192 protein-coding genes, 2 tRNA genes and 13 pseudogenes (1 of these 207 cut by a window edge) are annotated in these 230,686 nt (G+C 70.1%); 91 read left to right on the top strand and 116 right to left on the bottom strand.

Translation table 11 applies throughout. The features are described from left to right. The 6 genes from AB0B58_RS23570 to AB0B58_RS23545 all read right to left on the bottom strand — a co-directional run. A protein-coding gene (locus AB0B58_RS23570) for an ABC transporter ATP-binding protein (protein WP_360227233.1) crosses the window boundary here: on the bottom strand, nt 1-1,891 show its 5' portion. It extends 14 nt beyond the left edge of the window; 1,891 of the gene's 1,905 nt are visible here — the first part of the coding sequence; its start codon is at nt 1,889-1,891; its stop codon lies beyond the left edge, outside the window. A gap of 27 nt (nt 1,892-1,918) precedes the next feature. Further along, entirely contained in the window at nt 1,919-3,487 is a 1,569-nt protein-coding gene (locus AB0B58_RS23565; protein WP_360227230.1) for an ABC transporter substrate-binding protein, read from the bottom strand. A 32-nt stretch (nt 3,488-3,519) separates the two neighbouring features. Continuing rightward, the gene (locus tag AB0B58_RS23560; protein WP_360227227.1) at nt 3,520-4,428 is read right to left on the bottom strand and encodes an ABC transporter permease; all 909 of its coding nucleotides are present in this window, start codon (nt 4,426-4,428) and stop codon (nt 3,520-3,522) included. 84 nt (nt 4,429-4,512) lie between these two features. Further along, nucleotides 4,513-5,454 (bottom strand): ABC transporter permease, encoded by a 942-nt coding sequence (locus tag AB0B58_RS23555; RefSeq protein WP_360227224.1) that lies wholly within the window; start codon nt 5,452-5,454, stop codon nt 4,513-4,515. Beyond that, nucleotides 5,448-6,638 carry a hypothetical protein gene (locus tag AB0B58_RS23550; protein WP_360227221.1) on the bottom strand — a complete coding sequence of 397 codons (1,191 nt, stop codon included), beginning with the start codon at nt 6,636-6,638 and terminating at the stop codon, nt 5,448-5,450. Before AB0B58_RS23550 ends, AB0B58_RS23555 begins: the two co-directional genes overlap by 7 nt. Further along, nucleotides 6,635-7,369, bottom strand: coding sequence for a GntR family transcriptional regulator (locus AB0B58_RS23545; protein WP_360227218.1), 735 nt, complete (start codon nt 7,367-7,369; stop codon nt 6,635-6,637). Before AB0B58_RS23545 ends, AB0B58_RS23550 begins: the two co-directional genes overlap by 4 nt. A gap of 110 nt (nt 7,370-7,479) precedes the next feature. Here AB0B58_RS23545 and AB0B58_RS23540 point away from each other — a divergent pair, with 110 nt between their 5' ends. The 3 genes from AB0B58_RS23540 to AB0B58_RS23530 are packed head-to-tail and all read left to right on the top strand — an operon-like array spanning nt 7,480 to nt 11,434. Then, nucleotides 7,480-8,982 carry an aldehyde dehydrogenase (NADP(+)) gene (locus AB0B58_RS23540; protein ID WP_360227215.1) on the top strand — a complete coding sequence of 501 codons (1,503 nt, stop codon included), beginning with the start codon at nt 7,480-7,482 and terminating at the stop codon, nt 8,980-8,982. Beyond that, nucleotides 8,979-10,379, top strand: coding sequence for an FAD-linked oxidase C-terminal domain-containing protein (locus AB0B58_RS23535; protein ID WP_360227212.1), 1,401 nt, complete (start codon nt 8,979-8,981; stop codon nt 10,377-10,379). The genes AB0B58_RS23540 and AB0B58_RS23535 overlap by 4 nt, the downstream gene beginning before the upstream one ends. Beyond that, the gene (locus AB0B58_RS23530; RefSeq protein ID WP_360227209.1) at nt 10,376-11,434 is read left to right on the top strand and encodes a (Fe-S)-binding protein; all 1,059 of its coding nucleotides are present in this window, start codon (nt 10,376-10,378) and stop codon (nt 11,432-11,434) included. Before AB0B58_RS23535 ends, AB0B58_RS23530 begins: the two co-directional genes overlap by 4 nt. 18 nt (nt 11,435-11,452) lie before the next feature. On the opposite strand, the gene AB0B58_RS23525 is transcribed toward AB0B58_RS23530, so the two are convergent. The 4 genes from AB0B58_RS23525 to AB0B58_RS23510 form a co-directional block, all read right to left on the bottom strand. Then, nucleotides 11,453-11,965: a helix-turn-helix transcriptional regulator gene (locus AB0B58_RS23525; RefSeq protein WP_360227345.1), complete on the bottom strand. Its 513-nt coding sequence runs from the start codon at nt 11,963-11,965 to the stop codon at nt 11,453-11,455. Nucleotides 11,966-12,152: 187 nt separating this feature from the next. Then, nucleotides 12,153-13,193 (bottom strand): IS630 family transposase, encoded by a 1,041-nt coding sequence (locus tag AB0B58_RS23520; RefSeq protein ID WP_360227206.1) that lies wholly within the window; start codon nt 13,191-13,193, stop codon nt 12,153-12,155. Between the two features lie 176 nt (nt 13,194-13,369). Next, the gene (locus AB0B58_RS23515; protein WP_360227203.1) at nt 13,370-13,522 is read right to left on the bottom strand and encodes a hypothetical protein; all 153 of its coding nucleotides are present in this window, start codon (nt 13,520-13,522) and stop codon (nt 13,370-13,372) included. A gap of 171 nt (nt 13,523-13,693) precedes the next feature. Further along, nucleotides 13,694-14,596, bottom strand: a complete 903-nt coding sequence (locus AB0B58_RS23510) for a helix-turn-helix domain-containing protein (RefSeq protein ID WP_360227200.1) — start codon at nt 14,594-14,596, stop codon at nt 13,694-13,696. A gap of 30 nt (nt 14,597-14,626) precedes the next feature. On the opposite strand from AB0B58_RS23510, the gene AB0B58_RS23505 reads away from it, so the two are divergent. Both AB0B58_RS23505 and AB0B58_RS23500 read left to right on the top strand, forming a co-directional pair. Beyond that, a complete protein-coding gene (locus tag AB0B58_RS23505; RefSeq protein ID WP_360227197.1) occupies nt 14,627-15,520 on the top strand; it encodes a phytanoyl-CoA dioxygenase family protein in 894 nt (297 codons plus the stop codon). 638 nt (nt 15,521-16,158) lie between these two features. After that, a complete protein-coding gene (locus AB0B58_RS23500) occupies nt 16,159-16,905 on the top strand; it encodes a phytanoyl-CoA dioxygenase family protein (RefSeq protein ID WP_360227194.1) in 747 nt (248 codons plus the stop codon). A 355-nt stretch (nt 16,906-17,260) separates the two neighbouring features. On the opposite strand, the gene AB0B58_RS23495 is transcribed toward AB0B58_RS23500, so the two are convergent. Continuing rightward, nucleotides 17,261-18,175 (bottom strand): AraC family transcriptional regulator, encoded by a 915-nt coding sequence (locus AB0B58_RS23495; RefSeq protein ID WP_360227191.1) that lies wholly within the window; start codon nt 18,173-18,175, stop codon nt 17,261-17,263. Between the two features lie 1,225 nt (nt 18,176-19,400). Between AB0B58_RS23495 and AB0B58_RS23490 the strand changes: the two genes are divergently transcribed. The 5 genes from AB0B58_RS23490 (at nt 19,401) to AB0B58_RS23470 (ending at nt 26,096) form a co-directional block, all read left to right on the top strand. Continuing rightward, nucleotides 19,401-21,617, top strand: a complete 2,217-nt coding sequence (locus AB0B58_RS23490) for an endo-1,4-beta-xylanase (protein ID WP_360227188.1) — start codon at nt 19,401-19,403, stop codon at nt 21,615-21,617. Between the two features lie 226 nt (nt 21,618-21,843). Further along, entirely contained in the window at nt 21,844-22,245 is a 402-nt protein-coding gene (locus tag AB0B58_RS23485; protein WP_360227185.1) for a hypothetical protein, read from the top strand. Nucleotides 22,246-23,098: 853 nt separating this feature from the next. Continuing rightward, nucleotides 23,099-24,700 carry a GGDEF domain-containing protein gene (locus tag AB0B58_RS23480; protein WP_360227182.1) on the top strand — a complete coding sequence of 534 codons (1,602 nt, stop codon included), beginning with the start codon at nt 23,099-23,101 and terminating at the stop codon, nt 24,698-24,700. Nucleotides 24,701-24,960: 260 nt separating this feature from the next. Beyond that, a complete protein-coding gene (locus tag AB0B58_RS23475; RefSeq protein ID WP_360227179.1) occupies nt 24,961-25,278 on the top strand; it encodes a helix-turn-helix transcriptional regulator in 318 nt (105 codons plus the stop codon). Beyond that, nucleotides 25,272-26,096 (top strand): hypothetical protein, encoded by an 825-nt coding sequence (locus tag AB0B58_RS23470; RefSeq protein WP_360227176.1) that lies wholly within the window; start codon nt 25,272-25,274, stop codon nt 26,094-26,096. The genes AB0B58_RS23475 and AB0B58_RS23470 overlap by 7 nt, the downstream gene beginning before the upstream one ends. Nucleotides 26,097-26,146: 50 nt before the next feature. On the opposite strand, the pseudogene AB0B58_RS23465 reads toward AB0B58_RS23470, so the two are convergent. The 3 pseudogenes from AB0B58_RS23465 to AB0B58_RS23455 form a co-directional block, all read right to left on the bottom strand. Then, a pseudogene (locus AB0B58_RS23465) lies at nt 26,147-26,356 on the bottom strand (IS30 family transposase); the annotation flags it as partial. Nucleotides 26,357-26,410: 54 nt separating this feature from the next. Then, nucleotides 26,411-26,791, bottom strand: a pseudogene (locus AB0B58_RS23460) (IS3 family transposase); the annotation flags it as partial. Between the two features lie 181 nt (nt 26,792-26,972). After that, a pseudogene (locus AB0B58_RS23455) lies at nt 26,973-27,140 on the bottom strand (helix-turn-helix domain-containing protein); the annotation flags it as partial. 786 nt (nt 27,141-27,926) lie between these two features. Here AB0B58_RS23455 and AB0B58_RS23450 point away from each other — a divergent pair. After that, nucleotides 27,927-29,294 carry a hypothetical protein gene (locus AB0B58_RS23450; protein WP_360227173.1) on the top strand — a complete coding sequence of 456 codons (1,368 nt, stop codon included), beginning with the start codon at nt 27,927-27,929 and terminating at the stop codon, nt 29,292-29,294. Nucleotides 29,295-29,506: 212 nt separating this feature from the next. Here AB0B58_RS23450 and AB0B58_RS23445 read toward each other — a convergent pair whose 3' ends face one another. Continuing rightward, nucleotides 29,507-29,923, bottom strand: a complete 417-nt coding sequence (locus tag AB0B58_RS23445; protein ID WP_360227170.1) for a site-specific integrase — start codon at nt 29,921-29,923, stop codon at nt 29,507-29,509. Here AB0B58_RS23445 and AB0B58_RS23440 point away from each other — a divergent pair. Beyond that, a complete protein-coding gene (locus AB0B58_RS23440; protein ID WP_360227168.1) occupies nt 29,922-30,080 on the top strand; it encodes a hypothetical protein in 159 nt (52 codons plus the stop codon). The genes AB0B58_RS23445 and AB0B58_RS23440 overlap by 2 nt on opposite strands. A gap of 275 nt (nt 30,081-30,355) precedes the next feature. Here AB0B58_RS23440 and AB0B58_RS23435 read toward each other — a convergent pair whose 3' ends face one another. Continuing rightward, nucleotides 30,356-31,384, bottom strand: coding sequence for an alpha/beta hydrolase (locus AB0B58_RS23435; RefSeq protein WP_360227165.1), 1,029 nt, complete (start codon nt 31,382-31,384; stop codon nt 30,356-30,358). A gap of 345 nt (nt 31,385-31,729) precedes the next feature. Here AB0B58_RS23435 and AB0B58_RS23430 point away from each other — a divergent pair, with 345 nt between their 5' ends. Both AB0B58_RS23430 and AB0B58_RS23425 read left to right on the top strand, forming a co-directional pair. Further along, complete coding sequence (locus tag AB0B58_RS23430; protein WP_360227161.1) at nt 31,730-32,446, top strand: TNT domain-containing protein; 717 nt, start codon at nt 31,730-31,732, stop codon at nt 32,444-32,446. Nucleotides 32,447-32,450: 4 nt separating this feature from the next. After that, on the top strand, nt 32,451-32,696 hold the full coding sequence (locus AB0B58_RS23425) for a hypothetical protein (RefSeq protein ID WP_360227158.1): 246 nt from the start codon (nt 32,451-32,453) through the stop codon (nt 32,694-32,696). A 394-nt stretch (nt 32,697-33,090) separates the two neighbouring features. Here the strand turns inward: AB0B58_RS23425 and AB0B58_RS23420 are convergent, their stop codons facing one another. Continuing rightward, on the bottom strand, nt 33,091-33,453 hold the full coding sequence (locus AB0B58_RS23420; RefSeq protein WP_360227155.1) for a hypothetical protein: 363 nt from the start codon (nt 33,451-33,453) through the stop codon (nt 33,091-33,093). Next, entirely contained in the window at nt 33,426-33,806 is a 381-nt protein-coding gene (locus AB0B58_RS23415; RefSeq protein WP_360227152.1) for a hypothetical protein, read from the bottom strand. Before AB0B58_RS23415 ends, AB0B58_RS23420 begins: the two co-directional genes overlap by 28 nt. 360 nt (nt 33,807-34,166) lie before the next feature. Between AB0B58_RS23415 and AB0B58_RS23410 the strand changes: the two genes are divergently transcribed. Further along, a complete protein-coding gene (locus AB0B58_RS23410) occupies nt 34,167-34,295 on the top strand; it encodes a hypothetical protein (RefSeq protein ID WP_360227149.1) in 129 nt (42 codons plus the stop codon). Nucleotides 34,296-34,308: 13 nt separating this feature from the next. Then, the gene (locus AB0B58_RS23405; RefSeq protein WP_360227146.1) at nt 34,309-34,974 is read left to right on the top strand and encodes a response regulator transcription factor; all 666 of its coding nucleotides are present in this window, start codon (nt 34,309-34,311) and stop codon (nt 34,972-34,974) included. A gap of 156 nt (nt 34,975-35,130) precedes the next feature. On the opposite strand, the gene AB0B58_RS23400 is transcribed toward AB0B58_RS23405, so the two are convergent. Next, nucleotides 35,131-36,339, bottom strand: coding sequence for a monooxygenase (locus AB0B58_RS23400; protein ID WP_360227143.1), 1,209 nt, complete (start codon nt 36,337-36,339; stop codon nt 35,131-35,133). A 153-nt stretch (nt 36,340-36,492) separates the two neighbouring features. On the opposite strand from AB0B58_RS23400, the gene AB0B58_RS23395 reads away from it, so the two are divergent. Together AB0B58_RS23395 and AB0B58_RS23390 are read left to right on the top strand one after the other, a co-directional pair. Next, nucleotides 36,493-36,780 (top strand): hypothetical protein, encoded by a 288-nt coding sequence (locus AB0B58_RS23395; RefSeq protein ID WP_360227140.1) that lies wholly within the window; start codon nt 36,493-36,495, stop codon nt 36,778-36,780. Nucleotides 36,781-36,937: 157 nt separating this feature from the next. Beyond that, the gene (locus AB0B58_RS23390; protein ID WP_360227342.1) at nt 36,938-39,010 is read left to right on the top strand and encodes an MMPL family transporter; all 2,073 of its coding nucleotides are present in this window, start codon (nt 36,938-36,940) and stop codon (nt 39,008-39,010) included. Between the two features lie 107 nt (nt 39,011-39,117). Here AB0B58_RS23390 and AB0B58_RS23385 read toward each other — a convergent pair whose 3' ends face one another. From AB0B58_RS23385 to AB0B58_RS23375, 3 genes are all read right to left on the bottom strand, one after another. Continuing rightward, nucleotides 39,118-40,569 (bottom strand): HAMP domain-containing sensor histidine kinase, encoded by a 1,452-nt coding sequence (locus tag AB0B58_RS23385; protein WP_360227137.1) that lies wholly within the window; start codon nt 40,567-40,569, stop codon nt 39,118-39,120. Then, nucleotides 40,566-41,258, bottom strand: coding sequence for a response regulator transcription factor (locus AB0B58_RS23380; protein WP_360227134.1), 693 nt, complete (start codon nt 41,256-41,258; stop codon nt 40,566-40,568). The genes AB0B58_RS23385 and AB0B58_RS23380 overlap by 4 nt, the downstream gene beginning before the upstream one ends. A gap of 1,041 nt (nt 41,259-42,299) precedes the next feature. Beyond that, complete coding sequence (locus AB0B58_RS23375; protein WP_360227131.1) at nt 42,300-42,425, bottom strand: hypothetical protein; 126 nt, start codon at nt 42,423-42,425, stop codon at nt 42,300-42,302. Between AB0B58_RS23375 and AB0B58_RS23370 the strand changes: the two genes are divergently transcribed. The 5 genes from AB0B58_RS23370 to AB0B58_RS23350 all read left to right on the top strand — a co-directional run bounded on the left by AB0B58_RS23370 (nt 42,424) and on the right by AB0B58_RS23350 (nt 47,467). After that, entirely contained in the window at nt 42,424-42,672 is a 249-nt protein-coding gene (locus AB0B58_RS23370; protein ID WP_360227128.1) for a transposase, read from the top strand. The genes AB0B58_RS23375 and AB0B58_RS23370 overlap by 2 nt on opposite strands. A 98-nt stretch (nt 42,673-42,770) precedes the next feature. Next, complete coding sequence (locus AB0B58_RS23365) at nt 42,771-43,502, top strand: tyrosine-protein phosphatase (protein ID WP_360227125.1); 732 nt, start codon at nt 42,771-42,773, stop codon at nt 43,500-43,502. Between the two features lie 793 nt (nt 43,503-44,295). Beyond that, on the top strand, nt 44,296-44,643 hold the full coding sequence (locus AB0B58_RS23360; protein WP_360227122.1) for a molybdopterin oxidoreductase: 348 nt from the start codon (nt 44,296-44,298) through the stop codon (nt 44,641-44,643). Between the two features lies 1 nt (nt 44,644). Next, nucleotides 44,645-47,128, top strand: coding sequence for a nitrite reductase large subunit NirB (gene nirB, locus AB0B58_RS23355; RefSeq protein ID WP_360227119.1), 2,484 nt, complete (start codon nt 44,645-44,647; stop codon nt 47,126-47,128). A 266-nt stretch (nt 47,129-47,394) separates the two neighbouring features. Beyond that, nucleotides 47,395-47,467, top strand: a tRNA-Glu gene (locus AB0B58_RS23350). Nucleotides 47,468-47,688: 221 nt separating this feature from the next. Here AB0B58_RS23350 and AB0B58_RS23345 read toward each other — a convergent pair. From AB0B58_RS23345 to AB0B58_RS23330, 4 genes are all read right to left on the bottom strand, one after another. Then, complete coding sequence (locus AB0B58_RS23345) at nt 47,689-48,900, bottom strand: serine/threonine-protein kinase (RefSeq protein ID WP_360227116.1); 1,212 nt, start codon at nt 48,898-48,900, stop codon at nt 47,689-47,691. A gap of 166 nt (nt 48,901-49,066) precedes the next feature. Further along, nucleotides 49,067-49,822 (bottom strand): hypothetical protein, encoded by a 756-nt coding sequence (locus AB0B58_RS23340; protein ID WP_360227113.1) that lies wholly within the window; start codon nt 49,820-49,822, stop codon nt 49,067-49,069. 43 nt (nt 49,823-49,865) lie between these two features. Further along, the gene (locus AB0B58_RS23335) at nt 49,866-50,507 is read right to left on the bottom strand and encodes an SDR family oxidoreductase (protein ID WP_360227110.1); all 642 of its coding nucleotides are present in this window, start codon (nt 50,505-50,507) and stop codon (nt 49,866-49,868) included. Between the two features lie 535 nt (nt 50,508-51,042). Then, nucleotides 51,043-55,692, bottom strand: coding sequence for a glycoside hydrolase family 2 TIM barrel-domain containing protein (locus AB0B58_RS23330; protein WP_360227107.1), 4,650 nt, complete (start codon nt 55,690-55,692; stop codon nt 51,043-51,045). 127 nt (nt 55,693-55,819) lie between these two features. On the opposite strand from AB0B58_RS23330, the gene AB0B58_RS23325 reads away from it, so the two are divergent. The 4 genes from AB0B58_RS23325 (at nt 55,820) to AB0B58_RS23310 (ending at nt 58,858) form a co-directional block, all read left to right on the top strand. After that, nucleotides 55,820-56,836 (top strand): UbiA prenyltransferase family protein, encoded by a 1,017-nt coding sequence (locus AB0B58_RS23325; protein ID WP_360227104.1) that lies wholly within the window; start codon nt 55,820-55,822, stop codon nt 56,834-56,836. Nucleotides 56,837-56,934: 98 nt separating this feature from the next. After that, entirely contained in the window at nt 56,935-57,606 is a 672-nt protein-coding gene (locus AB0B58_RS23320) for a hypothetical protein (protein WP_360227101.1), read from the top strand. A gap of 33 nt (nt 57,607-57,639) precedes the next feature. Next, on the top strand, nt 57,640-58,143 hold the full coding sequence (locus AB0B58_RS23315) for a SigE family RNA polymerase sigma factor (RefSeq protein WP_360227098.1): 504 nt from the start codon (nt 57,640-57,642) through the stop codon (nt 58,141-58,143). After that, complete coding sequence (locus tag AB0B58_RS23310; protein ID WP_360227095.1) at nt 58,136-58,858, top strand: hypothetical protein; 723 nt, start codon at nt 58,136-58,138, stop codon at nt 58,856-58,858. Before AB0B58_RS23315 ends, AB0B58_RS23310 begins: the two co-directional genes overlap by 8 nt. 145 nt (nt 58,859-59,003) lie before the next feature. Here the strand turns inward: AB0B58_RS23310 and AB0B58_RS23305 are convergent, their stop codons facing one another. The 4 genes and pseudogenes from AB0B58_RS23305 to AB0B58_RS23290 form a co-directional block, all read right to left on the bottom strand. Beyond that, nucleotides 59,004-59,297, bottom strand: a complete 294-nt coding sequence (locus tag AB0B58_RS23305) for a hypothetical protein (protein WP_360227092.1) — start codon at nt 59,295-59,297, stop codon at nt 59,004-59,006. 15 nt (nt 59,298-59,312) lie between these two features. Continuing rightward, nucleotides 59,313-63,083 carry an RNase A-like domain-containing protein gene (locus AB0B58_RS23300; RefSeq protein ID WP_360227089.1) on the bottom strand — a complete coding sequence of 1,257 codons (3,771 nt, stop codon included), beginning with the start codon at nt 63,081-63,083 and terminating at the stop codon, nt 59,313-59,315. 237 nt (nt 63,084-63,320) lie between these two features. Next, nucleotides 63,321-63,774 (bottom strand): annotated as a pseudogene (locus AB0B58_RS23295) (GrpB family protein). A gap of 308 nt (nt 63,775-64,082) precedes the next feature. Beyond that, nucleotides 64,083-64,556 carry a hypothetical protein gene (locus AB0B58_RS23290; RefSeq protein WP_360227086.1) on the bottom strand — a complete coding sequence of 158 codons (474 nt, stop codon included), beginning with the start codon at nt 64,554-64,556 and terminating at the stop codon, nt 64,083-64,085. A 276-nt stretch (nt 64,557-64,832) separates the two neighbouring features. Between AB0B58_RS23290 and AB0B58_RS23285 the strand changes: the two genes are divergently transcribed. From AB0B58_RS23285 to AB0B58_RS23275, 3 genes are all read left to right on the top strand, one after another. Beyond that, entirely contained in the window at nt 64,833-65,198 is a 366-nt protein-coding gene (locus AB0B58_RS23285) for an SCO4225 family membrane protein (RefSeq protein ID WP_360227083.1), read from the top strand. Nucleotides 65,199-65,291: 93 nt separating this feature from the next. Beyond that, a complete protein-coding gene (locus AB0B58_RS23280; RefSeq protein WP_360227081.1) occupies nt 65,292-65,675 on the top strand; it encodes an SCO4225 family membrane protein in 384 nt (127 codons plus the stop codon). A gap of 251 nt (nt 65,676-65,926) precedes the next feature. Continuing rightward, the gene (locus tag AB0B58_RS23275) at nt 65,927-67,018 is read left to right on the top strand and encodes a hypothetical protein (RefSeq protein WP_360227078.1); all 1,092 of its coding nucleotides are present in this window, start codon (nt 65,927-65,929) and stop codon (nt 67,016-67,018) included. Nucleotides 67,019-67,462: 444 nt separating this feature from the next. Here the strand turns inward: AB0B58_RS23275 and AB0B58_RS23270 are convergent, their stop codons facing one another. Beyond that, nucleotides 67,463-67,921: an FAD-dependent oxidoreductase gene (locus tag AB0B58_RS23270; protein ID WP_360227075.1), complete on the bottom strand. Its 459-nt coding sequence runs from the start codon at nt 67,919-67,921 to the stop codon at nt 67,463-67,465. 320 nt (nt 67,922-68,241) lie between these two features. On the opposite strand from AB0B58_RS23270, the gene AB0B58_RS23265 reads away from it, so the two are divergent. Both AB0B58_RS23265 and AB0B58_RS23260 read left to right on the top strand, forming a co-directional pair. After that, nucleotides 68,242-69,879 (top strand): MFS transporter, encoded by a 1,638-nt coding sequence (locus AB0B58_RS23265; protein ID WP_360227072.1) that lies wholly within the window; start codon nt 68,242-68,244, stop codon nt 69,877-69,879. A gap of 85 nt (nt 69,880-69,964) precedes the next feature. Continuing rightward, nucleotides 69,965-70,210: a hypothetical protein gene (locus AB0B58_RS23260; RefSeq protein ID WP_360227069.1), complete on the top strand. Its 246-nt coding sequence runs from the start codon at nt 69,965-69,967 to the stop codon at nt 70,208-70,210. A 103-nt stretch (nt 70,211-70,313) separates the two neighbouring features. Here the strand turns inward: AB0B58_RS23260 and AB0B58_RS23255 are convergent, their stop codons facing one another. The 5 genes from AB0B58_RS23255 to AB0B58_RS23235 form a co-directional block, all read right to left on the bottom strand. Next, nucleotides 70,314-70,589, bottom strand: coding sequence for a hypothetical protein (locus tag AB0B58_RS23255; protein WP_360227066.1), 276 nt, complete (start codon nt 70,587-70,589; stop codon nt 70,314-70,316). A gap of 175 nt (nt 70,590-70,764) precedes the next feature. Continuing rightward, on the bottom strand, nt 70,765-71,319 hold the full coding sequence (locus AB0B58_RS23250) for a DM13 domain-containing protein (RefSeq protein WP_360227063.1): 555 nt from the start codon (nt 71,317-71,319) through the stop codon (nt 70,765-70,767). A gap of 206 nt (nt 71,320-71,525) precedes the next feature. Next, nucleotides 71,526-71,858: an SRPBCC family protein gene (locus AB0B58_RS23245; RefSeq protein WP_360227061.1), complete on the bottom strand. Its 333-nt coding sequence runs from the start codon at nt 71,856-71,858 to the stop codon at nt 71,526-71,528. A gap of 538 nt (nt 71,859-72,396) precedes the next feature. Next, a complete protein-coding gene (locus AB0B58_RS23240) occupies nt 72,397-72,717 on the bottom strand; it encodes an STAS domain-containing protein (RefSeq protein WP_360227058.1) in 321 nt (106 codons plus the stop codon). Next, a complete protein-coding gene (locus AB0B58_RS23235; protein ID WP_360227055.1) occupies nt 72,714-73,238 on the bottom strand; it encodes an ATP-binding protein in 525 nt (174 codons plus the stop codon). Before AB0B58_RS23235 ends, AB0B58_RS23240 begins: the two co-directional genes overlap by 4 nt. Nucleotides 73,239-73,826: 588 nt before the next feature. Here AB0B58_RS23235 and nhaA point away from each other — a divergent pair. The 3 genes from nhaA to AB0B58_RS23220 all read left to right on the top strand — a co-directional run bounded on the left by nhaA (nt 73,827) and on the right by AB0B58_RS23220 (nt 77,706). Then, a complete protein-coding gene (gene nhaA / locus AB0B58_RS23230; RefSeq protein ID WP_360227052.1) occupies nt 73,827-75,122 on the top strand; it encodes a Na+/H+ antiporter NhaA in 1,296 nt (431 codons plus the stop codon). A 110-nt stretch (nt 75,123-75,232) separates the two neighbouring features. Further along, on the top strand, nt 75,233-76,123 hold the full coding sequence (locus tag AB0B58_RS23225) for an ABC transporter ATP-binding protein (RefSeq protein WP_360227049.1): 891 nt from the start codon (nt 75,233-75,235) through the stop codon (nt 76,121-76,123). Further along, nucleotides 76,120-77,706: a hypothetical protein gene (locus AB0B58_RS23220; protein ID WP_360227046.1), complete on the top strand. Its 1,587-nt coding sequence runs from the start codon at nt 76,120-76,122 to the stop codon at nt 77,704-77,706. Before AB0B58_RS23225 ends, AB0B58_RS23220 begins: the two co-directional genes overlap by 4 nt. Nucleotides 77,707-77,866: 160 nt before the next feature. On the opposite strand, the pseudogene AB0B58_RS23215 reads toward AB0B58_RS23220, so the two are convergent. The 3 genes and pseudogenes from AB0B58_RS23215 to AB0B58_RS23205 form a co-directional block, all read right to left on the bottom strand. Beyond that, nucleotides 77,867-78,747 (bottom strand): annotated as a pseudogene (locus AB0B58_RS23215) (ATP-binding protein); the annotation flags it as partial. Further along, nucleotides 78,742-78,864: pseudogene (locus AB0B58_RS23210) on the bottom strand (DNA-binding response regulator); the annotation flags it as partial. The pseudogenes AB0B58_RS23215 and AB0B58_RS23210, both read right to left, overlap by 6 nt. 289 nt (nt 78,865-79,153) lie before the next feature. Next, entirely contained in the window at nt 79,154-79,444 is a 291-nt protein-coding gene (locus AB0B58_RS23205; RefSeq protein ID WP_360227043.1) for an Lrp/AsnC ligand binding domain-containing protein, read from the bottom strand. A 354-nt stretch (nt 79,445-79,798) separates the two neighbouring features. Here AB0B58_RS23205 and kdpF point away from each other — a divergent pair, with 354 nt between their 5' ends. From kdpF to AB0B58_RS23175, 6 genes are read left to right on the top strand one after another with little or no spacing between them, the layout of a single operon-like run. Further along, nucleotides 79,799-79,888, top strand: coding sequence for a K(+)-transporting ATPase subunit F (gene kdpF, locus AB0B58_RS23200; protein WP_041840852.1), 90 nt, complete (start codon nt 79,799-79,801; stop codon nt 79,886-79,888). Continuing rightward, complete coding sequence (kdpA, locus tag AB0B58_RS23195; RefSeq protein WP_360227039.1) at nt 79,888-81,534, top strand: potassium-transporting ATPase subunit KdpA; 1,647 nt, start codon at nt 79,888-79,890, stop codon at nt 81,532-81,534. The genes kdpF and kdpA overlap by 1 nt, the downstream gene beginning before the upstream one ends. Further along, a complete protein-coding gene (gene kdpB / locus AB0B58_RS23190; RefSeq protein WP_360227036.1) occupies nt 81,531-83,681 on the top strand; it encodes a potassium-transporting ATPase subunit KdpB in 2,151 nt (716 codons plus the stop codon). The genes kdpA and kdpB overlap by 4 nt, the downstream gene beginning before the upstream one ends. A gap of 5 nt (nt 83,682-83,686) precedes the next feature. Next, nucleotides 83,687-84,550 (top strand): potassium-transporting ATPase subunit C, encoded by an 864-nt coding sequence (locus tag AB0B58_RS23185; protein WP_360227033.1) that lies wholly within the window; start codon nt 83,687-83,689, stop codon nt 84,548-84,550. 20 nt (nt 84,551-84,570) lie between these two features. Continuing rightward, nucleotides 84,571-87,054 (top strand): sensor histidine kinase KdpD, encoded by a 2,484-nt coding sequence (locus AB0B58_RS23180; protein WP_360227030.1) that lies wholly within the window; start codon nt 84,571-84,573, stop codon nt 87,052-87,054. Continuing rightward, nucleotides 87,051-87,728 carry a response regulator gene (locus AB0B58_RS23175; protein ID WP_360227027.1) on the top strand — a complete coding sequence of 226 codons (678 nt, stop codon included), beginning with the start codon at nt 87,051-87,053 and terminating at the stop codon, nt 87,726-87,728. The genes AB0B58_RS23180 and AB0B58_RS23175 overlap by 4 nt, the downstream gene beginning before the upstream one ends. Before the next feature lie 113 nt (nt 87,729-87,841). Here AB0B58_RS23175 and AB0B58_RS23170 read toward each other — a convergent pair whose 3' ends face one another. The 8 genes from AB0B58_RS23170 to AB0B58_RS23135 all read right to left on the bottom strand — a co-directional run bounded on the left by AB0B58_RS23170 (nt 87,842) and on the right by AB0B58_RS23135 (nt 94,633). Beyond that, a complete protein-coding gene (locus AB0B58_RS23170) occupies nt 87,842-88,255 on the bottom strand; it encodes a hypothetical protein (RefSeq protein WP_360227348.1) in 414 nt (137 codons plus the stop codon). Then, nucleotides 88,150-88,497, bottom strand: a complete 348-nt coding sequence (locus AB0B58_RS23165; protein ID WP_360227024.1) for a DUF4118 domain-containing protein — start codon at nt 88,495-88,497, stop codon at nt 88,150-88,152. Before AB0B58_RS23165 ends, AB0B58_RS23170 begins: the two co-directional genes overlap by 106 nt. A 152-nt stretch (nt 88,498-88,649) precedes the next feature. Then, nucleotides 88,650-90,818, bottom strand: a complete 2,169-nt coding sequence (locus AB0B58_RS23160) for an ATP-binding protein (RefSeq protein ID WP_360227021.1) — start codon at nt 90,816-90,818, stop codon at nt 88,650-88,652. Between the two features lie 180 nt (nt 90,819-90,998). Continuing rightward, a complete protein-coding gene (locus tag AB0B58_RS23155; RefSeq protein ID WP_360227018.1) occupies nt 90,999-91,421 on the bottom strand; it encodes a hypothetical protein in 423 nt (140 codons plus the stop codon). Further along, on the bottom strand, nt 91,418-92,692 hold the full coding sequence (locus AB0B58_RS23150) for a molybdopterin-dependent oxidoreductase (protein ID WP_360227015.1): 1,275 nt from the start codon (nt 92,690-92,692) through the stop codon (nt 91,418-91,420). Before AB0B58_RS23150 ends, AB0B58_RS23155 begins: the two co-directional genes overlap by 4 nt. After that, nucleotides 92,665-93,333, bottom strand: a complete 669-nt coding sequence (locus AB0B58_RS23145; RefSeq protein WP_360227012.1) for a class I SAM-dependent methyltransferase — start codon at nt 93,331-93,333, stop codon at nt 92,665-92,667. Before AB0B58_RS23145 ends, AB0B58_RS23150 begins: the two co-directional genes overlap by 28 nt. Then, complete coding sequence (locus AB0B58_RS23140; RefSeq protein WP_360227009.1) at nt 93,330-93,977, bottom strand: DUF2064 domain-containing protein; 648 nt, start codon at nt 93,975-93,977, stop codon at nt 93,330-93,332. The genes AB0B58_RS23145 and AB0B58_RS23140 overlap by 4 nt, the downstream gene beginning before the upstream one ends. After that, the gene (locus AB0B58_RS23135; RefSeq protein WP_360227006.1) at nt 93,974-94,633 is read right to left on the bottom strand and encodes a glycosyltransferase family 2 protein; all 660 of its coding nucleotides are present in this window, start codon (nt 94,631-94,633) and stop codon (nt 93,974-93,976) included. Before AB0B58_RS23135 ends, AB0B58_RS23140 begins: the two co-directional genes overlap by 4 nt. Nucleotides 94,634-94,746: 113 nt before the next feature. Between AB0B58_RS23135 and AB0B58_RS23130 the strand changes: the two genes are divergently transcribed. Genes AB0B58_RS23130 through AB0B58_RS23120 form a run of 3 tightly spaced genes read left to right on the top strand, consistent with a single transcriptional unit; the run spans nt 94,747 to nt 97,403 of the window. Further along, on the top strand, nt 94,747-95,802 hold the full coding sequence (locus AB0B58_RS23130; protein ID WP_360227003.1) for an NAD-dependent epimerase/dehydratase family protein: 1,056 nt from the start codon (nt 94,747-94,749) through the stop codon (nt 95,800-95,802). Continuing rightward, a complete protein-coding gene (locus AB0B58_RS23125) occupies nt 95,799-97,199 on the top strand; it encodes a hypothetical protein (RefSeq protein ID WP_360227000.1) in 1,401 nt (466 codons plus the stop codon). Before AB0B58_RS23130 ends, AB0B58_RS23125 begins: the two co-directional genes overlap by 4 nt. A 42-nt stretch (nt 97,200-97,241) precedes the next feature. Continuing rightward, nucleotides 97,242-97,403 carry a hypothetical protein gene (locus AB0B58_RS23120; protein ID WP_360226991.1) on the top strand — a complete coding sequence of 54 codons (162 nt, stop codon included), beginning with the start codon at nt 97,242-97,244 and terminating at the stop codon, nt 97,401-97,403. A 290-nt stretch (nt 97,404-97,693) separates the two neighbouring features. Here AB0B58_RS23120 and AB0B58_RS23115 read toward each other — a convergent pair whose 3' ends face one another. From AB0B58_RS23115 to AB0B58_RS23095, 5 genes and pseudogenes are all read right to left on the bottom strand, one after another. After that, nucleotides 97,694-97,966 carry a DUF1876 domain-containing protein gene (locus AB0B58_RS23115; protein ID WP_360226988.1) on the bottom strand — a complete coding sequence of 91 codons (273 nt, stop codon included), beginning with the start codon at nt 97,964-97,966 and terminating at the stop codon, nt 97,694-97,696. A gap of 212 nt (nt 97,967-98,178) precedes the next feature. Then, nucleotides 98,179-98,643 (bottom strand): hemerythrin domain-containing protein, encoded by a 465-nt coding sequence (locus AB0B58_RS23110; RefSeq protein ID WP_360227339.1) that lies wholly within the window; start codon nt 98,641-98,643, stop codon nt 98,179-98,181. A 96-nt stretch (nt 98,644-98,739) separates the two neighbouring features. Beyond that, a pseudogene (locus tag AB0B58_RS23105) lies at nt 98,740-100,163 on the bottom strand (heavy metal translocating P-type ATPase); the annotation flags it as partial. A gap of 589 nt (nt 100,164-100,752) precedes the next feature. Continuing rightward, nucleotides 100,753-101,178 (bottom strand): Hsp20/alpha crystallin family protein, encoded by a 426-nt coding sequence (locus AB0B58_RS23100; protein ID WP_360226985.1) that lies wholly within the window; start codon nt 101,176-101,178, stop codon nt 100,753-100,755. Between the two features lie 180 nt (nt 101,179-101,358). Then, nucleotides 101,359-101,730: pseudogene (locus AB0B58_RS23095) on the bottom strand (ABC transporter permease); the annotation flags it as partial. Between the two features lie 245 nt (nt 101,731-101,975). Here AB0B58_RS23095 and AB0B58_RS23090 point away from each other — a divergent pair. Continuing rightward, a complete protein-coding gene (locus tag AB0B58_RS23090) occupies nt 101,976-102,743 on the top strand; it encodes a universal stress protein (RefSeq protein ID WP_360226982.1) in 768 nt (255 codons plus the stop codon). 439 nt (nt 102,744-103,182) lie between these two features. Here AB0B58_RS23090 and AB0B58_RS23085 read toward each other — a convergent pair whose 3' ends face one another. The 3 genes from AB0B58_RS23085 to AB0B58_RS23075 all read right to left on the bottom strand — a co-directional run bounded on the left by AB0B58_RS23085 (nt 103,183) and on the right by AB0B58_RS23075 (nt 106,877). Continuing rightward, nucleotides 103,183-104,064, bottom strand: a complete 882-nt coding sequence (locus tag AB0B58_RS23085; protein WP_360226979.1) for a universal stress protein — start codon at nt 104,062-104,064, stop codon at nt 103,183-103,185. Nucleotides 104,065-104,359: 295 nt separating this feature from the next. Continuing rightward, on the bottom strand, nt 104,360-105,316 hold the full coding sequence (locus tag AB0B58_RS23080; protein WP_360226976.1) for a ferritin family protein: 957 nt from the start codon (nt 105,314-105,316) through the stop codon (nt 104,360-104,362). A gap of 334 nt (nt 105,317-105,650) precedes the next feature. Further along, nucleotides 105,651-106,877, bottom strand: coding sequence for an IS110 family transposase (locus AB0B58_RS23075; RefSeq protein ID WP_360226973.1), 1,227 nt, complete (start codon nt 106,875-106,877; stop codon nt 105,651-105,653). Between the two features lie 594 nt (nt 106,878-107,471). Here AB0B58_RS23075 and AB0B58_RS23070 point away from each other — a divergent pair. Continuing rightward, complete coding sequence (locus AB0B58_RS23070; RefSeq protein ID WP_360226970.1) at nt 107,472-108,158, top strand: site-specific integrase; 687 nt, start codon at nt 107,472-107,474, stop codon at nt 108,156-108,158. Between the two features lie 625 nt (nt 108,159-108,783). Here the strand turns inward: AB0B58_RS23070 and AB0B58_RS23065 are convergent. Genes AB0B58_RS23065 through dnaK form a run of 7 tightly spaced genes read right to left on the bottom strand, consistent with a single transcriptional unit; the run spans nt 108,784 to nt 117,250 of the window. Continuing rightward, nucleotides 108,784-110,466 carry an FAD-dependent oxidoreductase gene (locus AB0B58_RS23065; RefSeq protein WP_360226967.1) on the bottom strand — a complete coding sequence of 561 codons (1,683 nt, stop codon included), beginning with the start codon at nt 110,464-110,466 and terminating at the stop codon, nt 108,784-108,786. Continuing rightward, nucleotides 110,463-110,897: a thioredoxin gene (trxA, locus tag AB0B58_RS23060; protein WP_360226964.1), complete on the bottom strand. Its 435-nt coding sequence runs from the start codon at nt 110,895-110,897 to the stop codon at nt 110,463-110,465. The genes AB0B58_RS23065 and trxA overlap by 4 nt, the downstream gene beginning before the upstream one ends. Before the next feature lies 1 nt (nt 110,898). Beyond that, nucleotides 110,899-113,523: an ATP-dependent chaperone ClpB gene (gene clpB / locus AB0B58_RS23055; RefSeq protein ID WP_360226961.1), complete on the bottom strand. Its 2,625-nt coding sequence runs from the start codon at nt 113,521-113,523 to the stop codon at nt 110,899-110,901. Then, nucleotides 113,514-113,843: a chaperone modulator CbpM gene (locus AB0B58_RS23050; protein ID WP_360226958.1), complete on the bottom strand. Its 330-nt coding sequence runs from the start codon at nt 113,841-113,843 to the stop codon at nt 113,514-113,516. The genes clpB and AB0B58_RS23050 overlap by 10 nt, the downstream gene beginning before the upstream one ends. Next, on the bottom strand, nt 113,840-114,817 hold the full coding sequence (locus AB0B58_RS23045; RefSeq protein WP_360226955.1) for a DnaJ C-terminal domain-containing protein: 978 nt from the start codon (nt 114,815-114,817) through the stop codon (nt 113,840-113,842). Before AB0B58_RS23045 ends, AB0B58_RS23050 begins: the two co-directional genes overlap by 4 nt. Further along, complete coding sequence (locus tag AB0B58_RS23040; RefSeq protein ID WP_360226952.1) at nt 114,818-115,360, bottom strand: nucleotide exchange factor GrpE; 543 nt, start codon at nt 115,358-115,360, stop codon at nt 114,818-114,820. Between the two features lie 6 nt (nt 115,361-115,366). Beyond that, complete coding sequence (gene dnaK, locus AB0B58_RS23035; RefSeq protein WP_360226949.1) at nt 115,367-117,250, bottom strand: molecular chaperone DnaK; 1,884 nt, start codon at nt 117,248-117,250, stop codon at nt 115,367-115,369. Between the two features lie 529 nt (nt 117,251-117,779). On the opposite strand from dnaK, the gene AB0B58_RS23030 reads away from it, so the two are divergent. Further along, a complete protein-coding gene (locus AB0B58_RS23030; protein ID WP_360226946.1) occupies nt 117,780-118,457 on the top strand; it encodes a BON domain-containing protein in 678 nt (225 codons plus the stop codon). Between the two features lie 65 nt (nt 118,458-118,522). Here AB0B58_RS23030 and AB0B58_RS23025 read toward each other — a convergent pair whose 3' ends face one another. The 3 genes from AB0B58_RS23025 to AB0B58_RS23015 form a co-directional block, all read right to left on the bottom strand. After that, complete coding sequence (locus AB0B58_RS23025; RefSeq protein ID WP_360226943.1) at nt 118,523-118,783, bottom strand: UBP-type zinc finger domain-containing protein; 261 nt, start codon at nt 118,781-118,783, stop codon at nt 118,523-118,525. Between the two features lie 84 nt (nt 118,784-118,867). Next, nucleotides 118,868-119,764, bottom strand: coding sequence for a PrsW family glutamic-type intramembrane protease (locus AB0B58_RS23020; RefSeq protein ID WP_360226940.1), 897 nt, complete (start codon nt 119,762-119,764; stop codon nt 118,868-118,870). A gap of 301 nt (nt 119,765-120,065) precedes the next feature. Beyond that, entirely contained in the window at nt 120,066-121,340 is a 1,275-nt protein-coding gene (locus AB0B58_RS23015; RefSeq protein WP_360226937.1) for a hypothetical protein, read from the bottom strand. Nucleotides 121,341-121,609: 269 nt separating this feature from the next. On the opposite strand from AB0B58_RS23015, the pseudogene AB0B58_RS23010 reads away from it, so the two are divergent. Continuing rightward, nucleotides 121,610-121,999: pseudogene (locus AB0B58_RS23010) on the top strand (Hsp20/alpha crystallin family protein); the annotation flags it as partial. 72 nt (nt 122,000-122,071) lie between these two features. On the opposite strand, the gene AB0B58_RS23005 reads toward AB0B58_RS23010, so the two are convergent. From AB0B58_RS23005 to AB0B58_RS22990, 4 genes are all read right to left on the bottom strand, one after another. Continuing rightward, entirely contained in the window at nt 122,072-123,097 is a 1,026-nt protein-coding gene (locus AB0B58_RS23005) for a LuxR C-terminal-related transcriptional regulator (RefSeq protein WP_360226934.1), read from the bottom strand. Between the two features lie 782 nt (nt 123,098-123,879). Continuing rightward, nucleotides 123,880-124,149 (bottom strand): hypothetical protein, encoded by a 270-nt coding sequence (locus AB0B58_RS23000; RefSeq protein WP_360226931.1) that lies wholly within the window; start codon nt 124,147-124,149, stop codon nt 123,880-123,882. A 104-nt stretch (nt 124,150-124,253) separates the two neighbouring features. Further along, nucleotides 124,254-127,136, bottom strand: a complete 2,883-nt coding sequence (locus AB0B58_RS22995) for a PAS domain S-box protein (RefSeq protein WP_360226928.1) — start codon at nt 127,134-127,136, stop codon at nt 124,254-124,256. A gap of 33 nt (nt 127,137-127,169) precedes the next feature. Further along, the gene (locus tag AB0B58_RS22990) at nt 127,170-129,299 is read right to left on the bottom strand and encodes an ATP-binding protein (RefSeq protein ID WP_360226925.1); all 2,130 of its coding nucleotides are present in this window, start codon (nt 129,297-129,299) and stop codon (nt 127,170-127,172) included. Between the two features lie 232 nt (nt 129,300-129,531). On the opposite strand from AB0B58_RS22990, the gene AB0B58_RS22985 reads away from it, so the two are divergent. After that, a complete protein-coding gene (locus AB0B58_RS22985) occupies nt 129,532-129,696 on the top strand; it encodes a hypothetical protein (RefSeq protein WP_360226922.1) in 165 nt (54 codons plus the stop codon). Nucleotides 129,697-129,744: 48 nt separating this feature from the next. On the opposite strand, the gene AB0B58_RS22980 is transcribed toward AB0B58_RS22985, so the two are convergent. After that, on the bottom strand, nt 129,745-130,854 hold the full coding sequence (locus AB0B58_RS22980; protein ID WP_360226919.1) for a hypothetical protein: 1,110 nt from the start codon (nt 130,852-130,854) through the stop codon (nt 129,745-129,747). A gap of 354 nt (nt 130,855-131,208) precedes the next feature. On the opposite strand from AB0B58_RS22980, the gene uvrA reads away from it, so the two are divergent. Continuing rightward, nucleotides 131,209-133,677, top strand: a complete 2,469-nt coding sequence (gene uvrA / locus AB0B58_RS22975; RefSeq protein ID WP_360226916.1) for an excinuclease ABC subunit UvrA — start codon at nt 131,209-131,211, stop codon at nt 133,675-133,677. Nucleotides 133,678-133,697: 20 nt separating this feature from the next. Here the strand turns inward: uvrA and AB0B58_RS22970 are convergent, their stop codons facing one another. From AB0B58_RS22970 to AB0B58_RS22945, 6 genes are all read right to left on the bottom strand, one after another. Then, entirely contained in the window at nt 133,698-133,829 is a 132-nt protein-coding gene (locus AB0B58_RS22970) for a hypothetical protein (RefSeq protein ID WP_360226913.1), read from the bottom strand. A 118-nt stretch (nt 133,830-133,947) separates the two neighbouring features. Beyond that, nucleotides 133,948-134,088 (bottom strand): hypothetical protein, encoded by a 141-nt coding sequence (locus AB0B58_RS22965; RefSeq protein WP_360226910.1) that lies wholly within the window; start codon nt 134,086-134,088, stop codon nt 133,948-133,950. Beyond that, entirely contained in the window at nt 134,085-134,291 is a 207-nt protein-coding gene (locus tag AB0B58_RS22960; RefSeq protein WP_360226907.1) for a hypothetical protein, read from the bottom strand. Before AB0B58_RS22960 ends, AB0B58_RS22965 begins: the two co-directional genes overlap by 4 nt. 394 nt (nt 134,292-134,685) lie before the next feature. Beyond that, nucleotides 134,686-135,648, bottom strand: a complete 963-nt coding sequence (locus AB0B58_RS22955) for a helix-turn-helix transcriptional regulator (RefSeq protein ID WP_360226904.1) — start codon at nt 135,646-135,648, stop codon at nt 134,686-134,688. Between the two features lie 447 nt (nt 135,649-136,095). Continuing rightward, nucleotides 136,096-136,554, bottom strand: coding sequence for a MarR family transcriptional regulator (locus AB0B58_RS22950; protein WP_360226901.1), 459 nt, complete (start codon nt 136,552-136,554; stop codon nt 136,096-136,098). A gap of 264 nt (nt 136,555-136,818) precedes the next feature. After that, the gene (locus AB0B58_RS22945) at nt 136,819-137,541 is read right to left on the bottom strand and encodes a histidine kinase dimerization/phospho-acceptor domain-containing protein (RefSeq protein WP_360226898.1); all 723 of its coding nucleotides are present in this window, start codon (nt 137,539-137,541) and stop codon (nt 136,819-136,821) included. A 125-nt stretch (nt 137,542-137,666) separates the two neighbouring features. Between AB0B58_RS22945 and AB0B58_RS22940 the strand changes: the two genes are divergently transcribed. Beyond that, the gene (locus tag AB0B58_RS22940; RefSeq protein WP_360226895.1) at nt 137,667-138,215 is read left to right on the top strand and encodes a hypothetical protein; all 549 of its coding nucleotides are present in this window, start codon (nt 137,667-137,669) and stop codon (nt 138,213-138,215) included. A 377-nt stretch (nt 138,216-138,592) separates the two neighbouring features. Here AB0B58_RS22940 and AB0B58_RS22935 read toward each other — a convergent pair whose 3' ends face one another. Then, the gene (locus tag AB0B58_RS22935) at nt 138,593-140,206 is read right to left on the bottom strand and encodes an ATP-binding protein (protein WP_360226892.1); all 1,614 of its coding nucleotides are present in this window, start codon (nt 140,204-140,206) and stop codon (nt 138,593-138,595) included. Nucleotides 140,207-140,575: 369 nt separating this feature from the next. On the opposite strand from AB0B58_RS22935, the gene AB0B58_RS22930 reads away from it, so the two are divergent. From AB0B58_RS22930 to AB0B58_RS22915, 4 genes are all read left to right on the top strand, one after another. After that, nucleotides 140,576-141,532, top strand: coding sequence for a helix-turn-helix domain-containing protein (locus AB0B58_RS22930; RefSeq protein WP_360226889.1), 957 nt, complete (start codon nt 140,576-140,578; stop codon nt 141,530-141,532). Between the two features lie 767 nt (nt 141,533-142,299). Further along, complete coding sequence (locus tag AB0B58_RS22925; protein ID WP_360226886.1) at nt 142,300-142,626, top strand: AbrB/MazE/SpoVT family DNA-binding domain-containing protein; 327 nt, start codon at nt 142,300-142,302, stop codon at nt 142,624-142,626. After that, a complete protein-coding gene (locus AB0B58_RS22920; RefSeq protein WP_360226883.1) occupies nt 142,623-142,919 on the top strand; it encodes a hypothetical protein in 297 nt (98 codons plus the stop codon). Before AB0B58_RS22925 ends, AB0B58_RS22920 begins: the two co-directional genes overlap by 4 nt. A gap of 213 nt (nt 142,920-143,132) precedes the next feature. Next, nucleotides 143,133-143,504: a hypothetical protein gene (locus AB0B58_RS22915; protein ID WP_360226880.1), complete on the top strand. Its 372-nt coding sequence runs from the start codon at nt 143,133-143,135 to the stop codon at nt 143,502-143,504. Nucleotides 143,505-144,197: 693 nt separating this feature from the next. Here AB0B58_RS22915 and AB0B58_RS22910 read toward each other — a convergent pair. The 9 genes from AB0B58_RS22910 to AB0B58_RS22870 all read right to left on the bottom strand — a co-directional run bounded on the left by AB0B58_RS22910 (nt 144,198) and on the right by AB0B58_RS22870 (nt 154,807). After that, nucleotides 144,198-144,518, bottom strand: a complete 321-nt coding sequence (locus AB0B58_RS22910; RefSeq protein ID WP_360226877.1) for a MerR family transcriptional regulator — start codon at nt 144,516-144,518, stop codon at nt 144,198-144,200. A 1,075-nt stretch (nt 144,519-145,593) separates the two neighbouring features. Continuing rightward, nucleotides 145,594-147,108 carry a wax ester/triacylglycerol synthase domain-containing protein gene (locus AB0B58_RS22905; RefSeq protein WP_360226874.1) on the bottom strand — a complete coding sequence of 505 codons (1,515 nt, stop codon included), beginning with the start codon at nt 147,106-147,108 and terminating at the stop codon, nt 145,594-145,596. 32 nt (nt 147,109-147,140) lie between these two features. Next, nucleotides 147,141-147,653 carry a flavodoxin domain-containing protein gene (locus tag AB0B58_RS22900; RefSeq protein ID WP_360226871.1) on the bottom strand — a complete coding sequence of 171 codons (513 nt, stop codon included), beginning with the start codon at nt 147,651-147,653 and terminating at the stop codon, nt 147,141-147,143. A 52-nt stretch (nt 147,654-147,705) separates the two neighbouring features. After that, complete coding sequence (locus AB0B58_RS22895; RefSeq protein WP_360226868.1) at nt 147,706-148,341, bottom strand: SRPBCC family protein; 636 nt, start codon at nt 148,339-148,341, stop codon at nt 147,706-147,708. Then, entirely contained in the window at nt 148,338-148,817 is a 480-nt protein-coding gene (locus tag AB0B58_RS22890; protein WP_360226865.1) for a universal stress protein, read from the bottom strand. The genes AB0B58_RS22895 and AB0B58_RS22890 overlap by 4 nt, the downstream gene beginning before the upstream one ends. 412 nt (nt 148,818-149,229) lie before the next feature. Continuing rightward, nucleotides 149,230-149,679: an STAS domain-containing protein gene (locus tag AB0B58_RS22885; RefSeq protein WP_360226862.1), complete on the bottom strand. Its 450-nt coding sequence runs from the start codon at nt 149,677-149,679 to the stop codon at nt 149,230-149,232. A 256-nt stretch (nt 149,680-149,935) separates the two neighbouring features. Next, the gene (locus AB0B58_RS22880) at nt 149,936-151,219 is read right to left on the bottom strand and encodes an AI-2E family transporter (protein ID WP_360226859.1); all 1,284 of its coding nucleotides are present in this window, start codon (nt 151,217-151,219) and stop codon (nt 149,936-149,938) included. Nucleotides 151,220-151,299: 80 nt separating this feature from the next. Then, nucleotides 151,300-154,062 carry a cation-transporting P-type ATPase gene (locus AB0B58_RS22875; protein ID WP_360226856.1) on the bottom strand — a complete coding sequence of 921 codons (2,763 nt, stop codon included), beginning with the start codon at nt 154,060-154,062 and terminating at the stop codon, nt 151,300-151,302. 91 nt (nt 154,063-154,153) lie between these two features. After that, the gene (locus AB0B58_RS22870) at nt 154,154-154,807 is read right to left on the bottom strand and encodes a hypothetical protein (RefSeq protein ID WP_360226853.1); all 654 of its coding nucleotides are present in this window, start codon (nt 154,805-154,807) and stop codon (nt 154,154-154,156) included. A 457-nt stretch (nt 154,808-155,264) separates the two neighbouring features. On the opposite strand from AB0B58_RS22870, the pseudogene AB0B58_RS22865 reads away from it, so the two are divergent. The 4 genes and pseudogenes from AB0B58_RS22865 (at nt 155,265) to AB0B58_RS22850 (ending at nt 162,317) form a co-directional block, all read left to right on the top strand. After that, nucleotides 155,265-157,669, top strand: a pseudogene (locus AB0B58_RS22865) (phosphoketolase family protein). Nucleotides 157,670-158,106: 437 nt separating this feature from the next. Further along, nucleotides 158,107-158,379, top strand: a pseudogene (locus tag AB0B58_RS22860) (phosphoketolase); the annotation flags it as partial. Nucleotides 158,380-158,509: 130 nt separating this feature from the next. Then, a complete protein-coding gene (locus AB0B58_RS22855; RefSeq protein ID WP_360226850.1) occupies nt 158,510-159,511 on the top strand; it encodes an Acg family FMN-binding oxidoreductase in 1,002 nt (333 codons plus the stop codon). Nucleotides 159,512-159,581: 70 nt separating this feature from the next. After that, nucleotides 159,582-162,317, top strand: a complete 2,736-nt coding sequence (locus AB0B58_RS22850; RefSeq protein WP_360226847.1) for a cation-translocating P-type ATPase — start codon at nt 159,582-159,584, stop codon at nt 162,315-162,317. A gap of 8 nt (nt 162,318-162,325) precedes the next feature. Here AB0B58_RS22850 and AB0B58_RS22845 read toward each other — a convergent pair whose 3' ends face one another. The 11 genes from AB0B58_RS22845 to AB0B58_RS22795 all read right to left on the bottom strand — a co-directional run bounded on the left by AB0B58_RS22845 (nt 162,326) and on the right by AB0B58_RS22795 (nt 170,082). After that, entirely contained in the window at nt 162,326-162,928 is a 603-nt protein-coding gene (locus tag AB0B58_RS22845; protein ID WP_360227336.1) for a zinc-binding dehydrogenase, read from the bottom strand. 547 nt (nt 162,929-163,475) lie between these two features. After that, a complete protein-coding gene (locus tag AB0B58_RS22840) occupies nt 163,476-164,027 on the bottom strand; it encodes a hypothetical protein (RefSeq protein WP_360226844.1) in 552 nt (183 codons plus the stop codon). Nucleotides 164,028-164,056: 29 nt separating this feature from the next. Beyond that, on the bottom strand, nt 164,057-164,593 hold the full coding sequence (locus tag AB0B58_RS22835) for a DUF6286 domain-containing protein (protein ID WP_360226841.1): 537 nt from the start codon (nt 164,591-164,593) through the stop codon (nt 164,057-164,059). A 6-nt stretch (nt 164,594-164,599) separates the two neighbouring features. Next, nucleotides 164,600-164,980, bottom strand: coding sequence for an Asp23/Gls24 family envelope stress response protein (locus tag AB0B58_RS22830; RefSeq protein ID WP_360226838.1), 381 nt, complete (start codon nt 164,978-164,980; stop codon nt 164,600-164,602). After that, the gene (locus tag AB0B58_RS22825; RefSeq protein WP_360226835.1) at nt 164,977-165,159 is read right to left on the bottom strand and encodes a hypothetical protein; all 183 of its coding nucleotides are present in this window, start codon (nt 165,157-165,159) and stop codon (nt 164,977-164,979) included. The genes AB0B58_RS22830 and AB0B58_RS22825 overlap by 4 nt, the downstream gene beginning before the upstream one ends. 46 nt (nt 165,160-165,205) lie before the next feature. Next, nucleotides 165,206-165,451, bottom strand: a complete 246-nt coding sequence (locus AB0B58_RS22820) for a hypothetical protein (protein WP_360226832.1) — start codon at nt 165,449-165,451, stop codon at nt 165,206-165,208. Nucleotides 165,452-165,473: 22 nt separating this feature from the next. Continuing rightward, nucleotides 165,474-165,878, bottom strand: coding sequence for a hypothetical protein (locus tag AB0B58_RS22815; protein ID WP_360226829.1), 405 nt, complete (start codon nt 165,876-165,878; stop codon nt 165,474-165,476). After that, nucleotides 165,875-166,360 carry an Asp23/Gls24 family envelope stress response protein gene (locus AB0B58_RS22810; protein WP_360226826.1) on the bottom strand — a complete coding sequence of 162 codons (486 nt, stop codon included), beginning with the start codon at nt 166,358-166,360 and terminating at the stop codon, nt 165,875-165,877. Before AB0B58_RS22810 ends, AB0B58_RS22815 begins: the two co-directional genes overlap by 4 nt. 696 nt (nt 166,361-167,056) lie before the next feature. Then, the gene (locus AB0B58_RS22805; RefSeq protein WP_360226823.1) at nt 167,057-167,245 is read right to left on the bottom strand and encodes a hypothetical protein; all 189 of its coding nucleotides are present in this window, start codon (nt 167,243-167,245) and stop codon (nt 167,057-167,059) included. A gap of 1,349 nt (nt 167,246-168,594) precedes the next feature. Beyond that, a complete protein-coding gene (locus tag AB0B58_RS22800) occupies nt 168,595-168,879 on the bottom strand; it encodes a hypothetical protein (protein ID WP_360226820.1) in 285 nt (94 codons plus the stop codon). Between the two features lie 252 nt (nt 168,880-169,131). Further along, nucleotides 169,132-170,082, bottom strand: coding sequence for a metallophosphoesterase (locus AB0B58_RS22795; RefSeq protein WP_360226817.1), 951 nt, complete (start codon nt 170,080-170,082; stop codon nt 169,132-169,134). Between the two features lie 423 nt (nt 170,083-170,505). Here AB0B58_RS22795 and AB0B58_RS22790 point away from each other — a divergent pair, with 423 nt between their 5' ends. From AB0B58_RS22790 to AB0B58_RS22735, 12 genes and pseudogenes are all read left to right on the top strand, one after another. Then, on the top strand, nt 170,506-171,570 hold the full coding sequence (locus AB0B58_RS22790) for an NlpC/P60 family protein (RefSeq protein ID WP_360226814.1): 1,065 nt from the start codon (nt 170,506-170,508) through the stop codon (nt 171,568-171,570). Between the two features lie 415 nt (nt 171,571-171,985). Then, complete coding sequence (locus AB0B58_RS22785) at nt 171,986-172,810, top strand: lysophospholipase (RefSeq protein WP_360226811.1); 825 nt, start codon at nt 171,986-171,988, stop codon at nt 172,808-172,810. Between the two features lie 633 nt (nt 172,811-173,443). Next, entirely contained in the window at nt 173,444-174,211 is a 768-nt protein-coding gene (locus AB0B58_RS22780; RefSeq protein ID WP_360226808.1) for a hypothetical protein, read from the top strand. Between the two features lie 605 nt (nt 174,212-174,816). Continuing rightward, nucleotides 174,817-175,881 (top strand): annotated as a pseudogene (locus AB0B58_RS22775) (recombinase family protein); the annotation flags it as partial. Nucleotides 175,882-175,947: 66 nt separating this feature from the next. Continuing rightward, nucleotides 175,948-176,094 (top strand): annotated as a pseudogene (locus tag AB0B58_RS22770) (IS5/IS1182 family transposase); the annotation flags it as partial. A 138-nt stretch (nt 176,095-176,232) separates the two neighbouring features. Next, a complete protein-coding gene (locus tag AB0B58_RS22765; RefSeq protein ID WP_360227333.1) occupies nt 176,233-176,997 on the top strand; it encodes a DinB family protein in 765 nt (254 codons plus the stop codon). A 56-nt stretch (nt 176,998-177,053) separates the two neighbouring features. Further along, on the top strand, nt 177,054-177,302 hold the full coding sequence (locus AB0B58_RS22760; RefSeq protein ID WP_214324877.1) for a trypsin-like serine protease: 249 nt from the start codon (nt 177,054-177,056) through the stop codon (nt 177,300-177,302). A gap of 182 nt (nt 177,303-177,484) precedes the next feature. Continuing rightward, the gene (locus AB0B58_RS22755) at nt 177,485-178,582 is read left to right on the top strand and encodes an integrase core domain-containing protein (RefSeq protein WP_360226805.1); all 1,098 of its coding nucleotides are present in this window, start codon (nt 177,485-177,487) and stop codon (nt 178,580-178,582) included. Nucleotides 178,583-178,880: 298 nt separating this feature from the next. Continuing rightward, entirely contained in the window at nt 178,881-179,237 is a 357-nt protein-coding gene (locus AB0B58_RS22750) for a hypothetical protein (RefSeq protein ID WP_360226802.1), read from the top strand. Nucleotides 179,238-179,742: 505 nt separating this feature from the next. After that, nucleotides 179,743-181,122: a hypothetical protein gene (locus tag AB0B58_RS22745; protein ID WP_360226799.1), complete on the top strand. Its 1,380-nt coding sequence runs from the start codon at nt 179,743-179,745 to the stop codon at nt 181,120-181,122. 101 nt (nt 181,123-181,223) lie between these two features. After that, the gene (locus AB0B58_RS22740; RefSeq protein WP_360226796.1) at nt 181,224-182,690 is read left to right on the top strand and encodes an FAD-dependent oxidoreductase; all 1,467 of its coding nucleotides are present in this window, start codon (nt 181,224-181,226) and stop codon (nt 182,688-182,690) included. Further along, entirely contained in the window at nt 182,687-184,225 is a 1,539-nt protein-coding gene (locus AB0B58_RS22735) for a hypothetical protein (protein WP_360226793.1), read from the top strand. Before AB0B58_RS22740 ends, AB0B58_RS22735 begins: the two co-directional genes overlap by 4 nt. 48 nt (nt 184,226-184,273) lie before the next feature. Here AB0B58_RS22735 and AB0B58_RS22730 read toward each other — a convergent pair whose 3' ends face one another. The 7 genes from AB0B58_RS22730 to AB0B58_RS22700 all read right to left on the bottom strand — a co-directional run bounded on the left by AB0B58_RS22730 (nt 184,274) and on the right by AB0B58_RS22700 (nt 192,362). Then, nucleotides 184,274-185,497, bottom strand: coding sequence for a helix-turn-helix domain-containing protein (locus AB0B58_RS22730; RefSeq protein WP_360226790.1), 1,224 nt, complete (start codon nt 185,495-185,497; stop codon nt 184,274-184,276). A 140-nt stretch (nt 185,498-185,637) separates the two neighbouring features. Then, nucleotides 185,638-187,128, bottom strand: a complete 1,491-nt coding sequence (locus AB0B58_RS22725) for a DUF1254 domain-containing protein (protein WP_360226787.1) — start codon at nt 187,126-187,128, stop codon at nt 185,638-185,640. 23 nt (nt 187,129-187,151) lie between these two features. Further along, nucleotides 187,152-188,330, bottom strand: a complete 1,179-nt coding sequence (locus AB0B58_RS22720) for a thiolase family protein (RefSeq protein WP_360226784.1) — start codon at nt 188,328-188,330, stop codon at nt 187,152-187,154. Next, on the bottom strand, nt 188,323-188,850 hold the full coding sequence (locus AB0B58_RS22715; RefSeq protein ID WP_360226781.1) for an ester cyclase: 528 nt from the start codon (nt 188,848-188,850) through the stop codon (nt 188,323-188,325). Before AB0B58_RS22715 ends, AB0B58_RS22720 begins: the two co-directional genes overlap by 8 nt. A gap of 12 nt (nt 188,851-188,862) precedes the next feature. Then, nucleotides 188,863-189,687 (bottom strand): SDR family oxidoreductase, encoded by an 825-nt coding sequence (locus tag AB0B58_RS22710; protein ID WP_360226778.1) that lies wholly within the window; start codon nt 189,685-189,687, stop codon nt 188,863-188,865. Continuing rightward, nucleotides 189,671-191,227, bottom strand: a complete 1,557-nt coding sequence (locus AB0B58_RS22705; RefSeq protein WP_360226775.1) for an AMP-binding protein — start codon at nt 191,225-191,227, stop codon at nt 189,671-189,673. The genes AB0B58_RS22710 and AB0B58_RS22705 overlap by 17 nt, the downstream gene beginning before the upstream one ends. Before the next feature lie 10 nt (nt 191,228-191,237). Beyond that, nucleotides 191,238-192,362 (bottom strand): DUF5938 domain-containing protein, encoded by a 1,125-nt coding sequence (locus tag AB0B58_RS22700; protein WP_360226772.1) that lies wholly within the window; start codon nt 192,360-192,362, stop codon nt 191,238-191,240. Nucleotides 192,363-192,494: 132 nt separating this feature from the next. Here AB0B58_RS22700 and AB0B58_RS22695 point away from each other — a divergent pair, with 132 nt between their 5' ends. After that, a complete protein-coding gene (locus tag AB0B58_RS22695; protein ID WP_360226769.1) occupies nt 192,495-193,718 on the top strand; it encodes a helix-turn-helix domain-containing protein in 1,224 nt (407 codons plus the stop codon). A gap of 2 nt (nt 193,719-193,720) precedes the next feature. Here AB0B58_RS22695 and AB0B58_RS22690 read toward each other — a convergent pair whose 3' ends face one another. Both AB0B58_RS22690 and AB0B58_RS22685 read right to left on the bottom strand, forming a co-directional pair. Further along, a complete protein-coding gene (locus AB0B58_RS22690) occupies nt 193,721-195,019 on the bottom strand; it encodes an acyl-CoA dehydrogenase family protein (protein WP_360226766.1) in 1,299 nt (432 codons plus the stop codon). Nucleotides 195,020-195,021: 2 nt separating this feature from the next. Then, nucleotides 195,022-196,566, bottom strand: a complete 1,545-nt coding sequence (locus AB0B58_RS22685) for a hypothetical protein (protein ID WP_360226763.1) — start codon at nt 196,564-196,566, stop codon at nt 195,022-195,024. A 162-nt stretch (nt 196,567-196,728) separates the two neighbouring features. Here AB0B58_RS22685 and AB0B58_RS22680 point away from each other — a divergent pair, with 162 nt between their 5' ends. Then, a complete protein-coding gene (locus AB0B58_RS22680) occupies nt 196,729-199,083 on the top strand; it encodes an AAA family ATPase (RefSeq protein WP_360226760.1) in 2,355 nt (784 codons plus the stop codon). A 160-nt stretch (nt 199,084-199,243) separates the two neighbouring features. Here the strand turns inward: AB0B58_RS22680 and AB0B58_RS22675 are convergent, their stop codons facing one another. From AB0B58_RS22675 to AB0B58_RS22655, 5 genes are all read right to left on the bottom strand, one after another. Then, complete coding sequence (locus tag AB0B58_RS22675; protein ID WP_360226757.1) at nt 199,244-200,266, bottom strand: site-specific integrase; 1,023 nt, start codon at nt 200,264-200,266, stop codon at nt 199,244-199,246. Next, a complete protein-coding gene (locus tag AB0B58_RS22670) occupies nt 200,256-200,747 on the bottom strand; it encodes a hypothetical protein (RefSeq protein ID WP_360226753.1) in 492 nt (163 codons plus the stop codon). Before AB0B58_RS22670 ends, AB0B58_RS22675 begins: the two co-directional genes overlap by 11 nt. 133 nt (nt 200,748-200,880) lie before the next feature. Then, nucleotides 200,881-200,968: transfer RNA gene (locus AB0B58_RS22665), tRNA-Leu, on the bottom strand. A gap of 436 nt (nt 200,969-201,404) precedes the next feature. Continuing rightward, the gene (locus AB0B58_RS22660; RefSeq protein WP_360227330.1) at nt 201,405-201,482 is read right to left on the bottom strand and encodes a hypothetical protein; all 78 of its coding nucleotides are present in this window, start codon (nt 201,480-201,482) and stop codon (nt 201,405-201,407) included. Nucleotides 201,483-201,876: 394 nt separating this feature from the next. Further along, nucleotides 201,877-202,314 carry a nitroreductase family deazaflavin-dependent oxidoreductase gene (locus AB0B58_RS22655; RefSeq protein WP_360226750.1) on the bottom strand — a complete coding sequence of 146 codons (438 nt, stop codon included), beginning with the start codon at nt 202,312-202,314 and terminating at the stop codon, nt 201,877-201,879. A 648-nt stretch (nt 202,315-202,962) separates the two neighbouring features. On the opposite strand from AB0B58_RS22655, the gene AB0B58_RS22650 reads away from it, so the two are divergent. The 3 genes from AB0B58_RS22650 (at nt 202,963) to AB0B58_RS22640 (ending at nt 206,519) form a co-directional block, all read left to right on the top strand. Continuing rightward, nucleotides 202,963-203,472 (top strand): SigE family RNA polymerase sigma factor, encoded by a 510-nt coding sequence (locus AB0B58_RS22650; protein ID WP_360226747.1) that lies wholly within the window; start codon nt 202,963-202,965, stop codon nt 203,470-203,472. Beyond that, nucleotides 203,465-204,130, top strand: a complete 666-nt coding sequence (locus AB0B58_RS22645; protein ID WP_360226744.1) for a hypothetical protein — start codon at nt 203,465-203,467, stop codon at nt 204,128-204,130. Before AB0B58_RS22650 ends, AB0B58_RS22645 begins: the two co-directional genes overlap by 8 nt. Nucleotides 204,131-204,380: 250 nt before the next feature. Then, on the top strand, nt 204,381-206,519 hold the full coding sequence (locus AB0B58_RS22640; protein WP_360226741.1) for a WD40 repeat domain-containing protein: 2,139 nt from the start codon (nt 204,381-204,383) through the stop codon (nt 206,517-206,519). A 15-nt stretch (nt 206,520-206,534) separates the two neighbouring features. Here AB0B58_RS22640 and AB0B58_RS22635 read toward each other — a convergent pair whose 3' ends face one another. Both AB0B58_RS22635 and AB0B58_RS22630 read right to left on the bottom strand, forming a co-directional pair. Continuing rightward, entirely contained in the window at nt 206,535-208,874 is a 2,340-nt protein-coding gene (locus AB0B58_RS22635; RefSeq protein ID WP_360226738.1) for a transketolase-like TK C-terminal-containing protein, read from the bottom strand. A gap of 23 nt (nt 208,875-208,897) precedes the next feature. Continuing rightward, entirely contained in the window at nt 208,898-210,106 is a 1,209-nt protein-coding gene (locus AB0B58_RS22630) for a PLP-dependent transferase (protein WP_360226735.1), read from the bottom strand. A 123-nt stretch (nt 210,107-210,229) separates the two neighbouring features. Here AB0B58_RS22630 and AB0B58_RS22625 point away from each other — a divergent pair, with 123 nt between their 5' ends. The 4 genes from AB0B58_RS22625 to AB0B58_RS22610 all read left to right on the top strand — a co-directional run bounded on the left by AB0B58_RS22625 (nt 210,230) and on the right by AB0B58_RS22610 (nt 214,309). Continuing rightward, a complete protein-coding gene (locus tag AB0B58_RS22625; RefSeq protein ID WP_360226732.1) occupies nt 210,230-210,712 on the top strand; it encodes an Lrp/AsnC family transcriptional regulator in 483 nt (160 codons plus the stop codon). A gap of 76 nt (nt 210,713-210,788) precedes the next feature. Then, nucleotides 210,789-211,856 carry a hypothetical protein gene (locus AB0B58_RS22620; RefSeq protein WP_360226729.1) on the top strand — a complete coding sequence of 356 codons (1,068 nt, stop codon included), beginning with the start codon at nt 210,789-210,791 and terminating at the stop codon, nt 211,854-211,856. A gap of 82 nt (nt 211,857-211,938) precedes the next feature. Then, nucleotides 211,939-213,285: a hypothetical protein gene (locus AB0B58_RS22615; RefSeq protein WP_360226726.1), complete on the top strand. Its 1,347-nt coding sequence runs from the start codon at nt 211,939-211,941 to the stop codon at nt 213,283-213,285. A gap of 58 nt (nt 213,286-213,343) precedes the next feature. After that, entirely contained in the window at nt 213,344-214,309 is a 966-nt protein-coding gene (locus AB0B58_RS22610) for a hypothetical protein (protein ID WP_360226723.1), read from the top strand. Nucleotide 214,310: 1 nt separating this feature from the next. Here the strand turns inward: AB0B58_RS22610 and AB0B58_RS22605 are convergent, their stop codons facing one another. Continuing rightward, a complete protein-coding gene (locus tag AB0B58_RS22605) occupies nt 214,311-215,480 on the bottom strand; it encodes a serine hydrolase domain-containing protein (RefSeq protein ID WP_360226720.1) in 1,170 nt (389 codons plus the stop codon). Between the two features lie 262 nt (nt 215,481-215,742). Between AB0B58_RS22605 and AB0B58_RS22600 the strand changes: the two genes are divergently transcribed. From AB0B58_RS22600 to AB0B58_RS22560, 9 genes are all read left to right on the top strand, one after another. Beyond that, a complete protein-coding gene (locus AB0B58_RS22600; RefSeq protein ID WP_360226717.1) occupies nt 215,743-217,293 on the top strand; it encodes a methyl-accepting chemotaxis protein in 1,551 nt (516 codons plus the stop codon). A 125-nt stretch (nt 217,294-217,418) separates the two neighbouring features. Further along, nucleotides 217,419-218,693: a tetratricopeptide repeat protein gene (locus AB0B58_RS22595; protein ID WP_360226714.1), complete on the top strand. Its 1,275-nt coding sequence runs from the start codon at nt 217,419-217,421 to the stop codon at nt 218,691-218,693. 182 nt (nt 218,694-218,875) lie between these two features. Next, a complete protein-coding gene (locus tag AB0B58_RS22590; RefSeq protein ID WP_360227327.1) occupies nt 218,876-221,452 on the top strand; it encodes a fibronectin type III domain-containing protein in 2,577 nt (858 codons plus the stop codon). Nucleotides 221,453-221,462: 10 nt separating this feature from the next. Further along, the gene (locus tag AB0B58_RS22585; protein WP_360226711.1) at nt 221,463-222,449 is read left to right on the top strand and encodes a MoxR family ATPase; all 987 of its coding nucleotides are present in this window, start codon (nt 221,463-221,465) and stop codon (nt 222,447-222,449) included. 137 nt (nt 222,450-222,586) lie between these two features. Continuing rightward, the gene (locus tag AB0B58_RS22580; protein ID WP_360226708.1) at nt 222,587-223,732 is read left to right on the top strand and encodes a DUF58 domain-containing protein; all 1,146 of its coding nucleotides are present in this window, start codon (nt 222,587-222,589) and stop codon (nt 223,730-223,732) included. Next, nucleotides 223,726-226,473 (top strand): transglutaminaseTgpA domain-containing protein, encoded by a 2,748-nt coding sequence (locus AB0B58_RS22575; protein WP_360226705.1) that lies wholly within the window; start codon nt 223,726-223,728, stop codon nt 226,471-226,473. The genes AB0B58_RS22580 and AB0B58_RS22575 overlap by 7 nt, the downstream gene beginning before the upstream one ends. A 52-nt stretch (nt 226,474-226,525) precedes the next feature. Then, nucleotides 226,526-226,846, top strand: a complete 321-nt coding sequence (locus AB0B58_RS22570) for a metalloregulator ArsR/SmtB family transcription factor (protein WP_360227324.1) — start codon at nt 226,526-226,528, stop codon at nt 226,844-226,846. Continuing rightward, nucleotides 226,846-227,508: a cation transporter gene (locus tag AB0B58_RS22565; RefSeq protein WP_360226702.1), complete on the top strand. Its 663-nt coding sequence runs from the start codon at nt 226,846-226,848 to the stop codon at nt 227,506-227,508. The genes AB0B58_RS22570 and AB0B58_RS22565 overlap by 1 nt, the downstream gene beginning before the upstream one ends. Continuing rightward, nucleotides 227,508-227,906 carry a DUF1232 domain-containing protein gene (locus tag AB0B58_RS22560; RefSeq protein ID WP_360227321.1) on the top strand — a complete coding sequence of 133 codons (399 nt, stop codon included), beginning with the start codon at nt 227,508-227,510 and terminating at the stop codon, nt 227,904-227,906. Before AB0B58_RS22565 ends, AB0B58_RS22560 begins: the two co-directional genes overlap by 1 nt. 28 nt (nt 227,907-227,934) lie before the next feature. Here the strand turns inward: AB0B58_RS22560 and AB0B58_RS22555 are convergent, their stop codons facing one another. Further along, a complete protein-coding gene (locus AB0B58_RS22555; RefSeq protein WP_360226699.1) occupies nt 227,935-228,144 on the bottom strand; it encodes a hypothetical protein in 210 nt (69 codons plus the stop codon). Nucleotides 228,145-228,302: 158 nt separating this feature from the next. Between AB0B58_RS22555 and AB0B58_RS22550 the strand changes: the two genes are divergently transcribed. Then, nucleotides 228,303-229,562 carry an MFS transporter gene (locus AB0B58_RS22550; RefSeq protein WP_360226696.1) on the top strand — a complete coding sequence of 420 codons (1,260 nt, stop codon included), beginning with the start codon at nt 228,303-228,305 and terminating at the stop codon, nt 229,560-229,562. A 227-nt stretch (nt 229,563-229,789) separates the two neighbouring features. On the opposite strand, the gene AB0B58_RS22545 is transcribed toward AB0B58_RS22550, so the two are convergent. Next, nucleotides 229,790-230,068, bottom strand: coding sequence for a hypothetical protein (locus AB0B58_RS22545; protein WP_360226693.1), 279 nt, complete (start codon nt 230,066-230,068; stop codon nt 229,790-229,792). 151 nt (nt 230,069-230,219) lie between these two features. Here AB0B58_RS22545 and AB0B58_RS22540 point away from each other — a divergent pair, with 151 nt between their 5' ends. Next, nucleotides 230,220-230,582, top strand: coding sequence for a DUF2203 domain-containing protein (locus AB0B58_RS22540; RefSeq protein ID WP_360226690.1), 363 nt, complete (start codon nt 230,220-230,222; stop codon nt 230,580-230,582). Nucleotides 230,583-230,686 lie beyond the last annotated feature (104 nt).

The raw sequence follows: 230,686 nt of genomic DNA, 5'->3' as shown, positions 1-230,686 counted from the left end.
AGGAGGAAATCCTGTTCTGTGCCGGGGACGATGGGATGGCGCGGTCCAGGTTGCCGGGATGGCCGGGGGCCAGCGCCAGCAACGACTGGGTGTATTCGTGGGCCGGGGCGGCGTAGATCTTTTCCGCCGGGCCCTGCTCGACCACCCGGCCGGAGCGCATGACCGCGATCCGGTCCGCCACCGAGCGGACCACCGCGAGGTCGTGGGTGATGAACAGGTACGTCATGCCCAGGCGGTCCTGCAGGTCGGCGAGCAGGTCGAGCACCTGAGCCTGGATGGAGACGTCGAGGGCGCTGACAGCCTCGTCGCACACCAGGAGCTGCGGGCGCAGCGCCAGCGCCCGGGCGATGGCCAGGCGCTGGCGCTGGCCACCCGAGAACGCCCGCGGGTAGAGGCTCAGCGCGCTGCGGTCCATGCCCACCGCATCCAGCAGGTCCCCGAGCTCCGCCGCACCGGCCGGTTCCCCGTGGGTGCGCAGCGGCTCGGCGAGGATGTCGGCGATGCGCATCCGCGGATCCAGGCTCGCGTACGGGTTCTGGAACACCACCTGCACTTCGCGTTGCAGACGGCGCAGCCCGGCCCGGTCCGGCCGGGTGACGTCGATGCCGTCGTAGTGCACCCGGCCACCGGTGGGCCGTTCCAGGCGCAGCAGGGTCCGGGTGAGGCTGGTCTTGCCCGAGCCCGACTCGCCGACCAGCGCCAGGGTCTCGCCGCGCCGGACCTGCAGGGTCACGCCGTCGACGGCCCGCGTGCCCGGAGCCCGCCGGAGGATCCCGCCCCGCCCGGGATAGTGCAGGGACACGTCGTCGAAGGTCACCAGCGGCTCGGGTTCCGCCGGGGCTGACGGCATCGGGCGGGCCCGGACAGTCGGCAGCTTGGTCAAAGTCGGCGCCCGCACCGCGAGTTCCCGTGGTGCGGCCAACACGAGCGAGGTGCGCAGACATGCGGCCTCGTGACCGGGTTCCCGCAGGGTCCGTGCGGGGACGGTGGTCCGGCACTCGTCGACGACGTGCACGCAGCGCGGCGCGAAGGAGCACCCCGGCTGGGCCCGGCGCAGGTCGGGCGGGGCACCCGGGATCGCCGCCAGCCGTTGCCGGGCCGGCCCGTCGACCCGGGGCGTGGCGTCCAGCAGCGCCCGGGTGTACGGCATCCGCGGTCGGTGCAGCACCGCGCTGCTCGGCCCCGATTCCACCACCCGGCCGGCGTACATGACCGCCACCCGGTCGGCGTGGCCGGCCACGACGCCGAGGTCGTGGGTGATGAGTAGCAGGCCCATGCCGAGGTCACGGCGCAGCGCGTCCAGCATCGCGAGGATCTCGGCCTGCACCGCGACGTCCAGCGCGGTCGTAGGCTCGTCGGCGATCAGCAGTTTCGGCCGGGCGGCGATCGCCAGGGCGATCGCCGCCCGCTGCCGCATGCCGCCGGAGAGCTGATGCGGGTAGCGGCCCAGCATGTCCTCCGGCTGCGGCAGTCTCGAGAGCTCCAGGGCTTCCACGGCCCGTTGGCGCGCCGCCGTCCGGGACATCGGCTCGTGGGCCCGTACGGCGTCGCTGACCTGGGTGCCGATGGTCAGCAACGGGTTCAACGCGGCCCCGGGGTCTTGGAACACCATGGCGATCTCGGCGCCGCGGATCCGGCGCCACTCGGCGCGGGACAGCGTCGTGAGGTCGCGGTCGCCGTACCGGATCCGGCCGGTGGTGGTGCTGGCCGGCGCCGGCGGATTGAGCCCGAGCAGGCTCAGCGATGTCACCGTCTTGCCGGAACCGGACTCGCCGACCAGCGCGAGGGTCTCGCCGGCGTCGACGGTCAGGTGCACGCCGGCGACGGCTGGGACCCGCTGGTCACCGTGGCCGAACGTCACCTTCAGGTCCTCGACCTCGAGCAGGTGCATGGTGTCCTTCCCGATCGCTGCGGCGGTCTAGCGGCCGACAGTGGCTTCGTGCAGCCGCCACTGGCCGTCGAGGTCGAAGGCGAGGCCCTTGAGGTCGCTGTGGTGGATCACCGGGGACCGCGCCTGGTGTAGGAACACGAGATGGCTCTGCTCGAGGGTGCGGCGCTGGGCATCGACGTACGCCTTCTTGCGGGTCTCCCGGTCTCCGGTCGCCCGCGCCGCGTCCAGCAGCTTGTCGAGCTCGGGGTCCTTGATCTGGGAGAAGTTGTTGGCCGCGCCGGTGTGCAGGTACGGGTCGAAGGTGAGCGACGGGTCGTACCGCGGCACGTCGATGACCCCGAGGCCCAGGTCGAAGTCGCCCTTCTTCAGCTTGTCGAGGTAGGACTCGAGCTGGAGCGCCTCGATGGTGACGGTGAGCCCGGCCGCCTCGAGGTTGGCCTGGATCAGCTGGGCGATGGTGGGGTCCGGCGGACGGTTGCGCACCACCAGCTTGACGGCGGTGCCGGGGGCGATGCCGGCCGCCGCGAATGCCGCCTTGGCCTTCGCCGCGTCGTAGGCGGGGGCGGCCAGTGCGGAGTCGTAGAACCAGTCGGTTTTGGTGGCGAAGGTGGGGCTGAGGTCGTACTCGCCGGAGGCCGCGGTCTTGCCGACGCCGTCGCGGTCGATCGCACCGGCCAGGGCCTTTCGCACCTGCGGGTTGTCGAACGGCGCCTTGGCGGAGTTGACGGCCAGGTAGTAGGACCGGCGCACACCGAGGTCATCCAGCTTGACCTGCCCGTTGTTCTCGAGCTGATTGAACTCCTCCGGGGGCAGCGCCCGCACGAGCTGCACGCCGCCGGTGCTCAGCTCCGCGCGCAGGGTCTTCGGCTCACTGATGAACCGGGCGACCACCTTGTCGAGCCGGGGCAGGGCCTTACCGTCGGCGTCCTTGCGCCAGTACGAGGGGTTGCGCTTGGCGCTCAGCTGCGACTTGGCGACCCACCGCTCGAACACGAAGGGGCCGGTGCCCACCGGGTTGCGCCCGAAGTCCTTGCCGGCGGCCACCGCCGCCTTCTGCGAGACCATCATGCCCGGCTCGTAGGACAGCTGGGTCAGCAGCAACGGGTCCGGAGCCTCGGTCTGGACCTTGAGGGTGACGGGGTCGACGACGGTGACCGACGAGATCTTGCTCAGGGTGGAGGCCTTGGTGCTGTTGGTGGCCGGATCGAGGACGCGCTTGAGATTCCATGCGGCGGCGTCGGCGTCGAAGGCGCTGCCGTCGTGGAAGGTGACGCCGGTGCGCAGCTTGAAGGTCACCGTGGACCCGTCGACCTGCCAGCTCTCGGCCAGGGCGGGCACGATGGTGCCGTCCTTCTCCTGGCGGACGAGCCCCTCGTAGAACAGGTTGAGCAGGTTGCGGTCCGACGAGATCGCCGCGGACAGAGCCGGGTCCAGGCTGACCGGTTCATTGTCGAAGCCGACGGTCAGGGTGCCGCCGCCGTTCGGCGAGGAGGAGCCGGACTCGTCCGCTCCGCAGGCGGCGAGGGTGGACACGGCCAGAGCCGAGGCGCTGAGGCCGAGCAGGGTTCGGCGGGACATGCCGGTACGTATGGACATACTGATCCTTACGGGTGAGAGGGGAGGGAGGGTCAGGCCGCCGCGCGCAATTGAGGACGGTGCGCGTCGAGGGCGTCCCGGAGTGAGTCGGCGAGCAGGTTGAAGGCGACGACGGTGAGCAGGATGGCCAGGCCGGGAAAAACGCTCAGCGCCCAGGTGGTGTCGAGGTGTTCCGTGCCGGAGGCCACCATCCCGCCCCAGCTGGGCTGGGGTGGCTGTACCCCGAGGCCGAGGAAGCTCAGCGCGGCCTCGGCCATGATGGCCGTGGATGCCTGCAGCGCCGTGAAGACCAGCAGCGATCCCGCCAGGTGCGGCAGGAGATGCCGGACCAGGATGATGCACCGGGGAACGCCCACGATCCGGGCGGCGGACACCCATTCGCGGGTGCGCAACGACAGCACCTCGCCGCGGACCACCCGGCTGATGCGCGGTGTCACGATCACCGCGATGGCGATCAGGGCGTTGCGCAGCCCCGGTCCCAGCGCGGCCACCACGGCCAGTGCGAGGACCAGCAGCGGGAACGCCAGCAGCCCGTCGATGACCCGCATCAGCACGGAGTCGACCCAGCCGCCGGCATAGCCGGCGAGCAGCCCGATCACCGTACCGAGGACCAGTGCGATCCCCACTGCGACCGTGGCGGTCTGCACGGTGACCCAGGCGCCCTGCACCATCCGGGCCAGGACGTCACGGCCGAGTTCGTCGGTGCCGAGCAGGTGGCCGGCACCGGGGCCGCGCAGCCGCCCGTCCGGGTCCACGGCCGTGGCTGCCGTCCGGACGAACGGGCTGATCGCGGCCACCACGATCACAGCGGCCAGCACGAGCATGGAGAACACGGCTCGCCGGTCGCGCAGCAGTGCCCGCAGCACGGGCCGCCGCGACACACCGGTGGCGGCGGCTGCGGTAGCTGGGCCGGGGTCCGCGGGGGTCAGTTCGAGCGTCATGGCGCCTCTTCAGGTCAGGCGGGACTGCGTCCGCCACCTGACGTGACGTCCGCGACGAGGGGACGGGAGGAACCGGGGGCCGGCTCAGTAGGCGATCCGCGGATCGAGCCAGGCGTAGACGAGGTCGGTGAGCAGGTTGACGGCGAGGACGAAGGCGACCACGACGAGCACGGCGCCCTGCACGATCGGCATGTCCCGGCTGAAGATCGCGTTGACGATGAGCGTGCCCATGCCGGGCAGGGCGAAGATGGTCTCGGTGATGACTGTGGCACTCATCAGCGCGCCGACCTGCAACGCGACGACGGTGGCCACCGGGGCCAGAGCGTTGCGCAGTGCGTGCACCAGCACGATGCGGCGGCGGGTGAGGCCGGTGGCCTCAGCGGTCCGGATGTAGTCCTCGCCCAGGGTGGCCAGCAGCGAGCCGCGGGTCTGGCGCATGGCAACGGCCACGATGGTCGAGCCGACGGTGATGGCTGGGAGCACGAGATATTCGAGGTTGCCCATCGGGTCCTCGGTGAAGGCCACGAAACCCGAGGCGGGCAACCAGCGCAGGGTGACCGCGAACACGAGCACCAGCAGGGTCGCCAGGTAGAAGTGCGGCACGGAGAGCAGCACCATCGCCGTGCCGGAGATCGTCGAGTCGGTGGCGCGGCGGGACCGGACCGCGGCCAGGATGCCGGCCGGGATGCCGATGAGTGTGGCCAGCAGCAGGGAGATGAGGCCGAGCTCGGCCGTGACGGGCAGGCGATCGGCGATGGCGGTGCCGACGGGCTCCCGGGTCAGCCACGACTGTCCCAGGTCGCCGCGGAAGATTCCGGCGATCCAGTCGGTGTACTGCTGCCACAGCGGCTGATCGAGGCCGAGCTCGCCGCGCAACACCGCACGCTGGGCCTCCGTGGCCTCCTGCCCGAGGATCGCGGTGGTCGGATCGCCGGGCAGCATGCGGAGCAGGACGAATAGCGCGATCGAGACGACGAGCAGCACCGGGATCAGCTGCAGCATGCGGCGCAGGACGTAGGTCAGCACTGGGCCACCGGCTTCCGTAGCGCGGCAGCGCCCGCCGGCGCCAGGGCCGCGGCGGGCCAGCCGAGCCGGGCGGCGGGGGCCAGGTCGTAGGCGTAGAAGGCCGTGGCGGCGTACCCGGACGCCGTTTCGGTCAGCGGGTCGAGATCCGCCCGGCCGAGGGTGTGCCGGTCGAGCAGGCTCCACCCGACGGTGAGGCGGTCCGGTGACACGCCCGCTGCCTCGGCGGCGTGCAGCTCCGAGCGCAGGGCGGCGAAGTCACCGGTGAGGTCGGTGAGGGTGAGGCCGGCCCCGGTGGCGGTCAGGGCGGCCGGATCGCCGCCGGTCTTGCCCGCGCCCGCGTACGGATCGCAGGTGGCGCGCAGCCAGACGGGTGTGGAGCCGGCCGCGGCCACTGTCTCGGCGATCAGGGAAGTGGTCACCGCTGCTCGGGCCCGCAGCACCGCGTCGTGCAACGGCCCGCCCAGCGCCGCGACCGCGTCGTCCGCTGTCTCCGGTGCCGCGGGGCCCGGCTCGGCCAGCTGGCGGCGCACCGCCTCCCCGGCCCGCTCGCGCAACTCCCGCGGATCGGCGCCCGCTTCGCGGTACGCCCGGGCACACGCGGAACACGTGCACAGCGACAGCAGCCAGCGGTCGGCTGGCCGCAGGGTGACGCCCGTCTTGTCGTGCGCGCTTGCGTGCTGCCAGCCGAGATAGCCGTACGCCTCGAGGTCGAGCTCGTCGACGCCACGCGCCGCCACGTCGGCCACCAGTGCCGCCGCGTAGCGACGTACCGCCGGTTGCGCCGGGCACAGTGCGTGGCGGTACACGTGGCCGAAGACGTTGCGCAGGGCCAGTTCCGGGTGGGTCGTGGCCAGTGGCGACGAGTGCAGCCCGACGATCCAGCCAACCACCGCTAGCCCGGCCGACCGCAGCGCTCCGGTGGCCGCCGCGACGGCGTCGTGCGGGGTCGCCCGGGGAGCGCGCAGCTGGGGACCCCACGACAGCAGCGGGTCCGGGGCGTACCAGGCGCCGGAGGGGAGCTGGGCCACCTCGCCGGGACGGCTGGTGGTCAGCAGCCACCGGCCGGAGTGGTAGATGTGGGCCAGCCGGACGGCGGTGAAGCCGGCCTCGGCGATACGGCGGCTCTGCGCCGCGGCCTCGGTGGCCAGCGAGTGCGGGTGGGCCCACAGGTCGCAGCGGGTCATCGCGGTTGCTCGCCGAGGACCGAGACCAGGGTGTGCGCGGCCTTGCGGATGTGCGCGCCGGCCAGCCGCTCGGCCAGATCGGCGTCGCCCGCCTCCATCGCGGCCAGGATCGCGCGGTGCTCCTCGGCCTCCTGCTCGAAGGTCGCCTTGAGCCTCCAGCCGGCGGTGGCGACGAACGTGGTGAGGTCCTGGAGCTGGTTGAGGAATTCGCAGAGGAACCGGTTACCGCCGGCGGAGTAGATCTCCCGGTGGAACCGCCGGTTGGCCAGCCCCAGGGCGGCGGTCTCGCCCGCGGTCGCCAGCCGCTGGGCCTCGTCGAGGGCCTGCCGCGCGGCGTCGTAGCGGGTCGGGCCGTACGCGACGACGGCAAGCCTGATGGCGGTGGGCTCGACCCCCGCCCGCGCTGTGTAGAGCTCCTCGATCAACGAGCCGTCGATGCGCCGCACGCTGACACCCGAGTAGGAGTTCATCTCCACCAACCCGCTGAGGGCCAGCTTCTTGAGCGCCTCGCGGACCGGCGTCTTGGACACCCCCAGGCTTTCGGCGAGTTCACGCTCGACCAAGGCGCGTCCGGGTGGCAGGGTGCCGTCAAGGATCGCCCGGCGCAGAGAGTCGTACACCCGGTCTGAGCGCGAGGCGGGCTGCTCGACCGGGATCACCAGAGCACCGGCGGCGGGTACACCGTAGGGCTGCTCCGCCGAAGTGGTCCGGGTCACTCGAAAACTTGACATGCCGGTATCGTGGTATACCAAGATGCCAGTGCGCAAGATGTTTCCGGAAAGTTTCCCGGCGACCCCCTGGTTTCCCCTCTCCCTCGCACTTCCCCCATCGGAAGGCAGCCATGTCTCACATTCCTGTGCCCCCGCCGAACACCGCCGCCGAGGTCGACGAGCGGTGCCGCACCGCCGGCCGGGCCGCCCCCGCCCTGGCGGCGCTTCCCCCGGCCGACCGGGCCGCTCTGCTCGACCGGCTCGCCGACACCCTGCGGTCCCACGAGCAGGAGATCGTCACGCTGGCCGACACCGAGACCTCGCTGGGCCGCGCCCGGCTCACCGGCGAGCTGCACCGCACCGCCGGGCAGCTGGAGCTCTTCGCAGGCGCCCTGCGCGACGGCGGGGTCCTCGATGTCATCATCGACGCCCCTGATCCGGCAGCCCAGCCTGCGCCCCGGCCCGGCCTGCGGCGCTGGCTGGTGCCGATCGGCCCGGTGGCGGTGTTCTCCGCGTCGAACTTCCCGCTGGCCTTCTCCGTGCTCGGCGGTGATACCGCCAGCGCCCTGGCCGCCGGTTGCCCCGTCGTGGTCAAGGCCCACTCCGGGCACCCGCGTCTGTCCGACCTGGTCGCCGGCCTCGCCACCGAGGTCCTGCCGTCGGGTGTGCTCGCCGTCGTCCACGGCCGGGAAGCGGGAATCCGGCTGGTCGGCCACCCGGACATCGCCGCGGTGGGCTTCACCGGTTCCGTGGCCGGCGGCCGGGCCCTGTTCGACCTCGCCGCGGCCCGGCCCGACCCGATCCCCTTCTACGGCGAGCTCGGCTCGGTCAACCCGGTGGTTGTGACGCCGGCCGCGTCCGCCGCCCGGGCCGGCGAGCTGATCTCCGGCTTCGTCAACTCGTTCACCCTGGGCAACGGCCAGTTCTGCACCAAGCCGGGACTGTTGTTCCTGCCGCGCGGGCACGGCTGGGAGGACCGCCTCGCCACGGCGGTCGCCGCGGTGCCGGCCGCGCCCATGCTCGGGCCCTGGATCTGTGCTGGTTTCGCCGAGGCGCGAGACCGGCTGGCCGCGACCGCGGGCGTACGGCTGCTGGCCGGCGACACCAAACCACGATCCGGTGACGACCCGACCCTGACCGGCCCCGCCCTGTTCGCCACGAGCGCCGCCGACTTCGCCGGGAACCCGGCCATGGCCGACGAGGCGTTCGGGCCCGCCGCCCTCGTCGTCGAGTACGCCTCCGAGCAGGAACTCAAGCGAGTGCTGGCCACGCTGCCGGGCAGCCTGACCGCGACCCTGCACGCCGACGCGGCGGCCGAGAAGGCTCTGGCCTGTCGGCTGCTCACCCTGCTCAGCGGCAAGGCGGGCCGGGTCGTCTGGGGCGGCTGGCCGACCGGGGTCGCGGTCGCCTGGGCCACCCAGCACGGCGGGCCGTGGCCGGCGGCGACCCCGTCCACCCACACCGGCGTCGGCGTGACCGCGATGCGCCGCTTCCAGCGGCCGGTCTCGTTCCAAGGGCTGCCCGACGAGCTGCTACCCGAGGCGCTGCGTGACGCGAACCCGTGGCACCTGGCGCGACGGGTCGACGGCGTGCCGGCCCGGCCCGAGCCGGCGACCGCGGCCGGACCCCGATGACCGCGCGAACCGCCGGGGTTGTCGACGCGCAGATGGTCGACCGGCTGCGGGACGCCGTCGGTGCGCGGTGGGTGCGCACGGATGCGGCCACCCGCCGGGCCTACGCCCGCGACGCCACTCCCCTGTTCGACGCGGAACCGGACGTGGTGGTGCAGCCGGCGACGACCGCCCAGGTGGCGGCCGTGGTGAAGATCGCGGCGGCGCACGGGGTCCCGGTGGTCCCCCGCGGCGCCGGCACCAACCTGTGCGCCGCGACCGTGGCCACCCAGGGCGGCATCATCCTGTCGGCGACCCGGATGGACCGCCTGCTGGAGGTAAACGCGGCCGAACAGCTCGCCGTGGCCCAGCCCGGCGTGACCACCACGGCGCTGGCCGCGGCCGCGGCCACGGTCGGGCTGCTCTATCCGCCCGATCCCGGCAGCCGCGCCGTCTCCACGATCGGCGGCAACGTCGCCACCTGCGCGGGTGGGCTGCGCGGCCTCAAGTACGGGGTGACGCGCAACTACGTGCTGGGCACCGAAGCGGTCCTCGGCACCGGCGAGGTCATCCGCACCGGCGGGCGACTGGTCAAGGACGTGGCCGGCTACGACCTCACCCGCCTGCTGGTCGGCAGCGAGGGCACTCTGGCGGTGCTCACCGAGATCACCGTGGCGCTGGTCCCGGCACCACCGGTCTCCGGCTACGGCGTGGCCTACTTCGACTCCCTGGCCGATGCCGGCCGGGCCGTCGCGGCGATCGTCGAAGCCGGCCTGGTTCCCGCGACCCTCGAGTTCCTCGACGCCACCTGCATCGACGCGGTGGAGTCGCACGCGGGGCTCGGGCTGGACCGCGGCGCCGGGGCCCTGCTGCTCTTCGGCGACGACGGCGCGCAGGAGCAGGTCGGTGCCGCGCTGGCCACCATGGTCACCGCGTGCCGGGACACCGGCGCCCGGACCGTCACCACCGCACCCGATGTGGCCACCGCCGAGGATCTGCTGGCCGCCCGGCGCTGCACCCTTCCCGCGCTCGCCCGACTCGGGAGCCTGACCGTGCTCGAGGACGTCAGCGTGCCCCGCCCCCGGATGGCCGAAGCGGTCGCCCGCATCGGTGACATCGCCCGCGCCACCGGCGTCCGCGTCGGGGTGTTCGGGCACGCCGGCGACGGCAATCTGCACCCGACCGCGGTCGCCGACGCGCAGGACCCGGCCCAGGTCGCCGCCGTGCACCACACGTTCGAGCAGATCTTCCAGCTGGCCCTGGACCTGGGCGGCACGATCACCGGCGAGCACGGCGTCGGCGTGGCCAAGCTCAAGTGGCTGCCACGCCGGCTGGACCCCGCACAGCTGGCCCTGATGCGCCGACTCAAGACCGCCTTCGACCCGGCCGGCATCCTCAACCCCGGAAAGCTGGGCTCATGAACGTCTTCGATCCCGAGGCGCTCTCCCGCTGCATGTCCTGCGGCTTCTGCCTGCCCGCCTGCCCCACGTACGCCCTGACCGGCGACGAGGCATCCTCTCCGCGCGGCCGCATCACCCTCATGCGGGGCATCGAGGATGGCACGGTTCCACTGGCCGATCCCTCCGTACGGGAGCAGGCGTCGATGTGCCTGGGCTGCCGGGCCTGCGAGCCGGTCTGCCCGGCCGACGTCCCCTACGGCCTGCTGCTGGAACAGTGGCGCGACGCCGCCTGGCGGGGCCGCCGCACCCCGTGGCTGGTCCGTCCACTGCTGGCCCTGACCCGCCACGACCTGCTGCTGCGGGTTCTTGGCCGGTTGCGCCGGCACGCCCGGCCCGGTCCGCGCAGGCACCCGGGACCGCACCTGATGCTGGGCTGTGTGGAGCGCGTGCTCTTCCCCGGGGTGAGCCGGGCGGCGCAGGCGATCGACCCGGAGCTGCAGCCCGGCCGCGGCCCCGGCTGCTGCGGCGCCCTGCACGCGCACAACGGGCGCCTCGGGGAGGGCGAGGCGATGGGCCGGGCTCTCGGTGGCCGCCTCCCGGGCACCATAGTCACCACCAGCGGCGGGTGCGCCGCCCACCTGGCCGCCGTCCTGGGCCGCGACCGCGTGGCCGAGCTCAGCGAATGGATCGTCCGGCGCGGCTTGCTGCCCCGGGCGCGGGCAGGCGCCCGGCCACGGGTCGCCATCCAGGACTCCTGTCACCTGCGTAACGGTCTCGGGGTGGCCGCCACCATCCGCACCGCCGTCGGCACGGTGGCCGAGATCGTGGAACTGCCGTCCGCCCAGGACTGCTGCGGCGCGGCCGGCACCTACTCGTTGTTGCGACGCCGGGATTCCGCCCGGGTCGTCGCGCCGAAGATCCAGGAGATCGCGCGGGCGAAGGTCGACCTGGTGGTGACCGTCAATCCCGGATGCCAACGGCAGCTGCGCACCGCCGTACGGAAGGCCGGTCTGCGGGTGCGCGTCGTTCATCTGGCCGAGTTGATCGGGGGAGCACTGGGAACCCCGTCTCGCTGAACGACCGGGTGTGCTCGCTCAGGCCGGATCGTCGGCGAGCACCGACTCCAAGCAGGCACCGACCGGCACCATGGCGGCGATCGTGTCCGCGGCCGCGACGAGAGGCACTTCCTCCCGGCCGGCGAGCACACCGTTGCGGGACACCTCCACCACGACGACGAGCCTCAGTCCCGGCCTCAGCGCCGGCCTTGTCGGATCATGTGCATGGTGCCCGCACAGAGCCAGGTCGGTCAATTGCCGATACGCGGCATCGTCGAGTCGCAGGGCCTCGGCGATGCGTTGCAGGAAACTGGCGCTCGGAGCACTGACGGCTCCGGACTCGAGGTTGCGAACCGAGCGCACGCTCAGGCCGGAAGCCTCCGCGACCGTGTTCCTGAGTGAGGAGCCGCGCGCCGATGAGTGCGCAGCAGCGAGGACAGGGAGACGTCGTCCATGGCTCGCTACCCCCGCAGACGGGGGTCGGTCGTGCCCTTGGGGTTGGGATCCGGAACGGACACGGTCGCCGGTTGGGGACCTCGGCGTAGAGGCCAGCGCGCATCGCGGCCACGACCACCGAGACGAGCGCGACCGGGATCGCCGCGGTGACGGTGGTGACCAGAGTGCGACGGAGAGGCAATCTCATGATGACGGTTCCTCGTTCGATGTCGCTGGTGCGGCCGGCGCGGGGACCGCGTGGGCGGCCCCAGCGCCAGGCCGAGCTCGAATCGGCTGTCCACGTCTAAGCACCTGCCCAATGATCTTGTCCGTAACCCTCGGGGAGCCAGGGTGAGGTCCAGGGCGCGGCGGTGGTCAGGTTCTGTGCCGGGGTGCGGTGGTGGAAGAACGCATGGGCTTGCCGGATCCGGTCTGCCATGGTGGCGGGGGCGGTGTTCGCGAGGTGGTGTTTCAGCGTGGCCCACATGCGTTCGACGGGGTTGTCCTGGGGGCTGTATCTCGCGCCGGGGACCAGTTTGAGGCGTGGGTTGTCGGCCAGCCACCTGCGGGTGATGCCACTGTGGTGGGTGGTGCCGTTGTCGCAGATCACGGCGACGACCGGGGCGTCGGGATAGACGGCGAGGAGCTGTTCGAGGAAGTAGCAGAACACCACGGACACGTTGTAGACCGAGACGTGGTGGTGCCAGGCGCCGGTGAGCAGGTTGACCGCGCCGTGCAGGGTGCGACGCTGGTTGGTGCCTGGCGTGAGCACCTTGTGGCGCAGGTCGCGAGGCATCCAGCAGGCTCGGATCCGGGCGATCAGGTCGAGGTGGGTTTCGTCCTCGGCGAGCACGACCGAGCCGGTGGGCAGGGCGGCGACCTGGTCACGGATCTGTTGGCAGATGGTGTCGTGGTCGGGGTCGCCTTTGGCGATCAGTCGGGGCCGGCGCCAGACGGCCTGTTCCCGGATGCGCCGGTGCAGGGTTCGCAGACTCATGGCGGGCCGGCCCAGCCCCTGGTAGATCCGGGCGGTGGTCCAGGCCTTCGGCGTGGCCAGGAGCCGGCGGATCCGCTCACCGATGCCCGGGCTGCCGATCCGCGGGCGTCCGGAGCGGGGCCGGTCCGGGAGCCCGTCCAGGCCTTCGAGGCCGTGGCGGGCGATCCATCGTCGCACCGTTGCTGGGTCGTAGTGCAGCAGAACCGCGATCTCGGCAGCGGGCATACCGCTGGCGGAGAGCAGGATCATGACCGCACGGGTCGCGACCCGCCATTGCTGGTGCAGTGCGGTGACGAGCTGGTGGTACTGCTCGTCGGACACGTTGGCGTACACGTGTGCAGGACGCATACTGGTCGTCGGCCTCGTCGTCGGTTCGGGCGTTGTGTGAGAACTCCGATCCAGACCCCGACGAGGCCTTCTACGTGCGCACTTTGATCAATACGGGCGAGTTACGGACATAACTATCGACTACCTGCTTAGTCAGTCGATAAGGGACCGCAGCATGTTCGACACCGAACGCCGGCTCACCCGCAGTTCGAAGGCAGCGGTCGCGGCGGTATGACCAGGGTGATGGGCGCGCACTCGCGGGCGTCGAGCACGATCTTCGGCGTCGCACGCTTCTTCGGGATGTCGGCCCGGTCCCAGTGCCACTCAAACAGGGCGACCAAAGCAGCCACCACGGGCACCTGGGTCGCCACCTGATAGCCCCGCGATCATCGGGGCGACGGGAAAGAGGGCGACCTTGCGGCGATGATCAGCAATTTGACCGGCAGGCCAGGGGCGAGGCGCCCGGTGCTCGGCGTCCTCCGGCCCGATCCCGAGCACGCGCATCCGCGCAGGTTCCTTGTTCAGTGAGGCCGAGGGCGACGGTGTGCGCGTCGGAAGGCTCCCGGCGACTGCCCGCACCCGGCGGTGAAGCTGGCGTAGAGCCGACTGGTCGAACCGAAGCCTGACGCGTATGCCACCTCCGTCACGGTGTCATCGGTGGTGATGAGAAGTCGTTGCGCCTCGGCCACCCGGCATTGTTCGAGGTAGCGACCGATGGTGAGACCCGTGACTTTCCGGAATACCCGCATCGCATAACGCGGATGGAGATGAACGGCTACGGCGACGTCAGCTACGCCGATACGTTCGGCGTAGTGGCTGACGACAAAACGAGCCATCGTCGTTGCTTGATCGATCGCACTGTCGTCGCTCGGGCGCACCACCGGGGGCGGATCGAGTTCACGTCCGTGCATCAGCCGGCGGACGTAGGCCTCGATCTCCAGCATGGCGGCGTTGCGCAGTTCGTCATCAACGCCCGCCACCTCGGTGGACCACTGGGCGAACTGCGAGTTTGCGGCCGCCGGTCTGACCACCACGGGCCAGCCGCGTAGCGAGCGACCCAGCAACGCCTGGTCGAGTCCCCACGTTGACACCGTCGCCATCGGCAGAGTGAGCCATCGGACGTACGCGCCGGCTGCCGCCGTGACGAGCTGATGCGGGATGGCTCCCCAGAACAGCGTGGTCGTGCCCGGCCCCAGCTCGAGGTATCGCCCGCCGAAGAGGTACGTCATGGAGCCCTCGACAACGACGTTGATCTCGATGTCCTGATGGCGGTGCGCCCGGCTCATCGGTGCTGGTGCACCTTCCCAACAGGCCAGACCGAACTCTTGTTCCTGCGGTGCAAGCATCATGTGCACATCCGGGAGAATGAGGTAACTGGCGGCGACGACTCGCGGGAACTCCCGACCATACGCTCTGATCTCCACGATCCGTTCGAGTAGGCCGAGGGAGAGAGCATGTCATTTGGACTATCTAACGACGAAGTCCGCGCGTTCGACGAAAACGGATTCCTGGTACTGCGGGGACGCGTTCCCGGCTCTCTGGTCGGCCGGCTGCAGCAGGCTGCCGACCAGTGGATCAGTGCAGGGCGGACCGCGGCACAAAGCAGTCCGGGACACCCGGACTACAAGTTCGCTGATCGGCCGGCCGGACCATCGCTGTTCAGGGTCGACTACCTGCACAACAAGGGGAACAGCGCGTCGATCGAGCTCCTCGGCTCGCCGGCACTGCTGGGCATCGCTGAGAGCCTGGCCGGGCAGGCCTTCGTACCTACGTACGAGTCGCTGGTCTTCAAGGAGGAGGGCGCCGGCGCCGCGATAGCCTGGCATCAGGACGCCGTGCATCCCCGCAACCACCGGATCTTCAACATCGACATCTACCTCGATCGTTCCCTGCGGGACGAGGGCGCATTGCGAGTGGTGCCCGGGAGTCAACGCCATCACGCGGACATCTGCGCGCTCACTGCGGCGTACGGCTGGGACCTGCCCGGCGCCGTGGCAGTTGAGCTGGAGCCCGGCGACGTGCTCGTGCACGACGTCATGCTGGTCCACGGCTCCGCTCCCGTCACCGGCAACCGGCTCAGGCGCACTTTGTACTTCGAATTCCGGCCGGCCGAACAGATCCTCGACGAGGGTCCGTGGGATGCCGAGTGGGTGCAACGCCGGCTGCGTCTCATCCCGCTGGCCCTGTCCGAGTACGCCAGCCGCAATCCCGGAGAGCCAGGTTTTCGCTGGCAAGCACCCGAGAGCCTGCGCCCTGCATCCTTCGGAGATCCAGCCGTCGAGCTGCGTGTCGCTCACCAGACCCACACGCCGGGCTCGTACTGCAGCGCCGGTGACGTACCTACTTGAGCGATGACTCGGCGAGTCTCAATACCGGCGCATCGGCAACATCATTCATCGACCTGACCGGCTTCAAGCCGTCAACGACGAGCACGGGCACGTAGCCTGCGACGAAAGTGTCACGATGCCGGGGTACCGGGACAGGTCCGTCACCGGTCAACCGAGGCAAACCCGGCTCCAAGCACCACCTGATCTGCGACGGCTACAGCACCCCGACTTACGTGCTCACCTCCGGCGCGAACGTGCCCGACATCAGCCGCGCCCTCGACCTGCTCGACGGCTACCCACCGATCGCCGGGCCGCACGGCCGGCCCCAGCGTCGGTCCGCCACACCGCTGGTAGACAAGACAAGGGATAAAGCAGCGGAGCGTTTCGTCATGCCTGCCGCGAACGAGGCACCGAGCCGATCACCCCAAGACCCGGCCACCGCACGCCGTCCGAGTGCGGCCACTACAGCCGTCAGAATCAGCCCCGTCCCGCATCACTTCGAAACCAACCGGTAAGCAAGAAAGGCTCGGAAGTATAGGCACGCACCACGGCACACGGTACCGAAAATGTGAGCAACGCACTCCACGCTTGGCGGCCCTACGGTAATGGCAGGCTGCCAACTGCGGCAGCACGACCCAAAGCCTCGAAGGAGGACGACGATGGGAACTCTTGAATCCCAGCAAGTCGCCGAGTATCGCCGCGACGGATACCTGCTGCTCAACCGTCAGATATTTGCGTCCGATCGGCTTGCTTTCCTGCGGCAAATCTTCGCCGAGCACTTGGCAAAGCGTGGTCCTCAGCTGTCCGACGAGCTCGACACCCCCCATTGGCGCGACCCCCGGCTGTTCGAGTTCTTGCTGGCCCCTGAGGTGCTCGACATCGTTGAGCCGATTCTGGGTCCGGACATCCTGTTGTGGTCTAGCCACTTCATCTCAAAGGAGCCGTTCGTCGGCAGGGCGACCCCCTGGCACGAGGACTCTGCCTACTGGAACGGACGGTTGAGCCGGTACGATTCGATCGTCACGGTATGGCTGTCGCTCGACGGATCGGACCGGGAGAACGGCTGTATGCGGGTGATTCCGGGAACGCATGATCATGGCTTCTCCCGATACGAGCCGGTCGGCAACTCCGCCGCATTCACCTTTCCCACGGCCATTGCTGAAGTGGACGACGCTCGCGCCGTCGCCTTCGTCCTGCGTCCCGGTGAGGCGTCACTGCATGACGGGAGAATTGTTCACGGTGCTGGCCCGAACCAGTCGGCGCGTCGACGCACTGGCTACACCATGCGATACATCGCGGCTACTACCCATGTACTGCCGGAGGCTAATGAGGGATTCTTGCTCTGGCTTGCCCGCGGCCAGGACCGAGCCGGGAACAGCTACGCTGATAGACCCTCGTCAACATAGTCACGGTTACTGAGATGAACTCAACAAGGCCTGGATAGTGATTCGGGACGACACGGACCAATACGTTCTGTACCGGATGGTGCTGGATGCACGCGTGGAGCCATCGATAGACAGGTTCTTGCGACAGAATCAGTCTTCGAGAGGGCTCCACGTGATCGCCTATCCTGCCATGCTCGACGTCCCTAGGGAACTCGTGCAATACCTCGGCCGACTGCTCGCCGCCGAACGTCAGGCCCACGGCACCCAACCCGCGCGTTGATGGACCTGCTACTTCGCACCTTTCCCGGTCCGCCACAGGATCCCGCACGTCAGCGATCGATCATCTCGACCCGTAATGATAAGCATAGATCGTTCTTCAAAACTGGGAAGGGAGCAGCGATGCCGGCGCGCTACCGTCGGCACGGCGACGGCTGCGGTAGTCGGAAGGCGAACACCCGAATTCACGTCGGAAGATGCGGCAGAAATGCGCGGTATTAAGGTGGCCGCTGCGGGCGCGTACCACGCCAACCGGCAGATCGGTCTGCGCCAACAGAGCTGCAGCAAATCGCAGACGAAGGTGCCGGCGATATCCGGCGAAACGCTGACCGACCTCGCGATGAAAGCGGTCGCTGAGATATGCCGGCGATAGGTGGACCCTTTCGGCCAATTCAATGAGGCTCAAAGGGCCGGCGAACTCACGTTCCAGGATCGTCAGGGCCGCCCGGATGGGTGGACTCAACGGTACGACGGCAGGGACGAGTCCGATTTCCGTGACAGAGGTCTGCACCAAGGGCAGCTCCCTTGACGCGACTGCACCAACCCTGGCGGCGTCCACCATGATTCGCTGGAGGGTCGCGTGGGCCGCTACTTGCCAACCTGGGCACCATCCGGATACCTCGGAACCGAGCCGGTCCAGATCATTGCGGACAGTATCCATCACGTTCGCGTCGAGAACGACCGTTCGGCCCGAGGCCGGCCGTTCCGACAGCGTCTCAACTCCTATAACCACGTTGACGATGTCGAGTGTGGTGTCGGCGGCCGGCTGAAAGCCGTGCACGTCGAGCGGCGTTACGACGCCCAGCGAGCCGCGACTCACCAGTTCCTCTCGCCCGTTGCGGAAATGGACACCGCAGCCTCCGGTCACCAGAAACAACTCGTGGAAGTCGTGCCAGTGAGCCGCGTACGGCCGGTTCAGCCGCTGTACGCTGACCCCGATGGCCGTCGGAGCCACAACAAGTGAAGCAGTGGACAGCCGGGGAACCTGGGGTGCGCGTCGGTTGAGAAACGACATGGAGCCTCCACGTGTGGAAAGGACGGCCGGAGCCGATGCCGGTGGTCTGGGGCCACGACGCCGCGGTGAGACACTGGTCGGCCTCCAGTGCCGGTGGTGCGCCAGCCACACCAGGGGCGGTAACAGACGTGCGACGCCGGGCCGGTGGCCGTTCGGCGTTGCCCTTTGTGTGAAGGGCCGTCATGTCGCCGACGCACCGCAGAACCGGCCGCCGTGTGAGGGCGAACGAGTCCAGTGTCTCGAGGCTCCGAATTTCCAGTTCTACGTTTTCCCCCGGTAGCAGGGAACCAATGCGTCGTCCACGACCGCGTCGGTGTGTAGCCGGTCAACCAGCAGACACAGGTCGCTAACAGCGTCTCGGCGATGATCTTTACTCGACCGCTGGACCTGGTGAGGCAAAGCAGGATCCTCGTGTGCTGAACGAGACGCAAGGCGCCGGCCTGATCCGCGAAGGTGACCACGCGAACAGCCGTGGACGGAGCGTACGTTGATCCGGGCCGCCCATTCTCAGGTTGGCATCGGAGCGTTTATCAACACGACAATCAGTGGAAAGCAGGCGCTGCCGACACTGCGGTAAGGCCCAAGCGGAAGATATCTGTGCGTGACGCGTTGCTCGGCGGTCACCATGTCTTTCAACAGAACGCTCGCTGGGCGAAACCCCGGCGACGCTCAGCACTGCTAACAGACTGAGTTGCGCCAGGGAGTCAGCCGCGTCCATGTCGGCTCCCGTGAGCATGCGTTCATGTCGGTAGCAATCATATTTCCCTCCGTCAGGTTCCATCGCACAGAGTCCTCCGCCGTCCGGTGACTCATCAGCGGTAGATCGACAGCCTACGATTTAATGGCAGGTGCGTCTTCGCCCCGCGTCATCACTCTTTCTCGGATGCTCAGATGACGGTCCTTACGGACTTGCTCAATCCGGCTACGCCGTCACGGGTCGACAAACTCCGCTGCCGCTCTTGCCTTTAACGCATCCATGTGATTGCGTCGATGTCACGAGTTAATCTCCCGCCATCGTAAGGGCGACACCCGAAGGGGTCGACCCCGGTGCCTGCGAAGCTCACAAACAGCCAGGCCCGTTGTAAACCGGCCATCCCGGATTGCTGTGCCGCGCCGTGCTGGTCGACAGCTATTTGAAAGGACTGGTGACGGCGTGACGCCGATCCCCTCGACCTCTCCGGCCCTGCGACACCGCCCACGACTTCCCGGCCGACTTCGTTCGACTATGGTCGCCGCTGGCGCCGCCGTTCTCGTCACTCTGGCAGCGTTACCCGCGCTGGCCGCACCCCTTCACCTCATACCGCCGGAGGCGCCCAGTCTTCGCCAGATCGCCGACGCCCGCGGATTGAGGATCGGCGCTGCTGTCGATGCCGGGCCCGTGCTAGCCGGCGATCTTCCCTACCTCAACACGCTGACCAGCCAGTACAACCACATCACGACGTCCAACGCACTCAAGTGGGACCAACTGCGCCCGACCCGAAGCTCGTGGAATTTCAGCGACGCCGACCGGATCGTCGAGCTGGCTGAAGTCCACGGCATGACCGTCCAGGGCCACACCCTGGCCTGGCACATTCAGCAGGTGGGCTGGCTCAACGCCATCACCACCGAGGCTGAAGGGCGTGCGGTCCTCGAGGAGCACATCAAAACAGTTGTCGGACGGTACAGGGGCAGAATCAAGAGTTGGGACGTCGTCAATGAGGCGGTAGGCGACAATGGCAACCGCCGTTCGGCCGGCGAGTCGATCTGGGAGCGACTGATCGGCCCGGAGTACGTTGAGCTTGCCTTCCGCTGGGCTCACGAAGCTGATCCGGACGCTATTTTGCAGTACAACGATTACGGCGCGGAAGGAATGAGCGTCAAGGCCAACAGCGTCTACGCCCTTGTCCGTGACCTCAGAGCCAAGGGTGTGCCGGTGCACGCGGTGGGATGGCAGGTGCATGCGCCGTACGGCTGGCACGTTACCGATGCGAACTGGCGTAACGCTAACCGCCTGGCGGAGTTGGGCGTACGCCTGTCAATCACCGAGTTTGACTACGGTCTTCCCCTGCCGGTAACCACCGACAAGCTGGCCGATCAGGCCCGCGCCTACCGCGAGGTGGCCGAATTCTGTCGGGCACAGCCCGTATGCACCACGTTGACCACATGGGGATTCACCGACCGGCACTCATGGATTCCCAGCGATCGCCCTGATCACGACGCGGGCCTCCCCTTCGACCGCGACTACGGCGCGAAGCCTGCCTTCTATGCCTTGCGGGACACGTTGGCCGGCCCCGCTACTGCCGCCCCCGACGCCCCGCACATCCTCGACACCGTAGCCGCCGACGGCAAGGTCACGCTGAGTTGGCGAGGTCTGATGGGTGCCGATCGTTACACGATCCATTACGGCGTCTTGCCGGCGCAACTCAAACAGCGCATCACCGTCGGACGCGACACCACATACACGATCGCAGGCCTGACCGACCGCACGACTTACCACTTCAGTGTGTCAGCCGAGAATGCCCGCGGCCGCAGCCCGGCCTCAAACACCGCCAGATCGACGCCCATTGCGACTCGTGCAGGGCGGCCGATGTTGCGCAGCATCCGCGCCGACACTCAGGCACTGATGCTGCGCTGGGACCGCGCCCTGGGCGCCACCGGCTATGCCGTGGAATACGGCAGGTTGTCCGACGATAGCTTTCCCATACGCGTCGAGGTCGGGCAACTGACCAAGTACCGGCTTACCGGCCTGACCGACGGCACCACATATCGGGTGCGGGTGATCGCTTCCAACGGTAACGGCGACGGGAGGCCGTCCGATTCGCGCGCCGCTACGCCGACCCTGCCGCCCACTCCGGCGCTGCGTTCCTCCCCGGCCACGGCCTCGATCACCGTCGACGGAGTGCTCGACGAACGCGACTGGCGACTCCAAACCCCGATCGCCGAGGCTGTGTACGGTTCAACCGACGACACCGCCAAGGCTGGCTTCACGTGGGATGGCAGATACCTGTATGTGGGGGTACGGGTCACCGACGGCACGCTACGCAACGATTCCCACGACATTTACCAGGATGACAGTGTCGAAGTTTATATCGATGGCGACAACGACCGAGCACCGCGGTACAACTCCTTGAGAGACCGGCACTTCTTCAAGGGCTGGAATGACCCTATCTTGGCGGAGTCAACTCAGGCGACAGATGGCGTGCTTCACGCCTGGAGACCCTGCCCTGGCGGATACGCGGTGGAGTTGGCCGTGCCGTGGATGTCGATCGGGGTATCCCCGGGTCAGGGCACCTCCATCGGTATCGATGTTGCAGTCAATGACGATGATGACGGAGTAGCCCGCGAAGCTCAGATGGTCGCCTTCGGCACAGAGACGAATTGGCTCGATCTCTCCGCGGTCGGCCAACTGACACTCGTCGCAAGGTCTTCGGCGCGCGGACCCATGGTCGGTAGCCGTGGTTGAGCGGTCAGCGCCCACACGTCCGGCCTCGCGGTGACGTCCGGCGCGAGTAAGCATCCCGATTCCTCAGCGCCATGGATTGAATTCGTGGTACTGCCGGCCCGAACCCATCTGGTATGGGCGAACATCGAGCGGCTCTGCGGTAACAGCGCCAAGGCCCTGGGACACGCGCTGAGCGCGGTGGAGTTGCTCGATGCGACGGCCACCACGCACATGCGGATCTGGCATCGTGTCATCCTGGCCGAGAACGGCGACGTGCAAGCGGCGCGCGCGGTACCGCCAGGCCGAGGAACTGGCCCGAGAGCTGCATGAATGGGAGCGGCTCACCGCGATGCTGAACAACCGGGCCTACTCCGAATACATATCAGGAGAATATTCGACAGCCGGGCAGGTCGCGCGGCGGATGCAGGACCACGCCGCGGCACGTGGATTCGACCTCGACGCGAGCGCGCTGGACACGATCGGGGCGATCCTGATCGCCAACGGCGAGTACGTCAAGGCGGGGCAGGCGATGCACCTGTGCATCGCCCGCTGCAAGAGCACAGGGGCCAACGACGCCGACGAGATGGCCGAGTACCTGTTGACCCTCGCCCGAGCCAGCGTGGACTCGGCGCGACCGTCCGGGCCTTGATGAAGTCTGCATGCCGCCCACACGCATTGCACCGAGCGCAACCTGCGGGAGATTCTCGTCCGGGTATATCGGGAGAAGGCCGAGCTGCACGCCGCCCGTGGTAGGCATGCCGAGGCAATCGCCGCGGAAAAGACCTCATCGCCGCCCGGGAAACCCTGCCTTCCGCGCCTCGACATCGCATCCGCTCACTGCTGCACAGGGATGTTTCGGGCCCACCGAAGTCCACGCGGAAGCCGGGCCGCTGCCTGAGCCACCCCGTCACCGATGCCGGCCGGCCCCGAGTGATACCGGAACATGACCATCGCCGACGCGTCGATTCGCGCCACGGCTGAAAGCTGACGTCGGTACCGCCGTGCCGTCGGGTGATCCTCCCGCGCTGGTCACCGTCGGCCCGCCAGTCGCAGCACCCCAACGAGGCCTTAACCTAGGCTTTTGATCGAGGGATGGCGTTGTACGGGTCACCATCGCAGCGGCCGTCGCGCCTGTCGGCGCGAACCCCGGGGCGGGGTGGGCGGTCTCATGCTTGCTCCCCGCAAGGCGCAATGTCCTGGCCTTCGCTTGCAGTAGTGCCGCGTCGCGGATGTTGCGCGCCGCGTTGACGTCCGCGTTGCTGATGTGACCGCAGTGCCGGCAGGGAACACCGCTTTCGCGGTTGCTCTTCGCCGTGCCGGCCGAACGCAATGCCGGCGTCACGCTCGTCCCCGCCGCCTTCTGCAGGCCCGGCCGGCAGATCGTCAACCTCCAACGACTCACCCCACGATCCGTAATTAACAGGCGCTGCCAGCCGATCGGAGACGGTAGGAGTTGGTGGCCGACGACGTCGAGGCCAGCGACCTGGCGAGGGGGTATAGCAATGCTCGGTGGTGCGATGGGTGCCGAGGAGTTGTCGGCCGCGCTGCTGGAGCTGGAGGAGCGGGTCGTCGAGGACGCCGAGGCCGGCTACACCGCCGCGTCCCGCCTCGAACAGCAGGCCCTGGCGATGGGCGACGACGGACTGCTCATGCGCGCCCGGCTGTGCCGGATCACCTTCGGCGTGCGCATCGGCGATCTCACCGGTGCCGCCCGCAAGCTCGAGGAGATCCGCGCCTGGGGGCAACGACACGACGACAACCTGCTGCTTGCCCGCGCCCACCTGACCAGCTCGGTTATCGAGCGGATGGTCGGTGAAGCGGCCACGTCCCTGGAGCACGCGCTGAGCGCGGTGGAGCTGCTCGACGACAACGCCACGGCGTATACACAGATCAACCACCGGACCAAGCTGGCCGACGCGCTGGCGCTCACCGGCTCGATGGACGCGGCCCGGATGCGGTACCACCAGGCCGAGGAACTGGCCCGGCAGGAGCAGCAGTGGGAGCGGCTGATGATCCTGCTCAACAACTGGGCGTACGCCGAGCACGCGGCCGGCGATTTCCCGCGCGCGCAGCACATCGCGGCCCGGATGGTGGAGACGGCCGAGGCGCACGGCATTGAGCTGGACCCGTCGGCCTCGCACACGCTTGCCGACATCCACGTCGCGCTCGGCGAGTACCGCGACGCCGAACAGACGATGCTGGTGAGCATCGCCCGGCACGCGGGCGGACAGGTCGACGACGGCGACGACCTGGCCCACTTCCAGCTCACGCTGGCCCGCGCCCAGCGCGGCCTCGGCGCTATGGGCCGTGCCCAGGACACCCTCAACGCCTGCCGCGCGCTGTGCGAAGAGAGCGGATTGTACGGGTTGCTGGTCCAGGTACACGAGGAACAGGCCGAGCTGCATGCGGCGCAGGGCGACTTCGCTGCGGCGTTCACCGCGCACAAGGAGTTCACGGCCGCGCAGGAGCAGATGCGCTCGCAGGAACGAGACGTCAGGGTGCAGACCCGGCACGCGATCTTCGAGACCGCCGAAGCCCGGCAGGACGCGGAGCGCTTCCGCGAGCAGGCCCGCCGCGATCCCCTGACGGGCCTGCGTAACCGTCGCTATGTCGACGAGGAACTGTCCGCCCTGATCGCCGCGGACCCGGCGCTGAGCGTGGCACTGGCCGACATCGACCACTTCAAGCGGATCAACGACACGCTGTCACATGACACCGGAGACCAGGTCCTGGCACAGATGGCGACGCTGCTGGAGGACAGTGTGGCCGCCGCCGTCCCAGGCGGTTTCGTCGCCCGCCTCGGCGGGGAGGAGTTCCTGATGGTGCTGCCGGCCACCCCGGTCGCCACCGCGGTCGCCAAGCTCGACGCCATCCGGCAATCGGTCAGCGAGTATGCATGGCTGGGGATGCCCGGCGGCTGGCCCGTCACGGTCAGCATCGGTGTCGCGGCCGCCCGGGAAGGGTCACCGCCCAGTCAGTCCGCGGCGCTGGCCGCCGCCGACCGCAACCTCTACGCCGCCAAGGAGCAGGGCCGCAATCGCGTGATCGCCGGAACTCCCCCGGAGCGCCGCCCCCGTGCCTACCGCGATCGCGAATCCCGCTGAGCCGCATCGACCTGTTCGCCTGGATCCGAACTCCACCGCTGGGCGACGTCGTCATCCTTGCGGCCAGGGCGTCCAGACCCTCGCCGCCGGCTATCTCGCCAGCACGCTCGTTTTGCGGAAAGTGGCGGGTGGTGGCCGGGTCGCCGGGGCCGGCCGGCATGTCGGGGCTCAGTCGGCTGTGCTGAGGCGAGCGGGGTGCCCGTGCTCGGGCCACCCGGACCCTATGCAGAACTAGGAATAGCCCGGTACTGTTGCCCGCCATGAGCACCCTTCGCATGACGACGCCGCGCCTGCTGGCGCTGCGCGCCCTGCTCGAGGACCCAAAGCAGGAACGCTACGGGTTGGAGCTTGCCACCCAAGCCAGCCTCGAACCGGCCACCGTCTATCCGATCCTGGTCGCGTTCGAGACGGTCGGCTGGGTCAGCAGCCGCACAGAGGACATCGACGTACACGAGGTCGGACGCCCCCGACGCCGCTACTACCGGTTGACCGCAGCAGGTGTCACAGCGGCCCGCGACGCCATCGCGGCCCGCGAGCGACGCAGCGCCCCCGGACACTCCCGGCGGCTGGCATGGTGAGCCGCGAAGTGTCCACGGTGCCCGCCCTGCAAGGCGTCGAACGCGTCGTGGTAGCCGCCCTGTCCCGGCTGTTGCCGACCGGTTTCCGCGCGCGGCAGCGCGACGAATGGACCGCCGACCTGCTGGATCTGGCCGACGCACCCCCGGCGGCGCGGTGGCGCTACCTGTTCGCCGCCGCGTGGACGCTGCCCACGCTGCGCTCGTTCGCCCGGCGAGGAGCCGCCGCCGGCAGCGGAGGGCTACGCGACGCGGCGGTCACACCGGCCGGGCTACGGCTGACCGCCCAGATCGTGGTCGCCGCCGTCGGCGTGCCGATTTTCTGCCTCGCCGTGACGGGCCTACTGAACTGGGCCGGCTTCATGGGCTCCTGGCCCGACAGCCTGAAGTGGCCACTATGGTTCATCCTGGCGGTTCCCCCACTCGCCCTCTGGGGCGGCGGCGCCTGGCTCGTCGCCTGGCTGGGCCTACTGACGACGATCATGACCTCGCTACAGCGCAACGTGCCCATCCGGCAGCGACGGATCGCGCGGCGCGCCGGCTTGGCCACCTTCGTGGCCCTGAGCGGCACCATCATCCTCCAGCTCAACAACGGCGGCGGGTGGCTCGACCCGGTGATCGGCAGCCTGTCCGGCACGTTGGGGACAGCCGCGACGACGGGGCCGCTCGGCGTGGCCACCCTGATACTGGGAGTCCGGTCCCGGACACTCAGCCGACGCCTGCGCATCGCGCTCGTCGTGGCCGGCCTCCTCGCCCTGACTTCCCTCGTCCTGCACCACTTCCCGGTAGACGAAGTGATCTGGCAGCAGATAACCCTGTGAACCGGAGAAGATTCGTCGCGGGCACGGCACCACGAGGGCAAATCTTGAGTTCAACCAGTCGTTGCAACACCGGCCCGTTGGGTCGAGCGTAGTTGTTCCTCGAACACCTCGGCAGGTGTGCGCCATCCGAGGGTCTTGCGGGGGCGGTTGTTGAGTGCCAGGGCCACCGCTTCGAGGTCGTCGGCGGTCCACCTCGACAGGTCTGTGCCCTTCGGGAAGTACTGACGCAGCAGCCCGTTCGTGTTCTCGTTGGTAGGTCGACTCGCTGACTGGGAATCGATGGCCCAGCCGACGACCCGGCGGGAATAGGCGTCTATGACCACGCAGCAGTAGACCTTGCCCTCCCGGGTGGGGTGTTCGGTGATGTCGGTGACCCACAGCTGGTTCGGGCCGTCACGGCGAAAGTCGCGACGCACCAGATCAGTCACGGTCGGCAGGCGCTTGATGCGCAGCCCGCGGCGGGGCCTGGGCAGGCCGGTCAGTCCGGCTCGGCGCATGAGCAGACCAACCGTGTTGTGCCCCACGACGATGCCGTGACCGTGGACCAGCTCGGCGTGGACGCGCGGTGCGCCGTAGACAGCCCGTGACGCCTGGTGGATGGTGTCGCCGATTTGATCGGTCAGCCAGGCGTGACGGGTCTGCCGTGCCGACGGCGGTCGGGTCTTCCAGTCGTGGTAGCCCCGACCGGGAGACACCCAGAGCGTGGCAGGCCCGGCCGACTCGGACGCCGTCAGCGTGCAGTTCGGCGACGAGCCGGTAGCAGCCTTTTGGGGGCACCACCTCCTCCACGGCAGCGGCGGCCTTACGCAGGATCTTCAGTTCTTCTTCCAGGTCGCGGATCCGGCGCCTGGCCGCCGCGAGCTCTTCGCTCTCCGCCGCGGTGATGCCGGGCTTGAGGCCTCGATCGACCAGGTCCTGCTGCTTCCACCGGTACAAGCACGACTCGGCGATCTGCAAGACGGCCGCGACGTCGCGGACCGTGCGACCGGACGCAAGCAGATCCAACGCCTTCCGGCGGAACTGAGGCGGACACGGCTTGGGCATGAGTGATCCTCTCGTTCAATGAGGATCACTCATGCCCAACACGCCGGTCCGGGAGTCCGGGGCATGATCACCACGCTGCCGGGCACGTCCGGTCCACACCCAAAGCCCACCCAAAGATGGATCCCTATGCTGCCGGGCTGTGGACACTCCACAAGCAGCGAGAATGAGGATGTGATCATGCGGCAAACAGTGACCGCATTGACCCGGTTCGCCCTCGCCTCGGCCGCGTCCGGGGCGGGCGCTCTGCTCGCGGCCGCGCCTGCGCAGGCGGGCCCGGAGGCGCCGCGGGGCGGCGAGACGGGCACGCTGCTGATGCCGATCATCGGCTCGGGCATCCAGCCGACCGGAGGAGGCCCCGATCACCACGCAGGGCAGCATCCCGCCGTGTCCGTGCGCGATCGGGGCACTCGAGAGCAAAGCCAAGGTTTCCTGACTGCTCCACCACCGGCGTGGCCGCTGCGAGGCAGGGGCCCACGCCAGTGGTGGACCTTTTGATCGTTCCCAGCCGAGGGCTGCTCGGTCGCCCGGCTCGGTATGACTAACCGCCCCTGCCGAATGCATGATCCGGGGGTGTTGTCGCCGGGCCGGGTGGCGCCGGGAGACCGCCGATAAGGGACCGGGCCACCCCTCGGGGTAGGTCTCTTCGTAACGTGGCCGCCGACTGTCCGACGCTCTGACAAGCGGCCGAGCCACGGACGCAGCGGGAAGGGCAAGGCGTGCACGACGAGTTGTCGTCGGCTGCTACGGGCGCCCGCAAGATCATTATCTACGGAAGATGGACGAAGGATGGATTTGATGAAAATAAATGTATTGTCGCGGTCGGCGAGGACACTCGCCGCGAGCGCGATGGCCGCCAGCCTGCTGGTGGCCGGTGCCCCCGCCGCTGCGCAGGCAGCCAGCCTGGCGGATCTACCGACATACATTCTGGCGAGCGTGCAAACTGGCGGCGGCAAGGCGTCGTCCTGTGCGGGCATTCTGTGCGGCGTGCATTTCTTCGACCCGTCAGTGAGTGACGACGGACGCTTCACGGTCTTCTCCTCCAACGCCGACGATCTGGTGCCCGGAGACACGAACCACAGCATGGACGTGTTCCTCCGCGACAGTGTCGAGGACGTGACGACCAGGATCAGCGTTTCCAGCACAGGGCAGGAAGGCTCGGGAGATTCGAGCTGGAGCAATCGCCCGTCGATGAGTGCGGACGGCAGATACATAGCCTTCATGTCAGGCGCCGTGGGGCTGGTGCCGGAAGATACCAACAACGCGGCGGATGTCTTCCTGCGGGACGCGGTCTCAGGAGTGACCACTCGGGTGAGCCTCACCGGCGACGGTGAGCAGATCCCTCAAGGTGTTCGGCAAGGAAAACTCAGCTCCGACGGCCGTTTCGTCGTGTTCGAAACCGTCGGGAGACTGGCGGCGAGCGACACCGACGATGAGGCGGACGTCTACCTCCGCGAACTCGCAACCGGACGTACGGTGCGAGTCAGCGAGTCGTACGATGGGCAGCCACTTCGCCTCCCGGTGTCCAGACCTCGGGAGTTCAAGAGCCTGGCGGTCACATCCGGTGGGCGCCATGTCGTGTTCAGTTCCGAAGTCGAAAACCTGGTTCCCGGAGATACCAACGACGGCGAAGACGTGTTCGTGTGCGATGTGGCGGCCGGTACCACCGTGCGCGCTTCGGTGACCGATTCCGGAGAGGAGATTGCCGGCTATTCGGACATGCCGTCAATGAGCGCAAACGGCCGCTACGTGGCGTTCCTCGGGAGAAGAGACAACATCGTGCCGGGCGTCAAGGGGCGGGAGATCTACGTTCGTGACTTGGTGGAGAAGACGACGACGCTAGCAAGCGTTAGGGGCATTGAGCCCATGCGCGGCGCTTATGTCGGCGTCAATATCAGTCCGGATGGCCGCTATCTCGCACTCACGGCCGCCGTGAAAAACAGCAACCAATTCGATATCTACATCCGTGACCTGCGTGACCGGATCACTCGCGTAGCGAGCGTGTCGCACAACGGCGGCGCCCTCACCGGAGACAGTTCATCCGCCAAGTTCAGTGCGAACAGCCGTCACCTCGCCTTCAGGTCGAAGGCACCTTATCTGCTCGAAGGCGACGGCAGCGGCGGCGAGCAGGTCTACGTCCGTTTGAACGTCAGCTGAGCTGACGTTTCACCTGACGGCCCGCTCGCGCCGTCATCATCGGACGAAAAGCCGTATCCGGTCCGCGGATGACCCCGACCCGCGGACCCACGGTCGGGTAGCCCGAGGGAGTGTGGTGCGGCCGGCCCATGTGGGTCGGCCGCACGCCGATGTCTCGCCTCGGGCCGGCTCCCGACGCGAGGCGCCGCCGAGCCGCAGAGGGCCTTGATCCTTCAGACGTTCTCGCCGATGCCGAGCTGGGTCTGCAGTTCCTGCGCCCGCTCCGCGGCGGCGCTGGCACCGTAGTGCCGTGGCATCTCGTCCGACGACCAGCCGAGCAGCAGCATCAGGTCGCCGGTGTTGCCGCCGGCCTTGTGCCATTCGTGGGCGAAGTTGTGCCGCCATCGGTGCGCGTGGACATGTCCCACTCCGGCCCGGTGGCCGCGGCGTTTGAGCATCAGCTTGATCCCGTTCGGCGTCAGCGCGACTTTCCCTCGTTCGGCCATCCACAGTTGCGGGATCTCGTCGGCGTACCGTTTCTTGGCGCGAGCCCGCATGTAGCGGCTCATCGCCCGGGCGGTCTTCGCACCGAACCGCACCCTGCGGTCCTTGGCGCCTTTGCCGTGCAGGTGCACCGATTGGGTGTTCATGTCGACGTCGGTCAGCAACAGGTTGCCGATTGCGGCGCGCGGCGTGGATGACCTGGATGACACGCTGACGACGCCGAGCCCAGTCTTCCCGGCGCCCGTCGATCATCCGGTTGCCGGTCATGCGCTGCGCTCGGGCCAGACGTCGGGCAAGGGCTGACGAGATCGCGGCAGACCGAGACCGACGATGCGTTTCCGTCGTACGCGGCGTGCACCGCCACTACGACGGAGGCACCCCGCCTTCGTCGCCCGCCACCAGCCGTAGAAACACTCATCCGCTCGACCACACCCAGCGAAGACGCCACGGCTGAGCCCCTCTGCCGCGGCGTCTTCGCGTATCAGGGAAACGGAGAGCCCAACCATGCATGGTGTTGACCCGTCCGCACCCCCGGCGGTGCCGCTGTCAGCCGCTGATCAACGACGCAGCGAGCATAGTCATTCGTCTACGTCTTTCGCGGGGTGCGTCGCGGGATCGCTACACGCCTTGTGGGGACTATCCGCCGTGGGCGTACTTGTTGAATACTTCGCGTCCTCGAGCGTGGAGCTGGACCGTTTCGAGGTATCCGCGGACTGGGTCTGTAGCAGGTGGCGCCAGCGGCGGGCATCCCAGCGCTTCGGTTGGGTTCCCTCGACGAAGTCGGTCACCGCACGGACGAATTCCTCGGGCGCCTCCCGGTGCGGGAAGTGCCCGATGCCGGGCAGAACCACCGACTGCGCCCCGGGCATCAGCTCGGCGGCGGCCTTGGCGTGCTCGACTGGGAGGACGTGGTCCTGGTCGCCCCAGACGACCAGCGCCGGCAGACCCTGCGCCAGGTAGGCGCGGTCCCGCATGGTGATCAGCTGTCCCTGCCAATCCGCGACGTGCCGCAACACATGCAGGAACGCAGACCGAGCGGCTGGGTCACGCAGCCCCGTGTGCACGGTGTACGCCTCGTTCAGGTCGGCCGCGAGCGCGGCCGGCGCGACCAGCCCGGCGGCCGCGCGCAGCGCACCGAGGGCCAGGCGAGACGGCGGCAGGTGGCTGAGCCCCAGCGCGACCGAAGCGCCCGGTAGGGTCAGCGCGCGAAAAGCCACGCTCACCTGCGAGCCGAGGCCACCACCCGCGACCACAACCAGCCGGTCGGTCCGCTCCGGGAACTGGTAGGCGAACTGCATCGCCACGCCGCCGCCGAAGCTGTGACCGACCACGGTCACCCGGTCGATGTCGAGCGCGCCGAGCAGATCCCGCAGACCGTTGGCATACCCGCCGATGCTGTAGTCTGCCCGCGGCTTCGCCGACCGGCCATGTCCGAGCAGGTCGGGCGCGATCACCGTGTACCGCTCGGCGAACGCAGGCGCGACGGTGTCCCAGGTGACGCAGTCGGATCCAATGCCGTGCACGAGCAGCAGGACGGTCGGGCCGTTACCCAGCAACCGGAAGGCGCGAGCGTGCCCGTGCAGCTTGACCATCCGCTGCTCATCCATCCGCGCAGCATAGATAACCGACGTTTCGCCGCAGTAACCATCTCCTCGTCAGCCGGCCGCGTTCGGGCCGCCGCGAACGGCATCCGTCGACGATGAATCGGCTATAGATGCTCTTGGCATTGTTCGCCATGACACACACGGCAACCCGGCGCGCCGCCGACGGTCTCGGTCCTTGGATCTTGTGAAGCGGCCAGCGAGCCCACGGCCGGATTCGTGCTGGCTCCGTGAGGACCTGGGTTCTACTCAGCCGCCGGCGGCCCAAATGTTCCCCGGAGTCTCGTTCTCGCGGATGAACCAGGCGCGATGTCATCAAAGTGCTGGGCCGGGGACTGTAGACCTTCGATCATGAATAAGTTGATAGCTGCTCGCCTGCGCAGACTCTCCTCTGCTGCCCTGGTCGGATTGGTGCTGTGGGTCGGCGCTCCCGCGTCCGCCTTGGCCGCATCACACGCCACGACCACCGTCACCAAGTCGCCGTGCCGACCCGGCACGCCGGCCACCGCTCCGGCCACCACCTCCTACTACGACGCGGCACGCACATGGCTCGGCCCCGATCCGCTGCCGTCCACTCAGCCGGTGGGCCCGTTGCTGGCCGGTTACCGGCGATTCGGCGCGATGGCCGAGACGCAATTTGTGAGCAAGTACCGGTCGGCGGACGATTGGATCTTCCCGCCGAACGACGGCTTCCTCACTGTGGGCGGCAAACCGGTGCGGTCCGCCCGGTCGCTGCCCCCGGGCGGACGGATCGACCGCTTCAGCTACCCCGGCGGCGGGTATCTCGCCCCCGCGTACACGCCGTTCGCCAAGCGTGCCTTGCCTCCGCAATATCTCAACACGCCGGCCGGGACGCCGCAGAGCAATTACCACGTGTACTGCGTGCTGAAGGCATTCACCGTGGACAGCGGGCCGATCGCGCCGTGGTTCGAGCAGCCCGGCCGGGGCCTGCAGTACAAGCTCGAGTCGCGCTATCTTCCCGAGGCGGGCACCGCGCTCAGCGTGACCTGGCTGCTGAAGAACGAATTTCTGGTCGAGGAACTCCCCTCGGCGAACCGGTTAGGCTAGCGGCGTGGACCGACACAGCCTGCGGACGGCTCTGCTCGCCGCCGGCCTGCCGCCGGAGTCCTTTCAGCTCGCCGGTGTGCACGAGGCGACGGACCGGCCGACCGACTTCTGGTTTATGCGGCCCGCCCCCGCCGGCGGATGGGAGCTCGGCAGTTACGAACGCGGCCGGTTCGAGGTCCGGGAAACTCATGCGACCGAATCGGCGGCGGCCCGCCGGCTCTACGAGATCCTGGTACCGCCGGTCGGCTGACGACTGGCTCGGCCGGTCTCCGGTGGGAGGCCGGCCGAGTCCGCTCAACCCGTCAGCGGCCGTCGCTGTCGCGTTGGACGGGCGCGTCCGCCGCTACCGGCGTAGCGGACCCGCGGTTCGGCTGGAGCGCTCGGCGGCGGCATCGCCTATGCGAGTGACGCCTCCGGGGGAGATCTTGGTGCCGGATGGGCTACGCAGCTGAGACCTGCGCATCGCCAATCTGCAAGCCCGACCGGGCATTCCTGGGGGAAGGGGCGGTTGGCGCAGTTCGCGGACGCCCCACCCGCCCGCGCGGTTCATCAGCCTCGCGGGCCGCGGTCGCTTCTCGCCGAGTCGGGTCACCCCCACGGTGCAGGCATTCCCGCCTGCCCGGCGGGCGGCTTGCGAGCGAATGTCAGGACGTCTCTGGCGTGGCGCCGGCATGCGGCGAGGCGCCGGGATCGTCACGGAAGGACAGCCCGGCCGCGTCCATCGCCGTTCGCAGGTGGCGAAGGGCGTAAGGCCCGACTCCATGTAGCGCCAGCACGTCGCTCTCACTGAGTCTGGCCACCTGTTCGAGCCGGACGACGCCGTGCGCGGTGAGCGCACGTGTCGCGGCAGCGCCGAGGTGTGGCAGCGGGATGCCCGGCTCCGGTACCGACCGACCCCGGGCCGACCGGGGATGACCCTCGTGGTCCAGGACGGCGGCGCCACGCGCCGACAGCCGGTACCCGATGTCGAGCGATTCGGTCAGGCCGCGCTCCTTGAGCTTGCGCACGTTCTGTTTGAACGACGGGGTGTCTCGCCCCATCCGTTGTGCAGGTCGGGTGCCCGGGTGGCCGGCAGTTCGTCGATCAGCAGGAGCGTCGCCCGGGTCCACGGCCCGGTCGGCGAGGCACGGTCGAGCCGGTCGAGCCACGCGACGATCGCGTCGATCTCCGCAGCGTCGGGTACCGCCTCCCGCAGCGCGTGCCGCGGGTCGACGCCCGCGTACCGTAGCCCGATCCGATACACCGGCCGGTCGCAATGAAGGCGGTCCAGCCCGTGGCGGAGCGCCGAACCACTGCGGCCAAATGCCGCCGACGAAGCCGCCCCACCTACAAGCGAACGCTCGTCGGCCGCGACGAACACGAATGAGGAACCTGGTTGCTGCCCTACGTAAGTGGGGGGTTTTCGGGGGGAGGCTCCAATACCATAGATAAACGTCAACGCCCTGACCATCATTACCGCTGGTCAGGCGCTGATTCTGTCGGACTGACAGGATTTGAACCTGCGACCCCTTGACCCTGGCGGGCCACGTAAGCGTGACGACCTGCCGCCCGGCTCGACCGGAGCCGGGATGTAGCGATCGCCGATCGGGGTGCCGCCCGCACAGTCCTCCTGCCAGATCCACATCGTCGAGCGCGACAGCGGCCCGCTCGCCGGCGGACAGGCGCCGACGGCCAACCGGCCTGAGCGCCGTTTCTAACGGTCGCTTCAGGTTCGCTCGGTATGAATATGGGCATCGCCGGCGACGCGGGTCTCGGCCTCGCCGGCATGGCCGAACGCGCCGCGCTCTACGGCGGCACGGTCAGCGCCCGGCCCCCATCGACGGCGACTGGACCGTCCATCCGAGCCTGAAGGGCAGCCATTTATGATCTCTGTGCTCGTGGTGGACGCCCAGCCGCTGCAGCGCTTCGGGTTTCGCATGCTGCTGGAGAGCACCCCCGACACCGAGATCGTCGGCGAGGCCGAGAACGGCGCCGAGGCCGTTCGGCGGATCACCGAGCTGCGTCCCGACGTGGTGCTGATGGACATCCGCATGCCGGGCGTCGACGGGATCGAGGCCACCCGGCGCATCGTCGCAGCCGGCGGGCGTTCGCGGATCCTGGTGCTGACGACGTTCGACCTCGAACGGTACGCGTTCGCCGCGCTGCGGGCCGGGGCGGACGGTTTCCTGCTCAAGGACATTCGCCCGGAGGAGTTGCTCGCCGGCATCCGGGCCGTCGCCGCCGGGGACGCGGTGATCGCACCGGCGCTGACGCGGCGGCTGCTCGACGCGTTCGCCGACCGGCTCGACGATGACCTCTGCGGGCCCGTGCGGGAGGATCCCCGGCTGAGCTTCCTGACCGACCGTGAGCGCGAGGTCCTCGTCGCCATCGGCCATGGCCTCACCAACGGCGAGATCGCGCAACGGTTCACGCTGTCGGAGTCGACGGTGAAGACCCACGTCGGGCGGGTCCTCGCCAAGATCGGCGCACGGGACCGGATCCAGGCCGTCATCCTCGCCTATGACCTGAGACTCGCCCGGCCGGTTTAGCACCTCATCCTGCGCGTCCGTCGAGGGCGCGACCGTAGTTCCCAGCCGCCCCGGGCCTATCCGCTGCCGGGTCCGCCTGCACGTGTCGACGTGTGTGAGCTCGAAGCCGTTTGCGGCTCGTTGACCTCAGTGAGCTCACACACGTTCGACGCTTCCTCAGGACTTGCGGAGGGAGACCGTCATGATGCCCGTACACATCTCGTCGCTGGTGCCGTCGCCCCACACCACGTAGCGGGGCGGCAGCTTCTTCAGCTGCGGCAGCTGATTGCGCAGCCCTGCGTCGTGCGTACACGTCACCCGCAGCGTGTCCCCCGGACCGACCTCCACCGGCGACGGCAGCTTCACCAGCCGCTGGTTGTCGAAGTCGAACTGCGGCACGTCCAGGACGACCTTGGCCTTCGGCGTGCCCGGGTGGAGTTCGACCTTCAAGGCCCGCCCGAGCATGTGCATGTGGCCGAAACCGGCGAACAGCGTCATCGGCGCCTCCACCTCGTGGTCGCAGGTCTGGGTGTTACCGGGCTTCGGCACGCCCCGGCCGCATTCCTCCACCTGACGGTCCGCCATTTCGCCGACGTCCGGCCCGAACCGCTTCGTCACGTCCGCGATCGAGGCCGCCCGGTCACAGAGCGGACCCGACTCGTCGGCGGCGCAGGGCAGGTCGGTCGGCGCGTCGACCGACCACGTTTCGAGTTCCCGGGTCTGCGGCGTGCCGTCCGTCAGCCGCAGCCGCACCGCCGAGCGGTCCGACCCGGTCGGCTTGCCGTCGGTCGCGAGCAGGTTGTAGTGGATCTGGAGGACGAGCAGGCTGCCCGGCTCCAGCTTGTAGCCGGCGTCCTGGTCGAGCAGCGTCTCCGTGGCGCCCGGCGCCCAGGTGTCCACCCACGCCGCGTCCCCCTCTTCGACCTCGGCGCCGGCCACGCCGGTCCCGCCGAAACACTGCCAGCCGAGACCAGGGGTCTTCGCATCCTGCTTGCGCACCGCGGCAGCGCCGCCCGGCGGCACCGCGTACACGATGGCATGGTGCGCGATGGGGACGTTCTCCGGTGCGAATTGGGTCCCGGTCAGGAACGCCGTCTTGGTCAGGCCCGGATCGATCACCTGGCACCGGTACTCGTCCGAGCCGCCGCCCTCCGGCGGCGCGGGCGTGTAGGCCTCGGCCATCCTCAGGTCGACGAACCGCTCGCCGGCGCGCAGCGGCTTTGGTGGAGCTGACGACCCGCCCGCGTGCGCGCGGTGCGGGCCGGACGCGGCGGGCGCCGCACCGTTGTCGGCGTCCGACCCGCAGGCGGCGACGACAGCGAACGCCGTCACCAGCGCCGTGGTGCCCGCCCCGAATTTCCACAGTGGGCTATCAGGTTTCGTCATGGCTCGAAAGCTAGGCCCGATTCCATCCCGTTTCGTCGTACTGCGGTCGTCATTCTCGTGAGAGGGGCGGTACCGCGGTCCTACTCTCCGGAGCGCCGTTCGACACCCGCACGAGAATCATGGACGGGAGCCAACCCAGGCCCAGATCGCCCGATGCGACCCGACCCGGACGTTGTTACCGCGGTGACCCGATCGGCGGACCTACTGCGGAAGGGTCGTGGTCTCCTACTCGACATCGTCGACCGCGCGGAGGTCCGCGACGCTGCGGCCGCGTGGACCGGACGGGTCGACACCGTCACCGCCCGCACGGACCGGGTGGACGTCGACGCGTTGCTCATCCGGCCCGACGGCTGTGTCGCCCAGGACTTGCCCACCGGGCAGGACCTCGACGCCACCACGCTGGTGCGTGCGCTGGGCACCTGGTTCGGTCACCCGGGCTGAGCGCCGTTTTAACGGTCGTCTCAGATTCGCTCGGTACGAAGTCGGCCTCAGATGAGCGACGTAACGCGAATGCAGGAGGCTATTGATGGCAGTCAACGCAGCGCCGTCCAGGGAAGCGCCGCCCGGTCGGCTGGCAGGCCGGTGGGTGCCGTGGTTGGTGATCGGCTTGTGGGTGGCGCTGGCGGCGGTCATGGTGCCGTTGAGCGGAAAGTTGAGTTCGGTCACCACCGACAGAGCCGTGGACACCCTGCCGGCCAGTGCCGAGTCGACCAAGGTGGCGGTGCTGGAGGACAGTCTCCCGGGCGGTGAGGACAACACGTTCGTCTTCGTGTACCACCGCGCCGGCGGCATGACCGACGCCGACCGCGCGACGGTCGAGCGCCACTACGACACCCTTACCAAGCGGTACCCGCCGAAGGCGGCGGCCGGCGAGGACGACGAGGGCCCATCGACGAGACTCTCCACCGACGGCAAGGCGATGATGTTCACCCTCGACGTGAGCACGACCTATGGCGGACCGGAGGCCATCGTCGGCCCGTTGCGTGTCGCCGCGAAGGACCGGCCCGCCGGCCTGCAACTCGACGTGACCGGTCCGGCCGCGGTCGACGGCGACATGGACGCCGTCTTCGACGGCATCGACCTGCAGGTCTTCCTCACCACCGTCGTCGTCGTCACGGTCCTGCTCATCCTCACCTACCGCAGCCCGGTGTTGTGGTTCATCCCGCTCGTGGTCGTCGGCGCGGCGGCACTGACCGCGATGGCAACCGTCTACCTGCTCGTCAAGGGCTTCGGCATCGTGGTCAACGACCAGAACTCGGCGCTGCTGACGATCCTGGTGTTCGGCGTCGGCACGGACTACGCGCTGTTGCTCATCGCTCGATATCGGGAAACACTGCACCACCACGAGAACGTCCGGGTCGCGATGGTGCACGCGCTACGCGGCGCGGCGCCGGCCATCGTCGCGTCCGCGGCCACCGTGGTCGCCGGCCTGCTCTGCCTGCTGGCCGCGGACCTGAACAGCACCAGCGGATTGGGCCCGATCGGTGCAGCCGGCATCCTGTGCGCGCTGGTGGCCATGCTGACGCTGTTCCCGGCGGTGCTCGTGGTGCTCGGCAGGCGGATCTTCTGGCCGGCCATCCCGCGGTTCAGTACGGCCGTGGAGAAGAAGCCGGGGCTGTGGGGACGGCTTGGCACCACTATCAGCCGCCGCCGGTGGGTGGCGACGCTCGGCTCGTTCGGAATCCTCGGCGTGCTCGCCGTCGGGCTGGCGGGCAACACCGGCGCCCTGCGGGTGCAGGACCAGTTCCTGTCCGCGCCGGAATCGGTCACCGGCTTCACCGTTCTCCGCCAGCACTTCCCGGAGCTCGGCGGCCAGCCGATGACGGTCTTCACGCGGCCGGCGTACCAGGAGCGGGTACTCGACATCGTCAAGGGCACTCACGGCGTGGCCGTGGCCATCCCGGGTCAGACCAGCGGTGGCTGGGCCGATATCTCCGTGTTCCCGACGGACGCGCCGGACACCGTCGCGGAGTACGACACGATCAAGCGGGTACGCACCGCCGTGCACGCGGTGAGCGGGGCGGAGGCGATCGTCGGCGGGCCGAGCGCGGAGAACCTCGACACCGAGGTGACCACCAGCCGCGACGAGAAGTTGGTGATCCCGCTGGTGCTCGCCGTCGTCCTGATCGTCCTCGGGTTGCTGCTGCGCGCGATCGTGGCCCCGCTGGTCCTGATGGCCACCGTGATCGTCTCATTCGCCGCAGCCTTCGGCGGCAGCGTGTTCATCTTCGACACGATCCTCGGGTTCAAGGGCATCGACTATTCGGTGCCACTGCTGGCATTCCTGTTCCTGGTGGCGCTCGGCGTCGACTACAACATCTTCCTGGCCAGTCGGGCCCGTGAGGAGACCGTGCGTCTCGGCACCAGCGAGGGCATGCTCAAAGCCCTCTCGGCCACCGGTGGCGTCATCACCTCGGCAGGCCTGGTCCTGGCGGCCACGTTCGCGGTCCTCACCACACTTCCGCTGGTGATGCTGATCGAGGTCGGGTTCCTGGTCGCCTTCGGCGTGCTGCTCGACGCCCTGCTGGTGCGGTCGGTCCTGGTGCCCGCCCTCACCCTGCTGATCGGTCGGCGGATCTGGTGGCCGGGTCGGCTGTCCCGGCCGACGGCGGAGCCGCCGAACGGGCCACAGCCGCTCGCCGACGAAGAGGAGCTCGCGCTGCAACGGTGAGCGCGGCGGCACGGATGCGATCCGGGACGGGGACCTGGGCCCGTCCCGGATCTTTCATGGGCCAGGCGGTCGCCGCCCTTGTACCTGCGCCGTGCGGCCGAGGTGGGTCAGCGCACCGCGGTGTCTCCCTCGGCGGTGAGCCGCGCGATCGGGGCGGTCGGGGCCGCCGCCGGAAGGACGACCCGAAGCAGTGCGCCACAGCGTGCGGAGCGGGCGACGGTGGCCCGGCCACCGTGGGCGTAGACGACCCGCTGCACGATCGACAGCCCAAGACCGGATCCCGGCAACGCCCGGGCGCTGTCCGCACGGTAGAACCGGTCGAACACCCGCGGTACGTCGGCGGCGTCGATGCCCGGCCCGGCGTCGTCGACCTCGAGCACCGCCGACTCGCCCTCCGCACGGAGCCGGACCTGGACCGGCTGGTCCGCGGGGGACCACTTGCCGGCGTTGTCGATGAGGTTGAGGACCGCTCGCTGGAGCGCAGCGGGACGCCCGCTCACCCACACGGAGGTCACGTCGAGCGCGACCTCGAGGTCGGGCACCCGGGAACGCGCCTGGGTCGCGGCGGCCACCACCACGTCGGCGAGGTCGAGCAGCTCGGTGCTCTCGTCGCTTGCGTCACCGCGCGCCAGGTCGGTCAGCTCGGCGGCAAGGGTGCTCAACTCGGCCACCTGGGCGCCGAGATCGTTGAGCAGCCGGGTCCGGCTCTCCGCCGAGAGGGCAGTGTCGAGGGTGCCGCGCCGGTCGAGCCGGACCAACAGCTCGATGTTTAGGCGCAGGCTGGTGAGGGGGGTCTTGAGTTCGTGGGCGGCGTCCTCGGCGAGCAGCCGCTGGGCCCGCCGGGAGTCCCGGAGCGCGGCGAGCATGTCGTTGATCGCCTGGATCAGCCGCCGGATCTCCCCACCGCCCTCATCCGGGATGTCGGCGTCGAGATCCTGGGTGTTCGCGACACGTACCGCGGCGGCGGTCAGCCGGTCGATCGGTGCCAGCCCGGTCCGCGCCACGGTCCGCCCGACAAGGGCGCCGCCGACCACGCAGAGCAGCCCGATCAGCAGCATGCCCAACCCGAACCGGTTGATCGGGCTGTCGTCGGCGACGCGGGCCACCTGTACCGCGCCGTCGCCCGCCCGCAGCGTGTAGATGCGGTAGCCGTCTTCGTCGCTGTCCTTCGACTCCATCAGGTCGGCTGACGCGCCCCGCGCCACGCGCCCGGCGTGCTCGCTGACCGGGGGCAGCTCGGGTTGGCCGGCCGGCGTCCGGGTCGAGCCGTCGGGCAGGATGACCCGCACCAGCCGACCGGATCCCGGATACGGCGGTAGCTGAACCTGCGCCAGACCGGCGCGCTCCGCGCTCGTCGCCAGGACGCGGGAGTCGGCGCGTAGCTGATTCTCGGCGGTGTCCTGCAGCTCCCAGTCCAGTAGCTCGCTGGCCACCTGGAAGGCCACGAACACGCTGACCGCGATGGCCGTCGCCGCGATCACCGTCATCCTGGTCCGCAGGGACCGCCGGCGCCACCATCGGGTCAGCCGGCGCGGTTCCCGGCGGGCGTGCCTGCTCACGGAGGAGTCTCCCGCAACGTGTATCCCAGGCCGCGCAGCGTGTAGATCAATCGCGGCTCACCCTCGGCCTCCATCTTGCGGCGCAGGTAGCTCACGTATACCTGGAGGTTGTTGGCGGTGGTGCTCATGTCGAAGCCCCATATCGCCTCGAACAGCGCGTCGCGGGTCAAGACCCGAGTCGCGTTGCGCACGAGAACCTGCAGGAGGGAGAACTCGGTCCGGGTCAGGCGCAGCGGCCGCCCGCCACGCCACGCCTCGAACCTGTCGGGATCGAGCCGGACATCGGCGAACGACAGGATCTGCGACTCCTCGTCGACCGGCGTGCGCCGGCGCAGCAGGGCTCGCACCCGGGCCAGCAACTCCTCGGTGGCGAACGGCTTCGGCAGGTAGTCGTCGGCGCCCGCGTCCAGCCCCGCGACCCGGTCGGAGACCTGATCACGGGCGGTCAGCATCAGCACCGGCAGATCCCGACCCGCGGCCCGCAACCGTCGGCAGGTCTCCAACCCGCCGAGGCGGGGCATCATCACGTCGAGGATCAGCAGATCCAGCGTGTCACCGCCCGCCCCACCGACCCCCTCGAGCACGGCGAGACCGTTGGCGACGGTACTGGTGTCGTAACCCTCGACCTGGAGCACCCGCTCCAGCGAATCACGGATGGCCGCGTCATCATCCGCGATCAGGATCCGCACGCCGGTCCGCCCCCTTCCAGTCAATGCTTTTGCCGCTCATTCTCCCCGGTCAACCTGAAGCCAGGATTAGAGCCGTCGCCTCTGTGGTGCCGGTGGGCCGTGCTCTTATGGGTGTGACAAGGCGCGCCAGTTGAGCAAGGTTCGGCCGTACTCGTTGACCGGATGACCATGGGCACGAGCATGTCCCACGCCTTCGCGCTGCCAAGTCACACAGCGTGATAGCGGGGTGCGAGTAGCTCATGACCTTGCCGCTGGGGCGCGGAAACGAACCGCCGCAATGGTCACAGATGGCCCCTGAACTGGGAAAACGCGGTTCATATTCTGCCACGAAGGCCCACCGGGTTCGAGCCCGCCCGCTATCTGCGATACGGGCTGGCTCGAATCGGATTGTGGCAGCGGGAACCGTGTGAACGGCTTCGTGATCGGCGTCGGTGCTCGACCGGACAGCCGTAACAGCGCCTCTACGCTGAGCAGGCTGAGCAGGCTGAGCCGCTCTGCCAACTCCCCCATGAACCTCCCCGGCAGTCGCCGATGCCCAACGGCAACCGGGCCGGCGGGGTGGCCCCGGCGTCCCGCGCGGTTACACCGACAGCCCCTGACACGCCAGTTTCCGGACGAGACGCCCAGCTGAACATCTCAGTCGCTGACGCGAGCACAGTGTCCACTTCATCGGGGCGATGCGGGCACTGAAAGACGGCGACGTCAGCGGAGGCTCGCAAAGCAGACCGCCTGCCTCAGGAAACCAACGCGAGCAACACGCTGCGCGCAGGTTGGGAAAGAACCGCGGGCGGCTCGCCTTCACCGGCGCGGAGGGCATGCACTCCTGCAGTAGAAGTCATCGAACCAATATGCACTCCTTGGCGCGACAAATTGTCGAGACGCAGGATCAACGTATGGCGGGTAATCGTTCCACCAGAACCACCAGAATTCGCACCGGCGGCGGCTCGCGCGTGCAACCGTGGGTACCCGAGGTCGGCGGACCGATCGACCCGGACAACGAAGCCCACGACCTGGTCATGTCCGTGTTCGGCGGGATGAGCATTAGGCGAGCGGCGCAGCTTCGGCGAACGTGACTACATCAGCCTGATCGACGCCGCGCACCAGCAACTCGACGGCCCCGATCATCCTTGTTTGGGACAATCTGAACACCCACATCAGCGCCGCCATGCGTCAGAAGATCGACGCCCGGGACTGGCTGCACGTCATCCGGCTACCGGCCTACGCCCCGGACCTCAACCCGACCGAAGGCGTGTGGTCCCACCTGAAACGCAGCATCGGCAACCTCGCCGTGACCGGCGTCGACCACCTGCAAGCCATCATCAAGAACCGGCTCAAGGCCATCCAGTACCGCACCGACCTCATCGACGGCTTCCTCACCCACACCGGACTCACCCTCGAAACCGACACAACCTGACTATTCAAGGTCTGTAGTTGCGCACTTGCCGCATAAGCGCCCGTGGCTTGAACCTCAGTCGTTAGGCGCAGCTTGATCGTGTTCGCCAGGATGGCGGCATGGTGGATCACAGGGACCTGGAGTGGGACGGCTGTCTGAATGTTCGCGATCTCGGGGATTTGCGGACGGCAGACGGCGGACGGACCCGACTCGGAGCGGTGGTACGTAGCGATCATCCGCGATACCTGACGCCTTCGGGATGGGCGACGCTGTGGGACTACGGCATCCGCACCGTCGTGACACTGGAGACCGACAACATCCCCGCGGAGAAGGCTGCGGAAGCCAACACCAGCATCGACGTGCGAGATCACCACCCTGGACTGGCCCAGGTCCGCATTGGTATCGAGGACGGCGCCGACGCTGAATTCATGGCGGGGTGGGCTGACAACGGCCTGTGGGGCACGCCGTTGTATTACGCCGACGCGCTGGCACGCTGGCCGGACCGGCACGCCAAGGTGGTGGCGGCAGTCGCGCACGCCGCCCCCGGTGGGGTGCTGGTGCACTGCGGGCGCGGCTGCGACCGAACCGGTATCGCTTCTCTGGTTCTGTTGGCCCTCGCCGGGGTGGCCCCCGCCGATATCGCCGCCGACTACGCGCGCAGCGCCCCACGGCTTGCCTCGCGCGAGCCGGAATACCAGCAGTGGCTCTCTGCCACCCTGGCCGAGCACGGCACCTCGGTCACGCAGGCCATCGCCACGGTCGTCTCCTCTTTCGACGTAGCTGCCTACCTCCGCCGCGGTGGTCTGACGAACGACGACATCAGGCTGGCACGAAGCCGCCTCGTCGGCTGAGCTCCGCCCGAATTGGCCAACAGGATCGCTGAAGCTTCCGAAGCCTGCGGGTGACCTGGATGCCTTCATGTCGACGACGTTCGTCGACGCACTGCGTGACTGCCTCAAGTCGGGTGGCTGGGCGGCGAAGGAGAACAAGCGCGAGGAGGGTGGCACCTTTCTGGTCGGTGTGAAGGGTCAGCTGTTCGCGGTCTACGACGACTATCAGGTCGCCAAGGCTGCCGACGGATTCGCCGCCGTGGGGTGCGGCGACCAGATCGCTCTCGGCGCGCTGTTCGCCGCTGACGGGGGCCCGTGTCTCGCCGCGGCGCCGTGTGCTCGGCGCTCTCGCGGCCGCCGAACGTTTCAGCGCCGGCGTCAGAGGCCCCTTCGTCTGCCTCGAGATCTCCGGAAATTGAAGGCGGGAGACGGCGGCCGTCGAGGTGAGTCGAGCGGGTGGGCGGCGCGGAGGACGAGGACGCGGGTGTCCCGGTCCCGCGTTGCCGAATGTGGCGCCTTGACCAGGTGTGTGACGCCGAGGCTAGCCGGCGGAAACGAACCGAGTGCCGGGCGTAAACCCCGGCGAAACAGGTGCGGGCGAGCATTACCGGTGTGAGCCGCCCCGACTCCACCGCGACGCGGCCGGGCTCGGAGAAGAGGCCGACGTTGGCCATTCCTCCAACCCGACCGAGGCGGCTGTGCGCCGCGGCCCGGGGCTGGCCGGCGCCGTTCCAGGAGGCGGTGACGGACTCCTGTAGACGGGCGTCGACGATGCGTCGCACCCCTCACTCGCCCCCGACGAAGGAGATCTCTGATGCGGTCGGCACCCCGGTTTCTGCAGGGCATCTACAAATTCGAGGGTAAGGGGTTGGAGCAGCCGTTTCTGCTGGACGTCCTGCTCACATACACGGTCCCGGACGCGACGGTGACTCAGCCGGTGTACTTCCGGGCCGGGAACGCCTCGCACGAGCTGATCTGCGTGATCCTCATGCGGGACGGCTCGCCGATGCGATACTTCCCGATCGCCGCGAAGGGTGATGTCCACGTACCGCTGCGGGTGGTCGAGGACCTGGAGCCGGGGACGGCGATCGAGTTGCACGTGGCCGCCCCGGTCGGGGTCGCCGGCGCCGTGGTCGTCGACCTCGGCCTCGTCGAGGTCTGAGATGGCGAAGAAGCTGGTGGTGATCGGCAACGGGATGGCCGGCGCCCGGACCGTCGAGGAGATCCTGGACCGCGGCGGCGGCGACCTGTTCGACATCACGATGTTCGGTGCCGAGCCGTACGGGAACTACAACCGAATCCTGCTGTCCAACGTGCTCAGCGGCGCCGAGGACGAGTCCGGGATCTTCCTGAACGACATGGACTGGTACGCCGCGAACCGCATCGACCTGCACGCCGGCGTACCGGTGACCCGCATCGACCGGTTCGCCCGGACGGTGGTCGACGAGCTCGGCCGGACCACTCCCTACGACAAGCTGATCATCGCCACCGGCAGCGACGCGTTCGTGCCGAGAATCGCCGGCCTGCACCGGCCCGGCCGGGGGTACCACCAGGGCGTCTTCACCTTCCGAACGATCGACGACACCCGGGGCATGATCCGGTACGCCCGGGAGCACCAGCGCGCGGTCGTGATCGGCGGCGGCCTGCTCGGCCTGGAGGCGGCCCGGGGCCTGCAGTCGCACCTGCCCCACGTCACGCTGGTCCACTCGGCCGGCCACCTGATGAACGCGCAGCTCGACCCGCAGGCCGGAGCGGTCCTGCGCCGATCCGTCGAGGCGCTCGGCATCGAGGTCGTCACCGGCGCCCGCACCACCGAGATCCTCGGCAAGGACGCGGTCGACGGCGTCAAGCTCGCCGACGGCCGGACCATCCCGTGTGACGTCGTGGTGGTGGCGGCCGGCATCCGGCCGAACGCGGCGCTGGCCGAACGCAGCGGCCTGGAGGTGGAGCGCGGCATCGTCGTCGACGACCAGCTGCGCTGCACGGACGAGCCGGACATCTACGCGGTCGGCGAGTGCGCTCAACACCGCGGCGAGACGTACGGGCTGGTCGCCCCGCTTTGGGAGCAGGCGCGGGTGCTGGCCGACCACCTCACCGGCGCGAACTCGGAAGCCGCCTATCACGGCTCGCGCACCGCCACGAAGCTCAAGGTCGCCGGCGTGGACGTGGCCGCGATGGGCCTCAAGGAACCGGACCGGGACGACGACGAGACCGTTGTGTTCGCCGAACGCCGTCGCGGCGTGTACCAGAGCGTGATCATCCGAGATGGGCGGCTGGTCGGCGCGACGCTGCTCGGCGACGTCAGCAAGGCCGGCTATCTCGTCCAGGCGTTCGATCGCGGCTCCCCGCTGCCGGAGGAACGGATCAGGCTGCTCTTCGACCTCGGCGCGCCGGACGCCGAGACCACGACGGCGGAGCTGGCCGACTTGGCGCAGGTCTGCAACTGCAACGGCGTCACCAAGCGGGACATCGTCGACGTCGTACAGGCCGGCGTGCGGACCGTCGGTGGTGTCGCGGATGCCACCCGGGCCGGCAAGGGCTGCGGCTCGTGTCGGACGCTGGTCGCGCAGATCGTCGAGTGGGCGGCCGGCGGCGAGGTCGAGGAGGACGAGTCCGCCTCGTGGTACGTGCCTGGCATCCCGCTGGCGAAGCCCGAGCTGATGACCACGATCCGGAACATGGAGCTGAAGTCGGTCTCCGCCGTCTTCGCCGCGCTCGCTCCCGCCGGCGCCGAGGACGCCCGATCGAAGATGGGCCTCGCTTCGCTGCTACGGATGATGTGGGCCGACGAGTACGTCGACGAGCGTGACGCCCGGTTCATCAACGACCGGGTGCACGCGAACATCCAGCGGGACGGCACGTTCTCGGTGGTCCCGCAGATGAAGGGCGGCGTGACCAGCCCGCACCAGCTGCGCCGGATCGCGGACGTCGCCGAGAAGTACCGCATCCCCATGGTCAAGCTCACCGGAGGCCAGCGGATCGACCTGCTCGGCGTACGGAAGGAGGACCTGCCCGCGGTCTGGGCCGACCTCGACATGCCCAGCGGGCACGCCTACGGCAAGTCGTTCCGGACCGTGAAGACCTGCGTCGGCTCAGACTTCTGCCGCTTCGGGGTCGGCGACTCCACCGCGCTGGGCATCGCGATCGAGCGCCGGTTCCAGGGCCTGGAGAGCCCGGCGAAGCTCAAGCTCGCGGTGACCGGGTGCCCGCGGAACTGCGCCGAGGCGTACGTGAAGGATCTCGGCGTCGTCGCCATCGACGGCGGCCGCTGGGAGATCTACGTCGGCGGGGCGGCCGGTGCACACGTACGCAAGGGCGACCTGCTCGCCACGGTGGACACCTCCGACGAGGTGATCCGGCTGACCGGGCGGTTCCTGCAGTACTACCGCGAACACGCGAACTGGCTGGAACGTACGTACGGGTTCGTGCCGCGGATCGGCATCGAGCGGCTGAGGGAGGTGATCGTCGATGACGTGGACGGGCTCGGCGACGGGCTCGATGAACGGATGCGGGCGTCGATCGCCGCCTATCGAGACCCGTGGCAAGAGGGTGCCTCGCTGGCCACACCCGGGCAGTTCCGCACGTCGCTGCCGCTGATCCCGCTGCCCAGCGTGCCGGCGACCACGCCAGGCATCCCCGCGCCCTGACCCCTTTGCCGAGTTCCAGCGGGCGCGGACGTCTTTAGTTGTCGGTGCGAAGGCGTCCGCCGGTAAATCGGTTGGCCCGCGGACAACCCGCCCCTACTGTTCTTCTCACCGGCGGGACATCCAACCTACCGGCACGACGACCCCGCGGGAGGCTGGAGATGCGACGAGAGACCAGGCCCGTCCGGCCGGAACGGCAGCGATAGCACGGCAGCGAGCCGCAGCGAACGCGCCGCCTTCCCGCTTCCGGGAGGCGGCATTTTTCATGAGGGCTGTTGGAGTAGCGGTTAACTCGCCTGACTCTCGATCAGGAGATCACGGGTTCGAATCCCGTACGGCCTACGACCCATTCTGTGGAATGGTTCATGCCCCCGTAGCTCAGTAGGACAGAGCGGCCGAACTCAAGCGGTGTCACGGCGGGAGAGTTGCGGATGCACCGGGACCGGGCCGGTGGTGTAGCAGACCACGGGACAGGGAACCTCAGCCCCGGCAGGGAAACGCGTTGCCTCACCGTCGACTAGTGCCTAGACGAGCCCTCTCCTACGGCCGACGGGGCCGCTCGGTCACTTCTTATGGGCCTTCTTCGGCCGCTGGGCCTTGGCCGCCTTTGCCGGGCCGGCCGGGGCCGGCTTCGCCTTCCGCGGCGGCTCGGCCGCTGCCTTCTGCGGCTTGCCCGCCGCCGGAGCGGGCCCTCGCACGGACACCGGCCGTACGGCGCGCGAGGACGAGGACGGGCTCGGCGCCGGCGCGCTGGTGGTCACGCGAGCGGAGGGCTCCGCGACCGTCTCAGCCGTGACCGGCTTCGCTGGAGGGTCACCGGCCCACCAGGCGCCACCGGCGATCAGCGCCGCGGCGGCCACGCCAGCGGCGATCAGCAGCGTCCGGTGGCGCGGCCGGCGGGTCACCGAGGGCAGCGCCACCGTCGGGGCGGTCACGCTGCGTAGCAGGGCGAAGGACGGCAGGCCGGCGACCTCCCCGAGCACCTCCGATACCTCGATCGCACTGGGCCGGTCGGCGGGTCGTTTCGCCAGACAGCGCGACACGAGCCGGGCGACCACGGGCGGGAGACCGGGGATCGCCGGCAACGCCGCCGGTTTCGCGTACACGTGCGCTTTGACCATCTGGGTGACGGTCGACGCTTCCCACGGCATCTGCCCGGCCAGCGCCAGATACATCAGCAGGCCGAGGGCGTACACGTCGGTCGCCGGCTGGACCGGGCCACCCTCGATACGCTCCGGCGCGAGATAGGCCGGGGTGCCCAGGAGCTGGCCGTCGGCGCCGTCCAGCGCGCCGATCGCAGCCGAGATACCGAAGTCGACCAGCTTCACCCCCGCGCTGGTCACCATGACGTTCGCGGGTTTGACGTCGCGGTGCACGATGCCGTCGGCGTGAGCCGCGGCCAGGGCAGCAGCGACCTGGGCGCCGACCAGCGTCGCGACTTTCCACGGGAGCCTGCCGCCGGTCAGCATGTCGGCAAGGGTCCGGCCGTCCGCAAGCTCCATCACGACGTACGACAGCGCGCAGCCCGCGTCGGTGAACTCGCCGTAGTCGTATACGGCGACGACATTCGCGTGCCGCAGCCGCGCCGCAGCCCGCGCCTCGTCACGGATCAATCGCCGCTGCTGGGGGTCGCCAGCCAGGCGGGCGGACAGCACCTTGACCGCCACCTCGCGGCCCAGCACGTCATCGTCGGCCCGCCAGACGACCGACATCCCGCCCCGGCCGAGTTGCTCCCGGAGCCGGTAGCGCCCGGCGATCACTTGTCCGCTTTCCACGGACGCATTCGGTGCCCCCGGTCGCCGGGGACGAAACCTATCGCCCCGGCGAGCGCGTTGCCGGGGCAGCCGGGCCAGGGCTCAGGAACCAGCGTCAGCTGACGAGGCGATTCAGCAAGTCAGCGCCACCCGGGACTGGCCCTGCCGCTGCCGCATCGAACCCGGGCTAGTTGACTACTCTTCGTCCGGCTCGGCGACGGCGGTGACGCCATCCACGCCGGCGAACTCGACCTGACACTCGCGCCGCTGATCTCGGCCTGGGGACGCCGTCCAGCCGAGCACCCACCGGCCCGCCCCTGACCTGCCCCGCGCCTACCTGCGGGCACGTCGCGGCGCCGGAGTTCAGCCACCCGGTCGCCCGATCCGGGAGATCGCTGTCGGGCAGCATCGCCAGGCGGCCGCGGTAGGCGCGCAGCGCGGTGCCGGAACTTGCCGTCTTGCCGATGAGCTGCCCGGCGTCGAGCAGCGCGATCAGCTCGCGGAGCACCTCGAGTTCGAAAGTGAGTCGGCGTTCGGTGGCGATCGCGGCTCGTGCGGCTACCGCTTCCCGATTCGCCTGCCGGCCGATCGCGATCGCACGGCCAACGAGGACGAGTGAGGCCACACCGACGAGCAGGCCAGAGGCTACCGCGGGCGCAAGGCCCTCGCCGCCCGCGACCTCGCCGTCGAGGCCGAACAGCAGACCCGGGACCAGGCCGGTCATGACGTCGACGACGCGAACCGGCGCGCCGCCGACGCCGAACACCGCCGCGGGCAGGCCGAAGGCGTCGCCGCCGAACAAGGCCGCGCCCTGCAGGCCGGGACCGACCGGCGCCAAGACGCCGAGCACTACCTGGTCGCCGCGCTCGCGGGCGGCGGATCCACCGCCCGCGACGACCGAGCCGACGATGAGTATCGCGACCGCGCCCGCGGCGGGCACCACCCGCGACGACGCTGACCGCCGCTAGCGCCTGAAACCGGCGCGGCTAGAGACCGGAGAGCGCCTCGGGGATCGGGGTATCGCCGGTGAAGATCTCGAACGTCTTGCCGATCGTGGCCGGCGTCGCCAGCACCGCGGCGAGGACCGCGGCCACGTCGTCGCGGGGTACCGATCCACGGTTGCCCAGCTCGGTTGCGACCCGTACCAGCCCGGTGCCCGGGTCGTCGGTGAGCGAGCCCGGCCGCACGATCGTGAAGTCCAGGCCGCTGGCCCGTACGTAGTCGTCGGCCTCCGCCTTGGCCCGCAGGTACGGGCGCATCGACTCGTCCGCCGCCTCCGGGCGGTCCGCGCCGATCGACGAGACCATCACGTACCGGCGTACCCCCGTCGAGCGGGCCGCGTCGGCCAGCTTGACCGCGCCGCCCAGGTCGACCGTGCGCTTGCGGGCGGGCCCGCTGCCCGGTCCGGCGCCGGCCGCGAACACCACGGCGTCCGCACCCTTCACGTACGCGTCCAGCGTCTCGTCGTTATCGAGATCGCCGATCACCGGGACCGCACCGACCGCGGTGAGGTCGGCGGCCTGGCTGGGCGAGCGGATCAGTCCGCGTGCGGTGTGGCCCTGTTCCGCGAGGAGCCTGAGCAGGCGGAGCGCGATCCGGCCGTGTCCGCCGGCGACAAGAACGTCCATGCTCTAGTTCTACTCGCCGTTCTACCCCGCCGGGGCCGGCACCGGCTCGAAGGCGACGTCGGTGACGTCGGCCGCCACATCGGTGAAGTCGGTGCCGTAGGCCATGGGCTCAACGATCCGGAGCACCAGGCAGAACGGCCCGGTCGGCGCGGAACTGGCGCTCCAGCTGCCGGTGCCGACACCAGGGCCTCGATGGCGGTGGCGTGCGCGGGCTGGTCGGGGTCGCCGTCGCCGGGATCCACGCCGCACTGTCCGCCGGAGCCTTGACCGCTGAAGCCGTCGCGATCGAGGCCCGAAAGGCCTCCCAGACCGAGCCAGTCCCGGACACACCACGACCGGCACCCACACCAGTCACGTCGCTGACCCTGCGACGCCTGGCGAACCTGCCGCCAGACACCCGCCCGATCTGTCGTGGGTGCTCCGTGGGCGCTCGGCTGGCCCGCGATCTGGCGGCGGGCCGGGTCGTCGAGCGACCCACCGTGGTCGCCGAGCGCTTCCTCGGCCGCGATCCCGCTGGAGCCACGACGGCGGTACGTCAGAAGCAGGTGAGCCGGGCCGCGGCCCAGTCACCGTGGTCGCTGCCGACACCGTTGCCGCCGTCGGTGACCCGCAGCTCCATCCGCCGGCCGCCGGTGAGGTCGACGTCCATTCGTTCAGCCCCGCCGGCCCCGGTGAGGATCGTGCTCTGCGCCTTGCGTACCCCGTCGACCCAGACCTCGAAGCCGACCGAGCCGGACGCTTCGTCGTCGACGCCCACATCGGACCGGAAGCGGGTGCAGTCTCCGCCCAGCTCCACCAGCACGTTGGACACGGCGTGCACGCCGAGGCCCTTGCCGTAGGTGACGCCGGCGATGGTCAGCGTGCGACCGTCGGTGGCTCCCTGCTCGCCGTTGCTGCGGTCCTTCTCGACCGGGCCCCAGCCGTTCGCCTGCTGCACATACGGCCGGTCGCTGAGCCATTCCCAGCCGGCCGGCAGCGGCGCCTGGGTGGTCGTGGTGGCGGCGACCGTGGTGGTGAAGCCGGATGCCGTGCTGGAGGTGACGGAGGCGGTCAGGTCGTAGCTGCCGAAGTCCGTGCCGGCCGGGGCGATGACGGTGAACGCCGTCGTCTCCGGGCTGCCCGTGGCGACGTCGCCGAGGTCGGCCTGAGCCGGGGTCACCGTCCAGCCCTCCGGCGCGGCGAGCCGGACGGTGGCCGCGCGCAGCCCTCCGGCGCACCGGGCCGACACCTTGATCTCCACGGTCTCTCCCGTGCCGGCCACGATCTGACCGTCGGTGGTCGCGGTGACGTCCGGCGGGCAGGGCGCCGCCACGTCGGAGTCCGGCACGCCGCCGACGGCGACCTCGGCCCGGGTCAATGGGCGCAGCACCAGCTCGTGGGAGTACGGCCTGGTCGGCGAGAGGCTGAACGGGTCGAGTACCGAGTTCGGCGTCTCACCCATGCCGGTCTCTCCGGCCTCCGCGTGCAGGGTCACCCAGCCGTTGTTGTGGACCAGTGGCAGCTGGTGGTCGTACTCGGCCCGGTCCAGGTCATCGTAGGGTGTGACGCTGACGTCCCTCATGCCGCCGACGAGCAGCCCGGAACGTCCGTCGTTGAGCGACGCCCACCGGGTGTCGGTGTGGTTGCCGTACGCCTGCGGACGGGAGTAGCGGACGTACTCCCCGTCGACGGTGCTGCGGTAGACGCCCATCGGTGCACCGCTACGCCGGTCGTTGTACGACTCGTGCGGGCCGCGGCCGTAGAACGCGAACCGTTGCATCTCGTCCGGCAGCCGCAGTTGGACGCCGATCCGGGGCAGGTAGGGCAGGGAGCCGACGCGGCTGCCCCTCGGGACCACGTCCTGCTTCAGCGTGACGGTGCCCCGCCGGTCGATGCGGTACCGCATCGACTGATCGAAGGAGAGCAGGGCGGCGGTGCCGGCCCCGGCGACGGTGCTGCGTACCTCCACCACGACGGCGTCCGATTCGGTGCTGATCCGCACGTCGGTGATCGTGGTCTGCAGGCGGTCGAGGCCGATGTCGTGCCAGATGCGGCGGTCGTCGGTGCCCCAGTCGTAGGTCTCGTTGCTTGTCGGCGGCCGGTACGCGTCCAGGCGCGGTCCACCCACGAGCAGTTCCCGCCCGTGCGCCTTCATCGAGGCAAGGTCGCCGCTGTCGAAGCGGTACGCCCAGCCGGGGCCGGAGACGGTCAGCACGTCGCCGCGGGTCGTCACGGCGGGCGCGCCGTTGACCGGTGCCGGCAGGATGCCGGGCACCGAGCGACCGCCGACGGAGAACTGGTCGTACCCGGCGATCCACCCGCGCTTCGCCCAGACGGTGTCGGTGGTGGTCTCGGCGCTGATGCTGAGGAACCGCTCCCGGTCGTCCGGGTTGGCCGGCACCCCGCCGAGGTCGAGGTCGACGGCCTGGCCGGGAGCCAGCGTGAGGGGCCGGCTGCCGGAACGGATCGTGCGGGCCTGCTCGATGACCTGGTAGCGCAGCCGGAGCCGGAAGGCGCCGGCCTGCTGCTCGTTGTGTACCCGGATCCTGCCGTTCACGGCGTCCACGACGGTGAACCGGATCGGCGCCTGTGCCCACGCCATCTCCCGGACCTCCGGCTGCAGGTACCGATCGGAGCCGACGAGGCCGTCGGTGCCCGACAGGCTGATACCGAGGCTGAGGAAGTCGCCCTTGCGCTGGAACGTGTCGAAGTTCAGCGCGAGGACGGCCTGCCCGGTGGGGTCGCCGGCGAGCTGGGCCGGGGTCAGCGCGGCGGCGTAGACGCGGGCGTCGTCGATCAGCCCCCGTGCCAGCCGGACGCTCCACAGGTCGTTGTCCCGCTGGGTCTCCGCGTTGTGGCCGAGGTTGACCTCGAACAGGCCGGGATCGACCGCCCCGGTGCGCGGCGTGGTCGCCGCCTCCCGGCCGTCTATGTACAGCCGCAGCGCCGCACCGTCGTAGACGCCGGAGACCCGGTGCCAGTTGCCGTACCAGTCGGGCGGCACGTCGGCGGACGCGGTGGCCCACCCGCCGGCGTCGACGCCGAACTCCAGCGTGTCGCGGTCGCGCATCTGCAGCCCGTACCCCTGGCCCTTGGTGAGGATCGGGAAGCTGCCGGCCCATTCTCCCGGCTTGACCCAGCTGTCGAGGGTCAGCGGACCGGTGAGGTCGAGCCGGCGGTCGCGGAAGACGTCGACGAAGTCGTCCAGGCTGGAGAGGTCGACCGCCTGGCCGCGCCGGCCGGGGGCCGCGGTGGCCTTGCCGACCAGGAACGTCTGGATCCTGTTCTTCGACGAGTCCGGCGTGAACACCAGCGGCTGGCGCAGGTTCTGCTCGGCCCAGTCCCAGATGAAGCCGCCCTGCATCTGCGGGTTGCGCCGGGCGAGTGCCCAGAACTGGTCGAAGTTGCCGAGCCCGTTGCCCATCGCGTGTGCGTACTCGCCCATCACGATCGGCTTGGCGGAGTTGTTCGTGCGGGCGGCCAGGCGCGCCGGCGTGTTGTAGCGGGGGCCATCCACATCGGCGAAAGGTGCATCACCGTCCGGGCTGTTCGACTGGTGGTACAGCAGCCTGGTCGGCTCGTTGGCGTCGGCCCACGCGGCCATCGCGTAGTGCGCGGTGCCGAGGCCGGCCTCGTTGCCGGTGTCCCACATGAGCACGCTGGGGTGGTTCTTGTCCCGGGCGACCATCGCCTGGAAGCGGTCGGCGAACGCGGCCTGCCACTCCGGCTTGGCGGCGAGGCAGGCCGAGGGGCAGCTCTCGTGGGCGTGGGTCTCGATGTCCACCTCGTCGTCGATCCACAGCCCGTGCTTGTCGGCGAGCTTGTAGAGGTACGGATCCGACGGGTAGTGCGAGGTCCGTACCGCGTTGAGGTGCAGCCTTTTCATTCCGAAGACGTCGTCGCGCTGGCGCTGACGGGTGTTGTACCGCCCGGTGTCCGGATCGGTCTCGGCCCGGTTGGTGCCCTTGACCATGATGCGTCCGCCGTTGACGAGGATCTGCTTGTCGCGTACCTCGATCTCGCGGAAGCCGATCGCCTGCGCGGTGATGTGCAGGGACCGGCCGTCCGGCCCGACCAGCTCCAGCACCAGCGAGTACAGGTTCGGCTCCTCGGCGCTCCACTTCGCCGGGTCGGCGACCCGGCCGGTGAGGGTGACCTGTGTGCTGGTGCCGTCGGCGGTCAGGTCGACGGGGGCCGTCAGGGTCGTCACGATCCTCTTCCCGGCGTCGCGCAGCGTCCCCCGAACGACGTAGCGGCCGGGAACACCGCGGGCACTGCGTGCCACGTCGACCCGGGCCCGCAGGATGGCGTCGCGGTGGTCCGCATCAAGATCGGTCGTGATGTACGCGTCCTGCAGGCGGGTCTGCCCGGTGCGGTAGAGCGAGACGCTGCGGAAGATGCCGCTGAACCGCCACTGGTCGTAGTCCTCCAGGTAGGCGCCGGATCCCCAGCGATGCACCTGCACGGCGATCTGGTTGCGGCCGGGATGCAGCCGCTCCGTGACGTCGAACTCGGCCGGCGTGTAGCCGCCCTGGTCGTATCCGACGTAGCCGCCGTTGACCCAGACCAGGTAGCCACTGGTGACACCCTCGAAGCGCAGGAACACCCGGTCGCCGTCCCACTGCGGGGACAGATCGAAGGTGCGCAGGTACGCCCCGGTCGGGTTGACGTCGCGCGGCACGTTCGGCGGGCTGTCCGGCGAGATCTCCTCGGGGATGTTGCGGAACATCGGATGGTCGATGAAGTCCGACTGCCAGGTGTGCGGGACCTTGGCCGTCGGCCAGGACGAGGCGTCGAAGCCGGCCGCGTGAAAGGCCGGAGGCACGTCGTCAGGTCGATTGAATATCTTCAGCTTCCAGTCGCCGTCGAGAGGCGCCACGTTGGGATTGCGGGCACTGTGTTCGGACACGTCGGCGATCGCGGCCGCCGCGCCGGCGTAAGGCCGCAGGTCGGAGTGCGGCGGCTGCTGACCCTCGCCGGTCAGCTGCGGATTCTCCAGGTACCGGTAGACGTCCTCGCTGGTCTTCGGTCCACCGGTCGGATCAACCGCCCTACTGAGCGCCGCCCGGGCCGTCGCGGCGGCTGCGGTCGCGGCGCGCATCTCCGCCCGGGACGGCTCGGCGGCGACGCCACCGGCCGGTGCGGCGACCGCAGGCGGGCCGAACATGGCGCCGGCAAGGACAAGGGCCAAGAACGTACGGCGCATCGGGCCGCTCCTGTTGGTCAGGCACATCGGTAGCACGGCGCATATCGCAAGCACAGGCCGGACCGGTCGAGAGGACACATTCAATCCAGGTGTGTCTATGTTTGCTTGCTTGGCATTTCGTGTCAACGTGTGTGTTCGGTGGTTCTACGACCCGGCCGCACCGGGCGATCTTCGGGAGTACCGCACGGTGCTGGGGGTGATCCAGGCGTCACCCGAGGCACCCTTCAGCGCGCGCACAGCCGCCGGCGCGAATGATGCGGGCATGACCACGGTGCTGCAACGCCCGACCGTACTGCTGCTCGCGGTCTCGCGGCCGTGGTTCTGGCCGGTCTCATGGGTGCCCGCATACCTCGGCACCGTCCTGGCCGGACACGCCTGGCTGCCGAGTCGGGCCGACGCGCCGCGGGCCGCGGCGGCGCTGCTCGTCCTCGGCCCGCTGATCTGGGGTGCCGTCCTCGCCCAGAACGACCTCCACGACCTGCCCAGCGACCGGATGAACCCGCGCAAGGCCACCGCACCCCTGGTCACCGGCGCGGTCTCGGCCCACCGTCTGCGCATCTGGTACGCGCTGCTCGCACTCGCCAGCGTCGCCGTCGCCCTGTTCGTGGGGCCGCTGTTCGTGCTCGGCGTCGCCGGGGTGCTGGTGCTCGGCTGGGCGTACAGCGTGCCGCCGCTGCGGCTGAAGACCCGGCCGGGCTGGGACGTCGCGGTGAACGCGCTGGTGGTCGGCGTGGTGTCGCCGGCGGCGGGCTGGGCGATCACCCGGCCGCCGTGGGGGTTCCCGTGGCAGTTCGCGCTGATCGGCGTCCTGTTCGCCGCCGCGCTCTACGTGCCGACGACGGTGACCGACCTCGCCGCCGACCGCGATGCCGGTTACACCACGTTCGCGGTCCGCTACGGCCACCGGCTCGCGCACCGCATCGGGGTCGCGCTGTGGGGCTGCGCGCTGGCCGTCTCGATCGTGTGCGCCGCGCTCGACGTGCTGGTGCCCCGGTCGACGCTCACGGCGCAGCTGGTCATGGCGCCGGTGCTACTGGCCGCGTACGCGATGCTCACCCGCCGCCCGACGATCGCCAGGCTGGCCGTGGTCTCGGTGCTCTTCGGGGTGCCGACCGTCGGCTTCGCGCTCGCCTACATCGGGTGAGGCCCGTTATCTGTTCGTTATGTAGTAGGTGAAATCGGCGGGGCGTGCGGCGCGTGTCCGGGGCATACCAGCACCACCCCTCGAAGGAGACACCACACATGCGATCGTTCGTCCTCGGAGCCGCCGGCCTCGCCACCGCCGCCACGCTGTCCGCCTGCACCACCACCGCTGCCCCGCAGGCCGCACCCTCCGCGACCGCTGCCCGCCCGCCGGCGGCCGGGGCGGCGAAGCTGGGCGGCACCGCCGCCGGCAGCGGCGAGTCGCCGGCGCCGACCGCGGCGGAGAAGTCGGGCGGGACCACCGCCGCGGGCAGGGCGAGGCCCGCGGTCTCGGATCTGAGCGAGCTCGAGCGACTCGGCATCGACCTGAACGAGGGCGTGCTCATCGACGTCGCGGACGACGGCGTGGACCGCTACCTGCAGGTCGGCCGCGGCGGCGTCGACTTCACCGGCACCACCCGGACCGACTCGACCATGATGTCGCTCAAGGCCGCGCCGGTACGCGAGAAGAACCGGGTGCTGATCCAGCCGCCGTTCTGGAACGAGGAGGTCGGCGCGGGCCACTGCGTCGCGGACACCTCCGGCGCCGCGCTGCGGCTCGAGGCCTGTCGCAGCGGCCGGGCCGCGCAGGTGTGGACGATCGTCCCGGCCGGCGACTCCGGCCAGTTCGAATTGCATGGAAAGTACGGCGTCATCCGCGTCGAGGACGGGAAGATCACCACGGGGGGATCGGGCCGCACCGGCCTGCAGACCATCCCGTTCGCGAGCTGAGCCTCGCCCGCCGAAGACGGAGCCCGTCCATCCATGCGCGACGCCGAGGACTTCGACACCTTCTACGCGACGTCCTCACGTCGCGTACTCGCGCACGTCGCGATGATGGTGGGCAGCCGCGCCGAGGCCGAGGACTCCGTGGCCGAGGCGTACCTGCGCGCCTGGAACCGCTGGCACCGGATCAGCCGGTACGACAACCCCGAGGCCTGGGTGCGCCAGGTCGCCTACCGGCACGCGGTGAGCGCATGGCGTAAGGCCGTCAACCGGCTGTACGCGCACCGGCGCGACGCCGGCGACGGGCACGTCGAGGCGCTGAGCCCGGACCACGTCGCGATCGTCGCGGCGCTGCGCCGGATCCCCGCGGACCAGCGCCGGGTGATCGTCCTGCATCATCTCGTGGGGCTGAGCGTCGCCGAGATCAATGTCGAGACCGGCGTACCGGCCGGCACCGTCACCACCTGGCTGGCCCGCGGGCGCCGGGCCATGGCCGCCCATCTGTCCGACTACGAGACGGACCGGGAGGACCGCGATGTCTGACGATCGCATCCAGCAGGGCCTCGACGCATACGCCGACCACCTGCAGCGCACCGCCGGCCTGGCGCCGGCCGGAGAGGTCCGCCGCCGCGCCGCCCGGCGCCGGCGCAATCGGGCGGCCGGCGCCGCGTTCGCCGCCGTGCTGATCTCGGCGGTCGGCATCGGCACGGCCCTGGCCCGCGACCCCGGCGGGCCGCCGACCCCGGCCGCCTCGGGCACCCCCGGCCCGTCCGCCTCCGCGCCGCCGTCCACCTCCGCATCCGCGCCGCCGAAGCGCGGCACCAAGTCGTCGAACGTGAGCCAGCTGCGCGAGCTCGGCGTCGACCTGGAGACCGGGGTCCTGATCGACGTCGCCGACGACGGCGTGGACCTGTGGATGCAGGTCGGCCCGGGCGACGTGGTCGACTTCACCGGCGCGGCCAAGGACGCGTCCACCGAGATGTCGCTCGTGCCCGCGCCGGTGACAGCTCGCAACCGGGTGGTGATCGCCCCGCCGGCGCGGCCCGGTTCCTGCGTCACCGACACGCCGCAGGCGCCGCTGGTCCTGCAGCCGTGCCGCGACGGCGACCCCGCGCAGACCTGGGGGGTGGTGCCGGCCGGTGACTCCGGCCAGTTCCAGCTACAGGGGCAATTCGGCATCCTGACCGTCGACCAGGGACTGGTCGACGCCGACCAGAGCGGCCGCACCGGCCTGCAGACCATCCCCTTCAACCGCTGACGCCGCGACGATTTCGTTCTTCGCCAGGCTGTAGTCGACCTGTGCTTTCGGACGAGCACGGCTCAGCGATCGCGCACCTGGTCGAGCCGGCCGGCCCTCCGCATCGTGTGACGGCTGGGGTGCCGGATCCCGGACGTCGCGACGATCAGGTCGCGGCGCCGGTCGCCGCGGCGTACTGCCGCAGGTATTCCGCGCGGACGCTCTGCAGGTAGGCCCGCGCCTGCGCCGGGTCGTCCGCCGACGCGGCGAAGCTCTCCCGGATCGCCCGGGCCACGGCGGGGTCGTCGGCGCCGGCGATCGCCCGGTCGAGGACCCCCAGATAGGTGCCGTGGTAGTCGGGGTGGTCAGCGGTCACGAAGACCACCTCCGCGACTCCCTCCTCGGTCGACTGGTCGCCGAAGTAGGAGCTGAGGAAGTCCCGCAACTCGTCTGCACTCACGTGGTCGCTCCGAGGTTAGAAGGGAAACGCGGTCTGGATGACGTAGCCGCCGTTGCCGTCGGACTTGAGCACCACCCGGACGTTCTCCAGCAAGCCCTGAATGGCGTCGGCGCCGCCGGAGGCGTTCTTGGTGAAGCCGGTGCCCAGGTTACCGAGGCCCGGTGCGTGGTCGAACGACTTGTTCGCGCCGGCCGGCGGGTTCGTCGCCAGCCAGGCCTGGATCTCCGCTGCCTTGGCGTCGATCGTGTCCGCGATCGACTGCTCCATCCGCGCCCGGTCGGTGAACTTGGTCGCCTTGCTCTTGCCCTTGACGACGACCTGGTTGCGGATGTCGGTGAGCGAGACGTCGGGGCCGTGCTCGCTGAGCGGATGCGCCGGCGGCCCGAGCTGCCCGTTCGCCTTGGTCACCCGGGTGCCCTCGGTGGCGCTCAGGCCGCCCGGCTGTGCGAGCCGCGACTGTGGCGGGTTCATGGTGAACCCGCCGACCGGGAACTCGGCGATCTGGCTCGGCGACGGCCCGCCGGCCGGATCCCGCGGGAAGATGTACTTCGGCAGCTGGGTCTGCGGCCCGCCGCCGGCGTGCGCCTGCGGCTGGCCCGGCGTGACCGGCTGCGGCGCGACCACCGACCGGATCGTCGGCGTGCCCGCCGGGACCTCCAGGACGCGGACCACGTCGACCGGGTTGCCGGGTGATCCGACGGCGCCGCCGCTGGGCCAGTCGGTCGGCAGGGCGGAGGTCTCGCGAATGTACGCCGAGCCACGGGCCGCGAGCTGCTGCGCGTACGCCATGGCCTCGGCCTGCGTGGCGAAGAGGTGATCGACCCAGGAGCCCGGGGGGCCGACCCGCACCGCGTACGTGGGCTGGGTGGTGACCTCGAAGACGCCCTCCGGCGCGTACTCGCCGCCCTTGACCTGTCCCAGCTCGCCGCGGTACGGCCCGCCGTTCGGATGCGCCGGGTCGAAGGCGCCCTGCTGCGGATCGACCTCGAGCTGCCCCGGCTTGTCCAGCTTCGCGCCGGTCGGCCGCAGCTGCCCGGTGGCCGGGTCGATCTCGATGCCGAGCGCCCGCTGCACGTTCGGGTCGTTCCAGTCCACGTCGGTCCGCCGCGGCGCGGGTGCCGCCCCGGCGCCGACGTTGACGGTCGCGCCGCCGACGCCGCGGACCGCGCCGCCGAAGGACTCGCCCAGGCCCATCGACCGGCCCTGGACGCCCTGTACCGACTTCAGCCCGCCCGCGCCGCGCATGCCCAGCCCCACCGCCACCGAGGAGACCACCGCCATGCCCAGCGCCTCCCAACTGAACTGGCCCGTGGCGACCACGTTGATGACCGTCTCGGTGACCACGTTGAGCGCCGTGTCCGCGACGAACTGCCGGAACGCCGTGTTCACGACGGTGGTGCCGGCCTGCGCGGCGGCGGTGAAGTAGGCGCCGAAGCCGCCACCCACCGCGCCGCCGATCCCGCCGACCAGCGCCGCGCGGGCGACGCCCTCGGAGAGCGGCCGGCTCTGCTCCCAGTTGTTGATGACCTGGATGGTCGCGCCGGTCGCCGCGCCGACGATCGCGCCGGCGATGACGCCCGTGGCGATCGCGCCGGTGCCCAGCGCCGCGCCGACCGCGCCGATCACGAACGGGCCGGCGACCAGGGCGACCGCGACAACTACGGCGACGATCAGGGCCCACTTGACGATCTTCTTCCACCGCGGCGGCACCCTCGCCGCGTTCTCCTCCGCCCGGGTACGGATCTCGCCGGGCATCCTCGCCAGTGCACCGTGCAGGCCGTGATCCAGCCCCGCGGCGCTCTGCGCGAACCCCAGGTCCAGCGAGCGCGCGATGTCCCCGAACGCCTTGTCCACGCCGGCGACCACGTCGCCGTACCCGCTGTCCGCCGCCGCCGTGATCGTCGCGAGGCCGCTGGCGTGCTGCTGCTCGACCGACCCGAGGGCGTCCTCGCCGGCGCCGGCCACGTCGCGTACCGTGCCGTCGAGGTCGGCGCCGCCGGACGTGGCCGCGTCGAGCCCCTGCTGCGTCGACGCGCCGATGCCGGTGACCACCGTCTGCCCCGCCTGCGCCAGCTGCTCGACACCCGCCGCCCGGGCCTGGACGACCTGCGCCTCGAAGACGGCCAGCCCGGCGTCCATCTGGGTGGTGGCCTCCGCCAGGCCCGCGCTCAGCGCGCCCCGGTCCGGCGCCGGCGCACCCTGCAGGACGGCGGACACCTGCGCGCCGATCGCGAGCAGACCCTGCACGGCCTCGCCGAACCGCTGCGCGGTCGCCGAGACCAGCAGGGCCGCCTGATGCTCGACCTCGGCGGCCTGCGCCTGCGCAGCGGAGAGGATGTTCGCGGCCAGGGCGGTCTCGAGCCCGCCGAGCATCGACTGCCCGCCGGTGCGGCCCTCGGCAATCGCGGCGGTCAGCGCCGCGTACGCGTCGTCGGCCCGCCGCAACGCCTCCGTGTCCGCCTGCTCCACCGTGGCCAGGCCGCTCGCGTGCTGCCGGGTCAGCGCGGTGCGGGCCTGCCCGGCGGTGGCCTGCGCGGCGGCGATGTCGCGAGCGCGTCCCGCCTGTGCCTGGTCGGCCTGCTTGCCGGCCTCGCCGGCCAGACCCGTGGCGTACGCGGCGGACATCTCCCGGGCGGTGTCCCGGCGTGCCTTGGCCCGGTTGTACGTGAGCGGCCCGTCCCAGAAGCCGTCGCTCTCGTCCTTGACCCCGACCATGTACGCCTCGGCCATCTGCGTACCGGTCGCCCGCGCCTCGTCGCCGATCGTCCTGCCGCAGGTCCGGAACAGGGCGTCGCCGGCGGCGTACTTCGCGTCGATCTCCGCCAGGTGCGTGGCCAGCCGCGCGTCGACCACCGCGAGCGAGTTCCGGTACCCGGCCTCCAGCCGCTCGCGGGCGCCGGCGGTCGCGGCGGCCACCGCAGCCCGCGCGGCGTCGCGCCGTGCCGCGACGGCGACGGACGCCCCCACCGCATTGGACTGCGCCGCGGTGACGAGCTGGGCCACGTGCCCGGTGACGGCGAGGGTCCGCTCCTGCGCGGCGGCCCGGATCCGGCCGGTGGCCGCCTCGGCGGTGGCCCGGTACTCCGCGGCGAGGGCGGTGCCGGTCGCGGACAGCGCGGCGGCCCGTGCGCCGATCGAGGCCAGGAACTCCGACACGAGCGCGCCGGCCTCGGCGGCCGCGTCGCCGGCGGCGAAGGTCACCGCGCCTGGTGTGGTCGCGGCGAGCGCCGCCAGGTCGTCGGTGGCCTGCTCGGCCGAGGCCAGCGCGGCGTCGCGCAGCGCCAGGGCGGGGTCCGCCGACACCGCGACGGCGACCGGCGCCGGCACCGCGGGCGCCGGCCCCCGCTCCACACCAGACGGCACCGCGGCGGTTGCGGACACCGGCCGCGCGGCGGCCGCGTCGAGCGACCGCATCGCCGCGGCCCCCTGCTGGTCGACGGCGGCCTCCGGCGGCGTGCCCGACACCCGGTCCGAGGTGGGTGCCTGCACCGGCGTCTCGGTGCGCTGCGCCTCGGCCTCGCCCGGCGGCACGGACATCAGGGCGGCCACCTCGCGGTTTCCGGCACCGCCCTGCAGGGCGAGTAGCACCTCGGGCGGCAGTGGGCCCGCGCCGGGATCACCCGGGCCGAGCAGGCGGGCCAGCGCGGCGTTGCCGACCGGCGGGAGATCCGCGCTCCGCGTGTCACCGATCGCCTGTTCCGATGTGGACGTGGGCGTACGCCTCCGCTCTTGCGACGGCGCCTGCTCGGTCGAGGCCTCGGAGGTGGAGCTCACCCGCTCATTCACATTCAGCAGTGTGGTGCCTACCCGTGCCCGAAGCCACCCGCGCGCGGGTCGTTCGCCTGGCCCGGTACCGAAGCGCCTTCCGCAGGACGCCCGTGCGATGGGTGCTATCCGGCATGTCCATGTTCGGCTCCGCGGGGGTGGGGACTGGCAAGAAGACGGCTCTTACAGCCCCCTGGAGGCAAGGCAGGTCCGGTTCAGTACGGGCGGGGAGTCTGGCGCCTTGCCGGAGGTGCTGCGCTATTCGCGGTGCGGCCGATCGGCTGAGGGGTTCAGTTGATGTAGCAGTCGTTCGATGAATGGTGCCTTGCCCGCTCGGTAGCGCAAGCGATCATGGTCGTCGGCTGCGGCGAGAATCGACTTGATCCGGCCGTATTCGGCGGCGTCGTCGGGGTGGCTTCGCAGGTGATCGCGGAACGCCAGTACGAACTGCCAGTTCTCGGGAGATGCCTCGAATATGTGAAGATGGTGGGTACGCCAGGCGATGTCGGGGAAGCAGAACGACCACTTTCTCGACTGCTCGTCGCTCGGTTCTGGGGCGTGGGTCCAGCCGATGCCGGCAATGGCTCCGACGAAATCACCGATGCGGTAGTCGGCAACCCTGGCAAGCATGTCGATGATCGGCTTCGCAGCCAGGCCCGGTACCGATGTGCTCGACTGGGCCGACAAGCCAAGGCCGCAATGCGGATGCCACTCGCTGCCGCTGCTGTTCGAAGGCGCTGGGCCAGTCTGGATCGTAGGGAAGGATGTGGATAGGGTTCCGGCGTTGTAGATCGGTGCGAGACTGACTGGTCACTCGGTCAGCCTATGGAACCTTCCGCTTCATCCGGGACGGTGTCCGTCGAAACGGGACAAGCCCAATTGACCTCCCTACAGGTGACCGCCGGCCTGAACCGCACGGGCGCTTCGGCGGTGCACGTGGCCGGACTGCGCTGCGTCGGCATCTGGCCGAGCCCTACTGCTCCGCCGGACCCGCCCCGCCACCGATACACCCATCGATCCCTACCGGCTCCCACGCCCTCCCGCCGAGCCCGGACGCCACCAACCCCGACCACTCCGCCAGCCGTACGACCGTCGGTACATCGGCTCGGCGAACGGAGGTGTGAACTGCTGGCCGGCCACGTGCACGGTCACTGGCTGAGCGGCGGCACGCCACTCGCAGGCCCATACCCGGCCGAGCACGTGCACCGGCGGGCGTGTCCCGTCCTCCAGCACGACGGTGGGGGTCGTGTCATCGGGAACCTCGCCGCAGAGCAGCCACCACGTGGAAACGCCACCCCATTCACCACCGCGCCCTTGCGGCTGGATGAATCCGCTCCAGGCCACCCAGTCATCGGCGTTGGCCACATGCACACCGTCGAGTTCGTCGCGGCGCTGAGCGTCGTTGAGTTCGCGCCACGATCCGTCGCTGCGCCACTGCAGCCAATGCCCGATGCCTGGTAGTGCGAGCTCGAGCAGCCCAGAGTCGTCTGCCATGACGTCTCCTTCCGCGGTCCGGCGACGGCGAGACTCCCCGCGATGATTCTCCGCCTCAGCCCTTGGGCGTAACCGCGGGTTGCCACGATCGATCATCGTGGCCCGTCAAAGCGTCAGGATCTCCGGCATCGTCGCGCGGGGCTGACTCACACCAGGACCGGCTGCCCGTTTTGTTGGCGATTGGCGTTGACTCGCCGGGTGTGGCTGGGTGGCTGTGGGTGCGCTTAAGTAGGGATGCTCATTGCGTTGACCTGCGAAAACGGTCAGGATGCCCGGGTGAAAGTCGTGCATTGGTTCGTCGGTAGCTGGCTCTCGCGGATCTACCTGGCCCTGGTCGCAGCCGCGACCGTGTTCGCCTCGGTGCCGTCCCTTGCGCGCTACGCGGAGGACGGATCGGGCTACAGCCACCCCGATATCCTTCCGACCGCGTTGTCCCTGCCGGGGTCGATCTTGCTGTTGACGCTGGTCGGGCGTGCTACGGGTGGTCAGTGGCTCAGCGTTGAGGGCGTCCAGTGGATGTGGGTGGGCTGCGTTGCTGGAGGCGCGCTCATCAACGCTGCGGCAATCACCGGTGTGGTGGCCGTGGCGAGACGGTTGAAAGCGAAACTCGGGTCGCCCTCCTCCGCAGCCGCCGAGCGTTGACCCTTGGACAGGCTGGCTGGTGCGCGGTGATGCCGGCCGGGATGAGTAGCGGTACTCACGCCACTGACCTGCGGGAACGGTCATGATCCGCGGGTGAAAATCGTGCGTTGGTTCGTCGGTTGCTGGCTCTCGCGGATCTACCTGGCGTTGGTCGCAGTCGTGACCGTGGAGGCCGTGGCGTCGATCCTGTCGCGGGACGAGTGGGACTACAGCAAGCACGAACTCGTACCTGCCCTGTTGACCATTCCGGGATACCTGCCGGCCAGCGCGCTGTATGACACGCTGCTGCGGCCACTGTTCGGCGGCGTCGAGTGGTGGCTCGAGTTCGCGAGTTGCGTCACCGTAGGCGCATTGATCAACGCCGCGGCCCTCAACGGTCTCGCGGCCTTGGTGAGACGGCTGAATGCGAGGGCCGAGACGTCCGGCGTGGCCGCTGCCGAGCACAAACCCAAGGTCAGCCAGTCTGAGGCTCGGTAACCGGCTTTCACGGCGGAGGCGCCTCGTCTGACCGCTGGCGCCGGTGTAACTCTGCAGCGGTCGAGCAGGCGAACACCTACAGGCCGTCGAACGTCGGCCGTGCGGTATCAGTGTGGAGATCGCCCGGTGGATGCGGTTCGGCCGAACGGCGGCCACCAGGCCCGAGGTGGCTGATGCTCATGCCCGTTCAGGACCGTTGGCGGACTCATCTACCGGCCCGTGAACGACCGGCCCGCTCTAGGCTCACCTAAATGATCAAGCTGCGGTTCCAGGGCGCCGGGATTGCCGCCGCGACGGCCCGAGGTGGTGCGGCGCTCGCGGTCGGTGCGATGCTCACCCTGGTCGCCGCCGGCTGCGCGGGCCAGGCGGGCGGCACGGGGCCGGCGGGCGCGCAGGCGTCAGAATCGGCCGAGCCCGCGCCGGATCCGCGGCCCTCCAATACACCGCAGATCCACCCCCGCTGGCGCTCCTGCGCCGGCGAACCGTCCATGCAGAATCAGAACGGCGAGAGCTACGACGTGACGCCCCTGCGCCTCGTCGACACCTTCCGCCCGGTCGCCGCCGTCCAGTGCGGGGAAACAACGCAGCACCGGCCCGACGGCGGCACGGACGCGATCGCCATCGAGGACCGCACCGACGACGTGGCAGCCCTCTCTGCCGCGCTGCGCCTGCCCGACGCGCCGCCGCCGTCGCCGGAGCCGTCCGCCGACGAACTGTCACCGGGCACGGCCTGCCCCGCCATCGGTTACGGCCAGCCGCGGCTGGTGCTGCTCGACGCCCAGGGCCGGTGGGTACGCCCCGGCATCCCCCGCGGCAACTGCGGCGAGCCCCTCGCCGAGGTCACGGCCGCCATGGACAAGCTGCGCTGGACGCGAGTCACCACCCGGGTGCTCGGCGAGGTCGAGTCGGCGGAGGCCGCCGCGAGCGGATGCGATCAGGTCGACACCGACATGGTCTGGTTCACCGGCGTCTACCCGTCCCCGCAGGCCGATCTCGCCCCGCTGGCCGACGACACCGCATCGGTACGACTGTGCATCTACCAGGTGAAGGCGAGCGGGCGCGACAGCGAAAAGCCGCAGGGCACCTTCGTCTCCGGCGGCCTGCTGCCGCCCGGCCGGTGGGCCGCCGTCAAGCGAACGCTGCGGACCTCCGGGAAGGCGAAGACCTGCACCACCCCAGCGAACCGGTTCGCCCGGCTGGAAACTCCCCGCGGCGACATCTACGTGGAACTCGACGGCTGCCGGCGCCTCGTCGCCCAGGGCGTCCTCCCCGATGGCGAAACCAACTTCGACGCGCTCCTGCAGGCATCCACGGCCCTGCCCGCTCTGCTCACGAAGCCATAGGCCATGCAGCCCGGTGAGGGCACAGCATCTCCGGCGGCGCCGTCGAGGTCCGCGCGAGCGCTCATCCGGCGTGTTCCTCATCGACTGCGGCCGGCACTTCGGGTGATGGGAGTCGGGGCAGCGTTCGCCCTGGGGTGGTTCGTCCACGGTGACCACACGGCATCACCCGAGTTGCTCACCGGCACGGTGATCTGGTCGAACGATGAAACCCGCAGGATCGTGGTTGAATTCGGCGGCCGCGACGAGGGCACCCGCGAGTACCCTGTCGCGGCGCACCAGTGGACGGATGCTGAGGGGCGGAGCCATCGGCGAGCGCCTGCGGCATGTTCCACCCGGCCAGGGCGTAGCAGCGGAAGAGTTCGGTGGCGGCGGACTGGTCGAGGGTGCCGAGGTTGATGGCAAGGCACATGGCCTCCACCCAGTCGTGCACCACCGAGCCGACCTTCAGGGTTTCGAGGTGTTCGCGCGCCGACCGGTCGCCGTAGCCCTCGGGGTCCGGCCCCAGTCGTCCGAGTACGGCTCCGGGAAGAGTGTCACGCCGGGTGTACAGAACTGGCCGAGCGCGTCTACCGCCTGGGCTACGTCATTGTCGGACAGGTCCACGACGCGGCCACCGGAGACCACCGCTTGGCGCAGGCCTTCCAGGACCGGGAAGGTTTCGGTCTCGACCGCATAGCGGTTGATCTCGGCCCACACATTCGGCTGCGCGGGATGGACCCAGGTGCCACCGAGCTCCATCGGATGCCCGTCATGCTCCGACGTGTAGGTCCTGCCGCCCAGCCGGTCACGCGCCTCGAGCAACACCACGCGTCGTCCGCGCATCGTCAGTTCCCGCGCGGCCGTCACGCAGGCGAACCCGCCGCCGACGATCACGACATCTGTACTTGATTCCGATATGCTCACCTTAGTAATCCTTCGGCCCGGTCGCACCCTTTGCAGCGGTTCATCGTGGCCCGGGCGAACCCCGCCTGCCTCACCCATGGCGAATGAGGTGCGGGCGTACCTGAACGGGCCTCCGGTCGTCCGCACTACCTCACGGGTGCTGCTCGCGACGATGCAGTCCGAGGCGTACCGCGACATGCCAACGTCGACCCCGACCACGATGCTGCTCACCCGGCTGGACGTCGATTGCCGACCAGGGGTCATCCGCTACGGGGGACGCACGCCGGGAACGTCCGGTGGAATGGTTGATCACCGCGGCGGATCTACGTTCGGAGGCCCCGATGAGCAGGAGCGCGAGCCCTGGTGCTGCGCAGGCCGCCTCGGCGGTGCTGATCACGCTCGCGGCTGGGCAGTTCCTCATGACGCTGGACAGCTCGGTGATGAACGTGGCGATCGCGACCGTCGCCGAGGACGTCGGCACCACAATCACCGGCATCCAGACCGCGATCACCCTCTACACCCTGGTGATGGCCATGCTCATGGTGACCGGCGGGAAGATCGGCACGATGATCGGCCGCCGCAGGGCCTTCGCCATCGGCTGCGTGATCTACGGCCTGGGGTCGCTGATCACCGCGATCGCGCCGAACCTGCCGATCCTCATCCTTGGCTGGTCCGGGCTGGAAGGCATCGGCGCCGCCCTCATCCTGCCCGCCATCGTCGCGCTCGTCGCCGGGAACTTCGTCGCCAAGGACCGGCCGAGAGCCTACGGCCTGGTGATGGGCGCCGGCGCCATCGCCGTCGCGGTCGGTCCGCTGATCGGTGGCATCGCCACCACCTACTTCTCCTGGCGTTGGGTGTTCGTCGGCGAGGTCCTGGTCGTGGCCGTCATCCTCGTCCTCGCCCGGCGCATCGCCGACTCACCGCCAGAGGCCAGAACCCGGTTCGACGTGCTCGGCGCCATCCTGATCGCCGTCGGCCTCGGGCTGGCGGTCTTCGGCGTCCTGCGCTCGTCGGAGTGGGGGTGGGTGACCCCGAAGCCGGACGCGCCGTCGTGGTTCGGCGTCTCACCGACCATGTGGCTGATCCTCGCCGGCATGCTCGTCACCTGGATCTTCCTCGGGTGGGAGAGACGCCTGGAGGCACGAGGCCGGGAACCGCTTGTCAACCCAGAGCTGTTCAGCTACCACCAGATGACCGGTGGGCTGCTGATGTTCTTCGTGCTCTACCTCGTGCAGGCCGGTCTGTTCTTCACCATCCCGCTGTTCCTGTCGGTCTCGCTGGGCCTGTCCGCGCTGGAGACCGGACTGCGGATCCTGCCGCTGTCGATCACCCTGCTCGCCGCGGCCGTCGGCATCCCGAAGTACCTACCCCACGCGTCACCACGCCGGGTGGTCCGCTTCGGGCTGCTCGCCATGCTGCTCGGCATCCTGATCCTGCTCGCCGCGGTCGACGCGGACGCGGACGCCCGGATCGTCACCGTGCCGCTGCTGCTTGCCGGGTTGGGCATCGGCGCGCTCGCCTCCCAGCTCGGCGCGGTGACCGTGTCCGCGGTGCCGGACGAGCAGAGCCCGGCCGTCGGCGGCCTGCAGAACACCGCCACCAACCTGGGCGCCGCGCTCGGTACCGCCCTCGCGGGTTCGGTTCTCATCGCGGCCCTCACCACCTCGTTCCTCACCGGCGTGCTGGGCAACCCGGCCATCCCGGACCAGGCGCAGACCCAGGCCAGCGTCCAGCTCGCCAGCGGAGTGCCGTACATGTCCGATGCCCAACTCCAGGCCGCGCTCACCGAAGCCGGCGTGCCCCCGGATGTCACCGCCGCCGCCGTGACCGTCAACCAGGACGCCCGCGTCGCGGGCCTCCGGACCGCGCTCGCCGTGCTCGCACTGATCGCCATGCTCGGCCTCTTCACCGCACGCCGCATACCCAGAGATCCAGTAACCGGCCCGGCCCAACCGGACGACGCAGCGCACACTACCTAGCAGCCGAGCCCTCGCGGTCAGCACAGGCGTCCGACGAAACCGGGGACAGCTCCAGATTGCCTACGGTGCCCGATAGGCTCGGCCGGTGGGCGACGAGGCCGGATCTGGGCGGATCACGTGCCAGGCCGGGTGGCTGGTAGCCGTGATGTGGTCTGCCGGGGCGATCCAGGATGTGATCGGCCCCTGCGCGGAGCGCGCCGGGTATCGGATCGTCATGCGCCTCTCCGAACTCGGCTACGCCGCCGTCTTCGACGTGGGCGCGTGCCGCGACCACCACGAGGACCTGCGCCGATCGCCGTATTACGACACCTCGCAAGCTCTCGACCCCTGACCACGGCCGTCCCTGGAACAGAACCTGTTGTCCGGCGGCGCCGCATTGGCGGGGGCAGAAGCGGACACTAACGCCCGGCCCAGGACCCTGCGGGCGACGGCGGTCATCGGTACTCGGGGTTGGCGAAGTCGAAGCGGCAGCCGGCGTCCCACCCGCTGCGCTGATTGCCGTGCGCGGGGATGCCACCGGCGTCCTTCAACATTCGCGCGAGGTGCAGCAGGTTCCAGGTCATGAACGTGGTGTTGCGGTTCGTGAAGTCGTTGTCCGGGCCACCCGAGCCGGGGTCGAGGTAGGACGGGCCTGGGCCGGCCTCGCCGATCCAACCGGCGTCGGCCTGCGGCGGGATCGTGTACCCGATGTGCTGCAGGCTGTAGAGCACGTTCTGGGCGCAGTGCTTGACGCCGTCCTCGTTGCCGGTGATGAGGCAACCGCCGACCCGGCCGTAGTACGCGTACTGCCCGGCGTCGTTCAGCTCGCTCGAACACCCGTAGAGCCGTTCGATGATCTGCTTGGTGACCGAGGAGTTCGGGTCTCGGGCATGGGTGGCGGTCTCCTCAGTTGGTGAGCGGTGCGGCGCCGAAGGACACGCGGAACCGCGCGCACCAGATCGAGACGCTGCGGTACGCGGCGAGGTCCACGCCGGCCGGTATCGGGTAGTTCTGGCTGCCCTTGTTGCCCTTGAGCGCGCCCAGGTCGACATGCCGGCCGTCGTCGAAGACGTGCCAGCCGTCCCTGCCGGTCAGCACCGGCGCGTCGGTCAGCCAGACCTTCAGCGCCGGGCCGTTGCTGGTGTCGAGGTCCTCGATGCGCAGGTACCGCGCGCCGTCGGAGTCCCGCACGACGCGCACAGCGCCGGTGGTGTCGTGCTCGTGGCTCTCGAAAGTGCCCCGCGCGATCGTCGCCGGCCCGGCCGCGGCCCGCGGACCGGCGCTCGCCGTACCGGAGGCGGCCGCCGCGGCGGCGGGTGGCGGCTCGTCGACGGTCTCGTCGACCCAGAGCTTCCATGGCTGGAACAGCGGCAGTACCACCGCGACGACGACCGCTCCGGCGGCGAGCACCAGCCAGGTGACGCGACGTCTCGCCAGGCTTGCGAACAGGTTGTTCGTCATGTCAGGACAGTCTCCGCTCGGCGTGCCAGCGTTACGCGCAACCGCGCGGGTGTTTCGCACCAGCTGACCGGTGGTCGGCTATCGCACCGCGCTCGGCGGATCACCGGCGGATTCGCCCCATCACAGGGCAGCTCGTCAGGGCCTGCAGCCCCGCTGAAGCATCCCGTCCTGTGCGCGCGAACTCAGCAGCGAGCCCCGACTCCGCGTCACCGCTGCGCCTCCAGCAGCCGCTTCAGCGCGGCGAGGTCCTTGGCGTTCGCGCGGCGCATCGCCGCGGCCATCATCGGCGCGCCGAGGCTCGCGAACCCGCTCGGCTCGCCCCGGTTGCGCAGTGTCATCCGCGTGGCGCCGTCGCCCTCCGGGCGCCAGGTGTACGTCGTCTCCATCGGAAACGGGCCCTGCGCGGTCCGCATGACCAGCCGCTCGCCGGGCGTCAACTCGACCACCTCGTAGGTGTACGCGAGCCGCCTGCCGAGGAACCGCGCGACGAAGCTCATCCGTGACCCGACCGCGACGGGAGGCGGCGTCTGCCACTGCACCGAGGCGATGTTGACGTACCAGGCGGGGCGTTCGACGGGTCCGCCGCGTACGCGGCGACCCGCCGCGGAGCCGCGTTGATCACTATTTCGGACACCACGTCGACGGCCATGCGCAGATTCTGCGCCCGGATCTGAGGATCCGTCACGCGAACCGGCGGCACACGCGGGGGTGGCTCATTCGAGTAGCCAGTGGGGTGACTGCGCCGGGTCCGGCTGTAGGTACAGCTCAGACCGGCACGCACGGTGGTCCACAGGTGCTGGGCAAGGGTGTCGTCGACGGTGGCGATGCGGTCGAACGCGGCGGCGATGGCTTTGCGGGTGGCGGTCCGCGCGGTCCTCGCTGGAGCCGGTGGGGCGGGCGCGGGCCGCACGGGGGAAGGTGACGCCGTGGGAATGATCGCGCCCGCGTTGAACACCGCTCCGTCCGGCCGTGCGGTCCCGAACGAAAAGCGCGTTCTGGTGCCGGCGCAGTGCTCGCCTGAGCCAGCCGGCCGCGACGGTCATCGGGTCATCGCTTGGCGACGACGACCGCTGAACGTCAGGCGGTGTCTTCTGCCAGGGTGCTCAGGACGCCGGTGATGTGCAGGACGCGGCGTACCTGCGCGCTGGGGTTGACGACGACGAAACGGCAGCCGCGGGTCGCGGCGGTGTTGTTGGCCCTGACGAAGGCGCTGATGACTGTCGAGTCGATGAACCCCACGGCCGCGACGTCCACGGTGACTGCACTTGCCGCGTTGACGGCCTGGTCAAGCAGGTCCTGCAGGCGTGTCGAGCCACTCATGTCGATCTCGCCGGTCAGTTCGATGGTGGTGTGACCATCGGCGGTGCGCACATCGTGGCGCCAGGTCGGTTCGGTCACCGCTGCCCATCTCCGGACGGGGATGCTCCGAGGCTGCCGCCTGCCGGGTCTGCGATCGGCTTCTGCGATGGCGCCGTCGCGTCGGTGAGGCAGACGCTGACCGAGGCGGTGACGCCGTCCGGGCGGCGGGTCAGCGTCAGTGCCTGGCTGAGGTGGTGCGCGAGCCAGAGCCCACGGCCGCCGGCTACGTCGGCCTGCGACAACTGCATAGGCAGGCCGTCGGAGGTCCCGCCGTGATCGATGACGTCGCACACCAGGCTCTCGGCGACCACGCGCAGCTCCAGGTCGCCGCTGCCTCCGCCGTGGCGGACGGCGTTGGTGACCAGTTCGTGCACCGCGAGCACGAAGTCGTCGGCGGTGTCGCCGGAAAGCCCCGCTACGGCCACCTGGGCGGCCACCGTGTGCCGTAGCGCCGTCACCGTCACGGCGCTGAACTGCTGCCGCACGAGCGTGGTCGGTGCGGTGAGGTCCGACCCGGGCCCCGCCGGGTCACCCTCGCCCGACCGCCCGCCGTCTGTCATGACCGGCACGCTACCTCGCCCGTCTACTGCCGCAACCCTTGCTCGGCAGCAAGTAACCGCAGATCAACACCGCTGCGCAAGGCCCGGTCCCGACCGATTCGTCAGTCGCCGCAAGGACCCGGGTATCCGCCGTTGGCGCATTCGGGCCATGATGCGGGCCAGGGCGGGTTCGCCCTAGTACCCCATTCGAGGCTTGCCGGGCGTAGTGGCTGTTCATGGCTCGGGCTTGGTGGCGTCGGCGAACCGACCAGAGGGGTGGGTCCCCGGGGCGTCGGCCGGTTCGATGATCACGACGTTGCCCAGGCGGCGTAGCTCGTTGACGGTCAGCAGAATCAGCCCGGGTTGCGGCGGTGCGGTGACCGGCGGGGGCGGGCAGTGCGGCGAGGAAGCAGTCGTAGCAGCGGTGTCCCACCGCCGCGGGAAGACTCGCGGCGAGGCGGTAGACGCCGATGCAAGTGGTCACCTGATGCGAGTAGGCGACGGCCGCTCGGCACGCGTCTCCGCGGGCCGCGTTGGGTAGGGTTGCCGGTGGTGCGCCGGGAAGTCTGGTCGGCAACGGCTGAACCGACCCCGAAAACTGGAGCGCCCATGGCTGACGCACCCCGCCGCCCGACCTTCCTGTTCGGCCGGGGCTCGTGGCCCGAGGCCCGGCGGATCGCCGAGGTGCTGCGCACGGAGACGATCGGCGGGGTCCTGCTGCTGGCCGGGGCGGTCATCGCCCTCGTCTGGGCCAACTCGCCCTGGGCCGGCGGGTATCAGGCGATGGTCGGCTACCCGGTGGGGCCGGCGGCGCTGCACTTGAATCTGGCGCTGGGGACGTGGGCGGCAGACGGGCTGCTGGCGATCTTCTTCTTCGTCGCCGGGCTGGAGCTGAAACGCGAGTTCGTCGCCGGGGATCTGCGCGATCCGCGCCGCGGCGCCGTGCCGGTGATGGCGGCGGTCGGCGGGGTCATCGTGCCCGCGGCGCTGTATGTGATGATCAACCTGGGCGGCGCGCTGCGGGGCTGGGCGATACCGACCGCGACGGACATCGCGTTCGCGCTGGCCGTCCTGGCGGTGATCGGCCGGCACCTGCCCACCGCGCTGCGTACCTTCCTGCTGACCCTGGCCGTCGTGGACGACCTGCTCGCGATCGTCATCATCGCCGTGTTCTACACCGCGCACCTGTCCGTGCTCCCGCTGCTGCTCACCGCGGTGCCGCTGGGGTTGTTCACGGTGCTGGTCCAACGACGGGTGCGGTCCTGGTGGTTGCTGCTGCCGCTGGCGTTCACCGCGTGGGCGTTGATGCACGCTTCCGGTGTGCACGCCACCGTCGCCGGGGTGCTGCTGGGCTTCGCGGTGCCGGTGCTGCGCAGCCGTCAGGCCGGCGGGCCGGACGCGGGCCCGGGCCTGGCCGAACACTTCGAGCGCCGGTTCCGGCCGCTGTCGACCGGATTCGCGGTGCCGGTCTTCGCGCTGATGTCAGCCGGGGTGACGGTCGGCGGCCTAGCCGGGCTCGGCTCGGCGCTGGCCGATCCCGTCGCCGTCGGCATCGTCGCCGGTCTGGTGGTCGGCAAGCCGATCGGCATCATGGCCGCGACGTGGCTGATGGCGCGGTTCACCCGGGCGAAGATCGATGACGGACTGGCGTGGATCGACGTGTTCGGGATGGCGGTCCTCGCCGGCATCGGATTCACGGTGTCCCTGCTGGTCGGCGAGCTGGCCTTCGGGCCAGGCTCGGAACGCGACGGGCACGCGAAGGTCGCCGTGCTCGCCGCCTCGCTCACCGCGGCCCTGCTGGCGACCGTGATCCTGCGGCTGCGCAACCGTGTGTACCGGCGCATCCACGAGGCGGAGACCGTCGACGCCGACCGGGACGACATTCCCGACGTCTACCAGACCTGAGCCGGGCCGGGTCGGTCCTTTCCCGGCGTGACAGGCGAGGGTACGGTCACAGCAGGTGCGCCGGGAAGTCTGGTCGGCAGTCATGTCGTGCTGTCCACCAGGAGGCTGCGATGACCGTCGCCGCTGTGCGTACCGAAAAACTGTCCAAGCGCTACGGGCCGCTGTGCGCCCTCGACGATCTGGACCTGAGCGTGGCCGCCGGAGAGGTGTTCGGCTTCCTCGGGCCCAACGGCGCCGGCAAGTCCACCACCATCCGGCTGCTGCTCGGCCTGGCCGGCCCCACGTCCGGCCGGGCGTGGATCTTCGACACCGACGCGGCCGACGTCGCCGCCGCGCACCGCCTCCTCGCGTACGTGCCCGCCGACGTGGCGCTCTGGCCGCGGATGACCGGCGCCGAGATCCTCGAGCTGCTCGGCCGGGTAGGGCCGGGCATCGACACCGCCTACCGCGGTGAACTCGTCGAGCGGTTCGCCCTCGACCTGGCCAAACCCGCCGGCACGTACTCGACCGGGAACCGGCAGAAGGTCGCCCTGGTCGCCGCGTTCGCCACCCGGGCGCCGCTGCTCGTACTGGACGAGCCGACCAGCGGCCTGGACCCGCTGATGGAACGCGAGTTCCGGCGCGCCGTCGCCGAGGCCCGCGACAACGGCCAGACGGTGTTCCTCAGCTCGCACCAACTGGCGGAGGTGGAGGCCGTCTGCGATCGGGTGGCGATCCTGCGCGCCGGGCGCCTCGTCGACGTCGCCTCCGTCGCGCAGTTGCGCCGGCTGCACCGTACCGAGGTGTCCGCGACCTTCACCGGCACGCCGCCGGACCTCACCGCGACACCCGGAGTCGACGGTCTCGAAGCCGACGGCCCCGCCGCGCTGCGATTCACGCTGGACGGCTCACCTGCCGCGGCCTTGCGGGCCCTCGCCGACGCGGACGTCGCCTCCGTCGCGGTCCGTGAACCCAGCCTGGAGGAGATCTTCCTCGCCTACTACGGGGAGCCGCCCCGATGACCGCCGTGATCCTGCCGGGAACCGGCCGGGTCCTGACCGGGCTCGCCGCCCGGCAGGTCCGCTGGGGTGCCCTCGTCGTGACCGCGGTCGCCGCCGGCATGTCGGCGCTCGTCGTGACGACCTACCGCACCGACGCCATCGACCCGGCCGCGCTCGCCGCCAACCCCGCCATCCGCACCCTGTTCGGAGAGCCCGTCGCCCTGGACGACCCGGGCGGATTCACCGTGTGGCGCACCGGCACCGTCCTGGCCGTCCTGATCGGGGTCTGGGCGATGCTGGCCGCCACCCGGATCACCCGCGGCGAGGAGGACGCCGGCAGGTGGGGCGCGCTGCTCGCCGGCCGGATGACCCTCGCCCGGACCGTCGGGCAGCACCTCACCGTGCTCGCCGCCGCCCCGGTTCTGACCGGCGCTGCCGTCGCGGGCGCGATGATCGCCGCCGGTGCCGGCGCCATGGGCGCGTTCCTGCACGGCGCCGGGCTCGCCGTCGCCGGGTGCTTCTTCGTCGCTGTCGGCGGCCTCGCCGCGCAGCTGTTCCCGAGCCGGGCGGCCGCCAACGGCGCCGCGACCGCCGTCCTGCTGATCGGGCTGCTGGCGCGGATGGTGGGCGACGGTGTCGCCGCACTGTCCTGGCTGCGGTGGCTGTCACCGTTCGGGCTGCTCGCCCTGACCCGACCGTACGACACGAACCGCGGTCTGCCCGTCGCCGTCCTGACCGTTGCCGGTGCTCTCATGTTCGCCGCCGCCGTGCGGCTGGCCGCACGGCGTGACGTAGGCGGCGCGATCCTCGCCCCGTCCACAAGCCGGCCCCCACGCCTGGCGCTGCTGGGTTCGGTGCCGGCGTTCGCGGTCCGCCGTACCCTGCGTCCGCTGGCCGGCTGGTCGCTGGGCGTCGGCGCCTACTTCCTGCTGATCGGCCTCGTGGCCAGCTCCATGATCGGCTTCCTGTCCGACAACCCGCAGTTCGCGCGGCTCGCCGCCCAGGCCGGCTTCCCGGAACTCGGCACCGTCGAGGGGTACACCGCGACCCTGTTCGCACTGCTCGCCGTCCCGGCCGGGGCGTTCGTCGCGGTACGTCTCGCCTCGGTCGCGGCCGACGAGGCCGACCGGCGGCTGACCCTGCTGCTCGCCGCACCCCTCACCCGGACCCGGCTACTTGCCGCCGAGGCCGGTGCCGCAGCCGGCGGGGCGGTCGTCCTGATCACCATCGCGGGCCTGGCGACCTGGGCAGGGACGGCCGGCGTCGGGGCCCGGCTCGCGGCCGGAGCGGCGCTGGCCGGAGCGTACAACGTCCTGCCGATCGTGCTGCTCTGCCTCGGCACCGCGATCCTCGCCCTCGGCTGGGCGCCCCGCGCCGTCGCCGCCGTCGGCGTCCTACCGGCCGCCGGCGGATTCCTCTGGCAGGTCACCGCGGTCAGCGTCGGCGCACCCGCATGGGTCGTCGGGCTGTCCCCGTTCGCACACCTCGCCGCCGTACCGACCGTTGCCCCCGACTGGCCGGCCTCGGCCGTGATGACGGCGGTCGCGGCCGGCTGCGCCGCCCTCGGCGCGATCGGATACCACCGCCGCGACCTGCGCACCTGACCCCCGCAGTCGGCGACGAACGCTCCTACCAGCGACAGGGGTTCCGGGTGCGGTCCGTCGAACGGGACGCGTTCACCGCCACGACCAGTTACCCGGACCGCTGCGACATCGACGGCATCGAACCGCGACCGTGTGAGTCCGGACCGCGAGTTGCGGGCGCTCAGGCCGGGGCGGCCGGCAGGCGGACCACGAAGCGGCATCCACCCTGGGTGTTGTGTGCCTGTACCTGTCCACCGTGCGCCTCGACGAGACCGCGGACGATGGCGAGGCCGAGGCCGCCACCGGTCGTGCTCCCGGGGTGCTGTGGGGTGCGGGCGCGTTCGCCGCGGAACGCCACGTCGAAGATCCGGGGCAGGTCCGCCTCGGGGATGCCGCCGCACGAGTCCGCGACGGCGAGCCAGGCGTCGCCGTGGTCCAGCCCGGCGGCGATGTGCACGGTGCCATCGGCCGGGGTGTACCGCACCGAGTTGACCCGCACGTTCGCGACGACCCGGGAGAGTTCCGGCTCGCTGCCGGTGACGACGGGCCAGCCCGATTCGGCGGCGACGACCCGGACGCGACGGCTGGCGGCGAGCGGGGCGGTGGTGGCGATGGCGTCGGAGACGATGTCGGCGAGCGGCACGCTCGACAGGGCGAGCCGCAGCGCGCCCGCGTTGATCCGCGACAGTTCGAACAGGTCGTCGACGAGCCGGCTCATCCGGTCGGTCTCGACGCGGATCCGCGTGTGGTACTCGGCGACGGTCTGCGGGTCGTCGACGAAGTTGTCCTCCAGCGCCTCCGCCATGGCCCGCAGGCCGGCGAGGGGGTGCGCAGGTCGTGCGACACCCAGGCGACGAGGTCGCGGCGGCCGGTTTCGAGGCGGCGTTCGGTGGCGCGGGCCTCGGCTGCCCACACGGCGGCGGCGGCCAGCCGGCGGCCGAAGACCGCGCCGACGCCGAGGCTCACCAGCGCGGCGGCGGTGACGGTCAGCAGCACGACCTGCAGGTCGTGCGAGGACAGGAACATCGCCCAGGCGACAGTGGCGACACCGGCGACCGCGGCGAGGGCGGCCGGGCCGTCGAACGCCAGCCGGACCCGGCAGCCGTCCTGTTCCAGGTAGCGGCGGACGACGTCGCTGACGGTCGGGTCGTCATCGACGACGAGTACGTGGTGTGCCACCCGGATCACGCTACCGATCCGGAACCGGCGGAGACCTTTCCGGATGCTTACGGATCCGACGCACCGGCCCGGCGGATCGCCGCGACCTGGGGTTGGCCAGGCACCGGCGCCTATCACCAGGCCGATGACGCGGTGCTCGGTGGTTCGCCGGGTGCTGGGCGTCGCCGGCGGCGGGACTCGCACCCTGCGGCGCCGGGCCACCATCGACGACATGCTCCGCAGCGTCGCCTGACCAGGTTGCCGCGGGGAGAGGTGGGGCCGCCCGGTTCGGGTGGCCCCACCGCCCGTCTCACTGAGGCTGCAGGGCCATCTGGCGTAACACCATGTGCGTGGAGGTGTCCATCGCGCCGCCCAGTAGCCTCAGGTCGTCGACCGCCCGGTGCAGCTCACGCATGCTCGGCGCAGCCAGCAGCACCACCGCGTCGATGTCGGCGGCGATCCACCAAGCCGCCACCACGAAACGCTGGGCGCGCAGGTGCTCGAGCAGGTGGCTGCCCGCCACGGTCGTCTTGAGCCGTATGCCGACGATGGCCTCGTGTCGGTCCTCGTCGCCGGACGGTACCTCGATGTGCAGGGTCATGACCGCAGATATACGCCCCGCCGCAGGGCCGCACCCGGACATTAACACCTTTGATGCGCGAAGCGGCCGAACGTTGACGCGATGACGACGCGACCGCCGCCCGCGGCCTTCGCCGGCGGCGGTGGTGATGACCCGCTCGGCGACAGGCGGCGTTAACAACGCGTCAAGAATCGCTCCGGGCGCGTAGTCATCGCATTAACACCGGTGACAAGAGGACCCGACCCGCGCTGTGCTGGCCTCGGCAAGAACGCAACCCCTCGTCTAGGAGTACCTCGTGGTTGATCTCGTGTTCGTCGGTATCACGGTGGTGCTGTTCGCAGCGCTGACCGTGCTGATCCGGGCGGTCGAACGCTGGTGAGCGCCGTCAACCTCATCGGCCTGATCGTGGCCGTCCTGCTCGGCGCCTTCATGGTCGCCGCCCTGCTGTTCCCGGAGAAGTTCTGATGGCCGGCTGGCTCTTCGTCATCACGCTGGTGATCGCCCTGGTGGCGGTCTACCGGCCGTTCGGTGACTACATGTTCCGGGTCGTCACCGGAACCCGCAGCAATATCGTCGAGCGCGGTGTCTACCGGCTCGTCGGCGTGAACCCGTCCGCCGAGCAGACCTGGGGTGTCTACGCCCGCAGTGTCCTGGCGTTCTCGGCGGTCTCGATCCTCTTCCTGTACCTGTTCCTGCGCGTGCAGGACAAACTGTGGCTGTCGCTGGGCTTCGACCCGGTCACCACCCACATCGCCTGGAACACCGCCGTCAGCTTCGTGACGAACACGAACTGGCAGGCGTACTCCGGCGAGTCGACCATGGGTCACCTGGTGCAGATGGCCGGCCTCGCCGTGCAGAACTTCGTCTCCGCGTCCGTCGGAATCGCCGTGGCCGTGGCGCTGATCCGCGGGTTCGCCGCCCGCAAGAACGGCACGCTCGGCAACTTCTGGGTGGACCTGACCCGGATCACGCTGAGGATCCTGCTGCCGATCTGCGTGCTGGCGACGATCGTGTTCATGGTCGCCGGCATGGTGCAGAACCTGTCCGGCGGCACGGACGTCACCACGCTGACCGGCGCGACCCAGCACCTCACCGGTGGGCCGGTGGCCTCCCAGGAGGCGATCAAGGAGCTCGGGACCAACGGCGGCGGCTTCTACAACGTCAACGCCGCGCACCCGTTCGAAAACCCGACCACCTGGACGAACTGGCTGCAACTGTTCCTGATCCTGCTGATCCCGTTCAGCCTGCCCCGGGTGTTCGGCCGCATCGTCGGTCAGAACCGGCAGGGCTATGCGATCGTCGCGGTCATGGGGATCCTCGCGATCGCCAGCGTCGCGTTGACGGTGGGCTTCGAGACGCACGGCGGCGGCACGGTGCCGCAGGCGGTCGGCGCGGCGATGGAGGGCAAGGAGGTCCGGTTCGGCATCCCGAACTCGGCCACCTATGCGGCGGCGACGACGCTGACCTCGACCGGGTCGGTGAACTCGTTCCACGACTCGTACACGTCGTTCGGCGGGATGATGCCGATCGTCAACATGATGCTCGGCGAGGTCGCCCCCGGCGGCACCGGCTCCGGCCTCTACGGCCTGCTGATCCTGGCCGTCATCACGGTGTTCGTGGCCGGGCTGATGGTCGGCCGGACCCCGGAGTACCTGGGCAAGAAGATCGGCGCCCGCGAGATCAAGCTGGCGTCGCTGTACTTCCTGGTCACCCCGACCATCGTGTTGGCCGGTACGGCGGCGGCGTTCGCCACCGGCAACAACTCGACGGCCCTGAACGTGGGCCCGCACGGCCTGTCCGAGGTGCTGTACGCCTTCACCTCAGCGGGCAACAACAACGGCTCGGCGTTCGCCGGCATCACGGTCAACACACCCTGGTGGGACACCGCGCTCGGGCTGGCGATGCTGCTCGGCCGCTTCCTGCCCATCGTGCTGGTCCTGGCCCTGGCCGGGTCATTGGCGCGGCAGAAGGCCACCCCGGAGTCCGAGGGCACCCTGCCCACCCACCAACCCCTGTTCGTCGGGATGGTCGTCGGCGTCACCGTCGTCCTGGTCGCGCTGACCTTCCTGCCCGCTCTCGCTCTCGGACCCCTCGCGGAGGGCCTGTCATGACAACCCCCATCCTGGAGAAACCCTCCACCGAAGAACAGGCCGCCGCGGCCGGCAACCGCCGCGTCGGTGGCGGGCTGCTCGAACCGGCTCAGCTGTGGCGATCCTTGCCGGATGCGGTTCGCAAGCTCGATCCGCGGACCCTGTGGCACAACCCGGTGATGCTGATCGTCGAGGTCGGGGCGGTGTTCACGACCGTCCTGGCGGTCGCCGACCCGAGTGTGCTCGCCTGGGCCATCACGGTCTGGCTGTGGCTCACCGTCGTCTTCGCGAATCTGGCCGAGGCCGTCGCGGAGGGCCGAGGCAAGGCGCAGGCGGCAGCGCTACGCCAGTCGAAACAGGACATGACAGCCCGGCGTCTCGTCGACGGCATCGAGCGTCGCATCCCGGCACCCGAGCTCAAGCAGGGTGACATCGTCGTGGTCGAGGCCGGCGAGACCATCCCCGGCGACGGCGACGTCATCGAGGGCATCGCCAGCGTCGACGAGTCGGCGATCACCGGCGAGTCCGCACCCGTCATCCGCGAGTCCGGCGGCGACCGGTCCGCGGTGACCGGCGGCACGAAGGTCCTCTCCGACCGGATCGTCGTGCGGATCACCCAGCGACCGGGGGAGAGCTTCGTCGACCGGATGATCGCCCTGGTCGAGGGCGCCAACCGGCAGAAGACGCCGAACGAGATCGCCCTGAACATCCTGCTCGCCGCGCTCACGCTCATCTTCCTGCTGTCCGTCGTCACCCTGCAACCCCTCGCCATCTTCTCCAAGGCGTTCCAGGCGGCCGCGCCGGACACCGCGGCGATCGACGGCAACGGCGTCACCGGCATCGTCATGGTGTCGCTGATCGTCTGCCTCATCCCTACCACCATCGGTGCGCTGCTGTCCGCGATCGGGATCGCCGGCATGGACCGGCTCGTGCAGCGCAATGTGCTCGCCATGAGCGGCCGGGCGGTGGAGGCCGCCGGCGACGTGAACACGCTGCTGCTCGACAAGACCGGCACCATCACGCTCGGCAACCGCCAGGCCGCCGAGTTCATCGCGGTGGACGGCGTCACCGCCGCGACCCTCGCCGACGCCGCCCAACTGTCGAGCCTCGCCGACGAAACCCCGGAGGGCCGGTCCGTGGTCGTGCTCGCCAAAACCGAATTCGGGCTGCGCGAACGCGAGCCCGGACTGATGCCGCAGGCGACGTTCGTGCCGTTCACGGCGCAGACCCGAATGAGCGGCGTCGACCTCGCAGGCGACGGCGACAAGCCCGCCCGCCAGGTCCGCAAGGGCGCGGCCGTCGCCGTCATGAAGTGGGTCCGCCAGCACGGCGGACACCCGACGGAGCAGGTCGGCGAGATCGTCGACATGGTCAGCGGCACGGGTGGCACCCCGCTGGTGGTCGCCGAACACGTCGCCGGGCAACCGGCCCGCGCGCTCGGCGTCATCCACCTCAAGGACGTCGTCAAGGCCGGCATGCGCGAGCGCTTCGACGAGATGCGCCGGATGGGCATCCGCACCGTGATGATCACCGGCGACAACCCGCGCACCGCCAAGGCGATCGCGGACGAGGCCGGCGTCGACGACTTCCTGGCCGAGGCCACCCCAGAGGACAAGCTCGCGTACATCCGCAGAGAGCAGGAGGGCGGACGGCTGGTCGCGATGACCGGCGACGGCACCAACGACGCGCCCGCGCTCGCCCAGGCGGACGTCGGCGTGGCGATGAACACCGGCACGTCGGCCGCGAAGGAGGCCGGCAACATGGTCGACCTCGACTCCGACCCGACCAAGCTGATCGAGATCGTGGAGATCGGCAAGCAGCTGCTCATCACCCGCGGCGCGCTGACCACCTTCTCGATCACCAACGACATCGCGAAGTACTTCGCGATCATCCCGGCCATGTTCGCCGGCGTGTACCCGGGCCTGGACACGCTCAACGTCATGCGGCTGCACTCACCCGGCTCGGCGATCCTGTCCGCGGTCATCTTCAACGCCCTGGTCATCGTCGCCCTGATCCCGCTCGCCCTGCGGGGTGTCCGCTACACCCCATCCAGCGCGAGTTCGCTGCTGCGGCGCAACCTGCTGGTCTACGGCCTCGGCGGCGTGATCGCCCCGTTCGTCGGCATCAAGCTCATCGACCTCCTCGTCCAGTTCATCCCCGGGATCTGATCACCATGCGACTTCCGTCCTGGCTCGCCCAGCACCTCGCAGCGCTGCGCGCCCTGCTCGTCTTCACCGTCCTGCTCGGCATCGCCTACCCCCTCGCCATGGTCGGGGTCGGCCGGATCCCCGGTCTGTCCGATCGCACCGACGGCTCACTCGTCACGGTCGGCGAGACCACGGTGGGCAGCCGGCTGATCGGCCAGGCCTTCACCGACGCGGACGGCAACCCCGACCCGCGCTACTTCCAGAGCCGCCCGTCCGCGGCCGGCGACGGCTACGACCCCACCGCCACCTCCGCCAGCAACCTCGGCCCGGAAAGCATCGTCGACACCCTCGCCGACAACCCCGACGACGCGTCACAGAGCCTGCTCACCCAGGTCTGCGCCCGCAGCGCCGCGATCGGCACCCTCGAAGGCGTCGACGGGCGGCGGCCCTACTGCACCGCCGACGGCGTCGGCGCGGTCCTCGCCGTATTCCACCGCGACGGGCTCACCGGCCCGGTCACCCGGGTCGTGTCGGTCAACCAGACCGGCACCCCATTCCTCGCCACGTACGAGGGCGTACCGGTGCAGCCGGCCAAGACCGGCGAGGACTACCGGGCCATGGGCGGGGTCATCACCCCGATCCGCGGCGACGCCCCGGCGAAGCCCGCCGTGCCCGCCGACGCCGTCACCGCCTCGGCCAGCGGCCTCGACCCGCACATCAGCCCGGCCTACGCCGAACTGCAGGTGCCCCGGATCGCGCGGGAACGCGGCCTCAGCCCCGACAAGGTGCGAGCCCTGATCAAGGACAACACCGACGACCGGGCCCTGGGCTTCCTGGGTGAACCCGGCGTCAACGTCCTGGAACTCAACCTCGCCCTCGACGGCAAGTAGCGACAAGGGGCGGCGCCGAGATGGCACGCGGAGAACTACGCATCTACCTCGGCGCCGCCCCCGGCGTCGGCAAGACCTACACCATGCTCGAAGAGGCACACCGGCGCGCCGAGCGCGGCACCGACGTGGTCGTCGCGTTCGTCGAAACCCACGGCCGCAAACACACCCAGGCCATGCTCGCCGACCTGGAGATCCTGGCCCGCCGGACGGTCGAGTACCGGGGCGCCGAGTTCACCGAGATGGACCTCGACGCCGTCCTGGCCCGCAGGCCCGAAGTCGCCATCGTCGACGAGCTCGCGCACACCAACGTGCCCGGCACCCCGCATCCCAAGCGGTGGCAGGACGTCCAGGACCTCCTCGACGCCGGCATCGACGTCCTGACCACCGTCAACGTCCAACACCTCGAATCGCTCAACGACGTCGTCGCCCAGATCACCGGAGTCGAACAACGCGAAACCGTGCCCGACAGCATCGTCCGCGCCGCCGAACAGGTCGAACTCATCGACATGACCCCCGAGGCGCTGCGCCGGCGAATGGCGCACGGCAACATCTACAAGCCCGAGAAGATCGACGCCGCGCTCGGCAACTACTTCCGCACCGGCAACCTCACGGCGCTGCGCGAACTGGCCCTGCTCTGGCTCGCCGACAAAGTCGAGGAACAGCTCGACAAGTACCGCGCCGACCACCGCATCGACGCCACCTGGGAGACCCGGGAACGCGTGGTCGTCGCGCTGACCGGAGGCCCCGAGGGCAACACGCTGATCCGCCGCGCCGCCCGGATCGCGGCACGCAGCAAAGGCGCCGACCTGATGGCCGTACACGTCACCCGCAACGACGGCCTCGCCGGCGCTGACCCTGCGACGTTGGCCCGCCAGCGGGTCCTGGTGGAGAGCCTGGGAGGCACCTACCACCAGGTGGTCGGCGCCGACGTGCCCAGGGCCCTGCTGGACTTCGCCCGCGCGGTCAACGCCACCCAGATCGTCCTGGGCGCATCCAGCCGCGGCCGGTTCGCCCAGCTCTTCTCCGCCGGGGTCGGCGTCACCACCACCGCGCTCTCCGGATCCATCGACGTGCACCTGGTGACCCACGAACGCGCCGGGCAGGGGCGACGCGCCCGGCGCGCGCCCGCGGCACTGTCACGCAGCAGGCGCATCGCCGGCTTCCTGACCGTGCTGCTCGGCCTACCCGCCCTCACCTGGCTCCTGCACCTCGGTACCGGGCTCTCGCTGACCAACGACATCCTGATCTTCCTCGCCGCCGTCGTCGGCGTCGCCCTCATCGGCGGGCTGTGGCCGGCCCTGCTCGCCGCCGTGCTCGGATCGCTGCTGCTGAACTACTACTTCACCCCACCGGTCGGCCGCTTCACCATCGCCGAGGGCGACAACCTGCTCGCCCTCGCCATCTTCGTCATCATCGCGATCGCCGTCAGCTGGGTCGTCGACACCGCAGCGCGCAAGACCCGCCAGGCCGCTCAGGCCCGTGCCGACGCGCAGACCCTGGCGGCCGTCGCGGGCAGTGTCCTGCGCGGCGAGCGGCCCCTCATGGCGCTGCTGGAGCGACTGCACGAGACCTTCACCCTCGACTCGGTGACCCTGCTGGACAAGGGCGCCGTCGTCGCGGAGATCGGCCACCCGATCTGCACCCGGCCGGCCGACGCGGACGCGGAGATCATCGGCGACGACAACCTCGTCATGCTGCTCAAGGGCCGGCCCTTGCAGGCCAGCGACCGGCGCATCGTCGAGGCGTTCGCCGCCCAGGCCGCCCTGGCGCTGCGGCAGGAGAGGCTTGCCGCGGAGGCCGCCACCGCGAAACCGCTCGCCGAGGCCGACCGCATGCGGACCGCACTGCTGGCCGCCGTCAGCCACGACCTGCGCACCCCGCTCGCCTCCGCGAAGGCCGCGGTCGCCAGCCTGCGCAGCACCGACGTCCACTTCGACGACCACGACCGCGCCGAACTGCTCGCCACCGCCGACGAGTCGATCGACCGGCTGGTCCGCCTGGTCACCAACCTGCTCGACATGAGCCGCCTACAGGCGGGCGCCCTGGGCATCGCGCCCATCGACGTGGGCGCCGAGGAGATCGTGCCTAGAGCGCTCGACGACCTCGGCCCGGCCGGCCGGACCGTCCGGCTGCTCATTCCCGAGGACCTGCCATACCTGCGCGCCGACCCCGGCCTGCTGGAACGCATCGTCGTCAATCTGTCCGCCAACGCCCTGCGCCATAGCCCGCCAGACCGGCCGCCGGTCATCACCGCGAGTTCGCTGGGCCCCGCCGTCGAGATCCGCGTCATCGACCACGGCCCCGGCATCCCCGCGGACCGCTGGGACGACGTCTTCCTGCCCTTCCAACGCCTCGGGGATCGCGACAACCACACCGGTGTCGGCCTCGGCCTCGCCCTGTCCCGCGGTCTCACCGAGGCGATGGGCGGCACCCTGACCCCCGAAGAAACCCCCGGAGGTGGACTCACCATGATTATCTCCTTGCCGACGGCGGCCGGCCGATGACCCGCATCCTCGTCGTCGACGACGAACCCCAGATCGTTCGCGCGCTGAGCATCAACCTGCGCGCCCGCCAATACGACGTCGACACCGCCCCCGACGGCACCTCCGCACTCCGCGCCGCCACCCGCAACCACCCCGACCTCGTCGTACTCGACCTCGGCCTGCCCGACATGGACGGCACCGACGTCATCCGGGGCCTGCGCGGCTGGACCACGATCCCTATCATCGTGCTCTCCGGACGCGCCGGCAGCCACGACAAGGTCGACGCCCTGGACGCCGGCGCCGACGACTACATCACCAAACCCTTCGGCATCGACGAACTCCTCGCCCGCATCCGCGCGGTCACCCGCCGCACCCAACCGCTCGGCGATAGGCCGCCCACCGTCACCATCGGAGAGCACACCATCGACCTCGGCGCCCGCAGCATCACCGGCGGCGACGCCGACGTGCGACTGACCCCCACCGAATGGCAACTCCTGGAACACCTGCTGCGCCACCCCGGAAAGCTGATCAGTCAGCGCGCGCTGCTGCGCGACGTGTGGGGGCCGCGACACCTCACCGAAAGTAACTACCTGCGCCAGTACATGGCCCGGCTGCGCCGCAAACTCGAGGCCGACCCCGCCCACCCCCGCCACCTGCTCACTGAGCCCGGCATGGGCTACCGCTTCCGACCCTGACCGCCATGATCGACACCCGAGTCGGGGTGCGCATGAGTACCCGGCCGGCTGACGCGCCGGGCCGCCGCTCGGCCCGAAGCGGGACTGCCGCTCGCCCACGCGACTGTCAGGGCTCACCCCAGGGCTGCGCCTACCTGGTCGGCCAGCGTGACCGCGACACGACGGTCGCTCAGCGGCGCGGACGTTCTGGGCCCGGCGCTCAACAGGTATCGACCGTGCAGCCGGCCCGCGTTCTCCACGAGCAACTCGATGTCGGTGTCGGACGGCAGACCGTTGTGGTCGACGTCCCAGACGCTGCCGTTCCACAGGATCTGACCGTCGCGGCGGAGCCGGGCCGGGCTTCCGAGGCCGGCGACACCGGGCTGGTACCGGGCACTGTGCAGGTGCAGGGTGTCCCCCAACTGGCCGGAAACCTGCTTGATCAGGTCCTGGGACGATCCACCCGTCGCGCCGGCGTCGGCGGCGGCTTGAATGCCTGCCAGGTACCCGGCCTCGCGGTGGGCGACGGCCTCCTGCCGACGACCCACACCGCCAGTTCGGTCACCGCTATCCCCACCGCCAGCAGCAGCACGAACGTCTCGACGTCGGACCGGTCCCCAATGGTGAGGCGCTGATAGGGCTCGGTGAAGTAAAAGTCGAACCAGACGCCGGCGGACAGCGCGGCCAGGTATCCGGCCAGCCGGTTGCCGGAGGCCGCAACGGCGACTGTGGGACGCGGCCGATCGGGACCGCCGTGTGCCGGCCGCCGCGGTCGGCGATCTCCGCGCAACCGGGAACGTGGCCATCGAGCTTGACGACCAGTCGCCCGTCCGCGAGTTCGCGCCCACCGCCGTCACCCGGTGCAGGGTGGTGCCTGGCGGCTGGACGACCGGTCGGTAAGGGCGCCGACGCAAATTGCTGCATGACCGCGACTTGCCGGGTTCAGGCAGCGAGGGATCGCGCTTCCGCCCGGGTGGGTAGCGATATTGCGGCAGCCCGGGCGGATTTGGGGATTCGGCGGATGCCGCCGGACGGTGCCGGCGTGGTGGGCAGCACCAGCGCCGGTGCGTCGGGCTCGGCGGCGGGCAGGGTGAAGGCGAAGCGGGAGCCGCCGCCGGGGTTGTCCTCGGCGTGGATGGTGCCGCCGTGGCGGGCGACGATGCGGTGGCAGATGGCCAGGCCGAGCCCGGTGCCCGCGTACCCGGTGGTGGGGTGGGCGCGGTGGAAGTTGTCGAAGATGGCCTCGTGCTGCCCGGCCGGGATGCCGATGCCGTTGTCGGCGACGGCGATCCGCACGGTGCCGTCCCGGTGGGTGCTGGTGACGGTGATGCGCGGGGTGACGCCCGGGGCGGTGTACTTGACGGCGTTGCCGATCAGGTTGTCCAGCAGCTGCCGCACCGCGCCGGCGTCGGCGTGCACCGGGTCGAGCGCGTCGACGACGACCTGGGGCACCGGCTGGCCGGCGGTGACCGCGGCGTCGGTGCGTGCGGCGGTGATGTCGCGGACCAGCTCGGTCAGGTCGACCCGGGCGGGTGCGAGGTCGGCGTCGCGGGTGGAGGTGTAGGCGAGCAGGTCGTTGATGAGTCCGCGCATGCGGGTGGCGGCGTGGGTGACCCGGGTGAGGCCGTCGCGGGACCGGTCGATCGCGGGGTGCGCCGGCGCGGCGTCGAGTGCCTCGGTCGCGACCTCGGTCCAGCCCTCGACCACGGTCAACGGGCTCTGCAGGTCGTGGGCGACGACGCCGGCGAAGTCGGCGAGCTGGTCGCGCTGGCGGCGTTCGGCGGTGACGTCGTGGTAGAGCACGACGGCGCCGTGTGCGCCGTTGTCGTCCCGCAGCGGGGTGGCGGTGACCCGGAACACGCGCGTGTCGCGGCCGTCCGGGTCGCGCACCAGCACGTCGAGCGGGTCCATCGACTCGCCGCGCGCGGCACGGGTGGAGGGCAGGTCGGCGGCGGCGATCGGGCTGCCGTCGAGGTGGCTCAGCCGGGGCCGCACGTCACCGACGACCGCGGCGGGCCCGAGCATCCGTGCGCCGGCGGGGTTGAGCAGGGTGATCCTGCCCTCGGCGTCGATGACCGACAGCCCGTCGGCCATCGAGTCGATGACGGCGTCCATCAGCGCGCCGTGCCGCGCCGCCTGTTCCTTCTGCGCGGCCAGCTCGGCCAGCAGCGCGGCGCGTTCGTCGCGGCCCAGTGCCAGCAGCAGGCCGACCGTGGTGATCAGGACGACGAACATCTGGGCGACAAGCGTGCGCATCAGGGGATCGGCGATCGTGGCCATCGGACCCTCGCCGTGCAGGATGAACCAGACGACCGCGCTGCCGAGGGTCAGATTCTGCACCACGACGAAGGTGGTGCTGAGCCGCAGCGCCGCCCACACCGTGACCACGATGAGCGGGAATCCGAGGGGCAGCCCGCCGTCGTAGACGAACCCGATCAGGTAGGCGCCGACGGAGCACAGCACCACGGCCAGGTACTCGGCGACCCGCAGGGCCGGCACCGCGCGCAGTGCCCGGTCGATCGCGTGCCACCAGCCGCGCAGCGAGCGGGGCCGAGCCGGGACCGAGGCGGCCGTGCCGCCGAGCCACAGCCCGGCGGTACCGATCACGAACATCCCGGTGACGTTGCGGGCCATCCAGTCCGCGTACACGACCGTCGGCACGGGCCCGGTGGCCAGCCACAGGCCGGTCAGGCTGAGCACCGCGCCCGCGCCGGCGGCGACGGCCGCGATGATCAGCAGGCTGCCCAGCTCCCACGGGGTGGACAGCCGGCGGGTGCCGCCGGCGCCCCACAGTGTCGGGCGGAACCGGCTCAACAGTCCCACGAACACCACGGCCATCATCAGGTTCGCCGCGGCCAGCATCCCGCCCAAGAGCAGCCCGCTGCCGGTGACGATGTTGCCGGTCCACGCGATCGTGGTCAGCGCGGCCACGTCGACCCACCGGGTCCGAGCGCGGCGCTGGGCGCAGAACCACACCACAGCCACACCCGCCGCGGGCCAGACCAGTGCCAACCGGCTATCGGCCATCACGGTCATCCGGCCCACGATGAACGCGGCCGCGTACAGACCGGCGAAGGCCGTCGTACGGGCTAGCGATGCACGTGTGCTCAACCGGCTCCCTCTGGTCCCCCAAGACGGTGGTGCCCGGCCGAGACGGTCGGGTCCATCCCTCTGTTCGGACCGAGCGCGGAAACCCTGGTAGCAAAACGGTTGCCACCCGGTTAGCAGCCGGTCACCGACCTTTGCTCACACCGCCCGTGCGCAGGACCCCCGGGTACGCCTGTACGCGTGTCAGTCGTTGTCGGTGTGTCGCACCCGGTGGCGCCGGTGTTGAGCGACGGTGATCCCGGCGGTCGTCACCCAGATGATCGTGTAGACCGCGAGCAGTCCGCGTCCGTAGTGCAGCGGCAGCACCGACGGGTTGTCCGGGACCCGGCCGCGGCCCAGGACCAGCGGCAGCGCCACGACGGTCACGGCGAGGCTGATCACCGCGGCGACGCGGACGGGTGTGCGAATCCGGCACGGGACGATCCTGCCGATCAGGACGCCGGCACCGATGGTCAGCGGGAGTAGGAGCCCGTCATGGAATACGAGGACGGCGACGAGGAAGATCAGCGCGCCGCCCTTGACGTCGGGGTCGGCGAGGGCGCCGCTGACCGCGTACGCCATGAGGAGCGCGCCGGATCCGATGAGCGTGCGCCGGACGGCTTTCACGATTTGCTCCGGGCGGTGATCCGGGTGACCCACTTGGTCTGCAGGACGCCGGGGCGGTTCGGGGCGATGAGGCGCGCCGGGTAGCCGTGGTCGGGGTGCAGGACTTCCCCGCCGAGTCGCAGCGCGATGAGCGTGTACGGGTCCCGCAGGTGCGGGGGTGGCACGGTCGTGGCCCGGTATCGGCCGCTGGCCTCGAGGGATTCGACGTAGGCCTCGGCGTTCTCCGCGTCGACGCCGACGAGGGCGACCAGATCACGTAGCCGGACGCCGGTCCACGTGCCGGTCGAGCTCCAGCCCTCGACGCAGCTGATCGGCAGAACGACCGTGTGCTGCGGCAGCGCGGCCAGCTCGGTCAGGTCGAGGCTCACCCTGGTTGCGGGGCCGGTGATGGTCAGCCGGTAGCCCGGATCGAACGCGGCGTCGCGCACCCCGGCGCCGGCGGCCGTCTTGTTGACCGGCAGGCGCTGCGGGCCGGTGCCGGGCCGTCGCGGCGCGAGAACGGCGACGGGTGCGAGCGGGGCGACGGTCTGCCCGGCGGTAGCGAGGGTGATGACGCCGGCGGCCGCGCCGACGGTGCCGAGCAGCCCGCGCCGGGTGAGGGTGCCGGGCCGCGTCCGGTCGGGCGTTGCCCGGGTGAGGGCCCGGCTGATGATCGGGAGTTTGACGCCGAGGTGGGCGATCAGCGCGCCGGCGGCGAGCCACGCTGACCAGTAGTGGCCGGCGGTGAAGAAGAACGGCATCGGGGTGTACCAGCGGGCGATGTTGAGGATGCCGCTGAACAGCTGGAACAGCGCGGCGGCGACGAGGACGGCGACGCCGGCCCGTTCGATGGCGTGTGCGAGGTTGCGGGCGGGCGGCCAGCCGAACAGGCGCGGGTAGACCGACCAGAGTTTTGCGCCGAGCAGTGGCACCGAGGCCAGGCCGGTGGCCACATGCAGGCCCTGGGTGACCCGGTAGAGGCCGACCGGTCGCGACGGCCACCAGAACCAGGCGGGTGGGTGCTGGATGAAGTGGCTGATCAGGCCGGTGAGGAAACAGATGGTGAACGCGACGGCGAGGGCCAGCCCGAGCAGGCTGGTCAGGCGTGGCGAGCGCAGCCCGGAGTCGAAGGCTCCCCGTCGCAGCGGGCCGCGGCGCAGCGCCGCCGGTGGCCGCGGTAGTGGCGCCTGGACCCATCGGTTGGCTGTTCTGCCGAGCTCGGCCAGCCGGGCCGGCAGGGACCGCGGACGTGCTGGTGTGCGGCTCAGGCCGGTGCCAGCGTCGCGAACCATCGGTTCGCCTCCGTCCATTCGGCCTGGACGTGCAACGCGCTCGCGGCCGCGAGCGCGGCCAGGTCGTCCGCTGCCAGTTGGGCCCAGCGGAACGGCGCGCCGGGGCGTCCGGCCTCGTCGTGGAGCCGGGCGCCCCCGGCCCAGCTGCGGGTGCCGGGCCGGCCCAGCTCAACATGTAGCCGGCCGTCGTCGGCGAGCAGGTCGCGGCAGCGGCGCAGCAGTGCCACGGGGTCGCCGCCGATGCCGATGTTGCCGTCGGCGAGCAGCAGGTGCCGCCACCGGCCGTGTCCCGGTAGCGGACCGAAGACGTCGCGGCGCAGCGCGGTGGCGCCCCGGGCGCGGGCGATGCGGACGGCCGCGGCGCTGACGTCGATACCCAGTGCCGGGTGGCCGAGCCGGTTGAGCGCGCGGGTCAGTCGTCCGGGGCCGCACCCGACGTCGAGGGTCGGCCCGGCACAGCGGGCCAGGAGCTTCCGGTCGCCCGGCAGGTGGCCCCGGCACCAGGCGGCGGTATCGACCCGGTGACGGGTGCCGCGGTCATCGGTGAACGTGAGCACGGCGGGAAGCCCCGCGCCGGCCCGGTCGATGGCCGCGTCGAAGACCGCCAGGGCGGCAGGCGGGGCGGCCGTGGTGGTGGTCATGGCGCTCCTACCGGGGACAGCACGGTGGCGACGGCAAGCGCGAAGCGGCTGTCGGCGGTACAGAGCGCGGCGACGGCCTGAGCATCCGCCCAGGTGTCCACGTCGCGCAGCGCCGGCAGCTGCGCGACCCGGAGTCCCCGGGCCCGCAGGACGGCGAGGGTGCGCGCGCCGGTGTCCGGGGTGGACATCGGCACGTCCCGGATGGCCTGCCCATGTGCGGGATCGCGTAGTCCGAGAGCCCACCAGCCGCCGTCCTCGGCGAGTCCGAGCACCGCGTCGGCGGCATCGTCATCGAGCCGTTCGACCGCGGCGGCGAGCAGCCCGGCGCTGACCTGCGGGGTGTCCATGCCGATCAGCAGGCTTGCCACGCCGGCGATCCGGGTGTCGGCGTAGCCGTGTGCGAGGCGTTGGCCGAGCGTCGTTCCCCGCTGGGCCGTCCTGCCCCAGCCGGGCGGTGCCGGGTGGTCGCCCTCGACGACGAGGCGGCGCCGCACGCCCGGCGTGGCGGTGACGGTGGTCAGGGTGTCCGCGAGTGCGGCGGCGGCGATCTCCGCGGCCTGCTCCGGGGTGCACGGCGGGCAGAGGCGAGTCTTGACCCGGCCCGGCACCGGCGTCTTGGCCAGGACCAGCAGCTGGGCGCTCATCGGGCCAGCACCGCGCTCATGTCGCGGATCGCCCGGGCGGTGCCGCGCACCGTGCCGGTGACCTTCGACTTCGTTCCGGCCGCTCTCGGGTGGTAGGCGACGTCGACCTCGGTGACTGTCCAGCCCGCGCGGGTGGCGGCGATCAGCAGTTCGAGGGGGTAGCCGAAGCGGCGGTCCACCAGGTCGAGGGCGAGCAGGTCCGCGCGCCGGGCGGCACGCATCGGCCCGATGTCGTGCACCCGCAGGCCGGTGGTGCGGCGCAGCCGGTGTGCGAGCACGGCGTTGGCGATGCGGGCGTGCGGTGGCCAGGCGCCGCGACCGACCGGCCGGCGCCGGCCGACCGCCAGGTCCGCGGCGCCCGCGCGGACCGGGTCGGCGACCAGCGGCAACTCGGCGGGGTCGAACGAGCCGTCGGCGTCCATGACGCAGACCACCCCGTCCGCCGGGTCGGCGGCGACGATGCCGGCGTGCACCGCGGCGCCGTAGCCGGACTGTGGCACGGTCACGACCCGGGCGCCGAGGCCGCGGGCCACCTCGGCCGAACCGTCGGTGGAGGCGTTGTCGGCGACGATCGGCCGGTATCCGGCAGGCATCCGCCGCAGCAGCCAGGTCAGGGCGGGAGCCTCGTTGAGGCAGGGCAGCACAACATCGGTCACTGACGGAACGTAACCGTGGCCGACGTCGGCAGCGGCAAAAGCAGGCCTTACGGAGTGCTTACGGGCTTCACCGATCGGCGACAGGCGCGCCTGCCGCTCCTAGGGTCGGCCTGGTGACCCACATACTCGTGACCGGCGGCGCCGGCTTCATCGGCACCCACGTGACCTCCGCCCTGCTGGACGCCGGACATCAGGTCAGCGTCCTCGATGTCGGCCATCCGGCCGCACACACCACTGCGCCGCCGGAGACCGTCCACAGTGCACCGGTCTACCGCGCGGACGTCCGGGACCGGGCGGCCGTCGCCGCCGCGTTGCGCGGCGTCGACGCGGTCGTGCACCAGGCGGCGATGGTAGGTATGGGCGTCGACCTCGACGATCTGCCGGAGTACGTCGGGTGCAACGATCTCGGCACCGCCGTGCTGCTCGCCGAGATGGCCCGGGCACGCGTGCACCGTCTCGTGCTGGCCAGCTCGATGGTCGTGTACGGCGAAGGTGCCTACACCTGCCCCATCGACGGACCGACCCGCCCGGCCGCGCGCGCGGTCGCCGATCTCGCCGCGGGCCGGTTCGAGCCGACGTGTCCCTCCTGCGGACTCCCGTTGACCTCGGTGCCGGTGGGCGAGGACGCCCCGCTCGACCCGCGCAGCGTGTACGCGGCGACCAAGCTCGCCCAGGAGCACCTGAGCGCGGCCTGGGCCCGGCAGTGCGGTGGATCGGTCGTCGCCCTGCGGTACCACAACGTCTACGGGCCGGGGATGCCGCGCGACACCCCCTACAGCGGCGTCGCCGCGATCTTCCGGTCGGCGCTGGAGGCCGGCCGCACGCCCCGGGTCTTCGAGGATGGCGCGCAGCGGCGCGACTTCGTCCATGTCAGCGATGTGGCGCGGGCCAACGTCGCCGCGCTTTACGCCACCGCCCGGGACGAGCGGGCGGGGCTGCGGGCCTACAACGTGGCCTCGGGTCGGCCCGCGACGGTGGGTGAGATGGCGGCTGCGCTGGCCCGGGCGGTCGGGGGTCCGGAGCCCGTGGTGACCGGCGAGTTCCGGCTCGTCGACGTGCGCCATGTGGTCGCCTCCCCCGCCCGTGCCGCGGAAGAGCTGGGCTTCCGCGCCGAGGTCGATCTGGTGACCGGCGTGACCGAATTCGCGCACGCGCCTCTGCGCGGATGACCGTCCGCACGACACCGCCGACGGACCGGGCGGGGAACGCCGAGGTCCGTCGGTCGCCGCGCGCCGACCTCGTCACGGGCGGGTGCGCCCTCGGCCTGGTCGCGCTGGCGTCGGTCGTGGGTGGGGCCCTGTATCTGGCCGGGCGGCCGGTGCGCGCCGCGTCGGCACCCTTCACCGCCGCCTGGTTGCCGCATGTCGGCCCGGGCACGCCGCTCGCGCTCTGCGTCGCGGGGCTGGTGGCCTGGCACGGTCCGCGCCTCGCGAGGGTGCTGGGCTGGCGGCGGCTGATGGTCGCCGGGTACGCGGCGGCAGCCGCGTGGATCCTCTCACTCGCGCTGGTGGACGGCTGGCAGCGCGGGCTCGCGGGGCGACTCGTCACCAGGCACGAATATCTCAGCGAGGTCGCCAGGGTCACCGACGTGCCCGCCCTGCTACGCGGGTTCACCGGACGGATCCTCGACTTCCAGCCGGATTCGTGGACCACGCATGTCGCCGGCCACCCGCCCGGCGCCCTCCTCGTCTTCGTCGCCCTCGACCGCGTCGGCCTCGGCGGCGGGGCCTGGGCCGCCCTGGCATGCGTCGCGGCCGGTGCGCTGATCACGGTGGCGGTGCCGGTGACGATCCGCGCCCTAGGTGACGAGGACGCCGCGCGCACGGCGGTGCCGTTCCTGGTCTTGTTCCCCGGCGCGATCTGGATCGGGGCCTCCGCCGACGGCCTGTTCGCCGGAGTCACCGCGACCGGCGTGGCACTGCTCGCGGTGGCGCTGACCCGGCGGCAGCTCTGCACGGGCATGGCGGCCGGGGCGCTACTGGCCGCCGGCCTCTACCTGTCCTACGGCCTCACGCTCATCATCGTTCCCGCGCTCGCGGTGGTGCTCCTCGCACGGCGGACCGGTCGCCTGCCATGGCGCACCATCGGCGCGACTGTCAGTGCCGGGGTGACGGTCGTGGTGGCTTTCACGCTCGCCGGCTTCTGGTGGCTGGACGGCTACCGCCTCGTCGTCGCGCGGTACTACCAGGGCGTCGCGAGCGACCGGCCCTACGCGTACTGGGTGTGGGCGAACCTCGCGCTGGTCGTCGCCTGCGCCGGTCCGGTCGCCGCGGTGATCCTGCGGCGAGCCGCGGTCCGGGCCGACCCGGCGGCGCTGCTGCGCCGCCCATCAAGGTTGCTCCGCCTCGAGCCCTTCGTCCTGCTGCCCCTCGCGGGCCTGTTCGCGATCCTTGCGGCGGACCTGTCCGGGCTCAGCAAGGCGGAGGTGGAGCGGATCTGGCTGCCGTTCGCGATCTGGCTGCCGGCGGGCGCCGCGCTGCTCCCGCCGCCGACACGGCGCGGCTGGCTCCTCACCCAGGCGGCGACCGCACTGCTGATCAACCACCTCCTGCTCACCACCTGGTGACAGACCTCATTTCCTCGGATCCACCAGCTGATGATGGCCGACGTGCGCGCCCAGGTCGTGCTCAACTTCGCCACCGAGTTCGAGAACTACCGCGACTTCAAGCCCGGCGACTATCAGGCTCCGGCGCTGGCCACGATGCTTGATCAGGTCATCGCCTGGAGCGCCGCCCTCGCACCGCTGCGCGCCGAGCAGGTCCCGGCATGACGCTCGCCGTAGCCGGACTGGCCGGGCGCGACGTACTCGTGGTGGGTGGAACGGCGACCCCGGCGATCAGGACCTCCGGCCCGGAGCTGGACCACCAACGTCAGTCGACACGCGTGAGAGTTCCAACCTCGGCCCCGCCAGATCTCGCCGCTCACGGGACACCACCGCCGCCTCCACCGGCAGGGTCAGCGACCGGCCCACAACGCGGCGGCGCACCGGCGCTCGCCGCGAACAGAGGCCGACGGGCAGCCGGTTCGGCCGGCGGCGGCTTCCGCACCCCGCCGGCCCGATCACGCAGACAGGTGGACCGGCTTGTTGGTGAACTGCTCGATGTCGCCCGCACTGACGTCGAGCAGCCGGTAGGCGAGATCGCTGAGCGCACGGGCGGCGGCAAGCTCATCACCGATTTCGGGCACCTCCCGGTCCCGTGGGCTGCGCCGAGCCTCCCCCTCGCCCCGTAACCCGGTTCGGGTGCCCGAGTGCAGGCGCGCCTCGGCCCGGGTCCGTCGGTCCTCCTCGTGTTCGCTGATCAAGATGTCCACGGTCCATTGGCGTGTGTGCATCACATGACTCCTTTCAGCTCCGCCTCCATCTATCGCAGTCCGGCCGCGGCGCCACGACCAGTGCCGTTGGTCCCCTCCTAACCCGTCGACGCCTCGCGACGGGCCGGGCGGCCCTGCCGTACCCGGTCACAAACGCGCCATGCTCGGCACTGGCATGGCGCAGGTGGCACCAGGCCCTGACATCAAGGCCGCTCGGTTCACCATCGCGAAGATCACCCTCCGCCGGTGGGAACCGGTCCGGCCGGTACGTCCGGGATCAGGCTGAACGGCCCTTCCTCCTCCTGAGCGTTGTGCAGGCGCAGGACGGCGTAGAGGCCGTAGAGCAGCCGCCGGACGTCGACGACGTCCTCCGGTTCGGGCCGGTCGGATAGATCCGCCAGGCTGCGACGCAGCCGGCTGACCTGGTGCTCGATCTCCGCATGGGTGCGGCTGAGCCCGCCCGCCGCTTCCGCGCCGCCGAGAGCGCGGACCATGATCGGCAGCAATTCCGCCTCCTCGGCACGCTCATGCGGTAGCAGCTGCGCCTCCAACTGAGCCAACAGCACGCGAACGGGCCGCAGGTCGTACGGAGGCCCGCTCAGACCGTCCGCGACGGTCCGCACCTGCTCCACCAGCGGACGGACGTCGCGGTGCTGGGCGTACAGGCGGCGGGCGACCCGCACATCGGCGGCCGCCATGGCGACGGTGTGGGTGCGGGCGGGCAGCAGCGCGGTCAACGCGATCCCGATCGCCGCGAGGTCGATGCCTTCCTGTAGCAGCGCGCCTGCCGCCGGCGGGAGATGGCCGGTGGCCGCGACCAGCATCGCGATCCCGGACAGCCCCATTCCCACCACGACCGCCCGCATCGCGATCGCCTTGCTGCGCCGGGCGATGAGGATAGCGTCGGCGAGCGCGTCGATCCGGTCGACGGTGAGGACCACGTCGGCGGCTTCAGCCGACGCGGTGGCGCCACGGGCGGCCAGTGCCACGCCGACACCGGCCGCCGCCAGCGCGGGTGCGTCGTTGATGCCGTCGCCAACCATGATGGCCGGCTGGTGGGCCTGTTCAGCGCGGACCAGGGCCAGTTTGTCGGCCGGATCGCAGTCGGCGTGCACGGCGTCGATACCGACGACCCGTCCGACCGTTTCGGCAGCGTCCGCGCGATCTCCGGTGATCAGGACGGTCCGCCGGATCCCGACCGTCCGCAACGCCCGGATCATCCGCGGCGCCTCGGGTCGAATCGGATCCTCCAGCAGCAGCGCCCCGGCCGGTACGCCGTCGACCGCGGCGAACACGATCAGCGATCCGTCCAGGGAGGCGCGGCGGCGGGCGCGGCGCAGCCAGGCCGGCGGCGTCTCCGCCACGATCCATCCGGCCTTGCCCAACCGGATCCGGCGGCCCTCGACGATGCCCTCGATGCCGTGGCCGTGGCGCTCGGCCACCTGTTGCGGACCTGCCAGCGCCAGGTGCCGGTCACGGGCGGCGGTGACGATCGCGCCGGCCAGCACATGCGCGGATGCCTGGTCGAGGCTGGCGGCCAGCCGCAGCAGCTCGTCCGCGTCCGGTCCGCTGGGCGCGGTCACCACGTCGGTGAGAACGGGGTGCCCCCCGGTGAGCGTGCCGGTCTTGTCGAACAGCAGGCTGCGGCCGGCCGCGAGCCGTTCCAGCGCGCCACCGCCCTTGATGATCACCCCGTGACGGGCGGCGCGGGACAGCCCCGACATGAGGGCGATGGGGGCGGCCAACAGCAGGGGGCAGGGCGTGGCGACCACGAGGACCGCGACCGCGCGTACCGGATCTCCGGTCACCGCCCAGGCCACACCGGCCAGCAGAAGCGTAAGTGGCACGAACCCCACGGCGAACCGGTCCGCCAGCCGCACGAACGGCGCGGTAGCCGCCTGCGCCTGCTCGACCAGGCGGACCAAGCCCGCATACGTCGACTCCCGCGCCGACGCCGTGGCAATCAGCTCGAAGGGCCTGCCGGCGTTGACGACACCGCTGCGTTGATCCTCCCCGGCGCGGCGCTCGACCGGGACAGGCTCACCGGTCAACGCCGACTCGTCCAGCACCGCCGGGCCAGCAGCCGCCCATCCACCGGCACTACCTCACCGGCACCCACCAGCAGCCGCTCACCGACCACGACGTCGCCGACCGGCACCTCCACCGGCCCTGACGCCGTGACTCGCCGGGCGGTCCGCGGAGCACGCGCGGCCAGCATGCTCAGTTCCCGACGCGCCCGCGCCGACGCGCGGGCCTCCAGCAGCACCCCGGTCGCCAGCATCACCGCGATCACCGCACCGGCAAGCGCCTCCTCCACCCACAGCGCCCCCGCCAGCGCCAACCACGCGATCACGTCGACGCTGGGCTGTCGGCGACGCGCAGCCGCCACCAGAGACACGGTGGAGTACCCAAGCCCCAGCAGCGTCGCCGCGACCCAGGACGCCGCAGCGGCATCGGGGCGCGAATTGGCCAAGCCGACACCAGCCGCGAGCAAACCCAGCACGGCGACGAACAACATCTCCGCGCGACGCCGCCACACCCGACGCACCACAACGTCCTCCTGGCCTTGACCCGGCATACGCCCAGATCCACGGTTCCCGGCGAACCGAACAGCGGGAAGGGCCGGAAGACCCGCCACTACCCGTCACTTGTCGACCACGAGACCGACAAATCGCCGAAGCAGACCATCTGGATGGAACGCCCGCGACTGCCTGAGTGACGCGAGCCGGAGCCGCAGCGGACGGTCCAGCGGCTGGTAGAGAGGAGCCGGCCGGCGCTGTGCGCCGGCCGGCGATTGAGTGGCGAGGTCACTTCTTGGTGATCGCGATCTGCCGACCGGCCACTTCCGGCGCGGTCAACGGAACCATGATCTCCAGGATCCCCTTGTCGTAGGTCGCGGTGATCGCGGCCTCGTCGGCGTTGGCGGGCAGCCGCACCGAGCGATGCAGCATGCCGTACCGGAACTCCGAGCGGCCCGACCCCGCGTCCTGCTCGTGCCGTTCCGCCTCCACGGTCAGCACGCCGTTGAGTGCGGTGATCTGCACGTCCTTCTCCGGGTCCATCCCCGGCAACTCGGCGCGCAGCACGTACTCCTCATCGGTCATCCGGTCCTCAACACGGAACGCCTGCACCGGACGCGGGAAGTCGACCTCCAACCAGTCGGTCATGTCCCCAAACAGGCGGGGCAACAGGGCTGTCATATCCCGACCTCCCTTCGGTTCTTCCAGTTCCATCACACCTCGCGAAGCGCGCGGCTTCCAGGGCCGAACGTCCTCAAGTGCCACGGACGATGACAACCGGGCCGTAAGACGAGCCGGGCGCCGTCGCGTTGCGGCTTGCCCAAGACACCGGCAGGCTCGCAGGTTCACGGACGCCGCTCGAAGAACCGCCCGACCCGGCGATCGGCTCGGGTGTCAGGGCGAGCGCCGCCGCAGGATCGCCGCGCCCAGCATCAGCGCGACCACCGCCGCCGCAACGACGATCGCCAGATCCAGCCACATCCGCGGCGTGGCCGAGGCGTGCGTGCCCACCTCGGTCAGTGCCTCGACCGCGTACGACATCGGCATGACGTCGCTGATCGCTTGCAGCCAGCCCACCATTTGTTCGCGCGGCACGAACAGCCCGCACAACAGCACCTGCGGCAACACCACCGCCGGCATGAACTGCACCGCCTGGAACTCACTGCGCGCGAAGGCGCTGACGAACAGACCCAGCGCCATCCCCAGCAGCGCGTTGCCGACCACGATCAGCGCGACCAGCCAAGGACTGCCCACCGTGTTCACCTCGGTGTGTTCCGAAACCTCGATGAGTACCCGGGCCGGATGCCCGGCCACGACGCTCTTCAGAACTCCGACGCCGGGCACGTCGGGGCGATTGCCTCCCGCACCGTTTGGCCAGGATCCTGTCGGCGGTCGCGGCGAATTCTCTGGTATGGAGCCTTCGCGGCCGAACGGCGCCTCTCGGAGCGAGTGTCGAACTGCAGCAACAGTGGCCAGAACGCCGCGCGTCGATGTACGGCTTACCTCTGCAGGTGGTGCATACCTTCAACTGGACGCCACCCAGCCCGGCACACGGCGATGCCGACCCCGGCATCGCCGGCAAAGACCTGCTCCAGCATGCGGTGACCGCGGCCCAGGACGTCTCACCCCGCCTCGCGATCAGCGCCCGACTCCTGGAGGGTGCACCCAGCCCGACGCTACTGCGGCAGGCACACACCGCCGCCTTGCTCGCTATCGGCGACGGCGGGCTGTCCTCCCACGTCAGCCTTCCGACGCACACCAGCGCGGTGCACATCGCCGCCCGCGCCTCCTGTTCGGTGCTGGTCGCCCGGGCGCAGCACCGGTCCGAGGGCTCCATCGTGGTCGGCGTCAACGGATCCCCAGCCTCCGAACGTGCCCTGGACTTCGCCTTCGACACCGCCGCCCGCAGCGGCGCCGATCTTGTCGTCGTCAGGGCCGGTACATCGGCCACCGAGGCAGAGGACAAGAACGACGATCAACTCCGGCAACTCGCGGACCTCGTCGACGCGCGGGAGGACAAATACCGCATCGCGGCTCGGACCCGGGTGCCACCCGGCGACCCGGCGGCGGTGCTGGTCGCCGAGTCGGAGCGGGCCGGTCTCGTGATCATCGGCGCCCGCGGCCAACAGCCCTACGGCGGCCTGCTCGGCTCGACCGCCCAGACGATGCTGCATCACAGCTGCGCGCCCCTCATCCTGGTCCGCGGCCTGATGGCGCCACGGCCCGGCGGGTCCGGCGCACGCCCCGACCTCGGCGCAGGTCAACTCATGCACCGCTGACGACGCTGCACTGCCTGCACAGGGCGAAGAACGGCGAATTGACCTGGGCGGCCCGCGATGGAGAACAGCGTGCCCGCCGGGACGCGCGGACCGGCCTTGCCGGATCGGCAGGACGCGGCCATCGGCCGCCCGCTGTGGGGCTGACCGTCGAACTGGCCGAGGCCCTCCGTAACCTCGGCCGCGACCGGTCGGATCGGGAGCCGTTCGGAAGGAACCGACACGACCTCCTCCTCTGGTCATGGAGCGACCCGTTGTAACACGGTCAGGCCGGCGGGGCCGTCCGGTCGCCGGTCCCGGACACGGGTCGAGGTTGGGCCGGGCCTCGGAGACCTGGCGCTTCCGCCGAACGCGCACCACTTGGCGGATCAGCAGCACCAGGGGCAGCCCGGCGAGTGCCCATTCCTACAAGACGAGAACGGTCACGACCGACGCCTGGGACTCAGTACGCGGGTGGGCGCGCCCGGACCACGACCGTGGGGCATGCGGCGTGGAAGATGAGGTGCTGGCTGACCGAGCCGAGCGCGAGCCCGGTGAGTCCGCCGTGGCAGCGATCGCCGACGACGACCAACTGCGCGGTATGTGACCACTCGCCGAGCAATGGCCCCGCGCCGCCGCGCAGGACCTGGCGGCGGATCGGAACATCGGGATACCGGCCGCCGGCGCCCGACAGTGCCTCCGCCAGCACACGCCTCTCCCGCGCGTCACCGGACCGGCACTCGCGCTTCGCCGCCAGGTCGAGGTCCAGCTCCGTCGAGTCGTGTCCAGTCCACGCGTGCAGGGCCACCAGCGGGCTACCGCGCAGCGATGCCTCCTGCAGGGCGAAGTCGAGAACCCCGGTGGACTGCGCGGATCCGTCGACACCTACCACCACCGGGCCAGTGGTACGCGGCTCACCGTGCACGATGAGCACCGGGCAGGCAGCGTGCGAGGCCAACTCGGTCGCCACGGAACCGAAGAGCAGGCCACCCATCCCCCGTTCGCCCACCACCAGCAGATCCGCGCGCCGGCTCTCGTCCGCCAGGACCGCCGCCGGCCGGCCGGTCACCAATTTCGTGCTCACGGGAACATCGGTCGCTACCTTGTCGGCGAACCCAGCGGCCTCGGTCAGATAGCCATAGGCCTGATCGCGCGACGCCTCCGGCGAGGTCTCGGTGACTCCGGGTGGCCGCGGCACGGGCAGTTTCGGCCAGACCAGCACGTGGACGATCCGCAGCGGGCGATGCCGGAGTGCAGCCTCGGCGGCGGCCATCTCGACCGCGACCATACTGTGCGACGACCCGTCCACGCCGACAACCACGGCGGCTCCGGCGACACTCGTCATGACGTCACCTCCGTGCTTCCCGTGCGTCGCTCCGATCCGGACCGGCGGCCGCTAGGGACAGCATCCGCCGACCACACGCCTGCCGGCAGGGCCGATGGTCCCGTACGCCTGCCGGCAGGGCCGCGGCCGGTGAGCGCCCCGCCTCGCGAAAGCGCTGTTTACCCGCCTCAGATAGGGGTGGGCGCCTGCCGTAGTCGGGCCCGCCGGACGTCGCGTGGCGCCGCCGCGGTGAATCGCGGCGTTCGCAGGACGAATTCACGATTCGCGGTAGCGCCAACACCGGACGGTGAAGCCCTTACCTGGCATGACGGCCGCGAGAAGACCCGTACTGATCATCGAACCGGCTGGCGTGCCTCGCCTCGTCGTGGGCGAGTTCGTCGAACAGACGTGCGGCGCCCGTATCACCGTGCCGCGCCGCCCGGTCGCGGTATGCGGGGTAGGTGATCGTCGCTTCTTCCCGCTCGCCCGCTACAGCCGTGCGCAGGTTCGCCTCCGTGGACCGCACCAATCCGGCGAGGGCCGCCTCCTCCGCGAAATGCTCGTTGCGCTCCTGGCTACCCGCGGCCGTGAAGAGCCGGGCCAAACGCGGCTGGCCGGCCAACCGGGCATGCCCGGCGTACAGCGCGTACTTCAGGCTGGCGAACGCCTCGCCGTGCACCGCACGATCGAGGTTGGCCAGCGTCTGGCCGGTGCAGCGCGGCAGCCCGGCGGGGATCGGACCGGCCGGCACCCGGTCCCCGACCGGGAACCGCTGGTCGGCGTCCGGGTTCATGAGCGCGTCGCGGGCGGCCGCGAACCACTGCGCATGGCGTTTCTCGTCGCCGCTGATTTCGGTGAACAACTCCGCCGCCGCGGTACAACCGTCCCGCCGTGCCTGCCGGGCGAATGCGGGGTACATCACGGTCGCCTCGTAACGCTCCCCGGCGATAGCGTCGGTCAGGTTGTCCACGTCGCTGCCCACCAGGTCGGTGAGCCGCGCCAGCTCGGCGAAATGCTCGTACCGCTCCTGACGCGCGGTATCCCGGAAGAGCTTGGCCACCGCCTCCAGGCCGGCGTCCGCCGCCTCCGCCGCGTAGGCGCGGTATACCGCGTAGGCATAAGCCTCGCCGTGCATGGCCGCCACCGCGTCCGCCCGTGTGGTCGAACTGATGCCGCCCAGATCGTGGCTGTCGCCGGCCGCATACCCCGCTGCAGGTGCCCAAACCACCACGGCGACGGCCAACCCGACCCCGAGCGCAGAACGCGCGCGCATGGGTACCTCCAGTTATTGAGAACACCGGCAACTGCCACATTTTTACCATTCCGACCGACCTCTCGTGCGGCTTCCGCCATGAGCTGGTCGTTCAGCAGACCGCTGTCCTCGCGGGCGCTGAACAGTAAGTCGTTCCTCTCATGAAAAAAGGTAGATCGGCGGAACTTATGGCCTTCAGTCCCTACGGCCCCTCCAGCGGGAGCGCCCGCCATGGCAGCCGTACCCGCACCGACCGATGCAGGCCCCACTTCGACGTTCTTCGTGCTGCTCAAGAGCCAGGCGGAGCTGAGCGCCGCACCTACGCGTACGCGACACGCCAATCGCGCCCGTTAAATCAGGCCGCGAGCTGCTGTTCGGTGTGGTGTTGGTTGCCGCCCTGCAGGGCCGTGTTGTAGGTGGTGTTGTTCTGCCAGCAGCGCCAGATGATGCGGACCCATGCTCGGGCGAGGATGCGGGTGGCGTGGGGGTGGTCCTTGCCGCTGGCGCGTGCCCGGTTGTAGATGTCGGCGGCCCAGGGGCTGGCGTGGCGGCTGTTGTCGGCGAAGGTGGTAATCGCCTGACGGAGCCGTTTGTTGCAGGCCCAGCGGAACGACACGCCTCGTTGTTTGCCGGATGCCTTGGTGACCGGGGTTATCCCGGCCAGCGCGGCGATGGCGTCAGGGTGGTCGAACGCGGCGCGGGCGTCGCCCCATTCGGCCAGTATCTGGGCGGCGTTGACGGTGCCGGCGCGGGGGAAGGACCGGAAGATCTTCCCGTCGGGGTGGGTGTCCATCTTCTCAGCGATGGTGCGGTCGAGGTTCTTGATCCCAGCGTTGAGGGCGCTGATCACACCAACCTGGGCCAGTACTGCCGCGCGTACGCCCTCGCACAGATCAGGATCGGTCGTGCCCGCCGGCGCCGAGCGCAGGCGGGCCAACAGGACCGCGGCGGGTTTCTTGCCGGAGTAGCCCTGCTTGGCGCAGAACGCGGCGAGCCGTGTCTCGGTCAGCGAGGCCGCCGACGCGGCGGTCGGGTACTTCGTGAGGAAGGCCAGCGCGATCGCCGAGGACAGGCTGGCGAAGATCGTCTTGGCGCCGGGCCAGTGCGTGTCCAGCAGTGCGGCGAGCTGGTTGACCGCGGCTACCCGGGCGTCCACCAGGTCGCCTCGGGTCCGTGTCACCGCCCGCAGTGCCTTGGTGGGGCCGGAGTACGGGACCGCGGGACGGAGCCGGTGGATGCGTACTCGCAGGTAGTCGGCGATCACGTGTGCGTCGCCGGGGTCGGACTTGGCGCCGGAGAGCACCTCGGCCTCACGCCAGGTCTTGATCGCGTTCGGCTTGACCGGCATCACCGGGTGCCCGGCTTCCAGCAGGGCGTCCACCAGGCGCCCGTCCGGACGCTCGATCGCGACCGGCGTCGACTCGGTGTCACCGAGCTTGTCCAGCCGGGCGAACCCAGCAGCGGTGTGCTCGACGGTGAACGCCGCGACCTTACGCCCGGCCCGGTCCAGCACGCACACGGCGTGCTCCGTGCTGGCCCAGTCGATCCCGACGAAGAACAGCGATCCATCTTCCAGCGACAACCCTGTCGCCTTCCTACTCGCAGCACGAGGCAGGGGCCAGGCGGAGGCGAAGGAACCGACAGTCGAGTGGTCACTAACCGGCGCTCTACGGCGCGTCCCTCTGTCATCGATCAGCGGTTCCGGGGAAGCCGGGGGCGGCAGTGTCATCGAGGCCCACGAGGGGCGACCACATTAGGCCGTCACCCCGGCTTCCGCCTAGTTCCTACCACAAGCCCTGTCCAAGGACCCGCACGGAAGAGGGTGCACTAGTGACCGCGTCCCCGACTCGTCCTGAAGTTCTTGACGCCGCACGGGTGATGCTCGCCCAGATGGGCATCAGCGCGGTCGACCCTCCTACAGGCGGCCGGTGGCACACGTAGGCCGGTACCAACGTTCGCCGAGTACGTGCCGGTCGTGGCCGCCGCGGTACCGCCGGGTTCACGGCGGATGTACGGCACCTACTGGAGCAAGGCCGTCGCCAGGTAGGGCGATCGGCGGCTGGACGAGATCACCCCGACCGAGATCGAGGCTCCGGCCCGCGAGACCCAGGCGAATGCCTTGCAGCGCCGCAACAGTAGGGGCGGGCGCAGCGCGAGCGAGCATCAGATTGCGGCGTTGCGATGCCTGTACAAGCGGGCCGTCGCGGACGGCATCATCACCGAGGCGGCGAACCCCGCGGCGAAGGTCGCCAAACCGGCCCGGCTGTCCAGTACCCGCAGCGCGCTGACCGACGCCCGGATCGCCGAACTGGTCGAGGCTGCCTCGACCACCGGCAACGACCCGGAGCTGGACGCTCTCATCGTGCGGCTGCATATCGAGACGGGCGGTGCGCTCGCGTTACGGCCGATGGACCTGGACGTCGAGCAGTGCCTGATCATGCTGAGGGAGAAGGGCGGCACGTTCCGTTGGCAGCCCGTCTCCCCCACCCTGATGCAATACCTGGTGAGGCACGCCACCGAACGCCGTGCGCCCGGCGACGGGCAGTTACTGCGCTACGCGAACACCAAACCGGTAACCCGCCGCCGATACGACTACCTATGGCAACGGCTGGGGAGGACTCTGCCCTGGGTGGCCACCCAGCAGGTCTCCGCGCACTGGCTACGCCACACCACGCTCACCTGGGTCGAACGCGTCTACGGCTACGGCGTCGCCCTCGCCTACGCCGGACACGCCGAAACACCCAACGACGCCGGCACCACCGCCCGCTACGTCAAAGCCACCCTCGAAGAGGTGGCAACCGCCCTGACGGCACTGACCGGCGAACCGCATCCGCTTGCCCTGCCGGGGGACGCCGAGTCGTAGGAGTTGGCGAGGCACGGGGCCCTTGCGGTCAGTGCTGCCACCGTAGAGCCAGGTGGCGTAGCTGGCGGGATCGGATCAATGTTCGGAAGTTCTAGTTCGGGGGTGCTTGCAAATGTCAGTGGACGGTGACGGCCGACGCGCACACGGCTCGAGTGCGCGTCCGGCCTCGCAGCCCGCGGGTCGAAGTCTCGCAGCCGGTGATAGCCGCGGGCCGGCCGTCGTGTGCTTGCACTGTGGACCTGCCGGATTCCTGACGCGAGTGGCCGCGATTTACCGGAGCGAGCGGGACGTGGTGAAGATGCGAGGGCTGGCCGTCGGAGCGTCAGGTGGTGTCGTGCCTGTCAGCGGGCGGGGGTCTCGGATCAGTGCTGGCCCTGGCTTTGGCGCCGCCGCGGCGGCCGCGCTCCGTGGCGGTGCCGGCAGTGCTGTTGGGCTTGGTCGGTTGGCTCGCCTTGGTCGTCGCGGCGACGGCTCTGAACGTCGACGGCGACTCCGGGGCGGGACCTGCAGCGGGGATACTAGCGGTCGTTGGTGCGGCGTGTGGCGCCCTTGTCTGGTCACGGCACCACGGCGACGGCGTCACTCAGCGGGATGTCGACCGGGCACGATGGCTTCCTACCGGCCGTCATGTGCGAGACCGCTGCCGATCGGCAGCATCTCCGAACCTGGCTAGGTGGTCATGGATCAGACGAACGGCCATGGACCCCTCGCCGACCGCGGAGGCGACCCGTTTGATCGAGCCGCTGCGGACGTCACCCACTGCGAGGACGCCGGGGCGGCTGGTCTCGAGCATCACCGGCTGCGGTGCGTCGGTGCGCGCCTGCGCTCCGGTCAGGACGTAACCGCGGTCGTCCAGGGCGACACTGGACGCCAGCCAGCCGGTGCACGGCTGCGCCCCGATGAAGGGAAACAACACCGTCGTCGGGACCTCCTGCCGCTCACCGGTCCCGGTGTCGCGCACGCCGAGCGCCTGCAGCCGGCCGTCGTCGCCGATCAGCTCGGCGACCTCCGTGTGGTGCAGCACTTCGACGTTGGGCAGTCGCTCGATCTGGTCGACCAGGTACCGAGACATATCGCGGTTCAGGTCGTCGTGCCGGATGATCAGCCGTACCTGCGCGGCGTGCTGGGCGAGGAAAACCGTGGCCTGTCCGGCCGAGTTGCCGCCGCCGACAACGGACACCGGCTGCCGGTCGCAGAAGACCGCCTCCATGAACGTGGCGGCGTAGTACACGCTGGTGCCCTCGAACTCCGCGAGGCGCGGCACGTCGAGTCTCCGGTACCGCGCGCCGGTGGCGATCACCACCGTCCGGCTCCGCAACTGCGCCCCGTCGTCGAGGTGCACGATCTGGTCGCTGTCGGCCCATTCGAGGCGTACCGCCTCGGCCGGAACGTTGAGGTCGGCGCCGAACTTCTTCGCCTGCACCACGGCGCGGTCGGCCAGGTCGGCGCCCGAGATGCCGGCCGGGAAACCCAGGTAGTTCTCGATCCGAGAGGAGGTACCGGCCTGCCCGCCGGTGGCCACCGCGTCGAGGACGACCGTCGAGAGTCCTTCGGAAGCCCCGTACACGGCGGCGGCGAGGCCGGCCGGCCCCGCGCCGACCACGACGACGTCGCACCTGGCCTCGTCCTGGCAGGAGCGCCGCATGCCGGCGACCCGGGCCAGTTCCGCGTTCGAGGGGTTGCGCAGCACCCTGTCCCGCCAGATCACCACCGGCGTGTCCTTTGCACCGATGGCCAGCCGACGCAACAGCTCCTCGGCGCCCGGATCCTCCTCCAGGTCGATCCAGGTATGCGGAACCCGGTTGCGGGCGGCGAGTTCGCACAGGCGGCGGGTGTCCGGGCTGAACCGCGAACCGACGATCTTGATGCCGGTGATGCCGCCGATCAGCAGTTCCCGGCGGGCTAGAAAACTGCGCAGGATCAGGTCTCCGAGCTCGGGCTCCTCGCGGACCACTTCGTACAGCTCGTGCAGGGGCACCGCGAGAACCTCGCCCGGTTCCTGCGCGACCATCGAGACGAAGGACGGCTGGCCGGTGAGCAGGCCGAGTTCGTCGAGAAACCGGCGCGGGCCATGTACCCGGATCATCCGGTCCTTCGGGGTGCCGTACCCCTCGACAACGGCGACCTTGCCGGACAGCACGACGAGGAAGTCGCGGTCCCGCTGCCCCTCGGCGACAAGCACGTCATCCCGCTGGACCGGCCGCTTCCCGCCGCGCCGGCTCAGCATTTCGATCTGCTCGTCGGACAGGCGGGGGTAGGCCCCGGCCACATCCGGTGTCTCGGCGAGCCGCTCCTCGTTCGGGTTCACGCTGCGCTCCGCAGGACCTCGTCGGTCCAGCTGCGCAGGACCGACGCGGGTGCGGCGCCGGCCCGGCGCGCCACCACCTTGCCGTCGCGCATCAGGATCAAAGTGGGTACGGCCTGGATCGTGAACCGCTCGGACAGCTTAGGCGCCTTGTCCACGTCGACCTTGACCAGCTTGACCTTGCCGGCCAGGTCGCGGGCCACCTGTTCCAGCGCGGGGCTGACCTGCCGGCACGGGCCGCACCAGGTCGCCCACATGTCCACCAGGACCAGGATGTTGGCCCGCTCGGCCACGTCGCCGAAGTCGTCGTCGCCGGCCTCGGCCATCCAGGGCAGCGGCTTGTGGCAGTTGCCGCAGTGCGGGATGCCCTCGGCGGCCGCGGGGACCCGGTTCTTGCGCCCGCAGTTCGGGCACTCGATCACCTTGCTGTCCACGTCATTCCGCCGGCGGGTTTTCGTAGGTGACGGTCAGCTCGCCGTCGATCAGGTCCACCCTGATAATCGCGCCGTCCCGGGCATCCCCGGCTAGCAGCGCCCGGCCGATGCGGGTCTCCACCTCGCGGGCGATGAAGCGGCGCAGCGGCCGGGCGCCGTACACCGGATCGAAGCCCTGGCGGGCGATGAACCTCTGTGCCTCGTCGGTGACCTCCAGCGTCATCCGCCGCTCGGCCAGCCGCTCGCGCAGCTCGTTGAACATCAGGTCGACGATGCGCTCGATCTCCGGCTGGGTGAGGGGCTTGAACAGCACGATGTCGTCGACGCGGTTGAGGAACTCGGGGCGGAAGTGCCGCCGCAGCTCGCCCATGACCAGCTCGCGGCCCTCGGGCTTGATCTCGCCGGCGTCGGAGATGCCCTCGAGCAGGTACTGGGAGCCGATGTTCGAGGTCATGATGATCACGGTGTTGCGGAAGTCGACGGTGCGGCCCTGCGCATCGGTGAGACGCCCGTCGTCGAGCACTTGCAGCAGCGTGTTGAACACGTCTGCGTGTGCCTTCTCGATCTCGTCGAAGAGCACCACGGAGTACGGCTTGCGCCGGACCGCCTCGGTGAGTTGCCCGCCCTCTTCGTAGCCGACGTATCCGGGCGGCGCCCCGACCAGCCGGCTCACGGTGTGCCGTTCCTGGTACTCGCTCATGTCGATCCGGACCATGTTGTCCTCGGAGTCGAACAATGCCGCGGCCAGCGTGCGCGCCAGCTCGGTCTTGCCGACTCCGGTGGGGCCGAGGAAGATGAATGACCCGATCGGCCGGCGCGGGTTCTTGATGCCGGACCGGGCGCGGATGATCGCGTCGGTGACCAGCTGAACGGCTTCGTCCTGTCCGACCACCCGCTCGTGCAGGATCTGGTCCAGGCGCAGCAGCTTCTGGCGTTCGCCCTCGGTCAGCCGGCTGACCGGGATTCCGGTCCACCGGGAGACGATGCCGGCGATCTCGGCCTCGGTGACGACCTCGCGGAGCAGCCGCTTGCCGCTCTGCTTCGCGGCGAGCCGCTGCTCCTCGGCCTGTAGCCGGCGTTCCAGCTCCGGTAGTTTGCCGTGCCGCAACTCGGCGGCCCGGTTGAGGTCGTAGTTGCGTTCCGCCTGTTCCGCCTCGTGCCGGATCTGTTCGATCTCCCGACGCAGCTCCTGGACCCTTCTCAGGGCCTGCCGTTCGGCGTCCCACTGGGCGCGCAGCGCGTCAACTTCGGCGCGCAGGTCGGCGAGTTCCTTGCGGAGCTGGTCGAGCCTGGCCAGGCTCGCGGAGTCTTCCTCCTTGGACAGTGCTGCTTCCTCGATCTCCAGGCGGGTCAGGCGCCGGGTGAGCTCGTCGAGTTCGGCCGGCATCGAGTCGATCTCCGTCCGCAGCATCGCGCACGCCTCGTCGACCAGGTCGATGGCCTTGTCCGGAAGGAACCGGTCGGTGATGTACCGGCGGCTGAGGACCACCGCGGCGACCAGAGCCGCGTCCTGGATCTTCACGCCGTGGAAGACTTCCAGCCGTTCCCGCAGTCCGCGCAGGATCGAGATGGCGTCCTCCTCGGTCGGCTCCTCGACGAGCACCGGCTGGAAGCGGCGCTCCAGCGCCGCGTCTTTCTCGATGTGCTTGCGGTACTCGTCAAGCGTCGTCGCGCCGATCATGTGCAGTTCGCCGCGGGCGAGCATCGGCTTGAGCATGTTGCCGGCGTCCATTGCGCCCTCGGCGCCGCCGCCGGCGCCGACGATCGTGTGCAGCTCGTCGATGAACAACAGGATCCGTCCCTCGGCGGCCTTCACCTCGGACAGCACGGCCTTGAGCCGTTCCTCGAACTCGCCGCGGTACTTCGCGCCGGCCACCAGGGAACTCATGTCGAGGGCGAACACCACCTTGTCCCGCAGTCCCTCGGGCACGTCGCCGTTGGTGATCCGCTGGGCCAGGCCCTCCACGATGGCGGTCTTGCCGACGCCCGGTTCACCGATGAGCACCGGGTTGTTCTTCGACTTGCGGGACAGGATCTGGATCACCCGGCGGATCTCGCCGTCGCGTCCGATGACCGGGTCCATGGTGCCGGCGGCGGCGTCGGCGACCAGGTCGCGGCCGTACTTGGCCAGCGCCTCGTAGGCGACCTCCGGCATCGCCGAGGTCACCCGCTGGTTGCCCCGGATCTTCGTCAGCTCCTGGAGGAAGCCGTCACGGGTGAGTCCCGCGTCGCTGAGCAGCCGGCCGGCGGTGGAGCCCCGTCCCTCCTGAAGCATGGCGATCACCAGGTGCTCGACGGAGACGTACTCGTCCTTGAGCCGTTTCGCCTCGCGCTCGGCGGCGTCGAACAGCCGGGACAGGCGCTGGGTGACGAAGACCTGGCCGGGTGCGGCGCCAGGTCCACTGACCCGGGGACGCCGCTCCAGTTCCGCCTCCACCTGTTCCCGTAGTTTGTCCGGGTCGACGCCGGTCGCCGAGAGCAGCCTGGGCACCAGCCCCTCGGGCTGCTCTATCAGGGCGATCAGCAGGTGCTCGACGTCGATCTCGGTGTGGCCGAACCGCAGCGCCTTGGTCTGGGCGTCGTGCAGGGCCTCCTGCGATTTCTGGGTCAGGCGGTTCAGGTCCACGATCTGCCTCCGGTGCGTCGAGAGGTCGTGACACGAAGTTCACGCTCGAGGTCGGCCACGCGGTCGAGGAGCTCGATCACGAGGCCGAGGGCGGCGTAGTTGATGCCCAGGCTGGCGCGCAGGCGCCGGACGCGGGCCAGAGCGAGCAGTTGGTCGCGGCCGAACCACAGGTTTCCGGCGGCGTCGCGTTCGGGGTCGAGGATGCCCAGCGCGACGAGCCGTTGGACCATCTCCGGGTGCACACCGCCGGTACGACAGAACGTGGTCAGGCTCAGCCGGCCGATCGTGGGCCCCGGTGTCCGGGTGAGGGGGTAGGTCATGGCTGCCTCCGCGGGTCGAAGGTGGAGACCGCGGCGAGTTGCTCGAACAACCGCCGTTCCTCGTCGGACAGCTTGGGCGGGACCATGATCCGGGCCTCGGCGTAAAGGTCACCCGGCCGGCCGCGGGGGTGGGGCAATCCCCGTCCCTTGAGCCGCAGCCGCCGGCCGCTGGGCGTACCCGGGGGAATCCGGACCTTCGCCTCGCCGCCGGGGGTGTCCACCGCGACGGACGCGCCGAGTGCGGCCTCCCACGGTGCCAGCGGCAGGGTGACGGTGATGTCCCGTCCGTTGACCCGGTACCGCGGGTGTTGTGCCAGCCGCACCACGAGGTAGAGATCGCCGTCCGTGGCGCCGTCGCCGCCGCGGCCGCCCTGGCCGCGTAGCCGGATCCGCTGGCCGTCGGCCACCCCGGGCGGAATCGTCACGTCCAGCGTGCGGCTTCCGCCCGGGCCGGACAGCGTGACGGTCCGGCGGCCGCCGGTGTACGCCTCCTCGACCGTCAGCTCGATCTCGGCCTCTTGGTCCGCGCCCTGAATCGGGCCGAAGCCACCGCCGCCGCGGCCGCCGAACATGCCTCCGAACATGCTCTCCAAGTCGATGTCCTGGAAGCCACCGGAACGGATGTACTCGTCCTCGGCCGGACCGCCGCCGCGACGCGCGCGTCCACCGCCGCCTCGGGCGCGACCGCCACCGGCTCCCGCGCCCGCCCGCGCGCGTGCCCAGGTCTGCGGATCCACGTCCGGCGGCACCTGGCGGAAGTCCGGGCCGAAGGCGTCGTACCGGCGCCGCTGATCCGGGTCGGAGAGCACGTCGTACGCCTCGGAGATGTCCTTGAACCGCTCCTCCGCACCCGGATCCTTGTTGACGTCGGGGTGATAGGTCCGGGCCAGCTTGCGATACGCCCGCTGCAGGTCGTCCGCGCTGACGTCTCTGGAGACGCCTAGCGTGTCGTAGAAGTCACGCGACGGCGCCATTCAGGCACCCTTCGCCACGACCACCGCGGCGGGCCGCAGCGGGTGCTCGTCGGTGCCATAACCGGGCCGGACGACCTGCAGGATCGTGCCCGGCGCGGCGTCGTTGGCCGGCAGCACGGCCACCGCCTCGTGCCGGCTCGGGTCGAACGGCTCGTTCAGGTCGTCGCGCAGCGGATAGCCGAGGTCGGCGAGAACGGCCAGCGCCTGCTGGCGGACAGCCTCCAACCCCGACACGATCGACGACGGATCGGCGGCGGCGTGCTGCAGGGCGAGCTCCAGATTGTCGAGGACGGGCAGCCATCGCGCCGCCACCCGGGCGCGCTCGTCCTCGCGCTCCCGGTGGGCGTCCCGCGCCATCCGCTTACGCAGGTTGTCGAAGTCGGCCAACGCCCGCCGGTAGCGTTCGTCCGACTGGGCCACCTGGGCACGCAGTTCGGCGGTCTCGTCGCGGAGCTGTGGGGCCGCACCGTCGGCGGCCGGTTCCGGGGGGCCGGACGGTGCGGCCGCACCGGTCGGCGCCGGCTCCCGTTCCTGATCGGTCATCGTCGGTCACCCGGTCGTGAATTCGGCGTCGATGACGTCGTCGGCATCCTGGCCGCCCGACGAGCCGCCGGCCGCGCCACCGGCCGCCGGGCCACTGCCGGCACCGGCACCGAGGCTGTGGTAGACCTGCTGCAGTTCCGCGGTCAGAGAGCGTAGCCGGTCGAGCGGCGCGTCATCCTTGATCGCCTGGCGCGCGTCGTTGACGAGCATCTCGGCGCGGCCTTTCTCGTGCACGGGCACTGTGTCGCCCAGTTCGTTCAGCCGTCGTTCCGTCTGGTACGCCGCCGAGTCGAGCTCGTTGCGAGCGTCGATCATCTCGCGCAGCCGGGAGTCCTCACCACGATGGCGTTCGGCATCCTGAACCATCCGGTCGATCTCGCCCTTGTCCAGGTTCGAGCTCTCACTGATGGTGATGCGCTGTTCGGCGTCGGTGTCCTTGTCCTTGGCGGACACGTTGAGGATGCCGTTGGCGTCGATGTCGTAGGTGACCTCGATCTGTGGCTCGCCACGTGGCGCGGGCCGGATGTTCTCCAGCCGAAACCGGCCGAGCACCCGGTTGTCGTCCGCCTTCTCTCGCTCGCCCTGTAGTACCACCACGTCCACGGCGGGCTGGTCGTCGGCCGCGGTGCTGAAGGTCTCGGTACGCCGGGCAGGAATGGTGGTATTGCGGTCGATGACCTTCGTCATCACGCCGCCCATGGTCTCGATGCCTAGCGACAGCGGGGTGACGTCGAGCAGCAGGACATCCTTGACCTCGCCCTTGATGATCGCGGCCTGCAACGCGGCGCCGAGCGCGACGACCTCGTCGGGGTTGACCGTCATGTTCGGGTCCTTGCCGCCGGTGAGCCGGCGGACCAGCTTCTGCACGGCCGGGATCCGGGTCGAGCCGCCGACGAGGATGATCTCGTCGATGTCGTTCGCGGTCACCTTCGCGTCGGACATGGCGCGCTGTACCGGATCCAGGCACCGCTCGATGAGATCGTTGGTGAGGTCCTCGAACTTCGCGCGGGTGATCGTCGTGTTGAGATGCTTGGGACCGTTGGCGTCCGCCGTGATGAAGGGCAGGTTGATCGTCGTCTGGGTGACCGACGACAGCTCCACCTTGGCGTGTTCGGCAGCCTCGAAGAGCCGCTGCAGGGCTTGCGGATCGCGGCGCAGGTCGATGCCGTCGGTCCCCTGGAATTCGTCAGCCATGTGGTCGACGAGCCGGCGATCGAAGTCGTCGCCGCCCAGATGGGTGTCGCCGGCGGTGGAGCGGACCTCTACCACGCCGTCACCGACGTCCAGAATGCTCACATCGAAGGTGCCGCCACCGAGGTCGAAGACCAGGACTGTCTCGTGGTCCTTCTTGTCGAGGCCGTACGCCAGCGCCGCCGCCGTCGGCTCGTTGATGATCCGCAGCACCTCGAGGCCGGCGATGCGCCCAGCGTCTTTCGTCGCCTGGCGTTGCGCGTCGTTGAAGTAGGCCGGCACGGTGATGACGGCCTCGGTGACACGCTCACCCAGGAACTTCGACGCGTCCTCGACCAGCTTGCGCAGCACCAGGGCGGAGATCTCCTCAGGCGCGTAGAGCTTGTCGCGGATCTTGAACCGGACCGCACCCTCGGGGCCGGAAACCACGTCGAACGTCACCGTGTTCAGCTCGCTGGACACCTCGTCGAAGCGGCGTCCGATGAAACGCTTCGCCGAGTAGATGGTGCCCTTGGGGTTGAGGATCGCCTGACGGCGGGCCAGCTGACCGACCAGTCGCTCGCCCTGCTCGGTGAAGCCCACCACCGACGGTGTGGTCCGTGAACCCTCCGCATTGGCGATGACCGTCGGCTGCCCGCCTTCCACGGTCGCGATCACCGAGTTCGTGGTGCCGAGATCGATGCCGACTGCCTTGGGCATGACACTGTCCTCCAACATCGCGGGTGGGACTGAGGTATCCGCGGGTTGCGTCACTCGGGATACACGCGGGATCGCGGGCTCGGTTCCCTGCCTCTAGAGCACCAGCCGCCGCCAAGGGTGTCGATTGGCAATTCTGCCAGTTGATACCCCGCTCGTCCGGCGATTGCGCCCAGACGACCGTCTCGCCGGCCGTCTGCTCGACGAGGGGAGCCGGATCAGTGATGCGCTGTCCGACGGCGTGCGCGCCGCCGCCAACGGCCACCTCTACGACAGGATCGGCGCGAGTAACATGACGAGTTCCCGCAGCTCCGCAGGAGCGTGCCGGTGCAGGATGCAGGGAGACGGGCCGGGTGGTCCGCGCGGCGAGGTGCCGGCCGCCGCCGAGGCAGGTCCGCGACGCGCTCGCCGGCTTCTACTGACGCGCGGGCGCGCTTCTACCCCGCCGCGGGCGAGCCGGAGCCATCCGGTCCGGGCCGAGGGTCGAAACGGGCCGGCACGGCTGGCGAACGAGAGGTCTTGGAGGACCGGCATGGCGGGCACAGTAACCACCCAGACCGATGAGGACATCCAGCGTGAGGTGCTGCGCGAGCTGATGTGGGACGCCGAGGTCGCGCCGAACGAGATCGGCGTGGCCGTGCGGAGCGGGGTGACGACGCTGACCGGCTGGGTGGACACATTCAGCAAGAAGTGGGCCGCCGAACGCGCGACGCTTCGTGTCCGCGGGGTCAAGGCCGTCGTCAACAACATCGAGGTGCGCCTGGCGCCCGGCCAGGAGCAGACCGACGTCGACCTCGCCCAATCCGTCGCGCGGGCGCTCGAGTTGGACTCGCTCGTACCCGACGACATGGTGAAGGTCTCGGTGTCCGGCGGCTGGGTGACCCTGCGTGGCGAGGTGGCTTGGGACTACGAGCGGCAGGAGGCGCAACGGGTGGTCCGGAATCTCACCGGCGTCAAGGGGGTCAGCAATCTCATCACCGTGCGGCCGCGTACCGGCCTGTCGCCCGATGAGCTCAAGAAGAAGATCGAGGACGCCCTGGTACGCACGGCCGAGACAGACGCGGAGCGGATCCAGGTCACCACTGAGGGCAGCACGGTGATCCTGACCGGGACGGTACGGTCGTGGGCGGAGCGCCGCGAGGCCGAGCGTGTCGTCTGGTCGGCACCCGGTGTCACCGAGGTGGAGAACCTGATCACGATCAACCCGTGAACCGTACGTCCGCCGCGGTGCTCGTCCATGACGAACACCGCGGCGAACGTTTGTGCCGTTTCGGGTCAGACCATCGTCTCGTCCACGTAGCACCAGCGCCAGTTCTCCCCGGGCTCGAACGACTGGACTATCGGATGACCCACGGTATGCGCGTGCGCCCGCGCGTGCCGCATCGGTGACGAGTCGCAGCAGCCGACATGCCCGCAGGTCAGGCACAGCCGCAGGTGCACCCACGGCGAGCCCAGACGCAGGCATTCGGTGCAGCCTTCCGGGGTTCGCGGGACGACCGGTCGGATCATGACGACGTGCGGGTCGGAGACGGTCATGGCTCAGGCCTCGGCTTCCTTCAGCATCTCCTTGCCCATCAGTTCGAACCTGGCGACTCCGAAGACGGGCATGAGGTCTACCTCTCACCATCCGGTGCCGTACTGCGACGGCGGGACGGGGACCGGCGGGGCGACGCGGTCCAGTCGGGCCGACTGGCGCCACAGGAGGATCAGCCAGGAGATTCCGATAGCCGAGATGATCGCCAAGCCGGCCCATTCCATGATGGAGAACAGATTGACCTGCTCCGCGGTGGGTTCGACGAGCCAGCCCTGCGGCGACGGGCGCAGCCGCTCACCCACGGTCAGCAGCAGGGTCAGATACAACGCGATGCCGTGCATCGAATCCCACAGACAGTGCAGGATGGACACGCCCAGGTACGCCAGGATCAGCCTGCCGGTAATGGTCAGACGGCCGTGCCGCGAGGTGGCGAACAGTATCCCGCCCAGGATGGCGGTCCAGAGGCCGTGTCCCACCGGCGCCAGCAGGCCCCGGACCAGCTCAGTCTGCACGAGCTGGATGATCGACAGGCCGTCGACGGTGAAGAGGGCGGTGAAGGCGTAGCCGGCGGATTCGAAGGCGGCGAAGCCGAATCCGACGGCCGCGCCGAGGATCATCCCGTCACGCAGCGACCGGGTCTGCAGGTGACGAGTCAACACCATCAGCGCGACGAGTTTCACCGCTTCCTCGATCAGCCCGACGCCAAGGAACAACCACGGCGACGGGTGCAGCAGGTACGCCTCGAGCACCGATGCGCCCAGGACACCCAGCATGCCGCCGGTGAGGAAAGTCGAGAACACCAGACCGGCGGTCAGCTCGCCGGTCCCCCGGCGTTCGAACGCCCACGCGACGAAGGTCACCGGCACAAGGAAGCTGCCGAGCAGGACCAGGGTGGGGATCAGGTTGAGGTTGCCGGTGAGGAAAACGACCACCACCGTGGCCATCCAGAGCGCCAATCCGACGAGGAAGATGCGCAGCCACATCCGGCGTGTCCGCCGCGGGACGCTCTCCTGGTCGCGTATGACCTCAGCCACGACGGACCCTCCTGTCGGCTGCGAATATGTTCGTGGAGGACGCGCAAAACGCGGTCCGTTGCAGACGTGTGACCGCCAGGGACCGTGGTGTATCCGGTCCCTCAGGATTACCGCGTCCAGCGGTCGGCGTCGATTGGCATCATTACCAATGCCGCCGCCCGGAACCGGTGCGCCGTGGTCGGCACTCGTCGTGGCCGAGCCCGTCGACGAGCAGGCTGAGACCGGTGCCGAACAAGCTCCGGCAGCTCGATCAGCGGTCGAACGGCCGCTCCCTCCCCTCCGGCTGGCCGGTCCCGTCCGGCCGCCCGCGTCCCTGCGGCAGTCCCCGATCCTCCGGCAACCCTGGCCCGTCCGTCTGCACCCTCTGGTCCGAGCCCTCCCTGTCCGACCCGCCTGTCTCGTCGAGCCAGCCGCCGGGATCGGGGTGGTAGCCGTACGCCGCAGCCCGTACGGTCTCCTCGTCCTCCAACCCCGAACCGATCGCGCCGCCGACCGTGGCCAGTGAGCTGACGATCCAGGCCAGCGTCAAATAGTCGGCGAGCCCGATCGGGGGCCGCACCGACTGCTCGAGCACCGACGGGCGGATCAGCAGCCATGCGGCGGCCACCGTCCCGGCGAACAGCACCACGTAGGACACCGCGGTGGCCAGGCACAGCGTGAGCACCGTACCGATGTTGAAGAGCCGGGCCAGCTCTGGCGGCGTACCGTGGCCGGGTCTTTCCCAGAGGTCGTGCGCGACGATGAGCCAGGCGACAAGCGACCCGATGCCGAACACCATGATCACCGTCAAGCGCAGTGCGCTCAGCGCGTCGCCCATTTGCCAGATGGTGTTGCTGGTGAGCGCGAAGGCCGCGGTGCCGAACGCGACCACCAGAAGCTTCGACAACCCGAGCAGTGCCCGGCCGGGCCGGTTGGCCCGCACCATGCCGATCACCAGCCGCAGTCCGCCCCGCACGCGGGAGGCGACCAGGCCGATCTCGCCGTTGTCGCTGTCGTCGAGGATGCGATGGATGGCCGCCATGACGTCCACCAGCTGCTTCAGCGGCTCCGGGTCGCCCGGCGCGTGGTCCGTGCCGGGCCGGTGGAGCAGCTGCTTCACCATGCCGGGGACGACGGCGCGCACCGCTCGCAGCTGGCCGAGGCCGAGCGCGGGCAGCGAGACCACGGCGACGCGGCGGGCGGCCGACGACTGCACCACGATCGGTACGCGCTGCGCCTGCAGCGGCAGGTCGGTCAGGCAGATCGCCACGTCCCAGCCTTCCTGCTCGCGGCGACGCGCCACATCGGCGAGTAGTGCCTCGACACCCCCGTCACGGTGCGGCGCGACTGAGCCCCATCCGGTCTGGACCTCCCACCGCACGTGGTCGTTCACCCGCTCCTCCAGCAGGCCGGCGAGCTCGGCGGCGAGCCGCTGCGCGACCCGCGCGGGGTAGTCGGGCGGGGTCGCGAGCAGTCCCACCACGATCACCGTCCGGTCGCGGTCGCGCTCGTCCGCCGCGTCCTCGATATCCGGGTTGCCGGTCATCACCGCTCCTGACGAGTGCACCCGGGGCATCGTCCGATGCCGACGGACTTCCCAGGTGAATCGGTCGATGGCCGGAAGGGCGATGTCTACCGCCGTGGGGGTGAGCCCAACGCTTCCGTCTCCAGCCGACAGCCGGCCCATCCGTACGTAGCCGAGGGAGGAACCGACGTTGCCATCGCACTAGCCCATCAGACCGACGAGGACATCCAACGTGAAGTGCTGCGAGCTGACGTGGGACGCAAGGATCGGGGTAGTCGCGCTTACCGGACGTGGACACCTTCACCAAGAAATGGGCCACCAAGCGTGCGGCACGACGGGTACCCCAGCAGCCAAACCCCAGCGACGTGCTAAAGAACGTCTTGACCAGGTCCCTGCCAAGCATACTCGGCCGCGTAAAGGTGTCCAGCTCAACGGCGCTGCCGGGCGTCCGCCGGGACGAAGTCTCCATCAAGCTCCGCGACAACGAGGTGCGGATCAGCGGCGAGGTTGAGCAACGGGAGCACACCGGGAAGCTGCGCCGTCAGACACGGCGCGTCAGACGGTTCGAGTACACGGTCATGCTGCCCGGTGACATTGCCTCCGAGAAGGTGGACGCCGCGCTGCACGACGGCGTACTGGAGGTCGCCTACCCAAAGCCGCAGCGAGTCATCCCCCCGCCAGATCGAGACATAGGCGGAACGACGCCGGACCCGGCCGGCGTCGTTCCGATTGGCGGAAATGCCCTTCGTGGGTCACTCGGCTACGTCGGTCGGCTGGGGCGGAAGATACAGTGCCAGATGCAGAGATCGGACCGCGGCTACCGTACGGGTGGGCGCGTCGAGCTTCGCCCGAATGTGTTCCATATGTGCGGCAACCGTGCGTTCGGTGATGAAGAGAGCGTGGGCGATGGACTGATTCGTCCGGCCGTCGATGATGAACCCCAGTACCTCCAATTCCCGGTGGGTCAATCCGAGTAGATCCCCTTGGGGAGAGACCAGAATGAGCGCGATGAAGTAGTTGGGTGCCTGCGGCGGACAGGCGATCGCGGTGATCCGAACGTAATCGTCGCGCCCGTACGGGTCCGGCCATAGAAAAGCCGTGTGAATCTTTCGCTGAGTCAATTTTGCGAGAGCGGTGCGGACGACCCGGGAATTCTGGAAGAGTAGCGGATGCACGGGCATTCCCGGCAGTCGGCACACCGTGCCATCACGACCGACCACGCCACCGGCCCGGGCATCCCCGACGAGCGCGGCCAAGCCCGCGATCGTGGTCATCGGGTCGATTGCCGCCGAGATCATGGGGGCGATGACGCCGATCACGTCGCGCGCCGCGTCGCTGGGACGCGCCGGAGAATCCGTGAACATCGTCATGACACCCAGACGCCGACCGTCCCGGGCGACCAGCGGCACGCCGATGCCCTCGCGGTATCCGGCCGGCCACCAGCGCTCAGCCCAGGACGGTATCTCCGCCGGCGGAACCGGGACGTCGCGCAGGCACAGCGGACGGGTCCGCCGGAACAGCTCGAATGCCTCGACCTGCTCATTGAAGTCGCTCGACTCGAGGTAGGCGCGGTTCACCGCGTCATGCCCGACCGCGGTCAAGGTCTGGTACCTGTTCTGCCCCGTGTCGAAGACACCCATCCAAGCGGCCTCGAACGGTACGACGACGCTGATCGGCGCCCACAGCTCGTCCAGCGAACAGCTCGAAACGCCCGTGCCCGCCGTGACACGGTTGATCTCCACCGCGAGATCCAATGCGCTCGGCGTCGTTGCCGTCATCGCCCGCTCCTCGCCGATCGGGTTCGTGGATCGTCACGTCATCGGTGCACCACAGCCTCGGGCGATCGATGGCGAACGGGGCCGCCTACCCCGGCAGAACACATGCAAACCCCCTCCGGGCGGCGGCGCCTGTCGGACATCACGGTCTTCCGGGGTCGGTGACGATATTGACGGCCACCGCGGGGACCCGGTGCCGAACGCATACGACAACGGCACGTGGCCCAGTGCCACGCCGGATCCGGCTGCCGGCGGCGGCGACGTCCGGAACATCCGAAGCCGAGACGCGGATCGTCGTCGTCGCGACAACTCTATGAACATCCTCTGTGCAATTGACCGAACAGCACCCTCACTCCGGCCGGGTCGTCGGCCGAAGCTCGGTCCCGCGGGGCGCGAACTCAACCTACCGGCGCCCGGCGAGTACCCGGAACCGCCGGAATTAATCATCGGACTTTATCCGTTGCTTGCCAGACTGACGGGCCGCCGACCAAAGATCTAGGTTCGCCCGAGGTCCACAGCGTTCCAGGCGTTGACAACGCCAAGGATAGAATTGACGTCATGCTTGCAGGCATGTGCCGGCGGTCGGTGAACGCCATATCGGCTGCCTCGCGAGACACATCGCCTTCGAATTCCGCGCAATAAATAGTGAAATCGCGCTCAGCCACACCCCCCAGGGGCCCGGGTGTCAATTCTTGCTCAACCGATTTCCCGCCGAGATCTCGACGAGTTGGCGACCGCCTACGCCGACGCCTGGAGCCGCTACCGCCGAGCAACTGTCGGCTGCCCTACTCGACGTCGAGGCCGGCCTCACCGCTGCGGTCGACCTCGAACGGCAGGCCGAGGAACTGGGCGACGCGCCACTCAACGCGCGAGCCCGTCTCTGCCGGGCCAACCGGCTCATCCGGACCGACGACATCCCGGCGGCCGCACGGTAGATCTATCGGATCCACGCGTGGGCGCTCGAGCACGGCGACCGCCGGCTGCGGTCGCGTACCCACCTGGCATGCGCGAACGTCGAGCGGCTCTTCGGCGACCTGACCAAGAACCTCGAACACACGATGAGCGCGGTTTCGCGGGCGCGGCCGCTATCCGCTGGGCGGCGTGACGTGGTTCGGGCCGCGCGTCCGAGGCGAGCCTGGGCGGCGGGGCCCGGCGGCCTTCACCCGTCGGCGGGCAGGCGCACGAGGAAGACCGAGCCGGCATCGGCGCCGGGCGCGTACTCGATGTCGCCGCGGTTGGCCCGGGCGAGTTCGCGCACAATGTAGAGGCCGAGGCCGGTGCCCTTGACGCTGCCCGCGGTGGAGTCGGCGCGGGAGAAGCGGTCGAACAGGTGGGGCCGGAACCGATCCGGGACGCCGGGGCCCCGGTCCTCGACCCGGATCTCGACCTGGTCGTCGAGGCGCCGGGCGGTGATCCGGGTGGCGCCACCGGCGTACTTGTCGGCGTTGGAGAGCAGATTCGCCAGGATCTGGTCGAGGTGGCCGGGCTGGACCATCGCGGTGAGCGCGTCCGGGCAGTCGACGTCGGGCTGTTGGGCGCCGGGTACGTGCAGGATCGCCGCCCGCAGGTGCTCGCGTACGTCGACCCGCTGGGGGTGGGCGGTGAGACGCCCGGCCTCGACGGTCACAAGGGCAAGCACCTCCCGGACGATGATGTCCAGCCGCCGGGCGTTGCGGTGGACGCTCTCGACGAGTCGGTGTTTGCGATCGTCGGCGAGGTCGCTCCAACCCTCGGCGGCGACCTCGGCGTAGCCGAGAATCGAGGTCAACGGCGTACCGATCTCGTGGCCGAGCATGCCGATGAGGTCGAGTTTCAGCTGGTTGGCCGCCTCGAGTTCGGTGTTGCGGAAGGCGAGTTCGGTGGCGGCGGAGTCGCGGGCGTGTTCCGCGGCCTTGCGGGCCGAGATGTCGACGAACACCCCGATCAGGTGCAGCGGACGGCCGTCGGTGTCGCGGACCAGGGACACTGTGGCCTCGACGTCGACCCAGCCGCCGTCGGCGTGGCGGACCTGGCCCTCGTGACTGTAGGCGTCATGGTCCCCGCCGAACAGGTCCGCGGTCCTGTGGCGCATGTCGGCGGCGGTGTCGGGGTGCAGCAGCAGGTCGGTCCGGCTGCCGATCAACTCGCTCGCGGTATGGCCGAGCATCGCGGCGAAGGCGGGGTTGACGTCCAGCAGGGTGCCGTCGAGGGCGCGGACGACCTGCCCGACCGCGGAGTGGGTGAACTGGGCACGGAACCGCTGTTCGCTCTGGTGCATGGCGCGTTGCGCGTCGCGGACCGCGGTGATGTCGGTGTTGATCTCCAGCACGGTGCTGACGCCGTCGACGGCGTCCTGCACGACCTGACGGCTGAGGACCGTGATCGTACGGCCGTCCGCGGTGAGGTGCTCGAGCTCGCCGTCCCACCCCCGATCCCGGCGCAGGGCGTCGGTCTGTTCCGCCACCCCGCCGCCGTCGGGGAACGCGGTGGCCAACAGCCGATGGGTGATCTTGCCGGTAGCGGCGCTGGCCGGCCAGCCGTACGTGGCCTCGGCGCCGGCGTTCCACCACCGGATAGTGCCGTCCAGGTCGCGGACGATGACCGCGGCGGGGATCAGCTCGAGCAGGCGGGCCTGCCGGCGCAGCTGGGCCTGGGCGGTGCGGGCGGCGGTGATGTCCTCGATCTGGCTCACCAGGTAGCGCGGGCGGATCCGTTCGTCGTGGGCCACGGCGGTGCGGATGCGCACCCACAGATCGTGGCCGTCGGCGTGGCGGTAGCGGGCCTCCAGGGTCGCCGTCTCGGATTCCCCGGCGGCCAGGCGCGCCAGCAAAGGCATGGTGACCTCAAGATCGTCGGGGTGTTGCAGGTCGGACACCCGCATCCCGGCAAGCTGCTCGACCGGATAGCCGGTGATTGCCGCCATGGCGGGATTGGCCTGCAGAAACGTACCCATGTCGTCGGGTTGCAGGCTGGTCAGCACCATGCCGAGCGGCGAGTTGTCGAAGGCGACCCGGAACCGCCTCTCGCTGGCCTCCAGCGCGCTGAGTGCGACGGTGCGCTCACTGAGCAGGGTGGCGTTGCGCGCGTAGTCGTCGGCGTGGCGCAGCGCGGCGCTGAGGCTGCCGGCCAGGAGCTCCAGCTGGTAGACGTCGCCGTCGTCGAAGGCGTCCACCTCGGCGCTGGAGATCTTCAGTACGCCGATCGGCCGGTCACCGCTGAACAGCGGCGCGACACACATCGAGCGCAGCCCCACTGCGCGGCAGGCCTCCCGGTTGACCCGCGGGTCGGTCTCGCTGTCGCGGCACAGCACCGTGGAGCGCTGCGACATGGCCACCCCGGACAGCGAGCCTTCGATGGGCAGCCGCAGGCCCAGGTGCACGACCAGCGTCCCGGCCGCGGCCACGTAGTCGAGACTGTCGCGGTCGACGAGCTCCACCACCGCGCCGTCGGCGACCGGGAACGCCTCTACCGCCTGTGCGGCGACGACCTCGAGCACCTCCGCCCGGTCATGGGCGGCCGCGGTGACGGCGCGCTGCACGTTGATCGTGGCCAGCAGGATCTCGCTGTGCCGGGTGGCGCGGGCCGCGTCCTGGTGACGGCCGGTGAGATCCTCCACCTGCGCCAGCTTGTGTCGCCGCCCCTGCGGCCCCTCGATCGGGACCAGCGTGATCTTGCACGACACGCTCGCGCCGTCCGGACGCACGAACCGCTGCTCGTAGCTGATCGCGACGGCGGGGTCGTCGGCGGCCGCGTGCGCGTCCGGCCGTACGCCAAGATCGTCGGGATGGGTGAACGTCCGGCACCCGTGGCCGAGCAGGTCCGCCGGGTCCCGTCCCAGGAGCCGGCAGAAGGCCGCGTTGACCTCGGTGAGCCGGTCGTCCTCGTCGAGGATCGCCATGGCGACCGGGCTGGCCCGGAAGGCGGCCCGCTCCGCGTCGTACCCGCCGTCTACCGGCGTGTGGCCCGCCCCGGACGGGCTCTCGGTCGCGCCCGTCCGCCGGGCGTGATCACTGACCGCGCCCACCTGCGCCTGCTGCCGCACGACTGCCACCCGTTCGTCCAAGATCCTTCCACCTCGGTCTGAGCGCACCGCTCTTCACTCGTAGTCGACCGGTGCCTTGAGGATCTGAGCACGTTCGGCAGCCGGCGGCCCCACCTTGGTCGGTGGCGGCGGTCTCGCCGCCGCGGGATTTAGCGGCAGGCGCACACACATGGTGGTGCCTGTGGCGGACGGCAACAGCGTGATCTCACCGTGGTGGCGCTGCGCGATGAGCTGGGCCACGGACAGGCCCAGGCCCGCCCCGGCGATCGCACGCTCGGTGGTGATCTGGCCGCGGTGGAAGCGCTGGAAGATGTGCGGCCGTTCCTCCTCGGGGATGCCGGCACCGGTGTCGGCGATGGTCAGGTCGGCCCGGTCCTCGCCGCGGGTGAGCCGTACGTCGATCCGCCCACCCGCCGGGGTGAAGGTGATCGCATTGTTCAGCAGCTCGACCACCATCTGGCCGAGCCGGTCGCGGTCGCCGGTGATCTGCAGGCCGGCGGGCAGGCGGGCGGTAATGGTCACCTGTGCGGTCTCGGCGGCCTGCCGCGCCTGGTCGACGGCGGCGCCGACCGCGTCCGCGAAGTCGAGCGGGTCGCGCCGAACCTTGGCCTGACCGGAGTCCAGTGCGGACAGATCGAGCAGCGTTTCGACGAGGCGGCGCAGCCGGTCGCTGCCGCGCCGGATCGCGGCGGTCATCGGTGCGACCTCGGCCAGGGTGCTCGTCGGGTCGGCCTCCTCGATCAACTCGATGTAGGAGGCGATCACTGTCAACGGCGTACGCAGCTCGTGGCCGACCAGGTGCAGGTATTCGTCCTTGCTGGCGGTCAGGGCGTGCTGGAGCTCTTCGGCGCGGCGGCGCTCGATGAATTGGCCGATGTGCGCGGCGACTCCGGACAAGGTGACGACCAGGGCGTCCTGCGGGTCCTCGACCTCGTCGGCGAACAGCGTCATCACCGCCAGCGTCCGGCCACCGGAGGAGATCGGCAACGCCAGCGCGGTGCGCAGCCCGGCGTGGTCGGCGGCCTCGACGGTGACCGGCCCGCCGGCGTCCCCGACGTCGGTCTGCCAGACCGGCTGGGCGCGCTGCCACGCCGTTCCGGCCAGGCCTTGACCGGGCATCAGGCGCGCCGGTGGGGCCAGATCACCGGACAGCCGGGGCGAGCGGTACCGGTCGACGTGGCGCAGCACCTCACCGCCGGGGGTGGGTTCGACCAGCCACAGTTCGGCGTACGGCCAGCCGAGCGTCTCGGCGATCGCCGCCAGCACCCGCGGCGCGGCCTCCTCGACGGTCTGGGCCTCGTTCAACGCGAGCGTGACCGCGAGTTCGCACCCGCGGAACCGTTCCGCGCGGCGCCGCAGGGTGATGTCGTGGAAGACCGACACCGCGCCGAGCCGTTCGCCGTCCGAGCGGGTGAGGGGGTGGGCGTTGACCGAGTACAGCCGCCGCCCGCCCTCCGGCGTGGCGACGACGTGCTCGACCCCGTGGACGTGCTGTCCGCCCAGGGCCCGCAGCACGGGCACCTCGTCGGCGGTGAACGCCCGCCCGTCGGGGTGGGTCAGCGGCAGCGCGGGCAGCCACTGCTCGGGCGGCTGGTTGTCCGCTCCGATCCCCAGCCGCGTGCGCAACGACCGGTTCACCATCACCAGGCGCCCGTCGGGGTCGCAGGCCAGTACGCCGGTGTCCATGCTGTTGAGCAGGGTGTCCAGGAAGCTGCGCTGGCTCTCGACCTCCTGGCGTGCGTAGCGCTGCCCGACCAGGGCGGTGCAGGCCTGGGCGGCCTCGTCGACCGCGGCGAGTTCCCCGGCCTGCCAGTGCCGTGGATACATGTCCATCACGGCGCACACCCCGACGATCTCCCCGCCCGGGTCGCGGACCGGGAACCCGGCATAGGAACGGATCCCCATGGCGCGGACCGGCGCCTCGGCGGGCACCCTGGCGTCGGTGCGCACATCCTCGATCACTAGCGGGAAGCCGTACTGGATCACCAACCCGAACAGGGTGTGCGAGGCCGGTATCGCCTCCGTCCGGGGGTAGCCCGGGGGCACCCCCCAGCCCCCCATCAGCCGTATCGAGCGGCCCTCGGCCACGTGGATCATCGCCGTCGGAGCGGTGGCCGCCCGTGCCACGAGGGCCGCCAGCCGGTTGGCGGTGGTCTGCACGGGCCCGCTGGGTTGCAACTTCAAACCAGACAGCGGCTCACCCCGCACCGCGGGTGTCATCGATGCGTCGACAGAGGATGGCTTTCGCCGCGGCTGTGCCACAGCGCCAAGAGTACCCTTCCGGCATTCGTTGCAAACCAGATGAAAAGCATATATATAACCGCAGATAGCAGCAGCGGACGACCGTGATCCCGACGGCCGCCTCGACCACGACCAGCGATGGACTCTGGCTCGCCGCCTGCTGCACGACGATGCCGTGCCGACCGAAGACCGCCTGGCCGGCCTGCTCGTTGTGCCCTACGCGCAGACCGCGGCACGTATCCGCCTGCCGCGTTTCGACCACCTCGACAGCAGCTCCGGCGGTGTCCGGATCACCTTCGGCAGCGCCGTGGACCGGCCAACGCGCGGCCGCTGGAGATAGGCACACCTACCCCGGCGGGGCCGCCGGCATCGCGTCGCCCAGACGGGGTCAGCGGTCTGCCCGGTCCTGCCGGCCGTCGGGTTCGGGGTGGTATCCGTAGGCGGCGGCCCGTACCGCTTCTTCGTCTTCGAGTCCGGAGCCGATCGCGCCGCCGACGGTGGCCAGGGAGCTGATGATCCAGGCGAGGGTCAGGTAGTCGGTGGCATGGGTTGGTCGTTGCAGGGCCTGTTCCAGGATGGAGGGATCGATCAGCAGTGCCGCGGCGAGTGCCGTCCCGACGAAGAGCACGACGTAGGACACCGCAGTGGCCAGGACGAGGGTGAGGATGGTTCCCCTGTTGAACATCCGGGTCAGCTCGGCCGACGTGTGTGGGTCCGGCTTCTCCCACAGGTCGTGCGCGACGATCAGCCAGGCCACCAGGGCGGTCAACCCGAGCAGCATGATCACGGTGAGGCGAAGTGGGCCGAGGGCGTCGCCGATCTTCCAGATGGTGCTGGTGGTGAGCGCGAACGCGGCCGTGCCGAACACGCCGACCAGCAGTTTGGACAGGCCCAGCAGGGCGCGTCCGGGGCGGTTCGCGCGGACCATCCCGGCCAGCAGCCGCACCGGGCCGGTCAGCCGCGAGGCGACATAGCGCAACTCTCCGGGACGGGCCGAACGGACCAACCGGTGAACGGCGGTGACCCGGCTGGCCAGCTCGGCCGGTTCCCGATCTGCCGGCGGCACCCGCTGATCGGAAGCGTCGGTGAGCAGCCGGCCCACGAGGTCCGGGACGATCGTACGGACGGCCCGGAGCTGGCACAGTCCGAGCGCGGGCAGGGATACCAACGCGGCTCGGCGCTGGGCTGAGGTCTGCGCGACCAGCGGCACCCGGTCGGTGTGCAGCGGCAGGTCGGTCAGGCAGATCGCGACGTCCCAGCGCTCGTCGGTGCTCCGCTGGGCGAGGTCGTCGAGCAGCGCGTCAGCGCCGCCGTCGCGGCGCGGCGCCACGTCACCCCAACCTTCCCGGACTGTCCATCGCACGTCGGCGCCCACCCGCTCGGCGAGGCGGTCGGCCAGCTCGGCGCGGAGCTGCCCGGTGACCCGCGCAGGGTGGTCCGGCGGCGTTGCCAGCAGTCCGACGACGATCTCCGGGCGCTCTGGTCCACTGCGATTCATCATCGGTTCCTTACCGTCGACAGGTCCTCGGCATGGCATGGCAGCGGCGGTGCCCGGCCCGGACGCACAAGCCACGGTCCACTCGGGGATCCCGCCTATTTGGGTTGTATCAGGTTGAAATACTCACTTCGTTCTTCGGTGGAAGAAGCCGATTTAGGTTAATTCCTGGCGCAGACACCACAGGCGAAAGAGGCCGAGAAGGCAGAGCCCGACGCGGCGTGGCCGCGAGTCGGCAAGGTGGTCGCGCCTCAACGGCCCGCAAGACCGGATCTTCATACCCGCAGACCCGGCGCCGAGGTGATGGGAGCGCTCGTGGCGGTGATTCGACGCCGCCGAACAGGGTAAGCAAATCTGGTGAAAAACGACGTTAATGACCGGTACGTGCGCGTCCGGGGCGCCGCCGAGCACAACCTTCGGAACGTCGACGTCGACATTCCCCGCGATGCCATGGTCGCCTTCACCGGCGTCTCCGGTTCGGGCAAGTCCTCGCTGGCCTTCGGCACGCTCTACGCCGAGGCGCAGCGCCGGTACTTCGAGTCCGTCGCGCCGTACGCCCGCCGGCTGTTGCAGCAGGTCGGTGCGCCGCACGTGCAGGAGATCACCGGCCTGCCCCCGGCCGTGGCCCTGCAACAGCGGCGCGGGGCACCCAGTTCGCGGTCGACGGTCGGCACCATCACGACGCTGTCCAACCTGCTGCGGATGCTCTACTCGCGCGCCGGGACCTACCCGCCGGACGCCCCGCGGCTGGAGGCCGAGGCTTTCTCCCCCAACACCGCGGCCGGCGCCTGCCCCCGGTGTCACGGACTGGGCTTCGTACACGACGTCGCCGAGGACCTACTCGTCCCTGACCCGTCGCTGAGCATCCGCGACGGCGCCATCGCGGCCTGGCCGGGCGCCTGGCAGGGCGCCAACCTGCGCAGCGTCGTGAACGGCCTGGGGATCGACATCGACAGACCGTGGCGCAAGCTCAGGAAGAAGGACCGGGACTGGCTGCTCTACACCGACGAGCAGCCGTCCGTCCTCGTCGCGCCCGAGCGTGACCGCATCGACAGCGGCTACTACGGGAAGTTCTGGAGCGCCCGTCGGCACGTCATGCACGTGCTCGCCGACTCCAAGAGCGACCGGATGCGCGAGCGGGCGATGCGGTTCGTCCGGAGCGTGCCCTGCCCGGTGTGCCACGGCAGCGGCCTGCGCCCGGAGGCGCTCGCGGTGACCTTCGCCGGCCGCACCATCGCCGAGGTCAACGCGATGCCCCTCGCCGCCGTCGTGGCGCTCCTGCGGCCCGCCGCGGGGTTGTCCGGGGCCGGGGCTGCCACGCCGACCGCCCGGTCCGGGGAGACGACCGAGGTCGCGGTCCGGCTCTGCGCCGACCTGGTCGCGCGCGTCGAGGTGCTGCTCGACCTCGGCCTGGGGTACCTCAGCCTCGGGCGCCGCTCGACGACGCTGTCGCCCGGCGAGGCGCAGCGCCTGCGTATCGCCACCCACTTGCGTTCGGGGCTGTTCGGGGTCGTCTACGTGCTCGACGAGCCCTCCGCGGGCCTGCACCCGGCCGACGCGGAGCCGCTGCTGGACGTACTGGACCGGCTGAAGGCGGCGGGCAACTCGCTGTTCGTCGTGGAGCACGACATGGACGTGGTCCGGCGGGCGGACTGGGTGGTCGACATCGGCCCCGGCGCGGGCGAGAGCGGCGGACGCGTGCTGTACAGCGGTCCGGTCCCCGGCCTCGAACAGGTCGAGGAGTCGGTCACCAGCCGGTACCTGTTCGGCCGTGCCGAGCCGCTCGACCATCGCCCGCGTACGCCCCAGGGCTGGCTGCACCTGCGCGGCGTCTCCCGCCACAACCTGCACGGCGTGTCCGTCGACGTGCCGCTCCGGGTGCTGACCGCGGTGACCGGGGTGTCCGGTTCCGGGAAGTCGACGCTGGTCACGCAGGTGCTCACCGAGGTCGTGCGCGGCCACCTCGGGCTGGCGAGCGACGAGCCCGACGAGGCGGAGCTCGACGTCGACGTGCGGGACGCGGCGGGGCTCGAGTCGTTCGACCGGCTGGTCCGGGTCGACCAGCGGCCCATCGGCCGTACGCCCCGGTCCAATCTGGCCACCTACACCGGGATGTTCGACACGGTGCGCAAGCTGTACGCGGCGACGGACGAGGCGCAGGCGCGCGGGTACGCGGCCGGGCGGTTCTCCTTCAACGTCGCGGAGGGGCGGTGCGAGACCTGCCAGGGCGAGGGGTTCGTCGCGGTCGAACTGCTGTTCCTGCCCGGGACCTACGCGCCGTGCCCGGCCTGCCACGGCGCGCGGTACCACGCGGAGACGCTGGAGGTGACCTACCGCGGCAAGAACATCGCGGACGTGCTGGCGATGTCCGTCGACGACGCCGCCAAGTTCCTCGCCGACGTCCCGGCCGCCTCCCGGAGCCTCGAGACGCTCCGGGAGGTGGGGCTGGGCTACCTTCGGCTGGGCCAGCCGGCGACCGAGCTCAGCGGTGGCGAGGCCCAGCGCATCAAGCTCGCCACCGAGTTGCAGCGGGCCCGCCGCGGCCACGCGCTCTACCTGCTCGACGAGCCGACCGCGGGGCTGCACCCCGCGGACATCGCGCTGCTGCTGCGGCAACTGCACCGGCTCGTCGACGCCGGCAACACCGTCGTCCTGGTCGAGCACGACCTGGACACGATCGCCGGCGCCGACTGGGTCATCGACCTCGGCCCGGGCGGTGGGGACGCGGGCGGCCAGGTCGTCGCGACCGGCCCTCCCACCACGATCTCCGCGGCCGGGGACAGCGCGACCGGGCGCCACCTGGCGCGCCGCCTCGAACGCTCCTGAGCAGGTAACCTCCCCGGCCGTCAGCGCTTCATGCCGTGCTCGATCGCCTCGATGATCCGTGGGCGCAGCTCGGCGGCGCTGATGATCGAGTCCACCGAGCCGACGTCGACCGCGCGCTGGATGCTGTGCACCCGGTCGAACTCCGCGGCCACCTGGCCGACCTACTCCGCCCGCACCGCGGACTGCACCTCGGCGAGCCGGAGCTCAGCGCCGCCCGCTCGACGCCGCTGGCCGCCGCGACTCAGACCTTGACGGTTGTCGCGGTGGTGTTCATGTGTCCGGCCCTGTGGCGAGTTCGTCGATGGTGGCGGTGACGGCGCTGTGAGTGTTCTGCACCGTGTCGGCGACCGCGGCGACGTGTTCGGCGATGTGCGTGGAGCCGGCGGCAGTCTCGGCCACGTTGCGGCTCATCTCGGCTGTCGTCGCGCTTGTTCTTCGACGGCGCCGGCGATGGCGGTCACGTAGTCGTTGATGCGCTCGATGACTGTCTGGAAGGTGCCGATGACCTGCACGGCGCCTTCGCTGTCGTCCTGGATGGGCGCGGACCGTTCGCCGATGTCCTCGGTGGCACGCGCGGTCTCCTGGGCGAGGTCTTTGACCTCGCTGGCGACCACGGCGAAGTGGGGTTATCTCTACAACACGGTCACGCGCCTGGCGCGTGAACACCATGCTGGATGGGTCTGCTCAACGCCGTCGATGCCCATCTCGAGCGGCTTCCGTTGGCCATCTCGAGATCGGACTGCCCGGAAGCGACGACGACTGCTGCGATTCCAGCCTACGCCGCGTCTCTTCCTCGTCGTCGCTCATGCGACGCACGCTACGCGCGGTGATCTTGAACTTGCAGGCGTTCGTCAAGCCGTCACCGTGACGGCAATCCGAACGCCACAGCTCCACGCGGGAGCACACCGAAAGGAGGCGACCTGCGGAAACAGGTTGTGAGACAGCCGCTCACGTCGGTGACGGCCGTTGTCGGAGAGGGCTGGAATTTGACCACCCCTGGCGATGGGGTCAGCTGTGCAGGGTGTGGTGGGGTGAGTGGCCGTAGGTGGCGCGGTAGAAGCCGGCGAACCGGCCGAGGTGTCCGAAGCCCCAGCGGCGGGCGATGGTGGCCACGTCGTCGCCGTGGGTGGGGTCGGCGTTCTGCAGGTCGTGGTGGGCGTGGGCCAGCCGGACCTGGCGTAGGTAGAGCATCGGGGTGGTGCCCAGGTGGCGCCGGAAGCCGGTTTGCAGGGCGCGGACGTCTGTCCTGGCCGCGGCGGCGATCTCGGCCAGCGTCATGGGTTGGGCGGGGTTGGCGTCGATGTACGCCGCGGCGCGGCGGATCGCGGCCGGGCAGGCCCGGCGCAGACGATCGCCGGCCGGGTCGTTGTTGTGCGGGAATGCGACCAGCGCGGTGCCGGCGACCGCGTCGATCACGCCTGCCCGAACGAGGGGGTGCGCCAGGGCGGTGTCCGGTCCCTGCAACGCCTGGCAGACGTACTCCATGGTGGCGCGGAAATAGAATCCCAGCGCGGGCGAGGTCGGCGTCATCGCGGTGAACCGGAACCGGTCCGGGTTCGCCCCGGCGCGGGCCGCGACCAGCCCGACGGGCAGCCGCAGGAGCAGGGTGTCAAGGTCGCGGGCGGTCGCGGTGAACGTCTGGCCCACCGGATAGAGCAGGGTGTCGCCGTCGGCCAGCTCGACGTGCCGGGCGCCGGAGCGGACGTCGACCTGACCTTGGTCGGTGGCGACGAAACACAGGTAGTCGACGGATGGGCACTCGAACTGTATGTCCATCGGCGTGGTCACCGCGTCTAGCGCCAGCGGCCCGGCGGTGATGGTGCGCTGCCGGTAGTAGAACGTGTCCTGGTCCCCGGAGATTTTCATCCGGGTGCCGGAGTAGGTGGCGCGCACCAACTCGACGGCCCGCTCCAGATCGTCGGTAGCCACCTCGAAACCATGCACCAGTCCGGCGTTGCGTGCGGCGTCCATGGGTCTCCTTTTCGAACACGGTAGGTGTCTCCCCGGTTGCCCACCGGTGCGGCACCCACCGCCGAGGTTCCACTCTGTCGTGTGCTGCGGGCGGTGCTGCTCAGTGGTGCAGGGTGTCCGCGGGTGGGCACCCGTAAACGGCGCGGTAATAGTCGGCGAACCGGCCGAGGTTCCCGAAGGGCCGCTGGCTCGGACTTGGCCGCCGCGCCGCACGGTCCGGAATTGACGGTTCCCCGTCGATCGGCCTGCCATCCACGAGCGATTCACCGGAGCGCTCAACATCTACGCCATCGAGCCTGCCACTTTCGACTGCGACGCCGCCACCCTGGGCTAGACGTTCGCTGGCTACGCCGTCGCTCTCGCGCACCCCCGGTACCAGGCCCAGGCGAACCTGGCCCAGCAGATGCGGACTGCGATGCAGAGCCACACCGTCCCCGAACATCACATCTAGGTGGCCGCGACCGGCCGAGCGGCCTCGATGACCTGTGTAAGGGCGGCGTGCAGGTGCCGGAGATCCTCGAGCGAAATACCGAGGCGCTCCACGACGGCCGGGGGGATCTGCTCGGCGCGGCTGCGTAGGGCCTGCCCCGTGGCAGTAAGGGTCACAGCGAGGCTGCGTTCGTCGGCACGATCCCGCTCGCGGCGCAGGTACCCGATCGCCTCGAGGCGTTTGAGCAGCGGCGACAGGGTGCCCGGGTCGAGCTGCAACAGTCGGCTGAGTTCTCGCACAGACAACGGGGCACGCTGCCACAACGCGAGCATCACCAGATATTGCGGATGGGTGAGCCCCAGCGGCTCGAGCAGCGGTCGGTAGACGGCCACGACGCCGCGGGCGGCGACGGACAGCGCGAAGCAAACCTGCTGCTCCAGGGCTAGGGGGTCAACGGTGTCAGTCGGCTCACTCACGGGCTATCTCCTCGGATTCACTGTTAGGCTACCAATGATTGGTGCACCAAGTATTGGTGTGGCAATCATCTCTACCTCCGGAAGGGGCCACGGCATGGCGAAGGACAGCAAGGACCAGGGCCGGTTCATGCGCTGGTTCCACCAGACGTTCGATAACTGGTTCTTCCGGTCCTTGATCGGGCCCGCGCAGACGACCAACGCTGTGCATGGTGCGGAGGTGTTCGCCCGTGAGCAGTGGAAGCGCGACCTGGAGGAGCGTAAGCGCTACACCCGCGAACAGCGCGATCGTAGGCGCGCTGCCCGCGAGGCAGGGCTAGGTCGCTGACTGTATCGCTCGACCGCGACCCGGCCAGGCTCATGCGCCGGACGACGCAACCCGCATCCCCGGCTGGACGCGGTCCGCGAGATCATCCGCCAGCAGCTGCCGACGGACCGGAACCCGATCACACCGATGCGCCCCGACCTGGATCCGGGCGTCCTGACGCCCACCGGTGAATTCCACGCGTTGGCGATCAGGTTGTTCAGGGCGAGCTGGACGAGGTGCGTGTCGCCCGTGCGGACCAGGCCGTCGTCGATCGTGGCGTTCACTTCGCGGCGCGGGTCGGCGTCACGCAGGTCCGCCAAGGCCGCGCGCGCCAGCCGACTGAGATCGACGCGCTCGCGGCGCAGTTCCGCGCGCGTGACGCGGGAGAGGCGCAACAGGTCGTCGATGAGTTGGGAACTGCGCGCCGCTTTGTCGTGGATGCGGCGCAGGTACTGCTGCGCCTCCTCGTCCAGCCGGTCGGCGTGGTCCTCGAGCATGATCTCGGCAAGGCCGGCCACTGACCCCAGCGGGGCCCGCAGGTCGTGGGACACCGAGTACGCGAATGTATCAAGCTCCTTGGTGGATACTTCGAGTTCTCGCACCCGCTGCTCCAGCTCGGCGTTGAGCCGGCACACTTCCTCCTCGGCCCGTTTGCGCTCGGTGATATCGGTGGAGATGCCCACGACGGCAGGCGCGCCCCGCGCTGTCCATCAAGGGGACCTTGACCGTGATGTAGGTGTCCGGCCCGTCCTCTCCGGGGGCGATCTCCTCCACCTGCACCGGGCCTCCGGCTCGGACGGTGCGGGCCGTGCTGGACGAGACGATGGGGCTGGGCGCGGACAGCGGCAGTGAGTGCGTCGGCTATCAGGCGCACGAGCCCGACGGCGAGGAACGAGCCAGCCTGACCATGAACCGGCTGGTCGCCTCGGTGCGCTTCACCGGGAGGATCGGCACCGTCGGCGTCTTCGTGCCTCAGGATCCCGGGGCCGGCGATGAGCTGGCGAAGCAGGGCAAGCTCGCCTTCGACTTCGGCATGTTCTGGTTCAAGGGCCAGCACATCGGCAGCGGCCAGGCGCCGGTCAAGAAGTACAACCGGCAGCTGCGCGACCTGATCGCCGCGGGCAAGGCCGAGCCGTCGTTTATCGTGAGCCACGAGCTGCCCTCGACCGTGCGCCGGAGGCCTACGAGCACTTCGACAAGCGGGATGACGGCTGGACGAAGGTCGTCCTGCACCCAGCGATTGCGGGAGCGGGTGCCTGACATGGCCGGAGTGCTGAACAGACGACGGACGATCGCCATCCTCGACCGCAACCTCTACATCGCCAAACGCGGCGGCCGTGACCGCGTTCTAGCCTGAACGGCGCGAGAAGCCCTGCGTAGGGGAAACGGGGAGCCGCGCCCTTCGACAGGGTTCCGCCACAACAGATCCACGATCCGCGCGATCGACGGTCATCAAGGGACCTGGCGGACCGCCGTCACCTGGTCCGTGTCGCGGGTGGACTTCATCGCGTGGCTCCGATCCGGCCCGCGGTGGGTCGACCTGAAGACCACCCCCGGCGGTTCTCGTCCGCGACCGTGCATGCCATCTTCGCTCTGCATCAGGTCGAGGACGTGACCTACGGAGAATGAAAGGGCTCAATGAGCACGCCCGGGAACGCCGTGCCGACCTCCGGACCTCCGCGTTTCAGTCCTGCCCACCATCGCGGAGCCGCTCGCCACTCTTTACAGTCCCTCCTATTTCGGTTTGATCGGGATTTCGATGGTGAAGGTGGTGCCGGGGCCGTCGTGGTCGCTGAGGGTGATGGTGCCTTGGTGGCGTTCGATGATGGTGCGGGCGATGACCAGGCCGAGGCCGGTGCCGGGGATGCGTCGGTCGAGCGCGCTGGAGGCGCGGTAGAAACGGCGGAAGAGGCGGGGTCGTTCAGCGGCGGGGATCCCGATACCGGTGTCGGCGACGGACCAGGTGATGTTTTGGCCGGTGTCGTCGAGGGTGGCGGTGACGGTGATCGTGCCGCCGGCCGGCGTGTACTTGACGGCGTTTGACAGCAGGTTGTCGGCGACTTGGCGTAGCCGGTCCGGGTCGGCGTGCAACTCGAGGTGTTCAGGCAGCTGTGTGGTGATGGTGATTCCTTTGTCGGCGGCCGGTGAGGCGGCTTCCACCGCTTCTCGGATGATGGCGCACAGATCGGTGCTGGTGGGTTTGATGGCGAGGTGCCCGGACTCCAGCTGGGCCAGGTCGAGCAGATCGTCGGCCATGACTGACAGCCGTTCGGCGTTACAGGTGACGATGCGCAGGTAGTGCCGTTGTTCGTCGTGGGTCAGGTCGTCGGGTGCCTCTTGCAGGAGAGTGGCGGTGCCGGTGATCGCTGCGAGCGGGTTGCGTAGTTCGTGGGTGACCATGGCGAGGAACTCGTCCTTGGTGCGGGCCAGTTCGATGGCGAGTTCTTCGGCGCGGCGCCGTTCCACGTACTGCCCGATCTGGGCGGCGAGGCCGCTGAGCAGGCCCAACAGGGTGTCTTCCGGGTCTTCGACGCGGTCCCCGTAGACGCACAGCGCGCCGATGGCACGGCCGGCCGCGCACAGCGGGACGCCGATGGCGACACGTAGTCCGATCCGGGCGGCGACCCGGCTGCGCGGGGATCCGGTGTCAGCGCCCAGGTTGGGGATCCAGTGTGCCGTGCCGTCGGCGCATACCCGGCCGGGCAGCGTGATGCGGGGCTCCAAGGTGTCGACGGCGAAGTCGTGCAGCCGTCGGCCGGGATGGGCGTGGCGGGCGGCGCAGGTCAGCAGTTGCCGGTCGTCGTCGACGATCCACAGCTCGGTGACCGGCCAGCCCATTTTGACGCCGAGGGCCTCGACAACCCGGGCTGCGGCGGTGGCGCTGGAGTCGGCTTCGGCCAGGCCGCGGGCGACGGCGGCTTCGGTGGCGGCGAAGCGGCTGGCTCGCCGGGTGGTGGTGATGTCGTGGGCGAAGATGTGGAACACCCGGCCGGTGGGCTCGTCGGTGGCTGTCATTGTCGTCTCGATCGGGACCTCGTGACCGTCGGCGTGCCAGGCGGTCCATTGCAGCCGCCGGTCCCGCGTCTGCCCGGGCAGTCCCCCGGCCAGTGCCGCGAGTTCGGTCCGGCCGGCGGCCCGCGCTTCTGGCCGCACGAGCAGCTCTACCACGGACCGGCCGCATGCCTGCGCTGAGGTGTAGCCGAACGTGGTCTCCGCGGCGGGGTTCCAGGCGAGCACCCGCCCGGTGGCGTCAAAGGCGAGATAGGCGTCCAACGCCGCGGCAAGCACGGCCGGAAGGTGGGGCAGCGCGGCGCCGGAGTTACCGAAACTCTCAGATTCCGCTGGCATCGGCTCCCCCTTTCCGTGAATACGGTGCGATCGACCTGGCCGCATCGCCCTTGCCCGCAACGCTTATCGCGTACTGGACCGGGCCGGGCCCGGTAAGTGGTCATGCCTGGGCGGCATCGGCTGTTGGCTTCCTGTCCGCGTTCGGCCTCTCGGCGCAGCAGCGGTGAGACATCCTTGCGGTGATCAGATCTCCGAGCCCTTCGGTCCGGAAGGCGACCTTGCTGGCCATCGATGCGAGGGTGATGAGTAGGAATAGACCAGAACGACGAATGCCATGACGACAAGTCTTCGTCCGATCGACCATGGCCGACAGCGGCAGATATGCCATACACGCCCAAAATCCTGCCAACCCGCCGTAAGCTATGTCATATGCTCCGAAATGTGGCCGTGATCGCCCTCCCCGAGGTCGCGGCCTTCGAGCTGGGCGTGCTCTGCGAGCTGTTCGGATATGACCGCAGCGACGAGGGCCTGCCCGGCTACGACTTCGCCGTCTGCTCGCTCGACGGGCGCCCGGTGCCCACCCACACCGGCTTCGACATCAGCGTCAAGAACGACCTGTCCCGGGTCGAGGCGGCCGACCTGGTCGCCGTCGCGCGCTATTACCACGACGGCTACGCGGTGGACCCCGAGGTGACCGGGGCGCTGCGCCGAGCGCACGAGCGGGGTGCCTGGGTGATGAGCGTGTGCACCGGCGCGTTCGCGCTGGGCGAGGCCGGCCTGCTCGACGGCCGCCGCTGCACCACGCACTGGCTGCACACCGACGAACTGTCCCAGCGCTACCCGGCCGCCAAGGTCGACCCGGATGTGCTCTACGTCCAGGACGGCAAGATCCTGACCAGCGCGGGCACGGCCGCGAGCCTGGATGCCGGGCTCCATCTCGTACGCCAGGAGTACGGCACCGCGATCGCCACCGCCCTCGCCCGGCGGATGGTCGTGCCGCCGCACCGCGACGGCGGCCAGGCGCAGTTCATCGAGACCCCACTGCATCCGTTGCACTGCGAGACGCTGCAGCCGGTACTCACCCAGGTGCTCGGCACGCTGGACCAGCCGCACAGCGTCGACACGATGGCCGAGTGCGCCCACATGGCGCCGCGCACCTTCGCCCGCAAGTTCCGCAACGAGACCGGCGCTACCCCGCACGACTGGCTCACCAACCAGCGGCTGCTACTCGCCCGCCGACTGCTCGAGGACTCCGACCTCTGCATGCACACGATCGCCGAGCGGACCGGCTTCGGCAGCGCGGCCACCCTGCGGCATCACTTCGCCCAGCGGCTGAGCACCACCCCGCACGCGTACCGCGGAACATTCCGGTCACACTCGGTGTGAGCCGCCCCGGCCGGGGGATGACGGCGACGCCTACCTCACCCTGCCCGACACCGCCGACGCGACCGCCGACGCGACCGCCGACTCGGCCGCCGACTCGGCCGTCAGCCTCTGGCACCGGACCGCCCTACGCCGAGAACCCTCGCGCTACCCGTCCTCGCCGATGACGCGACGGACGGACATGCCTCGGATTGCGGGCAGCGGCCTCGATCCCAGCCGGCCGGCCGCCTGCTCCGGAGCGGTCGCATCGTCAGACGGACACTTTGACACCTGTGGTGGTTCGAAACGAGTCATACCGATCTCGTCGGTCACCGCGACGCCACCACGTAGGTTGCTGACCGGTTGCCGTGTGTCTCAGCAACCCCACTTGAACGCAGAAATGCGTCATGGATGCACCAGAAACGTGTCTCAGAGTGAGGTTCTGACACAAAAAACGGGCCTAAGCTTTTCACTTAAACCCGACATTTAATGTAAATCGTGTCCGGAGGGGGACATTTACCCTCATCTATAGCATCCAACACGGAAAAGTCCATCACGTGTCAGAACGTGTTAGACCACGCTTCTGGCTCACCGGTGCGGCGTGACACCCGCCGAGGAGTAGTTAGGTGGTGGGTCCGTTGAGGACCGTGCCGCTGCCTGCACTGTTGCCCCGGTTGACGCTGCAAGACCGCGAAGGCGGACACCGCAAACCGGGCCGCGGGTCCCGTCACCGGCCGCCGCTGTCGTTGCCGCAACTGCCGGAACCCGCCCGCCGGGACGTGAGCTTCGGGATGGGCCGTCTGGACGCCGGTGGCCGGCTCACCGCCCGGGCGAGCATGACGAGCCTGCAATGGTCGCCCGGCGACCGGATCCGGTTCACCATCCGCGACGGCCTGGTCGTCGCCGCAATTGACCCCTGCGGGCAGCGAGACCTCGGTGAGAACGGTCTCCTCCGGTTACCGGTCGCGATACGGCGGGCCTGCCACCTACGGGCGGGAGACCAGATCCTGCTCGCTGCCCTACCCGCCCGGCAGCGGCTGATCATCCACCCGCCCGCGACCCTGGCAACACTGACCGCGGCCCTCCACGACACCGCGACCGGCGGTGACCGCCGATGACCGCGCCCCCGACTCGTCCCGAAGTCCTCGACGCCGCACGGCTGACGCTCACCCAGATGGGCATCAGCGCGACCGACCTCCTACAGGCCGCCGGCGGAACACGAAGGCCGGTACCAACCTTCGCCGAGTACGTACCGGTCGTGGCCGCCGCGGTACCACCGGGTTCACGGCGGATGTACGGCACCTACTGGAGCAAGGCCGTCACCAAGTGGGGCGACCGGCAGCTGGACGAGATCACCCCGACCGAAATCGAAGCCCTCGCCCGCGACACCCAGGCGAACGCAGCGCGCTGACCGACGCCCGGATCACCGAACTGGTCGACGCGGCCTCGACCACCGGCAACGACCCGGAGCTGGACGCCCTGATCGTGCGGCTACACCTCGAAACGGCATGCCGGCGCGGCGGTGCGCTCGCGTTACGGCCGATGGACCTGGACGTCGAACAGTGCCTGATCATGCTGCGGGAGAAGGGCGGCTTTCCGCTGGCAGCCCGTCTCCCCCACCCTGATGCAGTACCTGCAACGGCATGCCCTGGAACGCCGGGCGCCCGGCGACGGGCAGCTGCTGCGCTACGCGAACACCCGACCGGTCAGCCGGCGCCGGTACGACTATCTGTGGCAACGGCTCGGGAGGATTCTGCCCTGGGTGGCCACCCAGCAGGTCTCCGCGCACTGGCTACGCCACACCACCCTGACCTGGGTCGAACGCGTCTACGGCTACGGCGTCGCCCTCGCCTACGCCGGACACGCCGAAACACCCAACGACGCCGGCACCACCGCCCGCTACGTCAAAGCCACCCTCGAAGAGGTCGCGACCGCCCTGACCGCATTGACCGGCGAACCGCACCCGCTCGCCCTGCCAGGGGACGCCGAGTCCTAGCAGTGGCTCGTTCCTCTGCTGTGAGGTGATCGGCGATGCCTACTCACGACCATCCCCTCCACTCCCCTATCGAATTCGTTCGACGCCTGACTGTCCGCAGCGCCAGCACCGCGGGCCCGCGGCCGGGAACCACGACTGGGTGCGGGCGGTGTCAGGTTCGCGTTATACGGCCGGATCTCCACGAACGAGTATCAGGATCCGGTGTCGTCACGAGCGTGGCAGGTCCAGTCGGCGCAGCGGGTGACCGCCGGCCGGGGCCGGACCATGATGGGTTCTTCGACACCGGCGCGTCACGGAGCATGCCGTGGCATAAACGCCGGCAGGCCGCCGCCCTGCTCGCCGCAGCTAGGGAACCGGGACGTGGCTTGATGCGGTGGTGGTGGGCGAGTTCGAGCGCGGCCCACGTCGACGAGGTGCTCGCCGTCAGCGTTACCGCCGACGGCCGCACCATCTCCTCGGCCAGCAAGGACGGCACCGTGGTGCTGTGGGACGCAACCTCACGGCAGGCGCGGGCAGTCCTCCGACGTGGCGAGCCTCCCCTGTCTCGACCATCGGCAGGCCGACGTGGTCGCCGTCGTGCTCGGCGGGCTGATCGTGGCCTGCGCACCCCGCGTGGGGCTCGAAACTCGGCCGGCAAGCGAGTACGACAAACGGTCCCTCTCGTGGCGGAGAAGGACCGTGCGGGCGGTGAGCTCAGGCAGCGTCCGTTTGCCGTTGATGCTGGTGGTTCTGGTTTTGCTGTAGGGCTTCCTCGAGTTGGTCTTCCAGAATGATGATCCGGCAGGCGGCTTCCAGCGCGGTGCCCTGGTCGACCATCTCCCGGGCCCGCGCGGCGAGGCGCAACTGGTAGCGGGAGTATCGGCGGTGCCCGCCGGCCGAACGGAACGGGGTGATCAGCTTCGCCTCGTCGAGCCGGCGCAGGAAGTCCTGCGAGGCGCCGGTGATCTCCGCGGCGCGGCCCATCGTGTAGGCGGGGTAGTCGTCGTCACCGAACATGTCGTCGGGTTGAGCCATACATGCACCTCTCCATGACGAGGGCCCCGGCGCAGAAGCGCCGGGGCCCAGGGTTACGGGTCAAAAACACCATCTACCGACAGGTTCGTCGGGTTGTCGTATCCGCACCTGCCGCCATCGGCGGCGTGGGGTGCGAGGATCGCATAAGCGTGACCGGAGACCACCTCTCGTTCGATGGAAACTGCGGTGTCCGCTCCAGAGTCGAACTGCATCGTGGAGACGGGCGATCCAACGGTGTCCGGGCCCTCCCTTTCCTCTGCTTCTGATTTCTGTCGTGCTTGTCGTGCTGCCCGCCGGCGCCGGAGCCCCACGCGACTTCATGGCCCCGTCCGCGTGCGGCGGACTGTCCTGCCAGGCCGGGCCCTGAACCAGCATCGGCCCCTGCCTGCTCGCCCCGACCTGGAACTACGTCAGGGTCTTACTTGCCACTTCCACGTGCCTTACTTGCCGTGTTGCGTGCGGTGAGCACTTCCACCGCTGTGCCGAGCGAGCCACGAAATGTGTCCGGGCCCTGCGTAACGCTCGGCCTGCTTCGTCAGCGTCTTCGACGATCTCTGCTCTCAACGATAAAAAGGTTAACCAGACGCAGCGGGAATGTCTAGTGGTTCAGGCCTAGATTTTCTCGACGGCTGCCCCTGCTTTCAGCGCCGGATGACATCGCGCGGAGGTAAGCGGCTTCGTCGCATTGCCGTTGCAGCGCGTGACCTGAGCACAGGAAATGCGAGACAGTCTCGCCCAGTTGCCGATCCGAACATGACACGTCAACCCGCGGCCGGCGGCGCCGTAGACGTCGCGGTGGCGCCGCCGGGACGGGAGACCCAGCGGGAAACTCGTCGGTGCCCCACACACAATCAGCGGGAACGCGGCGATGACGGCCGGGTGCGACCAGCCGAGGGCCACGGTCTGGGCGGTCCTCGCGGTGTTCGTCCTGGTGGCCGCGCGAACGGTGCGGCGCTACAACATCCGGGGCCGGTCGCCCGCCCGGCCGGCCGGGAACGGTCACCACCGCCGGACCGGACGACGGGTTCCTCGACCGCTACCCCGTCGTGGCCGGGGGCGGCCTTCCTCCTCGTGTTCACCGGACTGTGGGCACGGCGGCGGCGTCACTTAGCGGGATGTCGACCGGGCGCGATGGCTGTGGGCGAGGTGCTGGTACTGCCGCCGGTGCGGATCCGTATCGATGCTGGCTTCCACCGCTTCCACCTTGGTCCTGTGACGGCGCCTCGCGGCTCAGGTGCGATGTGTCGCCAGCGGCGCGGGGCCCAGCGTCCAGTTCCGTGGTGAGCAGGTCGAGTTCACTCTGCAGCCGCGCCAGCAGGACGGCTAGATCGGGGCAGCGTTGCGGATCCGCCGTGACGGTGACGGTGAGCGCGCCCGCGTACGACAGCGCCGCGAACCCGACCGTGACGTTCCCGGTGATCGGCGACACCGGAATGACCTCGGTGATCGGCGCGGCGAGGAAGGACAGACGGACGTCCGGGCCGTGAAGGTCGGTGACCAGCGTGGTCACCGATTGCTGCCGGTCGACGAACCGCCGGAAGACGCCGAACCACGCCAGGATGCGAAACACCGGTCCGAGCAATGCGGCGGATGCGCCCGGGCTGGCCGGCCTGCGGCTACGAGTGGTATGGGCGATAGCCGCGAGCCGCTGATACAGGTCGCCGGCTACGGTCACCGGGACTGTCATGACCCCGACCTCGTTGCCGAGGTGCCCGGCCGTCGCCTCGCGCCGGCCGGCGATCGGCACGGAGATGACGAACCGGTCGACGTTCTCCCCACGGTGTTGCAGCACCGCGTGCAGGGCGCCGGTCACCGCCGTGAGGACGACGTCGTTGACCGTCGCGCCGTGTGCGTGCGCCAGCTGCCGCACGCCGGCGAGGTCGGCGCGAGCCACGGCCAGGCCGCGGTGTGCCCCGATCGGCCGGTTCAGCGAAGACCGTGGCGGGCCGGTGACACCGCCCGTGGCGAGTTCGGCGATGGCCGAGCGGAGTTGCCGGGCTTTCACCGGGAGGTGGCCCAGCGCCCGGAGCCGGGTGCCCGACGCATCGAGGAACAGGCTGCGCCGGCGGGGCGCCGGCCGCGGGAAGACGGTGTCCGGCGTGGTGGGTGCACCGTCGACGAGGCGGGCGAGGATGGCCAGGCCGCCGAGGCCGTCGGCGAGGACGTGGTGCAGCGTCACGACCAGCGCGGCCCGGCCGTCGGACATTGAGGTGACCAGGGTCGCCGACCACAGCGGCCGGTTCCTGGGAAGTCTGCGAGCGGTGGTCACGGCGACGACGCCGAGCAACGCGGCCTCGTCGCCCGGCGCCGGGCAGCGTACGGCGTCGACGTGGTCGCGGATATCGAAGCCGGGGTCGTCGACCCAGACCGGACGCCCGGCCCCGAGCGGAGCCCGGACCAGGCGCTGCCGCAGCCGCGGTACCCCATGGATGCGTTGACCGAACGCGTCGCGCACCGCCGCGAGGTCCAACGCCGTTGCGGTGCCGAGGACGAGGACCGCGGCGACCTGCATCGGTGAGCCGGGAAGATCGCAGGCGAGCTGCATCAGGTCGGTCGGACTCGTCCGCTCGATCGACGCCCTCGACCGCACGCGAGCGCCACCGGCCACGGCCCGCGGAGGCATCACGCCGTCCCGGTTCTCGCCCGGCTGAGGTCGGCGGCGATCTGCGTACCCCAGGCGTCGAGGGCGTCGAAGTCGCGGAAGTCTCCGTCCGCCACCCGCAGAGCCATGACGACGGCCTTCTCCCCCAAGCCGAGCCGGTGCCGGTCCAGGCGCCCGGCAAAGAGGCGATGGCCGCGAGCATGGGTCGCCCGGACGATGTCGCCGACCTCGGCCGGCTCCTCGGCCGGCTTGGGCGGATCACCGATCGGGCCGACGGAGAACAGCCAAACCGGTCGCGGTGGCTGCACCGCGATCCGTTCCGCGAGCCTTCGGGCATCCTCGAGCCACCGCCCCAGGTAGACGGCGCTACCCAGGACTACGGCGTCGTACGGCGTCGGGTCGCCGACTTCAGCGGCGGGAAGCTCATCCACGACGACGTCGGCGGGCAGCCCGGCGCGCAGCGACCCGGCGATGCGAGTCGCAGCCTCGGCGGTGGATCCGTGTCTGCTTGCGGCACTGACCAGAATCCTCATTGCTGTCGCTCCAATCTGTGGGTTCTGCGGTGTATCAGGCCACTGCCCTCGTTCATCCCTGGCCGGGCTGCTCCGCGCGATCACGGATGCCGCGCAGCATCCGGTGGCTCATCACGAAGCTGACGACCGTCACCGGCTCCACCACGAAACGCGCCCACCACCGCGTGTACGCATACCGTTCCCGGACGACCAGCCTGGTCGTGGTCGCCGAGACCGGGGACAGATCGAAGGTCCAGGAGAAGTCGTACGGCACGGCGGCGGCTCCGGGCCAGACCCCGCCCTGCAGGACCAGCGTGTGCGGTGGCTTGACGACGGCGACGTTCACGGCGAGCTCCGGCGTGAGCCTGACGGCGTCACCGACGTCGAGGCGCTGCCAGTCCGGGTTGATCTGCAGCGCGCTGTGAATGTCGCAGCCGGCAAGGTTCTCGAGGCGGTCATAGCTGTAGAAGCCGCCTCGACCCTGACCGAGCTGGACGATCCAGGGCCACACGTCGCCGACACCGGCGTTGATCGTGATTGCCCGGGTCGCCGTCAGGTCCGGATCAGGAACCAGCTCATCGCCGGGCAGGGGTTCGGTGATCTCGGCATCGGTCGCGCCCCACCGCAACTGCCGCCTCCGCAGGACGGCAACCGCCGCGACGACGGCCATCCACGTGATGAGCGATGAAGCGCCCGGCGCCCTGGTCACGGCGCGGTCTTGGACTGGTCGGCGTCCGGTATGACGATCACCGGGCAGGGAGCGTGTTGGATGCAGTGCTGACTGACCGACCCCAGCAACATGCCGGCGAAGGCCCCGTGGCCACGACTGCCGACGACCAGGAGTTCCGCACCGGCCGCGGCCTCCAACAGGATCTGAGCGGCAGGCCCGTGAGCAACCTTGATACGTACGTCGACGGGCTGATCCCCCGTCCCGACGACATCCGCCACGGTTTCGGTGAGGACCTTCTCGGTGACGGCGGCGATGCTGTCGCCGGGAGACGGGTACGGGACCGCACCGTAGGAATATTCGTAGGTCGCCGGCTGCTGCCAGGCGGCTACCGCTTCGATGGTCGCGCCGGTCAGCCGGGCCTGGCCCAGCGCCCAGCGCAACGCGGCCCTGGAGCCGTGCGAACTGTCGACGCCCACGACGATGTATCTGCCCTCGAGGTATGTCTGGTCGGTCATCTCTACCTCCACGTGATGTCAGCGTGCGCATCTCCAGCACCTGCTACCTCGAGTAGAACGCCGCGCCACCGGAAGCCGTCAGTGCCGAACGGCCCATCCTGGACAAGGTCCCTCGCGCCCAGATCCTGGTACTGCGCCTGGACTTGAGGTCTGAGCCGACGGCGGCGGGACGGGCGGTGAGCGGTTCACGCTCACCGTCCGGTTTCTAGACGAGCCAGCGATTGCGTCGCACGAACGGCATAGAAGCCCAGGTGCGACCCAGCCCCAGGTCGTCCCCGCGTTGAGCAGAGCCAGTACGAGGAGGACAGCGGCGTAGGTCAGGTGGCCGTCCACCGCATCGGGATCCACCCGAGCCTGACCGGCATGCCTGCGTCGCTCTGGCGTCGCCGTCGAGGGCGGTCAGGGATGTCGGTCAGGCGGCGACCAGCAGGCGGTTCGGTCGCGTCGGGTTCCCGGGGGTGGATCCGGTCAAGGACGCCGGTGCGGTTCTGGTCTCCGCGAGCGGCATCTCGTCGAACCTTGCGGTGACGGCGTCGAGCAGCCCGGTCAGGTCCAGGATCCGGCGGACGTTGGGCTGCGGGTTCGTGATCCGCAGTTGGCATCCGATGCGGGCGGCGGCCTCGGCTACGACGATGAGGGCGGTGATTCCGCTGCAGTCCAGAAAGGTGATTCCGGCGAGGTCGACCTCGATGCGGTGGGGAACGTGCCTGGTCAACGTGCGCAGTAGCCCGGCCCGTAGGACGTCGGCGGTCGACAGGTCGATCTCGCCGGCCACGGCGACGCGGATGGTGCCCGGCGACGGGCAACTCGTGTCGATGTGCGGCTGCGTCGACGGTGCTTTCAGCGAAAATGTGGTGGACATCGGTCCCTCCAGCCAAACGGCTTCGTCCAGAGAATGCTTGGTGGGCGGGCATGGTCTGGACCCGTCGCCGGGGAGGCAACAAACGCGAACATCGCGGGCGTCGCAGGCTCGACAAGGTGCGCATGTCGGTGCGGTAGCTACTCGTACGTTACTCGTCGGAGGTCACGAGCGGGGACTTCGAGGACGTCGGTGAGCCGATCTGTTCCGAGATAGAGGCGGAGGACCGACGAGCGCCAAGATGAAGCACCGCGAGTTCCTATCCGGTTGCCGCACCTCCGATCAGGCCGTCCTGGTCGGGGTCGACGGAGGTTGCTACCGGTGGCCGTTGGTGTTCGATCCGGTCTCGGTCGGGTGGGGGCTGTGGGGTCTGTTCCGCTTCGTGCTGGTCGTCGTCTGTTGGCCGGGTGCCGGGTGGCTCCCGGTCGGGGGTCGGCTCGCCTCTCGGGTGCTCGGTCAGGTAGCGGACGGCGGTGTTGGCGACGGCCAGCAGCGGTACGGCCACGAGAGCACCGATGATGCCGGCGACGGTGACGCCGGTCGCGATCGCGAGGATGACGGCGAGCGGGTGCAGGGCGACGGCGTGGCCCATGATGAGTGGCTGCAGGACGTGGCCTTCCAGCTGTTGCACGGCGATCACCACGGCGAGGGCGATGAGCGCGACGATCGGCCCTCGGGTTACCAGTGCCACCAACACGGCGACAGCGCCGGAGAGGGTGGCGCCGATGACCGGGATGAACGAGCCGAGGAACACGAGCGCGGCCAGTGGCAGCGCGAGCGGGACGCGCAGCACGGCCAGCCCGATGCCGATACCGACCGCGTCAATGAACGCGACGAGCACCGTGGCACGGACGTATGAGGACAGGGTGTGCCACGAGTAGTGGCCCGCGCGGGCCGCCGGGATGCGGGCCGGGCGTGGCAACAGGCGGCAGAGGAATTGCCAGATCTGTGCGCCGTCACGCAGGAAGAAGTACAGGGTGAACAGCACGAGCAGGAATCCGGCGAGGAGTTCCCCGAGCGTTGTCGCCGTGCTCAGCGCGCCGGAGGTGATCGCACCCTGGTTCTCCGAGATCTTCTGTAGCAGTTGGTCGACTGTGCCGCTGAGCTGCGCCTGGGTGAGGTGCATCGGGCCGCGCGCCAGCCACGTCTGAATCTGTTGCACGCCTTCGCGGACCTGGGTGGAAAGGTCGTCGAACTGGGAGATGACGGTCTGGACGATCAGTCCGAGACCGGCGGTTACGGCAACCAGCCCGCCCACGAGCACCATGCCGGCCGCGAGTGACCGGTTGACTCCCCGTTTGCGCAGCGCTCGGACGGCCGGCTCGAACAGCGCGGCGAGCAGTAGTGCCACCGCCACCGGGACGACGACCAGATGCAGGAACGCGATCAGCCTGATCATCAGGTAGGCGGTGGCGGCGAACAGGATGAACCGCCACGCCCACGCCGCGGCGATCCGCACGCCGCGGGGAATACCGTCGTCGACGGTGGGCGCCTGCTGCGGGACGGCCACCCGTCGCGTGGTGTCGGTGAAGGTGCTGTCCACCTCGAACGACGGCAGCGGACCAGGTTGCCGGGCGGTGGCCAGCCGGACGCGCGCTCTTTCGCGTGCCGACGAGACCCACCTCATGGCGAACCCGCCGCTGGGCGGTGCCGGATTACCCAGCGGGCCAGTTCGTCGGCGCCCCAGACGATGATGGGGAAAGGGGTGATGATCGCGAGTTGGGTCCAGCTGAGCGAGGCGGTGCCGAAGATGTGCTGCAGCGGCGGGGCGTAGATGACGGCGGCGGTGAATACCAGTTCGAACAGGATGCCCCAGAGCAGCAGCGGATTGGTGAACAGTCCGATGGTGAACAGCGACGCCCGATCGGTGCGGGCGGCGAACGCGGTGCCGATCTGGCAGGCGACGATCCCGGCGAACGTGATCGTGGTGGCTTGCAGGTAGGCGTGGTGCAGGTCGCTGCCGGGTCCGGTGGGGTCACCGGGATGCCATCCGGCGCGCACGAGGGTGTAGAGGTAGCCGCCCATGACCAGGACTGCGGAGACGCCGCCGAGCAGCAGCCAGGCACGCAGCAGCAGCGTCCGGTCGATCACGCCGGTGGTGCGTGGCCGGGGTGGGCGGTTCATCAGGCCGGGCTCGGCCGGTTCGCGACCCAACGCCAGCGCGGGCAGGGTTTCGGTGCCGAGGTCGATCGCGAGGATCTGCAGCACTGTCAGCGGCAGCGGGATCGCCCCTCCGGACAGCGCGAAGATCAGGAACGGGACCACCTCGGGTACGGCGTGGGCGAAGATGTAGAGCACGAATTTGCGGACGTTGTCGAACACCCGCCGCCCCGCGTCGACGGCGACAACGATGGTCGCGAAGTTGTCGTCCGTGAGCACCATCGTTGCGGCCTCGCGGGCGACGTCGGTGCCGGAGCGGCCCATCGCCACGCCGATGTCGGCGTGGCGCAGCGCCGGGGCGTCGTTGACGCCGTCGCCGGTCATCGCCACGATCTGCCCGCCGGCACGCAACGCCTCGCAGATCCGCAGCTTCGCCTCCGGTGAGGCCCGGGCGAACACGATCTCGTCGTGGCCGGCCAGAAGCTCGTCGAGGCCGGCGTCGCTGAGTCGGTCCAGTTCCTCGCCGGCGACGATGCGGCCGCCGTCGCGGCCGACGCCGACCTGGTGGGCGATCGCGGCGGCGGTGGGTCCGTAGTCGCCGGTGATGACGTGGATGCGGATGCCGGCCTGGTGGGCGCTGGCGACGGCCTCGGCGACGCCGGGCCGGGCGGGGTCGACCATTGCGGCCAGGCCCAGCAGGGTCAGCCGTGCGTCGGCGTCGTCGCGCCGCGCCGGTGCGGGCTCTCCCGCGTCGAGGGTCCGCTGGGCGACGGCGAGGACGCGCAGGCCGCCGGCCGCGTACCGGTCCAGTCTGTGTTGTAGTTCGAGGCGTGTCGCGTCGTCGAGCGGCCGGCGGTTGCCGTCCGGGTCGAGCAGGTGCGTGCAGCACGGAAGCACCGTCTCGGGCGCCCCCTTGGTGCGCACGGCGAGGATCCCGGCTGTTTCGTCCACGACGGACATCCGCTTGAGGTGTCCGTCGAAGTGGAACACCGCACGGCGCCCCGCATCTCGCGCGGCGGGGGTGACGGCCATGTCGAGGTTCGCGGCCAGGCGTAGCAGGGCCAGTTCGGTGGGATCCCCGCTGCCGGGCTGGGTGCCGGTCGGTGATTGGGCGGTCGTGCAGGATGCCGCGGCGGCCGCCAGGACGCCGGCGCGGGGGTCGTCGATCGGTGCGCCCGCGTCGAGTTCGCTGCCGGGCAGCCAGATGCGGGTGACGGTCATCCGGTTCTCGGTGAGGGTGCCGGTCTTGTCGGTGCAGATGACGGTGGTCGACCCGAGGGTCTCCACCGCCGAGAGGCGTTTGACGACGGCACCCTTGCGGGCGAGTTCCCGGACACCGGCGGCCAGGGCGAGCGTGATGATGGGCAGCAGGCCTTCGGGGACGTTCGCGACGATCAGGCCGATGGAGAACCCGATCGCGGCGCTCCAGCCGAGGCCCGCCCAGACGCCGATGGGCAGGAACGCCACCCCGACGACGACCGCGACCACCGCGATGATCCAGGTCGCCCGCCGGACCTGGGTCTCCAGCGGGCTGCGCTGGGTCGGCCCGCGTTGCGACAGGGCGGCGATGCGGCCGAGTTCGGTGAGCATGCCGGTGCGAGTCACGACGGTGTGAGCTTCGCCGCCGGTGCAGGTGGTGCCGCTGAAGACGAGGTCGTGCGCGTCCAGCACCGAACCGGTGACCTCGGCGGGCTCGGCGGAGCGGATGACGGGCATCGATTCGCCGGTCAGCGCGGACAGGTCGACGGTGACGTCGCCGTCGATGATGCGGGCGTCGGCGCAGACCCGGTCGCCCTCGGCGACGATCAGGACGTCGCCGGGCACCAGGTCCCGAGCGGGGATCTCGGCGTGGGCGCCGTCGCGGACCACGGTGGCGGTCGCGGGCAGGAACGCGGCGAGCGCGTCGACGGCGCGTTCGGCCTGCATTTCCTGCACGAAGGCGAACCCGGCGTTGAGCAGGATGACGGCGACGACGGCGATCGCCAGCGCCGGGGCCCCGCCGGCCCAGGCCAGGACGGCGGCGACGGCGAGCAGGATCGCCAGCGGCTGGGTGAACTGGGCGAGCAACTCGGCGGGCCAGCGCCGGACGGTTCGTCGGGTCAGCCCGTTCGGTCCGTAGACGACGAGGCGCCGGGCGGCCTCGCGTCCGGCCAACCCGTGCGGCGAGGTCCGCAGGTCGCGGAACAGCTCCGCGAGCGGCTCCCGTGCGTTCACCTCGGCGCCGGCAGGACCACCCGGCGGACCGCCGCCACCGGCCGAGACCGCGCGGCCCTTGGGCGCTGCCATGGCTGTCATCGTCGAGCCTCTTCACGTACCGGGTGGTTGGGGCGGCTGGGGCGCGGCCCGGGCCAGTCCGCCCCGGGCCACGCGTGCCGGCCTAGGTGAGCCAGGTGTGGCGTCGTACCAGCGGGGTGGCCGTCCACCAGCGGCCGAGGCCGAGGGTGTTGCCGGCGCCCAGCAGAGCCAGGACCACGAGGACGGCGGCGTAGATGAGGTGGTCGTCCATGAACGGGTTGCTGGACGGGGGCAGGACAGCGGTCCACATCAGCACGGTCAGCAGCGCGCCGGCACCGGCGGCGATCCGCATGCCGATGCCGAGCATCAGTGCGACACCGATGCCCAGCAGGGCCGCCATGAACAACGCGTCGGCGACGACGCTGCCGGCGATCGAGTGGTAGAAGCCGGTGAACGGGCCGCTGGCGGACTTGCCGAGGAACCCGGCGGTGGGGCTGCCGCCGTTCAGCCACGACTTCGCGGCGACGGTACTGTGGCCCAAGCCGAACAGCTTGTCGAGGAACGCCCACAGGAAGATCCAGCCGAGGGCGAGCCGGATGCCGGCCAGCAGGTAACGCGCCGCAGTGGCCGCCGACCCGGTCCCGGACAGTACGGTGTCCGGCCCGGCGGTGGCGTGCCGGGCGGTGTCGAGCCGGTGGGCCGCGGTGTCCCGCTCCGTCTGGTCGATGGACGTGGTGGGGGCAGGGGTTTCGTGACCGTTGGCGATGTTGACCATCGCGCTCACGTTCCTTCGCATTTGCTCGGAGGCATGTTCCACGGACGAGGCAGTAGGCGACGCCGCTCATGCCGATGCGGGCGTACCGAGTGATGGGCTGGTCGGCTCGGCAGCGTCACCCCGGCTCAGGGGGCGGATCGACGGCGGCGGGCGGGCAGGCAGCCACCGGGGTCTCGAGCGACAAGTCTCACCGTACGCTCATATCGCGTGGCGGGCTGACCGGGGGCGACGGTGCCGACGGCTGCGGCGGACTGGCGTAGTGTCGAGGTGTCCGCTCTGGACCCCGGTGGTTGGCGGCCGGCCGTGGTGGGCACGTTGACGTTCTTCGCCGCTGCGGCGATCAGTCGCGTTTCTCGCGCAGATTTCTCTCGGGCACGACAATCCGGCCGTGGTCGAGATCAGGAACCGGGCGTGTCGCCGGCATTCCTGTTGTTATCGCGCGGCATACGAGCACCGATCGGAAAGGCGGCGGTCCATCATGACCGCGACCCGAACCGCACCTCCCGTCGACTCCTCGATCTTCGAGGTCGCCGAGGACGAACCGTTGGGCGTCGATGAACTGAAGCGCCTCGACGCGTACTGGCGTGCCGCGAACTATCTGTCGGTCGGGCAGATCTACCTGATGGGCAACCCGCTGCTGCGCGAGCCGCTGGAGCCCGCCCAGGTCAAGCCGCGGCTGCTCGGGCACTGGGGTACCACCCCGGGCCTGAACCTGCTCTACGCACACCTGTCGCGGATCATCGCCGCCCGCGGGCGGGAGGTCATCTACGTGACAGGTCCCGGCCACGGCGGGCCCGGCCTGGTCGCGAACACCTGGCTGGAGGGCACCTACTCCGAGGTGTACCCGCGCATCTCGCGGGACGCGACCGGCATGGAGCGGCTCTTCACCCAGTTCTCGTTCCCCGGCGGCATCCCCTCGCACGTCGCACCGGAGACCCCCGGGTCGATCCACGAGGGGGGCGAGCTCGGATACTCCCTCGCCCACGCCTACGGTGCCGCCTTGGACAACCCCGACCTGGTCGTGGCCTGCGTCATCGGCGACGGCGAGGCGGAGACCGGCCCGCTCGCCGCGTCATGGCACTCGAACAAGTTCCTCGACCCGGTCGGCGACGGCGCGGTCCTGCCGATCCTGCACCTCAACGGCTACAAGATCGCCAACCCGACGGTACTCGCCCGCATCGGCGACGACGAGCTGGCAGCGCTCCTCACCGGGTACGGCCACAAGCCCTACCTCGTCGCCGGCGACGACCCCGCCAGGGTCCACCAGCTCCTCGCCGCGACCCTCGACACCGTGTTCGACGAGATCGCCGAGATCCAGCGGGCCGCCCGCTGCGGCGACACCGTCGAGCGCCCACGCTGGCCGATGATCGTGCTGCGTACCCCCAAGGGTTGGACCGGTCCCGCAACGGTCGACGGCCTGCAGGTGGAGGGCACCTGGCGCGCCCACCAGGTGCCCCTTACCGCGGCCCGCGACGACGCCGTGCACCTCGACGCCTTGCAGGCGTGGATGTTGTCCTACCGGCCGGAAGAGCTCTTCGACGACCAGGGCGCACCGCGACCGGAGATCGTCGACTGGCTGCCGCGCGGTGAGCTGCGCATGTCGGCGAACCCGCACACCAACGGCGGCCGGTTCCCGCGCGACCTGGAGCTGCCCGACTTCCGCGGCTACGGCGTCAAGGCTGGCGAGACGGCCGAGGCGACCCGGGTGCTTGGTGGCTGGCTGCGCGACGTGATGGCCGCGAACGCCGAGTACCGAAACTTCCGGGTGGTCGGACCGGACGAGACCGAGTCGAACCGGCTCGGCGCGGTCCTCGACACCACCGCAAAGGCCTGGCAGGCCCGCGTTGACGACGTGGACCGGCATCTCGATCGGCACGGCCCCGGGTCATGGAGATCCTGTCCGAGACCACCTGCCAGGGCTGGCTGGAGGGCTATCTGCTGACCGGCCGGCACGGCCTGTTCTCCTGCTACGAGGCGTTCATCCACATCGTCGACTCGATGTTCAACCAGCACGCCAAATGGCTCAAGACCACCTGGCACCTCGGCTGGCGCAAACCCGTCCCATCACTGAACTACCTGCTCACCTCACACGTCTGGCGCCAGGACCACAACGGCACCTCCCACCAGGATCCCGGCTTCATCGACCACGTCGTCAACAAGAAGGCCGAGGTCGTCCGGGTCTACCTTCCGCCGGACGCCAACACCCTGCTCTCGGTCGCCGACCACTGCCTGCGCAGCCGTGACTACGTCAACGTCATCGTCGCCGGAAAACAACCCGCACCCACCTGGCTGGACATGGACGACGCCGCCCTGCACTGCGCCCGCGGCCTCGGCATCTGGGACTGGGCGAGCAACGACAACGGGGACCCCGAGGTAGTCCTCGCCGCGGCCGGCGACGTACCGACGTACGAGATCCTCGCCGCGACCGACCTGCTCCGCCGGCACCTGCCCGACCTCAAGGTACGGGTCGTGAACGTCGTCGACCTGATGCGGCTGCAACCCGACTCCGAACACCCGCACGGGCTGTCGGACCCCGAGTTCGACGCGATCTTCACCACCGACCGGCCGATCATCATGGCCTACCACGGCTACCCCTGGCTGATCCACCGGCTCACCTACCGGCGCACCAACCACCACAACCTGCACGTCCGCGGGTACAAGGAGGAGGGCACCACGACCACGCCGTTCGACATGGTCGTCGTCAACGACATGGACCGCTTCCACCTCGTCATCGACGTCATCGACCGGGTCCCCGGTCTCAGCCGCCGTGCCGCGGTCCTACGGCAGCAGATGGTCGACAAGCGCGCCGAGCACCGCGCCTACGTCCGTCGTACCGGCGAGGACCTGCCCGAGATCCGCGACTGGACCTGGCCGGCAGCATGACCGAGACAACAGAGGACGCCAATCATGGACAGCGATGCCCTGACCCACCCCACCGATCTTCGGCTCGCCACCCATGCCCTGGCCGATGCGGCATCCGCCGCCGGGTACGCCCCGTCGATCCAACACTCGGCCGTGGCGGTGGCGGCTCGCCGGTGTCAGGCTGGATCTGCATCTCGAACCTAGCTGGATCCTGCAGATCAGCGATCCTGACGGGCGGCTGGCGCCGTCGCGGGTCCGTCTCCACGCGGCCTCTGGATAGGGACGGCCGCGGATAAGCACGCGGGCAGCGCCGGGTGCCGTGGTGTGAGCGCGAACAGGCGTAGGGTCGAGGTGTCGCCCCGGGACCCGGGTGGCCGGTAGTTGGCCGTTGCGGCACGTGGGCGTTCTCTCCGCCTCCGCGACGATCAGGTGCGTTCCTAGCGCAGATTGTTCCCGAGCACGGATATCCCGAGTTCGACGCCCTCTTCACCGCCGACCGGCCGGTGATCGTGGCCTATCACGGCTACCCGCGGCTGGTCCACCGGCTGACCCTACCGGCGCACCAACCACCACAAACCTGCACGTCCGCGGCTACAAGGAGGAAGAAACCGCAACCACGCGGTTCGACATGCTCGTCGTCAACGACGTGGACCGCTTGTACCTCGTCATCGAGGTGATCGGCCGCGTCCCCGGGACTCGGCCGCCGCGGCGCCGTGCGCCGGCAAGTGGTCGGCACGCGGGCCGAACACCGGGCCCACGTCCGCTGTACCGACCAGGACCTGCCAGAGATCACCGACTGGGTGCGGCCCCGACGCCTTGACCGGCCGACGTCCACTCCCCGTTGCAGGAGAGGAAGCCATCATGACCACCGATACGCCCACGCAAGCCGTCGATATTCGCGCCGAGGCACAGGCGCTGTCCAACGCGGCAGTCACGGCCGGACACGCACCCTCCATCCACAACACCCAGCCGTGGCGCTGGCGCCTCATGGACAACCAACTCGACCTGTACCTCGATCACAGCCGTGGTCTCGAGGTCACCGACCCCGACTCCCGCCTCGCCATCCTGAGCTGCGGCGCCGCGCTACACCACGCCCAGGTCAGCCTCGCCGCCGACGGCTGGCACGCCCTACTGGCCCGGCTGCCCGATACCGAAAACCCCGACCACCTCGCACAGCTACGCCTCGACCATCGGATCCCGGTCGAACCCGCGGCGATACGCCATCTGCAGACCATCGGCCTGCGCCACACCGACCGCCGGCCCACCCGCGGCGCCCCGGTGGACGCCGACACGCTGCGATCCATCACCGCCGCCGTCGAGTCCGCCGGCACCGGACTGCACCTGCTGCGCCCCGACGAGGTGTACGACCTGGCCACCGCCGCCGACCACGCCCAACGCACCGAAGCCGACGAGACCGCCTGGCAGGCAGAACTCGGGTACTGGACCGGCGGCAACCGGCTGCTCGGCAGCGGCATCCCGGACGCCGCTATCCCCCACGACACCCCCCGGACCACCGTGCCCGGCCGCGACTTCGGCCACCACGGAGACCTGCTCGTCTCCGACGCACACGACCGCACGGCCGACTTCGCGATCCTCTATGGAGCCGAGGACACCACCCTCGACTGGCTACGCGCCGGCGAAGCGCTGTCCGCCGCCTGGCTGACCGCCACCGAACTCGGTGTCGCCGTTGTGCCCCTCAGCGCCACCATCGAGGTGAGCGCCACCCGGGCACTCATCCGCCACCTGCTCGCCGACCTCGATCACCCGTATCTGGTATTGCGCTTCGGCACACACGACCCGGCCGACGGTCCAGCCCCACACACACCGCGACTACCCACCAACCAGATCATCGAACAGGTCTGAAGACCGCCGCCCATCCCCGGTCCCGCAAAGTCGTGGGGCCATCAACACGATCGGACAAGGCGCGACCGGCATGACCGCACCCAAGCTCCAGCCCGCACCGGACGACGCCGTCACCACCGGACCGCACGGGGACCCCGATGCCGCCCGCCTCAACCCACCCGGAAGCGGTGGCCTGTCGTCGCGCGACGCCGCGGCGCGGCTGGTCCGCGACGGCGGCAACGTGCTGCCGTCGCCGCAGCCCACACCGCTATGGCGCAGGATCGCCACACAGCTACGGGACCCGCTGGTGCTGGTCCTGCTCGCCGCCGCCGGGTTCACCCTCGCCACCGCCGACTTCACCGACGCGGCCGTGATCCTGCTGGTCATCGTCGTGAACACCACCGTCGGCGTGATACAGGAGATCAAAGCCGAACGGGCCATCACCGCCCTGTCCGCACTGACCGCCCCAGCCGCCCGGGTGATCCGCGACGGCACGCAACGCGAAGTCCCCGCCGCCGACCTCGTCGCCGACGACCTACTGGTCCTGGCCGAAGGTGACGTCGTGCCTGCGGACGCCCGCGTCGTGGAGTCGGCTGCCCTACTCGTCGACGAGGCAGCACTGACCGGTGAATCAGCGCCCGTCGACAAGTCCGCCGGCGCCGGCACGACAACAGCGTCAACAGTGGTGTCAGCCGGCACCGTAATCGTCCGCGGCCGCGGCCACGCGGTGGTTACCGCCACAGGCGCGGCCAGCGCCATGGGCCGCATCGCCGCCATGCTGGTCACCAGCCCCGGACTGACTCCACTACAGCGGCGCCTGGCCGGCGTCGGCCGGCAACTCGCTATCGGAGCGCTGCTGCTGTGCGGGTTGGTCCTGGCCCTCGGGCTGGTCCGCGGACAACCCCTGCAGCTGATGATCGTCACCGCGATCAGCCTGGTCGTGGCCGCCGTACCCGAGTCCCTGCCGGCCGTGGTCACCCTCAGCCTGGCCCTGGGCGCACGTCGGATGACCGCCCGCCACGCGGTCATCCGCCGGCTGCCCGCCGTGGAGACCCTCGGCTCGGTGACGATCCTCGCCACCGACAAGACCGGCACCCTCACCGAAGGCACCATGGTCGTCCGACAGCTGTGGACCACCGCTCACGGCGACGCATCCGTCGGCGGCGTCGGCTACGCCCCCGATGGAAAGATCAACCGCGGCGGCCATGCCATCGCGCCCGACCAGGCCATCGACCTGCAGCAGCTGGTGCGGGCGGCCGTGCTCTGCAGCGACGCGTCGCTGCGCCCACCCGGCCCCGACAACGAAGACTGGTTGCCCGTCGGCGATCCCACCGAAGCGGCGCTGCTCACCGTCGGCGGCAAGCTCGGCATCGACGCCGACGCGTTGCACACGTCCCGGCCACGCCAGGGTGAGGAGCCGTTCGACAGCGACCGCAAACGCATGAGCACCGCACATCGGCTACCCGACGGCCGCACACAGATCATCTGCAAGGGCGCCCCGGAATCGCTGCTACAGCCGGCGATCCTGACCGACCCCGCTGACGTGCTACGCCAAGCCGCGGACCGGGCCGACGCGCTCGCCCGCGACGGCTTCCGGGTCCTCGCGGTGGCCCAGACCAGCCGCGAAACCATGCCGGACGACATCCGCGACTACGAGCACGAGCTGCAGCTGCTCGGCCTCGTCGCGATCCTCGATCCGCCGCGCGCCTCCGCGGCCGCCACCATCGCCGCCTGCCGGCACGCCGGCATCACCCCGGTCCTCATCACCGGCGATCACCCGGCCACCGCGGCGGCGATCGCCGCCGACCTCGGCATCATCGCCGCCGGCGACCAGACGGTCGACTGCCGTACCACCGACCCCGGCCCGGCAGCCACCCGCGGCGTGCGGGTCTTCGCCCGCGCCACCCCGCAGCAGAAGGTCGCCATCATTGACGCGCTGCGCACCACCGGGGAAGTCGTGGCGATGACCGGCGACGGCGTCAACGACGGCCCCGCCCTGCACCGTGCCGACATCGGCGTAGCCATGGGCAAACGCGGCACTGAGGTCGCCCGCCAGGCCGCCGACCTGGTCCTCGCCGACGATGAGCTGGCCACCGTCGTCGCCGCCGTCCAGGAGGGCCGCCGCGTCTACGCCAACATCCGCCGGTTCCTGCTCTACGCCCTGTCCGGCGGCGCCGCCGAGATCACCGTGATGCTCGCCGGGCCATTCGTGGGCCTGCCGCTGCCTCTGCTCCCGGCCCAGATCCTCTGGATCAACCTGATCACCCACGGTCTGCCGGGCCTGGCCATGGGCAGCGAACCCGCCGACCCCGACGCCATGCACAAGCCACCGCGCCCGCCGGCCGAAACCATCCTCGGCGCCGGCCTCTGGCAACGTGTCCTGCGCGTCGGCACGGTCATCGCCGCAGTGACCATCGGCGTCGGCGTGTGGGCGCACGCCACCGGCCGGCCCTGGCAGACCCTGACCTTCCTCGCGCTGGGCGTCACCCAACTGGCGGTAGCCCTCGGGTCCCGTGCCCGCCCCGGCACCAGGGCCAACCCCATGCTGTTCGCGGCCGTCGGCGCCGCGCTGCTGCTCCAACTCGCCGCCATCTACGCCCCACCCCTGCGGGAACTTCTCGGCACCCAACCAATAGCGATCACCGACCTGCTGATCGTCACGGCCGCCTCCACCCTCGGCTACGCCGCGATCCGCCTCGACCGTCGCATGCACCCGACCCATCGACCGGACCAGGCAGGCGATGAACACCACCGTAGGCAGCGGTTACAGACCTCCGCCGACACAGCCGACCGCTGTGCGCCGTCATCCGTGGGCGATGCGTTCTGACCGGACCGCTACTTGTGCAGCAGAACCTTGATTGCGCCGGTGTCGCCGGCGCGGCTGAACACCTCGTAGGCGTCAACGACCCGGTCGAGCGAGAACCGGTGGGTGACGAACCTCTGCGGGGCGAGTTGTCCCGTGCGAAGCAACTTCAGCAGCGTCGGGGTGGACCAGGTGTCGACGAGGCCGGTGGTGATGGTGATGTTGCGCGTCCACAGGTCTTCCAGGTGCAGCGTCGCCGATTTGCCGTGGACGCCGACGTTGGCGACGTGGCCGCCGGGGCGTACCAGGCGGGTACACAGTTCGAAGGTGACGCTCAGCCCGACGGCCTCGATCGCGACGTCTGCGCCGAGCCCGTCGGTGAGCCCGGCGATGATCTGTGCCGGATCCTGCCGGGCCGGGTTGAGCGTGACGTCGGCGCCGAACTGTTTCGCGGCCTCCAGGCGGGTGTCGGCGAGGTCGATGGCGATGATGTGGCTGGGGCTGTAGAGCCGGGCGCTCATGATCGCGGACAGTCCGATCGGTCCGGCGCCGACGATCGCCACGGTGTCACCGGCCCTGATGCCGCCGCTGACGACACCGACCTCGTGGCCGGTCGGCAGGATGTCGGAGAGCATCAGCACGGCTTCGTCATCCAGGCCGGCCGGGATCAGGTAGGTCGAGGTGTCGGCGAACGGAACCCGTACGAAATCGGTCTGGGTGCCGTCGACGCGGCGGAGAACGCCCCGCCTCTGGACACGGTCGACGCGGTCACCCGGGAACTCGCCGCAGCGCTGGGCGCCGTACCGTCTCGTTCCTGATTGCCGATCTCAGCGGCCAGACGCTGGTCCGGCCGGCTCACATGCCGTCCAGCGGTGCGGGCGCCGGCATCACGGTGACGAGGCCGCCACTGTGGTGCCCTTCGACGGCGGCCCGGCCGAGCAGGCGCTGCACACCCAGACGGTGCAGACCCTCGCGGAGACCGACGGGTGGACGGTGCTGGCGCCCGTGACCGATCGCGGCGAGGTAATCGGCCTGCTGGAGATGACCCTGCCGGACGAGCCCCTGAAAGCAGGAGCACATTGTCGCGGCCTACCGGTTCGAACTCGGCAGGCACCAGACCTCCGCATCGCTGCCTGACGGGGTCTGGGGCCGGCTGGTTAGGCGCCGGAAGCCGACGGTCGCTCAGGCCCGGTCGACCCGCCCTGCCGGGCGGCGGCTGACGGTGATGTCCAACGCGGCCGGAAGGTCGGGGCGGTCGAGGGCTTGTCGCGCGTGGGCGAGGGCACCGGCCTCGATGCGTTGGCACAACGCCCCGATGTCGGCCGCCTGATCGACGGTGACGCTGACGGCAAGCGCGGGTTCCTCGGGCGTGCCGCGCAGTCTGCTGCTCGCCGCCCGGACGCCCCGGTAGGCCTCGATTTCCGCTTCGATGGCCTGGCCGACGGCCCCGCCGGCCAGGGTGGTCGCACCGGCATTGGGGTCCGTGGGAATTCTGACCCCGTGGATGCGGTCCGTGGAGAGCAGGACGGCGAGCAGCCACCAGCCGCCCGACAGCACCATGACCACGCCGGTGGCCGCCACGGCCGGCCACCACCATGCACTGTTCTCGGCCACGAAATGGACCACCGCGGGGTCGAGCACGGGGCTGTCGGGCGGGGCTATGCCGAGGCGACCACCGCCGGCTAGCAGGGCGGCGACTCCGGCGGCCAGGAGCGTGAGACCGATGAGTCCCAACAGGACACGATTGGCGCGGTCGGCGTGCATCAGTGCGCCCTCGCCGACAGGCGAACCACCAGGGTGGGCGTTCTGCGCAGCAGCAATGCGTCCAGGCGCTGCTGTGCCGTGCGGGTCATCGCCTCGCGCCGCACCGCCACGTCCGCCGTGCGCCCGCCGCGGGTACGGGCGGAGATCTTGATCTTTCTTCGTTTGACGACCACGTGTGCGTCGTGCACGCCCTCGACGCGGCTCACCGCGGCGGCCAACGAGCGGGCCACTCCCCGGCGGGTGACGGCGGCGTCCGTGGCGGGGTGGCCGACCACGAGCGCGAGCCGGCCAGGTCGGCGAGGTTTGAGCTGCGCCCACAGCAGCGCAAGGCCGGCGAGGGCAAGCATGACGCTGATGAGGCGTACGTGGGTCGCGCTCCAGGTGGTGTGATGCGCCCAGGCGTAGACGGCCGGCCAGTCGAGCACTACCGGGTCGGCGCCGGTCCACTGCGCCACGACCTCGACGACCAGGATCACCCCGCCGACGATGAGCGCGAGAGCGAACAGCGCTGCCAGGAGGCGGTTGGTGATTCGCATGGCGGTTTACCTGACTCTCGGCCCGGGCTGGTCGGCGACCAGGCCGGTGACCGCGATGTCGACCTCCGCGACGGTGAGGCCGGTCCACGCGCCCAACCTGCTCCGTAGCCGTTCCCGCAGGTCGGTGGTGACCGTCGGCACGGACGCCGGCCACCGCACGCTGATCGCCAGGTCGACGAAGACACGGTCGCCGTCGACCTCTGCGGACACCTTCGGCAGCGAGGTCAGACTGGTCTGCCGGGCGCCGAGGTGACTCCCGCCGGGCACGGTGCGACCCAGGAGGCCGGCCGTCCCGCCCACGTCGGGGTTCTCAGACGCGATCTGGGCCGCCAGCTTGGCCACGGCCGCCGCGCTGATCTCCACCGTCCCGGGAACGGTCACGGTCACCGGGTACTCCGCCGTCCGGATATGTACGGCATCAGGTCCAGCTCACCGCCGAGGGCCTTGGCCACGACGCCGCCGAGAAGCATGAACAAAGCCACCACGAGCATCTCCCCCAAACCGCCGAAGGCCAGGACCATGCCCAGCGCGAGGCCCACGGCGGTACCGAAGATCGTACGAGTCATGTCAGCTCACCGTCCCGTCCATACACAATGGTCAGTGCCGGATCGGTCAATGCACCCGAGGCCGGTGCGGGTGACGACAGTCGTGCCACGCGTGCATCAGCCGGGACCACAGCGACCGGCGCGGCACCACCACCACGCGTACCCTCCGGTCGTCGTGTGACCGTGCCCGCTCCGGCGGTCCCATGCGTTCGTATCTGGCCAGACCCGCGATGAACTCGGTCCCGTCACCGCCCCGGTCAGGGTGGTGGTTGCGGATGAACTCGCGGCGCTCCCGCGCCCAACCGTCGTCCATCAGAGCCCTCCCGACCGTGGTCTTACGGGGCTGCGGCGCGCGCACGGCGGGCGCCCTTGTGCGGCTTCTTCTCCGGGCCCGGGTTCGGGTTCGCCGCCGCGCTCGGCAGGGCCTGCGGGTCGCCCACGTCGGCGATCGTCACGTCGATCCGTCGGCCGGGGGCCAGGCCCGCGACGGCCGCGCGGATTTCGTGCGCGACTGTTGCCGCCGGGGTGTTCCAGCGGGCGCGTATCTGTACCAGCACCGCCTCCCGGTCGATCCGCACGCCCGGCAGTCGGCGGCCCGGCAGGTAGGTGGCGATATCGCCGAGCGGGTCCCCACAGAGATCTTCCACGTCCGGACAGCCCCGCGTCGCCGACGCCACCGCGTCGGCGTCGACACCGTCGATCAGCGCGGTCTCCAGGCGGGCCGCGGCGGCCACGTTCATGTGACCCGCGTCTGCTCGGGCTCGTCGCCGGTGTCGGGCAGGTTGACGTCATCCACGTTGACGTTGACCTCGACGACCTCGAGACCCGTCATGCGTTCGATCGAAGTCTTGACGTTGCGTTGGATGCTGCGACCCAGCTCCGCGACGCTGACGCCGTACTCCACCACGATGTCCAAGTCGATGGCCGTCTGCGTCTCGCCGACCTCGACGCCGACGCCCTGCGCGACGTTCGGGCCCGAGCTTCCCGGTATCCGTTCGCGGATGGCGCCGAACGCCCGGGATCCGCCCGTACCCATGGAATGCACCCCGGACATCTCGCGGCAGGCCATGCCCGCGATCTTCTGGACCACGCCCTGCGCGATGCTGATCTTGCCTTCGTCGTTGTTGAGCTTGTTCCGGGTGGCCACACCCGTCTCCGCGCCCGCCTTGTAGTCCTTGCCCGTCTGTTGGCTAACGGGATCAGCTCTGGTTTGAGTCGTCATGTCGCTGCGCTCCTCACGGTGCCCCAGCGCGGCACTGAGCCGTGCTCTCCTCCCAGTCTGGCAAGATGCCGCCCGGAATGACCCGGATTCCCCTCAAACCGCGTCCGCGAGGTCGCGGCATGACGGCCAGGTCATGGCGTTGTCGGGCTGCCGCCGTTGACTGAGCACAGCCCGTCCAATGACCGGCCGAATGTCAACGATCGCCGAAACCCCGTGCGCGGCCAGCCCCAAATGGCTACACCTGCCTCGGCACTAGCAGCACCTACGCCCACAGAGGCACCAAACCGCACCAACTCCACCCACCACCCTTCCCTGCGCAAGATCGCCGCTCAGCGACGTGGAGGTCGATGGTGAAGCGCAGGAGAGAGTCTCCAGCCGGGCACGTCACAGAACTGCAACGACGCAGCGTGGTTGATCGACTTCTGATCGTGGAAGCGTCCTTCGCGCTTGCATGACGCGACTTCGAAGGCCCCAGATGGCTTCTTGCCGCTGTAGGGCCCTCCTCGTTTCCGGCTACCTCTTCCGAGGCCGACTGGGACGCGGCGGCACACCGACCGGGGGCGCGTACCTCCAGGGGCGGATTGCCGCACGGCCACAGCCAATGCTGGTACGGGTCACCAAGACCGTCGAGGCGCTGTCGGGGGATTCTCTGGTCAACGCGACCGAGGTCGAGTGCTGCCATGAAAGTTCACCAGGTCACGGCGAAATCACGAGGGCCGAGGCGAATACGGCTACGACTGCCACCAGGCATAACAGCAAGCCGGCCGCGGTCATCTTCCGGTTCAGCTCGGGATGCCGGGTGACTGGCTGGTCCAGCGCCAGCCACGTTGTGCCGCCCAGCAGAGTCATCGCCAGTACCACAAGAGTGATCATCGCGTAGCCCATGTATCCGACCTGTCCAGCTCAGTGTTCGCCGGTGAAAGCTGCGGAGCTGGAGCCGGAGACTGAACAGCAAGTTAACGATGCATGGTCGACAGGCGCCTGAGTGTTGATCTTTGCGGTCAACCGCTCCATCAGGCGGACACTCAGACTCGCCAACTGACGCCTTAGTCAGGCCCAGGGCATGACCGACAGCACTCACAGGAACCCATCATTTGGTACACATGTGCTATTCGCGGGCTGTGGACGGTAGCCGCGAGAGGGCTACCGCAGTCGTGCTGCCCTAACGCGCCGAGGCCCGCCCCATCGAGGAGACGGATGGCGCCTACGAACGTGCAGGTGCTGCATCCGTACTGGGGCGGGCCGGCCTTACCTCTGCGCGGTAATCCATCGACCACCCATCCCTTCCCCGACCCCTTGATGGAGTCCTCGTTCATCTGTCAACATCGGCCACAGGCGCCAGGTTCTGAGGAAAACACCTCCGTCTCTTTCCTCTACCGCGCCATCGCACCTGGCGCCTGATGCGGCCGCCGCACGAACGGGGTCGGCACCAGTGAGTTCCGACTGGAGATCAACGCCCAAGGGCATGGCACGGTGCCCTCCGACCGCCGCCTTGCTCGCCTTGGTCCCGCTCCCGCCCGGCAGCCGGCGCACCCATACCCGGGTGTAGGCCGCCGACCACTGTGTCCACAGCCCGGGCGGGCAATGCCCGCAGGTTGTGGACAGCAGTCAACGGATGCGTCGGGCCCGGTATCGACACTTCGGCTTCGGGTTGACCACGAGGCCACCCTGCTGCAGCTACGCGAGGCCGGCATCGAAGCCGAACGGTTCGCGCACTGACCAACGGCGCCGACCGGGCCAGGCGGGGCCGCACAGCGGCGAGTCGATGGCTCCCTGCGGCCGGGCCGGTGAGCCTCCATTTGGCCCCGAACGAGGTAGCGCAGCCGATCACCAAGCGCGCGTCCCCCGCACAAGCGGGGACGCGCAGAGAATACCGACACAGGGTCCTTGACGGTCCGCCCAGTTCACGAGTCGAAGTCCGCCGCCCACCACCGACCGGAAACGGTTAGCGAGCCACACAGCCTACGTCCGCAACGCCGACGACACCCTGGCCAGCGGCGTGCCCGAACTGGCCTCCGTCTGAACGCCACGCGGTAGTCAAGTCATGGACGCCGGCACGGCGACCGGCCCGGGGACTGTCAAACGAGACAGTCCCCGCCCAGGCCGCCAAGCAGTCCGGTGAGCCGTCCGCAGCGGCGAGTCAGGGATGACGACCCTGGCCGCCAGGCGCGGCCGGAAGCGCCGACTGCCCTGGAGCGCCGGACGGGAGGATCTCGGTAGCAGGGGTCTGCTCTTCACCGGCAGGTCTCCTTAACGCCTTGCTGCGCGGTCCGCATTTCCGGCAGCGTTGTCGCGGCGAGCAGCTTGACCACGTCACCATCAGCTCCCTCGGCGGCGACGATCGCGTTCTCTACCGAGACCTGATAGGCGGTGAGCTTTGTTCTGAGCTGCGGGTCGCTGGTGTTGTCGATGTCCGTGGAGATGGTGAAGTGCAGTTCAGTGAGTGCGACCTTCAGGTCGTTGGTGGCCTTGGCCATCTCGCCCGCCGACACGTCGCCGCCTGCCAGGGTCTTCGACAACGTGCTGATCCTGCCGAGGGCAGTCGTGCCAGCCTGTGTCACGGACGCACAGATGCTCCTCCGATCGGGGGGCGTGGATGCGGCCGTGCTGGTGCCGCCGGAAGCACTCCGTGCCGGCGCGCCGCAGGCCGAGATTGCCACAAGCGATAGTCCTGCAAGGACGACAGCGAACGTCCTGGATGTCACATGAACTCCTCGACAGAGGTTGCCGGAGGCGCAGCGGATGCCACGCCTCCGGCAACCTGCGTTGTGCTACCCGACGGGCACGAGGTTGACGTTGGTGAGCACGAACTGGTTCTTCACGTCGGTCATGTACCTGTTGAGGTACGGCGAGTAGGTCTTGACGTCGACGGTCTTGTTGGTCGGGTTGAACGTCATGACCCGCAGGTAGCTGTTGGGGTCCCGCAAGATGAGGTTCTGGTAGTCGGCCTGGATCTGGTGCACGGTGTTGCCGCCGATTCCCTGCTGCGTGATGACGCCCGCGTTCACGTAGTGACCGGAGAACGTGAACCGGAAGTTGGCGTGCTTGCTGACGAGATTGGTCCACAGCCTGTTGCCGGTGGAGTCCTTTGCGGTGCCGTTCTGATAAGCGTGCGTGACCAGGATGACGTTGTGGTTCGGGTGGGCGGAGACGACCTGGTTCGCCCAGGCGATCTCGGTGTCGCTGGGCTGGTACTTCAGCGCCAGCACCAACCAGTTCGCCCCTCCGGCGGTGAAGACGTGGTAGGTGTTGTCGTTGGCGGTGGCCGGGTAGGTCGCCCCGAACGAGGGCAGCGCGGTGAAGGTGCTGCGCGGGTAGTTGCTGTTGTACCGAGTCGCCGCGCGGGTGCTCGTCGAGTCGAGGTCATGGTTGCCGGGGCCGATGATGTACGGGACATCGTCGGTGGGCAGGCCCATGGCGCTCTTGCTGTTGTTCCACTGGTACTGCTGGTCGGAGTCGTCGACCACGTCACCGACGTGCAGCACGTACTTGATGTTTCGGGCGGCCTGCTGATCATCGACCCATTGCATCTGGGCCCGGTAAACCTGCGGCCAGCTCTGCGACGCGTACTGGGTGTCCGGCAGCATGATGAGGGTGAAGTTCTCGACGGCGGCTGGCACCTGAGCTGCGGCCCCCTGGCCAGTCGTGGCGGCTGCCACGAGGGTGGCGGTGACTGTTGCGGCGACACAGAGGGCGCGCATCGCCGTCCTGGTGATAGTCATCCTGTCCTTCCTCCGCATGAGGGGTTCAGCCCGCGCGCCGTCAGGTGACTGACCGCGTGTTCTTCGAGCCGTGACAGTGGGAATCATCGATGCATTCATCGAACAGTCCCCGTCGGCGGCGTTGCCCCGGAGGGACTTCTCCATGACAGAGGGACGAAAAGGCGGTGACGCGCGTCGATCTGGTTCCGCTGCTACCCCGGCGCCCCGTGCGGAGGTCTCGACGGGGTGTCCGGCTTCTGCGGCGTTGATCTCCGCGCAGCGAGCCATGCCTTCACTGATCAGGGCCGGTAGCGGCATTCGGCCGCGCGTTCAGTCGCAGCCTGACCCACAGCACGCGGCGTGCTGCGGGAGCGATCGCGCCGGTCACCTCGACCAAGCCCTGGCCGGGCTGTGGTCGTAGATCAATACTCAGGTTCGGCGAAGGTGGTCTGCTCCGGTGCCCGTCACGGCCGCCACCGCCGCCGCGACGGTAACGCCCAGCGTGAAGACCTCGTACAGCAAAAGGTCGATCGGATGGGGCTCCACAGTCAAGGTGACACCAAGCTGATCAACCCCGCGACCGGCGAGGCCGTCACCGGCAAGGTCACGCTGCAGCTGCGAACCAAGACCGGCAACGCGTGGAAGACCTACCAGACGAAGTCGACAGCCTCCAGTGGAACGGTCTCCTTCGCGACCAAGCCCTCGGCCTCGATGTACTTCCGCACCGTGTACGCCGGTACCGAGGGCTTCAGTTCGGTCGCCACCGCGTCCACCCGGATCACTGTGAAGGCCAACGGTGCGAAGGTGCTCGCCGAGGCGACGAAGCACAAGGGCGCCCGCTATGTGTTCGGCGCGGCGGGTCCCAAGCGGTTCGACTGCTCGGGCTACACGATGTACGTCTACAGAAAGGCCGCCGGCAAGAAGCTGCCGCACAAGGCCAACTCGCAGCAGAAGTACGGCATGTCGGTCAGCAAGGGCAGCAAGAAGGCCGGTGACCTGCTCGTCTTCCGCTCCGGCTCGTACGGCACACACGTCGGTATCTACGCCGGTGGCGGATACATGTGGGCCTCGCCCCGTGCCGGTAAGACCGTCTCCATCAAACCCGGTGCGGAACACGATGCCGGCTGCCGGGTGAAGTACCTGATCCGGGATCGTGATGGGAAGTATCCAGCACTGTTCGACGCGATCCTCGCCGACGCCGGCATCACCGTGGTGCTCAGCGGTGTCCGCATGCCCCGGATGAACTCGGTCATGGAACGGTGGATCCAGTCCTGCCGCCATGAACTGCTCGACCGAACCCTGATTTGGAACCAGGCGCACCTGCTACACGCGCTACGCGAGTACGAACGGCACCATAACGGTCATCGTCCTCACCGGGGTATCGCGAACGCCCGCCCCCAGCGTCCGCTACCCGAGCCGATCACCAATCCTGCCGCGATCACACGTCTGCGCGTCTGCCGAAATGATCGTCTCGGCGGACTCCTCCACGAATACGATCATGCGGCGTGAGCTGCACAGATGGGTTTTCGGCATCCGCAAACCCGAACAGGAGCCAGACAGAGCGGGGTTCGCCGATCGTTTCGTAGAGGCAGGATTCCACGCCGATCACGGCGGTAATCTTCGCCACAGGGACTGCCCCAAAGGTTCGGTTGCTGCCTCGCGGATGCGCAGGTCACCATGGCTTTCAGGATGACCGGGTGAAGGCACGCCAGGTACCGGTCGATCCGCATCGTCCCACTCATCGGCGGCGGCCTGACCCGTGCGCCGGGTCGAACCGCACGGTACGGTCCAAGCCACTGGCGGTTCGACGGCGACACCGGTCGGCTCGGTGGCCCGGCTCCCCGCCGGTGCTGGAGCCGAGACTCAATGCCCGAGGAAACCACGGTGCCGGCCCGGCGTTTCATACCTACACCTGGAGCCTCTCATGACCCAGACACACGCCGAGGGCCGGCTGACCAACCACCAATACTGGCAGAGCTGGAGCCCCGAAGCACCCACCGGGCTGGTCATCGTCGTACACGGAGCGCACGAGCACAGTGGCCGATACCGACCCGTCGCCGAACGGCTCACTGCCGCCGGCTATGCCGTCCACGCCCTGGACCATCCCGGGCACGGCCAATCGTCGGGCAAGCGGGGCAACATCACCAGCATGGCCGCCGCCGTACACGGCGTCGACACACTGACCCGCATGGCCACGGAGGTCCATCCCGGCGCGCCGGTGTTCGTTTACGGACACAGCCTCGGCGGCCTGATCGCGTTGCAGTACCTGACCGGGACACCCGCTGGCTGCGTACGAGGTGGGATCATCTCCGCGCCGGCACTGGACACCAGTGCCGTCACCGGTGCGCTGAGACTGCTCGCGCCCCTGGTCTCCGCCATGCTGCCCAATCTCGGCATGCTGGCCCTCGACCCGAACACGATCAGCCGGAACCCCGATGTGGTCCGCGCCTACTGTTCCGACCCGCTCAACTACCTCGGCAAGATGACCGCACGCACCGGCACCGAACTCATGCTGACCGCCACCGCGATGCCGTCCCGGCTTACCGCGCTCACCCTGCCGCTGTTCGTACTTCACGGCAGCGCCGACCGGCTCGTGCCACCAACCACCAGCGCCCTCGTACGCGAGCGCGCCGGCTCCCCGGACCTCACACTCAAGATCTACGAAGGGCTCTACCACGAGCCGCATAACGAGCCGGAACGAGACCAGGTACTCGACGACATCATCGCCTGGCTCGACGCCCACCGGTAAGCCCTCCGGGAACGCAGCCACGTCATCGACGGCGACCCCGTTCTGCTCAAGACCATCGAACGCCGATCACTGATCCCGCCACACGCGCACCCTGCGCATCCGGCGACGCGAACGGCTCGACGGCCTCCTCCACGAACACGTGGAGGAGGCCCGTATGACCAGCGCGGACGCAATTTCCGGCATCCGCACCGCTTGGCCCGGAATGGCCTCGGTAGCGGCCCAGGTACGCGGCAACTGCCGCCTGCAAAACACGGTCGTCGAGAGTGTCGGAGGTTTGCTCGAGAGCGGAGAAGGCAGCCATAGCTTGCGGTGCGTCACCGCAAGTCGAACCGCCGCCGCCCTCGACACGGCAAATTCAGTGCGGTCCCGTCGGAGCCGGTCTCCATGCTGCGGACGCCCGTGGCCGTGCGCGCGCTGGTACAGCGTCCGCCCGGGGGCCGGCACGGGACGGACGGCAACCGCCAAGGTTGGTAACACCAGCAGAAGATCCGGCGGTGCCGCGTGTGCGGCACCGCCGGATTTACGTTTCTGCCCAGTTCTCCACGCATGACAACGTCCGATGAAGACATGTCGAAACCCCTGGCCGGTCGCCCGCGACCGGGTGAGGGTGGAGCCATGAGAAGAATCGGGATCATGGCTTCGGTCGTGGTCATTGCCTTGGGCGTTACCCTCGTCGGCCCGCCCGCGGCGGCGTCCGCCGGGCCGGCCTGCCAGGCCAGAGGCGAGCTGACCGCGGACGGCGAGATCGCGTACGCCACCACCACCGAGCCTGGGCTGGCCGTCTGCTACCCGTTCGAGGGGCGGATCGGGCAGGACATCACCATCGGCCTATACATCCCGCTCGACGACGGCGCCTGGCGCGGCTATGCGAGCCGTGCGACGGTGCTTGATCCCGGCGGTGCCGTCGTGGCAGCTTTCAGTGCCGAGAGCCCGCAGGTGCGCCCGACGTTCCGGGTGCCGGTGCCGACCCTGTCCCGGGTCGGCACGTACACGCTGCTGTTGGCACCGATCCAGGCCACCTCGACCCTGCGGGTCGTGGTCGCCGTCTCGTCGCGCCAGGCGGTCGGCGCGACCCGGGTCGACCACCCCGGCCGACCGCTGAGCTATGACCGGGTCGGCCAGGACAAGGACCTGCGCCTTCCTGGTACGTCCGAACAGTTCGTCGCCCTGCGCGTCACCGACTTCGACATGACCACGCGCGAGGCGGGCGCACCCCCCGGACTGTGGATCGAGGTGCACCGGGCGCTGAGCGACGCCGTCGCCTATCGCGGCGTGGCATTCGGCCCGGGCGACTTCACCGTCGGGCCGCTTCGAGAGGACGGCGAGTTCACCGTCCGTACGTGGCCGTTGGACGGTTCCCTCGGCCGCGCCACGGTCGGCATCGTCACCGTCCGCCCGTAGCCCGAGGTCAATCCTGAGGTGCTTGCCCTGCCAGTACGCGACGCCGTCGCTCTTCATAGTCGGAGGTTGTGAGAATGCCCAGTCCGTACAGGCCGCGGTCATTGCAGCTGTGACCGGTTCCGAAGCTTTGGACCGTGTCCTCCAGCCCGACCCATGTCACTTGTACATGCTGCGGTGCCGGCTCCCAGATGACTCCGGGATGTCCGTGCCAGAGGCGGTCGCAAAACGGTGTTGGGTCGCCGACGCCCACCACCAGATCGTCGGTGGTCGTCTCGCCGAGGTACTCGACGAGAAGCCCTTTGACAACCTGTCGATGCTCAGAACATCTGGCGAACTCACCCGGGCAGCGTATGCCAGTGAACCAGGCACGTGTGCACGGCAGTTGGCGACCGATGCCTTCTGAACGCGCACTGCTCTCGGCAGATGAATACGGCGCGGTGTTCGCGCGTGGTGGTGTTGCTGGGCTAGTTCGGCTCTGTGAGCGTCAGCGGGGGGTGAGTCTCGTTCATTCGTGGTGGTGATCCGGCGGGCTACAGCGTCATGCGGTCCGCCGGTGTGGGTCTTTCGGGTATCGACGTTTTGTTCCTCGGATCGAGGTGAGATCCATGTCGACACCCCTCACCAGCACCGGCCCGACCACCACCGCTCCCGATGACCTTTTCGCCGCCTGGCTCGGCCGACCGCTGGCCCGGGCCCGGATCCGTGGCCGTCGTCCGCGCCAGCCGACGGGTGGGTTGCGGTTCGCGTTCTACGGGCGGATCTCCACCAACGGCTATCAGGACCAGCCTTCGTCACGGCAGTGGCAGTACGACAACGCCGACCGGTTGATCACCGGCCACGGCCTGATCGTGGCCGAGTTCTTCGACACCGGCTACTCCCGCAGCCTGCCCTGGCACCAACGCCCGCACGCCGCCGCCTTGCTGGCGGAGGTGTCCCGCCCGGATCGCCGGTTCGACGCGGTCGTGATCGGCGAGTACGAACGCGCGTTCGCCGGCCGGCAGGCGTTGCAGATCATCCCGTACCTGCAGTCGCACGGTATCGCGGTGTGGCTGCCGGAAGCCGACGGCCCGGTCGATCTGGCCGACCCCACCCACCAGGCGCTGATCATGATGTTGGGGCACCAGTCCCAGCGCGAGGTGCTGCGCTCGCGGATGCGCACCACCGCCGCCATGTGCACCCAAGCCCGCGAACAAGGCCGGCACCTCGGCGGCCGGCCGCCGTACGGCTACCGCCTGGTCGACGCCGGACCGCATCCGAACCAGATCCACGCCCGGTGGGGGAGGAGACTGCACCGCCTCGACCCTGACCCCGCCACCGCCGGGCACGTCGGGTGGATCTTCGCTCAGCGGCTCGCCGGCGCCAGCGCCGCGGGCATCGCCCGTGTCCTCAACGAGCGCGGCATACCGTCACCGTCCGGGCACGACCCCGACCGCAACCCACACCGCACCGGGGCGGGGTGGACACTGCGGACGGTCGCGGCGATCCTGGCCAACCCCCGCTATACCGGAAGGCAGGTGTGGAACCGGCAACGCACCGACCACCACGAGACCGCGCCCGGTGACAGACGCACCAGCCAAGGGCCGACCCGCGCCTGGAACCCGAAATCGGACTGGGTCATCTCCCACGAGCTGGCCCACCCGGCGCTGGTCAGCGACACCGACTTCACCGCCGCCCAGGACATCACCGCGCTCAACACCCCGACCGACCAGAGCGCCCGCCGCTACCAACTGCTGGTCATGAGTGAGCGTGCCGGCTATCCGAGTGACTTGACCGACCGGCAGTGGGCGCTGATCGAGCCGTTTCTGCGGGCGTGGAAGGTGAAACGGCCGTCGCCGTCGGGGCATGAGGGCCACTACGAGCTGCGGGCGATCGTGAACGCGATCTCAACTGCGCGGGCAAGATCGATCGTCGAGCGCTCGCCAAGATGCTCGATCCCGCACTCCCCCACCCGGACGCAACACGCAACCCTCACGTTGTCCCATTCACTGGCGCGGGCGGGACGGATACGGGAAACTGTCCCGATGCCTGCTGAGTACACCCAAAGTGACCAGTTCCGTGGTGCCAGCATCCACCTATGCGACCTCTCCGGCCTCGAGATTCGCGATTGCGACGTCACCGGCCTGAAGATTGTGGACTGTTATGGGGGCAACGTCTCCCTCGGTGGCGGCTTCGAGCGTGTCGTTGTCAACGACGTCGACGTGACCGCCTACGTCGAGGCCGAGCTCGACCGGCTGCATCCCAACCGGGTGCTGGCCCGTGAGGCCACGTCCGCCGCCGAATACCGGGCCGCTTGGGATGCCATCGAGAAGCAATGGGAGGAGACGCTCGACCGCGCCAGGCGCCTACCCGAGGCGAAGCTGCACGAGCAGGTCGACGGCGAGTGGTCGTTCGTCGAGACGCAGCGGCATCTGCTGATGGCCAGCGATGCATGGATCGGCAACGCCGTGCTCGAGGAGGACGCGCCGTACCACCCGTTGGGCCTTCCTGGCGGCGGGATGCCGGCCGAAGCATCGGCGAAGCTCGGGCTCACCCTCGATGCCACCCCGACGCTCGACGAGGTACTCGCGCCACGGCTGGCCCGCATGGCCACGATGCACCGGGTCGTCGACGAGCTCACCGAGGCCGAGCTCGACCGGGTGTGTGGTCGCAAGCCGGCGGACCCATATCCGGACCGGGAGTACGTCGTGCGCCGCTGCCTCACGGTGGTGTGCAAGGAAGAGGCCGAGCATCACCGGTATGCGGCCCGCGACCTCACCGTGCTCGAGGCCGATGCCCGAACCGAGTGAAAGCGCGTCCCGGCAATGGACGGCGATCTCGCGATCCTGCGCTTGACCAGCCCATCTTGCTGTCGGAGCCCCTCATCGCACCCGCACTGCCCAGCCAGGGCGCGGTGCCGACCGGCGAGGTAGTCACGACCGGCTACGGAAAGACCAGCAATGCGGGCTTCCCCAACGAACGACGCGAGGTCTTCCTTGATGTCACGCCGCGGTGGACCTGCGAAGGCATCTACCAGTTCGTGAAGCCGATCACTCCCGGAATGAACTGCACCCGCAAATCCGGCCAGACGGCCGGAGCATGCGGCACTGGGTGATGTCGTCATCGGAATCGTCTCCTGAAATATCTCTGGCCAGTGCGGCAACCCGACCTTGCGGGTGCCGACAACGTCGTCCGCCCTGGTCACGGCCCTCTGACCGCCAGAATAGGACCTTGCACAGGTCGGCGTTCCCAGCATGCATCGAATCGGCGGCGATGACTGGGCGATGATGCCTGACTGTGCTGTTCCGACTGGCTTACCTCGGCGTGACCAACGCCCTCGCGCTGCTCCGGCTGCTGCCGATGAGTGACCGTGACAAGGACGCCGAAATCCTCGCGCTCCGGCACCAGATCGCGGTCCTCGAACGGCACCTGCACGGCGAGAGGATCCGGTTCACCTGTGCTGATCGGGCGTTTCTCGCCGCGCTGCTGCACCGGCTGCCCCGAGACGTGCTGCGCTGCATCCGGCTGCTGGTCCGCCCGGAGACCGTACTGCGCTGGCACCGCAACCTGATCGCCCGACGGCACGCCAGGATCTCCCGACCCAAACGGGCCGGGCGGCCACGCACCATCCGATCGATCCGCCGGCTGGTGCTGCGCCTGGCCCGCGAGAACACCTCGTGGGGGTACCGCAGGATCCACGGCGAACTGCTCGTCCTGGGAATCACAGTGGCCGCATCGACCGTGTGGGAGATCTTGAAGGACGCCGGGATCGACCCGGCATCGCAGCACACCAGCACCACCTGGGCGACGTTCCTACGCTCCCAAGCACAGGCCATCATCGCCGCGGACTTCTTTGAAACGACGACGCTGGCCGGAAGCCGACTGTACGTCCTGGCGATCATCGAACACGCCACCCGCCGGGTACGCATCCTGGGCGCCAACGCACACCCGACCGCGGCGTGGGTGACCCAGACGGCCCGGAACCTACTCATGGACCTCGCCGACACCGGACTCCAGATCAAATACCTGATCCGTGACCGCGACGGCAAGTACCCGGCGTTGTTCGACGCGATCCTCACCGACGCCGGCATCACGGTCGTGCTCACCGGCGTCCGGATGCCCCGCATGAACTCGATCATGGAACGGTGGATCCAGTCCTGCCGGCATGAACTGCTCGACCGGACGCTGATCTGGAACCAGACGCACCTGCTATGGGCATTGCGCGAGTACGAACGGCACCACAACCGTCATCGTCCTCATCGGGGTATCGCGAACGCCCGGCCGCTGCGTCCGCTACCCGAGCCGATCACCGATCCTGCCGCGATCACACGGCTACGCATCCGCCGGAATGATCGTCTCGGCGGACTTCTCCACGAATACGATCATGCCGCCTGACCTGTACGGACGGGATTCTCGGCACCCGCAGGGCGCTCCAATCATGAGAAGTCCGAAACCTGTGCGTTCGGCATTGCCGTAGCTGGCAGCATAACCTCGCGGCGGCTGAACCGGTGGCTTGGCCATCCTCAGGTTCCTCTCGGCGGAGGTCGTCAGGTGGCTGGTACCAACGTCGATACGGCCCAAATCCAGAGCGGTCAGGTTCGCTCAGACTAGGGCCGGCAAGCGCGTCGTGACCTCATTCCCGAGGGATGAAATCCAGCGTTCAGTCGCAGCCTAACGAGTTAGCCGTCGCCAAGTGGGGCGATCGGCGGCCGGACGAGATCACCCGACCAAGATCGAGGCCCTCGACCGCGAAACCCAGGCGAACGCCATACAGCGGCGCAACAGCCGAGGTGGGCGCAGCGCGAGCGAACATCAGATCGCGGCGTTGCGGTGCCTGTACAAACGGGCGGTCGCGGACGGGATCATCACCGAGGCGGCGAACCCGGCGGCGGAGGTCGCCAAACCGGCGCGCCTGTCCAGTACCCGCAGCGCGCTGGCCGACGATCGGATCGCCGAACTGCTCGAGGCGGCCTCGACCACCGGCGATGATCCCGAGTTGGACGCCCTGATACAGCAGACAGCTGCCAGCGCCTACATCCGAATAGGATGAAGAAGCGGGTCGTGGTCTGCCGGATCTTCGGTCATCGGATGTCATCGATCATGTATCTGCGGCGGGAAGAATGACGAGCCGCCAAATCGACGGCTTTCATCCTCCGATCTGGATAGAGCTCGGCCGCGGTCTGGCACCATCTGCTTTCTGCAATGCGAATAGATGCTTGAGAATCGAGAAGGCCGTACCTAGCATTTGACTCACCGGAGCTTCGCGTCCTCAAGGCGAGGAATCACATTCACTGATCATCGACCGGATCGCCGATTGCCGTATCCCGAATACGGCCGATTGACGCTGTCCGGGCTTCGCCTGAAAGGAAATATCACCGACTGCAAAGGAGCAATCCGTGAAACCGAGAGAATCAAGAACGCTCAAGCGACTGCTCGGAGGTGCGTTGGCCGTCATCCTGGCGCTGCCGCTCATCCTCACTACCAGCCCGGCCCATGCCGGCGGTGGCGGTCGCGGTGGACTCGCGCGTAACCAGTGCGCGGTGATGATGTTGTGGATGACCACGATCCAGTCGCCGGGCCTGGGCAGCCCGTACTCTGGGTACTGGGCGCTGGCGCCGAACAAGCAGGTGCCGAATGTGGACGACGTGGCGTTCGTGGTCAGTCAGGACTTCCCGTTCACCGCGTACGGCGGTCTCTTCATGTATCCCGCGCCGTCCGAGCTTCCGTCCGGGTTCACCTACGGGCAGATGACACCCGACCCGGGCAACGTCAATCCGTTCACCGTGGGTACGCCGATCCATGCCAAGAACCGGCACTACACCGCGCTGCTGACCGCCGACTCGGTCACCACGATGGCACCGAGCCTGGCGCGCATCCCCAACCACGCGAAATGGCCGGCCGGGACCAACGACTGGTTCCTGCTCGCGCGTAACTACAACGCCTACGCCGGCTACGCCATGAGTGGCACGGGTGGGCCGACGAAGACCAAATGGGCCGATGTGCGCGCCTTCAACGTCCGTACCGGTAGGCCGGTCGCATGCGAGGGTGCCCAGGCCGCACGCGACGAGATCCAGCAAGCGTCGCCGTGGAACGTCGCGGGGGTCACCGGCGACAACCTGATCCCGAACCCGATCCGGCCGATGTTCCCGCAGATCAACGGCGGAAAGCAGTACTGGCCGCCGAAGGAGAACCCAGGTCTGGTCGAGTTCTACCGGATGCCGGGCAACGGTACCCGGGCTCCGAACAACACGGTCCCGGAACCTTCGGACAACTGCGCCAACTACATCGAGGCACGCCTGAACTCCAGGCAGATCGCCCTGGTCCGCGTCCCATACGTCGGGCAGTACAAATCGCACACGCCGGCGCCGAACGCGGTGTTCGAGGAGACCGAGGTCGGGGCGCTCAGCTACTCCGCCTATGGTCAGCTGACCTCGACCTACCGGCAGGGTTCGCCGTTCTCGTACTCGATCGGCAACGAGGAAATCAAAACCGACGCCACCGGCGGCGCGACGATCGTGATCTGGCCGCGCAACCTCACCGCGCTGGAGCGGCGGGCCGTGTTCGCCCTGGCCAACGCCCGCGGGTGGAACCTGCTCGAGGGCAACCAGGACGGCCCGCAGTACGCCAACATGCTCACGGTGCGCGTCAACGGCCCATCGCAATCCTACCGGGGCGGTCTGTACCCGACCCCCTACCGCAACGGTGCCCCGTGCTTCCAGGGCCCGCAGTCGGTGCTCGACCCGTTCGGCCTGACGGCGATACCGGACTCGCCGTTCATCGAGATCCCGCACGGGTTCGCGGTGACGCCGGCCATGCTCGGCACCTCGACGCCGCAGGGCGTGCAGTGCACCGTCGTCGGCTACCTCGCCGGCACCTGCCTGGCCCGCCTCAAGACGTACATGACGTCGACCGGCGGCTCCTACTTCGCTTCCTGACCCACTAGCCCGTTCCCCTGCTCGGATGACACGACCGGCATCGCCATCCCGGGTGCCGGTCGTGTTCGTCACCGAGTCCAGAACCACCGGAAGGAGCTGTCATGTCCAACGTGACCCGCCGCGGTCTGATTCAGGGAGCCGGCGCGGCGGCGGCACTCGCCGCGTACAGCGGGGCGAGAGAACTTCCCACGAGCGGCCGCCCTGCCACGGTCGACGTCGTTGTGGTCGGCGCCGGATTCGCCGGCCTCACCACCGCTCGCAAGCTTACGCAGGCCGGGATCTCGGTCGTCGTGCTAGAGGCCGACGACCGAGTCGGCGGCCGTACCATGCCCGGACGGATCGTGGGGCATGTCGTGGATCTCGGCGGGCAGTGGGTAGGGCCCGGCCAGGACCACATCCTGGCACTGGCTGCCGAGCTGGGGGTCACGACATACCTGCAATACACCGCCGGCAACCACATCCTCGACATCGAAGGGCGGATCGCCACCTACACCGAAGGGCAGAATCTGCCCCTCGAGCTCCCGGACCGGATGGAGTTCAACCGGGTCACCATCGCGCTGAACCAGTTGACCCGGACGGTCAACGTCGCCGAGCCGTGGAAGACCCCCGACGCCCAGGCCCTGGACAGCCAGACCTTCGAGACCTGGCTTCAGGACGCCACGACCTCCGAGCCGGCCCGGTCGACCTATCGGGAGATCGTCCGCGTGGTGTACTGCGTCGACACCGCCCAGCTGTCCCTGCTGAGCTTCCTGCTCCTGGCCGCCACCGCCGAGGGCATCATCCACATGATCAGCACCACCGGCGGCAGCCAGGAGAGCCTACTCAGCGGCGGTATCTGGCAACTCGCCGACAAGATGGCCAGGGAGCTCGGCGACGCCGTCGTCGTGGACGCGCCGGTGCGCTCGATCGCCCAGAATGCCAGGGGTGTGACTGTCACGTCCGACGCCGGCGTCTGGAAGGCTCGGCTGGCCGTCGTGACCGCGCCCCCGCCGCTGGCGGCACGAATCTCCTACGATCCCCCGCTACCCCAGCTACGCGACCAGCTCACCCAGCGCATGCCGATGGGCAGCATCATCAAGGTCTTCGTCCAGTACCGGACGCCGTTCTGGCGCCAACAGGGCCTGAGCGGGTCCATCTTCTCCGATCGCATCGAGACGTGCTTCTGGCTCGACTGGTCGGCCCCGGGAAGCACGACCGGGACCCTGGTGGGCTTCTGGGCGGGCGGCGGCGCCCAGGCATGGGCCGACCGGCCAGCGGCGGACCGCCGCGCCAAGGTCCTGAACGATCTCGCCTTCTATCTCGGCCCCCATGCGAAGAACCCCATCCATTACGTGGAACGGGTCTGGCCCAACGCTCCGTGGCAGCGAGGCGGATATCCGGCTGTCGCCGGCCCCGGTGTCCTGGGCTGGTTCGGACCCGCCCTGCGCGAGCCGGTCGGCCGCATCCACTGGGCGGGCACCGAAACGGCCGACACGCACATCGGATACGTGGACGGCGCGATTCAGTCCGGCGAACGCACTGCTCAGGCCTGCCTCAACCTGTTCCGACCGCAAAGGAGCAAACCGTGAAACCGAAGAAGGTAAGAACACTCAAGGGTTTGCTGGGAAGCGCGCTGGCGCTCATCCTCGCCCTACCGCTCACCCTCACCACCAGCCCGGCCCAAGCCACCGGCGGCGGTCGCGGTGGACTCGCACGGAACCAGTGCGCGGTCCTGATGATCTGGGCGAACCGGATTCAGTCGCCCGTCCTGGCCAGCCCGTATTCCGGATACTGGGCGCTGACCTCGAACAAGAGCGTGCCCAACGTGGACGACGTCGCGTTCGTGATCAGCCAGGACTTCCCGTTCACCGCGTACGGCGGCCTGTTCCTGTATCCGGAACAATCCGTCCTGCCGAGGGGCCTCACCTACGGGCAGATAACGCCCGACGCGGGCAGTGTCAACCCGTTCACCGTGGGCACGCCGATCCACGCGAAGAAGCGGCACTACACGGCGCTGCTGACCGCTGACTCGGTCACGACGATGGCGCCGAGATTCGCGAGCATCGCCAACCGCATCAGCTGGCAGGCCGGAAACAACGAGTGGTTCCTGCTCGCGCGCAACTACAACGCCTACGCCGGCTATGACATGAGCGGCACCGGCGGCCCGACGAAGACCGCGTGGCCCGACGTGCGTGCCTACAACGTGCACACCGGGCAGCCGATCGCCTGCGGCGACGTCCAGCTGGCACGCGACGAGATCCAGGAGGCATCGCCCTGGAACGTCGCCGGGCTCACCGGCAGCAATCTGATCCCCAACCCGATCCGGCCGATGTTCCCGCAGATCAACGGCGGCAGGCAGTACTGGGCGCCGAAGGAAAACCCGGAGCTGGTCGAGTTCTACCGCGTCCCGTCCGACGGCACCCGGGCACCGAACAACGCCGTCCCGAACCCGACGGACAACTGCGCCAACTACGTCCAGGCCCGCATCAACCCGAGACGGATCGCGCTGGTTCGGGTGCCTCAGGTCGCGCAGTACAAGTCGCACACGCCGGCGCCTGACGCGGTGTTCCAGGAGACCGAGGTCGGCGCACTCAGCTACTCCATGTACGGCCAGCTCACCTCGATCTTCCGGAAGGGCTCACCGTTCTCCTACTCGATCGGCAATGAGGACATCAAGACCGACGCCGCCGGCGGCGCGACGATCGTGGTCTGGCCGCGCAGCCTGAGCCCGGTGGAGCGGCGTGTGGTCTTTGCTCTGGCCAACGCCCGCGGGTGGAACCTGATCGAGGGCAACCAGGCCGGCCCCCAGTACGCCAACATGCTGCTGGCACGGGTCAACGGCCCGGCGCCCACCTACAAGGGCGGCCTGTACCCGAGCCCCTACCGGACCGGAGCCCCGTGCTTCCAGGGCCCGCAGTCGACCCTCGACCCGTTCGGACTGACAGCGATGCCCGACTCGGCGTTCATCGACATCCCGCACGGATTCGCCGTGACACCCAACATGCTCGGCACCTCGACACCGCAAGGCGTGCAGTGCACCGTCGTCGGCTACCTCGCCGGCACCTGCCTGGCCCGCCTCAAGGCACACATGACGTCCACCGGAGGCTCGTACTTCGCATCATGACCGGCTAGAGCCGACCGGCACCACCGTCGTTGGGGGTGCCGGTCGCGCTCATCCGCTGGTCTTCGTCTTCAGGACCTGGCTGCCGAGCCAGCGGCATGCCACGAGGGCGAGCTCGAGGTCGAGTCGCTCGTCGTGGATCGGCCGTCCGCGCGTGGCGATAGCCTTCTCCACGCGATATCGCACAGTGCTCTTGTGCAGGTTCACCCGCTCCGCCGTCGCGGTGTAGCTGCACCTCTCCGCGAGGAAAGTCAGCAGGGTGTCCCGTAGCCTGGCCGCCTGTGCGGTGTCGGTGGAGAGCGGCCCGAGCGCGGTCTCGACCAGCCGCCGGGCCGCCTCGAGATCCAGGCTGAGCATCGCGGCGGCGCGTACGCCGGGGTCGGTGAACGAGGTCAGTCGCGGGGCACGGTCCGGCGAGTGCATCATTATCTGTCGTGTCCGGTCGGCCTCGATGTGCGTCGCGCGGAAGCCGGAAATGCCGCACGCGGGTGTGCCCAGGGCCGCGTACACGTGACGTCCGGTTCTCTCCAACAAGGACGGGAGTCTGCTGAGGTCGGGAGGCTGGGCGAGGTGTCCGAGCGGGATCCAGCCCCAGCCGGTGGAGCCGTCGTTCGGGACGTACAGCGGGTGGCCTGAGGCTCCCACGGACTCGCTCATGCGTACGAGCAGTGGTTCGAGGCCCTGGAAGCCGGCGGCGGGTGGGGTATGCTCGTTCGTCCAGAGCACCACGCCGAGGTGGCGCCGCCCGAGTCGGTAGGCGAGGGCCGTCTCGGCCGATGCGATGTCGACGCTGGCGCCAGCGAGAAGCTCGTTGGCCATGGCTGTGCGTACATGGTTGCGGTTGTCGAGCCATCGCACCCGCTCCGACTCGTACTCGATGATCAGTTGCTCGAGCAGAACGTCGACGAAGCGGAACGTGGTTCGCACGAACAGCCTGCTGGCGGCGAGCGCCACTCGGGGATCCGGCTCCCGTCTGATGGTCTCGTTGAACGCCCAGTCCAAAACCAACTCCTGCGCGAGCCGGAATGCGCGGGCAAGGGCCTGCGGTGAGACCCCGTGCTGTGCCAGCCGCCGGGCGTACTCCAGTGCCGCGGCCGGGGGCGTGACCTCGTCGATCGAGATGTCGAATCGCAGGACGTGGCCGAGGGTCTCCAGGTTGCTTTCGATGCCTGTCGCAAGCAGCTCGAGGATCTGGCGATCCCCCCGCAGTTCCTTGATCGAGACTGCCAGCCGGGCGTGCAGGGTACGGGTCAGCTGCGGCATCCGCGCGCTCATCAGATGAGCGATGTCCACGGTCCGAGCCGCGGCCAGTCGCTCCAGTCTTTGCGGCCCGCTGGAACCGGAGTCCATTGAAAGCCTCCGTATGGAGACGGCTGGGCGGGAGCCGCGGTGCCGCGGCTCCCGCCCGCCTTCGTCTAGTGCGCGAATGCCGTACGGTCGGTGGCACATCGCTGGATCTTGGGTGGTTTCCACCCGTTCCCGGAGAGGATGCCGGGTACGGCCCTGGTCCGTGGGTTGTAGAGACGCCAGACCAGTCGGAAGTTGCCGGTGGGGGCGGGCAACCAGTTCCTTGCCTGCCTGGCCCTCTCGGGCCGGGCGTGCTGAACGTAGATGTCGATCGACCCGTCACGGTTGCGGTACAGGTCGGACCGGTCGTTGACGACGAATCTGTCGAGGGGGTTAGGGACGAAGTAGCCCTGTGCGTCGTACATCGTCAGCGACCAGAACGCGTCCACCGGCGGCAGCTTCGAAGCCGGCATGTGCAGGACGTACCTGTTCGCCCCGGTCAGCGTGGTGAGCGTGGCGTCGGTCAGGGCGATCGGGTAGACGGCGACGTTCGGCACCAGGGCGCCGAGGCCGATCACATCGATGATCGCGCGCAACCGGTAGTTCGTTCCGTAGGTTCCGGTGGGAACCACGAGATAGCCGTTGTGTGCCGGGGCGTTCACGCCGTAGAGCTGGTTCAGCGCCGTGGCGATGTTCGCCGGGCCGTGGGTGACGGCGTCGCGCATCCCGCGCAGCGTGTCGGCGCTGAGATTCGGGTCGGTGCCGGGATCGAGTCCCGGGCCGACACCGATCGTCTCGAGCTGCTCCAGCAACGGCCGGTCCGCTGCGGGCGGCGCGAAGAGCTGCAGCTCCCGGTTCAGGGCGGTGTAGTAGTCGAGCGGGTCGTCGCCGGGGCGGGTGCCGGGGATGGCGGCGAAGGTGGCAGTGGCGTTCGGGTCTACGGGCGGCGGCACGTACGGCTGGCCGTAGCGTGACAACGGCACGATGCCGTACTGCCGCTGGATCGCGTTGACCGCTGCGGTGTCGGACTCGCCCCGGATCAGCGTTCGCCCGACGACCCACACGCGTGGGTAGGGCGAGTCGATGCGGGTGACGCGGGCCGGGAGCGTGCCGGCGAATCCGGGTGGCACCACGGCGAAGTCGCCACCACGGGTGAGCTCGTAGGTGCCTGTCGTCGGTGGGCCGTGCGCGGAGGTGATGTTGTAGAAGTTCTCCGTCCATGGCGAGAGCAGCTGCATCCCGTAGAAGCGGTCCGATACCGCGGGCACGTGGATGATCTGCGGTTCCTCGGCCAGGTCGAGCCAGGCGAGGGAGTAGAGGGTGTCGGTGTTCGGCGTTACGACGGTGCGCTGAGTGGGACTCGGCACCACGAGCTTCGGGAGGCTGTTGAACTGATTGACCGGCCCGTTGCCGGAGGTGTCCGAGATGTCGATGCTGGTCGCCGTGGTGAAGACGCGCTCGGTGTCGAGCAGCGGGCGCCCGTACTCGTAGGCTCGCTGACCCAGTGAATAGCCGGTGTCGTAGTCGTTCGTCGCCGCCAGACCGGGGCCGGCCGGCGTCATGCCGGCACCGATCGTGGTGAGGGTGATGGTGAGCGCGAGAGCTGCTCGGAGACGCACGGGTGCTCCTTCGGGTCGGGGGGTCAGGACCGGGATGCCCGGCCGAGCAGGGTGACCACGGCGGCGGCCGGGCCGTCGCCCAGAAAGCCGCCGCCGTTCTCGGCCAGGGCGACGTTCGCTCCGGGCACCTGGCGCTCGCCGCACCGTCCGCGGAGCTGATCGGTCAGTTCGGCCAGCTGGGCGCAGCCGGTGGCGCCGATTGGGTGGCCCCGGCTGAGGAGCCCTCCGCTCGGGTTGATCGGTATCCGCCCGCCGAGCGAGGTCGCTCCGGAGCGCAGCAGCGCCGGTCCGTTGCCGGCTTCGGCGATGCCGAGTTCCTCGGAGACGATCAGCTCACCTGGTGCGGCGCCGTCGTGGATCTCGACCACGTCGACGTCGGCCGGGGTGAGGCCGGCGTGGCGGTAGGCCGCGCGGGCCGCGCGCACGACCGCGCTCTCGTCGCCACCGACCCGGGCGGAGCGCAGCACGCTCGACAGCACCCGAACCGGGTCACCACTGAGTCGCCCGAGTCCTGCCGCGGACGCGACGATCAGGCCGGACGCGCCGTCGCCGACCGGCGAGCACATCAGCAGCGTCAGCGGGCCGGATATCGTTCGGCTGGCGAGCACCTGGTCGACGGTGACCGGATCACGGAACTGCGCGTTCGGGTTCAGTGCCCCGAACTGGTGCGCCTTCACCGACACCCGGGCGAAGTCCTCCGCCGTCGCGCCGGTGCGCCGCATGTAGGCCGTGGCCATGTCGGCGTATATGTTCATGAACGCGGACTGGCCGGCCGAGGAGTCCGGCCCGCCCCGCTTCTCGACGTCCCAGCCGGTGGTGAAGACGCCGAACGTCCTGGCACGGTCGGGGTTGCTGAGCTTCTCCGCGCCGATGGCCAGCGCCACGTCGGCCGACCCGGACGCCACCGCGGCGCAGGCGAGGTGGAAGGCGGTCGAGCCGGAGGCGCAGGCGTTCTCGACGTTCACGATCGGCTTGCCGAGAAGCCCGGTGTCCTGCAGTGCGACCTGCCCGCGGATGCACTCCTGCCCGGTGAGGTAGCCCTCCGCCGCGTTGGCGAAGAACACGGCGTCGACGTCGCCGGCCGTCGCGCCCGCATCCGCGAGAACGCCCGCGACCCCTTCGGCGGCCAGCGATCGCAGGTTGCGGCCGTGGTACTTGCCGAACGGCGTGACGTGGGCGCCCGCGATGAAGAGTTCACGCATGGTGCTTCCTGCCTTTCCGGCGGCCCACGGTCCGCACCCAGGTGGAGGCGTTGAACGCGCGCAGCAGCAAACGGTCGGTCGACGACCCCAGCGGCGGTAGCAGGCCCACCTGACGGGCGAATCCGGCGTTGTCCCAGTAGACGGTGTTGTCGACGACGAGCCCCTCGCGGATCTCCACCACGTCGCAGCCGCGGAAGTCGATCTTTCGCCCGGTGGCGCGGATGCCCTGGAATCTCCCGCCGGTGAAGGTGCCGGTGCCGCGCCACTGGACGACGACGAAGGGCGCGGCGGCGACCGTGCGCTCGACCTCGATGGTGAAGTCCGGCAGGGCGGCGAACATCTCTGCGAAAAAGGCGACGATCTCGTCGCGGCCGACGGCGTCGCCGACCGGCAGAAAGTGATCGACCGCGTCGTCGGCCCAGATCAGCTCGGGCCGGCTCAGGTCGCGCCGGGCCAGGGCCGCGAAGCCCATGCGGGCGACCGCGTCGAGGTCGGTCACGTTGGTGTTCTCGGTCGTCATCGTCCGCTCCCTTCACAGTCCGCGCAGGCGGCGCAGGACCGCGCCGTAGCGCACCGGCAGGAGACGAGGCAGCAGGTCGAGCACCCGGGCGCTCTCCCCCACCACGATCCGGCGCTTCCGGCGGGCGACACCGGCGAGGATCACGCCCGCGCACTGCTCCGGTGTCGTCTTCAGCAGCGCGGACATCTTTTCGATGAACTGACGCTCGGCCGGGCCGGCATCGACGCCGAACCGCGCATCCGTGCCGATCCGGGTGGCGATCCCGCCGGGGTGGACGATGGTCGCCGACACGCCGGTGCCCTCGAGCTCACGGGACAGACACTCGGTGAATCCCCGGATGCCGAACTTCGAGATGTGGTACGCCGACTGGGTGGGAACGGTGACGAATCCGAACACGCTGGAGAAGTTGACGACGTGCCCGTGCCCCTGGCGCAGCATCGCCGGCAGGAAGGCCTTGGTGCCATAGATCGGGCCCCACAGGTTGATCCCCAGCAGCCACTCGTACTCCTCGAGCCGGGCGTGCTCGATCGTGGCCGCGAGAGTCACCCCGGCGTTGTTGAAGACGTAGTGCGCGGTCCCGAATTCGGCGAGCACGGCCTCGGCGTAGGCCTGTACGGCCGACTTCGACGAGACGTCCAGGTGGGTGGTCCTCGCGCGGGTGCCGGGCGGGAGCAGCGATGCCGTCTCCTTGAGACCCACCGCGTCGACGTCGGAGATCGCGAGTATCGCGCCGGCCTCGGCGAGCTGGACGGCGAGCGCCCGGCCGATCCCGGATGCGGCGCCGGTGACGACACAGATCCGGCCGCGGTAGGCGTGCGTGTCAGATGCGGCGTTCATGACCACTCCAGTACGGGCTTCGCAGTTCGCTCTTGAGGACCTTGCCCACCGGGCTGCGGGGAAGGGAGTCGACCAGGTCGACCGTTTTCGGCGCCTTGATGCTGCCGAGCTTGTCCTTGCAGAGCTGGACCAGGGCGGCGGGATCGACGGACTCGCCCGGATGCAGCTCGACGACGGCTTTGACGGCCTCGCCCCAGTCGTCGTCCGGAACTCCGATCACCGAGCAGTCGCGCACCGCCGGATGGCCCCAGATGACCTGCTCGATCTCGCTTGGGTAGACGTTGAAGCCGCCGGTAATGATCATGTCTTTGCTGCGGTCGGTGATGTGCAGGTAGCCCTCGGCGTCCTGGTATCCGATGTCGCCGGTGTGCAGCCAGCCGCCGACGATCGTGTTCGCGGTCTGCTCGGGGTCGTTGTAGTAGCCCTTCATCACCAGATCGCCGGTCACGCAGATCTCACCCGGCTTGCCGGTCGGCAGGTCCGCCCCGTGCTGGTCGAGAATGGCGACGCGCACCATCGGCGTCGGCCGTCCGCACGCGGACAGGCGCAGGTCGCCGGCCGGCTTGCCGTCGGTCAGGTATTCCTCCGGGCGCAGCATGGCGATCGACGCGGGTGCCTCGGTCTGGCCGTAGCCCTGCATCATCACCGGGCCGAAGACCGCGATCGCCTGCTTGAGCTTGTCGATCGACAGCGGGGCCGCGCCGGAGATGAAGTACCTCAGGGAGGAGAAGTCCCGGCCGGCGAGGCCCGGCTCGTCGAGGAGGCGGTAGATGACGGTCGGCGGCAGGAACAGCTCGGTAACGCGGTGCTGCTCGATGACGTCGAGCAGCGCGGCGGGCTCCGGCTTCGTCAGGACGACGACGGTGCCGCCGCGCGCGCTGCACGGCAGCGACAGGACGCCCGCGGTGTGGGTCATCGGCGCCGCCGCGAGATTCACCACGGGTTCGTCGGCCCGGTAACTACAGGTGATCATGAAGTTTGCGGCGAAGGTCTGGAAGCTGCGGTTGGTGTTCATGACGCCCTTGGGCTTGCCGGTGGTGCCGCCGGTGGGCATCACGGCGACGACCCCGTCGGGGTGGTGTTCGACGAACGGCGCGGCGTCGGGCCGGCCGTCGATCCATTCGCCGAGCGGCGGGCACCCGGCGGTGGCGGACTCCACGCAGACCCAGTTCTTGATCTTGGGCAGGGCTGTCTTGAGTTGCTCGATGACCGGCGCGAACGCGGCCTGGAAGAACAGCACCTCGCAGTCGAAGTCATCGAGGATGGCGATGTTCGCCTCGATGCCGTTGCGGGGGTTGACCGGTACCCACGCGAACCCGGCGCGCCACAGTCCGAGCACGCAGGTCCAGGCGATGGGGTCGTTGCCTGCGAGTACCGCGCCCTTGGTCGCGGTGGGCAGGCCGAGGTCGAGCAGCGCGTTCGCGATTCGGCAGGAGAGCCGGCCGATCTCGTCGAAACCGTAGGTACGGTCGCCGGCGATATAGGCGATGCCGTCGGGGTTGGCGCTCCAGCCCCGGTCGAAGAGGTCGATGATGGCCATACCGACCCCTCTAGCGGACCGAAGCGCCGGCAAGGCCGCGCTGTTCCAGGAAGCCGAGCAGGTAGCGGTGCCCGAAGGCCTTGCTCGCGGAGGTGAAGCCGGGCTTCGCGAAGTCGTCGTTGAGCAGCCGGATGACGCACGCCGCCTGCAGCGCGCCGGTCGTGATGTACGGGGTCACGCTGTGGACCGTCGCGCGGATGGAGGTCAGTGCCCCGTGGCCGATCGCGATGTCGGTGGACCGCTGCACCGTGGTCCGCTCGCGCGGCGGCATGCCCGGCGTCGTGGAGTCCACCAGCTGCGCGAGGACGGTGTCCTGCTGCTCAGTCGGCAGGTGCTTGTACTCGGCCTCCCACTGCTTCCAGAGTGCGGCCACCCTGTGCATGATCTGCATGTCGTAGAAGCCGACGAGTGAGTTGCAGTACCGTACCCGCGGATCGTGCTGGTAGAAGGCCGGTAGCGACGTACCGCCCCACGGGAGGGCGAAGATCGGCGTCAGATACTCGTACGAGCTGATCTCGTAGCCCTTGCCCGGCTCGTGCGCGACCATCTCGTTGTCCCACAGGTGGAACTGGTCGTTGCGGAAGAGCTCGAAGATCGACGCCGTCGATCCGACCGTGACGCCGGAGCCGGCCCGAGGGCCGCGGCAGATCGTCGTCGTCTCCAGCATGTCGACACCCGGCGCCTCGAGCGCGAGCTCGGCGGCGATCTCGGCGAGGGTGTACATGTACGAGGTGGACGGCGCGCAGACCAGGTTGGCCTCGGCGAACTCGGCGCCGAACCGTTCCCGGGTCCTCAACACGTAGGCCTGCTCGCCGGTGGTGTCCAGGTAGTGGCATCCGGCGCGCAGCGCCGCCTCGACGCCGACGAGCCCGAAGTTCACGAATGGGCCGACGGTGTTGCAGACGATCCGGGCGCCGGAGAAGGCCGCGGCGAGCGCGTTCACGTCGTGTTCGCACTCGACGATCTCGTATTCCGCGGATTCGAGCCGGACCACGCGCTCGGACATGTTCCTCTTTATGCGGTCGGCGTCGCGACCCATGGCGGTGAAGGGAATACCTTGATCGATAAGCCAGTCGATGATCAGCATTCCGGTGTAGCCGCTGGCGCCGTAGACGACGACGGGATATCTGGACATGCGAGGGCACTCCTTGCGGTAAAGGCGAGGGGGGAATGCTTGCTGGCGCAAGCGTAGGAATGGCCTGGGCCGTGGGTAATGGTCAGCCGCCCAGGGTGTCCACATACGAATGTGCCGTGGCACACTCAGTCGGTGGATGCGAGGCGACTCGGTGTTTACATGGCGGAGGTCGCCGAACTGTTCGAGGCCGACCTCGACTCGATCGAATCCGAGACCGACGCCGCGATCATGGAGATCGCCCCTGTTCTCAGCACCGATCCGGCGATCATGGCCGAGCTGCGGGCGAGCACGCGGAGCATTCTGCGGCGGTTCGTGGCGCTCGGTCGCCATGTCGACGACCCGCCGCCGGTCGAGGTCCCGCCGGAGGCGCTCGACATCGCCCGCACGCTGGTGCGACGCGGGATCGAGGTGGACGCGGCCTACCGGAGCTACCGGCGCGGGCAGCAGGTCGCGTGGCAGCGCTGGCGGGCCTGCGCGGAGACGGTCGTGGGTCTCAACGCCGGCCTGGTCACGGTCCTCGACGTCTCGTTGCAGGTGCAATCCAGCTACCTCGACCTGGTGCTGGGCCGCGTCATCGCCGAGATGCACGGCGAACGCGACGCGATCGTCTCCGGCGACCTGACGCGGCGGACCGAAGCGGTACGACTGATCCTCGACGGGGCGCCCCTGGACGACGATGTGGCCAGCAGGCGGCTTCGGTACGACCTGTCCCGGCACCACACCGGGCTGGTGCTGTGGAGTGAGGGCACCGAGGTACGACCCGGTCTGTTCGAGTCGACCGCGTCCGCGCTGGCGCGGGCGATCGGCGCTCGTCCACCGCTGGTGGTCAGCGCCGGACCGGCGTTGTTGTGGGCCTGGATCGCGAGCGCCGACGACTCGGCGGCCCGGGAACTGCCCGAGGCCGCCGAGTCGCTCGCCGGATCCGTCCGGGTGGCCATCGGGCCGGCCCGCCCCGGGCGGGCCGGCTTCCGGCGTACGCACGAGGCGGCGCTGAGCGTCTACGGGCTGCTCGCCGGCAACTCCGAAGGCGGCCGCGTCGCCACCTACCAGACGCTGGAGGTCACCGCGCTGGCCGCCCATGACCAGCGCCGGGCAACCGACTTCGTCCGGTCGACGCTGGGTCCGCTCGCCGAGGACACGCCGGCCGCCGCTCGTCTACGCGAGACACTGCGGGTCTTTCTCGAGGAGGCCGAGAACGCCCCGCGTGCTGCCCAGCGGCTGCACACCCATCGCAACACCGTGCTGCAACGGGTCGCCCGGGCGACAGAGCTACTCGGATATCGCCCAGGCGACCGGCGGCTCGCCGTCGAACTGGCGCTCGAGCTCAGGCGCTGGCTCAGCCGGCCGGCAGGCTGAGCTCACCCGGCCCTGTCGTCGATCAGGTAACTCCCGCCCTTGATGGCGAGCACCTCGTTGCAGCCGTCCTCGATCAGCGAGGCGCGGGTGTCCCGGAAGATCTTCTCGATCGGGTACTGCGCGGTCAGGCCCCGGGCGCCGAAGATCTGCACGGCGTCGCTGGCCACCTCGAACGAGTTCTGCGTGCTGGTGATCTTCGCTGCCATCGCCACGTGCATCGCCGGTTCTGGCTGCGTGTAGTTGTAGACGAGTGCCCTGCGCGACAGGGCACGGGCGGCCTCCACCTTGCGGTACATGTGAAACAGCCGGTAGGCGACGTTCTGGTGGCGGATGATCGGCACGCCGCCCTGCCTGCGCTCATGGGCGAAGCCGAGCGCGAGTTCGAAGGCCGCGCGGGCGGCGCCGGTGAACGTCACTGCCATGATCGCGTTGCCGTCGGAGAGGGTGGAGTAGCAGGCGCGCAGGTAGTCCTCCGGTCCGGCGAGAACGTAGTCCAGCGGCAGCTCGACGTTGTCGAAGATGAGCCCGCCCTGGTTCAGGGACCGTTGGCCGATCTTGTCCAGTGGATCGCCCCGGCTCACCCCGGCAGCATCGAGGGGCACGACGACGAAGCAGCCCTGTCGCACGTCCGGGCCGTTGCCGGTGTCGGCGACGCATTGCAGGATGCAGACCTGGGCGATGCTGCCGTTGGAGACCCATTCGGCCTTCCGGCCGTTGATGACCACACCGTCCGCGCCTATCGTCGCCACACAGTCGGGGCGTCCGTAGTCACCACGCGGATCGAACAGGTGCCCATTGGCGTCGACCACGTCGCTGCCGTGTCGGGGCTCGGCAGCCCCCCAGCAGCCGATTAGCGACGGTGCGGTGCGCTCCAGCAGGAACCGGTTGCCGAACTTGGCCGCGGTCAGTCGTGGCAGCATCGAGGCGCCCAGCGAGATCGCCAGCCCCGCGTCGCCCCAGCCCAGTTCCTCGAACACCAGACACATCATCCGGGCCATCGGCTGGGGTTCGAGCTCCAGGAAACGGTCGACGCCGAGACCGAGGCCGGCGAATCCGCGGTACACGTCCCAGAGCGGCGAGCCAGCGGCGATCACCTCCTCGGGACTCATCCGGTCCAGGCGCCGGCCGACCGGTCGCATCACCTCGGCCGCGAACTCGTGCACCCGCCGTTGTACGTCCTGCTCCTCGGCGCTGAGCGCCGGCTCGGCGCCGGACAACTGCAGGCTGCCCTTCGGGTCTCTCGCCCAGGCGCCGATCATCGAGCCGGGCGCCGGCGTGCCGATCGTGGTAGGTGGAAACATCGTTACCTCACTTCCTCGGCGGAGGAGGCGTAGTAGCTGCCCCCGGTGTCGGCGATGTGCTGTTTCAGGCGGCTCAGGCAGGTGTCGCTCAGGAACTCCGTGAGCGTGCACTGCACACCCTGCGGGGTAGCCGGGCCGGTGTGCGCCGGGCGCGCGGCGTACGACTGCGGGATGTCCTCGAAGGGGACGTCAGCGTTCGCCGGGTCGTTGTAGAAGCAGGGAACCCCGCGCGTCACGTCGTTGGGCGTGAACGAATACCGGTAGGTCGGGTTGGTTCCCTTGTAGCGGACCACCTCGGTATGGGGGAAGTAGGGCCCGTCGATGTTGCCCTGCTGAAGGTTCCAGCCGTTGGCCTGGGCCTTGGCGAGGATCAGCGCGGCCGCGGCCGGCAGACTGGCGACGCCGCGCCGGGGCCACACCACCAGCGTCATGCCGCCGGTGCCGTCCAGTCTCAGGTCGGCCTGGCTCCTGCTCATGTTCAGGGGATCGTCCCCGCGGGGCAGCTGGAGACCGAGATCGAACCCGTAGTTGTTCAGGCTGACGAAGTCGACGTCCGGTGCCGGGTACCGGGTGTCCGGTCCCACCTTCGTCGTGTCGAAGAACCTCGGCAGCTTCGGAATCCGGATCAGTGCTATCTGGTCCTGCTGAAGTTTCGCCACCAGCAGGGTGCCGCACTGCTCCGGCGACGGGTAAGTAGGCATGTCCGGCAGCGGCACTGCGGAGAACCCGGGCCGGAAGAACTCCACGAGCCGACGGTCGGGCTTCGGCGGGTAGAACTGCCGCAGGTCAAGGCGCTGGAAGAGGTCCAGGTTCGTCAGCGCGAACAGCGCCGGGATCCGGTTGTCCACCTGACCGAGGCGTCCACTCGGCCGCACCAGCGGCCCGGGGAGGACGCTGGTGTTCGCGCAGTCCAGCGCCGCGCCGGTGATCAGGTCCACCGCTGTCACCGTCGGCGGCGGGGTCGCGGTCGGACCGCCACGGCCGATACGGTCATAGCCGGGGAAGGGCGCGTAGATGCGCTCGGCGAGAAGCCAGTCGGCGTCGGTGATCCGGAAGAGCCGATTGTCGATGCCCTGCAGGCCGGCGGCGATCATTGACCCGTCGGGCAGCAGCCGCCCGGTCGTGCCCTCGGGAACGACGAGGATCCGGAAACGCCGTTGCGGGGCCATCACCGGGTTGCCCGCGACATACGGGTTGGTGCCTCCGGGCTCGGGCGCGATGGCGGTTCGGCTCAGCACGTTGGTCACCGGAAGCGTCCCGGTCATCCGGTACGTGCTCCACGACGTCCACGCCGCGTACGGGAAGTCGGCCTCGACCACAAGACCGAAGTGCTCCGTGCCCGTGCCGCCCCTGAACCACCACAGCGGATATCCGGCCTTGGGGTCCACCCGGATCGGCGGATAGCTGGTCGTCAGAGCCAGGCTGGTGGCCGGGCAGACGGCCGATTCGCCGCTCTCGGCGCGAACACCGTCCGGTACGAGCAAAAGCGTCAACAGCGCTGCCGCCGTGGCGATCCCGAGGCGCCGCGGTCTTGACGTGAAGGTCATCGGTCGCTCCCTTCGCTGTCCGTCGTCGGCGCCCGGGCCGGCCCTGCCACCGTCCGGTGTTACGCCGCTGTGAACTGTTGGTGTCGTCCGTGACAGTAGGGTCGGCGTCGATCGCGGCAATGGTGCTCCCGTGACGAAATTCCGCACCGAATTCGCACTCGCGTGCCTACCGCCGGGTCCGACGGCGACGCGTTCGCGTCCTCATCCGCGCCGGGTGAACCACCGAGACCGAATATCGATCAGACTGCATGCGTGACAGGGCTTCCTTTCGATCTCGTCGAAACAAAACTCGGGGTTCCGCCGATCCGGCCGGGCACGGTGGCGAAGACGGATGTGATCGCACGGCTCTGTGAGTCACGGCGCCCGTTCGCGACCGTGATCGGCCCGGCCGGGTACGGCAAGACGACGTTGCTCGCCGCCTGGGAAAGAACGGATCCGCGGCCGTTCGCGTGGATCGCCCTCGACGGCCGCGACGACGACGGCATCCCGTTCCTGCGATACATCGTCGCCGCCATGCATCGAATCGAGCCGGTGCCGCCGGAGGCGTTCGACGCCCTGTCCGGTCCCGGCGCGGCGGTCTGGTCGACGGGCCTACCCCACGTCGGCGCCGCGCTGGCCGCACGTCGACATCCGTTGGTGTTGGTGCTCGACGATCTACACGCGATGCGGAACTCGACCTGCCTGGATGTGCTCGCCGCACTCTGTGACTACGTACCGCCGGGATCCCAGATCGCGGTGGCGAGCCGGGAGGATCCCGCCCTGCCACTTGCCCGGTGGCGAATGCAGGAACGGCTGACCGAGGTCGGCGTGCCTGACCTGCGGTTCGACGAACAGGAGGCGCGAACACTGCTGAACGCTGCGGGCGTGGACCTCGACGACACCGCCGTCGCGGACCTCACAGGGAAGACCGAAGGCTGGCCGGCCGGCCTCTATATGGCCGCGCTGTCGGTGAAGACCGGAGTGGTCGGTCCAGCTCCCGCCGAGGCCTTCACCGGTGATGACCGGCTGGTGGCCGACTACTTCCGGTACGAGCTTCTGTCGCGGCTGCCCGAGGCGGAAGCCCGGTTCCTCATGCACACCTCGGTGCTCGACCGGATGTCCGGCGGCATCTGCGACGCCGTGCTGCGGGCCACCGGGTCGGCATCGACCCTCGCGGCCCTGGAACGGTCGAACAGCTTCCTGGTGCCGCTCGACCGCCGCAGCGAGTGGTACCGCTATCACCACCTGTTCCGCCAGCTCCTGCGCAACGAGCTCGATCACCACACCGATCCGGCGACTGTGGCCGAGCTGAACCGGCGGGCGATGACCTGGTGCATGGCCAATGACCTGCCCGAGGCTGCCGTGTCGTACGGTCAAGCCGCCGGCGAGACCGCAACCGTCGCCGGTCTGGTCGGCGAGCAAGCCCTGGCGCTCTACTACGACGGCCGCATGGCCACCGCGGAGGAATGGCTCAGCTGGTTCAGCCGTGCGGAACTGGCGCAATTCCCCGCCCTGGCCGTCTTCGGCGCCTGGTTCCGCGTGCTGACCGGGCGGCCGGCAGAGGCGCAGCAGTGGCTCGCCATCGCCGACGGGGCCACCACTGCGATCCCCTTGTTCGACGGCAGCCCCACGATCAAGCCGTGGGTCGCGAATCTGCGGGCGTTCATGATGCCCCACGGTGTCCGGCAGGCGCTCGCGGACGCAGATCTGGCGATCGAGCAGTTCCCGCCGGCAAGCGACTGGCTGCCGAGCGCTCTGCTCGCCCGGGGCGCCGCGCATGCGCTGCTCGATGAAGCCGAAGACGCACACGCCGATCTCACCGCCGCGATCGACCTGGGAGCCGTATCCGGAGCCAGCGAAGACGCGCTCGTCGCCGAGGCCGAACTCGCCCTGCTCGCCATCCGGCAGGCGGCGTGGACCGAGGCCGCGGTGCACGCGCGACGATCGCAGATCCTCATCGAGCAGACCGGCCTCGGCCACTACGGCACGAGCGCGCTGACCCCCGTCCTAATAGCCCGCATCGCCCTGCACGAGGGCGATGTGGCCAAAGCCCGCCTGCTGGCGGCGCGCGCCCATCGCCTGCGGCCGCTACTCGACCATGGCCTGCCCTGGTTCACCGTCCAGGTCGGGCTCGAACTGACCCGCGTCCACCTCGCCATGGGTGAGGAGGCCGCCGCCCGCACCATCTTCACCGAAACCGAACGGGTGCTGGAACTGCGGCCGGACCTCGGAACGCTCTCCAAGGAGATGGGTGAGCTGCGCGAACGGCTGCGAGCCGCCGGCACCGGAGGAGTCCGGGCGATGACCCTGACCGGCGCGGAGCTACGGCTACTGCCCTACCTCGCCACGCACCTGACCTTCGCCGAGATCGGCCGCCGCCTGTACGTCTCGGGGAACACCGTCAAGGCGGAGGCCGTCTCCATCTACCGAAAGCTCGACGCTTCCACCCGCAGTGCCGCGATCGAGCGCGCCGTCGATGTCGGGCTTCTGGAAAGCACGATCTATCCGCCCCGACCGGAGCGCACCCCGGCACGGTGACCCCGCCATGGATCGCACCCTGACCGACGCTGACGACATCACCATCGACCGCTGTAGGTCGCTGGCACCGGCGGCAGCCGAGCACCAACCCACAAGCACCGACTTCGCTTGGGTTTGGTGGCGCGGCGGCGACTTGGACACCCGTTCAGTCGATCCCTCGTCACATGCCGAGGTCTTCGAGGGATGCCGCGAGTGGATGGGGTTGGCCGGTCATCGCGGCGAGGGCGGTGGCGACGGCCTGGAGATCGGCTTTGACGTACGTCGTGGTGGCGGGGCCAGTGTTGTCGGTGTGCCCGGCGTAGGCGCGGGCGATGCCGTAGCCGAAGTTGCGTTCGACCCAGGTCAGGGTGGTGTGGCGTAGCCAATGGGTCGACACGTTCTGGGCGGCGACCCAGGGCAGCCGGTCGCCGATGCGCTTCCAGAGGTGGTCGTAGCGCCGCGAGGTGAGTCCCCGGCCGTCGCGGTAACGCAGCAGCTGATCGGTCGGCCGGACCGCGCCGCGGGTCGCGGCGTGTGCCTCGAGGCGGGCAGCCAGGTCGAGGGTGACCGGCTGCCAGCGCAGCGTCTCGCCCTTCTCCTGTAGCAGTACCAGGCCGTGAACGGTGTCGAGGTCCATCAGCCGCAGGGACAGGGCGCCGCCGCGCCGGCAGGCGGTCTCGGTGTGCAGGCGCAGCAGCAGCGCGTCCAGCACGGCGTCGTTACCGCTGGTGCGGACCACCTGGTTGATCTCGGTGAGCTCGTTCGGTGTCAGGGCCCGGCGTGGGCTCGGCAGTCGTCGCGGCTTGGGCACCTGATGCGCCGGGCTCGCAGTGGCGGCAATGAGACCGTCGGCGATAGCCCGGTTGAACATGGCCCGGGCCGCGGTGATGGCGTTCTCCCCGGCGTGTCGGCCACCCCTGCCGTTGCGCCGCCGGCGAGCGGTCCGCGCGCACTCCCGCTGGAACGCCTCGACGTCCGTCGCCGCGATGGATGTCAGCGGCCGGTCGCCCCACGCCGCGACCATGCGGTTCCAGTACGAGCCATAGCTGCGATTGGCTGCGGCACTCGCGGCCGCCCGCACACGCGGTAGATACTCGGCCACGGTGGTCGGGTCCGAGTGCTCGACCAGTAGGTCGGCGACGCTGATGCCGAGCTGGGCGAGCAGGGTTCGGGCAGTCGCGACACGATCAGGATCAGGTGTCATCACGGCGCACCTGATGGCGGTAGTGCTCGGCCAGCAGCTGCGCTACCTGGGCGTGCGGATGGACGACCAGCACACCGCATTTCGGTGCGGCCACCAGCACCACCCCGTGATCTGTATCCAGACCGAGTAACGCACGCGCCGACCCCGGCACCGCGATATCTCCCCGTGCACCTACCGTGTGCCGGCCGGTCGGTGATGAACCGATCACCAGAGCCTCATCGACAACCGCGAGATCGATGCGACGCCCCGGTGCCCATCCCAGCGCCCGCAGCAGCGCTCGGGCGGAGAATCGGCCGGATCCATCGAGATGAGCCATGTCGAGCAGCAGCGATTCCCGGCCGTCATCGGCGGGAAGTGCCGGCCGTGGCAGCTCCGGAACGATCAACGGCGGTGAAGGCCTGCGCCGACGCGTCACGGGTGGGATCAACGCGCCGATCATCTGTTCGGTACGTCCGGCACTCGACACCACCGACGAGCCCACGACGCCCAGCGTGACGCCCCCGAGAAGATCATGACTCGGAAAGCGGCAAAGTCAGACCTACCGACGCCGCCCACCGCCGACACGGGAAATGAAACGGTGGAAACTCACCAGTATCGTGAGAAACCACCGTAAATGGTGTCCGAGGGGGGACTTGAACCCCCACGCCCGATAAAGGGCACTAGCACCTCAAGCTAGCGCGTCTGCCATTCCGCCACCCGGACCTGCTTGCCCAGCCTAACGGGGCCGACCTGCGGGTTGCACCCACACTCGGCTGCCCGGCGGGCCGCACAGGAGAGAACTTTACACGGCCCCCGGCGGGACCCGAACTCGGGCACCCCGGTGCGCAGGGTTGGGACTGTTGCCCGGACCGCGGTTACGAACGGGCGGACCGACTCGGAGGCGGCACGGAGTTCGGGGTGACAGCCCAGGCCCCTGCCGCGACTACTCACTGTCACGCTGGACCGAGTTGCAGGGGTGGCCGTGAAGTCCAGCCGGTCGCCTGGACGGTGGGCGCCGCACCGTGCAGTCGGGTTCGGCGCAGTGCTGCTCGACGAACTCGCGGATGATCGGATAGCTGCCGGTGAAGCCTTGCGGCGATCTCGCGATACCGGGCGCAGCGCGGCATTCGCACACGATGCGCGCACTTCTTGTCGTTGCTCATGATCGACGTGGTGTACGCGCGTCCCAGCGGTCGAGCGATTCGATATCCATCGGCGAGAGCTTCCACCGGCGCACCGGGTCGATCTGCCGGATCGCGAACCGGGTCCGCTGCTCGGCGTGTGTCACAACTTGGTCACCGAGAAGCCACTCTCCATCGGCATCGCCTCGAGCAGCAGCGCCTGCCGCGGGAAGAGCTCGTAGTCGCAGTCGGTACACAAGCCCGTCACCGGTCGAACAGCACGATCTCCCGGCGGTCGGCGACTGGGAGAGGTAACGGTGGAAGTACCAGTTGCCGAGTTCGGTCTCCGTCGGCTTCGTCAGCGCGACGGCCCTCGCACAGAATCACGTGCTTGGTGGCGGCCTCCGCACGCTGTAGCCCTCGCGCAGCAACTGGTCGAGATACTCCTGGAACTTGAAGTATCGATCCACCCTGCCGCGGGAGGACCATTTCGAGGAGCGCGCCTTACGGTCAGCGGGGGATGATGCGGAAGACCGGGAAGTCCGGTGCCGCCGCGGTGATGTCGGCCTCCGGGGAGTCCGCCTTCAGGCCGTCGAAGAACGCGCCCGTCTCCCAGGCCCACTTGCGCAGGTAGATGCGGATCAGTGGCGGCTTGTCCGCATCGGCGATCTCCACCGGGGTGAAGCGCTGGGTGCGGCGCCCGAGGCGCAGCTCGCCCTTGCCGGCGGCGCGCAGATTGCGTACCCATTGGGTCTGGCCTCGGGGGGCGAGCAGATAGCGCTCGCCCTCGTGGGTGAAGAGGTTGACCACCGTGGTGCGGACCTCGCCGCTCCTGCGGCCACGCACCGCGAGGACGCGGCTGCCCATCAGGCTGATCCCGCGGGCGGTGAGCCACTTGGCGACCCGGTTGAAGGCCTCGGCGCTGCGCTTGGGGGCAAGATAACGCATGTCTCCTCCCCGATAGAGAGCAGTGCTCTCGATTGAGATCAGTGAACCTCAGTTTGTCGCCAGGCGTCAAGGGCGGCGCTTGCGCCGGCGCGGCGCTTGCGCCGGCGCATTCCGTTGGATGCGGGATTCGGCAGACAGGAGGCGACCACGAACAAACCGGTCTGCTGTACGGGGGCCGACGCCACCGCGATCTCGATGGCACGCCGTTGCCTCGCAGCACGGATGACAAACTCGGCTCTCGACCACCGCGAGGTGAAACCGTGCTCGCTCAGCTCAACAACCGCGTGCTGCCGACCGGCAGGACCGTCACGGAGCCGGTCGTCTCGAATGCGGCACCGATCTCCGTGCAGTCGTGCGAAGAGGGAAGCTCAACCCGCGGCCGGCACAAGCCAGCCCCGGCGGAATTCCGCCGCCAGGAGCGCGACCGCGAGCGCCGCGAAGACCGTCGCGCGGACCGCTCCTCGACCAGGGGCGGCTTGCGCCAAATTGTCACCCCTCGATACCGACAAGTGTCCCGACTGCCAGGCTCATCACCGACTGGCCGCTGCGTCAAAGCGAGAATCTCAACTTCGGTGGTAACACTGCGGGCCTCCGGTGCGTGCTTATGACAGGAACAGACAGCAGTACGGGAACAGGAGCCGAGCCAGGATGTCGACCGAAGCAGAGTTCGACGCCTTCTACGCCGCCACGGCAAAACGGCTGGTCGCGACGGTCTATGCAATGACCGGGGACCTGGCCGAGGCCGAGGACGCGGTGCAGGAGGCGTACGCACGGGCCTGGCAACGATGGGGCCGGCTCACGGAGCAGGGAGATCCGCTGCCCTGGGTGCGTACCGTCGCTTCCCGGCTGGCGATCAGCACCTGGCGGCGCACCCGCAACCGGCTTCGCGCTCAGCTGCGGCACGGCCCCGAACCGGACCTTCCGGGGCTATCCGAGGATCGGGTCGCCCTGATGGCGGCGCTGCGCCGGCTCAGCCCGGATCAGCGGCGGGCGGTGGTGCTGCATCACCTGCTCGACCTCCCGGTCGAGGCCGTGGCGCGCGAGACGGATTCGTCGAGCGGTGCGGTCCGGACCAGGTTGAGCAGGGCTCGCAAGCTGCTCGGCGCGCAGCTCACAAACATGGACAGGTACGACGAGGAGGTTGTCGCGAATGGCTGACGTCGAGGAACTGCTGGACGGTGTCCCGGTGCGGCTCGCGCCGGCACAGGCCGTACGTGCCCGGGGCGAGCGCCGCCGGGCCCGGCGGACGGGACTGGTCGCGACGGCGGTGGTCGCCGCGACGGCGGTGAGCATCGGCTCGTGGCTGCTTCCGACACCCGGGCCGGGCGGTGCCGGCGTTCCGGCGGGTGGCACCGGCGTAGCCGCGGAGGGCGCGAACCCTTTCATGACGGACGATGTGGTGCGGCTCCGGAAGCCCTCGGACCTGCCGATGTACGCGGCGCTGCACTGGAAGATCGACTACTCCAAGAGTGAATCTTCCGATCTCGTCGCCCTGCCGCAGGCCGGTCTGGACGGCGTGTGCAACGGCTGGCCCGGTGGCATCCAGGGGCCCGAGCAGCTGTTGACCGGCACCTACTCCGGGAAGGGCGACGCCAGGGCCCGGTACCGCGTCTCCCAGTATGCGGAGGTCAGCCAGGCGCTCGACGCGATCCGCGGGCTCGGGCAGACCCTGCGTGACTGCGGCCTGAAGGAGAACGAGGCGGGCGCCCGCTACAGCGGGAGGACGAACGCCAACGGCCCGTGGCTCGACGTCAGCGTGCGGCGCTGGGGAGCGTGGGTCGGCGTGACCGAGGCGCAGTACAGCCCGGCATCCTGAGGCCCGCTCATGCTTCTGATGACAAATGCTACTGACGCGGCCCGGTACCGGTCGGCAAGGGTGTGTGGGCGAGCACCCTGAGTCCGGTCGGGAGAGTGCCTTAGTGAGTCGGAAGTCGGGACCCCGCGGTCGCAAGCCCGGGCCGCGGTCCGGCGGATCGCCGGAGTCGGATGTCGGATCCGAATCCGGAGGTTCCACGCCGCGGGGCGATGATCGGCACCTGCCGATCGATCTGGGTCAGGCCACCGCGGTGGGCTCGGTCCTGCTGGTGGTGGTGTTTCTGGTCAAGGCCTTCGCTGTGGCCAGGTATTCACTGACGACCACCTCCGGGTTGATCGCCGCGGCGCCGTTGCAGGTGGTCCTTGGAACGATTTCCATCTATTCGTACGTGGTCATGCCGGCGCTGGCGTTGGGGGTCGCGTGGCTGAGCGTGTGTTGGTGGCGGGATCCGGAGCGGGCGAGCTACCCGGCGGCGACCTGGACCATCGCGATGGGGATCATCGTGGTGACCATGCTGATGTCCCCCACCGAGTTCTTCCTGGTGGGTCTGGCGTTGGTGGCCATCTGTGTCCGGCTCGAGCTGGGCATCCGGCGAGGCGCGCCGCCGGGCGTGGCCACGGCGTGGTGGGAGTCGCCCGCGCGGTGGTCGTTGCTGGCCTTCGCCGTGGCGGCGGTGATGGGCGCCGGCGGATTCGCCTGGCCGGATCCATTGTCCTCCACTGTGGACGTCACGTCGTCTGACCTCCGCACGTCGGGGTTGGTGCTGGTCGGGGCCGCCGCACTGGTCGACGCGGTGCTGACGTATCGGCGCCGGCTCCCACTGGCCGGCCGGCTCCCGCTGATGACCGCCGGCCTACCCGTGCTGAAATCGGGCCGCCGCAGGGCCGCGCGGCGGCTGAGGGGCCGCTCGTTCCTGGTGCTGGGCTCGGTCGTGATGACCGCGTACCTGGTGTACACCATCGACATCCCGTGGATGCCCGCGCAGATCTTCGTGCTCAAGTCTCCGGCCGAGATTTCCACCCAGGACAAGCTGGTCGCGCCGCGGGTTTTGTCGATACAGCGGGTGGGAGCGATCGAGGGTTACCTGCTGGCCGAAAACGAGAACTTCGCCACCGTGCTCGAGGCCGACAGCCGGCGGATCGTACGCATCCCGGTCGACGACATCGTCGCGATGCCCTACTGCCATCGGGACCATGAACAGCTGCCGGGTAAGCCGCCGCTGCTGATGTCGCTGCGCGGCGCGAAGTACAACTCGCACAACATCACCTGCGAGACGCTTCGGGAGGCCCTGGTACCCCATCGCGGAATCGCGTTCAATCCGTCTGGCTCGGTTCTCGCCGCGGCCGGGTGGGACGGAGCGATCGGGCTGTGGAACCCGGGGACGTGGCAATCGTGGGGAACCGCGCCCGCGATGCCGGTGACCGAGCGGGTCGAGGCGCCACCCGAGTCCGGCCAGGTTCCCTACCCGGTCGCGTTCGGTTCCGGCGCGGAGAGGCTGGCGGCGGCGTCCGCCGACGGGCGCGTGCGGCTGTGGAACACGTCGTCCGGGAAACCGGCGTTCGCGCAGCCGCCGACGACGCTGCCTGCCCGGCGGAGCCTGACGAACCGCCCGGTCGAGGTCAACGCCTTGACGTTCAGCGGCGACGGCAGGCTTCTCGCCGCTGCCGCCGCGGACACGGTTCGGGTATGGGACACCACCGACGCCTCCCGGCCGCCGTACGAATCGACGCCGAATCCGGGCGTCCGGATCAATGCCGTCGCCTTCGTCGGGCCGGGCCGGCGGCTGGCCGCCGGGGGCGACGACGGCCAGTTGAGACTGTGGGACCTCGCCGACCCGGGCAGCACGCCCATCGCGGTCCCGGTCTTCCGGGAATCCGGGAAACAGGCCCCGAACCTCGTCAACACGGTCCGCGCGGTGGCCGTCACCCCGGACGGAAGCACCATCGCCGTGGCCGGCGGGCGTCGAGACGTTGCCCGCCAACGCTTCAGCGAACCCTATGAGCCCGACGTGGACGTCCGGGTTTGGAACACCGCGGTCCTGCTCGACGATCCGGCCGCCAGGCCGACGATCGTGACCAACAAGCAGGGCGGCGCCGTGAACGCGCTGGCCTTCAGCCCCGATGGCAAGATCCTTGCCGGTGGCAGCAGCGATGCCACCATCAGGCTCTGGGACGCCGCGGACCCGTTGGCACCGCACGCCGTCGGGGATCCGCTGACGGGTCACACGGGTGCCGTCAATGCGATCGCCTTCAGTCCGGACAGCAGGGTCCTGGCGAGCACCGGGACCGACCAGACCGTACGGGTATGGGACGTGGCGTCATTCCCCGGCGGGCAGTCCACCACGCGCGACGTGCTGAGCCCACCCGGGCCGAAGGCGGCTGCCAAGTAGGAACGCGGCGAGATGTCAGCGGCGGGCCATGGTCAGCGCCGCGTCGATTATCGAGCCGGTGTCGATGCCGTGTATCCGGTACGCGTCGGCGAGGCCGGAGGACTGTCCGAACGTGGTGACGCCGAGGCAGCGGATGCGGTCCCCGCGGGCTGCGGCCAGGAAGGCCAGCGTGTGCGGATGCCCGTCGTGGACCGTGACCAGGGGCTTCGGGTGGTCGGCGGGGAACAGTTCGTTCAGGATGCCGCCGCCCAGTCCGGCGTCGCGGCTGTCTCGCTGCTGCAAGGAGCGGAAGACGAGGTCGGGGCTCGTCAGGCAGACGACGCCGGCCCTGATGTCCTGGGCGGCCAGGGTGTTCGCGGCCGCGATGACCTCGGGCATGATCGCGCCGACGCCGACGAGGGTGACGTCCTCGTCCTGTGGGAGGTGGTCGGCGGGTAGCCGGTAGCCGCCGGCGACTGCCTGGCGGCGGCGGCGTTCGCGCAGGTCCGGGTCGTCGGGGAGGCGGGCGAGGTCGGGGCTGATCGGGCGGGTGGAGAGCCGGAAGTAGGCGGATGTGCCTCCTTCGACGCCGACCTGGCTCATGGCTTGGAGGAAGCACCATTCGAGGTCCTGGGCGAATGCCGGCTCCCAGGCGACGCAGCCGGGCTGTTCGAGCCCGATCGACGGGGTGGTGATGGACTGGTGCGCCCCGCCCTCCGGGGCCAGGGTCACGCCGGAGGGGGTACCGACGAGGATCGACTGGCCTCCGGCGTAGATGCCGTAGGACCAGGGTTCGAGGGCGCGGGAGACGAAGGGGTCGTAGATGGTGGCGATGGGGATGAGCCGCTCGCCCCAGCGGGACCAGGTCACCCCGAGTTCGCCGAGGAGGGAGACGAGGTTGACCTCGGCGATGCCGAGCTCGATGTGCTGGCCCTGGTTGTCCTCGCGCCAGCGCAGCACGCGTTCGGCGTCGTCGGCGAACCAGTCGTGCCGGTCCTCGACCGACCACACACCGGTCTTGTTGATCCAGCCGCCCAGGTTGGTGGAGGAGGCGACGTCCGGGGAGCAGGTGACGACCCGGGCGGCGGCCTCGGGGGCGTCGCGGGGCAGGTCGGCCAGGAGGCGGCCGAGGGCGGCCTGGGTGCTGATGGGCTTGCGGTAGCCGTGGCCGAGCTGGGTCGGCACGGCGACCGGCGAGGTCGGCGCGACGGGCTCGCGGCGTAGCGCGGTTCCGCGTTCCTCGCACATCCGGCCGGCGGCGGTGTGTGGCTCGAAGCGCTGCCACGGTGCCTTGCGGTCCATGCCGGAGGTCGTCGCGAGGGCGTCCATCTGTGCGGCGGAGAGCAGCGCGGAGTGGTTGCTGGGGTGGCCCTCCGTCGGCAGGCCGCGGCCCTTGACGGTGTAGGCGAACACCACGGACGGGCGGTCCGGGTCGACGCTGCGGAAGGTGTCGACGAGCAGGCCGAGGTCGTGGCCGCCGAGGTCGCGGACGGCGGCGGCGAGGTCGGCGGGCGGGATCTCGTCCAGCAGTGCCTTGAGCCCTGCCGTGTCGGCGACGGTCTCGCTGCCGGCGAGGATGCGTTCGGCGATCTGTGCGGGGTCGACCCGCAGCATCCGCTGGTACTCCTCGTTGGGCATCGCCTCGAGCCGGGCGCGCAGCGCCGGCCCGCCGGGCCGTTCGAACAGCCGTGAGATCTCGCGTCCCCATTTGAGGACGACGACCTGCCAGCCGGCGGCGGCGAACATGCCCTGCAGTTTGGCGATCTGGATGTCGGGGACGACGCGGTCGAGGGACTGCCGGTTGAGGTCGACCACCCAGAGGAGCTCACCCATCTTGGCGACCGCCGGATCCATGACGGCTTCCCAGATCGCTCCCTCGTCGAGTTCGGCGTCGCCGAGGAGGCTGACGAACCGTCCGCCGGCGGGGACGTCGGGGAATCGGGAGGCGACGTAGCGGTGTGCCATCGCCGCCCACAGCGCGGCCGTCGCGCCGATGCCGACCGAGCCGGTGGAGAAGTCGACGGTGTCGGGGTCCTTGAGCCGGGACGGGTAGGACTGCAGGCCGCCTTTGGCGCGCAGCATCGGCAGGTAGGACTCGTCGAGGTCGCCGAGCAGGTAGTTGATGGCGTGCAGCACGGGCGAGGCGTGCGGTTTGACCGACACCCGGTCCCGGCTGGTCAGTTCGGCGAACCACAGGGCCACCATGATGTCGACCATCGAGGCGCTGGAGGCCTGGTGGCCGCCGACCTTGACCCCGGAGTCGTTGGGCCGGCCGGCGTTGGCGGCGTCCACGATCGATGCCGACAGCCACAGCACGCGGCGGGCGATCACGCGCAGGGTCTCGACGCCGGGAGCGGGGGTCGACGCGTCGTTCATCTGTCTCTCCGGGTCGGTTCGGTCTAGCGGGTCGAGAGGACGGACGCGGCCGGGACGCGGACGGCGACGGCGAGTGCCTGGTCGAGGTCCTCGACGAGGTCGTTGACGTGTTCCAGGCCGATCGAGAGCCGCACCACGTTGGCGGACGGGCGGGCGTGCGGCGCTACCGGCCGGTGCGTCAGTGCCGCCGGGTGCTGGATCAGGGAGTCTACGCCGCCCAGGGAGACGGCGTGGGTGAACAGCCGGGTGCGGGCGGTGATGCGGCCGGCGGCCTGGAATCCGCCGCGCAGGGCGAGGGAGATCATCGCCCCGGTGCCGCGCATCTGCCGGGCCAGCAGCGCGCGCGGGTCGCCGTCGAGGCCGGGGTAGTAGACGCGTTCGACGGCCGGGTGCTCCGCCAGCCAGGCGGCGATCCGGGCCGCGTTGTCCTGCTGGGCGCGTACGCGGATCGGCAGGGTCGTCAGGCCGCGGTGCAGCAGGTAGGCACCCAGCGGGTGGAGCAGGCCGCCGGTGACGGCCCGGACCTGGCGCAGCCGTGCGGCGGTCTCCTCGCCGCAGGCGATGACGCCGGCGACCACGTCGCCGTGCCCGCCGAGGTACTTGGTCGCGCTGTGCAGCGCCATCGAGGCACCGAGGGTGACCGGGTTCTGCAGGACCGGGGTCGCGAAGGTGTTGTCGACGAGCACCGGGACTTCCCCTGCCTGTGCGACGACGGCCGCGATGTCGACCATCTCCAGCGTGGGGTTGGCCGGTGTCTCGAGGATGACCAGGCCGGTGTCGGACCGGATGGCGTCGCCGACGCCCGCCTCGTCGCAGTAGGTCACCTCGGCGCCGAGCAGGCCGGTGGCCAGCAGGTGGTCGGTGCCGCCGTACAGCGGCCGGACTGCGACGATGTGGCGCCGGCCGATCATCGTCGTGTGCGCCAGGATCGCGGCGGTCATCGCCGCCATTCCCGACCCGAAAGCGACCGCGGTGTCGGCGTGCTCCAGCTGCGCCAGCGCCGATTCGAACCGGGCAACGGTCGGGTTCCACAGCCGGGCGTAGACCGCGCCGCCGTCCGGCAGGGGGTAGCCGCCGGTGGCCATGCTCTCGTACGACTCGCCGCCGCGGAGGATGTCCGGGAGCGGGTTCGTCGACGACAGGTCGAGGGGCAGGGCGTGTACGCCGAGCGCGGTGAGGTCCTCACGGCCGGCGTGCACGGCGATCGAGTCGCTGTGCAGGGTGCTGGTCATGGCTCCAGAATTACGGAAGTCACAACTCTTTCATAGAGTCGTTGTGAATTCCGCAACTACGCTGGCAGATCCTGTATTTTCGAGGAAACGACGAGCGCGTTGGGAGCGATCACGTTGGGGAATGTGCAACCCGCGGGCAACCTCGATCACGTCGACCGGCAGCTGCTCAGCGCCCTGTCCGCGGACGCCGACGTGACCAACAAGTCGCTCGCCGCCCGCCTCGGGTTGGCCGAGTCCACCTGCGCCTACCGGGTCCGGGCGCTGCGCGAGGCCGGCATCATCACGGGCACCCGGGTACAGCTGGACCTGGCACTGCTGGGATATCCCCTGCAGGCGATCATCATGGTGCGCCTGGGCAGCCACACCATGGCCAACGTCAACCAGCTGTACGACTCACTGGCGGCGACCCCGGGTGTCATACAGGCCTTCCACGTCGCGGGGGCCGACGACTTCTACCTGCACGTCGCCGTGGAGAACGCGGAGGCGCTGCGGGACTTCGTGCTGCAGCACGTCACGAGCCACCGGGTGGTGCGGCAGACCGAGACGCACCTGGTCTTCGAGGTGCGCGGCGGCGCGGGAGTGCTGGCGGCCCCGTCGGACAGGTAGGGCAGCACTTGCGCTCATGGGCGCTCGGCGACACCGTGGATCCAGCGATCAGTGTCGATCGGCAGGGAGGGTCCGCATGCGCCGCATCCTATGGAGAAGCTCCCTGGTCGCCGTCCTGGCGGCGGCCGGCGCCGTGGTGCCGCCGGTGTCCGCGGACGCCTCCCCCGCCGGGCTGTCGGAGCAGCGGCGCCTGGCCGACCGGCGGTTCGTGACGACCGGGGACCGCGCCTACGAGGTCGGCGCCGAGGACGGCCGCTATCCGGCGACGGGCTGGCACATCCGCGGCGAGATGGGCGGCTTCTGGAGCCCGCCGATCAAGCTGCTCGACGGCCTGTGGTTCGCCGTCGACGGGCAGTGGCTGAGCGGGACGCGGTTCACCAGCGGAAACGGGTTCGTCCAGCTGGAGATGGCCGGCCCCGGCGGGTCGCGGATCCGGCGTACGGATGTGGTGCCGGACGGCGGCCGGGCCGCGCTGGTCGGGCTGACCTTCGGCGGGCCCGCGCGCCGGATCGCGCTGACGGTGGACGCGCACTCGGAGCTGCTCTCCGCGTACCCGTGGGGGTGGACGACGCCGAGCCAGGAGACGGTGAACCTGCCCGACACCGGCGGGTTCGACGGGCGCAGTCTGGTCTTCCGGGAGACGGCCGCGGGCGAGCGGCCGCACGAGTACGCGGCCGTGGTCGGCAGCGCGCTCACCCCGGACGGTCACGCGCTCGGGCCCGGGCACCGCGGCCCGCAGGACCCCGCCGTGGTGTGCCCCGTGGCCGATCCGGCGCCGCCGCGCTGCGACGACGGGCCGTACGGCCGGGGCACCGGCGGCCGGCTCGACTACACGCTGGACGTGCCGCGCACCGGGCGCACGGTCTGGTTCGCGGTGGCCGGCTCGGATGACGGCGTCGCGGCGGCCACCGCCGAGTCGCGGCGCGCGCTGCGCGATCCGGCGCAGGCCTTGGCGCGCAAGGTGGCCGACCGGGCGGGCATCGCCGCGCGCACGCGGGTGGACCTGCCCGGCGACCGGCTGCTGCAGCGCAGCGTGGAGTGGTCCAAGCGGAATCTCGCGGACTCCGTGCAGGAGGCGCGCGACCTGCGGGTGTTCGCCAGCCGGGAGGGCACGCGGTTCCCGCCGCCGGGCCGGCACCGTTGACGTCGCCCGGTGGGTCGGCGCCGGATGGCCCGACTATCCGTGGATCTTCGCGACCGACGCCGAGTACACCGCGTTCGCGTCGGTGGCGGCCGGGCAGTTCGAGCCGATCAAGGCGCACCTGCGGGCGCTGCGCGACATCAGCGAGATCGTCAACGGCGGTTCCGGCAAGGTGGTACACGAGGTCACCCCGGACGGGCAGGTCTACTACGGCGCCAACGACGATCCGGGCAACACCGACGAGAGCGCCAAGTTCCCCAGTACGGTGGCGCTGATCTGGCGGTGGACCGGCGACGACGCGTTCCGCGACGAGATGTACGACTTCGCGGTGCGTGCCATGCGGCACGTGACCGCGCTCGACGCCGACGCCGACGGCTGGCCCGAGGGATCGGGCAACGTGGAGCGACCCGGCATGGGCGGGGAGAAGCTCGACGTGGCGGTCTACACCATCCGCGGGCTGCGCGACCTGGCCGACCTGGCGGCCGCCCGCGGCGACCGGACGACCGCCGGCTGGGCGAATGCCCAGGCGGACCGGCGCCGGCGGGCCTTCGAGCAGGCCTGGTGGTACGGCGGCGACGCCGACGCGTACGCCGACTCGCTGAGCGATCCCGGCAACGTCAGGGTGTTCCAGCGGCACTGGACCGGCCTCACCCCGATGGAGGCCGGGCCGCTCGCCGCCACCGGCCACGCGCACCTCGCGCTGGCCCGGCGTGAACGGGACTGCTACACCGGCGAGTTCGGCCTCTTCCACACCGGCAGCGGGCCGACCGCCGCGCCGCCCGGCAACACCGGCCCGTCCTGCGACAGCGTGGTGTCCGGCGTGCCGGCCGAGCGGGCGACGTTCTCGCTCAACACCGCGGTGATGGCCGTCGCCGAGGGCAACTACGGCCGGCTCGGACCGCAACGCCGCTACACCACCGGCAACGCCCGCATCCAGCTCGACCCGGCCGTCTGGGAGATGCCGGGCGCGATGCCGGAGGTGGCGCCGTCGCCGGACTTCGTCGCCAACATCGAACGGGACTTCCTCAGCCGGTCCAGCGTGCTGCAGGCCTGGGGCGCCTACGGGGTGCTCTGGCCCGTGGTACACCAGCAGCTCGGCGTCGACCCGGACCTCGGCCGCGGGCGGCTGTCGGTGGTGCCGGCCCTGCCACCCGGCGGGCAGCGCATCGCCGGGCACGACATCCGGCTCGGCGCCGGATCGCTCGACGTGACGGCGACCCGGACCGAGCGCACCCTCACCGTCTCGGTGCGGGCGGCGCTCCGGGCCGAGCTCACCGTCGGGGCGGTGCTGCCGGCGGGAGCGACCGTTGCCGGGGTACGGCTGGACGGCCGGCCCGCGGCGTATCGGCAGCGGAGCACCGCGCGCGGCAGCGAGGTGCTGCTGACAGCCGGTACGGGCGGACGGCACACGCTGGAGGTGGTGCTCCGCTGACGGGCGGCCCCCGATCGGGTGACCGAGATTCGGGACGCCGCTTGGGATGATGGATCGCATGGCGGCCCGGGCGACACTGGATTCGGTTCGTATCGTCCAGCAGGGCACGGAGCTGCACGTCCATGGCTGGGCCGCCGGCACCAAGGGGCTCGGCCCGGTCGTCTACCGGGACACCCCGCAGAAGTGGGCCGACGCGGTGCGCGGTGACGCGCAGCCGCCATTGGACGCGCCGGCGGTCGTCCTGGCCTGCTTCGGGCTGTTCCTCGTGGTGGCCTGGTCGTTCGTGCCCGGGCTGGGACAGGGCGCCTTTCTCGGCGGCGCCGTCGCCGTCTTCCTGATCTTCGCCGTCGTGGTCTGGCTGCGGCTGCGGTCCACCGGCTCCGCCCGGCGGGCCCGCGCCCGGCTCCGGCGGACCGGCGACGCCTACCGCCTGCTGGGAGCCGCCGAGCAGGAACGGCTCCGCAAGCTCCTGCAGACCGTCGAGAGCCTGGACGGCATCCTGGTGGACCTGCACAGATTCCAGGCCGGCGGCCCTCGGCCGATGCTGGACCTCGCCGAGCTGCAGCGGGCCGCCGCCCGGGCCCTGCTGACGGTGGCGGCGCAGCTGAGCATCCTGCAGTCCATCGGCGCCGAGCGGCGCAAGACCCGCGCCACGGCGCAGCGCCTCCGGGCCATCGATCCGGCCCTGCGCGCGAAGCTCGGCCGGGCCGACGCCGCGCTGGCCCGGAGCATGAAGCTGGTGGAGGAGGAGATGAAGCCGGTCGTCCGGGACCTCAAACAGATGACCGCCCTGGCCGGCGACATTCTCGACACCTGGCGCTACCAGCTCCGCAAGCGGGCGGAGGAGGAGCACGCGCAGCGGGTGCTGCGCGATGCGTGGACCGTGCTGGACGGCTCGGCCGACCCGGAGGAGTCGGAAGCGGACCGCGACTGGCGCAGCGAGATCATGACCACGATGCAGGCCCTGAGGGCCCTCATCGACCAGTACGGCCCGGACTTCCTGCCCCCGGCCGACTACGCGTGACTCAGCCTCCCGACCCCGTGGTGAGCAGGGCGGCGATCCGGTCGGCAACGGTCTCGGCGGAGTTCACCTGCGTGGTGGTGCGGCCCCGGGTGGTGGCGACCGCGATGGCGATGTCCCTGCCGGGCAGATAGGTCTGCACTGCGGAGTACCCGGCGAACGACGGCGTCTGCTGGATCCAACCGTCCTCGACGATGACGCCGAGCCCGAAGTGACGCTCCTCGGTCTGGCGTAGGCAGATCGCCGCCGGGCAGGTCCCGGTCGGTTCGCCGAGGCCGACGGTGCCCGGGTCGAGCTGGGTGCGCAGGGCGCCGGCGGAAACGAGGCGGCCCGTGCCGACGGCCCGCGCGGAGGTGCCCAGATCGCAGATGTTCGAGGTCAGGACGGCGCCCGCGGCGGTGCTCCACGACGGGTTCCAGTAGGTCGAGTCCTCGAACTTGCCGCGCTCGATGGTGTAGCCGTGCAGGACCGGACCCGGGATGACCGCGGAGTTCTCGCTGACGGTCGCGGAGAGGCCGAGCGGGTTCAGAACCTGCCGGCGGAGCAGCTCCTTCAGGGCGGTGCCGGTGACGCGTTCGAGGATCTGGCCGAGGATGACGAAGTTGGCGTGCGAATAGCTCCAGTTGGTGCCGGGCTCGTACCACGGGCGGCGGGACAGGGCGAGGTCGATGAGCTCCCGCTCGGTCCAGTGCTGGAACGGGTCGGCGTAGAGCCGGGCGACGAACGGCGGGTAGCTCTCGTAGTCGGGATATCCGGACGTGCTGCTGCCCAGCATGCGAAGCGTGACCTTGTCGGCCCGGGGAAGCGAGGGCAGCCAGCGCGCGATCGGCTCGTCGAGCGTCACGACGCCCCGGTCGACCAGTTGCAGCAGCAGGATGTTCAGGTACGCGATGCCGACCGACCCGACGCGGAATCGCATGTCGGTGGTCGCCGGGATGCCGGTCATCGACTCGCCGACGGCGGCGGTCACGATCTCCCGCCCGCCGACCGTCACGCGGACCAGGGCCGCGCTGAGGTCGAGCTCCCGCCGCGTCTCCTGGGCGATGCCCACGATCTTCGCGGCGGTGCCGCGCCGCTCCGCGGTCGGTACGCATCCGGTCGCCCGTCCGCCGGCGCCGGCCGGGGCGACCCAGCAGTTGGTCGCCGCCAGGACGGTGACTGTCAGAACGGACAACGCTGCTCGTCGCATTTGATCATGTTAACGATCAAGGGGATGAATGCGGCGTTTCGCCGAAACTCGCGCTCAAGCGAAGCCGGTGTGTCGTAGACCACATCCCCGGGATCCGCGATGACGGTCTCAACTCCTAGTTCCGCCTGAAGCCCAGCCGATGAGGGGGTTGTTCAGATTCAGGCTGCAGGGAGGAACAAGCGTGCGCTTCGGTCGAGCGGGTGTGGGTAGGCGGCTCGGAGGCGCGTTCTCCGTGCTCATGGTTCTGATGATCGTCGCTGCAGGCGTCGGCTGGTGGGCGATGGCGCGCCAGCAGCACGCCCAGCAGCAGCTCACCGACCTTCAGTCGGTGCAGCAGGACGTGGAACTGGCCATGTACCAGATGGCGGACATCTCCGGTTGGCAGGGCCTGGTCGTCTCCGACGTCGCCGCGTACGGCGCGAAGAAGGCGCTCAGCAAGGACAGCTTCAACCGCACGGAGGAGCTCTACGCCAAGGATGAGGTGTACGAGAGCTTCAAGAAGGCGAACACCGCACACATGACCCCCGCGGAGCGGGAGCTGTACGCGAAGCTCAAGCCCGCCTGGGACGACTTCTTCGTCTGGGACGAGAAGATCATGAAGTGGCTCGCCGACGACAGCCAGGCCGGCAAGGTCAAGGCGATGGACGCCATCAACGACGGCCCCGCGGCCGAGTCCCTCGGCACCATCTGGGACACCGCCAGCGCCCTCGGCAAGTCCGTCGACAAGCGCATGGAGGCGGCCCGCCAGGAGAGCAAGGACGCACAGCGCCTCGGCCAGTACGCCCTCGGCGGCGCGCTGCTCGTCGCGCTGGCCCTGGCGATCGCGCTGAGCATCCTGGTCACCCGGTCCGTCACCCGGCCGCTGTCGATCGTCGTCGCCGCGCTCGGCAGGCTCGCCAAGGGGGACCTCACCGCGAAGGTCGACATCCGGAGCAACGACCAGCTCGGGCAGCTCGGTGCCGCGCTGAACGAGACCGTCGACTCGCTGCGCGACACGGTCGGCGCCGTCTCCGGGCACGCCGACTCGCTCGCCGGCGCCTCCGACGACCTGTCGCAGGTTTCCGAGCGGATCGCCGCGTCGGCCGACGAGACCAGCGCGCAGGCCCAGGAGGTGACCCGGGCCGCCACGCAGGTGTCGGCGAACGTCGACACCGTGGCGGCCGGAAGCACCGAGATGGGCATCGCGATCCGTGAGATCGCGCAGAACGCCGGCGAGGCCGCCGCAGTCGCGGCCGAGGCGGTCCGCGTGGCTCAGGCGACCAACGAGACGGTCGGCAAGCTCGGCGCCTCCTCCGCCGAGGTGGGCAACGTCGTCAAGCTGATCAACGCGATCGCGGAGCAGACCAACCTGCTCGCGCTCAACGCCACGATCGAGGCCGCCCGGGCCGGCGAGGCCGGCAAGGGCTTCGCGGTCGTCGCCAGCGAGGTCAAGGACCTGGCCCAGGAGACCGCGAAGGCGACCGGGGACATCTCGCAGCGGGTGGAGGCGATCCAGGCCGACACGGCGAGCGCGGTGGAGGCCATCGAGCAGATCGCCGGGATCATCGAGCGGATCAGCGGGTACCAGACGCTGATCGCCGCCTCGGTCGAGGAGCAGACCGCGACCACCGGCGAGATGGGCCGCAACGTCACCGAGGCCGCCGACAGCAGCCGCGACATCGCGACCACGATCGCCGCCGTGGCACAGGCCGCGGAGATCACCACCGCGGGCGTGAGCCACTCCCAGCAGTCCGCGGCGGACCTCGCCCGGATGGGCGGGGAGCTGCGGGCCATCGTCGGCCGCTTCCAGCTGAGCTGACCTATTGCAGGTGCGGGGCCGGACCGGTCAGGTCCGGCCCCGCCCTGCGTTTCCGGACCGCGTCCGGGAACCGACGTGACTTTGCGTACTGGCGTGCGGCCGGTCTTCCGGGCAGCATGGCGTGCGTGTCGCAGCCGTCCCCGCTCCTCGCAGCCCGGCAGCACGCGCAGGCCCTCGCCGCTTCCGGCGCTGCCGGCCAGGCGCGCGCTGTGCTCGAGCACGCCGTCGACCTGGGCCGCGCCAATCTCGGCGAGGACGATCCCGAGGTGCTCGCCACCGCGCAGCAGCTCGCCGCCGTGCACCGGCAGGCCGATGATCCGTCGGGCGCGCGGCGGGTGCTGGAGGAGGCCTACGCCGCCGGGCAGTGGCGCCTCGGCGACACCGACCCGGTGATGCTGGGGATCTCCTTCGACCTCGGTGTGGTCGCCGAGGAGATGGAGAACCGGCACGAGGCCCGGCGGGCCTTCACCCGGGTGGCCACGCACGGCCCGGCCGTGCTCGGCGCGGATCACTGGGCCGTCGTCCGCGCCCGCTCCTACCTGGGGGAAGACCCTCCGACGGTACGCCTGGAGGTGCCCGCCGCCGAGCAGCATCGGTCCGCGGCACCGCCGCAGCGCCAGGCGCCACCCGAGCAGCCGGCGCCGCAGCACTTCCCCGCCCCCGCGCCGCAGCACTTCCCCGCCCCCGCGCCGCAGCACTTCCCCGCTGCCGCGCCGCAGCACTTCCCCGCCCCCGCGCCGCAGCACTTCCCCGCTCCCGCGCCGCAGCACTTCCCCGCTCCCGAGCCGCCGACGGAGCCGCGATACGAGCCGCCGGCGCCCGGCTACGACCGTTCCGTGCCGCCGGGCGACGGGCAGGGCGCGCCGCCCGCCGAGCCACGCCGCTACGAGCAGGCACACCACGATCACGGCCGCTACGGGCAGCCCGCGCCGCCGATCACGCCGGCCAAACCGGACGAATCGGCGTACACGAAGAAGGCGCCGGCCCTCTTCGCGGCGATCGCCGCGGTCCTCGGGGTGATCATCGCCGTGGTCGCTTTGGTCATGGTCCTCGCCGATCGCGGTGACGATCCGGACACCGATGTGCCAACTCTCAGCGGCCCCGCCCCTACGGATGTGCGCATGCGCGACTACGGATCGTCGGTACAGCTGTACTGGAGCGATCCGGCCAACGGCCGCGCGTCGTTCGTCGTCACCGGTGGCCGACCCGGCGAACAACTTCGGCCGATGGGTCAGGTGGGTCCGACCACGACGTCTTTCGATCTCAACGGACTCAACGCTGACCTGGACTATTGCTTCGCGATCGTGGCGGTCTACAGCACCACCCAGTTCTCCACCTCGCCGCAGACCTGCACCAGTCGATCGACGAAGTCCAGCCCGCGGTCGCCCGGCACGCGATGATCACTCTCGGCGATCTTCGCAATCCACAACCGTGACCTAGCGGGTGTCCACAACAACGCGCAGCCCCCTATGATGGCCTGCGTCCTACGGGCAAACGGGGAGGTACGCAGGCCGTGGCCAGTGCAGATGTCGTGGTGGAGCAGCACAGGCGCCGATGGCGCAGTCGCGGCGGCCTCGTCACCATGGGCACCGTCCTGAGCCTCGTCATCGGTCTCGGCCTCACCGTCCTGGGCCTCGGCGCCGCCGACCAGGCCGTCGCGAGCTTCGATGCCGCCTCCTGGGTCTGGAGCAAGACCAAGGGCGAGGTCGCCCGCATCAACGGCGTCACCGCCCGGGTCGACACCCGGGTCGACGTGCCCAAGGCCCGCGGTCACGAACTCCAGGTCACGCAGAACGACCGGTTCGTCATCCTGCGCGACCAGCAGACCGGCGTGATCAGCTCGATGGACCTCACCAGCCTGCAGGTCTTCGTGCGGCAGACGAAGACCGCCGGCATCGGCGTCAGCGTCGCGCTGCACGAGGACTCCGCCTTCGTCATCGACGCCGTGCAGGGCGAGGTGAGTCAGCTCGACCCGCGCACGCTGACCCCGATCGGCCAGTCCCTGCGCTTCCCGCCCGGCATCACCGGCGGGGTCTTCGACGGCAAGGGCCGGCTGTGGATCGCCGCGCCCAGCGAGGGCACGGTCACCGCGATCACCGCCGCTCCCCTGCCGGACGACTCGGCCGCCGGCGGCGGCGGCGAAACCCCGGCCGGCCCGAGCCGGGTGCGCACCGACCCGGTCGCGCCGGCGAGCCACGACCTGGCCATCTCCACCCTGGAGAACGGCGTCGCCGTGCTCAACCGCACCACCAACGCGCTGACCACGATCCGCGACGACAACAAGGTCGTCACGCCCCTGCCGCTCGCCGGCCCGGGCACCCTGCCCACGCACACCGAGGGCGCCGTGGTGCCGGTAACGGTCCCCGACGCCCGCCACGTCTACGCGGTGCGCGACGCCGCACCGGTCGCGGACTTCGCGGTGCCGGGCGACGGCGACGGCGCCGAGCTGCAGCCCGCGGTCGCCTGGGAGGGCTTCTTCTACGTCGCCGACGAGTCCACCGGCACGGTGCACGTCTTCGACGCCGCCGGCCGCGAGCAGAAGGGCATCGGCTTCAAGACCCCCGGCCCGCTCGAGCTCGAGGTCCGGGAGAACTACCTGTTCATCAACGCGCCGGACTCGTCGACCGCCCGCGTCGTCGACAACGCGCACCGGGTGCGCATCGTCGACAAGTACGCCGACGACGTCCTCGGCGGCGACCCGCCGCCCACCCCGCCGGACCCGCCGCCGCCCCCGCCGAAGCCGAAGAAGCCGCCGGTCAGCGAGCCCGGTGCGCCGCGCAGCGTGCGCGCCGCCGCCGGCAACGCCGAGGCCCGGGTGACCTGGCAGGCCGCGTCCCCCAACGGCGCCGCGATCACCAGATACGTGGTCGAGGGCGCGGGCCGGACGTTCCAGGTCGGCGCCAACCAGCGCGCGCTCAACGTCACCGGCCTGACCAACGGCGAGACCTACAGGTTCGCCGTGCACGCCGTCAACAAGAAGGGCGACGGCCCGGCCCGCACCAGCAACTCGGTGCGGCCGACGGCCGAGGTGCCGGACGCGCCGGCCTCCGCGAGCGCCGAGGCGAAACCGGACGGCACCGTCCGGGTCAGCTGGCCGGCCGCGAACGGCCAGGGCCTCGACATCGTCCGGTACTCGGTGACCGCCGTCAGCGACGGCACGTCGGCCCCGATCGGTGAGGCCAAGGGCGAGACCGGCCTGACCGTCAAGGACGGCGAGCTCGAATACGGCAAGCAGTACGCGTTCACCGTGGTGGCGATCAACGAGCGCGGTGCCGGCTCCAAGGCCTCGCCGATCAGCAACAGCGTCGTGCCGTTCGCCCGGCCCGGCCGCCCGGAGAACCTCGACGCGGCGACCGCCAGCGACCAGGCCGGTGCGATCAAGGTGACCTGGACGGCACCGGCGGAGAACGGCCGGCCCATCACGAAATACGTGGTCGCGGCGGGCGGCAGGAGCACCGACGTCACCGACGGCACCGGGGTCACCCTCAACGGCTTCGGCACCGGCGAGAGCATCGCCGTCGAGGTGCGGGCCGTCAACGAGGCCGGCGACAGCGAGGCCGCGACGGCGACCGCCAAGACGCTGCCGAAGCCGGTCGTGACGGTCACCGGCTCGTCGGCCACGTTCAACTCCGCGACCGTGAGCTTCAGCGTGGAGGCCGGCGGCGCGACGCCGACCTGCTCGGTGAAGACCTCGGACGGCGGCACCGCCTCCGGCAGCTGCTCCAGCCTCAAGGTCACCGGCCTGAAGCCCAGCACGGACTACACCCTCACCGTGACCGCGAAGACCGCCGCGGGCACCAGCGACCCGAAGTCGAAACGGCAGCAGACCGACGCGCTGTTCGGCACCGCCACCTGCCGAAACGGCGAGAACGGCGACACGGCGACCTACTGCGACGAGGACCGGGCCGGCCGCAACGGCAACGAGATCTTCAGCGTGACCCGGCAGGACAACGACAATCAGGTGGGCTGGGCCAAGCCCGGCACCCGGCTCGAGGCGTACTGCAAGGAGAAGGGCACCTCGATCGACTCCTACATCTACAACAGTCACAAGGAGTCCACCTGGTGGATCCAGGTGAACTACAAAGGCAAGAACTACATCCCGTTCGCGTGGTTCAACCTCGACGGCGGCGACGACGTCAACGACCTGCCCAGCTGCTGAGGATCCGACCGTGAGCACCGAACCCCTTCCGCCCCAGCACATCCAGGGCTTCGCCGCCGTTGCCGCGCAGCTCGCCGACCGGATCGGCACCGTCGTGCTGGGCAAACCCGAGGTGGTGCGGCTCGCGCTCACCGCCTTCTTCGCGCAGGGCCACGTGCTGCTCGAGGACGTGCCCGGCGTCGGCAAGACCACGCTGGCGCGGGCGCTGGCGGCGGCGGTGCGCGGGCAGTGGCGGCGCATCCAGTTCACCCCGGACCTGCTGCCCTCCGACGTCTCCGGCGTGACGATCTTCAACCAGGCGAGCCGTGGCTTCGAGTTCCACCCCGGCCCGGTCTTCGCCAACATCGTCATCGCCGACGAGATCAACCGCGCCTCGCCGAAGACGCAGTCGGCGCTGCTGGAGGTCATGGAGGAGCGCCGCGTCACCGTCGACGGCGTACCGCACCCGGTGCCGCAGCCGTTCCTGGTCGTCGCGACGCAGAACCCGGTCGAGATGGACGGCACCTACCGGCTGCCGGAGGCACAGCTCGACCGCTTCCTGGTCAAGCTGTCCGTCGGCTACCCCGCCGAGGACGTCGAGGTCGAGGTGCTGCGCGGGGCCGCGCTGCGCTCACCCGACACCCTGGAACCGGTCACCGACACCGCCACCGTCGGCGAGATGGTGCGGATGGCCCAGCGGGTGCACATCGCCGACCCGCTCTACACGTACGCGGTGCGCCTCGCCGCCGCCACCCGCGACCACCCGCAGGTCCGCGTCGGCGTCAGCCCACGCGGCGTGATCGCCCTGACCCGGGCCGCCTGCGCCTACGCGCTCATCAGCGGCCGCGGCTACGTGCTGCCCGAGGACCTGAAGACGCTTGTCGAGCCGGTGTTCGCGCACCGCGTGCTGCTCTCGCCCGACGCACAGCTGCGCGGCGTCACCGCCACCGAGGTGCTGGACGACGCGGTGCGCTCGGTGCCCGTCCCGCTGCCCGACAACCAGCGCGTCGGGGCTTGACGTCCTTCGCTCGAGGAAGGAGCGGGCGCAACCGTCCCCAGCCGGACGGAGGTAGCTGCGCCTAGAAACACATGACCGAACGCGCCGATGTCCGACCCCAGCCGAAGCCTGGCAAACCCGCAACGGGACCGTCCCACGTGAGGCGTCTCGGCGGGGTCACCGCGCGCGGTGTCGGCGTGCTCGGGGCGGCGGTCGCGCTGCTGTTCACCGGGTTCCGCTTCGGCTATCCGGATCTGGCGCTGCTGGGCACCGCCGCGGCCGTCGCCGTCGTGTCCGGCGTCGTCTTCGCGGTGTGGCGCCCGGGACTCGGCGTCGAGCGGGTCGCCGAGCCCGACCGGGTCGCCCGCGGCGAGCCGGCGAACATGACGCTGACCGTGCGCAACACGAGCAGGCTGCGCGCCGCGAACCTAGTCGCGGTCGACCGCTGCGGCGCCGCGAGCGTGCCGGTTCCGCTGCTGCGGCTGCGTCCCGGCCGGGACACCACCGTGGTCTATCCCGTGCCGACGCGGCGCCGCGGCGTCGTGCCGGTGGGGCCGCTGCGGGTCACCCGCGGCGATCCGCTGGGCCTGATGACGCTGTCGCGCACGTACGGCGACGCCACGACCGTCTGGGTGCACCCGCGCATCCACCTGCTGCGGGCCGTGCCGGCGGGCATGGCCCGCAGCCTCGACGGGCGCATCGACAAGGTGCCGCAGGGCACCATCACCTTCGATTCGCTGCGCGAGTACGTGTACGGCGACGAGCTGCGCCGGGTGCACTGGCGCAGCTCGGCCAAGGTCGGCGAGCTGATGGTCCGCGAGCAGCTGGACACCAGCGAGCCGACGATCATCGTGCTGCTCGACGACCGCGCCGCGGCGCACCCCCACGTCAAGGACGGCACGGCCGACTCCTTCGAGGCCTCGTGCGAGGCGGCCGCGTCGATCGTCGCCGCCGCCGCGCGCGAGGACCTGCCGGTCGCCCTGCATCTGGTCTCCGGACCGGCGCCGGGGCCGTTCCTCGACGTGCTCACCGAGGCCACGCTGCGCGCCGGCGATCTGACACAGACCCTGCGCAGCCTGCGGCAGAACCGGCTCGGCGACACCCTCGTCTACCTCACCGGGCCCGGCGGCCGCGCGGACCTCGGCGCGGTGACCGGGCTGCGCGGCGCGTACCCGGTGGTGATCGCGGGGCTGTTCGGCGACCCGGACGCGGCGCCGGTGACGGCCGGCGGCGGCCTGATCGTCATCGAGGCCGAGGACGGCGAGCAGTTCGCCGGCGCCTGGGACGGGGTGCGCGGATGGTGAGGTGGCTGCGCGCCGCGGTCGTACCCGCGGTGCTCGTGGTGTTGATCGGCCTTTCGGGGGTGGTCCTCGGCCGGATCTATGCGGACGCGCTGCTCATGCAGGTGGTCGCCGGGGCGGCGCTCGGGTCCGTCGGTGTGAGCGTCGCCGCTCGGCGGCTGCCTTCGTGGACGGTCGCGCCGCTGTCGGTGCTGCTGCTCGCCGGCTACACGCTCGCGACGCTGCGGCTTGCCGCCGGACGCGCGGAGCTCACCGACCCGCTGCCGGCGATCGTCCCCGACGCTCTCAGGAACGGCATCCCGCGGCTGCTGACGGCCATGATCCCGGTCGAGTCGACGCCGGACACGGTGGTCGTGCCGGTCGTCGCGGCGTGGCTGGCCGGCCTCTCCGGCGCCGAGGTCGCGGTGCGCTCGGGCCGGGTGCTGCTCGGCTGCGTGCCCGCCGCGGCGCTCTATGGCGGCGCGCTCTACGTCGTCGGCCCGAACGCCGGAAGCGCCGGGTGGCCGACGATCCTGTTCGCGACGCTGGTCGTGCTCGCGCTCGCGGTCACCACGCGGCCCGCCGCGGCCCCGGCGCTCGACGACGTGCCGTCGAAGACCCGCGCGGCCGTGCGCGGCCGTGCGCTGGCCGGTGCGGCCACCGCCCTGGTGGCCCTCGTCGGCCTGATCGTCGTGGTCGGCCCGTGGGTCGGTGACCGGGTCTCCGCGACCCCGGTCGACCCCCGCAAGTACGTGGAACCGCCGCAGGTCGACAGCCTCGACGAGAGCCCGCTGAACCGGATCTCGGGCTGGGCGCTGGCCCCGCGGCAGCGGCTCCTCGAGGTCGGGCCCGCCACCGGCAAGGGCCCGCTGCGGCTGCGACTGGCCGTGCTGCCGGACTACGACGGCGTGACGTGGCGGGTCGGCGCCGTCTACCGCAACGCGGGACGGGTGCTGCCGGCGACGCCAGCGCCGCCGGACGTGCCGGTGCGGCGGGTCAGGCAGGACATCGTGGTGGATGAGCTGACCGGGCGGCTGCTCCCGGTCGTGCCCACCCCGACCGGCGTCGACGGCGCCCGGGTCGCCTACGACGCGGCGACCGGCACGCTGATCTGCCCCGGGGGCCTGCGGCAGGGCCTGCGCTACACGGTCACCTCCGAGACGCGGGAGCCCGACTACAACCTGCTGCCGACCGCGGACTCGCCGACCGGCGACGCGGTGGCCCGCTTCCTCAAGGTCGGCGCGGGGGTGCCGGATTCGATCCAGCGCCTCGCCAACCAGCTGTCGGACGGCAACGCGGGCGCGTACGACCGGGCGGCGGCGATCGAGGGGTTCCTGGCCGAGCACTACCGCAAGGTGCCGGACGCGCCGAGCGGGCACGCGTACCCGAATCTGCAGTTCTTCCTGCTGGGCCCCCGCGACCAGGGCGGCCAGCGCGGCACGTCGGAGCAGTTCGCGGCGTCGTTCGCGCTGCTTGCCCGGCTGACCGGGCTGCCGACCCGGGTGGTCGTGGGCTTCGACGCGCCGAGGGCGGGCGGCATCGTCACCGGCGCCGACGCGATCGCGTGGCCGGAGGTGCTCTTCGAGGACCTGGGCTGGGTGGCGTTCGATCCGATGCCGCAGGGCGACCAGACGCCGCGGCCGGTCGAGGAGGACTTCACGCCGAAGCCGTCGACACCGCCGCCGACGTCCGAGCCGCCACCGGCGAGCGAGGCACCCAGCGCGTCCGCTCCACCGGTGCTGGCCGACGCCCGCATCCGGGAGGCCGGTGGGCCGCCCGCGGCGCTGGTGGCCACCGGCGCATCGGGGGCGGTGCTGCTGGTGCTGTTCGCGGCGGCGGCGACCGTCGTTGTCATGCGGCGGGGTCTGCGACGGCGACGGCTCGAGGTGGGTGCACCGGACGAGCGGATCAACGGGGCGTGGTTCGAGTTCACGGATGCGCTGCGGCTGGCCGGACGGCCGGTGCCGGCACACCTCGCGGCCACGGAGGCGGCGGCCTTCGCCGCCGAGCCTCCGGCGGGCGGCAGGACCGGCAGGCCGAAGCCGTCCGGCGCGGCAGCGCCGGGGGACGCGACAGACGGCGGGGCGAAGCGGCGGCGGCTCGGCCGCAAGACTGCGGCGGCCGGCACGTCATCGGCGCAAATCGGCACGGCTGAGGCCGGCGCGACGCACGCGGAGTCGGCGCAAACCGGCGCGCAGGCCGGAGCGACGGTGGCCGGCCCGGCCGTGACCGGCGCGCCACCGACCGGCCCAGCAATGACCGGCACGACGGTCGCCGGCGCGGCACCGGCCGGCCCAGCAATGACCAGCACGGCAGTCGCCGGCGCGGCACAGGCCAGCTCAGCTGTGAGCGGCACGGCGGTCGCCGGCGCGGCAGGGGCCGGCGCCGCATCCGCTCACCCGGCACAGGCCGGCGCCGCACCTGCGCGCGTGACACAGGCCGGGACGGCGGCGGAGCCTGTTGGGGGCGTGGCCGCGGAACCGGCCGGATGGGCCCCGCAGGGCGCGACCGACCGGCCGGCCCAGCCGCCCGTGCGCGCCGCAACGCCGCCCGACGGCTATGCGATGCCACCCCTGGACGAACTGGTCGCCGCGGTGAACACGGCGGCGTTCGCGCCGGGCGCGGCCGACGAGCAGCAGGCCGAACGGGCCGGCAGCCAGGCCGTCGCCTACGCCGAGGCGCTGCGGTCCAGGCGCTCCTGGTGGCGGCGCGCCTGGTGGAGCGTCCACCCGGGTCCGCTGCGCTGGCACCGCGACGGTCGTTGATTCAGCCTCCCCTGAATACAGCGATTGCTGTACTGTCCGGTGCGTGGAGACGATGACGCACGGGCAGGTACTGGCCCGCTTCGGGCATGCCCTGTCCGACCCGAACCGGGCCCGGCTCCTGCTGGCGCTGCGGGAGGCGCCGGGCTACCCCGCCCAGCTCGCCGACCTGCTCGGGGTCACCCGGCAGAACCTGTCCAACCACCTCGCCTGCCTGCGTGGCTGCGGGCTCGTCGTCGCGACCCCCGAGGGCCGGCGCACCCGCTACGAGCTCGCCGACGACCGGCTGCGGCACGCCCTCGGCGACCTGCTCGGCCTCATCCTCGCCGTCGACCCCGCCACCTGCCCGGACGCGGCGACCAAGGACTGCTGCTGATGGAGCTGCGCCAGATCGAGGCGACCGCCCCGCGCCGGGCCCTGCTCGCCCGGCGGATCCGGCTGCTCGTCGCGGCGACGATCACGTACAACGTCATCGAGGCGATCGTGGCGATCGGCGCGGGCACGGCGGCGTCGTCCACGGCCCTGATCGGCTTCGGCCTGGACTCCGTGATCGAGGTGTCCTCGGCCGCCGCGGTCGCCTGGCAGTTCGCCGGGCGCGACCCGCAGGCCCGGGAGCGGACCGCGCTGCGGATCATCGCCTGCTCGTTCTTCGCGCTGGCCGCCTACGTCACCGTGGAGTCGGTGCGGGCCCTGATCGGCGGCGCCACCGCGGGCGAGTCCCGCGTCGGTCTGCTGCTCGCCGCGCTGTCCCTGCTCGTGATGCCCACCCTGTCGTACGCACAGCGCCGCGCCGGGCGCGAGCTCGGCTCCCGCACGGCGGTCGCCGACTCGAAGCAGACGCTGCTCTGCACGTACCTCTCCGCGGTCCTGCTTGTCGGGTTGGGTCTCAACAGCCTGGGGTGGAGCTGGGCCGACCCGGCCGCCGCCCTGATCATCGCCGCCGTCGCCGCCTGGGAGGGCGTTGCGGCGTGGCGCGGAGACGCCTGCTGCGCCCCGGTGCCGGGCGAGTGCGCCGACGACTGCTGCGCGGCCCGCTGATGCGGGGCTGGCTCGTCGGGCTCGCCGTCGCCGTCGGCTGCCTGGTCCTCAGCTGGGCGCTGCTGCTGGTGCTAGCGCGGCGACTGCCGCCCGGAATTCTGCGCGATCTCGCCGCCTTCATCCCCGACTGCGTCACCGCCGTGCGGCGGCTGCGCAAGGATCCGCGGGTACCGCGCCGGGCGAAGGTGGCCATCGTGATCGCCGGGATCTGGGTGGCCAGTCCGATCGATCTGATCCCCGAGTTCATCCCGGTGATCGGCCCGCTGGACGACATCGTGGTCGTCGCGCTGGCGCTGCGCTACGCGGGGCGGCAGGTGCCGCGCGAGGTGCTGCTCGCGGCCTGGCCCGGCGAGCCGCGGCTGCTCGAACGCCTGCTCGGCCCCGCGAAGGCCGAGTGAGCAGTCAGGCGTCGAAAAGGCTCGGTGATCAGCGGACCGGCCGTTCCTTGATCTCGTCGCGCCGGGCCGTCAGCGCGGCGAGGATGGCCTCCTGCTCCTCCACCTCGGTGAGCAGCAGCGACACCTCCGCCGCGTCGGTCGGATAGTCCGAGCGGTCGCCGATCCGGCGGCGCAGCCCCCGGACCTGCTCCTGCAGGTCGGCGATCTCCCTGTCCAGACGCTCCGGCTCCGCACCCATGGCTTCACGTCCTCTCGTCTCGTGCGGTCGTATACCCGCTCTCGCCGCCGCATAACGCCGGGCAGGCGACGTGCCGGTGGCCCAGGTCACCTTGGCGGGCACCCCGGCCGCCGCTCGCGGCGGCATCGACGAGGCTCTGCGGGGAGGTCCGTTCTGACATGAGTGCCGCCCGCGATGTGACCGAGCACGACCCGGCGGCGCCCGCCGTGACCCGCAGGTTCGCCGCGCTGCGCAACCGGCACTGCCGGCCGTACCTGTTCGGGGCGGCGATGGCGATGATGGCCGACAACATCGAGCACGTCATCACGTACTGGGTGCTCTGGGAGAAGTTCCACTCCCCCGCCCTGGCCGGCTTCCAGGTGATCAGCCACTGGGTGCCGTTCCTGCTGTTCTCGGTCTACTCGGGCGCCCTGGCCGACCGGTTCGACTGCCGCCGGGTCATCCAGGCCGGGCAGGCCCTGTTCATGATCGTGTCCGCGACCTGGGGCGTGCTGCTGCTGACCGACTCCCTGGAGATCTGGTCCGCGTGCGTTCTGCTGGTGTTGCACGGGATCGCCGGATGCCTCTGGGGCCCGGCCGAGCAGTTGATGCTGCACGACTTCGTCGGCAACGAGGGTCTGCCCAGCGCGGTGCGGCTCAACGCGACCTTCAAGAGCCTCGGCGTCCTCTTCGGCCCGGTGATCGGCTCGGCGCTGCTGCTCGGTCTCGGCCCGACCGCCGGCATCTTCGCCAACGTCGCCTTCTACCTTCCGCTGACGTTCTTCCTGTTCCGGACGAAGTTCACCGGCCACACCCGCGACATCGGGATTCCGCGGCCCCGGATGGGCCTGTTGGATTCGGTACGCGTGCTGCGCGACATCCGCGCCAACCGCACCCTCCTCAGCATGATCATCCTGGGTGGGCTGGGCTCGTTCTTCGTCGGCGCCTCGATGCAGTCGTCGATGCCGATCTTCGCGCAGGACCTGGGCGCGGGCGGCGCCGGCACGGCGTACGGGATCCTGCTGTTCGCCAACGGCGCGGGTGGGGTGATCGGCGGGGTGCTGCTCGAGGCGACCGGGCGGATCCGTCCCACCGTGGCCGCCGCCGTCGTCAGCACCGGCGTCTACGGCCTCAGCACCCTGCTGTTCGCCGCCTCCGGCAGCTACCCGCTGGCGTTGCTCCTGCTGGTGATCGGCGGCGTCGCCAACCTGGCGTCCATGTCCATCGGGCAGACCCTCGTGCAGCTGCTCGCCCCGCCGGCCGACCGGGGCCGCGTCATCGGCGTCTTCGGCATGTCCGCCAACGGCCTGCGCTTCGGCAGCGGCATCACGGTCGGGCTCTTCGGCGGTGTCGTCGGCATCCACTGGTCGCTGGGGCTCAGCGCCGCCGCGCTGGTCGCGGGAACGTTGCTGGCGGGCCTGTCGGCCCGCCGCCCGTAAGACGGCGACCGGGCATCCCGGGCACCGATGCCGCGGGGCTTGACCCCAGCGACGCGGGGATCAAGCCGAGGCGGCGGCCAGGGCCGGCCGCCGCGAAGGCCGACTGCCTTGTGCCCGCGCCGTGTTCACCCGGGATCGCGGCGTCTCGTCGGGGGTCGGCGCAGGCGGGGAGGTCCTGTCGGGACCGGTCTCGACAGGACCTCCCGGCGCGGCCGCCGGGTGCGGCGTCAGAAGGGTGCGGGCCCGCGACCGACCAGCGACATCAGCACCTGGGTGGCGAGCAGGCGCCGGATGCCGGTGACCGCGACCGCGCCGATCTGCTCATAGGGCAACTCCAGTTGCAGCCCATCACTCGCGTTGCGGAGCTCCGTGCTGACCTGGTCCGGGCGGAAGGTGCCGCTCCAGCCGTTGAGATCTCCGCGGTGATTGGTGCCGAGCGAAGCCATGCCGTCCACGCGCGCGCCGTCGACGAGGATCAGTGTTGCGGGACCCGAGTAGGTCGTCATAGTAATCAACCGTAACGGCTCCGCCCCGGTCGTGGCCCCGCGCGGGTGATACCTGGGCCCCGGCCTGGCTGTTTCGATGGACTTCAGGCCGCTGATCAAGGTGAGGCCGGCACCGGCGACAGCCGCGGCGGCGGGATGACAGACTGCCCTCATGGGTTTGTTCACGCTGGCGCAGGCACGGATGGAGCTGGCCGGGCTGCGGCCGCTGCTCGACGAACTCGTCGTCGTCCGGGCCGACGTGGTCGAGCTGGCCGCCGCCCTGACCACCGGCGGGGAACCGACCGAGCTCGGCGGCCTGCCCGAGCTGAAGGCCGCGGAGGCCAGGCTCAACGAGCTGATGACCGAGGTGCAGCAGACGGGTGCGGAGCTCAAGGGCGTGGCGCCGCTGCTCGTCGACTTTCCCTCCGATCTGGACGGTGTTCCGGTGCTGCTGTGCTGGCTGGAGGGCGAGGACGCGCTGGACTGGTACCACCGCCTCGACCTCGGCTTCGCCGGCCGGCGCCGGCTGCGCTGACCCGGCCGGGAACGCGGTCGAGCCGCCCGGCTGGTTGGCCGGGCGGCTCGTGGGGTCATGCGGGTCGTGCGGGGTGGTGGGTTACTTGATGGTGACGTTGAAGG

Source organism: Actinoplanes sp. NPDC049118, from assembly GCF_040648555.1.
Lineage (GTDB): Bacteria > Actinomycetota > Actinomycetes > Mycobacteriales > Micromonosporaceae > Actinoplanes.
Note: the sequence above shows the minus strand (reverse complement) of the source record. Positions and strands in the feature narration are given on the sequence as shown.

Coding starts and splice junctions, on each gene's coding strand:
- AB0B58_RS23315 (WP_360227098.1), top strand. CDS start 57,640: ATGCGCGACGCCGAGGACTTCGACACCTTCTACGCGACGTCCTCACGT.
- AB0B58_RS23545 (WP_360227218.1), bottom strand. CDS start 7,369: ATGTCAAGTTTTCGAGTGACCCGGACCACTTCGGCGGAGCAGCCCTAC.
- AB0B58_RS22795 (WP_360226817.1), bottom strand. CDS start 170,082: ATGACTATCACCAGGACGGCGATGCGCGCCCTCTGTGTCGCCGCAACA.
- nhaA (WP_360227052.1), top strand. CDS start 73,827: ATGGCTGACGCACCCCGCCGCCCGACCTTCCTGTTCGGCCGGGGCTCG.
- AB0B58_RS22805 (WP_360226823.1), bottom strand. CDS start 167,245: ATGGGCTACGCGATGATCACTCTTGTGGTACTGGCGATGACTCTGCTG.
- AB0B58_RS23085 (WP_360226979.1), bottom strand. CDS start 104,064: ATGACGAGTGTCGCCGGAGCCGCCGTGGTTGTCGGCGTGGACGGGTCG.
- AB0B58_RS22845 (WP_360227336.1), bottom strand. CDS start 162,928: ATGCTCTCCGACATCCTGCCGACCGGCCACGAGGTCGGTGTCGTCAGC.
- AB0B58_RS23370 (WP_360227128.1), top strand. CDS start 42,424: ATGCGTCAGAAGATCGACGCCCGGGACTGGCTGCACGTCATCCGGCTA.
- AB0B58_RS22875 (WP_360226856.1), bottom strand. CDS start 154,062: ATGGCAGCGCCCAAGGGCCGCGCGGTCTCGGCCGGTGGCGGCGGTCCG.
- AB0B58_RS23030 (WP_360226946.1), top strand. CDS start 117,780: ATGGCGGGCACAGTAACCACCCAGACCGATGAGGACATCCAGCGTGAG.
- AB0B58_RS22820 (WP_360226832.1), bottom strand. CDS start 165,451: ATGGACGACGGTTGGGCGCGGGAGCGCCGCGAGTTCATCCGCAACCAC.
- AB0B58_RS22850 (WP_360226847.1), top strand. CDS start 159,582: ATGACCGCACCCAAGCTCCAGCCCGCACCGGACGACGCCGTCACCACC.
- AB0B58_RS22700 (WP_360226772.1), bottom strand. CDS start 192,362: ATGTCCAGATATCCCGTCGTCGTCTACGGCGCCAGCGGCTACACCGGA.
- AB0B58_RS23490 (WP_360227188.1), top strand. CDS start 19,401: ATGGTCGCCGCTGGCGCCGCCGTTCTCGTCACTCTGGCAGCGTTACCC.
- AB0B58_RS22560 (WP_360227321.1), top strand. CDS start 227,508: ATGCGGGGCTGGCTCGTCGGGCTCGCCGTCGCCGTCGGCTGCCTGGTC.
- AB0B58_RS22825 (WP_360226835.1), bottom strand. CDS start 165,159: ATGACTCGTACGATCTTCGGTACCGCCGTGGGCCTCGCGCTGGGCATG.
- AB0B58_RS22930 (WP_360226889.1), top strand. CDS start 140,576: ATGCTCCGAAATGTGGCCGTGATCGCCCTCCCCGAGGTCGCGGCCTTC.
- AB0B58_RS23275 (WP_360227078.1), top strand. CDS start 65,927: ATGATCAAGCTGCGGTTCCAGGGCGCCGGGATTGCCGCCGCGACGGCC.
- AB0B58_RS23225 (WP_360227049.1), top strand. CDS start 75,233: ATGACCGTCGCCGCTGTGCGTACCGAAAAACTGTCCAAGCGCTACGGG.
- AB0B58_RS23005 (WP_360226934.1), bottom strand. CDS start 123,097: ATGACGGCAACGACGCCGAGCGCATTGGATCTCGCGGTGGAGATCAAC.
- AB0B58_RS23505 (WP_360227197.1), top strand. CDS start 14,627: ATGTCATTTGGACTATCTAACGACGAAGTCCGCGCGTTCGACGAAAAC.
- AB0B58_RS23470 (WP_360227176.1), top strand. CDS start 25,272: ATGGTGAGCCGCGAAGTGTCCACGGTGCCCGCCCTGCAAGGCGTCGAA.
- AB0B58_RS22570 (WP_360227324.1), top strand. CDS start 226,526: ATGACGCACGGGCAGGTACTGGCCCGCTTCGGGCATGCCCTGTCCGAC.
- AB0B58_RS23395 (WP_360227140.1), top strand. CDS start 36,493: ATGCGACCCGACCCGGACGTTGTTACCGCGGTGACCCGATCGGCGGAC.
- AB0B58_RS23100 (WP_360226985.1), bottom strand. CDS start 101,178: ATGGAACTGGAAGAACCGAAGGGAGGTCGGGATATGACAGCCCTGTTG.
- AB0B58_RS22630 (WP_360226735.1), bottom strand. CDS start 210,106: ATGACCAGCACCCTGCACAGCGACTCGATCGCCGTGCACGCCGGCCGT.
- AB0B58_RS22730 (WP_360226790.1), bottom strand. CDS start 185,497: ATGAGCGCGCGGATGCCGCAGCTGACCCGTACCCTGCACGCCCGGCTG.
- AB0B58_RS22920 (WP_360226883.1), top strand. CDS start 142,623: ATGACCGCGCCCCCGACTCGTCCCGAAGTCCTCGACGCCGCACGGCTG.
- AB0B58_RS23530 (WP_360227209.1), top strand. CDS start 10,376: ATGAACGTCTTCGATCCCGAGGCGCTCTCCCGCTGCATGTCCTGCGGC.
- AB0B58_RS23535 (WP_360227212.1), top strand. CDS start 8,979: ATGACCGCGCGAACCGCCGGGGTTGTCGACGCGCAGATGGTCGACCGG.
- AB0B58_RS23435 (WP_360227165.1), bottom strand. CDS start 31,384: ATGGATGAGCAGCGGATGGTCAAGCTGCACGGGCACGCTCGCGCCTTC.
- AB0B58_RS22690 (WP_360226766.1), bottom strand. CDS start 195,019: ATGTTTCCACCTACCACGATCGGCACGCCGGCGCCCGGCTCGATGATC.
- AB0B58_RS22675 (WP_360226757.1), bottom strand. CDS start 200,266: ATGACACCTGATCCTGATCGTGTCGCGACTGCCCGAACCCTGCTCGCC.
- AB0B58_RS23235 (WP_360227055.1), bottom strand. CDS start 73,238: ATGACAGACGGCGGGCGGTCGGGCGAGGGTGACCCGGCGGGGCCCGGG.
- AB0B58_RS22540 (WP_360226690.1), top strand. CDS start 230,220: ATGGGTTTGTTCACGCTGGCGCAGGCACGGATGGAGCTGGCCGGGCTG.
- AB0B58_RS22645 (WP_360226744.1), top strand. CDS start 203,465: ATGGCTGACGTCGAGGAACTGCTGGACGGTGTCCCGGTGCGGCTCGCG.
- AB0B58_RS23445 (WP_360227170.1), bottom strand. CDS start 29,923: ATGAACACCCAATCGGTGCACCTGCACGGCAAAGGCGCCAAGGACCGC.
- AB0B58_RS22705 (WP_360226775.1), bottom strand. CDS start 191,227: ATGGCCATCATCGACCTCTTCGACCGGGGCTGGAGCGCCAACCCCGAC.
- AB0B58_RS22555 (WP_360226699.1), bottom strand. CDS start 228,144: ATGGGTGCGGAGCCGGAGCGTCTGGACAGGGAGATCGCCGACCTGCAG.
- AB0B58_RS22955 (WP_360226904.1), bottom strand. CDS start 135,648: ATGGACGCCGCACGCAACGCCGGACTGGTGCATGGTTTCGAGGTGGCT.
- AB0B58_RS23025 (WP_360226943.1), bottom strand. CDS start 118,783: ATGACCGTCTCCGACCCGCACGTCGTCATGATCCGACCGGTCGTCCCG.
- AB0B58_RS23330 (WP_360227107.1), bottom strand. CDS start 55,692: ATGCGCCGTACGTTCTTGGCCCTTGTCCTTGCCGGCGCCATGTTCGGC.
- AB0B58_RS22935 (WP_360226892.1), bottom strand. CDS start 140,206: ATGCCAGCGGAATCTGAGAGTTTCGGTAACTCCGGCGCCGCGCTGCCC.
- AB0B58_RS23365 (WP_360227125.1), top strand. CDS start 42,771: ATGGTGGATCACAGGGACCTGGAGTGGGACGGCTGTCTGAATGTTCGC.
- AB0B58_RS23405 (WP_360227146.1), top strand. CDS start 34,309: ATGATCTCTGTGCTCGTGGTGGACGCCCAGCCGCTGCAGCGCTTCGGG.
- AB0B58_RS23180 (WP_360227030.1), top strand. CDS start 84,571: ATGGCACGCGGAGAACTACGCATCTACCTCGGCGCCGCCCCCGGCGTC.
- AB0B58_RS22710 (WP_360226778.1), bottom strand. CDS start 189,687: ATGAACGCCGCATCTGACACGCACGCCTACCGCGGCCGGATCTGTGTC.
- AB0B58_RS22740 (WP_360226796.1), top strand. CDS start 181,224: ATGTCCAACGTGACCCGCCGCGGTCTGATTCAGGGAGCCGGCGCGGCG.
- AB0B58_RS22925 (WP_360226886.1), top strand. CDS start 142,300: ATGGGCCGTCTGGACGCCGGTGGCCGGCTCACCGCCCGGGCGAGCATG.
- AB0B58_RS23550 (WP_360227221.1), bottom strand. CDS start 6,638: ATGACCCGCTGCGACCTGTGGGCCCACCCGCACTCGCTGGCCACCGAG.
- AB0B58_RS23045 (WP_360226955.1), bottom strand. CDS start 114,817: ATGGCGCCGTCGCGTGACTTCTACGACACGCTAGGCGTCTCCAGAGAC.
- AB0B58_RS22980 (WP_360226919.1), bottom strand. CDS start 130,854: ATGAATCGCAGTGGACCAGAGCGCCCGGAGATCGTCGTCGGACTGCTG.
- AB0B58_RS23265 (WP_360227072.1), top strand. CDS start 68,242: ATGAGCAGGAGCGCGAGCCCTGGTGCTGCGCAGGCCGCCTCGGCGGTG.
- AB0B58_RS23320 (WP_360227101.1), top strand. CDS start 56,935: ATGCGATCGTTCGTCCTCGGAGCCGCCGGCCTCGCCACCGCCGCCACG.
- AB0B58_RS23475 (WP_360227179.1), top strand. CDS start 24,961: ATGAGCACCCTTCGCATGACGACGCCGCGCCTGCTGGCGCTGCGCGCC.
- AB0B58_RS22890 (WP_360226865.1), bottom strand. CDS start 148,817: ATGACCGACCAGACATACCTCGAGGGCAGATACATCGTCGTGGGCGTC.
- AB0B58_RS23500 (WP_360227194.1), top strand. CDS start 16,159: ATGGGAACTCTTGAATCCCAGCAAGTCGCCGAGTATCGCCGCGACGGA.
- kdpB (WP_360227036.1), top strand. CDS start 81,531: ATGACAACCCCCATCCTGGAGAAACCCTCCACCGAAGAACAGGCCGCC.
- AB0B58_RS23310 (WP_360227095.1), top strand. CDS start 58,136: ATGTCTGACGATCGCATCCAGCAGGGCCTCGACGCATACGCCGACCAC.
- AB0B58_RS23565 (WP_360227230.1), bottom strand. CDS start 3,487: ATGTCCATACGTACCGGCATGTCCCGCCGAACCCTGCTCGGCCTCAGC.
- AB0B58_RS22815 (WP_360226829.1), bottom strand. CDS start 165,878: ATGAACGTGGCCGCCGCGGCCCGCCTGGAGACCGCGCTGATCGACGGT.
- AB0B58_RS23185 (WP_360227033.1), top strand. CDS start 83,687: ATGCGACTTCCGTCCTGGCTCGCCCAGCACCTCGCAGCGCTGCGCGCC.
- AB0B58_RS23450 (WP_360227173.1), top strand. CDS start 27,927: ATGGATTTGATGAAAATAAATGTATTGTCGCGGTCGGCGAGGACACTC.
- AB0B58_RS23125 (WP_360227000.1), top strand. CDS start 95,799: ATGACCGTCCGCACGACACCGCCGACGGACCGGGCGGGGAACGCCGAG.
- AB0B58_RS23220 (WP_360227046.1), top strand. CDS start 76,120: ATGACCGCCGTGATCCTGCCGGGAACCGGCCGGGTCCTGACCGGGCTC.
- AB0B58_RS22655 (WP_360226750.1), bottom strand. CDS start 202,314: ATGCGTTATCTTGCCCCCAAGCGCAGCGCCGAGGCCTTCAACCGGGTC.
- AB0B58_RS23050 (WP_360226958.1), bottom strand. CDS start 113,843: ATGACCTACCCCCTCACCCGGACACCGGGGCCCACGATCGGCCGGCTG.
- AB0B58_RS22900 (WP_360226871.1), bottom strand. CDS start 147,653: ATGAGGATTCTGGTCAGTGCCGCAAGCAGACACGGATCCACCGCCGAG.
- dnaK (WP_360226949.1), bottom strand. CDS start 117,250: ATGCCCAAGGCAGTCGGCATCGATCTCGGCACCACGAACTCGGTGATC.
- AB0B58_RS22965 (WP_360226910.1), bottom strand. CDS start 134,088: ATGAGCCGCAACGTGGCCGAGACTGCCGCCGGCTCCACGCACATCGCC.
- AB0B58_RS22855 (WP_360226850.1), top strand. CDS start 158,510: ATGACCACCGATACGCCCACGCAAGCCGTCGATATTCGCGCCGAGGCA.
- AB0B58_RS23540 (WP_360227215.1), top strand. CDS start 7,480: ATGTCTCACATTCCTGTGCCCCCGCCGAACACCGCCGCCGAGGTCGAC.
- AB0B58_RS23560 (WP_360227227.1), bottom strand. CDS start 4,428: ATGACGCTCGAACTGACCCCCGCGGACCCCGGCCCAGCTACCGCAGCC.
- AB0B58_RS23020 (WP_360226940.1), bottom strand. CDS start 119,764: ATGTGGCTGCGCATCTTCCTCGTCGGATTGGCGCTCTGGATGGCCACG.
- AB0B58_RS22715 (WP_360226781.1), bottom strand. CDS start 188,850: ATGACGACCGAGAACACCAACGTGACCGACCTCGACGCGGTCGCCCGC.
- AB0B58_RS23290 (WP_360227086.1), bottom strand. CDS start 64,556: ATGGCAGACGACTCTGGGCTGCTCGAGCTCGCACTACCAGGCATCGGG.
- AB0B58_RS23495 (WP_360227191.1), bottom strand. CDS start 18,175: ATGTCGTTTCTCAACCGACGCGCACCCCAGGTTCCCCGGCTGTCCACT.
- AB0B58_RS22835 (WP_360226841.1), bottom strand. CDS start 164,593: ATGCGAATCACCAACCGCCTCCTGGCAGCGCTGTTCGCTCTCGCGCTC.
- AB0B58_RS22745 (WP_360226799.1), top strand. CDS start 179,743: ATGACCACGATCCAGTCGCCGGGCCTGGGCAGCCCGTACTCTGGGTAC.
- AB0B58_RS22885 (WP_360226862.1), bottom strand. CDS start 149,679: ATGTCCACCACATTTTCGCTGAAAGCACCGTCGACGCAGCCGCACATC.
- AB0B58_RS22550 (WP_360226696.1), top strand. CDS start 228,303: ATGAGTGCCGCCCGCGATGTGACCGAGCACGACCCGGCGGCGCCCGCC.
- AB0B58_RS22635 (WP_360226738.1), bottom strand. CDS start 208,874: ATGAACGACGCGTCGACCCCCGCTCCCGGCGTCGAGACCCTGCGCGTG.
- AB0B58_RS22780 (WP_360226808.1), top strand. CDS start 173,444: ATGGCTTCGGTCGTGGTCATTGCCTTGGGCGTTACCCTCGTCGGCCCG.
- AB0B58_RS22785 (WP_360226811.1), top strand. CDS start 171,986: ATGACCCAGACACACGCCGAGGGCCGGCTGACCAACCACCAATACTGG.
- AB0B58_RS23110 (WP_360227339.1), bottom strand. CDS start 98,643: ATGGCGGCCGCCGATGTGCGGGTCGCCCGCCGCCTGTACGCCCAGCAC.
- AB0B58_RS23375 (WP_360227131.1), bottom strand. CDS start 42,425: ATGGCGGCGCTGATGTGGGTGTTCAGATTGTCCCAAACAAGGATGATC.
- AB0B58_RS22565 (WP_360226702.1), top strand. CDS start 226,846: ATGGAGCTGCGCCAGATCGAGGCGACCGCCCCGCGCCGGGCCCTGCTC.
- AB0B58_RS23430 (WP_360227161.1), top strand. CDS start 31,730: ATGAATAAGTTGATAGCTGCTCGCCTGCGCAGACTCTCCTCTGCTGCC.
- AB0B58_RS23175 (WP_360227027.1), top strand. CDS start 87,051: ATGACCCGCATCCTCGTCGTCGACGACGAACCCCAGATCGTTCGCGCG.
- AB0B58_RS23205 (WP_360227043.1), bottom strand. CDS start 79,444: ATGACCCTGCACATCGAGGTACCGTCCGGCGACGAGGACCGACACGAG.
- AB0B58_RS22765 (WP_360227333.1), top strand. CDS start 176,233: ATGCCTGCTGAGTACACCCAAAGTGACCAGTTCCGTGGTGCCAGCATC.
- AB0B58_RS23015 (WP_360226937.1), bottom strand. CDS start 121,340: ATGACCGGCAACCCGGATATCGAGGACGCGGCGGACGAGCGCGACCGC.
- AB0B58_RS23140 (WP_360227009.1), bottom strand. CDS start 93,977: ATGAGCGCCCAGCTGCTGGTCCTGGCCAAGACGCCGGTGCCGGGCCGG.
- kdpA (WP_360227039.1), top strand. CDS start 79,888: ATGGCCGGCTGGCTCTTCGTCATCACGCTGGTGATCGCCCTGGTGGCG.
- AB0B58_RS23480 (WP_360227182.1), top strand. CDS start 23,099: ATGCTCGGTGGTGCGATGGGTGCCGAGGAGTTGTCGGCCGCGCTGCTG.
- AB0B58_RS22610 (WP_360226723.1), top strand. CDS start 213,344: ATGGCGGCCCGGGCGACACTGGATTCGGTTCGTATCGTCCAGCAGGGC.
- AB0B58_RS22650 (WP_360226747.1), top strand. CDS start 202,963: ATGTCGACCGAAGCAGAGTTCGACGCCTTCTACGCCGCCACGGCAAAA.
- AB0B58_RS23400 (WP_360227143.1), bottom strand. CDS start 36,339: ATGACGAAACCTGATAGCCCACTGTGGAAATTCGGGGCGGGCACCACG.
- AB0B58_RS22590 (WP_360227327.1), top strand. CDS start 218,876: ATGGGCACCGTCCTGAGCCTCGTCATCGGTCTCGGCCTCACCGTCCTG.
- AB0B58_RS23040 (WP_360226952.1), bottom strand. CDS start 115,360: ATGACCGATCAGGAACGGGAGCCGGCGCCGACCGGTGCGGCCGCACCG.
- AB0B58_RS23410 (WP_360227149.1), top strand. CDS start 34,167: ATGAATATGGGCATCGCCGGCGACGCGGGTCTCGGCCTCGCCGGCATG.
- AB0B58_RS22575 (WP_360226705.1), top strand. CDS start 223,726: ATGGTGAGGTGGCTGCGCGCCGCGGTCGTACCCGCGGTGCTCGTGGTG.
- AB0B58_RS22810 (WP_360226826.1), bottom strand. CDS start 166,360: ATGACGACTCAAACCAGAGCTGATCCCGTTAGCCAACAGACGGGCAAG.
- AB0B58_RS23440 (WP_360227168.1), top strand. CDS start 29,922: ATGTCGACGTCGGTCAGCAACAGGTTGCCGATTGCGGCGCGCGGCGTG.
- AB0B58_RS22620 (WP_360226729.1), top strand. CDS start 210,789: ATGCGCCGCATCCTATGGAGAAGCTCCCTGGTCGCCGTCCTGGCGGCG.
- AB0B58_RS23360 (WP_360227122.1), top strand. CDS start 44,296: ATGCGGTCGGCACCCCGGTTTCTGCAGGGCATCTACAAATTCGAGGGT.
- AB0B58_RS22685 (WP_360226763.1), bottom strand. CDS start 196,566: ATGACCTTCACGTCAAGACCGCGGCGCCTCGGGATCGCCACGGCGGCA.
- AB0B58_RS23250 (WP_360227063.1), bottom strand. CDS start 71,319: ATGACGAACAACCTGTTCGCAAGCCTGGCGAGACGTCGCGTCACCTGG.
- AB0B58_RS23080 (WP_360226976.1), bottom strand. CDS start 105,316: ATGCGCGCGCGTTCTGCGCTCGGGGTCGGGTTGGCCGTCGCCGTGGTG.
- AB0B58_RS23150 (WP_360227015.1), bottom strand. CDS start 92,692: ATGGTTCGCGACGCTGGCACCGGCCTGAGCCGCACACCAGCACGTCCG.
- AB0B58_RS22915 (WP_360226880.1), top strand. CDS start 143,133: ATGCAGTACCTGCAACGGCATGCCCTGGAACGCCGGGCGCCCGGCGAC.
- AB0B58_RS22545 (WP_360226693.1), bottom strand. CDS start 230,068: ATGACGACCTACTCGGGTCCCGCAACACTGATCCTCGTCGACGGCGCG.
- AB0B58_RS23335 (WP_360227110.1), bottom strand. CDS start 50,507: ATGGACGTTCTTGTCGCCGGCGGACACGGCCGGATCGCGCTCCGCCTG.
- AB0B58_RS22600 (WP_360226717.1), top strand. CDS start 215,743: ATGATCGTCGCTGCAGGCGTCGGCTGGTGGGCGATGGCGCGCCAGCAG.
- AB0B58_RS23520 (WP_360227206.1), bottom strand. CDS start 13,193: ATGCGTCCTGCACACGTGTACGCCAACGTGTCCGACGAGCAGTACCAC.
- AB0B58_RS23115 (WP_360226988.1), bottom strand. CDS start 97,966: ATGCACACACGCCAATGGACCGTGGACATCTTGATCAGCGAACACGAG.
- AB0B58_RS22870 (WP_360226853.1), bottom strand. CDS start 154,807: ATGCGAAGGAACGTGAGCGCGATGGTCAACATCGCCAACGGTCACGAA.
- AB0B58_RS22910 (WP_360226877.1), bottom strand. CDS start 144,518: ATGGCTCAACCCGACGACATGTTCGGTGACGACGACTACCCCGCCTAC.
- AB0B58_RS22720 (WP_360226784.1), bottom strand. CDS start 188,330: ATGCGTGAACTCTTCATCGCGGGCGCCCACGTCACGCCGTTCGGCAAG.
- nirB (WP_360227119.1), top strand. CDS start 44,645: ATGGCGAAGAAGCTGGTGGTGATCGGCAACGGGATGGCCGGCGCCCGG.
- AB0B58_RS23145 (WP_360227012.1), bottom strand. CDS start 93,333: ATGACCACCACCACGGCCGCCCCGCCTGCCGCCCTGGCGGTCTTCGAC.